Origin of the sequence: Fibrella forsythiae (assembly GCF_017353175.1) — a bacterium.
Classification (GTDB): domain Bacteria; phylum Bacteroidota; class Bacteroidia; order Cytophagales; family Spirosomataceae; genus Fibrella; species Fibrella forsythiae.
In genome coordinates this window covers 749,729-980,414 of sequence record NZ_JAFMYW010000002.1, presented here as the reverse complement: position 1 = coordinate 980,414, position 230,686 = coordinate 749,729, and the positions used below count along the sequence as shown (strand labels likewise).

190 protein-coding genes and 1 tRNA gene (2 of these 191 cut by a window edge) are annotated in these 230,686 nt (G+C 51.4%); 85 read left to right on the top strand and 106 right to left on the bottom strand.

What is annotated here, in order from left to right; all coding sequences use genetic code 11:
- Positions 1 to 2,140: the 5' portion of a S9 family peptidase gene (locus J2I46_RS10075; RefSeq protein WP_207328872.1), read on the bottom strand. The gene continues 41 nt to the left of window position 1, outside the view; the window shows 2,140 of its 2,181 coding nt (coding positions 1–2,140); its start codon is at positions 2,138 to 2,140; its stop codon lies beyond the left edge, outside the window.
- Positions 2,141 to 2,503: 363 nt separating this feature from the next.
- On the opposite strand from J2I46_RS10075, the gene J2I46_RS10070 reads away from it, so the two are divergent.
- The 3 genes from J2I46_RS10070 (at position 2,504) to trxA (ending at position 4,422) form a co-directional block, all read left to right on the top strand.
- Positions 2,504 to 3,223, top strand: a complete 720-nt coding sequence (locus J2I46_RS10070) for an OmpA family protein (RefSeq protein WP_207328871.1) — start codon at positions 2,504 to 2,506, stop codon at positions 3,221 to 3,223.
- A 59-nt stretch (positions 3,224 to 3,282) separates the two neighbouring features.
- Positions 3,283 to 4,014, top strand: coding sequence for an oxygenase MpaB family protein (locus J2I46_RS10065; RefSeq protein WP_310589007.1), 732 nt, complete (start codon positions 3,283 to 3,285; stop codon positions 4,012 to 4,014).
- Positions 4,015 to 4,107: 93 nt separating this feature from the next.
- Positions 4,108 to 4,422: a thioredoxin gene (gene trxA / locus J2I46_RS10060; RefSeq protein WP_207328869.1), complete on the top strand. Its 315-nt coding sequence runs from the start codon at positions 4,108 to 4,110 to the stop codon at positions 4,420 to 4,422.
- Positions 4,423 to 4,514: 92 nt separating this feature from the next.
- Here the strand turns inward: trxA and J2I46_RS10055 are convergent, their stop codons facing one another.
- The 4 genes from J2I46_RS10055 to rpsT form a co-directional block, all read right to left on the bottom strand.
- A complete protein-coding gene (locus tag J2I46_RS10055; RefSeq protein ID WP_207328868.1) occupies positions 4,515 to 5,711 on the bottom strand; it encodes a site-2 protease family protein in 1,197 nt (398 codons plus the stop codon).
- A gap of 9 nt (positions 5,712 to 5,720) precedes the next feature.
- Complete coding sequence (locus J2I46_RS10050; protein WP_207328867.1) at positions 5,721 to 6,353, bottom strand: HAD family hydrolase; 633 nt, start codon at positions 6,351 to 6,353, stop codon at positions 5,721 to 5,723.
- Between the two features lie 78 nt (positions 6,354 to 6,431).
- Positions 6,432 to 7,130 carry a RadC family protein gene (radC, locus tag J2I46_RS10045; protein WP_207328866.1) on the bottom strand — a complete coding sequence of 233 codons (699 nt, stop codon included), beginning with the start codon at positions 7,128 to 7,130 and terminating at the stop codon, positions 6,432 to 6,434.
- 145 nt (positions 7,131 to 7,275) lie between these two features.
- Positions 7,276 to 7,545, bottom strand: coding sequence for a 30S ribosomal protein S20 (gene rpsT, locus J2I46_RS10040; protein ID WP_207328865.1), 270 nt, complete (start codon positions 7,543 to 7,545; stop codon positions 7,276 to 7,278).
- Between the two features lie 240 nt (positions 7,546 to 7,785).
- Between rpsT and J2I46_RS10035 the strand changes: the two genes are divergently transcribed.
- Together J2I46_RS10035 and J2I46_RS10030 are read left to right on the top strand one after the other, a co-directional pair.
- Positions 7,786 to 8,181 (top strand): hypothetical protein, encoded by a 396-nt coding sequence (locus J2I46_RS10035; protein ID WP_207328864.1) that lies wholly within the window; start codon positions 7,786 to 7,788, stop codon positions 8,179 to 8,181.
- 153 nt (positions 8,182 to 8,334) lie between these two features.
- Positions 8,335 to 9,246 (top strand): LEA/WHy family protein, encoded by a 912-nt coding sequence (locus J2I46_RS10030; RefSeq protein WP_207328863.1) that lies wholly within the window; start codon positions 8,335 to 8,337, stop codon positions 9,244 to 9,246.
- Between the two features lie 91 nt (positions 9,247 to 9,337).
- Here the strand turns inward: J2I46_RS10030 and J2I46_RS10025 are convergent, their stop codons facing one another.
- Positions 9,338 to 10,129 carry a DUF3050 domain-containing protein gene (locus tag J2I46_RS10025; RefSeq protein ID WP_207328862.1) on the bottom strand — a complete coding sequence of 264 codons (792 nt, stop codon included), beginning with the start codon at positions 10,127 to 10,129 and terminating at the stop codon, positions 9,338 to 9,340.
- 230 nt (positions 10,130 to 10,359) lie between these two features.
- On the opposite strand from J2I46_RS10025, the gene J2I46_RS10020 reads away from it, so the two are divergent.
- Positions 10,360 to 12,669 (top strand): T9SS type A sorting domain-containing protein, encoded by a 2,310-nt coding sequence (locus tag J2I46_RS10020; protein ID WP_207328861.1) that lies wholly within the window; start codon positions 10,360 to 10,362, stop codon positions 12,667 to 12,669.
- A 40-nt stretch (positions 12,670 to 12,709) separates the two neighbouring features.
- Here the strand turns inward: J2I46_RS10020 and J2I46_RS10015 are convergent, their stop codons facing one another.
- A complete protein-coding gene (locus tag J2I46_RS10015; protein ID WP_207328860.1) occupies positions 12,710 to 13,474 on the bottom strand; it encodes a hypothetical protein in 765 nt (254 codons plus the stop codon).
- A gap of 187 nt (positions 13,475 to 13,661) precedes the next feature.
- Between J2I46_RS10015 and J2I46_RS10010 the strand changes: the two genes are divergently transcribed.
- The 5 genes from J2I46_RS10010 (at position 13,662) to J2I46_RS09990 (ending at position 18,204) form a co-directional block, all read left to right on the top strand.
- A complete protein-coding gene (locus tag J2I46_RS10010; protein WP_207328859.1) occupies positions 13,662 to 14,912 on the top strand; it encodes an AGE family epimerase/isomerase in 1,251 nt (416 codons plus the stop codon).
- 45 nt (positions 14,913 to 14,957) lie between these two features.
- A complete protein-coding gene (locus J2I46_RS10005) occupies positions 14,958 to 15,245 on the top strand; it encodes a YciI family protein (RefSeq protein ID WP_207328858.1) in 288 nt (95 codons plus the stop codon).
- A complete protein-coding gene (locus J2I46_RS10000) occupies positions 15,242 to 15,991 on the top strand; it encodes a hypothetical protein (RefSeq protein WP_207328857.1) in 750 nt (249 codons plus the stop codon). Before J2I46_RS10005 ends, J2I46_RS10000 begins: the two co-directional genes overlap by 4 nt.
- Entirely contained in the window at positions 15,988 to 16,815 is an 828-nt protein-coding gene (locus J2I46_RS09995) for a PhzF family protein (RefSeq protein WP_207328856.1), read from the top strand. Before J2I46_RS10000 ends, J2I46_RS09995 begins: the two co-directional genes overlap by 4 nt.
- 381 nt (positions 16,816 to 17,196) lie before the next feature.
- Complete coding sequence (locus tag J2I46_RS09990) at positions 17,197 to 18,204, top strand: zinc metalloprotease (protein ID WP_207328855.1); 1,008 nt, start codon at positions 17,197 to 17,199, stop codon at positions 18,202 to 18,204.
- Positions 18,205 to 18,287: 83 nt separating this feature from the next.
- Here the strand turns inward: J2I46_RS09990 and J2I46_RS09985 are convergent, their stop codons facing one another.
- The 9 genes from J2I46_RS09985 to J2I46_RS09945 all read right to left on the bottom strand — a co-directional run bounded on the left by J2I46_RS09985 (position 18,288) and on the right by J2I46_RS09945 (position 27,624).
- On the bottom strand, positions 18,288 to 19,112 hold the full coding sequence (locus J2I46_RS09985) for an SGNH/GDSL hydrolase family protein (protein WP_207328854.1): 825 nt from the start codon (positions 19,110 to 19,112) through the stop codon (positions 18,288 to 18,290).
- Positions 19,113 to 19,162: 50 nt separating this feature from the next.
- The gene (locus tag J2I46_RS09980; RefSeq protein ID WP_207328853.1) at positions 19,163 to 20,524 is read right to left on the bottom strand and encodes a DUF58 domain-containing protein; all 1,362 of its coding nucleotides are present in this window, start codon (positions 20,522 to 20,524) and stop codon (positions 19,163 to 19,165) included.
- A gap of 23 nt (positions 20,525 to 20,547) precedes the next feature.
- Positions 20,548 to 21,369: a tetratricopeptide repeat protein gene (locus tag J2I46_RS09975; RefSeq protein ID WP_207328852.1), complete on the bottom strand. Its 822-nt coding sequence runs from the start codon at positions 21,367 to 21,369 to the stop codon at positions 20,548 to 20,550.
- 34 nt (positions 21,370 to 21,403) lie between these two features.
- On the bottom strand, positions 21,404 to 22,552 hold the full coding sequence (locus J2I46_RS09970; RefSeq protein ID WP_207328851.1) for a hypothetical protein: 1,149 nt from the start codon (positions 22,550 to 22,552) through the stop codon (positions 21,404 to 21,406).
- A gap of 20 nt (positions 22,553 to 22,572) precedes the next feature.
- Positions 22,573 to 23,550, bottom strand: a complete 978-nt coding sequence (locus J2I46_RS09965; protein WP_207328850.1) for an AAA family ATPase — start codon at positions 23,548 to 23,550, stop codon at positions 22,573 to 22,575.
- A 51-nt stretch (positions 23,551 to 23,601) separates the two neighbouring features.
- Positions 23,602 to 24,798, bottom strand: a complete 1,197-nt coding sequence (locus J2I46_RS09960; protein WP_207328849.1) for a DUF4350 domain-containing protein — start codon at positions 24,796 to 24,798, stop codon at positions 23,602 to 23,604.
- Between the two features lie 84 nt (positions 24,799 to 24,882).
- On the bottom strand, positions 24,883 to 25,698 hold the full coding sequence (locus J2I46_RS09955; RefSeq protein WP_207328848.1) for a DUF4129 domain-containing protein: 816 nt from the start codon (positions 25,696 to 25,698) through the stop codon (positions 24,883 to 24,885).
- Between the two features lie 63 nt (positions 25,699 to 25,761).
- The gene (locus tag J2I46_RS09950; RefSeq protein WP_207328847.1) at positions 25,762 to 26,658 is read right to left on the bottom strand and encodes a YciC family protein; all 897 of its coding nucleotides are present in this window, start codon (positions 26,656 to 26,658) and stop codon (positions 25,762 to 25,764) included.
- Positions 26,659 to 26,676: 18 nt separating this feature from the next.
- On the bottom strand, positions 26,677 to 27,624 hold the full coding sequence (locus J2I46_RS09945; protein ID WP_207328846.1) for a stage II sporulation protein M: 948 nt from the start codon (positions 27,622 to 27,624) through the stop codon (positions 26,677 to 26,679).
- A 197-nt stretch (positions 27,625 to 27,821) separates the two neighbouring features.
- Between J2I46_RS09945 and J2I46_RS09940 the strand changes: the two genes are divergently transcribed.
- A complete protein-coding gene (locus tag J2I46_RS09940) occupies positions 27,822 to 28,529 on the top strand; it encodes an RDD family protein (protein ID WP_207328845.1) in 708 nt (235 codons plus the stop codon).
- A gap of 15 nt (positions 28,530 to 28,544) precedes the next feature.
- On the top strand, positions 28,545 to 29,738 hold the full coding sequence (locus J2I46_RS09935) for a M20 metallopeptidase family protein (RefSeq protein ID WP_207328844.1): 1,194 nt from the start codon (positions 28,545 to 28,547) through the stop codon (positions 29,736 to 29,738).
- Between the two features lie 5 nt (positions 29,739 to 29,743).
- Here the strand turns inward: J2I46_RS09935 and J2I46_RS09930 are convergent, their stop codons facing one another.
- Positions 29,744 to 30,553: a glycosyltransferase gene (locus J2I46_RS09930; protein WP_207328843.1), complete on the bottom strand. Its 810-nt coding sequence runs from the start codon at positions 30,551 to 30,553 to the stop codon at positions 29,744 to 29,746.
- Positions 30,554 to 30,962: 409 nt separating this feature from the next.
- The gene (locus J2I46_RS09925; protein ID WP_207328842.1) at positions 30,963 to 31,358 is read right to left on the bottom strand and encodes a response regulator; all 396 of its coding nucleotides are present in this window, start codon (positions 31,356 to 31,358) and stop codon (positions 30,963 to 30,965) included.
- Positions 31,359 to 31,671: 313 nt separating this feature from the next.
- Here J2I46_RS09925 and rhaT point away from each other — a divergent pair, with 313 nt between their 5' ends.
- The gene (gene rhaT, locus J2I46_RS09920; RefSeq protein ID WP_207328841.1) at positions 31,672 to 32,709 is read left to right on the top strand and encodes an L-rhamnose/proton symporter RhaT; all 1,038 of its coding nucleotides are present in this window, start codon (positions 31,672 to 31,674) and stop codon (positions 32,707 to 32,709) included.
- Positions 32,710 to 32,842: 133 nt separating this feature from the next.
- On the opposite strand, the gene infB is transcribed toward rhaT, so the two are convergent.
- From infB to rimP, 3 genes are all read right to left on the bottom strand, one after another.
- Positions 32,843 to 36,172, bottom strand: a complete 3,330-nt coding sequence (gene infB / locus J2I46_RS09915; protein WP_207328840.1) for a translation initiation factor IF-2 — start codon at positions 36,170 to 36,172, stop codon at positions 32,843 to 32,845.
- Between the two features lie 186 nt (positions 36,173 to 36,358).
- Positions 36,359 to 37,603 carry a transcription termination factor NusA gene (nusA, locus tag J2I46_RS09910; RefSeq protein ID WP_207328839.1) on the bottom strand — a complete coding sequence of 415 codons (1,245 nt, stop codon included), beginning with the start codon at positions 37,601 to 37,603 and terminating at the stop codon, positions 36,359 to 36,361.
- Positions 37,604 to 37,673: 70 nt separating this feature from the next.
- Complete coding sequence (gene rimP / locus J2I46_RS09905; protein ID WP_229379673.1) at positions 37,674 to 38,183, bottom strand: ribosome maturation factor RimP; 510 nt, start codon at positions 38,181 to 38,183, stop codon at positions 37,674 to 37,676.
- A 150-nt stretch (positions 38,184 to 38,333) separates the two neighbouring features.
- On the opposite strand from rimP, the gene J2I46_RS09900 reads away from it, so the two are divergent.
- Positions 38,334 to 39,443: an endonuclease/exonuclease/phosphatase family protein gene (locus J2I46_RS09900; protein ID WP_207328838.1), complete on the top strand. Its 1,110-nt coding sequence runs from the start codon at positions 38,334 to 38,336 to the stop codon at positions 39,441 to 39,443.
- Positions 39,444 to 39,546: 103 nt separating this feature from the next.
- Here the strand turns inward: J2I46_RS09900 and J2I46_RS09895 are convergent, their stop codons facing one another.
- The 8 genes from J2I46_RS09895 to J2I46_RS09860 form a co-directional block, all read right to left on the bottom strand.
- A complete protein-coding gene (locus J2I46_RS09895; RefSeq protein ID WP_207328837.1) occupies positions 39,547 to 39,957 on the bottom strand; it encodes a molybdenum cofactor biosynthesis protein MoaE in 411 nt (136 codons plus the stop codon).
- A gap of 131 nt (positions 39,958 to 40,088) precedes the next feature.
- Complete coding sequence (locus J2I46_RS09890) at positions 40,089 to 40,337, bottom strand: MoaD/ThiS family protein (RefSeq protein ID WP_207328836.1); 249 nt, start codon at positions 40,335 to 40,337, stop codon at positions 40,089 to 40,091.
- Positions 40,338 to 40,471: 134 nt separating this feature from the next.
- Positions 40,472 to 40,753: a hypothetical protein gene (locus J2I46_RS09885; protein WP_207328835.1), complete on the bottom strand. Its 282-nt coding sequence runs from the start codon at positions 40,751 to 40,753 to the stop codon at positions 40,472 to 40,474.
- Positions 40,754 to 40,970: 217 nt separating this feature from the next.
- Positions 40,971 to 41,357: a DUF2442 domain-containing protein gene (locus J2I46_RS09880; RefSeq protein ID WP_207328834.1), complete on the bottom strand. Its 387-nt coding sequence runs from the start codon at positions 41,355 to 41,357 to the stop codon at positions 40,971 to 40,973.
- Positions 41,314 to 41,550 (bottom strand): DUF4160 domain-containing protein, encoded by a 237-nt coding sequence (locus J2I46_RS09875; RefSeq protein ID WP_207328833.1) that lies wholly within the window; start codon positions 41,548 to 41,550, stop codon positions 41,314 to 41,316. The genes J2I46_RS09880 and J2I46_RS09875 overlap by 44 nt, the downstream gene beginning before the upstream one ends.
- A 22-nt stretch (positions 41,551 to 41,572) precedes the next feature.
- A complete protein-coding gene (locus tag J2I46_RS09870) occupies positions 41,573 to 44,107 on the bottom strand; it encodes a prolyl oligopeptidase family serine peptidase (protein ID WP_207328832.1) in 2,535 nt (844 codons plus the stop codon).
- Positions 44,108 to 44,208: 101 nt separating this feature from the next.
- Positions 44,209 to 45,657, bottom strand: a complete 1,449-nt coding sequence (locus J2I46_RS09865) for a DUF5106 domain-containing protein (RefSeq protein WP_207328831.1) — start codon at positions 45,655 to 45,657, stop codon at positions 44,209 to 44,211.
- 88 nt (positions 45,658 to 45,745) lie between these two features.
- Positions 45,746 to 47,212 carry a DUF4369 domain-containing protein gene (locus J2I46_RS09860; protein WP_207328830.1) on the bottom strand — a complete coding sequence of 489 codons (1,467 nt, stop codon included), beginning with the start codon at positions 47,210 to 47,212 and terminating at the stop codon, positions 45,746 to 45,748.
- Positions 47,213 to 47,284: 72 nt separating this feature from the next.
- Here J2I46_RS09860 and J2I46_RS09855 point away from each other — a divergent pair, with 72 nt between their 5' ends.
- Together J2I46_RS09855 and J2I46_RS09850 are read left to right on the top strand one after the other, a co-directional pair.
- On the top strand, positions 47,285 to 48,073 hold the full coding sequence (locus tag J2I46_RS09855; protein ID WP_207328829.1) for a YdcF family protein: 789 nt from the start codon (positions 47,285 to 47,287) through the stop codon (positions 48,071 to 48,073).
- A 137-nt stretch (positions 48,074 to 48,210) separates the two neighbouring features.
- Entirely contained in the window at positions 48,211 to 48,729 is a 519-nt protein-coding gene (locus J2I46_RS09850; RefSeq protein WP_207328828.1) for a lipocalin family protein, read from the top strand.
- 93 nt (positions 48,730 to 48,822) lie between these two features.
- Here the strand turns inward: J2I46_RS09850 and J2I46_RS09845 are convergent, their stop codons facing one another.
- The 8 genes from J2I46_RS09845 to J2I46_RS09810 form a co-directional block, all read right to left on the bottom strand.
- Positions 48,823 to 49,686, bottom strand: coding sequence for a glycerophosphodiester phosphodiesterase family protein (locus J2I46_RS09845; RefSeq protein ID WP_207328827.1), 864 nt, complete (start codon positions 49,684 to 49,686; stop codon positions 48,823 to 48,825).
- A 26-nt stretch (positions 49,687 to 49,712) separates the two neighbouring features.
- Positions 49,713 to 52,916, bottom strand: coding sequence for a TonB-dependent receptor (locus J2I46_RS09840; protein ID WP_207328826.1), 3,204 nt, complete (start codon positions 52,914 to 52,916; stop codon positions 49,713 to 49,715).
- Between the two features lie 159 nt (positions 52,917 to 53,075).
- Positions 53,076 to 56,978, bottom strand: coding sequence for a PAS domain-containing sensor histidine kinase (locus J2I46_RS09835; RefSeq protein ID WP_207328825.1), 3,903 nt, complete (start codon positions 56,976 to 56,978; stop codon positions 53,076 to 53,078).
- A 249-nt stretch (positions 56,979 to 57,227) separates the two neighbouring features.
- Positions 57,228 to 57,728: a hypothetical protein gene (locus J2I46_RS09830; RefSeq protein ID WP_207328824.1), complete on the bottom strand. Its 501-nt coding sequence runs from the start codon at positions 57,726 to 57,728 to the stop codon at positions 57,228 to 57,230.
- Between the two features lie 446 nt (positions 57,729 to 58,174).
- On the bottom strand, positions 58,175 to 59,485 hold the full coding sequence (locus J2I46_RS09825) for an MFS transporter (RefSeq protein WP_207328823.1): 1,311 nt from the start codon (positions 59,483 to 59,485) through the stop codon (positions 58,175 to 58,177).
- A 53-nt stretch (positions 59,486 to 59,538) separates the two neighbouring features.
- The gene (locus J2I46_RS09820) at positions 59,539 to 60,324 is read right to left on the bottom strand and encodes an SDR family NAD(P)-dependent oxidoreductase (RefSeq protein ID WP_207328822.1); all 786 of its coding nucleotides are present in this window, start codon (positions 60,322 to 60,324) and stop codon (positions 59,539 to 59,541) included.
- Between the two features lie 41 nt (positions 60,325 to 60,365).
- On the bottom strand, positions 60,366 to 61,457 hold the full coding sequence (locus J2I46_RS09815; protein ID WP_207328821.1) for a sugar phosphate isomerase/epimerase family protein: 1,092 nt from the start codon (positions 61,455 to 61,457) through the stop codon (positions 60,366 to 60,368).
- Between the two features lie 24 nt (positions 61,458 to 61,481).
- A complete protein-coding gene (locus J2I46_RS09810; protein ID WP_207328820.1) occupies positions 61,482 to 64,037 on the bottom strand; it encodes a DUF7133 domain-containing protein in 2,556 nt (851 codons plus the stop codon).
- Positions 64,038 to 64,180: 143 nt separating this feature from the next.
- Here J2I46_RS09810 and J2I46_RS09805 point away from each other — a divergent pair, with 143 nt between their 5' ends.
- Positions 64,181 to 64,936 (top strand): SDR family NAD(P)-dependent oxidoreductase, encoded by a 756-nt coding sequence (locus J2I46_RS09805; protein WP_207328819.1) that lies wholly within the window; start codon positions 64,181 to 64,183, stop codon positions 64,934 to 64,936.
- 110 nt (positions 64,937 to 65,046) lie between these two features.
- Here J2I46_RS09805 and J2I46_RS09800 read toward each other — a convergent pair whose 3' ends face one another.
- Positions 65,047 to 65,970: an SMP-30/gluconolactonase/LRE family protein gene (locus J2I46_RS09800; protein WP_207328818.1), complete on the bottom strand. Its 924-nt coding sequence runs from the start codon at positions 65,968 to 65,970 to the stop codon at positions 65,047 to 65,049.
- A gap of 12 nt (positions 65,971 to 65,982) precedes the next feature.
- Positions 65,983 to 67,362, bottom strand: a complete 1,380-nt coding sequence (locus J2I46_RS09795; protein ID WP_207328817.1) for a Gfo/Idh/MocA family protein — start codon at positions 67,360 to 67,362, stop codon at positions 65,983 to 65,985.
- Positions 67,363 to 67,542: 180 nt separating this feature from the next.
- Between J2I46_RS09795 and J2I46_RS09790 the strand changes: the two genes are divergently transcribed.
- Positions 67,543 to 68,670: an aldose epimerase family protein gene (locus tag J2I46_RS09790; protein WP_207328816.1), complete on the top strand. Its 1,128-nt coding sequence runs from the start codon at positions 67,543 to 67,545 to the stop codon at positions 68,668 to 68,670.
- A gap of 134 nt (positions 68,671 to 68,804) precedes the next feature.
- The gene (locus J2I46_RS09785) at positions 68,805 to 68,990 is read left to right on the top strand and encodes a hypothetical protein (protein ID WP_207328815.1); all 186 of its coding nucleotides are present in this window, start codon (positions 68,805 to 68,807) and stop codon (positions 68,988 to 68,990) included.
- Positions 68,991 to 69,069: 79 nt separating this feature from the next.
- On the opposite strand, the gene J2I46_RS09780 is transcribed toward J2I46_RS09785, so the two are convergent.
- The 4 genes from J2I46_RS09780 to ubiE all read right to left on the bottom strand — a co-directional run bounded on the left by J2I46_RS09780 (position 69,070) and on the right by ubiE (position 71,938).
- Positions 69,070 to 70,182: an acyltransferase family protein gene (locus J2I46_RS09780; protein WP_207328814.1), complete on the bottom strand. Its 1,113-nt coding sequence runs from the start codon at positions 70,180 to 70,182 to the stop codon at positions 69,070 to 69,072.
- Positions 70,183 to 70,294: 112 nt separating this feature from the next.
- A tRNA-Val gene (locus tag J2I46_RS09775) sits at positions 70,295 to 70,372 on the bottom strand.
- 139 nt (positions 70,373 to 70,511) lie between these two features.
- A complete protein-coding gene (porT, locus tag J2I46_RS09770) occupies positions 70,512 to 71,267 on the bottom strand; it encodes a type IX secretion/gliding motility protein PorT/SprT (protein ID WP_207328813.1) in 756 nt (251 codons plus the stop codon).
- A complete protein-coding gene (ubiE, locus tag J2I46_RS09765; RefSeq protein WP_207328812.1) occupies positions 71,195 to 71,938 on the bottom strand; it encodes a bifunctional demethylmenaquinone methyltransferase/2-methoxy-6-polyprenyl-1,4-benzoquinol methylase UbiE in 744 nt (247 codons plus the stop codon). The genes porT and ubiE overlap by 73 nt, the downstream gene beginning before the upstream one ends.
- A gap of 204 nt (positions 71,939 to 72,142) precedes the next feature.
- On the opposite strand from ubiE, the gene J2I46_RS09760 reads away from it, so the two are divergent.
- The 5 genes from J2I46_RS09760 to J2I46_RS09740 all read left to right on the top strand — a co-directional run bounded on the left by J2I46_RS09760 (position 72,143) and on the right by J2I46_RS09740 (position 81,779).
- Positions 72,143 to 73,333 carry a dipeptidase gene (locus J2I46_RS09760; protein WP_207328811.1) on the top strand — a complete coding sequence of 397 codons (1,191 nt, stop codon included), beginning with the start codon at positions 72,143 to 72,145 and terminating at the stop codon, positions 73,331 to 73,333.
- A 580-nt stretch (positions 73,334 to 73,913) separates the two neighbouring features.
- The gene (locus J2I46_RS09755) at positions 73,914 to 75,293 is read left to right on the top strand and encodes a lipopolysaccharide biosynthesis protein (RefSeq protein ID WP_207328810.1); all 1,380 of its coding nucleotides are present in this window, start codon (positions 73,914 to 73,916) and stop codon (positions 75,291 to 75,293) included.
- A 144-nt stretch (positions 75,294 to 75,437) separates the two neighbouring features.
- On the top strand, positions 75,438 to 75,827 hold the full coding sequence (locus J2I46_RS09750) for a hypothetical protein (RefSeq protein WP_207328809.1): 390 nt from the start codon (positions 75,438 to 75,440) through the stop codon (positions 75,825 to 75,827).
- A gap of 217 nt (positions 75,828 to 76,044) precedes the next feature.
- Positions 76,045 to 80,526, top strand: a complete 4,482-nt coding sequence (locus tag J2I46_RS09745; protein WP_207328808.1) for a CusA/CzcA family heavy metal efflux RND transporter — start codon at positions 76,045 to 76,047, stop codon at positions 80,524 to 80,526.
- 8 nt (positions 80,527 to 80,534) lie between these two features.
- Positions 80,535 to 81,779 (top strand): efflux RND transporter periplasmic adaptor subunit, encoded by a 1,245-nt coding sequence (locus J2I46_RS09740; RefSeq protein WP_229379672.1) that lies wholly within the window; start codon positions 80,535 to 80,537, stop codon positions 81,777 to 81,779.
- Between the two features lie 384 nt (positions 81,780 to 82,163).
- Here J2I46_RS09740 and J2I46_RS09735 read toward each other — a convergent pair whose 3' ends face one another.
- The 8 genes from J2I46_RS09735 to J2I46_RS09700 all read right to left on the bottom strand — a co-directional run bounded on the left by J2I46_RS09735 (position 82,164) and on the right by J2I46_RS09700 (position 90,183).
- Complete coding sequence (locus J2I46_RS09735; protein WP_207328807.1) at positions 82,164 to 83,162, bottom strand: S1C family serine protease; 999 nt, start codon at positions 83,160 to 83,162, stop codon at positions 82,164 to 82,166.
- Between the two features lies 1 nt (position 83,163).
- A complete protein-coding gene (locus J2I46_RS09730; protein ID WP_207328806.1) occupies positions 83,164 to 83,751 on the bottom strand; it encodes an RNA polymerase sigma factor in 588 nt (195 codons plus the stop codon).
- A gap of 552 nt (positions 83,752 to 84,303) precedes the next feature.
- Positions 84,304 to 86,400, bottom strand: a complete 2,097-nt coding sequence (locus J2I46_RS09725; protein WP_207328805.1) for a carboxy terminal-processing peptidase — start codon at positions 86,398 to 86,400, stop codon at positions 84,304 to 84,306.
- Between the two features lie 97 nt (positions 86,401 to 86,497).
- A complete protein-coding gene (gene bamJ, locus J2I46_RS09720) occupies positions 86,498 to 87,265 on the bottom strand; it encodes a BamJ family beta-barrel-assembly machinery protein (protein WP_207328804.1) in 768 nt (255 codons plus the stop codon).
- A gap of 216 nt (positions 87,266 to 87,481) precedes the next feature.
- Positions 87,482 to 87,715, bottom strand: a complete 234-nt coding sequence (locus tag J2I46_RS09715; protein ID WP_207328803.1) for a DUF4834 domain-containing protein — start codon at positions 87,713 to 87,715, stop codon at positions 87,482 to 87,484.
- Between the two features lie 60 nt (positions 87,716 to 87,775).
- The gene (locus tag J2I46_RS09710) at positions 87,776 to 89,329 is read right to left on the bottom strand and encodes a M28 family peptidase (RefSeq protein WP_207328802.1); all 1,554 of its coding nucleotides are present in this window, start codon (positions 89,327 to 89,329) and stop codon (positions 87,776 to 87,778) included.
- 25 nt (positions 89,330 to 89,354) lie between these two features.
- On the bottom strand, positions 89,355 to 89,609 hold the full coding sequence (locus tag J2I46_RS09705; RefSeq protein WP_207328801.1) for a hypothetical protein: 255 nt from the start codon (positions 89,607 to 89,609) through the stop codon (positions 89,355 to 89,357).
- Positions 89,584 to 90,183 (bottom strand): RNA polymerase sigma factor, encoded by a 600-nt coding sequence (locus J2I46_RS09700; RefSeq protein ID WP_085410225.1) that lies wholly within the window; start codon positions 90,181 to 90,183, stop codon positions 89,584 to 89,586. Before J2I46_RS09700 ends, J2I46_RS09705 begins: the two co-directional genes overlap by 26 nt.
- A gap of 336 nt (positions 90,184 to 90,519) precedes the next feature.
- Between J2I46_RS09700 and J2I46_RS09695 the strand changes: the two genes are divergently transcribed.
- The 4 genes from J2I46_RS09695 (at position 90,520) to J2I46_RS09680 (ending at position 94,569) form a co-directional block, all read left to right on the top strand.
- Positions 90,520 to 90,825 carry a (2Fe-2S) ferredoxin domain-containing protein gene (locus J2I46_RS09695; protein WP_207328800.1) on the top strand — a complete coding sequence of 102 codons (306 nt, stop codon included), beginning with the start codon at positions 90,520 to 90,522 and terminating at the stop codon, positions 90,823 to 90,825.
- 105 nt (positions 90,826 to 90,930) lie between these two features.
- A complete protein-coding gene (locus J2I46_RS09690; RefSeq protein ID WP_207328799.1) occupies positions 90,931 to 91,620 on the top strand; it encodes a YjjG family noncanonical pyrimidine nucleotidase in 690 nt (229 codons plus the stop codon).
- A gap of 31 nt (positions 91,621 to 91,651) precedes the next feature.
- On the top strand, positions 91,652 to 93,676 hold the full coding sequence (locus J2I46_RS09685; protein WP_207328798.1) for an FAD-dependent oxidoreductase: 2,025 nt from the start codon (positions 91,652 to 91,654) through the stop codon (positions 93,674 to 93,676).
- A gap of 113 nt (positions 93,677 to 93,789) precedes the next feature.
- Entirely contained in the window at positions 93,790 to 94,569 is a 780-nt protein-coding gene (locus J2I46_RS09680; RefSeq protein WP_207328797.1) for a 3-hydroxyacyl-CoA dehydrogenase, read from the top strand.
- Positions 94,570 to 94,687: 118 nt separating this feature from the next.
- Here the strand turns inward: J2I46_RS09680 and J2I46_RS09675 are convergent, their stop codons facing one another.
- The gene (locus J2I46_RS09675; RefSeq protein WP_207328796.1) at positions 94,688 to 95,590 is read right to left on the bottom strand and encodes an AraC family transcriptional regulator; all 903 of its coding nucleotides are present in this window, start codon (positions 95,588 to 95,590) and stop codon (positions 94,688 to 94,690) included.
- A 173-nt stretch (positions 95,591 to 95,763) separates the two neighbouring features.
- Here J2I46_RS09675 and J2I46_RS09670 point away from each other — a divergent pair, with 173 nt between their 5' ends.
- The 4 genes from J2I46_RS09670 (at position 95,764) to J2I46_RS09655 (ending at position 102,834) form a co-directional block, all read left to right on the top strand.
- Complete coding sequence (locus tag J2I46_RS09670) at positions 95,764 to 96,636, top strand: sugar phosphate isomerase/epimerase family protein (RefSeq protein ID WP_207328795.1); 873 nt, start codon at positions 95,764 to 95,766, stop codon at positions 96,634 to 96,636.
- 9 nt (positions 96,637 to 96,645) lie between these two features.
- Positions 96,646 to 97,755 carry a Gfo/Idh/MocA family protein gene (locus J2I46_RS09665; protein ID WP_207328794.1) on the top strand — a complete coding sequence of 370 codons (1,110 nt, stop codon included), beginning with the start codon at positions 96,646 to 96,648 and terminating at the stop codon, positions 97,753 to 97,755.
- 122 nt (positions 97,756 to 97,877) lie between these two features.
- Entirely contained in the window at positions 97,878 to 101,732 is a 3,855-nt protein-coding gene (locus J2I46_RS09660) for a PVC-type heme-binding CxxCH protein (protein WP_207328793.1), read from the top strand.
- Positions 101,733 to 101,904: 172 nt separating this feature from the next.
- A complete protein-coding gene (locus J2I46_RS09655) occupies positions 101,905 to 102,834 on the top strand; it encodes an alpha/beta fold hydrolase (RefSeq protein WP_207328792.1) in 930 nt (309 codons plus the stop codon).
- Between the two features lie 99 nt (positions 102,835 to 102,933).
- Here J2I46_RS09655 and J2I46_RS09650 read toward each other — a convergent pair whose 3' ends face one another.
- The 3 genes from J2I46_RS09650 to J2I46_RS09640 form a co-directional block, all read right to left on the bottom strand.
- A complete protein-coding gene (locus J2I46_RS09650) occupies positions 102,934 to 103,827 on the bottom strand; it encodes a sensor histidine kinase (protein ID WP_207328791.1) in 894 nt (297 codons plus the stop codon).
- A 173-nt stretch (positions 103,828 to 104,000) separates the two neighbouring features.
- A complete protein-coding gene (locus tag J2I46_RS09645) occupies positions 104,001 to 104,525 on the bottom strand; it encodes a hypothetical protein (RefSeq protein ID WP_207328790.1) in 525 nt (174 codons plus the stop codon).
- A 62-nt stretch (positions 104,526 to 104,587) separates the two neighbouring features.
- A complete protein-coding gene (locus J2I46_RS09640; RefSeq protein WP_207328789.1) occupies positions 104,588 to 105,130 on the bottom strand; it encodes a TrmH family RNA methyltransferase in 543 nt (180 codons plus the stop codon).
- A gap of 154 nt (positions 105,131 to 105,284) precedes the next feature.
- Here J2I46_RS09640 and mutS point away from each other — a divergent pair, with 154 nt between their 5' ends.
- The 3 genes from mutS (at position 105,285) to J2I46_RS09625 (ending at position 109,266) form a co-directional block, all read left to right on the top strand.
- Positions 105,285 to 107,933: a DNA mismatch repair protein MutS gene (gene mutS, locus J2I46_RS09635; protein WP_207328788.1), complete on the top strand. Its 2,649-nt coding sequence runs from the start codon at positions 105,285 to 105,287 to the stop codon at positions 107,931 to 107,933.
- A gap of 275 nt (positions 107,934 to 108,208) precedes the next feature.
- Positions 108,209 to 108,733, top strand: coding sequence for a YMGG-like glycine zipper-containing protein (locus J2I46_RS09630; RefSeq protein ID WP_207328787.1), 525 nt, complete (start codon positions 108,209 to 108,211; stop codon positions 108,731 to 108,733).
- Positions 108,734 to 108,813: 80 nt separating this feature from the next.
- Entirely contained in the window at positions 108,814 to 109,266 is a 453-nt protein-coding gene (locus J2I46_RS09625; protein ID WP_207328786.1) for a YybH family protein, read from the top strand.
- 108 nt (positions 109,267 to 109,374) lie between these two features.
- Here J2I46_RS09625 and J2I46_RS09620 read toward each other — a convergent pair whose 3' ends face one another.
- The 4 genes from J2I46_RS09620 to J2I46_RS09605 form a co-directional block, all read right to left on the bottom strand.
- Positions 109,375 to 110,196 (bottom strand): lytic transglycosylase domain-containing protein, encoded by an 822-nt coding sequence (locus J2I46_RS09620; protein ID WP_229379671.1) that lies wholly within the window; start codon positions 110,194 to 110,196, stop codon positions 109,375 to 109,377.
- A gap of 42 nt (positions 110,197 to 110,238) precedes the next feature.
- Positions 110,239 to 110,763, bottom strand: coding sequence for a hypothetical protein (locus tag J2I46_RS09615; protein WP_207328785.1), 525 nt, complete (start codon positions 110,761 to 110,763; stop codon positions 110,239 to 110,241).
- Between the two features lie 150 nt (positions 110,764 to 110,913).
- On the bottom strand, positions 110,914 to 111,993 hold the full coding sequence (locus J2I46_RS09610) for an aminotransferase class I/II-fold pyridoxal phosphate-dependent enzyme (RefSeq protein ID WP_207328784.1): 1,080 nt from the start codon (positions 111,991 to 111,993) through the stop codon (positions 110,914 to 110,916).
- Positions 111,994 to 112,049: 56 nt separating this feature from the next.
- Positions 112,050 to 113,066, bottom strand: a complete 1,017-nt coding sequence (locus J2I46_RS09605) for a dipeptide epimerase (RefSeq protein ID WP_207328783.1) — start codon at positions 113,064 to 113,066, stop codon at positions 112,050 to 112,052.
- 190 nt (positions 113,067 to 113,256) lie between these two features.
- On the opposite strand from J2I46_RS09605, the gene J2I46_RS09600 reads away from it, so the two are divergent.
- Positions 113,257 to 114,429 (top strand): cation:proton antiporter, encoded by a 1,173-nt coding sequence (locus J2I46_RS09600; protein WP_207328782.1) that lies wholly within the window; start codon positions 113,257 to 113,259, stop codon positions 114,427 to 114,429.
- A 30-nt stretch (positions 114,430 to 114,459) separates the two neighbouring features.
- Here J2I46_RS09600 and J2I46_RS09595 read toward each other — a convergent pair whose 3' ends face one another.
- Positions 114,460 to 115,650 (bottom strand): DUF748 domain-containing protein, encoded by a 1,191-nt coding sequence (locus J2I46_RS09595; RefSeq protein ID WP_207328781.1) that lies wholly within the window; start codon positions 115,648 to 115,650, stop codon positions 114,460 to 114,462.
- Positions 115,651 to 115,731: 81 nt separating this feature from the next.
- Positions 115,732 to 116,013 carry a hypothetical protein gene (locus tag J2I46_RS09590; RefSeq protein ID WP_207328780.1) on the bottom strand — a complete coding sequence of 94 codons (282 nt, stop codon included), beginning with the start codon at positions 116,011 to 116,013 and terminating at the stop codon, positions 115,732 to 115,734.
- A 164-nt stretch (positions 116,014 to 116,177) separates the two neighbouring features.
- Between J2I46_RS09590 and nhaD the strand changes: the two genes are divergently transcribed.
- The 7 genes from nhaD (at position 116,178) to J2I46_RS09555 (ending at position 126,789) form a co-directional block, all read left to right on the top strand.
- Entirely contained in the window at positions 116,178 to 117,476 is a 1,299-nt protein-coding gene (gene nhaD / locus J2I46_RS09585) for a sodium:proton antiporter NhaD (RefSeq protein ID WP_207328779.1), read from the top strand.
- An 86-nt stretch (positions 117,477 to 117,562) separates the two neighbouring features.
- On the top strand, positions 117,563 to 118,138 hold the full coding sequence (locus tag J2I46_RS09580; RefSeq protein ID WP_207328778.1) for a Crp/Fnr family transcriptional regulator: 576 nt from the start codon (positions 117,563 to 117,565) through the stop codon (positions 118,136 to 118,138).
- A 229-nt stretch (positions 118,139 to 118,367) separates the two neighbouring features.
- The gene (locus J2I46_RS09575) at positions 118,368 to 119,258 is read left to right on the top strand and encodes a hypothetical protein (protein ID WP_207328777.1); all 891 of its coding nucleotides are present in this window, start codon (positions 118,368 to 118,370) and stop codon (positions 119,256 to 119,258) included.
- Between the two features lie 457 nt (positions 119,259 to 119,715).
- Positions 119,716 to 122,040 (top strand): TonB-dependent receptor, encoded by a 2,325-nt coding sequence (locus J2I46_RS09570; protein ID WP_207328776.1) that lies wholly within the window; start codon positions 119,716 to 119,718, stop codon positions 122,038 to 122,040.
- Complete coding sequence (locus J2I46_RS09565; RefSeq protein ID WP_207328775.1) at positions 122,030 to 123,001, top strand: DUF4249 domain-containing protein; 972 nt, start codon at positions 122,030 to 122,032, stop codon at positions 122,999 to 123,001. The genes J2I46_RS09570 and J2I46_RS09565 overlap by 11 nt, the downstream gene beginning before the upstream one ends.
- A gap of 230 nt (positions 123,002 to 123,231) precedes the next feature.
- A complete protein-coding gene (locus tag J2I46_RS09560) occupies positions 123,232 to 124,671 on the top strand; it encodes a M16 family metallopeptidase (protein ID WP_207328774.1) in 1,440 nt (479 codons plus the stop codon).
- Positions 124,672 to 124,710: 39 nt separating this feature from the next.
- Positions 124,711 to 126,789 (top strand): insulinase family protein, encoded by a 2,079-nt coding sequence (locus J2I46_RS09555; protein WP_207328773.1) that lies wholly within the window; start codon positions 124,711 to 124,713, stop codon positions 126,787 to 126,789.
- An 86-nt stretch (positions 126,790 to 126,875) separates the two neighbouring features.
- Here J2I46_RS09555 and J2I46_RS09550 read toward each other — a convergent pair whose 3' ends face one another.
- Positions 126,876 to 127,601, bottom strand: coding sequence for an SDR family oxidoreductase (locus J2I46_RS09550; protein ID WP_207328772.1), 726 nt, complete (start codon positions 127,599 to 127,601; stop codon positions 126,876 to 126,878).
- Positions 127,602 to 127,840: 239 nt separating this feature from the next.
- On the opposite strand from J2I46_RS09550, the gene J2I46_RS09545 reads away from it, so the two are divergent.
- The 4 genes from J2I46_RS09545 (at position 127,841) to J2I46_RS09530 (ending at position 131,934) form a co-directional block, all read left to right on the top strand.
- Positions 127,841 to 129,094: an N-acetylmuramoyl-L-alanine amidase family protein gene (locus J2I46_RS09545; protein ID WP_207328771.1), complete on the top strand. Its 1,254-nt coding sequence runs from the start codon at positions 127,841 to 127,843 to the stop codon at positions 129,092 to 129,094.
- 349 nt (positions 129,095 to 129,443) lie between these two features.
- Positions 129,444 to 130,583, top strand: coding sequence for a molybdopterin-synthase adenylyltransferase MoeB (gene moeB, locus J2I46_RS09540; protein ID WP_207328770.1), 1,140 nt, complete (start codon positions 129,444 to 129,446; stop codon positions 130,581 to 130,583).
- A 118-nt stretch (positions 130,584 to 130,701) separates the two neighbouring features.
- Positions 130,702 to 131,334, top strand: coding sequence for a ribosome biogenesis GTP-binding protein YihA/YsxC (gene yihA / locus J2I46_RS09535; RefSeq protein WP_207328769.1), 633 nt, complete (start codon positions 130,702 to 130,704; stop codon positions 131,332 to 131,334).
- A 111-nt stretch (positions 131,335 to 131,445) separates the two neighbouring features.
- Positions 131,446 to 131,934: a DUF5606 family protein gene (locus J2I46_RS09530; RefSeq protein ID WP_207328768.1), complete on the top strand. Its 489-nt coding sequence runs from the start codon at positions 131,446 to 131,448 to the stop codon at positions 131,932 to 131,934.
- A gap of 124 nt (positions 131,935 to 132,058) precedes the next feature.
- Here the strand turns inward: J2I46_RS09530 and pfkA are convergent, their stop codons facing one another.
- From pfkA to J2I46_RS09490, 8 genes are all read right to left on the bottom strand, one after another.
- A complete protein-coding gene (gene pfkA, locus J2I46_RS09525; RefSeq protein ID WP_207328767.1) occupies positions 132,059 to 133,036 on the bottom strand; it encodes a 6-phosphofructokinase in 978 nt (325 codons plus the stop codon).
- 273 nt (positions 133,037 to 133,309) lie between these two features.
- Positions 133,310 to 134,821: a choice-of-anchor I family protein gene (locus J2I46_RS09520; protein ID WP_207328766.1), complete on the bottom strand. Its 1,512-nt coding sequence runs from the start codon at positions 134,819 to 134,821 to the stop codon at positions 133,310 to 133,312.
- A 185-nt stretch (positions 134,822 to 135,006) separates the two neighbouring features.
- Complete coding sequence (locus J2I46_RS09515; protein WP_207328765.1) at positions 135,007 to 137,751, bottom strand: S8 family serine peptidase; 2,745 nt, start codon at positions 137,749 to 137,751, stop codon at positions 135,007 to 135,009.
- 90 nt (positions 137,752 to 137,841) lie between these two features.
- Positions 137,842 to 141,930, bottom strand: a complete 4,089-nt coding sequence (locus J2I46_RS09510) for a S8 family serine peptidase (protein WP_229379670.1) — start codon at positions 141,928 to 141,930, stop codon at positions 137,842 to 137,844.
- A gap of 401 nt (positions 141,931 to 142,331) precedes the next feature.
- Positions 142,332 to 145,409 carry a lantibiotic dehydratase gene (locus J2I46_RS09505; RefSeq protein ID WP_207328764.1) on the bottom strand — a complete coding sequence of 1,026 codons (3,078 nt, stop codon included), beginning with the start codon at positions 145,407 to 145,409 and terminating at the stop codon, positions 142,332 to 142,334.
- A gap of 102 nt (positions 145,410 to 145,511) precedes the next feature.
- Entirely contained in the window at positions 145,512 to 145,874 is a 363-nt protein-coding gene (locus J2I46_RS09500; protein ID WP_207328763.1) for a hypothetical protein, read from the bottom strand.
- A gap of 339 nt (positions 145,875 to 146,213) precedes the next feature.
- Positions 146,214 to 147,347: a sensor histidine kinase gene (locus J2I46_RS09495; protein WP_207328762.1), complete on the bottom strand. Its 1,134-nt coding sequence runs from the start codon at positions 147,345 to 147,347 to the stop codon at positions 146,214 to 146,216.
- Positions 147,348 to 147,353: 6 nt separating this feature from the next.
- Positions 147,354 to 148,133: a LytR/AlgR family response regulator transcription factor gene (locus J2I46_RS09490; RefSeq protein ID WP_207328761.1), complete on the bottom strand. Its 780-nt coding sequence runs from the start codon at positions 148,131 to 148,133 to the stop codon at positions 147,354 to 147,356.
- Positions 148,134 to 148,690: 557 nt separating this feature from the next.
- Between J2I46_RS09490 and hemW the strand changes: the two genes are divergently transcribed.
- On the top strand, positions 148,691 to 149,806 hold the full coding sequence (gene hemW, locus J2I46_RS09485) for a radical SAM family heme chaperone HemW (RefSeq protein WP_207328760.1): 1,116 nt from the start codon (positions 148,691 to 148,693) through the stop codon (positions 149,804 to 149,806).
- 11 nt (positions 149,807 to 149,817) lie between these two features.
- Positions 149,818 to 150,738: a monofunctional biosynthetic peptidoglycan transglycosylase gene (mtgA, locus tag J2I46_RS09480; protein ID WP_229379669.1), complete on the top strand. Its 921-nt coding sequence runs from the start codon at positions 149,818 to 149,820 to the stop codon at positions 150,736 to 150,738.
- A 65-nt stretch (positions 150,739 to 150,803) separates the two neighbouring features.
- On the opposite strand, the gene J2I46_RS09475 is transcribed toward mtgA, so the two are convergent.
- The gene (locus J2I46_RS09475) at positions 150,804 to 156,086 is read right to left on the bottom strand and encodes a DUF11 domain-containing protein (protein ID WP_207328759.1); all 5,283 of its coding nucleotides are present in this window, start codon (positions 156,084 to 156,086) and stop codon (positions 150,804 to 150,806) included.
- Between the two features lie 189 nt (positions 156,087 to 156,275).
- On the opposite strand from J2I46_RS09475, the gene rsmA reads away from it, so the two are divergent.
- A complete protein-coding gene (rsmA, locus tag J2I46_RS09470) occupies positions 156,276 to 157,100 on the top strand; it encodes a 16S rRNA (adenine(1518)-N(6)/adenine(1519)-N(6))-dimethyltransferase RsmA (RefSeq protein ID WP_207328758.1) in 825 nt (274 codons plus the stop codon).
- Between the two features lie 76 nt (positions 157,101 to 157,176).
- On the opposite strand, the gene metG is transcribed toward rsmA, so the two are convergent.
- Complete coding sequence (gene metG, locus J2I46_RS09465; RefSeq protein ID WP_207328757.1) at positions 157,177 to 159,321, bottom strand: methionine--tRNA ligase; 2,145 nt, start codon at positions 159,319 to 159,321, stop codon at positions 157,177 to 157,179.
- Positions 159,322 to 159,518: 197 nt separating this feature from the next.
- Here metG and J2I46_RS09460 point away from each other — a divergent pair, with 197 nt between their 5' ends.
- The gene (locus tag J2I46_RS09460) at positions 159,519 to 160,541 is read left to right on the top strand and encodes an NAD-dependent epimerase/dehydratase family protein (RefSeq protein ID WP_207328756.1); all 1,023 of its coding nucleotides are present in this window, start codon (positions 159,519 to 159,521) and stop codon (positions 160,539 to 160,541) included.
- Positions 160,542 to 160,702: 161 nt separating this feature from the next.
- Positions 160,703 to 162,112, top strand: coding sequence for a tetratricopeptide repeat protein (locus J2I46_RS09455; RefSeq protein WP_207328755.1), 1,410 nt, complete (start codon positions 160,703 to 160,705; stop codon positions 162,110 to 162,112).
- A gap of 95 nt (positions 162,113 to 162,207) precedes the next feature.
- Here the strand turns inward: J2I46_RS09455 and J2I46_RS09450 are convergent, their stop codons facing one another.
- The gene (locus J2I46_RS09450; protein WP_374758084.1) at positions 162,208 to 162,603 is read right to left on the bottom strand and encodes a Dabb family protein; all 396 of its coding nucleotides are present in this window, start codon (positions 162,601 to 162,603) and stop codon (positions 162,208 to 162,210) included.
- On the opposite strand from J2I46_RS09450, the gene J2I46_RS32830 reads away from it, so the two are divergent.
- A complete protein-coding gene (locus tag J2I46_RS32830; RefSeq protein ID WP_229379667.1) occupies positions 162,518 to 162,709 on the top strand; it encodes a hypothetical protein in 192 nt (63 codons plus the stop codon). The two genes, J2I46_RS09450 and J2I46_RS32830, sit on opposite strands and share 86 nt — an antisense overlap.
- Positions 162,710 to 162,729: 20 nt before the next feature.
- On the opposite strand, the gene J2I46_RS09445 is transcribed toward J2I46_RS32830, so the two are convergent.
- Positions 162,730 to 163,947 (bottom strand): NADP-dependent isocitrate dehydrogenase, encoded by a 1,218-nt coding sequence (locus J2I46_RS09445; RefSeq protein ID WP_207328753.1) that lies wholly within the window; start codon positions 163,945 to 163,947, stop codon positions 162,730 to 162,732.
- Positions 163,948 to 164,176: 229 nt separating this feature from the next.
- On the opposite strand from J2I46_RS09445, the gene J2I46_RS09440 reads away from it, so the two are divergent.
- Together J2I46_RS09440 and J2I46_RS09435 are read left to right on the top strand one after the other, a co-directional pair.
- Positions 164,177 to 165,346, top strand: coding sequence for a porin family protein (locus tag J2I46_RS09440; RefSeq protein WP_207328752.1), 1,170 nt, complete (start codon positions 164,177 to 164,179; stop codon positions 165,344 to 165,346).
- Between the two features lie 106 nt (positions 165,347 to 165,452).
- A complete protein-coding gene (locus J2I46_RS09435; RefSeq protein WP_207328751.1) occupies positions 165,453 to 167,102 on the top strand; it encodes a peptidase dimerization domain-containing protein in 1,650 nt (549 codons plus the stop codon).
- Positions 167,103 to 167,152: 50 nt separating this feature from the next.
- Here the strand turns inward: J2I46_RS09435 and J2I46_RS09430 are convergent, their stop codons facing one another.
- Positions 167,153 to 168,076 carry a DUF58 domain-containing protein gene (locus tag J2I46_RS09430; protein ID WP_207328750.1) on the bottom strand — a complete coding sequence of 308 codons (924 nt, stop codon included), beginning with the start codon at positions 168,074 to 168,076 and terminating at the stop codon, positions 167,153 to 167,155.
- A 265-nt stretch (positions 168,077 to 168,341) separates the two neighbouring features.
- Positions 168,342 to 168,788 carry a septal ring lytic transglycosylase RlpA family protein gene (locus J2I46_RS09425; RefSeq protein ID WP_207328749.1) on the bottom strand — a complete coding sequence of 149 codons (447 nt, stop codon included), beginning with the start codon at positions 168,786 to 168,788 and terminating at the stop codon, positions 168,342 to 168,344.
- Between the two features lie 271 nt (positions 168,789 to 169,059).
- On the opposite strand from J2I46_RS09425, the gene J2I46_RS09420 reads away from it, so the two are divergent.
- The 3 genes from J2I46_RS09420 (at position 169,060) to J2I46_RS09410 (ending at position 171,367) form a co-directional block, all read left to right on the top strand.
- Positions 169,060 to 169,383: a DUF3276 family protein gene (locus J2I46_RS09420; protein ID WP_207328748.1), complete on the top strand. Its 324-nt coding sequence runs from the start codon at positions 169,060 to 169,062 to the stop codon at positions 169,381 to 169,383.
- Positions 169,384 to 169,573: 190 nt separating this feature from the next.
- Positions 169,574 to 170,674: a redox-regulated ATPase YchF gene (gene ychF, locus J2I46_RS09415; RefSeq protein ID WP_207328747.1), complete on the top strand. Its 1,101-nt coding sequence runs from the start codon at positions 169,574 to 169,576 to the stop codon at positions 170,672 to 170,674.
- Between the two features lie 111 nt (positions 170,675 to 170,785).
- A complete protein-coding gene (locus J2I46_RS09410; RefSeq protein WP_207328746.1) occupies positions 170,786 to 171,367 on the top strand; it encodes a TetR/AcrR family transcriptional regulator in 582 nt (193 codons plus the stop codon).
- 75 nt (positions 171,368 to 171,442) lie between these two features.
- Here J2I46_RS09410 and J2I46_RS09405 read toward each other — a convergent pair whose 3' ends face one another.
- Both J2I46_RS09405 and J2I46_RS09400 read right to left on the bottom strand, forming a co-directional pair.
- Complete coding sequence (locus J2I46_RS09405; RefSeq protein WP_207328745.1) at positions 171,443 to 172,162, bottom strand: porin family protein; 720 nt, start codon at positions 172,160 to 172,162, stop codon at positions 171,443 to 171,445.
- Positions 172,163 to 172,270: 108 nt separating this feature from the next.
- Positions 172,271 to 172,978, bottom strand: coding sequence for a porin family protein (locus tag J2I46_RS09400; RefSeq protein WP_207328744.1), 708 nt, complete (start codon positions 172,976 to 172,978; stop codon positions 172,271 to 172,273).
- 315 nt (positions 172,979 to 173,293) lie between these two features.
- Between J2I46_RS09400 and J2I46_RS09395 the strand changes: the two genes are divergently transcribed.
- Entirely contained in the window at positions 173,294 to 174,472 is a 1,179-nt protein-coding gene (locus J2I46_RS09395) for an acyl-CoA dehydrogenase family protein (protein WP_207328743.1), read from the top strand.
- Between the two features lie 17 nt (positions 174,473 to 174,489).
- Here J2I46_RS09395 and J2I46_RS09390 read toward each other — a convergent pair whose 3' ends face one another.
- Both J2I46_RS09390 and J2I46_RS09385 read right to left on the bottom strand, forming a co-directional pair.
- Positions 174,490 to 175,194, bottom strand: a complete 705-nt coding sequence (locus J2I46_RS09390; protein ID WP_207328742.1) for a hypothetical protein — start codon at positions 175,192 to 175,194, stop codon at positions 174,490 to 174,492.
- Positions 175,191 to 175,793 (bottom strand): RNA polymerase sigma factor, encoded by a 603-nt coding sequence (locus J2I46_RS09385; protein WP_207328741.1) that lies wholly within the window; start codon positions 175,791 to 175,793, stop codon positions 175,191 to 175,193. Before J2I46_RS09385 ends, J2I46_RS09390 begins: the two co-directional genes overlap by 4 nt.
- A 310-nt stretch (positions 175,794 to 176,103) precedes the next feature.
- Here J2I46_RS09385 and J2I46_RS09380 point away from each other — a divergent pair, with 310 nt between their 5' ends.
- The 3 genes from J2I46_RS09380 (at position 176,104) to J2I46_RS09370 (ending at position 180,046) form a co-directional block, all read left to right on the top strand.
- Positions 176,104 to 176,277: a hypothetical protein gene (locus J2I46_RS09380; protein ID WP_207328740.1), complete on the top strand. Its 174-nt coding sequence runs from the start codon at positions 176,104 to 176,106 to the stop codon at positions 176,275 to 176,277.
- 251 nt (positions 176,278 to 176,528) lie between these two features.
- Positions 176,529 to 177,347: a GLPGLI family protein gene (locus J2I46_RS09375; RefSeq protein ID WP_207328739.1), complete on the top strand. Its 819-nt coding sequence runs from the start codon at positions 176,529 to 176,531 to the stop codon at positions 177,345 to 177,347.
- Between the two features lie 50 nt (positions 177,348 to 177,397).
- Positions 177,398 to 180,046 (top strand): carboxypeptidase-like regulatory domain-containing protein, encoded by a 2,649-nt coding sequence (locus J2I46_RS09370; protein WP_207328738.1) that lies wholly within the window; start codon positions 177,398 to 177,400, stop codon positions 180,044 to 180,046.
- Between the two features lie 46 nt (positions 180,047 to 180,092).
- Here J2I46_RS09370 and J2I46_RS09365 read toward each other — a convergent pair whose 3' ends face one another.
- The gene (locus J2I46_RS09365; protein ID WP_207328737.1) at positions 180,093 to 183,113 is read right to left on the bottom strand and encodes a serine hydrolase domain-containing protein; all 3,021 of its coding nucleotides are present in this window, start codon (positions 183,111 to 183,113) and stop codon (positions 180,093 to 180,095) included.
- A gap of 545 nt (positions 183,114 to 183,658) precedes the next feature.
- Between J2I46_RS09365 and J2I46_RS09360 the strand changes: the two genes are divergently transcribed.
- Together J2I46_RS09360 and J2I46_RS09355 are read left to right on the top strand one after the other, a co-directional pair.
- On the top strand, positions 183,659 to 184,033 hold the full coding sequence (locus J2I46_RS09360; RefSeq protein ID WP_207328736.1) for an MGMT family protein: 375 nt from the start codon (positions 183,659 to 183,661) through the stop codon (positions 184,031 to 184,033).
- Positions 184,034 to 184,115: 82 nt separating this feature from the next.
- Positions 184,116 to 187,820 carry a PAS domain S-box protein gene (locus tag J2I46_RS09355; protein WP_207328735.1) on the top strand — a complete coding sequence of 1,235 codons (3,705 nt, stop codon included), beginning with the start codon at positions 184,116 to 184,118 and terminating at the stop codon, positions 187,818 to 187,820.
- 20 nt (positions 187,821 to 187,840) lie between these two features.
- On the opposite strand, the gene J2I46_RS09350 is transcribed toward J2I46_RS09355, so the two are convergent.
- Entirely contained in the window at positions 187,841 to 188,281 is a 441-nt protein-coding gene (locus J2I46_RS09350) for a WapI family immunity protein (RefSeq protein ID WP_207328734.1), read from the bottom strand.
- Positions 188,282 to 188,517: 236 nt separating this feature from the next.
- On the opposite strand from J2I46_RS09350, the gene J2I46_RS09345 reads away from it, so the two are divergent.
- The 5 genes from J2I46_RS09345 (at position 188,518) to guaB (ending at position 193,982) form a co-directional block, all read left to right on the top strand.
- Positions 188,518 to 188,898, top strand: a complete 381-nt coding sequence (locus J2I46_RS09345) for a response regulator (protein WP_207328733.1) — start codon at positions 188,518 to 188,520, stop codon at positions 188,896 to 188,898.
- 107 nt (positions 188,899 to 189,005) lie between these two features.
- Entirely contained in the window at positions 189,006 to 189,767 is a 762-nt protein-coding gene (locus tag J2I46_RS09340) for an MBL fold metallo-hydrolase (RefSeq protein WP_207328732.1), read from the top strand.
- A gap of 106 nt (positions 189,768 to 189,873) precedes the next feature.
- Positions 189,874 to 190,881, top strand: coding sequence for an oxygenase MpaB family protein (locus J2I46_RS09335; protein WP_207328731.1), 1,008 nt, complete (start codon positions 189,874 to 189,876; stop codon positions 190,879 to 190,881).
- Positions 190,882 to 190,973: 92 nt separating this feature from the next.
- Positions 190,974 to 192,395, top strand: a complete 1,422-nt coding sequence (gene mnmE, locus J2I46_RS09330; RefSeq protein ID WP_207328730.1) for a tRNA uridine-5-carboxymethylaminomethyl(34) synthesis GTPase MnmE — start codon at positions 190,974 to 190,976, stop codon at positions 192,393 to 192,395.
- Positions 192,396 to 192,509: 114 nt separating this feature from the next.
- Complete coding sequence (gene guaB / locus J2I46_RS09325; RefSeq protein ID WP_207328729.1) at positions 192,510 to 193,982, top strand: IMP dehydrogenase; 1,473 nt, start codon at positions 192,510 to 192,512, stop codon at positions 193,980 to 193,982.
- Positions 193,983 to 194,078: 96 nt separating this feature from the next.
- Here guaB and J2I46_RS09320 read toward each other — a convergent pair whose 3' ends face one another.
- The 6 genes from J2I46_RS09320 to J2I46_RS09295 form a co-directional block, all read right to left on the bottom strand.
- Positions 194,079 to 194,228 (bottom strand): hypothetical protein, encoded by a 150-nt coding sequence (locus J2I46_RS09320; RefSeq protein ID WP_207328728.1) that lies wholly within the window; start codon positions 194,226 to 194,228, stop codon positions 194,079 to 194,081.
- Positions 194,221 to 194,664, bottom strand: a complete 444-nt coding sequence (locus tag J2I46_RS09315) for a hypothetical protein (protein ID WP_207328727.1) — start codon at positions 194,662 to 194,664, stop codon at positions 194,221 to 194,223. The genes J2I46_RS09320 and J2I46_RS09315 overlap by 8 nt, the downstream gene beginning before the upstream one ends.
- Positions 194,665 to 194,899: 235 nt before the next feature.
- Positions 194,900 to 195,631, bottom strand: coding sequence for a metallophosphoesterase family protein (locus J2I46_RS09310; protein WP_207328726.1), 732 nt, complete (start codon positions 195,629 to 195,631; stop codon positions 194,900 to 194,902).
- 53 nt (positions 195,632 to 195,684) lie between these two features.
- Positions 195,685 to 196,386, bottom strand: a complete 702-nt coding sequence (locus tag J2I46_RS09305; protein WP_207328725.1) for a DUF2306 domain-containing protein — start codon at positions 196,384 to 196,386, stop codon at positions 195,685 to 195,687.
- Between the two features lie 177 nt (positions 196,387 to 196,563).
- Entirely contained in the window at positions 196,564 to 197,862 is a 1,299-nt protein-coding gene (murA, locus tag J2I46_RS09300; RefSeq protein WP_207328724.1) for a UDP-N-acetylglucosamine 1-carboxyvinyltransferase, read from the bottom strand.
- 80 nt (positions 197,863 to 197,942) lie between these two features.
- Positions 197,943 to 198,728 (bottom strand): DUF4290 domain-containing protein, encoded by a 786-nt coding sequence (locus tag J2I46_RS09295; RefSeq protein WP_229379666.1) that lies wholly within the window; start codon positions 198,726 to 198,728, stop codon positions 197,943 to 197,945.
- A 147-nt stretch (positions 198,729 to 198,875) separates the two neighbouring features.
- Between J2I46_RS09295 and J2I46_RS09290 the strand changes: the two genes are divergently transcribed.
- A complete protein-coding gene (locus J2I46_RS09290; RefSeq protein WP_207328723.1) occupies positions 198,876 to 200,210 on the top strand; it encodes an MATE family efflux transporter in 1,335 nt (444 codons plus the stop codon).
- Positions 200,211 to 200,713: 503 nt separating this feature from the next.
- Here the strand turns inward: J2I46_RS09290 and J2I46_RS09285 are convergent.
- From J2I46_RS09285 to galE, 8 genes are all read right to left on the bottom strand, one after another.
- Positions 200,714 to 200,953: a hypothetical protein gene (locus J2I46_RS09285; protein WP_207328722.1), complete on the bottom strand. Its 240-nt coding sequence runs from the start codon at positions 200,951 to 200,953 to the stop codon at positions 200,714 to 200,716.
- Positions 200,954 to 201,377: 424 nt separating this feature from the next.
- A complete protein-coding gene (locus tag J2I46_RS09280) occupies positions 201,378 to 201,953 on the bottom strand; it encodes an acyl-CoA thioesterase (protein WP_207328721.1) in 576 nt (191 codons plus the stop codon).
- Between the two features lie 89 nt (positions 201,954 to 202,042).
- Positions 202,043 to 202,732 (bottom strand): hypothetical protein, encoded by a 690-nt coding sequence (locus J2I46_RS09275; RefSeq protein ID WP_207328720.1) that lies wholly within the window; start codon positions 202,730 to 202,732, stop codon positions 202,043 to 202,045.
- Between the two features lie 81 nt (positions 202,733 to 202,813).
- On the bottom strand, positions 202,814 to 203,437 hold the full coding sequence (locus J2I46_RS09270; protein ID WP_207328719.1) for a hypothetical protein: 624 nt from the start codon (positions 203,435 to 203,437) through the stop codon (positions 202,814 to 202,816).
- A 67-nt stretch (positions 203,438 to 203,504) separates the two neighbouring features.
- Positions 203,505 to 203,915, bottom strand: coding sequence for a hypothetical protein (locus J2I46_RS09265; protein WP_207328718.1), 411 nt, complete (start codon positions 203,913 to 203,915; stop codon positions 203,505 to 203,507).
- A gap of 378 nt (positions 203,916 to 204,293) precedes the next feature.
- A complete protein-coding gene (gene rfbA, locus J2I46_RS09260) occupies positions 204,294 to 205,148 on the bottom strand; it encodes a glucose-1-phosphate thymidylyltransferase RfbA (protein WP_207328717.1) in 855 nt (284 codons plus the stop codon).
- A gap of 43 nt (positions 205,149 to 205,191) precedes the next feature.
- Positions 205,192 to 206,256: a dTDP-glucose 4,6-dehydratase gene (gene rfbB / locus J2I46_RS09255; protein ID WP_207328716.1), complete on the bottom strand. Its 1,065-nt coding sequence runs from the start codon at positions 206,254 to 206,256 to the stop codon at positions 205,192 to 205,194.
- Between the two features lie 101 nt (positions 206,257 to 206,357).
- A complete protein-coding gene (gene galE / locus J2I46_RS09250; RefSeq protein ID WP_374758083.1) occupies positions 206,358 to 207,377 on the bottom strand; it encodes a UDP-glucose 4-epimerase GalE in 1,020 nt (339 codons plus the stop codon).
- A gap of 159 nt (positions 207,378 to 207,536) precedes the next feature.
- Between galE and J2I46_RS09245 the strand changes: the two genes are divergently transcribed.
- On the top strand, positions 207,537 to 208,412 hold the full coding sequence (locus J2I46_RS09245) for a transglutaminase-like domain-containing protein (RefSeq protein ID WP_207328714.1): 876 nt from the start codon (positions 207,537 to 207,539) through the stop codon (positions 208,410 to 208,412).
- A gap of 69 nt (positions 208,413 to 208,481) precedes the next feature.
- Here the strand turns inward: J2I46_RS09245 and J2I46_RS09240 are convergent, their stop codons facing one another.
- Entirely contained in the window at positions 208,482 to 209,096 is a 615-nt protein-coding gene (locus tag J2I46_RS09240; protein WP_229379665.1) for an SGNH/GDSL hydrolase family protein, read from the bottom strand.
- A 207-nt stretch (positions 209,097 to 209,303) separates the two neighbouring features.
- On the opposite strand from J2I46_RS09240, the gene J2I46_RS09235 reads away from it, so the two are divergent.
- Positions 209,304 to 209,855: a hypothetical protein gene (locus tag J2I46_RS09235; RefSeq protein ID WP_207328713.1), complete on the top strand. Its 552-nt coding sequence runs from the start codon at positions 209,304 to 209,306 to the stop codon at positions 209,853 to 209,855.
- 122 nt (positions 209,856 to 209,977) lie between these two features.
- Here J2I46_RS09235 and J2I46_RS09230 read toward each other — a convergent pair whose 3' ends face one another.
- From J2I46_RS09230 to J2I46_RS33165, 3 genes are all read right to left on the bottom strand, one after another.
- Positions 209,978 to 210,334, bottom strand: a complete 357-nt coding sequence (locus tag J2I46_RS09230; protein WP_207328712.1) for a hypothetical protein — start codon at positions 210,332 to 210,334, stop codon at positions 209,978 to 209,980.
- A 324-nt stretch (positions 210,335 to 210,658) separates the two neighbouring features.
- Positions 210,659 to 211,363, bottom strand: coding sequence for a hypothetical protein (locus J2I46_RS09225; protein ID WP_207328711.1), 705 nt, complete (start codon positions 211,361 to 211,363; stop codon positions 210,659 to 210,661).
- 126 nt (positions 211,364 to 211,489) lie between these two features.
- Positions 211,490 to 211,612, bottom strand: a complete 123-nt coding sequence (locus J2I46_RS33165; protein ID WP_262898015.1) for a hypothetical protein — start codon at positions 211,610 to 211,612, stop codon at positions 211,490 to 211,492.
- Positions 211,613 to 211,635: 23 nt separating this feature from the next.
- Here J2I46_RS33165 and J2I46_RS09220 point away from each other — a divergent pair, with 23 nt between their 5' ends.
- The 6 genes from J2I46_RS09220 (at position 211,636) to J2I46_RS09195 (ending at position 219,284) form a co-directional block, all read left to right on the top strand.
- Positions 211,636 to 211,914 (top strand): co-chaperone GroES, encoded by a 279-nt coding sequence (locus J2I46_RS09220; RefSeq protein ID WP_198172210.1) that lies wholly within the window; start codon positions 211,636 to 211,638, stop codon positions 211,912 to 211,914.
- 127 nt (positions 211,915 to 212,041) lie between these two features.
- Positions 212,042 to 213,679: a chaperonin GroEL gene (gene groL / locus J2I46_RS09215; RefSeq protein ID WP_207328710.1), complete on the top strand. Its 1,638-nt coding sequence runs from the start codon at positions 212,042 to 212,044 to the stop codon at positions 213,677 to 213,679.
- A gap of 228 nt (positions 213,680 to 213,907) precedes the next feature.
- Positions 213,908 to 216,601, top strand: a complete 2,694-nt coding sequence (locus J2I46_RS09210; protein WP_207328709.1) for a M14 family zinc carboxypeptidase — start codon at positions 213,908 to 213,910, stop codon at positions 216,599 to 216,601.
- A gap of 138 nt (positions 216,602 to 216,739) precedes the next feature.
- Positions 216,740 to 217,177 (top strand): hypothetical protein, encoded by a 438-nt coding sequence (locus J2I46_RS09205; protein WP_207328708.1) that lies wholly within the window; start codon positions 216,740 to 216,742, stop codon positions 217,175 to 217,177.
- Between the two features lie 128 nt (positions 217,178 to 217,305).
- Positions 217,306 to 218,412 (top strand): Nif3-like dinuclear metal center hexameric protein, encoded by a 1,107-nt coding sequence (locus J2I46_RS09200; RefSeq protein ID WP_207328707.1) that lies wholly within the window; start codon positions 217,306 to 217,308, stop codon positions 218,410 to 218,412.
- A gap of 116 nt (positions 218,413 to 218,528) precedes the next feature.
- Complete coding sequence (locus J2I46_RS09195) at positions 218,529 to 219,284, top strand: zinc ribbon domain-containing protein (RefSeq protein WP_207328706.1); 756 nt, start codon at positions 218,529 to 218,531, stop codon at positions 219,282 to 219,284.
- Positions 219,285 to 219,363: 79 nt separating this feature from the next.
- Here the strand turns inward: J2I46_RS09195 and J2I46_RS09190 are convergent, their stop codons facing one another.
- Positions 219,364 to 220,023, bottom strand: coding sequence for a PepSY-like domain-containing protein (locus J2I46_RS09190; protein WP_207328705.1), 660 nt, complete (start codon positions 220,021 to 220,023; stop codon positions 219,364 to 219,366).
- A gap of 82 nt (positions 220,024 to 220,105) precedes the next feature.
- On the bottom strand, positions 220,106 to 220,714 hold the full coding sequence (locus tag J2I46_RS09185) for an SGNH/GDSL hydrolase family protein (protein ID WP_207328704.1): 609 nt from the start codon (positions 220,712 to 220,714) through the stop codon (positions 220,106 to 220,108).
- Between the two features lie 255 nt (positions 220,715 to 220,969).
- Between J2I46_RS09185 and J2I46_RS09180 the strand changes: the two genes are divergently transcribed.
- The 6 genes from J2I46_RS09180 to J2I46_RS09155 all read left to right on the top strand — a co-directional run bounded on the left by J2I46_RS09180 (position 220,970) and on the right by J2I46_RS09155 (position 226,804).
- Positions 220,970 to 221,578 (top strand): RNA polymerase sigma factor, encoded by a 609-nt coding sequence (locus J2I46_RS09180; protein WP_207328703.1) that lies wholly within the window; start codon positions 220,970 to 220,972, stop codon positions 221,576 to 221,578.
- The gene (locus J2I46_RS09175) at positions 221,568 to 223,334 is read left to right on the top strand and encodes a hypothetical protein (protein ID WP_207328702.1); all 1,767 of its coding nucleotides are present in this window, start codon (positions 221,568 to 221,570) and stop codon (positions 223,332 to 223,334) included. The genes J2I46_RS09180 and J2I46_RS09175 overlap by 11 nt, the downstream gene beginning before the upstream one ends.
- Before the next feature lie 72 nt (positions 223,335 to 223,406).
- Positions 223,407 to 223,577: a hypothetical protein gene (locus tag J2I46_RS09170; RefSeq protein ID WP_207328701.1), complete on the top strand. Its 171-nt coding sequence runs from the start codon at positions 223,407 to 223,409 to the stop codon at positions 223,575 to 223,577.
- Positions 223,578 to 223,738: 161 nt separating this feature from the next.
- Positions 223,739 to 224,368, top strand: a complete 630-nt coding sequence (gene aat, locus J2I46_RS09165) for a leucyl/phenylalanyl-tRNA--protein transferase (RefSeq protein ID WP_207328700.1) — start codon at positions 223,739 to 223,741, stop codon at positions 224,366 to 224,368.
- Positions 224,369 to 224,464: 96 nt separating this feature from the next.
- Positions 224,465 to 225,499 (top strand): glutamate 5-kinase, encoded by a 1,035-nt coding sequence (proB, locus tag J2I46_RS09160; RefSeq protein WP_207328699.1) that lies wholly within the window; start codon positions 224,465 to 224,467, stop codon positions 225,497 to 225,499.
- Between the two features lie 54 nt (positions 225,500 to 225,553).
- Complete coding sequence (locus J2I46_RS09155; protein ID WP_207328698.1) at positions 225,554 to 226,804, top strand: glutamate-5-semialdehyde dehydrogenase; 1,251 nt, start codon at positions 225,554 to 225,556, stop codon at positions 226,802 to 226,804.
- A 10-nt stretch (positions 226,805 to 226,814) separates the two neighbouring features.
- On the opposite strand, the gene J2I46_RS09150 is transcribed toward J2I46_RS09155, so the two are convergent.
- The 4 genes from J2I46_RS09150 to J2I46_RS09135 form a co-directional block, all read right to left on the bottom strand.
- A complete protein-coding gene (locus J2I46_RS09150) occupies positions 226,815 to 227,708 on the bottom strand; it encodes a LytR/AlgR family response regulator transcription factor (RefSeq protein ID WP_207328697.1) in 894 nt (297 codons plus the stop codon).
- A 15-nt stretch (positions 227,709 to 227,723) separates the two neighbouring features.
- Complete coding sequence (locus tag J2I46_RS09145; protein ID WP_207328696.1) at positions 227,724 to 228,347, bottom strand: rhomboid family intramembrane serine protease; 624 nt, start codon at positions 228,345 to 228,347, stop codon at positions 227,724 to 227,726.
- 64 nt (positions 228,348 to 228,411) lie between these two features.
- Positions 228,412 to 229,383: a polyprenyl synthetase family protein gene (locus tag J2I46_RS09140; RefSeq protein WP_207328695.1), complete on the bottom strand. Its 972-nt coding sequence runs from the start codon at positions 229,381 to 229,383 to the stop codon at positions 228,412 to 228,414.
- 364 nt (positions 229,384 to 229,747) lie between these two features.
- A protein-coding gene (locus J2I46_RS09135; RefSeq protein ID WP_207328694.1) for a xylulokinase crosses the window boundary here: on the bottom strand, positions 229,748 to 230,686 show its 3' portion. It continues 543 nt past the right edge of the window; 939 of the gene's 1,482 nt are visible here — the last part of the coding sequence; its start codon lies beyond the right edge, outside the window; its stop codon occupies positions 229,748 to 229,750.

The following is a 230,686-nucleotide window of genomic DNA, read 5'->3' as shown; positions in this document are numbered from 1 at the left end:
TTGTTCTGTATGTAGCCAGCCAGTTGCGGTGTAATAGTAAACTATGTGCATCGTCCGGGAAGATCAGCACCTCGGTAGGTACGTTCCTGCTGCGAAGCTTCTGTACCAGATCAACCGTTTCGGCAAAAGTCACATTCCGGTCATCGTCGGCGTGAATAAACAGACATGGCGACCGCCAGCCATCCAGATTGGCATTGGGTGATGAAGCAAACGCGTCTTTCATATCGGCCTCGCCAATGCCCCAGCCCCCTCCCGGCGAAAACATGTTGCCCCGCCACGACCAGTCATGTACGCCGTGAATATCTACACCACAGGCAAATACATCTGAATTCCGGGCCAGGCCCATAGCGGTTAAATAACCACCGTAGGAACCACCCCATAACCCTATGCTGGCCGGATCTACGGCTGAGTGTTGCTGCAGATACCGGGCAGCAGCCAGCACGTCCTGATACTCCGACGCGCCGCGTGGCCCCTGTTTATCAGCCCGGCGGAACGCACGCCCATAGCCAATACCCGCCCGATAATTGACCGACAATACTGCATATCCCTGCGATGCCAGGTACTGATTCATGGCGTAGGCATTGGCGTAGTAGGTGCCCCGGTAATGCCAGCCCAGCAGCATTTGCCGCATAGGCCCGCCATGCATGAACACCAGCGCAGGCGCTTTCGTCGACTTCTTTTTGGGTAAGAACAATTGCCCGTGCACCACCGTACCGTCGGCGGCAGCAAACGTAACGGCCTGAGGTTCTGTCAGCAACGTACCTGGAAATGAGGCGGGTAGTTCGGTCGGGAATAGCTTCGTTTCCGGCATGGTACCTATTGATAAGTACGCAATAGCTGTAGGCTGATTCCAGTTGGCAGATCGATACACCAGCATTTGACCAGCCGCCGATTCAACCACCACCGGGTCTGTTTCAATGCCTTTACTATCTGAATCTGCTCCCGAACTGACGGTCGTTATGGCTTCGCGCTGGCCCGTGACGATCTGCACCCGCCAAAGGTGCCGCCGGTTGATGTCGTTCAGGTTACTGCTGTAGTACAGGTACGTTCCGTCGGCCGAAACTGTCGTTTCTTCGGTTTCAGCATTGCCCGGCGTCAGGTCGATTGGGTCACCGGCCAGCGTAGGGTTGAGCGCATACAGGTGCATCCAGTTTTCGTGTTCCGAGAAAAACAAAATCCGGTTCGATCGGGTCCAGCGGATGGGTTCGGCGGGGTACGTTTGCGCGAAACCGCCATCGTCGGCCGGTGATTGCCAGAGCATTTGCCCCGGGTCAGGCATGCCGTCGGGCAGTGGATCGGCGTTGGTTACCCAGACCGCAAAAGGATGTCCACCCTGAATGTTTTCCAACTCGCCATGCCGTTGCCCCGGTACCCGAATAAACGCCACCCGTCGGCCATCCGGCGACCAGACCGGAAACTGGTCGCGGTCAACGCCGGGGGCCAGCCAACGTACCTGATGTAGTTTACTGTCATAAATTCCAATCAGGTTATGGTAACCGCGGTAACTCGTAAATAGAATTCGGCTACCGTCGGGGGAGAAACTGTAGTCGGCCTGCATACCGCGCGCCGTAAACAACAGCGAAGGTTCTTTCCGAACGCGCTGGTTGGTCAGATCGGCCAGCCGCGCCTGAAAGAGCTGACCACCCCGCCCAAAAACCAGCCGCTGGGTTACGCCGGTAGTGCCAGCCGGTTCGGGAGCCCACACGGGTCGGCTACCTTGTCCCACGCGCATAGGCATGGCGGGCGCACCGGTAGGTAATATATAAATAACCTGTTCTGTCCCGGTTGGCGAACTCGTCGGATTGGGATTTACGCCCTGCGCATTTTTGCTGCCCCCACGCACAAAAGCAACCCAACGGCCGTCGGGCGAGAGGGTTACATCGCCTAGTTCCTGCCCATCATCGGCCGAAAAGTTGGTCAGTTTTCGGGGAACGGGATTTGGAAAGGTGGCGGTGTACAGATTCCGCCTACCACGCTCGTTCACCACCCACACGATCCGGTTGCCAACTCCGCTCAGATTCTGGCAGTACGGCGCCGACAGGACATCATCGATCGAGTATGGTTGAGATGCACCAGACTGGGCCAGAGCCTGGCTGAAGCAGATAAAAAAAAAGTAGAGCGTGGTGTAGCGAAACGACATTGGCAGGGCTGTTTTGCACAAATAAACGCATAAGACGTGTATGAAGGCCGCAAAACACAACGCACCAGACCATTTAGGGCCTGGTGCGTTGGTATTCGTCGAGCCGATCGATTAGTCCTGACGGCGGCTGCGCTCTTGCTTTTTATCCTGTTTGGCCGCCTTTTTTTCTTTGGGCGATTTGGCCGGTTCCTTCTTTTTTTCGGAACGGGCATCTTGTGCTTTAGCCATTGTTTCGCTGTGTTTAGGTTGTCAAGGTACAAAACGATCTGCTATGGCTGTATGTTTAGCCCTGCTCCATGTTGCCCAACCGATCAGTTCGGCCCGAAATTTGAATGGAGTTGAATAACCCATATCTCACGAATCATGCCTCGCTTACTGTACCTCTTACTGCTGCTTCCCTGCCTTGCGCTGGGGCAGGCCCCTCAGGCACCCATTATCCTATCAAATAAGCCAACGAACACCGTTTTCTCGCTGGCTGCCGTTGATGGCAAAACAGGCACCCGCCTGCCTGCCCAGTTCAAAGTACATGCCTATCTGGCAAAAAAAGATTACACGGGTCCCTCGACAAGGGAGCGTGATTTTGAATTTATCATGACCCGTGCCGACTCATTGCTGGTGATTGCCTCGGCTACCGGCTACGACGAAGGCGAATTTGTGATGGTGGCTCCCTGCGATACCTGCGCCACATATGGCTATTCCGTGCCACTCGACAAAACCGACACCGTTTTCCGGCAGCTGACGAAGGGGACGGCCATTCAGCTCGACAAGGTTTATTTCGACCAGAGCAGCTACAGGATGCGCCCCGAATCATTTGAGCAGTTGGATAAACTGGTTCGTACGTTGCAGGGCGAACCATCGCTAAAGATCGAGATTGCTGGGCACACCGACAATGTTGGCGACCGGCGCTTGAATCAATACCTGTCGGAAAACCGGGCTAAGGTTATTACCAACTACCTGATTGCAAAGGGAATAAAAGAAGATCGGCTTCGCCATGCCGGTTATGGCGACACCCGCCCGGCGGCACCCAACGACGTAGAAGAAAATAAACGCCGGAACCGTCGCGTTGAGTTTGTGGTACTGTAGGTAGTACGCAGCACGATCACACCTCTATCGCCGTGGCATTTGTTCAGGAACCTTCTATTGTGCGTCGTATTTGGGGCGATGCCGACGTGATTTTACTGGTCTTTGCGGGCTCGGCCGCTGAGTTTGCCCTAAATAAGGCCGTCGACTGGCTATTCTTTACCGGAAAGCTCCCCGCAGACCCTATCGGCCGGTTGTTTTCGACCGTCCAGTATGCCCAGCAAATCGTTTTCGCCGATGAGCAGAGAGCCCGTCAGGCTGTGGGCCGAATGGCATCCATACACGCAGGTGTTGAAGCGAGCCGGGGCTACGCCATTCCCGACTGGGCATACAGAGATGTGCTCTATATGCTGATCGACTATTCGGAGCGGGCCTATACCCTGCTTCACCGCCCGCTCACGCAACCCGAACGGGCAGAACTCTTTGACGTATTCAGGCGCGTAGGCGATGGCATGGGAGTCCCGGATTTACCTGTAAACTACACTGACTGGCAACTGGATCGGCAAGCGCATCTGGCCAACGACCTCGAACGCAGTTCCTACACCGATACCCTTTTCCGACGTTACCACGAAGAAATTGGTGACTGGCGCTATAGTCTGCTGCGGCAGGCACAGAGCTTACTTGTGCCCGACCGCGTTGCCCGCCTGCTCGACCTGCCAGAACGCCCGTTACTGGCTAATCTGCTCTGGATATATCCCACTGCCCGCGCCCTGGGCCTGCGCGCCCTGGTACAGCGGGCGCTCCTGCCGGCAACGTACCTGGCCCGGATTCAGGCGCTGGAGCGAACGCCATAACGGTATTGCTGACCCGCTGGAACTCAGCACGTACCTGGCGCGGTTTGTCTTATACGGTCAATTTACAGGCTTAACGTACCTGGCCCCAAACTAATGAACAAATCCAATCAGCAACTCCCCTTCGCTGACCTCATCAAAAGCGGTGAACCCGTGCTGGTCGAATTTTTTGCCACTTGGTGTGCGCCCTGCAAAGCACTGGCTCCCACGTTAAAACACCTTGGCGACAGAACGGGCGATAAGCTCAAGATCGTGAAGGTTGATATTGACCGTAGCCGTGCTGCTGCCACCAAATTCCAGATTCAGAGCGTGCCTACCATGATTCTCTTCAAAGATGGCAAAGTGGTCTGGCGCATTACGGGTGTCCAATCTATTGGCAAACTCGAAGCGTCGGTAAAACCATATTTATAGGGCAACGCAGTTCTACTAATAGCCAAAACGGCTCCGCATCAGGTACATATGCGGAGCCGTTTTGGCGTTGAATCGAATTAGTAGGTAGTAGTCTAAAGAATGAACGGTTTCGGGCTGAAGCACAGCAGGAATATCAACAACGCCAGCCAGCCAAGCAGTTTTCGTCCCGAACTAAGCGGCTCGTTTTGCTCCGTCTCGGGATGATAGACACCCAGAAAACGCCCCAGCACTACAGCAAATACCATAAACCCAATATACCCCTCCGCTTCGGGAAAGACGAACGTCACGGCAAACTGCGCCACAACCACCGATAAGCTGATGAGCAAGGCTGTAATGGGCCGATCGTTGATACGCGAGAAAGCCAGAAACAGCGCACCAACGTATAGAACCAGATCGAATAATTCATCGCGGAAGGCCTCGTCGTCGCCGGTGGCAAAGTCAGAGACCTTGAAATAACCCAGACCGGCGTAGAATACAAACCCAATAAACAGCGCCGGAGCCAGGGCATTGAACCGCTTTCGCCCAATAAGTGCGTAGAGCACGTGCCCCCCATCGAGTTGGCCAATCGGAATGAGGTTCAGCGAGGTGAAGAAAAGCGACAGGTAACCCGCCAGCAGATACGGATAATGAACCATCTCGTACGGGTGCGGCAACAGCGACTGATCAGCCACATAGGTCTTGAAAAACCAGAACAGCATATTATCACCTAGCGCCACCGCCGTTATGTTGCTTCCTTTTGCCTTTGCCTCTGCTATATTTTTGGTAATAAATTCACCATAATTCAGGCCATACTTCTTGTACTCGGGGTGAATCGTGAAGATGTAATCGATTGGCGGTAAATGTGTGAAGCCATACCACAACAGCAGTAAGGCCACCGCAAAACCAGCCAGCGGGCCAGCCACGCCAATATCAAAGTACTTCCGGCGGCTGCTGATATAATCCTGGATTCGGATGAACGCGCCCATTGTACCGATGCTCTGCCCCAGCCCGGTCCAGAAAGGGATGTAGTAGGGCAACGTAACCCGGACGTTGTTGGCCCGCGCCACGAAGTAATGGCCAAACTCATGAACCGTCAGCACCAGCAGAAACGGGATCGAGAAATTCAGCCCGGTCCAGAACTGCGGCCACCCTAATGATTTAAGATGATACTGCTGAATTGTCTTTGCCTCGTAGACCCACTCGGGCGGAATAAAATCCAAGCCATACATCCACTCGGCACCAGCGGCCGTAGTAGTGATTAGCGTAATTAAAAATAAAACAATGTGGATGAGGTACTTACGTGGTTGCATATGAACTGATTAGGCCCCGATTTCGTCGAGGTAATCCAGAATTGTTTTGGGCGCTACGACCTGCACCGCCCGGATACCTAACGCCGCTGCGGCCTGGATGTTCAGCAGATTGTCGTCAAGGAAAAGTGTTTCAGAAGGCTCCAGATTAGCCTGCTCCAGAACGTACCCGTAAATGTCGGGATTCGGCTTCAGCATTCTGACAATATGCGAATAATAGACCTGATCAAACAGCGATTCCAGGGATGGTTGCCCCAGTTCAGCCAGCCGATTATCAACTTCCCGGATGTGGATCGCGTTGGTATTACTCAACAGAAAGAGACGGTACTTACCCTTCAGCGACTGGATACGCTCGATGCGTTCGACGGGAAGGTCGAGCAGAACACTGTTCCAGGCCGTATCAATGATCTCATCGGCCCAGCGGTCAGGTTCGTCAGACTCATCCCGAACCAGCGAACGCACGGCCGCTCTGAAGGCTTCATCATCAACCAGCCCGGTTTCATACTGTTTCCAGATGCCGTGTTGTTTCCAGAGGGCCTCCATCTCGGCTTCGGTTCTGTTGGCCAGTTGAGCAAAATTTCGCAGCGGTGCCCGCAGGTCGATCGGAATGATGACGTCGCCCAGGTCAAAAATGATGTTTTTCATTTGGTTGTTAATTGGTTGATTGGTTAACTGGTTGATCGGTTAGCTAATCAACCAATTAACTAATCAACCAGTTAACCATTAAAGAATTCCTTCATCGGCAAAGCTCAGGTACGTTCGGTCGGTCACGATCAGGTGGTCAAGAACGGGAATATCCAGGAAACGACCGGCTTCTTTGAGCTTACGGGTCAGGTCTCTATCGGCCTGCGAGGGCGTCAGATTACCCGATGGATGGTTATGGACCAAAATAATACCGCTGGCCAGATACTCCAGCCCTACCTTGAAAATCAGCCGTGGATCAGCTACGGTGCCAGATATACCGCCTGCACTTATCTGCACCGGGCGCATCACTTCATTGGCCCGGTTAAGCAGCAATATCCAAAACTCTTCGTGGGGCTTGTCCATCAGGTAAGGCCGTACTTCTTCATACGCATCCCGCGAGCAGGTGATACGATGTCGCTCTGCGGGCGCCTGTTCGCGGCGGCGCCGACCCAGTTCCAGCGCCGCCACAATGCTGATTGCCCGCGCCTCGCCAATGCCCCGAAATTTCGACAGGTCTTTTACGCTCCGTTTAGCCAGTTCGTGCAGATTGTTGCCCACACCGTCGAGTACATTACGCGCTACGTCAACTGCCGAAAGTTCGGCCGTACCGGAATTGATCAGAATGGCTACCAGTTCGGCGTCAGACAAAGCGGCAATGCCTTTGAGCATTAGCTTTTCGCGGGGGCGATCTTCTTCAGCCCAGCTTTTTATACTGCGCAATGGCTGGTACGTGTTCATTTTTTTACGGCCTTGGAATGGTCATTACGTGTTGCTGTCATGACCTGATCAGCTGTCTAAAAGTAACGTACCTACCAACAAAAAACCTTATCCGCTTGGGCAGATAAGGTCTATCTCTGGAAGAACGAGAACCGGTAAGCTACAATTAAGCAGCCGTAGCGGGAGCCAGCTTGTTAACGAAACGAGTCAGTTTCGATTTGTTGTTGGCGGCTTTGTTCTTGTGGATGATGTTCTTTTTGGCCAACCGGTCGAGTTTCGAGATCACCGTCTTCAGCAGGTCACTTGCTTCGCTGTGATCGGTAGTGCCGCGAAGTTTTTTCACGAGGTTACGGCTAGTTACGGCCTGGTACCGGTTCAACAGACGCTTTTTGGCGTTGGTCCGGATTGCTTTCTTGGTATTCTTATGATTTGCCATTGACAGGACTTGGTTCGGTTTCCGAAATGAGTCCGCAAAGGTAAGCGTTTGAGCGCATTATCACAAACAGAAGCCGGATAGTTTCCCTGTTAAACAGCACGATAGAGGGAAAATTGCACCACCCATACGTTCTATTTGGCTAATCAACGAATGGTCAAAATTTAATTTGCCAAATAACTAAACCAGCAGTTGGTGTATTCTGTCAAATGTATAGATTTGTTCTTGTAACATATACCTAGCATGAGAACCGTAACATTTGAATCACTTCAGGCCGACCAAGCCTGGATGGTTGTGTCTGATCAGTTGAATCAGCGCAACACACTGCTCTCGCGGAGTATCTCCAAATTAGAGCAGCAACAGCAAACCTTACCAATTGCCAGCCGGTTAATGACCCTTCGGTATCACCTGCGCCAGAGCCTCCGTCGGTTGACAACCGAAAGCCGGCAATTACCCGCCACCACCGATCAGGCGGCGGCCCTGAACCGGCAATGGTGCCACATTCACGAGCTGTATTTCCTGCTTCGCCAGGTCGATGCCGAGCTGCTGAATGCCCGTGACGCAAGCGAGTCGCTCAATCAATGGCTCGAATCGCTCGAATCACGCGTTTATAAATCAGCGCTGGTTCATCTGAACTAACTTACCTGCTTTCTACCTGTAAACTCGCACTGCCACGAGCTAACCTTTCCGGCAGTACGAGTTTACAGTTGCTTTTGCCCGGCCGCCGGGTACGTAATCCGTTCATTCTTAACTATTACCCGTGGTGGAAGTTCTATACAGAAACACGACGTTATGAAGAAGGGATGGTTGGTTGCAGTAGGAATACTGCTTGTGCTGGGTATTGGTGGGTACGTATATTACAACAGCCTGAAAACAAAGGACCTATCAGAAGGGGGGGCGTATGATGGTACGCTGAAACCACGCCTTGAACTGAGTCGCTTCGATCTTACCGACGTGACTGATGAGTCTATTCTGATGAATATGTACCTGCTCATCGATAACCCGCTGCCAATTGGTTTCAAAGCCCGGAAAGTTGACTACACGCTCTATATCGACAACGAAGAGGTAGCTAAAGATGCGTATGACAAGACCATCGAAGTGAAGTCGCAGGACAGCACCGTGGTGGCGCTACCCGCCAGATTATTTTCAAAAAAATTGCTTAGCGTACTCAAACGCCTGGAAGCAGCCGGTACCGACAGCACCGACTACCGTGTACTGACTACGTTCGACCTGGACGTACCCATTGCCGGGGAGCGCACTTTTACCGTAACGCAGTCGATGCGGGCGCCGGTAGTTTATATTCCTGAATTTAAGGTGGCTGATATTGATCTGGGCAAATTCGGCCTGAACAAGACCGATGTGGCAGCAACAATTATTTGCACCAATAAAAACAAGCTCCCGTTCAACATTACCGACACGCACTACAGCGTAACCGTTGATGGCAAACTGATTGCAGAGGGTGATCAGCCGCAGCCCATTCTGATCAAAGCTCAGGGAGCAACCCCGTTTGTGGTGCCTATGACGGTGAAACCGGGCCAATCCTTGGGATTATTGCCCAAAATGCTTTTCGACAAGAAAGATACCCCCGTTGAGGTTGCTTTCCGCTGCAAAATTCTGGACAAGAGCGACAACCCGATGTTCAAAGAAAGCAAGATCGTGACCACCATCAAAGGATCTTTAGCCGACTTTGCCAAGCTGAAATAAACAGCTTTCTATCTGCACAGGCCTATAAAAAGCGGCGTCCTGTAGAGCTAATTCAAGCCCACAGAACGCCGCTTTATTCTTTTATCACTTACTAGTTAGCAACGGCAACGCGCTCACAAACGGCGTCCCAAAGCCCAATGCGGGCTTCCATACTCTGAATGGCCCAGTCGGTAGCTTCCTGCCAGCGCGTGGCATCGTTGGCGCATAACGCCATCACCATCTGCATGGCCAGGTGACTATGATGGTCGCCATCTACTTCGATATGCCGTTCCAGGTAGTATCGGAACGTACGCAGTTGGTCGGGCGCGTCTGCATCCAGCGACCGCACCAGATTCAGGAACATGTCGGGAATCAGGTCTTCACGTCCGAAGGTGAAAACCGATGCCAGTATGTGCGGTTTTTCGGTGGCAATGACATCAAACGTAAATTGGACAAACTGACGGACTCCTTCAGGTACGTCGGTTTCACGCAGGGCCTGCTGAACAGAGAGACCAGCAGCAAGTTTAGCAAGAAACTGGTCGATCGGGTCGGTGTCTGCGCCAAGCTGTTGCATGGCGATCCGGTACAGTTCGTAGTGACTGATGTGTGAATCAGTAAGGCCCAGCCACTCGGGGGCTTCGTCGCTTTCTTCGCCCGTTACGATCTCATTGATGAGGTAGCGAGTGCTACCCGCGCCAACGGGCACCCAGGGAACAGCTACGCTGGTGAGGTTACGTTGCAGTGCCTTCAGCAGCGACATAAAATCCCATACAGCAAAGGCATGATAAGTTGTTAGGTCGCGTAGCCCATCAAGGTCACAGACGGTGGCGTAAACGGGGTGATTGAGCAATCGCTGGCGTGTGGGTTCCAGAGCGGTTGTTAATTGGGCAAGCATAGCTTCCATGATAAAGTCACAGGTTATGTGTACGTATTATGTACGCGCTGTACAGCCAAAAGGTTTGCTTCAGGCCTTCCTTTCTCCGGCGTGAAATCGTACGTCAGGCTGTTCTTTTTCCTTTTTTGTATGCCTATTTGACTTTTCATCAATTCTACGTCTCAATACAGACGAAGTTGTTAACTGTTTTTTACCCGTAGCCTTCCGCGTTATCTTAGTAACCAACCCACCACCTTAATATGCCATTACATGTACGTTATTTTGTTCTGCCGCCACTTCTTGTACTTTTCTACGCCCCACTGATTGCCCAGACGGTTATCTCGACTCAAGCGCTTGGCCAGACTTCGGTTTGCCCTACTTCCGAAATTGATATTCCTTTTTCGTTATCAGGTACGATTGGGGCAAGCAACAAGTTTTCGATACAGTTCAGCAGAGGTTCAGAACTAACCACGCTGCCCGCCAGCACAGTGGTAGGAAACCCAACAACGGGCCAGTACACGGCCTCGGTTGCCTTGCTTAATTTGCTGGCAACAGGTACATATAAGGTCAGAGTGGTCATCAGTAATCCCACCACGGTTGGGTCAGACAGTCCCACATCGCTGTTTATCAAAACACAGCCTGCATCTGCCCCCACCCTGTTGGCGCAATCGAGTGGTAACTACACCAGCCAGTATACGTTTTGCCAGAATGACTCGCCCCTGTCTTTGTCGTCGCTGGTGGGACCAATTCCTGATAATTACCGGATTCTTTACGACCAGGGAACTGCTCTGGCCAGCACCAGTCAGCGCACGTTTGTGGCCCCCGTGATCAACCCAGCTAATGTTGGCCGAGCGACGTATAATTTCAGGTACGTGGCGATAGACGAGAGTAAGGGTTGTAATCTGGTTGACCAGCCGGGTTCAGTATCTTACCTGACCACAGAGATAAAAATCAGGCCAGCGGCTCCCTCGCTCTCGGTTTCCTCGTTCACTTATTGCCAGAACCAGCCGGCCACCCAGATAGCAGCTACGGTCACCCATGCCGGCGCAGATCTCACCTGGTATAATTCGTTGGGCACACCATTGGCAGGATCAACATTAACGCCCGCTACCACGTCGGCAGGTACGTCTGTTTATCGGGTTACTCAGTCGGTCGACCGGTGCGAGAGTGCGCCTGCTTCGGTAAGTGTGATCGTTCGGGCACTATCAGAGGCTCCCACTGCCCCCAAAACGCTGATTGAGCTATGCCGGGGCGCAACCGCCGAGCCATTGATGGCTACTGGTACCAATCTGATCTGGACAGACCCCAGCGGCACCACATCCACAGTTGGGCCAATTCCGTCGACCTTGAACGCCAGTAAAACGGGCGATGGCGATATCTATTACGTGTCGCAACTAAGCACGAACGGATGCCCAAGCGCCCGACTCGCTATCCGGGTAATTGTTCAGGCGTCTCCTACCCTATCATTATCGGGCGGCCGGAACATCAATCTGGGCATTGAACTCCCGCTTCAACTTTCGTTTACCGGCACCGGGCCTTATAAGTACCAAATCACCACCACACCGGCAACGACAACACTGACGGGGGTAGCCACGAAAGACACAACGCTGTTACTACTGCCCACGCGGTCAACCGTTTACCAGGTTACGGAGGTCAATAACGGCTGTGGTGTTGGCTTGCCTGGCAATCCGGCTACAGCCACAGTGGTCGTGCTGGTCCCCACCATTCGTACCCTAACGCTGCAGTCTGCAACCGCCTGTGCAGGGAGCACTATCACGGCTGTTTTCCAAACCGCAGGTACGTTCAATCCGGGCAGTGTATTTCGCCTTCAGCTTGCCCAGACGAACCCAGACAGCTCGAAGCTTATTTATAACAATCTGGTAATCACCCAACAGGTGGGCAATAGCCAACTGACTGGTGTGTTGCCCGCCACGGCTACGTCGGGTACATATCTGGTACGGGTAAGCGCAACAAATCCGAAAATTCCGATTATCGGTACGCCCAGCGCCACTACACTCACGGTGCTTGGCCCCACATCGGCCAGTATGACCACCTCAACGCCCGCCATAAGCGATGGCGGTGTTGGAAAGCTAGCCATACATTTTACCGGCGACGGCCCCTGGACGTTTTCGTACCGCGATAGCACCACTACGCTTGGTGCCATCCAGACCGTAACGACAGCAACAAACCCCTACCTGATCGACGTGAACCCCACCCGCACAACATCGTATCAGCTAACCAGCCTGAGCAACGGCTGTAGTCTGAACACAAATATTCCGGGTCGGGTAGTTATTACGGTATCGCCATTGCTCGCAGTTGAACCTCTGGCCAGTTTAGTGACGGTCTTCCCTGTGCCGGCTACCACTCTGCTCAGCATACAATTAGACCCATCCCTGCTGAATGAACCGGCTACCCTGCTGCTGCTTGATGAGCAAGGGCATACAGTACTGACGAAATCCACCAAACAGCCAAGCACACCGCTATCGCTGGCAGAACAACCTGCTGGCGTTTACCTGCTGCAGGTGCTGATCAACGGGCAGAAAATTGTCCGCCGCGTGGTGAAGCAATAGGCTCGTTGACCAGCCGTTCCAACGGGGTCGTTTACTGCGGCTACCTGATGAGCGGTTTCGATTGAAAGGCCTGCACCAGCAACCAAACGGCCACAAACCCGTAAAATAGACCAAGCAGAAAAGTTGCTTTGGTGTTTTTCAGCAGATACCAGGAGAGTATAGGCAGTACCTGAAGAGCATGCATGCCCACAAAATGCGCAACACGAAGGTCGCCAAACAGCCTGCTCCAGTTCAATAACGGGAGACCCGGTCCGCCGTCTGGACCGCCAACGGTATGCGTTAACCGGCCCCCCATGGCAAAGCCTTCGAAGGCAAAAATAACGAACAGCAAAATGCCCAGCCGGATGCCCCAGACATAGTAATCTGGCAGATCCGGAAAGTTTGTCTGAAAAAATAATAGCCCAATATACCCCGTCCATAACACCACAATGGTGATCGCCACGGCCATTGCACTATAGAGGGCGGCGTACATTGGGCTACTGATATTGAAGTGAGAAAGCTGCCCCCGCCCGGCCTGCACCACAATATAGAGCAGTTCAAACCCCAGCAGGCTAATCACGACCCAGTTGTACCAGTAAACTGTCCGGGGCGCGTTCAGGTAAGCACAATACCAGGCCATGGTCCAGGTAAAGAGCCCAATAGAGAGGGCAAACTTGAGCGGTTTGTACCAGGCATTGACGCCCAGTACCTGAACGTTGGTGAATTGGATCAGACCGATACAGGCCACTGCGACCCCAAAACAAACAAGGCCGAAGATGTATAAAGGTTCGTTTCTGCCCTCAAGACTATCAAGTATATTTTTCATGCGAGTTAGCAGATTACCAATCATTGAGCCACAAAGTACGGAGTAATAGTGCAGAGATATACACTGGTTAGTGACTGACAACGTACCCAGACATAGTACGTTGCGCGGGTTTATTGCTGAACTTTGCTCCTCAGCTGCCAACTGTGGCAGGTTTTATGCTGCTCACCGCCTGATTACCCGTGTTCCATTGATTGATTTTCACAAAATAGCGACCCACTGCCAAACGGCACTTATCGACGAATGTCTGCCATTCTGGCTCAGACATGCCTGCGATGGACTTGGTGGTGGCTATTTCGACTATCTGACGACCGACGGAACATCAATTGATGCCAATAAAAACGTGGCCCGGCAGGCCGAGCAGGTCTGGGCTTTTGCCTATCTCTATAGCCACATAGACGCCCAGCCTGACTGGCTCGACCATGCACTTCATGGAGCCGATTTTCTGGCCGAACACGCCCATACGCCACAGATGGCCTGCTACACGTACCTGGACCGACTGGGTAACCCAACGGTAGACCCTGGTTCGCTACAGACACCGATAAACGATCCGTTGACAGGCGCACGGGTGGCGGCAGCGTATGCCCAGATTCACCAGGCAACCGGCGACGACCAGTGGGCCATGCTGGCGAAACAGACATTCCAGGTTAGCCTGCGGCACTACCAGGCAGACCGGGAAGCGCAGTTCACCGCACCAACAGATCGGCCTCAACCAGTACGCCACCTGAGCCAGCCGCTGGCCCTGCTCAGAGCACTGGTTGATGCGCGCCCACTGTTTGCCGCTACAGACTGGAAAGAAGTGACAGAACCATTACTTGATGAGATTCTGAACGAGTTTCTCGATAAACGGCACGACATTCTGCGTGAGTTTGTGGGGCCGGGCGGGGCATTTAGCAATACGCCCGAAGGTCGGCGTGTAGCAACAGGCCTCACGATGGAAGCAGCAACCCTGATGATCGATGTAGGTACGTTGCTGGGAAACAGAAAGCTTACCTTACAGGCAACTAACTGGTGCCTGCGTACCTGCGAATGGGCCTGGCCACTGCGCCCCGAGGGGCGAACCGAAGAGCGGCAGGGGCTGGCCCGGTGGCTCGACTGGAAAGATCAGCCGATAACCGCTGAAGGGGAGAGCTACCGCCTGGCGGGCGATCATCTTCTGGCATTGGCCGCCCTCACCAATGGCTATTGGCATACCCGCCACCCCGAAGCCCCGCGCTGGATAAAGCGGATCTACGAATACACCTTCCAGCATTTTCCCGACGCACGCCAGAACGACAGCTGGCATCTGGCCCTGACGGCTCAGTTGCAGCCTGTCAACTCGTTCAAAGCAACGGCCGGAACAGGGTGTTACGCGCTGATTCGCGGGCTGGCCAGCACCTGGCAGCACCTGGATCAGTGCGCGCGCTTACAACCGGTTGGCCTACGCGGGGTAGGTGTATAATCCCCGATTTTGGTATCTTGCAACACCCCTAAACCACGCTATACTGTGCTCTACGTTGTCCATGCCTATGATGGCACCGGCCCAAACGCCCTGGATCATCGAATGACCATCCGCCCCGCTCATTTCGAAGGAGCACGACGGTTAAAAGCCGCTGGTCAGTTTATTCTAGGCGGCGCCCTGCTCGACCCTGAAGGCCGCATGATCGGTTCGATGATGCTACTCGACTTTGCCGACGAGGCGCAACTTCAGGAGTGGCTTTCCTGGGAACCGTACGTACAAAATAAGGTGTGGGAACGAATCGACATCAAGCCTTTTCGCCAGGCAGACATATGAACCATCTCTATCCATCTGTCTTCCTGCTGATTGGGCTAGCATCGTGCCAGCAAAAGCAACCCGATACCGTCACCACCTCAACCGATTCGCTGGTGAGCAAGGCGTCAATCATTCAGTCGGCATCAGAAACACCCGGCCCTTCGCCCGAGAATTTCCTGGTCATTCCGGGCCTCCAGGTGGGCTCTGTCAACGCCAGTGCTACAGAAGCCAGCCTCATTGCCTTATTAGGCCAGGCAAACGTTACGCGCGACACGATCTACGTGGCCGAGGGTAACTACGAGATAGGCACAACGCTCTTCAAGAATACCGCCGATCAGGCCCAGATTTTGTGGGCCGACAAACGGCGCTTTGCCCGCCCCGAGACCGTCATGCTTCGGCCAGCCCATGACCAGGACGGCAACCTGTTGCCAGGCACAGCCGGGTCTGCTACCCAGTGGATCACCGATAAAGGAATAAAACTGGGAATGTCGCTCCAGGATGTGGAGAAACTTAACGGCCGCGCCTTTAGCGTATATGGCTTCGGCTGGGACTACGGCGGGCTGACCTCTGGCTGGAAAGGCGGCGCGCTGGAAGAAAAAGACGGAAAAAGCTTTATCGGCGTAGGGTTCGGCGTACCGGAATCGCTAACCGGCCAGCAGGAGAAACTCTATGAATCGCTACTGGGCGATCAGGAATTTCTCTCCAGTAACCCAGCCATGCATACCTTGAATCCTACTGTACAAAACCTGACTGTTTCCTTTAAATGACCCCATCCACCAGCTTTCGAATTTACCAGCTCGATGCTTTTACCGATCTGCTTTACACAGGTAACCCGGCGGCAGTTGTACCACTGACCGACCAGAACGAATGGTTGCCCGACGATCGAATGCAGGCAATTGCCGCCGAGAATAACCTGGCCGAAACCGCTTTCTACATCCGTACCGAAACGGGATATCATATCCGTTGGTTTACCCCAACTGTTGAGGTTGACCTTTGTGGACATGCTACGCTAGCAACCGGGTACGTTGTTTTCTTCCTCGAAGAAAAACCCGAGGAGGCTAAAATCACGTTCGATTCTAAGAGCGGGCCGCTTACCGTTTGCCGCGACAGTGACGGCTGGCTGGTGCTCGACTTCCCGGCCGATGTTCTCCATAAAGCCGCCGTTCAGCCTCCGGCCCTGTCGGCCGGCTTACGAGGACCCAAACCATTGGAGATTCACAAGGGTAAAACCGATTTCATGGTGGTATACGCCACCCAGGCCGATGTGGAAGCGCTCGCCCCCGATTTCCGTGAGTTGGTAACCGTACCGGCACGGGGCATTATCGTTACGGCTCCCGGCATCGACGTTGATTTTGTTTCGCGCTTTTTCGCCCCGCAGTCAGGCATCGACGAGGATCCCGTCACGGGGTCAGCTCACACAACACTGATACCTTACTGGGCTGACAAACTGGCAAAGACTGATTTAACAGCCCGGCAACTGTCGGCACGGGGTGGCTATCTGCGCTGTAAACTCCATTCCGACGGTACCCGCGTTGATATTGGCGGACAGGTGCAATTGTACCTCAAGGGCGAACTGGCAAATCACGTTTGACAGACCATTCATAGTTAAAAAAAGGTCGATAGCTAGGTTATCGACCTTTTTTATGCGCTACGCGAGGGCGTAAACGATTGCTTCTTCCTGCAACAGAGGATTATCCCCGGCTGACTGCTCTGCCGAGTAAATGGTAGATGCCCAACATGCCAGCGTAACACGACTAACTATCGTTAGTTCACGAAATGGATGACCGTTTGCTAAGTCGATTGTCGGAAAAAAGCTCGTCAGCAAATGCATACGTTACAGTTATACAGGTAGTTACATCCATTTCAGGGTACCAGACAATACCATATGTAATTCTTATTTCTCATATGTATATTTCTACGTTTTACAGTTACATTATTTATACTACATTGAGCCATAAACCAACTAATCAATATGCGAAAGATTATACTGCCGATAGTTTGTATGGCACTTATTGGTGCTGTCTCATCCTGTTTCGACCCAAATGTCGACCAATCTTCATCTGCCACAAATCAGAATGCGCGGCAAGGTGATGAGCCCCGTGCCTGCGCCAGTATGGACGTGCTGGCTGAGAACATTAAGGAAAACCCCAGTATTGCCAACAAACTGGAAGAGATTGACAAGCACGCCGAACGGTTTGCCCAGCGTAATGGCCGTGCTGCCGCAACGGCCTACTCTGGTGTTGTGACTATTCCTGTGCGCGTGCACGTGATTTACAATTCAGCGAAGGAAAACATCAGCGATGCGCAGATTCAATCGCAGATTACGGTGCTGAACCGCGATTACAGCAAGACAAACAGCGATATAAGTTTACTACCGGGTGTATTTTCAGGCCTGGCTTCGAACATGCAGATCCAGTTCACGCTGGCTGGTATTGACCGCAAATCATCAACCAAAACGTCGTGGGGTACGCGCGACGCCATGAAAAGCAGCAAGAAAGGCGGCGTTGATCCCATCGATCCGGCCCACAATCTGAATATCTGGATTTGTAATATCGGGGGTGGCATTCTCGGCTACGCGCAGTTTCCTGGTGGTTTAGCCGCAACAGACGGGGTTGTTATTGGTCCGCAGTATTTCGGCAGCAGCAGCATTGTTACCACGGGCGGCTACTTTGCAGCTCCCTATGATAAGGGTCGTACGGCAACTCACGAAGTTGGCCACTGGTTAAACCTACGTCATATCTGGGGCGATGCCAGTTGCGGTAACGATTTAGTAGCCGATACCCCTACGCAGCAGACCTCAAATTTCGGTTGCCCGTCGTTCCCTCACGTTACCTGTGGTAATGGCGCCAACGGTGATCTGTTCATGAACTACATGGACTACACTAATGATCTCTGCATGTATATGTTCACCAACGGACAGACGACGCGCAGCCGCGCACTGTTTGCTTCTGACGGTTCCCGCAACACATTCGTACAATGATCGAATAACCGGCCTACCAGAAAATAGCCCGCCAGGTACGTACCTGTCGGGCTATTTTCTGGTAGGCACACGAGCTACATCAATCAATATTTCTTCATCACCTTCACTAGCCGGCGTGTAATCAATTCGTAGCCCGAGTCGGACGGGTGCAGACCATCATACGTTTTATCGACCGCTTCAAGTGGATACGGATACTCGTCTGTTTCCGGGTTAAACGGCACATCGATGAATGTGGGATAGGGGTAATTGGTGTACGTACCTGTTTGAGGGTCTTTCAGGCGTTTGTATTTAACCAACTGCTTCACACCCAGCCCTTTCAGGTGATACAGATCTACTACCGTTATGCGATCGAACCGGCCAATCGAGTCAATGGCATTGGCGAAGGATTCGAGATATTGACCGTTTTTGGCTTTATATGATCCATACGCGTTGTTTTTATAATTGGTGAGGTAGACAAAGTCAGCCCGTTGCATGGGCGTAATCAGCACAATGTGCGCCGCCGGGTTGAGGCTTCGGAGCTTATCGATGATAATTCGGAACGAGCCACATACGGTTGTGCTACCGGTGTTGTTTTGGTAATCCACTAAACGCCCCAACGGCTTGCCTCCCCACCAGTCGTTCGTACCTAAGAAGACAGAATAAATATCCGACTTAGCCAAACCCAGTGTCTCGATCGACTGGGCAATGCGCACGGCCGTCCAGCCATTATGGCCTTGATTGGTGTAGTGGATATAGGGAAGTTTTTCAACAACCCGGGTCATGTATCCCTTCGTAATTCGATTGCCCGTCTGATCCAGATGCTCATTCAGGTACGTTATCGAATCGCCGAGGGCTGTCCAGGTTAGTTCTTTACGATCGAACGAGCTTAACAGGCAGATCAGCGACAGGTAGGTGAGCAGTTTTTTCATGATATGCGGTTAAGAATTACCGCTCATTAATTTACCCGCTTTGGTAGCGCCTATATCATGCCCCGCGCTTTCAGTTCCAGGTATTTATTGACTGTGTTAGCCGTTAGATCGCGGGGAGCAGTCAGGATACTCTGAATACCGTATTGCCCCAACTCCTTCACAATCAACTGTTTTTCGTACGAAAATTTTTCAGCAATTGTTTTCAGGTAGATCTCTTCAGTGTCGTGGGCAGGTGCATTCAGCAACGAGCGAAGTTCCGTATTATCGAAGAAAATGACCAGCAGCAGGTGATTTTTTGCCAACCGACGCAGGTATGGCAATTGCCGACGCATGCCGCTCACGGTTTCGAAATTGGTAAACAGCAGTAACAGTCCCCGCTGACGTACCTGCATGCGAACGGTAGCATAAAGCGCTTCGAAATCGGTTTCCAGGTAGCGAGTTTTCTGCCGGTACAATACTTCCAGAATCTTCAGCATATGTCCCGGCCGCCGTTCGGCCACTACAATCTGGCCAATCCGGTCAGAAAACGTGATAAGGCCCGCCCGGTCCTGCTTCAACAGCGCAATATTGCTCAACACCAGCGATGCATTGATGGCGTAGTCGAGTAGGGTTAAGCCCTCGAAAGGCGAGCGCATCACCCTTCCTTTGTCGATCAGGCAATACACTGCCTGAGAACGTTCGTCGGTATAAGCATTCACCACCAGATTCGACTGGTTCGTGTCTGACCGGCGGGCGGTCGCTTTCCAGTTGATCGTGCGCAGGTCATCACCCTGCGTGTAGGGACGTACCTGCTCAAATTCCATGCTGTGCCCAATGCGCCGAATGCGCTTGATACCAACCTCAGTAAGCCTATTACTGGCTGCCAACAGTTCATACTGCCGCATTTGCAGGTAGGATGGGTACACCGGCACCAATCGCCCCTGTTCGAATTGAAATCGCCGTTTCAACAATTTCATGGGCGTCATCACGAATACATTGATTGACCCGAAGCTGTATTCGCCCCGGCGTGTTGGCCGCAGTTCGTACCGGATCACCTTCGTTTCGTTGGGCCTGACATCGGCCGTAAACAGTACATCGCGACGCTGAAACTGAAACGGTATTTCATCCACAATCTCAACAGGTGTATTAAACGCATACCGGCTCTCCAGATAAAGCGTGATCGGGTTCTCGTCGCCGTTGGAAAGGCGGTCGGGCATGTCGCGGCGGGCAAAGAAGATCGGCTGTCCACCCGCAGCGCTGTCGCGGTAGAGCAACACCAGTTCGATCAACAGCAACAATACGAAAACGCCGAACGCTATCTGGAACACGGGAAATAACACCGGTACGGCATAGGCCACCACGAAAGCAACCACAAAGCCAGCCAGCACGAACCAGATGCGCAGGGAAATAAACAGGGAACGAATCAATTTCATAGATAGGTGGGTGTATGACAGCCTTACCGGGCCAGACTCGCTAGTGCCTGATTGACTTGTTGTTCATAAACAGCATCCTGAACTTCATAATACTGGTCTTGCTCAATATTTGAATTACTGAGCCAAAGTAACGCATCGCTATAGGCCATACGGGCTTCATCGGCACGGTTGAGTAGCTGTAACGCACGGCCCCGCCAGTAATTTACCAACGCGCTACTGGGGTTGTTAGGCAAGGCTTTATCGAAGTCGCTGAGTGCGTCGGCAACCCGACCAACGGCCAATCTTGAACAGCCGCGCGCTACATAATAGCGGTAGTTGACCCAGCCCGGCCCATGTTTGTCTTCAACCAGCGCAATGGCCTTGTCGTAGCCCGGCAAGGCCATTGCGTGGCGACCCATATATCGGTAGATCTGCGAGCGCAGGAAACTAACAGCATGGTCACCTTCGCGGTCATCAACGTCGGGAGTCAGGGCATCGTAGGCATCGTAATGGGCCAAAGCACGCGGGTAATCGCGCAGGGTGTTCAGATAAACCCAGCCAACGTAGCCATGATGCTTCGGTTTCAGGCGGCAGGCTTTTTCCAGCAGGGGCACCGCTTTATCGAGTGCTTTCTGGTCCAGAAAATACAACCCTTTCCAGAAGGTATGGTCAGCCACTTCGTAGCCCGCCCGAATGGCACTATCGAGCCTGGCCAGATAATACACATGCCCCCACGGTTGCCGATACGTACCTGAGGTCATCAGGCTTCGGGTCAATTGCTGCATCAGGGCGGCCTCATGCTGCGCCTGAGCCGAAGTCATCAGCAGCATATACACCAGCACACAGCGCAGAACGTTCTTCAGCATAACCGATTACTTACTACCGTTAATGAGTTGTTTGTCATAGAAAAACGTCGGTTATCTGTCCATCCACTAACCGAATAGTAATCGTAGCCTGGTAATCGAGCGGGCGTTCGATCGCCCGTATGCGTCCCGGTCGCCAGCCAGTGGCAAAATGAGTACGAAGAATGGTCAGTAACTGGTTGGTAATCTGAGGATCGAAGTGGTTACGCTGATAATCGGGTCCGTAGGTAGTAGCCGTAAACTGCCCGGCTTTTCCTTCGCAATTCACCAGGCAACGTACCTGAACGATTCCGGTTTGCCTAGGTACGTTATTCGCCTTGAAGTCGGCCATCAACTGCTGCCGAACAGCATAGAGCCGACCGGGTGGCCCCTTCTTTTCCAGCAATCCGGCTTGTTCGTAAGGTATGTAAAAACAACTACTGCAAAGCTGAAACCCAATTGCTTCACAATTTTTCCCGGCAGGTAACAGACCACCGGCCGTCAGGCTATAAGGCGAAGAATCAGCAGCAGTCAACTTACTCACAGTCAATTTTTTATCAGTAAAGGCAAGCACCTGAATGGGTACGTCATAACTCCGCGAACAGTCGCCCCGATTGCCTTTGACAACGACAAACACGCTGCCATTACACTCGGTAACAGTCCAGCAGCGAATGGCCCGATCGCCGGTGAGTTGGTCTTCAACACACAACTGACCACCCTCATGGAAGTGGTAGCGAACCTGGCTTTGCTGCCATATCCGGTTAGCCAATACAGACCGGACGGTTGTTTCACCACCCGAAAAGGCCGTTGGCTGAACCCGCCGAAACACCATCGGGGTGGCTCCCTGAACCTTCAGGTCGGTAGCCGTAATTTGTACCTGGCCCGGCAGAAATACAGCTGTATCAAGCCGAAGCCGATTATCCGTCATTCCCCAGGTCGACCGTGGGGCGGTGGCGGCTTTATCAATCAAACTCAGGGTATAGGTGCTATCGGAACGTACCTGAAGAAAGAGCGGCAACGGGCAAACAAATCCCGAATCAATCTGCTGCTCCACACCTATCCATGCCCCCACGAGCGATTGGCCGCTGACCGAATTGGCAAGCAGTAGTCCATTCAATAAGCTAATGATCAGAATAATACAGCCTTTCTGCTCCCTCCGCCAGGGCGCGAAAGGCCCGCTATTCGATCTGTAGGCTACATTGTTCATGCACAGCTACCAGAGGCTACTCAACGGGGCACCTCAATTTTCTGAATAAGCTGGGTAATGACATCGTCGGCGGTGGCACCCTCCATTTCGCGTTCGGGCGTGAGCAGAATCCGGTGCCGTAGTACGGGGATAGCCAGTTCCTGCACGTCTTCAGGCGTGATAAAATCACGGCCGCGCAAGGTAGCCAGGGCTTTCGCACTGTTCAATAGCGCCACTGCTGCCCGGGGCGAAGCACCCAGATACAGCGATTTGTTAGCCCGCGTGCTCCTGACGATCTGCGCGATGTAGTCGAACAGGTTATCCTCTACATACACCTGATTGACCTTGTCCCGCATCATATTCAGCTGATCGGCGGTTAGTACGGCGCCAATAGCGGCCATGGCATCGGTCAGGTTTCGACGCTGGTGATGGCCGCGCAGGATGTCTACCTCTTCGGCCTGCTCGGGGTAACCAACCACAATTTTGAACAGGAACCGGTCTAATTGAGCTTCGGGCAGGCGGTACGTACCTTCCTGCTCAATGGGGTTCTGCGTAGCCAGCACCATAAACGGCGGCGGCAGTAGGTACGTGGTACCGTCGTTGGTAATCTGCCGTTCTTCCATAGCCTCAAACAGGGCCGCCTGCGTTTTAGCCGGTGCCCGGTTGATCTCGTCGATCAGCACGATGTTGGCAAAAATAGGGCCCTGTTTAAATGAGAATTCAGCCGTTTTGGGGCTAAAGACCGACGTACCCAGCACGTCGGCGGGCATCAGATCGGGCGTGAACTGGATTCGGCTAAATTGAACTGAAATGGTTTTCGCCAGCAATTTCGCCGTGAGTGTCTTAGCCACGCCCGGCACACCCTCGATCAGTACGTGACCATCGGCCAGGAGCGCAGCCAGGAGCAGATCGATCGTCTGGTGCTGACCAACAATTACTTTACCAACTTCGGTGCGGATAGCGTCGATGGCCAGGCTAAGCCCCTGAAGATCAACGCGGGTATTAAATGGTTGTTCCATGTATGGATTGTTACTCGGTTAAGGTCATTAGTTGTATGGCTGCTGGTAGGATCAAACCTTACTGGCGGCGGCAGCGTTGAAGTTTTCGATGGTGGCGTTGATCGTTAGTAAATCAAATTCAGAGAGCGAAACGGCCCGGTTTGCCTGCGCCAGCATACGCACCAGATTCTGCGTTTCTTCGAGTGGCACACCACTTTTACGGGCCAGCGTTTCGGTAAATTCCGAATTGAGCACCTGCGTATTCAGGAAATAACGCTCGCGCAGATCGGCCAGGAAGTACTGGATTTTTTTGCGGGCAACGTTATCGTGGTCGTTCTGTTGAAAATACATGCGTCCCACCGTCTTCACGAACTCCAGCGACGTATTCTGGGGCAGCTGCATTACCGGAATAATGCGCTGGGTACGTTTCCCGGCAAAGAGCGCGTAAATGATCAGGCCAAACAAGCCGATATAATACGCCCAACTGAGGGCTGGTTGCTTGTAAATGTAACGCAGGAGCGATTGCTCATCTTCATCGAACCGGCCCTGCTTCTGAAACTCGTCCCAGTAAGTTGGCTGGGCAGGCAGATATGAGAGTGCTTTGGTCATGTAATCAGACGAAGCGGGAGCAAGCAAGTAATAATTGGTCAGGGCAAGGGGTAGATTATGGATGTAGAAAACGCCTTTGCCGTGCGGGATTCGCAGAAATACGGCCTCCTTCCGGGCGTTTCGGGCCAGCACGGTAATGGCGGTATTGGGCTTCTTCACCACCAGGAAATTACGGCCATCATCGTGCCGGAAATTATAACCGCCTTTCCGGGCCAGTGCAGGCCCGACAAAATTGGAACGCAGTGTCGTATCTGCCTTGAGCGGGTTCTTTACTTCGGCTTTGAAACCAAGTGCCCGACTCAATGTATCGGAAAAACTATAGGCCGACAAAAAGGCCGTGTTACCCCGAGCAACGTACCTGAGCAACTCACGTGTATCATACTCCCCGGCAGCGAATGTCTCACAAACGGCAATGTAGTTGCTACGCGGCGGCAGTTTCGTTTCCGTCAACAGGTTGTAGGCAGGCAGGCGCGTGGTCTCTACAGCAGGCTGACGCATCAGGCTGGGCAGCAATTCAAACATGGCCTGGGTACCAAACGGAATTTTGTCGTTGTTCTGGTACGTAGGCCGCCAGTCGATCGGCTTGGGTTTGTAGTACTCAAACGCCACAAACGCAACCAGCGTAGCCAGCAGAAATAGTATGTACTTGTTTGGACGCATGCAGGAAAAGTGAAAGAAATCGTAAGTCAGAAGGTCGTAAGCCGCTCTGCCTGGCGTATCAGGTAAGTTTTGCGATTTCCTGATTTACGACTTCTCCAACTCATTAAACTGTTTAAACTGTTGATAGATAAGACCAAATCGGACTTCGTCGACCGGAAAATCGCCGTACCAGGCGTATTCAAACTGGGTCGTTAATTGCTCAAACCCGAGCCGTTTTGGGTTGCCCGTCAGTTCGTAAGCATATTGCCGGTTGGTTTTGTCGGGTTGCCAGCGGATAAGGCCGCTATCAGTCAGCCCTTTCAGCGTTTGCAGGTACAGCAGGCGCACCGCCAGCCGGTAGTTCCGGGCGTCAACGGCTTCATTGATTCGATCACTGAAATTGATCTGGTGGATGTTTTCGTCCAGCGTTTCGTAGCCCAATCCTGTATTTTTTGCCCGTTTGGGAAAGAGGTTCGCGAGCACTTCGGCCTTATAGAGTAGCCAGACAACCAGTGCCGCCACAGCCACAATCAGCACATATTGTCCAACGTTCCGGTATGCTTTTGTTCGTAATAGCTCACCAACTTTATACCAGAACCAGGCCCAGAACTGATCCCACAGGCTGGCCGTTGGGGGAACATCAGTGCCATACCGGTAGGCTCTGTCGCCCTGTATATCGCGTAGCTTTTCCGCGTCGACAGCCCGAACGGTTATGGGCGTTCTGTCGTTGATCGCCGCATAAACGACCGTATCGCGGCTAGCAGCCACCGAATCTGCCGTTGCTTCATGAGCATCGTCTTCGGGGCTTTTCACCACGTCGTTACCGCTCCCCGGGGCAACGCCCGTCGAATCCTGAGCCCATACCGGCGCTACCAGACAAGCGGTCAGCAGGAAACATAAAAACAGCCGTTTCAACAGCATAGGTACGTGATCAACTAAAGCCGCCGTTTTCTACAATCCGTCTGACTTTACGCTATTTGAGATTCAATACTCGCCTTCTTCTTCACGCGTTTGCCGGAACGTACCTGATGCAGACATGCCTGCCCCCTCGCCAATCGAATCAATCTGACCAAGTAGCCCGGTGCTTTCTTTCATCTCAATTAAATTGAAGTACTGAAACGCTATAGCCACCGCCAATAACGACAGTAGTATAGAATACCCCACCGTTGATATAGCCGAAAGTACGGTCATCAGAAAACTGATATTCTTCATGAAACCCGCCCCAAACAGGAAGCCAATCACAGATGCCGGTAAGGCGAACACCATACCGATGATCCAGATGATGATGAACATGATGACAGAAAGGCCAAACGTTGACCACCACTTGTCAGTAATGAGTTTAAAACTCCGACTGATGGAGCTCCCCACGTCGCGGCGCTCAAACACCAGAATTGCAGGTGCCAGCGATAAAACGATCCAGAGGTAAATGCCTGGAATAAACAGGATGACGAAGCCAAAGCCCATCATGATTGTTGTCACGATGGATAACAGTACACTGGAGCCTATATACTGCTGCGTTTCGGCCCACACGGCACTAACGCCAACAGATTTATTATTGGCCTGTTCACGATAGAGACGAATGTAGGAATAGGTGACTACGCTTGTCAGCAAGTAGGCTAAAAACTGAAGCACCATCCCCAACAAACGTGGCCCCGAGAAGAGGCTGCCATAAAATGACAGGAGCTTATCGGGCGTAGTTACCGAGGTGGCGCTACCTAATAATTCGACTTGTCCGTAACCGGAAATAATACCACCAATTAGGGCTACCGGCCCCACAATGTAGAGGAGCGATAACCCTAAACCGCGAATTTGCTCAGTCACAAACGTGAACGTAGCGTTGATTTTTTCGCCGAAATCACGGCGCTGTTCGAACTGGATCATGGAGAGGAGAAGTAACGGTTATGCAATATGCTGAGAACGATGCAAATGAATTGGGTAAAGGATAAAATACCAGATGATAAAAGCCGCCGACGTGCCGATAATAAGCAGGCTAACCACGGGTGGCAGGGTCATTCGGGTGACGAAGCTTTCCAGAAAGCCGGCCATAACAAAAATGGGAACCAGCCCCACCGCAATCTTGAGCCCCTGCTTTGCTCCCCGTTTGAATGATTCCATCCGCGGCAACGTACCTGGAAAGAGCAGGCTATTTCCCATAGTAAGCCCGGCCGCACCCGCAATGACAATTGCCGATATCTCGAGTGTACCGTGAATCCATATTTTCAGTAACGACTGGGTCAGCAGGCCGCGTTCGTAGAAAAAGGCCTGAAAGGCGCCCAGCATCACCCCGTTATAGAACAGCATCACCAACGTACCTACCGATGCAAACACCCCCGCCACAAAAGCCCGTAGCGATACACCAATGTTGTTGAGCGTAATCTGGAAAAACATCGACGCCTGATCGCTCCCGCCATACACACCCAGCGGATTCCCTTTTTTGATGTTCTCCAGTGTCATGTTCACGTACCCATCGCCCAGAATCAGCCGCACGAAGGTGGGGTCATTCACCGCCGAGAGCCAGCCAATGAAGCAGGCGATAAAGAAAAACCCAGCCGATACGGCCAGCGTCTTCTGCGAATGATAAAATAACGAGGGGAGTTCATACATCCAGAAAGCAACAAAACGGCCACGCTCTTCCCGTTTGTTCTGCATGAGCCCCCGATGCATCTGCGCCGCCAGCCCATTCAGATACCGGGTTACATTCGATTCCGGGTAGAACGTACGCGCGTAGGAAAGGTCGTCGGTCAGTTCAACATAACGGGCCGTAAGCTCGTCGGGGTCTCTTGTTGGGTTTCGCTCCATATCGGTCCACTTCTCCGTGTTCCGTTTTACAAAAGCTGCTTCACGCATACAAAACTGGGGGCAGATGAAAGTGTCGACTTAGCCTGATCGGCCTGGGAAAGTTACTTAACTATCGGCAATGTTCGTGATAACACCAGTTGAATAATCGCAAAAAAGGACGAGTCAAAAACAGCCTCAACCGGTATCTTTGATGCCGGTTAGACAGATGTCTATGCCCTGTAAAGCCTAACGTACACCGTCTATCAATGGCTGTCTCAATTCAGACTACCCAGAACGTTCTGCTCGAATATGAACCAGCCAGCATTGGCGACCGCATTCTGGCTACCCTGCTCGATTACGTCGTTTTTGCCGCCTGGGGATTGCTTACAATTGCCCTCCCGGCTAGCGCGGGCTGGTTCAGAGGCGAGCGGTCAGTTGTTTACGTGATGGTACTGGTCATCCTGCCTATATTCCTGTACGATTTCTTCTGTGAGTGGCTACTGAACGGTCAGAGTATCGGTAAGATTGCCTTAAAAATAAGGGTAGTCATGCTAGACGGCTCCCAGCCCAGTGTTGGCGCCTACCTGATGCGGTGGCTGCTACGGCTGGTTGACACCCGAATCTTCAGTGGCATTGTTGCTATTGTGTGTGTGGCAGCAACAGGTAAAGGGCAGCGGCTGGGCGATCTGGCCGCCGGTACTACCGTCATCCGGCTACAGCCTAAAGTTCAGCTCGACGATGTCGTCTACAGTTCATTACCCCCAACCTATCAGGTTCAATTTGATGCCGTTCGGCAACTATCAGATCAGGATATTCAGATCATCCGTGAAGTACTCCGCCGGGGGTCAGCGGATGCGCTCGAACGCACGTCTGCCAAGATTAAGGCCGTTCTCAATGTGACAACCACACTGGGCTCGTACGAATTTTTACATACGATCATTAACGACTATCAATTCCTGTCGATGCAGGAATAAACGAGTCATTTCTATATGCTCTCATCCATAAAATCGTTGTCCGAGCGTTTTGCTCCCGATGCAGTCAAGGTTCGTCGCCATCTGCATGCGCACCCAGAACTTTCTTTTCACGAACAGGAAACGGCCCGTTTTGTCGCCAGCGAACTAACGGCCCTGGGCCTTACGCCGCAGGAAGGCGTAGCAGGAACGGGTGTTGTAGCGCTAATCGAGGGCACTAAGCCAGGCAATGATAACCACGTTGTGGGATTGCGGGCCGACATGGACGCGCTCCCCATTCGGGAAGCAAACGATGTTCCGTACAAATCAACCGTCGATGGCGTTATGCATGCCTGCGGGCACGATGTGCATACAAGCAGCCTGCTCGCCACTGCCCGTATTCTGACCGAATTGCGGGATCAGTTTTCGGGCACCGTGAAACTGGTGTTTCAACCAGCCGAAGAGAAAGCACCGGGCGGGGCATCACTCATGATCCGGGAAGGGGTTCTGGATAACCCCCGACCCAACGGTATGATCGGCCAGCACGTTGCGCCCAACGTACCTGTGGGTAAAATCGGTTTCCGCGAAGGCATGTATATGGCCAGCACCGACGAAATCTATATGACCATCCGGGGGAAGGGAGGACACGCCGCCATGCCCGATAACCTGATCGACCCGGTGTTGATCGCCTCACATATCATTGTGGCCCTGCAACAGATCATCAGCCGCAACCGCCCACCTGCCAGCCCATCTGTCCTTTCCTTCGGTCGCTTCATTGCCGACGGCGTCACCAACGTCATTCCAAACCACGTCGACATCGAGGGAACATTCCGTTGCATGAATGAAGAATGGCGCGAGAAAGGCATTGCCCTGATGCAGAAAATGGCTGAAACAATGGCCGAAGCCATGGGCGGCACCTGTGAGTTTACCCGCGTGAAAGGTTACCCTTACCTGAAAAACCACCCGGAGCTAACCCGTCGGCTACGTACCCAGACCGAAGCCTATATGGGTCGCGAAAACGTAGTGGACCTGGATCTATGGATGGCCGGCGAAGATTTTGCGTTCTATTCACAGGTTGTCGACTCGTGCTTTTACCGCCTTGGCACCCGCAACGAAGCGCGCGGGATCATCAGTGGTGTGCACACGCCAACGTTCGACATTGACGAAGCGGCCCTGGCCATTGGCCCGGGCTTAATGGCCTGGTTAGCGGTCCAGGAACTACAGCAGAGTTGAGCGTATTAGGGCAGTCTGTTCATTAGTTCCTGCCAATGTTTTACCTGCACCGCCGTGTCGAAATGGTGGCTGCGAGCAACGGATACGTCCTGTTTATAGTCGCCAGGATTATCCATAACAGTCATCATTGCCCTGGCAAAATGAGCAGGCGAAGTATAGTCGACAAGCTCTCCCATTCCCGGAAGCATGAATTCGCTTGCCCCATATTCACCCGACGCAACGATTGGCTTACCTAAGCTAGCTGCATCAATCAGCACATTACCAAATGGTTCCTCGCGTGAGGTTAATACAAATCCATTGGCCAGCTGAAGGTAGGCATGGTAATCATCAGTCTGTACGCCCAGAAAAGTGACGTTCTGCAGCCCCATCGTTTCTATCTGTTTCTGTATCAGAAAGTTCAACCCGGTATCAACGGTACCGCTGCCTAACCAGATTATATGACACGGCCGTTCTTGTAAGGCCTGGGCAATAGCAGGTATAAAATCAATGCCTTTACGGTAAATTGGCGTTCCTACCATTATCCAGACAAATACACTTTCAGGAAGCCTCAAAGATTGCCGGAGCTGAGCTATTCTGGTAGTCGAAACTGGATGCTTAACCGTGTTTGTGAAACAGTATTGAAGCGCCGTATCTCTGGCACCCATCTGAATGGCCAGTTTACAAATATGCTGAGTGATTCCTACCGTCAGTTCAGCAAACGACATGGCGTGTGCCATTTCCTGATAGGAAACAGACTCAAACATCGAGTTTAGTTCATTGATCTGTACAATAACGGGTATTCCGAGCCTTTCAGCCAAAGGCGTGAGGTGAAACATCAACACCGTATTGAGGTACCAGTAATCTGGCTTGAACTGCTGGTTTATACGGATAATATTCTGTTCGTATACATTATACCCTATCGCATTCAGCGATTTCAAGGCTACCCTACCGAATCGTCCTTTGTCAAACGGAGATCCGTGTACCACAACGTCAGTGGGGGTTTGCTCCTGTAAAGGGCCGCGTTGATCACAATAAACGGCTGCTTGAAAAAGATTACGATCAAAATGCTGCAGAATATTCCAAAGCAGTACACCTGACCCGTTGAGTAAGCTATACGGGGTGAAAAATAAAATACGCTTCATGGTATAACGCTTATAGAAAAACCTTTCCTATAAAGACAAAGTATACCATATGATACTACATTCCTTCTTTAACTAAACGGCACTGAGCAAAGCGTACAACAGGCTATTTCACGGTTACATCAAGTACTTCAGCCAGCATAGTACTCAGTGAAGTCAGTGAGGTTGGCTTAGTCAGAAACCGATCGGCTCCATTGGCGATACAAAAATCGTTGTCTTCCTGCGCCGACGACGTTGACAGAATAACAACGGGAATATCCTGACCAATAGGCGACTGTTTAAGCTGGGTCAGCACATCACGGCCTGGCAATTTAGGCAGGTTCAGATCCAGCACCAGCAGATCAGGGTGTTCGGCGGTATCACTCAGGTAAGGCATCACCTGATCACCATCCGTTAACGTGGTCAATTGAGTGGCAATCGATTGTTTCTTCAGCGCCAATTCGAAAAACGTGATGTCATCTTCGTCATCTTCGACCAGCAAAATCCGGACCGGTTGGGGCATAACTATCTTCTAGCAAATGGGTAGCAAATTTACGAAACAACTTGGTACATTTTCCTTATTAGTGTAAACTACAGGCGATATAACGGTTGAAATTGATCTGGCATGATTAGGTTCGTCACGCGTAGGCCAGCGTGCCTTTCATCTGTTAGTTTCTTCATGGTTAGTTTTGGCCTGTATGCCTCCTAACCTGGTTATGTAGAGCCAGCAGAGCAGGGCACCAGTCGTTGTCTGGTTCGTTTTTCTAGCTGAGCAGGTAGGAGCAGGAAAGCGGTAGAAACCATTCTGGCTAGCTTTGGTATAAAAAGTAGATAAAATGGCTGTATTCTGGGGTGTCGTGTTGCATGCTGTTGGCGGATTCGCGTCGGGCAGTTTTTATTTACCGTACAGAAATGTGAAAGGCTGGGCCTGGGAAAGTTACTGGCTCGTTGGCGGACTTTTCTCGTGGTTGTTAGCCCCATTTCTGCTCGGCTCATTGACTGTACCTGATCTCTTTGAGGTTCTTAAGCAGGCTCCCACCGAAACATTAATCTGGACATACGTCTGGGGGGTGTTGTGGGGGTTCGGAGGCCTGACCTTCGGCTTGGCAATGCGTTACCTGGGCCTGTCGCTCGGTATGGCCGTTACGCTGGGCCTTTGCGCTGTCTTTGGCACGCTGGTGCCGCCTATCTACTTAGGAACGATCGGCCAGCTATTCAGCACTACATCAGGCAGATTTGTTATGCTGGGGGTTGGTGTCTGCGTGTTGGGCATCGGTATTTGTGGCCTGGCAGGCATGATGAAGGAGAAACACCTCACCGAAGAGGAAAAAAAGGCAGTAATCACCGAGTTCGATATTCGCAAAGGACTGCTCGTTGCCGTGTTCTCAGGAGTTTTAAGCGCCTGCTTCTCGTTTGGTCTCACTGCCGGTCAGCCTATTTCAGACCTGGCTGTTAAACACGGTGCCGACACGCTTTACATGAACAATGCAACGCTGGTTGTCATTCTGCTCGGGGGTCTCACAACCAACGCGATCTGGACAATCTACTTGAATATTCGTAACCGCACCTACACAGATTATACAAACCACTCAACGCCAATCTGGAGAAACGTCTTCTTCTGTGCGCTGGCTGGCTTTACGTGGTATTTTCAGTTCTTCTTCTACGGCATGGGCGATAGCCAGATGGGGGCGTATCGCTTCTCAGGCTGGACACTCCACATGGCGTTTATCATTGCTTTCAGCAGTTTCTGGGGTCTTTACTTGCACGAATGGAAGGGAGCCAACCGCCCTACCCTACGCACTATTTCACTGGGTATTGCCACGGTGGTGTTATCGACAGTTATCGTTGGTATTGGTAACTACCTGGCTGAATAGTCCTTTTCAGGCTTCGATCATGATCAATGCCTGCTTTATGAATGACAAACAGTAAACAAAAAATGCCCGACCTCTTACGAAGCCGGGCATTTTTTATGGGTAACGATTTACTGCTAGAATGAATCGGAGATGACTAAGCCAACGTCCGCTTCACTTCTTTCATTTCGAAGCCTTCGATGACATCGCCAACTTCAATATCGTTAAATCCTTTGATACTCAGGCCACATTCGTAGCCAGTACGTACCTCGTTAACATCATCTTTATACCGTTTCAACGCACTGATTTCGCCTGTGTGAATCACGATAAAGTCACGGATGATCCGGATTTTGTGGTTCCGCTTCACAACGCCATCAGTTACGTAGCAACCAGCTACTGTACCAATCTTGCTGATCTTGAACACCTCGCGTACCTCAATATTACCCGTGATGACCTCTTCCTGCGTTGGGGCCAGGAGACCTTCCATCGCATCTTTGATCTCATTGATAGCATCGTAGATAATCGAGTACATCCGGATTTCGATCTGCTCCTGCTCGGCGAGCTTACGGGCATTCGACGAAGGACGTACCTGGAAACCAATGATGATGGCGTCGGCAGTTGACGCCAGCAGCACGTCTGATTCAGAGATCTGACCCACTGCCTTGTGAATGATGTTCACCTGAACCTCACCAGTCGACAACTGAAGCAACGAATCGGATAGGGCTTCCACCGAACCGTCTACGTCACCTTTCACAATCACGTTCAGTTCTTTAAATGAACCGATCGCTTTCCGGCGGCCAATCTCTTCAAGCGTAATATGCTTGCGGGTGCGAAGGGTCTGTTCACGCAGCAATTGCTCCCGTTTGTTGGCAATCTCGCGGGCCTCACGGTCCGTTTCCATCACGTTAAACTTATCACCAGCCTGTGGCGCACCTGGCAGACCAAGAATCTGTACCGGTTGCGAAGGACCCGCTTCTTTGATCCGTTCGCCACGGTCATTGGTCATTGCCCGGATGCGACCGTAATGCGCACCAACAAGCATGATATCACCCTGACGGAGCGTACCATTTTGTACCAGAACGGTAGTAACGTACCCACGACCTTTATCAAGGGTTGCTTCTACTACGGTACCGGTAGAACGGCGCGACGGGTTGGCTTTCAGTTCAAGGACCTCAGCTTCGAGCAACACTTTCTCCAGCAGTTCGTCGATACCTAAACCTGATTTTGATGAAATTTCCTGAGACTGGTATTTACCGCCCCAATCTTCAACGAGCAGGTTCATCTGAGCCAGTTCGTTCCGGATTTTTTCGGCGTCGGCACCAGGTTTATCTACTTTCGAGAAAGCGAATACGATGGGTACGTTGGCTACTTGTGCGTGGTTGATAGCTTCACGTGTTTGAGGCATGATGCTATCATCGGCCGCAATCACGATGATGACGACGTCGGTAACTTTAGCACCCCGCGCCCGCATAGCCGTAAAGGCTTCGTGACCAGGTGTATCCAGGAAGGTTACCATCCGGCCATCTTCCGTTTTCACGCTATAGGCACCAATGTGCTGGGTAATACCACCAGCTTCACCAGCCGCCACTTTCGCACGACGGATGTAGTCAAGCAGCGATGTTTTACCATGGTCAACGTGGCCCATGATCGTAACGATCGGCGCACGAAGATGTAAATCTTCCTCGGCGTCTGGTGTTTCATCCAGACTTGCTTCGGTTTCTTCTTCAGCCGATACGAATTGTATGTCGAAGCCAAACTCATCGGCAATGAACGTGATCGCTTCAGCATCGAGACGCTGGTTGATCGATACGAACATACCGGCGCTTAAACACACGGAAATAACTTCATTGATCGACACGTCCATCAGCGATGACAGATCGTTGGCGGACACGAACTCGGTAACTTTCAGCGTTTTTGCTTCCAGTTCTTCCTGTTCGGTCATCAGGCGGCGATCTTCTTCACGCTGACTACGACGGTCGCGGCGGCGATCTGCACCCCGGTTGGTACGCGTGTTACCGCCCGTCATCCGGGCATTGGTTGCGCGAATATTGGCCGATACTTCCTGCTTGGTAGGTACGTCGCGGCGATCACCTCCCCGTTTCTTGTCATTACCTCCACCAGGACGTGGACCATTGCTGTTACGGCCCTGGTTTGTACCGCCACCCGCACCTGCAGCCGGACGGTTCTGGTTATTACCAGCCGGAGCGCCTGCTGCCGGACGGTTGGTATTCGTAGTTGCATTACCAGCACCCTGGCCCTGTGCAGGGCGGTTCTGGTTTGTACGGTCACCCTGATTTTGGTTGCGGTCGCCGCCCTGATAACCCGGACGATCACCACGTGGCTGACCATCACGGTCGTTACGAGGCGCATTTACCTGCCCCTGACCACCAGCCTGAGGCTGTCCACCGCCCTGTCCCTGACCTGGGTTTGGCTGACCGGGCCGACGATCGTTTGCATTCGGAATACGCTTCCGTTTTCCTTTTTTATCACGACTGGCCGCACCACCACCTTGAGGGCGGTTAAACTGCGTCAGGTCAATCGTTCCTTTTACAGTTAATCCTTTCAACTGCACGCTTCCTTCAGCCCGGATCGTTTCTACCGGGGCGGCAGGCTCGTCTGCAGGCTCGCTTTTGGGTACGTCAACAGGTTTCGGCGCGGCCACAGGAGGCGTCACAGCCGCAACCGGCTGGGGTGTCTCTACTGTTTTAGGTACTTCAACCGTTGGTTTTGGCTGCTCTGGCTGGCGATTTTCAACGGGCTTAGGCGTTTGAACAACCGCTGGCGCAGGCGCTGGCTTCACAACTGCCACAGGAGCAGGCGTTGGCGCAGGAGCTTCTACAGGCTTGGGAGCTGGCGTTGCAACTGGCTGTGGCGGAGCAACAGGGGCAACAGCTGGAGCCGGTACGCTAACCGGTGCAGGTGCTTTTGCTTCCGGAGCAGGTGCCACAACAGGTTTTGGAGCCTCGGGCGCTTTCGCGGTAACCGGAGCTGGAGCCGGGCTGCGTTCTGCCTGAACAGGTGGCACAGGCCTCGGCGCATTGAGATCGATTTTTCCTACCACTGTCAGGCCAGGCAGGCCAGACGCCGGGGCAGCCTCACGCTGTGCCGGTTGGGCAGTAGGTTTAGCAGGTTCGGGTGTGCGGGCAACAGGGGCACCAGCTGGCGCCGTAGTGTTGCTCTCAGCCACGTTCGATCGTCCCTGCTCGTCACGCGAGTAGCGTGGCAGGTAATCATCATCCTTACGGGCCGGTGCCTCACGGTGCGCCTCTGCCGAAGCAGGTACGTCGGCCGATTTGCGGGTCCCGTTCAGGAGATCGCTTGCTTTAAATTCCTTCGCTAATACCTCCAACTGTTCGGTGTTGATTTTGGTATTAGGGTTTATTTCCACCTTGAACCCTTTGGCAGATAGCGTACTCGCAACAGAGGATAACCCTTTGTTGAGAATTTTTGCCACTTGGCTCAGGCGCATTGATTTATCTTCTGCCATACGTTCGGTTTAGACCCGACAAAATTAATGGTTGTTTATACAGTGATAACAACGGTTAACGGATTATAAATCCCAAAAAAGGGAGTTTACCCCTTGCTGTTTAGTGTTTTCAGTTGCCTTGCGTCAGAACAAACCAAGTCGTTATCAACTAATGCAACTGAAAATACTAAACAGCAAACGGTAAACTTATTCGAATTCCTGCCGCAGGATGTTCAGGATTTCCTCAACGGTATCTTCTTCCAGATCGGTGCGGCGAACCAGTTCTTCCCGGCTAAGGGCCAGTACACTTTTGGCGGTATCGAGACCAACACGACGGAATTCTTCAACTATCCATTCGTCGATTTCGTCTTTGAATTCCATCAGGTCAACGTCTTCGTCGTCTTCCTGTCCGTCGGTTTCGCGGTACACGTCCAGTTCCAGATTCACTAACCGGCCAGCCAGTTTAATGTTCTGACCACCTTTACCAATCGCCAGCGACACCTGATCGGGTTTCAGGTAAACGGCCACCCGACCTGCGTCTTTATCGATATTCATCGAACTGACTTTGGCAGGGCTTAGGGCACGGCTGATAAACAGTTCGAGGTTCTCAGTGTAGTTGATTACATCGATGTTCTCGTTGCCCAGTTCGCGTACGATGCTGTGAATACGTACCCCTTTCATACCAACACAGGCCCCAACAGGATCAATGCGGTCATCATATGATTCAACGGCCACTTTAGCCCGTTCGCCCGGCTCGCGCACAATTCGGCGAATCGAGATAACGCCATCATAAATCTCCGGAATCTCGGTTTCAAACAGCCGCTCCAGGAAGACAGGCGATGTGCGGGAAAGTATGATCTTGGGCGTACCGTTGTTCATATCTACCCGGTGAATAACTGCCTTCACGGCGTCGCCTTTACGGTAGCGATCTCTTGGAATCTGCTCGCTGCGGGGCAGACTCAACTCGTTGCTTTCTCCATCTACCAGAATAATTTCGCCTTTCAGAAGTTGGTACACCTCAGCCGAAATCAGGTCGCCAACCTGGTCTTTGTATTTCTGGTACAGCAGTTCTTTTTCTAAATCTTTAACACGCTGAATGAGCGTCTGACGGGCTGTTTGCACAACCCGACGCCCAAAATCTTCTAATTTGACCTCTTCGGCCACTTGCTCCCCTACTTCAAAGTCGTTCTGGATAAGGCGAGCTTCGGCGAGGGGGATTTTATCGTAATCCCAGATATCTTCTGAGTTATCGTCAACAATTTCGCGAGTCCGCCACATTTCAAGGTCACCACTTTCGGCGTTGATAATTACGTCGAAGTTGGCATCGGTCTCATATTTCTTGCGAATCATTGTCCGGAAGACTTCTTCCAGAATGGTGATCATGGTGGGTCGGTCAATGTTTTTTGACCGGGCAAAATCAGCAAAGGATTCGATTAACTGTCCGCTATTCATTTGGCGTATCGGGTTGGCTGAGGGGCGATTATGCGCGGCAGAACTCACCCCTCATGTATTTAGTCATTTCTTAAAATTGAATCTCAACAGTAGCTTTCTGAATTGATTCGTAGGGTATTGTCTGTATACCTTCCGGCGGCAATTCAGTCAACGTTTTGCGTTTCGTTTTACTGATTTTGGCAGGCGGTACGTCAATAACGATTCCCTGCTCATCAGCCGATTCGAGCTTACCAAGCAGAATAGGTCCGTTTGTCACCTGTACTTTTAACAATCGGCCCACATTCTTGGTAAACTGCCGCAGTTGTGTGAGCGGGAAATCAACGCCGGGCGACGAAACTTCCAGGTTGAACGGGGAATCCCCGAAAAAGTCGAGTTCATCCATCTGGTTGCCCAATGCCCGGCTAATGCGGGCACAAGCCTCGATTGTCATTCCCTCGTCAGAATCAATCAGGACGGTTACTTTCAAGAGGCCTCCCGTCTTGCCAGCTATCTGAATATCAACAATATAGTACTCGCCATCGTTCAGATACGGCTGCAAGAGTGCTTCGATGCGTGCGGTGTCGGTCACGGGGTTTTCCAAAGAAAAAAGGGAGTCGAACTCCCTTTGCTGATCCTGTATGATGTCGCTAAGTGGCGCAAAGATAAGGCGTTATTCAGCGAAAAGCAACCCGGAGCGACTGGCATGGCGAGGCCGATGTCGTACTTTTGTCATGTCATCATGCCCTACTCCATGTCATTACGAACGCGTATCGGCCAGTTTTTAGCCTTTATTGGCAGGTCACTGATCTGGTCGCTGCACCTAGGCGTATTTTTCTACACGCTGTTGATCTACTATCTGATTGGCCGGCTGCCAGCCGAGCACTGGCTGGCCAGTATGATCATGATCACTCTGCCGGTTGCCTGGCTGATGTTAGTACTCCTGGGTCTATTCTGGCTTTTTACCAGACCCTGGCGCAGCACCCTGTCAGTGATTGGTCTGCTGCTGGGATACTGGCTGTACCCACGAACATTCGCCGTTCACGCTTCGCAGGCTGATGCACATCGTACGGGTGCTTTCTCGCTGCTCAGTTATAATGTCTCTGTATTCGGACTGGAGAAGTACTACGACGATACGCTCCATCGCGAACCACGCGGCACCCGGCTGATGAGCAACTGGATTCTGGCTCATCAGGCACCCGTTAAATGCTTTCAGGAATTTTTTGTTGGCAAAGAAATGCCGGCGTTTCAGATGTCAGATCGGTTAGAACGGGCAGGTTACCGCTATAAAGCCCTTCTCCACCCGAAAGAAGCTGAGTATATAGGCGTTGCTACCTTTTCCCGTTTTCCGATCATAAATCATGGTGAACACGTATTCAGTTCCTTCAACGGGATGGTATGGACCGATATCCAAATTGGGCAGGATACTATTCGGGTCATCAACGTCCATCTCCAGTCGATGGGCATCCGGGTTCGAAAGGTGTTCCAGGAGGATAAGATGTCGGGGGTAAAAGCCGAAACCCGGTCGGTACTTGAAGCGTTAAAATTTGGGTTCAAATCGCGGCAGGGCGAGGTTCGCGTTGTAGAGGCGTGCATTGCCGAAAGCCCCTACCCGGTCATCGTGACGGGCGATTTCAACGAGACGCCCTACAGTGTTGTTTATGAACGGCTCCGCCGCATTCTACCCAATGCATTTGAAGATGCCGGCCACGGATTTGGCTTTACCCTGAACCGGGCGCCCCGCACCATTCGGATTGATAACCAGTTCTACGACCCACGCTTTGAGGTACTTGATTTCCAGGTCCATCGCGATCAACCTTATTCCGATCACTTTCCGGTTGAAGGCAGGTACGTTTTAAAATAGGTTTACCGTTTACTGTCTTGCGTTTTCTGTTACTACGCTCAGGTACGTATACTTAACCAGGCAGAGCAACAGAAAACGCAAGACAGTAAACGGTAAACTCATGTTAAGGCGTTGCATTTACCCACACTTCACCGTCGGCAAACAGTTCTTTTTTCCAGATAGGCACCGTTTGCTTGATGGTGTCGATGATGTAACGGGTAGCCTCAAAAGCGGCATCCCGGTGTGGGGTAGCCACGCCGATCAACACCGCCATTTCGCCGATACGCAGCACGCCGGTCCGGTGAATGACGACATACTTCAGGATGGGCCATCGCTCGCAGGCCTGATCGGCAATCTTTTGCATCTCGCGGATAGCCATGGGGCCATAGGCCTCGTAATCGAGCTGGTTTACAGACCGTTGCTGTGTATTGTTACGAACAACACCAAAGAAGAAGTCGATCGCGCCGGCTTCGTCAGTTTGCAGGTAATGGTAGGCGGAACTAAAATCTATTGGGTCTGCGGTAAGGGCAATCATTGCAATGATCAGTTATCAATAAACAGGTATCAATGAGAAAGTACGACTAAACAGGTGTCAACGAATTATGGCTCTACTGAAGCAACAGCGTACCTGAGCGAAGCCATGACGCCTTGATAACTGATCTTGTCTTACCCTCCGCTAACAGGCGGAATTAGCGCAATTTCATCAGATGGATCTAATAGGGTATTGGGTTCCGCATATTCGCTGTTAACGGCTACCAATATGGATTTTACGCCTGTAAGTGCCGGATATTGGGCATTCAGATGAGCTACCAGGTCGGATACCCGGCTCCCTTTTGTCAGTGGGACGGACAGGCGGCTCTGGCCGACCAGATCCCGGGTTATGCCGAAAAGCAGCACAGTGTGTGGTTGAGTCATACTGGTAAAGTAAGCAGGTGTTATACTGTCGTCAACACCTGAAACAACCCATTGAGTGCCCAAACGGCTCTATGTTCTAAAAAAGGCCATCACATTTATTGCGATGGCCTTTCAACAGCGAAGAACATAGGCCACTATCGGCTGCCGTCCATTTTCTTCTCAGCCTTCTTCAGGCTTTTATCCGTTTTGTTCAGCGCCTTGTTCGTGGCCCGCTTCGTTTTAACCCTGGCGGTATGCGCTTCGTCTTTTATATCCTGTCTGGCCTCGGTGGCTTCGCGGTCAATTTTGTCGCCAGCCGCATTCATCGTGCGTTTAGCCTGGCGGCCTGTAGCTTTTGCGTTTTCTTTTACGTCCTGCGCCTGAGCGAAGGTCAGCGAGGTGGCAATCAGGGCCATCATGATCAGGGTCTTTCTCATCGTCGTTGTGTACTTGGTGAACGTTGGTAGCCAACTCGCTACAGAACCCTTTCTCGCCCCTATAGTTTCGACATGCTGGTTAGAAAGCCGTTAAAATACCTGTTGCTTGCCCCCGCTCACAATCGCTCCTCAAACAGTTTCAGGACGCGCTTGTATTCGTCCATCCAGCTGGTGGGCTCAACAAAGCCGTGATCTTTGGCAACTGTTTTTTAACTAACTAAACAACTGTTATTGATCGAACTACTTCATCCATCAACAAACCACGTAGACTCAAGTCAATGTCAATATTGGGCCAATGAATCCCAGACGTAGAGATAGTGTACGCAGCCAAGTCATCATCGGAGGCGGCGTGTAACGAACTGTATGCCGATAACGACTGACTTATAATTCGACGATTATTGAGCACAACCAAGGCTAAATCCAATTCACGTATCCATACGAATCGAACAATACGTAAATTTTCACGTTGAATTAGTCTGTCAAAATCATCCTCTATCCGTTGGAAGGGCAATTCTGCATTGATTGAGGTCTCGCTTCCCTCCAGAAAATTCAGAAGGCGACTACTCACCGAAGGTTTGCCGCCAAGCGCTGATGAATGTATCATAGTGGTTAACAAGTAAGGTTACAATCTCGCGTAGTTCATTTTTCTTAAATCCGTGACAGTAAGTCAAGTCTATCTCGGGCACAAGATCAAATCGAGCTTCCTTCCCCGCCTTACTCACATGAACATGGATGGGTTCATGATCATTCATGTAAAAGAAAAACCTATATCCATCGATTAGCAGTACGGTAGGCATGATGTGGAAAAATAATGACTAGCTACAATCGTTCCTCGAACAGTTTCAGGATACGTTTGTATTCGTCCATCCAGCTGGTGGGCTCAACAAAACCGTGATCTTCAACGGGATACGGGGCCAATTCCCAGTTCTCTTTTTTCAACTCAATCAGGCGTTGGGTGAGGCGCACGGCATCCTGAAAATGCACGTTCACGTCGACCATACCGTGGCAGATGAGCAGATGCCCTTTCAGGCCAGCGGCGTGGTAGATCGGCGATGACCGGCGGTAAGCCAGCGTATCGGAATAGGGTTCATTCAGAATATTGCTGGTGTAACCATGGTTGTAAGCTGCCCAGTCGGTAACGGGGCGCAGGGCCGCACCGGCCTTGAACACGTCGGGTGTGGTGAACATACCCATGAGCGTGATGAAGCCGCCATATGAACCACCGTAAATGCCGATCCGTTTGGCATCGACGCCGTGGTTTTTCACCAGCCAGTCGGCGGCATCTACGTGATCGGTGAGGTCTTTGCCCCCCATGAAGCGATAGATACCCGTCCGCCAGTTGCGGCCGTAACCGGCTGAACCCCGGTAGTCGATATCGAGCACGGTATACCCTTTGTCTACCAGCAAATTGTGGAACATATACTCGCGGAAATACTGGCTCCACCACTTGTGCGCATTTTGCAGGTAACCCGCTCCATGCACGAATATGACCGCCTTCCCATTGGCTTTTACAGACGCGTCAGTCGCGGGTTTATAGATTCGGGCGTAGATCGGCTGGCCGTCGCGGGCTGGAATGGTTACTACCTCGGCATCGCGCCAGGGGTACGTGCGGAATGCATCTGTTGTGCTCGTAGTGAGTTGAACGGAGTTCCCAGGTACGTTGCTTACCACTGTTTTTCTGGCTGATGTAGTTTTTTTAGGGCTACCACCAACTGTTGGGTTACTCATCAGGAAAAGCTCCCAGGGCTTATTACCAGTTGAATAACGAACCACCATCTGCGATTCATCGGGCGACAGAGTGGCATCGCTGGCACCGGTCATGGTTGTAAGTTGGGTACGTTGCCCACCGGTTACGGCCATGCGGTAGAAATGCTGTTCGCCGGGATGCACTTCGTTGGTGGTCAGGTAAAACATCTTTTTATCGGCCGACAACACAACCTGCTGTACTTCAAACCGGCCTTTCGTCAGTTGGGTACGTTGCCCCGTCAGCACGTTCATTGAGTAGAGATGTGAATACCCGTCTGTTTCCGACTGGAAATAGATTGTCTGATCATCGAGCCAGCCCAACGTACCTGACGAGAACCCGCCGCCAATACCCGGCCCGCCAACCCAGGCTTCGTCGCGTTGCCGGTCAAGGAGTTTGAGCGTGGTTGGTTTCTCCGTATCGAGCAGCATTAGCCAGCGGTCTTTATTGTCGATGGCCCGTACCGCAATAATGGCGTACCGACCATTAGGAGCGTCTGTCCATACGGGAGCGCCCACGAATACAGGACGGTTCGCCGCTTTTTTCAAGTCAGCCGCCAGCTTCTTTGTGGTATCAGTAGGTGTTTTTTCGGCAGCACTTACGGTTGACCTGCCAGCCACCGTTGCCGATCCGCTGGTTACGGCGGTGGGCATCAGGTAATCGGGTTTGTCGGTAATACCGGGCAGATTGGCCAAACTTACCGCTAGTGCCGTATCGCGGGCCACATCGTAAACCATGAACTCTACCGCAGACAGCGGCGCCCCAACTTTAGTGCGGCCGGGCAAATCTTCCGTGAATCCGGATTCGGTAACAAAGCTGGGCACAATCGTCGACTTGGCACCCGTGGCCGCTTTCATCAAGGCAAACGTCACCACGCGCCCGTCGGGGCTCAGGCTTGGGTTCATCACGGATTTACCCTCCGTATAGATCGTTTTGGGGCGGCGGGGCTGTTCAGCTTTCGTATCGCGTTCGGCTTCGTCGCGTTTTGCCTTGCGCTGGCGGAGTACGTCGAAAAGAGCTAACTGATCGCGCTTCAGCCACGATTCCTGGCTGTTGCTATTAGGCGTAGGGCGTTTGGCGCCGGGGTCGAAATTGGTGAGTTGTTCGGTTAAGCCCGAGGCCAGATCGAGGCGATACAGGTTGCTGGAACGGGTGAAGAGAATGGCCTTTTCATCGCTTGAAAACACCGGATTACTTTCCCGATCAACGGTGCTGGTTAGGGTACGCACCTTACCCGTCTGGCGATCGAGCAGGAAGAGGTCACCGTACTTGTCATAGACGCGCATGGTTCGTGCGCGGTTATACACGGCGTCGTTTGGCGTCAGCGTACGCCGCTCGGCTACAGATACTTTTACAGGCTTTGCTGACGAAACATAGTTGCCGTTGACCAGCGTGATTTTATACAGTGAATCGCCCAGTGCCTTATCCGGATTCCAGCTGAAGTAGATGGTCTTTGAGTCATCACTCCAGAATACACCCGACGGCGACGTACCTACCCATTGTCGGGGATCCTGCATGATGGTCTCGACGGTGAGCGCAGGTTTTGATGGTTGAGCCAGTGCGGGCAACGCACCAACCAAAAGAAGCAAGCTGACGAAGATGTGTTTCATGCCGCAAAATACATTGCCCGGCCCCATCATACGATAGAACCGGGCAACATACTTATTTCGAGCTGTTTTTGTGCACGCCAGGTACGTTACCGTTGCACCGCTTACTTCCGCGTTGCCAGTTGCTGGGTCAGACGGCGTTGAAACTGAATAAAATCGCCTACCTGCTCGGCAGGAAGTGCGCGCGCCAGAATAATCTTGTCTTTGTCGAGTACGTAAAGCGTCGGCGTTTTCAGCACGTCGAACTGTTTACGGTAATCGGTTCGGAAGGTGAAGTCATAACCGTTCACCCAATTCTGAATACCGTACTCGCGGATAAACTTCTGCCAGGCATCGGGGCTGTTGTCAACCGCAATGGCGCAGAACCGTACTCCTTTACTCTTGATCGAATCGGTAGCGAATTGTTTCAGGGCGGGCATCGATTCGCGGCAGTGCACGCAGGTGGGATCATAAAAAAACAGCACGGTGTAATCAGCCGTCACCGTTTTCAACTCAACCGGCCGACGCAGCGTATCGCTCATGGCAATAACGGGAAACGGCTTTCCAACCAGCAACGGTTTGATGGTTTCAACCCGCTTGCGAATATTCTCGACGGTGGCCGGGTCAGACGCAGGCATGGCTCCAGACAGGTAATAGGCTTCGGCCATGTGCACAAAAAGGCCGTCGGTTCCCATAACGCGGGGGCGCTCATACTGGCTGGTAATGTACCAGATAGCGTATGACAGCATATCCTTATTGGCCCGCGCCTTTGCTACGATAAAATCTGCGCTTTTGATCAGCGAATCGACCGACGGAGAGGTTAGTTCCTGCAGATAACGGTCAATTTTTCGCTGAAAAATTGGCGTACGAACGAGTCGTTCATCCGAGAAATCGAAGTTATCCCAGAAGTGGGTTTTATAGTAGATGTACTGAAACGTGGAGTCGATCTTACCGTTTTTAAGCCGGGGCGCTGCCGGTACGTCCGGGTCTTTCATAGCCCGCAGCAGTTTGGGAACAAACAGCGAGTCGGGCATACCGATATACTGTTTCTGTACCTGCCGCACCCGCTGCTTCAGCTCTACCGACTGGCGTTGCAGGTTCAATTGAGCAACTTTATCGGGCCGGAACTGGGCCTGTAATTCGATTGCCTTGTTCTCTTCGGCCAGCGCGCCCATCTGTTTCTGATAGGCATAAAACGCTTCATTATCAGGCGAACCCGTAACGCGCATGTTTCCAACAAAATTGACGGTGTCCGTCTCGAACGAGAAACGGGACGTACCCACGGCCAGCACCAGTTCAATATACCGTTGCTTTTTCATGGGCGGAATCACGATATACAGACCACCGGGCAACGGTTTATTCCCTTCGAACACAAACCGACCGTCGCTATCGATCCGGGCCGTGTCTTTGGGAATAGACTGGTTATAACCGAAATAATGGGCGAGCGTAATGGTGGTGTCGCGCATTCCCTGAATCCGTCCTTCGATGCGGAAGCCGGATGAAGCAGGAGACTGGGCAGAGGCGCCCAGACTACTCACGAGTGCGCAAAGCGCAATCAGTAAAAAACGATTCATGGCTGTATGGGTGATGATTTTACAGGTACGTTGCTTTGGTAACGTACCTGTAAAATCATCACCGACAAAAAACGGGCCATAGTCTCGGCTAGCGGCTGTTTGCCCTGGGTTTCGCAGCGGCGGCCTTGGCAGGGGCCGCTTTGGCAGGCGTTGTCAGGGCAGCCTGCTTGCGCGTGAAGTTCAGAAAGTCTTCTACCTGCTCGGCGGGCAAACCACGGGCAATAATTTTCTTATTCTTATCCAACACGTAGAGCGTTGGTGTTGTGGCTACGTCATATTGCCGCCGGAAGTCGATCTGCTGCTTATGGTCGTAGCCGTGCGTCCAGTCGGTGAGTTTAAATTCCCGAATGAATTTCTTCCAGTCTTCTTTTGAATCTTCAATGGCGATCGCCACCACTTTTATGCCTTTTCCGGCGGGCGAATCGGTGAATTTCTTCACCTTCGGTGCTGCCTCCCGGCAATGGCCGCAGTGTGGGGCGTAGAAGAACATAATGGTATAATCGGCAGCGCTGAGGTTATTGAAGCTCAACGGACGGGCCAACGTATCGCCCACGGCAGGCATGGCAAACGTTTTTCCGACCTGCAGGGGTTTCAGCACGGCCACCCGCTCAGACACGGTTTTCATAGTGGCCGAGTCGATGTTGGGCATTTGGCGGGTCAACCAGTATTTCTCCACCATGTGAATGAACAGGCCATCGGTTCCCAGCACTTTAGGGCGCTCATACTGACTGGTGAGGTACCAGATCATGTAGGTCTTCATGTCTTTATTGGCGCTGGCTTTGCCCACCAGGTAATCGGCCTCCTTGCTCAGCGAGTCAACCTGCTGAACGGTAAGGTCTTTGATATACCGATCAATTTTAGGTTGCAGCAACGGCGTCCGCAGCATGCGTTCGTCGCTCAGATCGAAGTTATCCCAGAAGTGATTCTTGTAATATGAGAATTGCCAGAGCGAATCGGGGCGACCATTGGCGGCTTTTGGCGGCGCAGGTACGTCGGGGTCTGCCGAAGCGAGCAGAACTTTTGCCGTAAGTAATGATTTGTTCTTAGTCAGAAAATCAGTGCGATAGGTGCGTGCCTGCGTCTGTAAATCTTTCACACGCTGAGCCGATGCATCCGTTTTAGGTTGCTTATCCAGTTGCCGCATCTCCTCGAACACTTCATTCAATTTCTGTTGATAACCGTAGAAAGCCTGGTTTTCAACAGAGCCTGTAATCTTCATGTTCTTGATGAAGTTGGCGGTGTCGGTCTCAAACGAAAACTGTTGTTCAGCCAGCATCATGTCGAAGTAGCGCCCCTTCGGCAACACGATCAGGTACAGACCACCGGGCAGCGATTTTTTGCCCTGAAAGACAAAATTCCCGTTGGCATCAACCCGGGCCGTATCTTTCGGGACGTAATGCGTGGGATCGTACTGGTAATGGGCCAGCACAACGGTGGTATCTTTCACCCCCCGGATTCGCCCCGCAATTCGGTGCCCCTCCGGCGTAGTCTGGGCAAAAGTCAGCATGGGCAGCAGACCCAGCATCAACAAGAAGAAGAAGTTACGACGTTTCATACGACAAAAATAAGCGTTCATCGTCCATACAAACAGGGCTGAACTTTCTATTAACGAATCATTAACGAATCTATGTTCTACTTTCTGTCGAAAACGGCAGGCTATTTCCTCACACCGGCCGGATGGCTACTGGCTGCCCTGGCGGGGGCACTGCTTTTTCCGCGTTTCAGGAAGCGGCTTCTGGTCGTATCGCTTGGTGTCTTCTGGCTGTTGGGCAACAGTTTTCTGGTCAATGAACTGGCCCGGGTCTGGGAACTGAATGGGTGCGTACCACCAATGCCGCGCGCCCTCAACGACACCTCGGCTACGGTTGCCGTGGTCTTAACGGGCGGCTTAACCAACTCACAATTACCGGTTACGCCCGCCCGCCCCATGCTCTCCACGCAGGCTGACCGGCTGGGGCAGGCGCTCTATCTGTATAAGACGGGGCGGGTACAGAAGATCCTGATCAGTGGCGGCAGCACGGATCTGTTTTTCATGAACACCGAGGCGCTACACGAAGGACTGGAAGGCATGCGGTTCCTGCACCTGGCTGGCATACCGGCCCGAGACCTGATCTGGGAAACCCACTCACGCAACACCTACGAAAATGCTCAGTTCTCAGCGAAGGTACTCCGGTCTAGGTTTCACACCGATCGGTGCGTCCTGGTCACGTCGGCGTTTCACCTGCGGCGGGCAATGGGCTGTTTCACCAGAGCGGGAATTCAGGCAACTCCGTTTCCGGCGGCCTACATTCACAAGCGCAGAACGTTTGCCCTGGTTAACCTGCTTGTTCCCCATGAAGATGATTTTTCCGATGCCATGCATCTCATCAGAGAGGTGTTTGGGTACGTTACCTATAGGGTAGCCGGATACATTTAAGTCATTTCATGTGTAATGCGATTTCTTTTTCCATACCGCCACTCAATACATATTATGCCAAAAAATGGGCGAAATCATGCAGAAAACCCATTTCCGCACGTTTTTTGGCTAACATTCAGATTATACAATCGAACCTTATGAAACCTACATCACGCATTACCACAGCAGCTACCCTACTTCTGGTTATCCTGACGATAACGTTTGGCTGCAAAAGCAGCAACTCAGACCCCGGACCTACTACGCTGACATCCCTGCAGGGCAGTTGGAAAATTACTGGTCTTACCGTTGATCCAGCTTTTGTGTATATGGGTGCGAGCTTTACGAATATACGTGCCGGCCTTCAGTTACTAGGCGAGACTTGCCTGAATGATGCCGTGATCACCTTCAATACAAATGGGACAGTTACCAACAACATAGCAACACAAGCCACTTGCACCAACGCCACCTTCACGAAACAGATTGTTGGTGCATTTTTTGGCCAAACAACGACCTACACTGAGTCTGGTAATCAGGTTACATTAACGTCGAATGCTCAAACCGTTTCAGGAACTCGTGTTTTCACCACCACCACGGCCACACTAACGGCAAAATTAGCGACAGACCCTATCGGCAATCCAGTACCTACTACCTATGTCGTAGAGCTGACAAAGCAGTAAGCGGCGTTACTGGCCTCAGGTAGTTAAAAAGGCAAAGTCCTAGGAGAATCATCTCCGAGGACTTTGCCTTTTTAACTACCTGTACGCTTGTTCTCAGAACAGGTTCGGATAGTCAGTGATAATGCCGTTGACGCCCAGTTGCATCAACTGATCGATTTCGGCTTTCGTGTTTACCGTCCAGGGAATAATCTGCATGTTCTGCTGGTGACAGGCCTTTACCGTTTCGGCCGTAACCGTCTTGTAATATGGACTGTATATCTGCGGTGTGAAGCCCAGCGTGGCCAGATTCTCCGCTACCGATTTTGGGTTTGCCGTCAGGTACGCCAGCCTCACGGCCGGGTATTTCTGATGGATCAATTGCAGAGGCCGAGCGTCGAACGATTGGATATTCAGCCGCTGACCAAGCTTCTTCGACTGACAAATAGCCATGACCAGATCAACGAATTCAGCGGGCGCAGGATGGTATACCCCATCGGTTTCCGGCGCAGATTTGATCTCAACGTTGTACTTCGGCAGCGGTAATTTTTTCGACCCGGCATACGCTTCTACCGAGTCGATCAGTTCGGCCAGCAGCGGTTTGTAGGCCGCGAACTTTTGCTGCTCTTTGAACTGTGGATGCGGCTTCATACCTACGTCAAACTTCCTGATCTCCGTATACGGCAACTGATACAGGTTGATCGATTTTTCTTCGGCCGATGTAACGGGTGTACCGTCTGGTTTTTGCGAAATCGTTGCTGCCATGTAATTGTCGTGCGAGACAACGACCTGTTTGTCTTTCGAAATCACCACATCCAGTTCAAGCGTCTGCACGCCCAGATCCATTGCCTTTTTCATGGCTGCCACGGTGTTTTCGGGTAAGAGTCCCCGGCACCCCCGATGCCCCTGCCGGTCAAATGGGGTTTGCGCCCAAAGCATGGATGACGTTAGCAACAGGCCGGCTAAAAGTATCTTTTTCATGATTGTCTTTACTGATTGGGTTTTACTTAAAAGCCGTAACGTACCCCAAGTTGCAGTTGGTATGGATCGCCCGATGGCGTTACCACACCCGCCGTGTTTACCCGGTACACAAACCGTTTGTTGGCGGCGTCGAAACCCGCAACGGCTGGCGTAGTAGATGTAGCCGGAATACCCAGCGCGTATAGTGCCTGCGTTCCCAGTGCCTGGTTTGTACCCCAGCTTCTGTCGAGCAAGTTAGCCAGATTGAATACATCGACCGATACGTCGATCGTTTGCTTTTTACCAACCCTGAACCGCTTGCTGGCCCGCAGATCGAAGATGCCGTAGAAGCCGTTAATGCCCCCGTTCCGCTCGGCAATACGGCCCGAATAGGCGTTGATGTACTCTTTAATACTCTGGCTAGCGTTGGGGTTATCAAGCACAGCCTGCAAGCCTGTTTTTACATTCGCAGGTACGTTCTCACCGTTGCGATCGAAGATAAAGGCCAGGTCATTCGTGCCCGACACAAAGTCGGCGTTGCTGTTAGCTCCCGACAATAATGAGTAACGCGTACCGCCAATGCCCGAATACCGGAAGCCGACGGTAACGCCGTAGAATGATGGCAGCGTACCATACACCACAACTTTGCTGCGGAACTGGTTGTCGGAGTAGCTCATCCGGTTCAGGTCACGCGGATCGTCTTTCACCGGCAGCGACAGCGTGGCTGTGTTGGCCACGTTGCCATTGTACGACGTATTATCCCGCGTATCATTCCAGGTGTAGCTGGCGGTGATTTCGCCATCCCGGAAATACTGGTAGGTGGCATCGAGCACAACGGCAAACTGGTTTACTTTCCCCTGGCTGTTCAACTCCAGCACGCGACCCAGTTTCGGGCTTATCCGGCCCTGCAACCAGTCGCCGGCACCGTTGGCGGGCATGCTACTGAGCGGCACATACACACCCCGGTTATCTTCATTGGCCAGTCGGAAATAAGGTTCGGCGGCCATGTTCCGGTCAACGTACATGTAGTTGTTCCGGCCCAGGGTCATAAAACCGGCAATGCCCACTTTGAGCTTGTCTGTCAGGTAGCGGTTGTATGACAGGTTTGCCTTGTAGATCACCGGCACCTGCGCATCGGGGCCTGTCATGTTGATCGTGGGCAGTTGAAAAGCGGCCAGGCTCGGGATGCTGGCGTAGTTGGCGCGGTAGGCGGTAAAGTCGGGCGTTGGAATATTCGGAGCCCGCACATCGACCGTTGCCAGGTGCTTGCCATCGAACGTCAGGTTGTTGATGATGGCGTAGTTGTTAATATCGGAGGCGAAAATGCCTGCGCCGAAGCGGATGAAATCCGTGTGGTGCTCACCAATGTCCCAGGTCAGTTGTACCCGTGGCTGTACCACAAACGATTTGAGCTTATTGTCGGTACGCAATTTAAGTTCATCAAACACCAACTGGTTCAGCGGCGACGTTGGGTAATGCGCGTAATCGAACCGTAAACCGGCCGTCATTTCCATACCGGGGGCAATTCGGGTGCTTAACTGACCATACAAGCCTGCGTTCAGCGTAGTGCCCACCACACTCGGATCGGCTACCAGCGGCACCTCGCGGTAATAGCGGTACGGCTGGAGCTTTTCAAATTTATCCAGCGCGGTAAGCCCGGCGGCGGCATCAACCGTGTAGTGGAACCGTCCGTTTACTTCGCTACCGTACAGCGAGTGCGCCCGCGTATACATCAGGTCAAGGCCGAAGGTATACTGCACTTTATTGGTGTTGTAATAGAGGTTATTAACCAGCTGCAACACATTGTTATCGAAACCCTCCTGCGCAAAGCGGTGGCCACCCATCTGGATGTTGGTTGAGCGAGTGGTGCCGTCGATAGTCGAGGTTACGTTTTCAACAATGGCCCGGGGAATGTTGGCTTCGGGCAGTTGGTCGCCGGGACTGCTTTTCTGGTAGGTGTACAGATGCTGAAGTTTCAGTTCGTTGGTCAGCCGGGGATTAATCGCCGTACGCAGCGTGGCCAGAAAGCTATTGTCCAGGTTGTAATCGTTGCCGTACGACTCGTACATATTGATTGACGTATTATCCTGCAAACCCAGCCGGTTCCGGTCGTTCGTGTAATTGTCGCGGATCGTCAGCAGGTTCCTGGGGTTAATCTGCCAGTCGATTCGGGCAAAAGCAGCGTCTGAACCACGCCGTTTATCGAACGAGCCATACTGAGGTGTGTTGGCAACGCCGTAGTTGGCCCGGGCAATGCTCACGAACCGGTCGAGCGTGGCGCGGGTCACGTTGAAGCGGGTTTCGTCGGCGGGCGACTGTACATCGGCGATGAGCAGCGGGCGCGAATCTTCCTGGTGGTCCCAGACAACGAAGAAGTGTACCTTATCTTTAATGATCGGCCCACCGAGCGAAAAGCCGAACTGATTGGTCGAGAAGGGTGCCACCCGTTTGTTTCCCCGAATATCATACGGACTTGATAACCAGTTGGCCCGCGTGTAGTTGAACGCGCTACCGCTCAGGGTATTTGTGCCCGCTTTGGTCACTGCGCTAACAATACCACCGCCACTACGGCCATATACTACGTCATACTGGTTGGTTATCACCTTAAATTCCCGAACTGCTTCAATCGAGATCGAGTAAGGTGCCCCGCTCCTGCTGGTTGTTGACCCGGCCGAGGTTGGGTTCTTGGCCGTCATGCCGTCAATGGTGTAGTTCGTCGATGACCCAAGCTGGCCGGAGATACTCCCGCCCCGACTCAGCGGCGAGAGGTCAGTTAACGTAGTGAAGTTCCGGCCATTGACGGGCAGGCTGGCGATCGACTTGGCCGATACCGCCGTAGCGGCACCCAGGTTATCGATCTTGTTTTTCAGGCCCGAAGCCACCACCTGCACCACTTCCAGCGTCTGGCTGTTTTCCTGCATCGGCAGGTTCAGCCGGACGGCGTCGCCCTGATTGAGCACGTACCCCGTTCTGGTTTGATCTCCGTAGCCAACAAATGTTACGCGGATCGTGTACGGACCACCCAGTGGCAATTCTTTAAACAGATACTCGCCCTGAACGTTCGTTACGGTACCCGTTGTAAAGCCTGTTGACTCATTACGTACCTGAACAGTAGCGCCGGGCAGCGGACTTTTTTGTAGGTCGGTGATAATGCCTGCAATAGAAGCCTGTGTTGTTTGGGCGGCTGTTTCGTTACTCAGCAAGCAGGCAGCCAGTAATAGTAATAGAAGCGGTAGTACGTGTTTTTTCATGCAGCTGAAGCGCGTTATTTCAGGCTGCAAAGAGACTATTCTACTATTACCTGGGCGTTACCCGCCTTTTACCAAATCAGAACATTAATCCATCCTATGTCAAGTATACGTTATGTTTAGCTACTGGCACCTCCTGCTGGCCATATCTTGTTACTGGCCTTAGTCTGGAATCGGGAAATAAACGCTGAAGGCTGCCCCCTCGCCTGGCTTACCCATCGCCGTTATGGCCCCGCCATGGTTGGCAGCCACTTTTTCGCAGATGGCCAGCCCTATTCCGGTACCGGCAAATTCACCTTTACCATGCAGCCGCTGAAAAACCTGGAAGATGCGGTTGGCGTATTTTTCATCAAACCCAATTCCATTGTCGGCTACGTCGATCTGATAATAGGCTCTTGTTTTCCGGGCGGGTTTCACAGAGGCGGGCAAATCGTCTATCCGTATATGCCGGGCAGACACCCGAATAACGGGAGAGATCCACTGACCATCCGCATCCTGTCGACGAAACTTCAGGGCATTGCTCAACAGATTCTGCATGAGTTGGTTCAGTTGTGTTTCATCGCCCTGGATGATTGGCAGTTGTGCTACCTCAATAGTAGCACTGCTCTCTTCAATGACCAGTTCCAAATCGAGAAGCGCATGCTGCACAACCCGTTCCAGTGCTACCGGGGCCGATTCCTCCTGCCTGGTCGAGATACGCGAATAGGTCAGCAGATCTCTGATAAGCGTTGACATCCGACTGGCCGCCGCCTGCATTCGTGTCAGGTAATCAGTGCCTTCTCCGAGCTGGTCCGCATAGCCTGTGCTTAGCAACGTGCTGAACGCCTGAATTTTGCGCAGGGGCTCCTGCAAATCGTGGCTGGCGATATAGGCAAATTGTTGCAGGTTATCATTTGAGCGTTGCAGGTCCTGAATAGATGCATTCAGTTGCTGGGTACGTGCCGCCACCTGCCTTTCCAGTTCTGCTTCCTGTTGTTTCTGTTCGTGAATATCCGTGGCCGTACCCACCCACTTGGTGATCTGGCCCAGTTCGTCGCGTAACGGCAACGCCCGATTAAGGTGCCAGCGATACATGCCATCGGCCCGGCGGTAGCGATTCTCGGCCACATAATCCTGCCCAGATGTCAGCGCTTGCCTATATAGAGCCATCGAATGAGCCAGATCGTCGGGGTGAATAACCATTTGCCAATCAATAGTCAGCAACTGGTGGGAATCCAGGCCCATGTAGTCAAACAAACGCTGGTTACAGAACGTAATTTCGCCCGTTGGAGAATTTGTCCAGGCGATGGCCGGAATCGCTTCCAGCAGCGCACGAAATTGCTTTTCGCTCTCTTCTATCTTATGTCGGGCTACGACCTGATCGGTTACTTCGGTAGCCGTGGCCAGTACGCCATACCGCTCTCCGTTTGTGTGGCTAAGCGCTTTGTACACGTAATTGAAGTAACCCGTATACGGCTTCCCAAACCGAACGAGGTCAATTTTTTCTTCTGGCTGGTAGAATGTCTCGCCCGTTGTCAATACGTGCAGGAGCCGTTCCATCATGGGCGTTTGCTGCAGTTCGGGCATGGCTACCGTAAACGGCTGCCCGATGATACTGGCATCGCGCCCCATCATATCGAGCATGCGTTCGTTAACGGTTTTAATAATCATGAATTCGCCCACAAACACAGCCTTGGCCACAGGCGAATTCTCGATGATGCTACGCGCGAATAGTTCGCTTTCTTCAAGCCGTTTTTGAGCTTTTATCTGCTCGGTCACGTCTATGGCGATATCCAGAATGGCGTAGACCTCACCATTGACATCGAGCAATGGGCTGTAGGTAATGTTGTAGAAATTGTGGGTCATTACGCCCCGCTGCACAATATTGACCTGCGCTCCAAACGACTGGTACATCTTGCCCGATGTATATACCTCATCCAGAATTTGCAGGAAAGGCTGGCTATCCAGTTCCGGCATAACCTCGCGAAGGGGTTTTCCAACAATATCCGGCCCTTTTCCTACAATGTCGATAAACACCTGATTGGGCATTTCGACAACCAGATCGCGGCCAACGAAGAGGCCCATACCGGCTGGAGCACTGGCAATGAGCGACCGGAGCTTCGCCTCGCTGGCTTCCAGTTCCTGCGCTATTTTTCGCCGCTCGGTAATATCAGGGCTAACGGTTCCTGTCGATATCAGCTCACCGGTGGTTGCGTTTTTAATCGCAACGCCATTCCATTGCAGCCAGAACGGTTCACCGGTCCGCTCGTTCAGAAAACGGATCTCGTGCGAGATATGCCCTTTGTCAACCAATTCGGCCAGCAGTTCTCTGGCCTGATCCCGATCATCCGGATACACACAGTCCAAAATCGTTTTGCCCTCCATGGACGTCCACCCCAGCAGCTGGCGCGCAACAGGGTTTCCATACTGAATGAACCCATCTTTGTCGGCTAGCCCAACAAACTCGTGGCTGGCCTCCATCAGGGTAACGAGTTTCTGCCGTTCTTCTTCCGCCAGTTTCTGCTCGTGCACATCCACCACCGTACCAACCATGCCCTGATAAACGCCATTTGAATCAAAGCGCGGGTGGCCCTGATCAATCACCCAACGATAATTACCCTCTTTTTTCCGCAGTCGATACAACGCACTGAAGGGTACCTGCCTCGTATTGGCGTCGATGAAAAGCTGGCCAGCCTGCACGGCATCTTCGGGGTGGGTGCCATCGAGCCAGCCATACCCTTCGGCTTCGCTTTTGGTTTGGCCCGTAAAGTCGTACCACTGTTTGTTCAGGTAATCACAATACCCATCTGGCTTTGTCGTCCAGATCATGGCGGGTACGTTGTCTGAAAGCTGGCGGAAATAGGCTTCGCTTTCTACCAGCCTGTTCCTGGAAAGCACCTGCTCGGTCACGTCGACCGCCATGTTCATAATGGCATAGACCTCACCGGTTTTGGTACGAATTGGCTTGTACGTAAAATCGAAATAGTACGTGCTCAACACCCCATCAACAACCAGATCGGCGGGCGCAGCGGTAGAATGGTAGGCTTCACCCGTAGTAAATATATCGTCCAGTATTTTCAGGAAAGGCTGATCAATAAGTTCAGGGAGCGCCTGGGCCAGTGGTTTCCCCAAAGCGGAACTGCCTTTACCCCAGAAATCGAGCATTGGCTTGTTGGCCAGCTCGATAAGGAGTTCGCGCCCTACAAAAAGGCAAGTGGCTACGGGTGCCTCTTCGATAAGTACCCGGAGCTTAGCTTCGTTTTCTTCAACAATATGGCGGGCATTTACTTGCTCGGTCACTTCAATGCAGGCGGCCGTAACGCCTGAAATGGTGCCATCGGCCTCATAAAACGCCTCGTAGACAAAATCAATGTAGGTACGTTCAACCTGACCATTCCGCTCAAGTAATACGGCCCGTTCTTTAGCAACGAATCGTTCTCCGGTACGGTAAACGCCATTCAGCAGTTCGCTGAACCCTTGCCCAACCACTTCCGGCAGTGCCTCGAATACGGGTTTGCTGAGTACCTGTTCCCGCTTTCGCCCCCAGAATTCAAGCATGCGCTCATTGGCCAGGGTAACAACAAACTGTGGGCCGCTGAAGAGGCACATAGCCACCGGCGCCTGCTCAACCATGGTACGGAAACGCGCTTCACTGTCGGCAACCTGCTGCTGGGTTATCGTGGTGGTTATGTCCTGCGCTATGCCTACCAATCGGGCATGTTTTCCCTGTTCATCAACCTGAGCCTGCCCGATAAAGCGAACCAGACGCGCCAGCTGGATGCCAGTGCCAAGGGGGCGAAAGGTGTAATCATACTGCCCCCGCATCTGCCCGTTCATGGCTCCATCAATCGCCAAACGGGCTTCTCGCGCTTCAGCAGGATTTATCCGGTTGAGGAATTCGTCAAGAGGCATTGCCCTGTCGACCGGCAGCCCCAGCAATTCCCGACATCGATCATCGTAATAGATGGTTGCCTCTTCCGTATTTACTTCCCATATGCCCAGGTTAGCTGCCCTGAGAGCAGAATAAGCATCGAGTCGTTGGTTAAGTGCTTTGTTGTCTGGTATTAATTTATCCCCATTATGCATTCGTCACCCAGCTTAAACTATACTCCCCGGCCTTTTTTATCTTGTTTTAATAACAAAGTGGCTGGCTACTTGTTAGCAGCCTTATACTGGAATACAACTTTTGCTATAAAAAGAGATACGTCGCAATGCCTTGCGTGGCGGGCAATTACTATTGTTTTGTGTTGACAGACAAGTAATTACAGATCAAACATTGGTTAGCTAACCATAGTCTTACCTGTAAATGTCAACGCGTAGCGCGGTCAATTTGTCTTACTTGTCGGCACGATCGATCAAACGGACAATGAACTCCAGCGCGTCCAGGCTATGGGTTTCCTGGGGATACTGATCGAAATAAAAGGCCTTGGTTAAAGGTGAATGCCAACCTGCCACGCCCTTATAGTGCCATCTGTCCCGGCGAAACAGGTCTTCGACAAACCCATATTCAACGAGTTTATCGCTGGTGATTTCACCACGCATGCTTATGCTACCAGAGTCGCTGTAGAGGGGTTGATTACCCGGGAAATTTGAGTATTTATCGGGTATTGGTTTAAGTACGGGCGAACTGCCAAAAAGTGCTTTGTAGAGACGGGTTAAATCAGTCGTATAGGGTTTTTTAAGGAGTAAGTAGAATTCCAGTGTCTGGCCATCGTCGCTTACAAAAATTCGATAACGCTCTGACACATAATTAATTGAATTATAAAACTCGTCGGGTTGCTTCAACGGATCGGCAGAATGAATCAGCACAACCCTGTGTTTATCAATAATTTCCATTTGTATGGGCTGCTATACTCAGATGTAGCTGAAGCAGCAAAAAATAAAAACCCTATTTATCTATAGACTAGAAAACTTTCAGGAAATACGGCATTTTTTTTCTCTAAAATATTAATCTGATCACACTTTCAATTAAACGTATATTAATTCTATCAATAGTCTAAATGAATGGCTTCTAGCGAGCCGCTTAGCAATATGTTAGGCCAAAGTGGCTACGTAACCAGGCCAACTACATACATAAGTATAAACTGTTATACTAACTATTACACTATATTAACTATCGCCTTAGTAGTCTTAGCTATAGAAGCGGCATCGTTTGGTGCACCGTCAGTACCAGATACACGTATACCAGCCTTATGCGCATATTAATCGCCAACATTGCACGGGCTACCAAGCCCGAATCATATGGAAGGGAGATGTAGTTGGCGGCGCGCTGCCTGCCACATTCAGAGGGTGACTGTTCTGGTTACAACCCGCTCAATTTTGCCGACCAGGAAGATATATGAACAGGCTCCTACCAGACCGAGTGCGCCGATAAACACCAGCGCGGGTTTGAAGTCACCTTCACGGGCCAGAAAACCAATAACAATAGGCACTACAATAGAGGCCAGGTTACCCATGAAGTTGAATACGCCCCCGGTTAATCCGATCAGATGTTTCGGCGACAGCACAGATACGAATACCCACGAGATGAGCGCCATACCTGAGCCAAAGAAAGCCATCGCCATAAAGAAGATAATCAGGTACGTTTCATTCGTATAATTGGCGCCAATAATGCTGACAGACAAAAACAGACCAATGATGATGGGGGCTTTACGTGCTACACTGACCGACGTACCATTGCAAACCAGCCGATCAGACACAAAGCCAGACAGCAACAGACCAGCACAGGCCGCCAGAAACGGAACGGACGCCAGATAACCAGACTTGATGAAATCGAGTCCCCGGTACTTTACCAGGTACGTTGGAAACCAGGTCAGGAAGAACCAGAGCATCGCATTAACCGAGAACTGACCGATGTAAACGCCCCAGAGCGTCTTGCTCGAGAACACCTGCCGCAGGTTGTTCCATTGCCAGACCGATGCCCCGGATGCAACGGGCTTGTTTCTATTGATTACGCCCCCACCCGCTTCGATATAGTCCAGTTCGGCCTGATTCACCTCTGCATGGTCGAGTGGGTCGCGGTAGAGCAGGTACCAGACAACGCCCCACACCAGGCCAATTACGCCAGTGGTGATAAACAGCCCCTTCCAGCCAATGTGCACCTGAAGCATTACCAGCACCGGCGTCAGAAACGCAAGCCCGATGAATTGGCCGGATACATACATGGCAATGGCCGATGCCCGCTCGTGGTCGGGAAACCAGCTGGTAACTACCCGGTTGTTGATCGGATAGGAAGGCGCTTCAAAGGCCCCCGTTGCCAGCCGGAGCGAAAACAGGGAAACAAATCCTCTGACAAAGCCCTGAAACACAGTGGCCAGCGACCAGGTGATGAGGCAGAACGCATACAGTATACGCGGCCCAAAGCGGTCGGCGAGTAACCCGCCGGGAATCTGCAGAGAGGCGTATGACCAGCCGAAGGCCGAGAAGATCAATCCCAGCTGAACCGGCGAGAGGTCTAACTCCTTACTCAGTGACGAAGCAGCCACAGCCAGGTTGCTGCGGTCCAGGTAATTGATAACCACATTGACAAATACGAGCGCAAGCATGCCGTAGCGCGTTCCGGTTCGTTTAGTATGATCAACTGCCTGTTCCATGCGGAGTGATGTAGGTACGTGTTGACTAGGTCGGAAATAGAGTAGGGCAAAAGTTACCGGGCTGTCCAGCCGCCATCGACGGTGAGAATGGAGCCCACCATGTAGCTGGCGGCATTGCTGGCCAGGAAGATGGCGGCACCCTGGATTTCCGGCAATAGTGCCCATCGCCCCAGGGCAGTAGCGCCAACGACAAACTTTTTGGCTTCTTCTGAATCGGCAATTGGTATGTTCATCTCTGTCAGAAACGGGCCGGGACAGATCGCGTTGACGTTCACGTTGAACGGAGCCAGTTCGAGCGCCAGCGCGCGGGTCATCTGCACCACGGCACCTTTGCTGGCGGTATAGGGGGTCCGGTTTGCCAATCCAACCAGACCAAGGGTGCTGGCCAGGTTAATGATTTTGCCACTGCCCGCCTGTTTCATGAAAGGTGTTACTGCCCGACAGCACAACCAGGTACCATTGACATTCACCTCCATCACCTTATTGAACTCGGCGGGAGTCAGTTCATCGATTGCTCCCCGAATGTTGATACCGGCGCTGTTGATCAGAATATCGATTCGGCCGAAGGCATCGATGGCGGCCTGCGCCATGGCTTCGGTTTGCTGCTGGTCAGTGATATCGGCGGGAAACGACAGGATGGTTGTACTGTACTGTTGCCGTAGGTCATCGGCGGCTTTCGCCCCTTCTTCGGCGTTTCGGTTCACCAGCATAACATTGGCCCCGGCCGAGGCCAGTCCGGCGGCCATGGCTAAACCAAGCCCTTTCGACCCGCCGGTGATGATCGCGGATTTGCCGGTTAAGTTAAATAAAGCAATGCCCGGTAAGGGAGGATGTGGCATAATAGTCAGGGTTGGTGGCAGAGGTGACACGAGAGTTGCCGTTACCGAATGGCTAACTGGCGTTTACTATAGGCTAAGCAATCAACGATGTTCTTCTCCTCAAGGGCAAGGCGCTCTTCGTCGGTCAGTTTTGCCACCCTTGGCAGCGACGAAGCCGGTTTGTGGTGCTTCACCATCGCCAGCGTACGAGCCAGTTCACTACCCGGCACATCGCCAAAGGTTTGCCAGTAATCGGGCTTCAGGCACGGAATCTCCAGCGGGTCGCGGGTGATCATCTCGAGGCTGAACGTGACGGCGGGGTTGTGCTGCCTGCAACGTGAAATCATGGTTGGCAGGTCGAGTATCCCCTGGCCGAGCGGTACTTCCGACAGCAGAAAACCGTCTGGATACTCCTCAACGGCCATATCTTTGATGTGGGTACTGATCACGTAGGGGGCCAGCGTTTGCACCACGGTAATGGGGTCTTCGAGCAGGGCAATGCTATTGCCGAAATCGACCGTTGCACCGATCCACTCACTACCCGTTTGCTTGAGCATATTAGCCAGTTCGTCGGCCCGCCAGTCTTTGTGATTCTCTACGCCGAGCTTCACCTTGTGTTTTCGCAATACAGGTTCAGCCAACAGAAGCGATGTCATGGCCTGTTTCTTCAGCGTCTGGAATGCGTCGGCCGAGTGGTAGGTTTCGTACCGCCGACCAGCCGAACAGACCGTTCGCAGTATGTTGGCACCAGCTTCTTTGGCGTTGGCTACATCCTGCTCAAAGCGGGGTACGTCGTCGGGTGTTTTAGGTACACTGATTGACCCTTCCAGATACAGGCCCAGTTTCTCCCGCCGGTCGCGAACCTTTTTAGCGAAATCGCCCGTCCAGTTGCTCATCACTACCTGCACGCCCCCCGCGCCCAGTTCGTGACAGTGGTTCAGCAGGTCGATGGCGTCGGCAAAGCCAGGATATTGCTGGCTCCCTGCTTTTGAATTCCAGCGATTGCCGTACGAATGCACCACCACGCCCATTGGCACGGATTTGGCCAGGTCAGGCAGTTCCGGCAATGACAACGCCAGGGCACCAAGCGTGGCCCGATGCAGAAAATCACGGCGATCAAGCGGCAAATTGGCGGGTTGTTGGCGGTGGTTCATGGGTTCAGGTAGAAAGGGAGTTCGTTACTTTTCACTGGTCGTATTGGCGTTCGCTTCCACTGCGTATTTAATCAGTTCAGCCGCTTTCCAGGGCATTACCCGCCCCTGCGAGGTAACCCTGGTCATGCCAACGGTGCGCTTGCCAATTGGCCCGGCGTCATTTCCCCACTCGTTGCGGATGTACATCAGAATTGCCGTGATGGTGGCATCGTCCATGGTTGAATGGGCGGGCATAACGGGCAGGATATTGGGGGCGTCGTAGCGTTTTCCGGCCACACTAATGGGCCCTTCTATGCCGTGCAACACAATCAGCGCCAGCCGTTTTTCGTCGCCCGTTACCCAGTCTGAGCCCGCTAACGGCGGCGCAAACCGATTCAGACCAGCCCCGTCTGTCCCGTGACAACCGGCGCAGGTGGTTAAGTAGTGTTGCCGCCCAGCGGCAAAGAGTTTCTGTTCATCGCCGGTCAACGGATTTTTCTTTTGCGCAATGCTGGTTTGTCCGGCATGGCCGGGCCAGTCGAAGAGTGTGCCAATGGCCGCTGCTTCGGCAGCATTTACATATGACCGGAACAACAACGCTGGTGCGGCACTCAGCTTAACAGGCATCTGGTTAGCCGATTTCCCCTGAACCGACAGGGCGGTTAGCACGGCTTTATGTTGCCAGCCAACGGCTTTTTTATCAACATCGAGTAGCGCTAACAACGCTGTCAGTTCAGCCCGATCGTGCTTGCGGATGAGGGCGGTGGTCAGCATTTCCAGAAAGATCTGCTTCGACGCATCACCCGTTTTCCAGGCAGGCAATACCCATAGTCGCTGCAGAAAGGCACATTCCATGTTTCCCAGGCTGCTCAGAACGGCGTCGCGCATGAGAGGCATATTACCGTATTTCGTTACGATGTTCGCCAGTAACTGCTGCGCCGCTGGCTGATCCAGTGCCTGGGCCGACAAAGCCATTTGCATTACTTGCTTGTCTGTCGACTTGGCCCAATTCTTTAGTAGCAGGATGGCTAGCGAGGAACGTACCTGAGCATTGTTTGCAGCAAATGGCTCAAGTAGTCGAATGGCTGTGCTGCTCACCAAGGCATTATGGTCCGATACAAGTGGCAGCAAGTAGGCTGACTGAAGCGCTCCCATTCCCTCCAGCGTCCAAAGTGCGTGGAACCGGCCAAGTTGGTTATTACCGGTATGAATCAGGTTGAGTAAGGTAGGAACAACGCGGTGGTCATTTCGCTCAACGAGTAGCCGCTGCGCCATATCGCGGTACCAACCGTCTGCATGCGAAAGGTAGCCTGCCAGTTGAGCGGAAGACGCCACGGATAGATTGGCAGGTTTGGTGGGTTTCCAACTGGTCGGCACAATGCGCCAGATTCGCCCCCGATTGATGGGTGCGTCCAGGTGCCGGGCTAGTGTCTGTTCGCGCAGGTAGGGCGTCATGTATGCTTTATGCTGCACAATGCCCTTATACATATCGGCCACGTATAGCGCCCCATCGGGACCTGTTGCCAGGTTCACTGGCCGAAACCGTTCATCGGTAGAGGCCAGAAATTCGGTGCCGGGGTGAGGGTCGTGCGCGTTCAGCAGTACGCCTTGCTCGCCAACGACATTACGTTTGATGAGGTTACCCGATGGTTCACACACGAAAACATTGCCCATATAAGGCGCAGGCAGCGTTTTCCCCCTATACACCAGTGGCGAACAGGCCGCCGTAAACTCCAGTAGCCGCGCCTCTTTATCCAACGTACCTGGAATATAACCGCGATTGACGGCGGGCGTTGAGCGAATGGGGTACACGCGCCGATCAATCGTCAGGCCGTGATCAATGCCTGTGGTGGGCGCGTGGTTTTTATTGCGCGACAAATAATTTGGCGGCACCAGATCGGCGTGCAACTGTGACCAGTTGTAGTTGTAATAAAGCCGTCCCTGATCGTCGTGACTAATGCCCCACTGCCCGCGTAGCTCGGTTGAATCGCGTTGCCAGTTGGTGCCCATCTGCCGGTAGCGAAAGCGCGATTTGGCGTTGTAGTACCAATTATCTATACCTCGCCAGAGGCCATTACCGGCATGTTCCGGCAGGGCACTACCGGCATAAGCTGCATCGACCAGCGTTTTCGTGTCTGCTTTCAAATCGCCGTTCACATCCCGCGTCAGCCATAGTTTCTCGTTTTCGGCTACCAATGCGCCACCCGGAACCAGGGCCAACGCGCGGGGCATCACCAGGCTATCTAGGTAAATGGTGCTGGCATCCATGCGCCCGTCGGCGTTGGTGTCTTCGAGAACCGATACACGACCGATCGGTTCTTTCTCGCCGTCGCCATCGATCGTGCGCATATACCCCCGCATTTCCACAACCCACAACCGACCGTCGGCATCGAACGTCATCACAACGGGGTCCTGCACCAGGGGTTCGGCCGCCACCAGTTGAATGCTCAGGCCGGGTTCGAGCCGGAACGTACCCAGCTCTTCGGCGGGCGAGTGTACGGGTGTTGGGCCGGAATCTGATAAACCGATATGGTCGGTAAAGCCCAACATGCCCAGCAGGCCAGCGCTGAGTAAACAAACGATGTTAATGGGCTTGACCATGGCAGCAAACGGAATGATACCGATGACAGGCCTCTTACAGCCTGATTTCCTACACTTTATCAAGGAAAAGTAAAAACAGATCAGTAACTAATGCAATTTATCCGATTATGTTTCCTGGATAATCCAGATGCCTTTTTTCCCGTATGTCAACTCAATTTTCAAACCAGGTAGCCCTTATTACAGGCGGCGCTGATGGCATCGGCAAAGCCATTGCCGGCCGTTTAGCCGCTGAAGGTGCTACACTTGCGCTGTTCGATATCAATGAAGATTCGCTGCAACGTACCTGCTCTGAATTCAGTGAGCGGGGTTTCCCGGTTCGTGGGTACGTTGTCGACATTTCGCAGGAAACGGTCGTGGCCAGGTCCGTTCAGGCGGTAGTCGATGAGTTGGGCCGACTGGATATTATGGTCAACTCGGCCGGTATTGTCGGGCCAACCAGCACCCGTATCACCGACTATTCCGTTGATGAATATGACCGGGTTTATTCGGTCAATCTGCGGGGAGCTTTCCTGATGACAAAATGGGCCATTAATGCCATGAAATCGGCCAACTACGGCCGTATCCTTCATCTAGCCTCTATTGCCGGAAAAGAAGGCAACCCATTTATGGCAGGCTATTCCTCAACGAAAGCGGGGGTGATTGGCCTTGTAAAAGGGGTTGGTAAAGAATACGCCGAAACGGGTATTACTGTCAACGGCATTGCTCCGGCGGTGATCAGAACGGCCATGAACGAAAACACAGCACCCGACCAGTTGGCTTATATGACAGCCAAAATTCCCATGAAGCGTTTGGGCACTGTCGACGAAGTGGCGTCGCTTGCCGCCTGGATCGTCTCGCCCGAAGCCAGCTTTACCACCGGTTTCATCTTTGATCTGTCGGGCGGCCGAGCAACGTACTAGGCGCGCAGGTACGTTGCAGACGCGTTGACAGGTTGCTGACGCATAGCCCTTCGACCAGGCGTCAGCAACCTGTCAACGCGTCTGCAACACAATGCATCCAGTAAGGTACGTTACTCTACGCCTTTCACCGCCATATCCAGCGTGTAGACAGATTCGGTGGCGGTGATAAACAGCAGGTTACGATCTTTACCGCCGAAACACACATTACCTACCCACCGCGATGGGACCGGAATATTGCCAAGCTTTTTCCCGGCAGAATTGTAGACAGTAACGCCTCTGCCCGTCAGGTACAGATTTCCCTGCTTATCCAGCGTCATACCGTCAGATCCCTGCGAAATAAACAGCTGACGGTTGGTCAGGCTACCATCTTTGGCAATCTCGTATTTGTACGTTTTACTATCCCGAATGTCGGCCACGTACAGGTACTTCCCGTCGGGCGTACCAACAATACCGTTGGGCTGCTTCAGGTCACTATCAACCAGTTGGGCTTCCGTTTTGCCTTTGGGAAGGTAATACACGTTCTGCTTTGCCATATCCGGCTCTTTGTGCTCCCAATAGGAGCGTTCGTAAAACGGATCAGTAAAGTAAATTCCCCCTTTCGGATCAAGCCACACATCATTGGGTCCGTTGAACCGATGGCCCTGGTAGGTAGCCAGTAGCACCTTCACTTCTTTGGTGGGACTAATCGACCACAGTTCATTCTTCAGATCGGCGCAGGCGATCAGATTGCCTGCTTTATCGATGTAAAGTCCGTTCGATCGCCCCGTTTTGTCCATAAAAACGGCCAGTTTCCCATCCGTATCATACGTCCAGATTTTATCATTTGGCTGATCGGTGAAATAGATTGTTCCTTTTTTATCGACGGTTGGGCCTTCAGTAAACGTGAACTGAGACGATACCTGCCGGAGGGCGGCCCCCCGCGCCACAACCTTAATTGAATCGAGACCAGCATTGCCCGACTGTTGCCCGAAAGCCGCTGTAAAACTTGTCAGCAGGGCCACGACTAGTGTCTGCTTTTTATACCATGCGTTCATTAACAAACTGCTTTATACACGCTTAGGATCAGGATGAATAAACGGCTGACGATACGACCGGGCCAGTAGACCGTTCGCCTCGCGGTCGCCGATGATTTCCCGTTTCTTCGGATCATATACGATCGGACGACCCGTTTTCATCGACATATTGGCCAGAATGCAGCTCGCCGTAGAGATATGCCCTTCTTCAATATCGGCAACGGGCTTGCCACCCGTCTCAATCGCATTCAGGAAATTAAGCATGTGCAGGCGCGTGGCGGGCGCGGCGTTAAGCTCAATTTTGGGGTTGGTAGGCTCCGTCAGGTCTTCCGGGTATTTCTCTTTTTCGTACACCACATCCAGGTGGATCTTCTTCCCCTTATCATCTTTCGGGATGAAATCACACTGCATGGTGCTCCCCCACAGCGTGCCTTTTTCGCCATACAAGGTAAACGACCACGGATACTCGGGATTGGCCGGTCCGCCCCAGGTATGGTGTTGCCACACGCAGTTCAGATCATCGTATTCGAAAATGGCCGACTGCGTATCTGATATGTTCGACTTGCCTTCTTTCTGCACATAAATACCACCGGTTGAGCTGATGCGTTTGGGCCAGCCCAGGTTCAGCATCCAGCGAACCGTATCGAGCATGTGAACGCACATATCGCCCGTGACGCCATTGCCGTATTCGGTAAACGTACGCCACCAGCGCACATGCGGCAAGCCATCATAGGGCCGCAACGGGGCGGGTCCGGTCCACATGTCATAGTCCAGAAAATCGGGAACAGCCTGCACCGGTGGGTTACCGTTGGCCCGCATCGCGTAGTAACAGCACATCTCCACGTGCGACACCTTGCCGAGCAGGCCGGCATCAACGATATTTTTCTTGGCGTCGATCAGATGGGGTGTGCTTTTACGCTGAGTGCCTACCTGCACCACCTTGTTGTATTTCCGGGCAGCCGCTACCATCGCCTCGCCTTCCATGACATCGACACTGATCGGCTTCTGCACGTAAACGTGTGCACCCGCTTTTACCGAATCGATCATCTGAAGTGCGTGCCAGTGATCGGGCGTACCGATCAGGATGATATCAAACTGGTTGTCGGCCAGCATTTTCCGGTAGTCGCCATACATTTTTGGTGTCTTACCCGATTTCTGCCGTTGGCTAACCAACTTGGCCGCATCGGCCAGCATATTCTTGTCTACATCGCAGAGGGCTACAACCTCCACGGGAGCCACCTGAATCAGGCGGAACAAATCACTTTTTCCGTACCAGCCGGTGCCGATCAGCCCGACCCGATAGGGATTGGCGCGGTGAATGATATCCATGCCGTTGGCCCCTAAGGCAGCCAGCGCGAGTGATGCCGTGGTTCCCTGCAGGAAGTGGCGACGGTTGATGTTGAATTGATGCATTGATGCGACAACGTTTCTGGCGGCCGACGCCGGGTCTTAGGTGAGGTTTGCTATTGCTCAGAAAAGACGCCCCCGTTTTACACTTACCCTTACATAGTTAATAAATGTTGCCCGACGCCTTTCACAACAGCGGGCCTCACGTTTCGTATAAATTACCCGCAGCCCTGTCTGTTTTCGATCATGAAAAGACGTACCTCATTTCTCCTGCTCATCAGCACTGTGCTGCTTTATGCATTCGTTCATCAGAAAACAGGCATTGAACAGTCTGTCTTCGGCAAGATGCCAGACGGCCGTGAAGTTGGTCTTTTTACCCTCCGGAATGCCAAGGGCATGGAAGTGAAGATCACGAACTACGGCGGCTATATTGTTTCGTGTACAGTACCCGATAGAGCGGGCAAACCAGAAAACGTGGTGCTGGGCCTAGGTACGTTGGCCGATTATCTGAAAGGCACGCCGAGCTTAGGTCCTATCATTGGCCGATACGGCAACCGCATTGCTCACGGTAAATTCACGCTCGATGGCACCGACTACACCCTGTTCACCAACCCATCGGGCATTCATATTCATGGCGGAAAAGTTGGTTTCGACAAGAAACTGTGGGACGCCACTCCCGTCGATGGCGCTGAACCAGCGCTTAAATTGCAGTACACCTCGCCCGACGGTGAAGAGAACTACCCCGGAACGCTGAACGTCAACGTAACATATACCTTACAGAAAGACAACGCCTTACGCATTGATTATAAGGCAACAACGGATAAGGCGACGGTAGTTAACCTGACCAACCACGCCTATTTCAACCTGAGCGGGATGAAAGCCGACGTGATGAACAACGTGGTGATGATCAAAGCAGATAAGGTGCTGGCGACAGATAAAACGCAGGTGCCAACCGGCGAGATCAGGCCAGTGGCCGGTACTCCGTTCGACTTCACCAAACCAACACCCATTGGCGCGCATATCAACGATACTACCGATACGCAGATCCGCTACGGCAAAGGCTATGACCATTGCTGGGTGTTTACTGACCAGTCGGCGAAATTGAAACTGGGTGCTACCGTCTTCGAGCCAACCAGCGGCCGACTGATGGAGGTCTACACGACCGAACCCGGCGTGCAGCTATACACGGCCAACAACCTGAATGGCAGCGTCCGCAGCCCCGAAGGTATAGCTTATACCCGCCGATTTGCGCTGTGCCTCGAAACCCAGCACTTCCCCGACTCACCCAATCACCCTAACTTCCCGACCACAACCCTGCGGCCGGGAGCAACGTACCTGAGCACAACCGTGTACAAATTCAAAGTACAAAAATGACTATTTGTTCATTTAGACGTCTAATGCATACACTCGGGGTACATTAGCTAACAAATACACCATTCATACTTGATTTATGCAATCTAAACTGGATAGGATACCGTTAATAGCCTACAAGTTCGGTTCATGAGGCTATGAGAAATCCATTTCCCGCCCTGATTACCTACATGCTGATCCAGACGGTCAGCCTGTATCCCCTATCCACTCTCCTCGCGTTCGGGCTGCTTGTATTCATCGGCTGGGGCATCGCCCTGAACGAACTGTTCAATCTGGAACAGTCTGATGACCTGTCAGAGGCAATGGCGTTGCAGCAAAGTTAAGAGGCTTTAAGCCTGCATGTAATTGAGCGCCAACTGCCCGACACGACTCGTAACGGATTGGTAAACGGTATCTCTTTCGCTACGCCGACTTGTTTCGCAACCAGGCTCGTACCGGTTCATCATACAGCTTCAGACTGGTATAGGCCAGCACGATGGCACCCGAAAAAGTAAGCAGCGCGTAGGGCCAGGCCTGCTTTAATGTGATGCCTTTATTATTGCTGACCCACGCCACGTAGAAGTAAACCAGCACGTAGTGGGTCATGTATAGAGGATAAGAAAGGTTGCCCAGAAACCGGCAAATTTTATCCTCCGTTTCACTACGCACCACACCACTGGCTCCGATATAGACAATGAGCGGAAAAAGCACGATGATGCAGAACGCTTCGTACAACCCGTTCAGCCAAAGATGATCTTTGCCGCCAATTCTCGGCATCAGCAACACAGCCGCCACCAGCAGGCTGCACCATAAGAACGCATGCCTGATCCGGGCAGGCCGCGCTATCCGCGACAACAGCAAACCGGCAAAAAAAGGAAATAAAGTGCGCGTCATCCCGATGCGCATGTGCTCAAAATTGAGTGTCCAGCCACCGGCAATGTCTCCGTTGGGATTCGTAACACTAAAATGCAGCAGCACAGCTCCCGCCAGTACCACAAAAACGGCCAGGGCTTTAGTCGACAATTTCCGCAACCCCAGCGCGTACAGAATATTAGCGATGTACTCGAAAAAAAGCGACCAGCCAACACTGTTAAGCGGATGCATTTCCTGCCAGCCGCGTATATCCATAGAAAGCGGTATGGGGATAAGTGTATAGCCAATCAGCATGACGACGAACATCTTCCATATTGGAACGGTATGAATCAGCGGCCAGATTGTTGAGTCGGTAAAATAAAACCCGATGGCGCCGAGGGTCATACCCAGAACAACGAGTGGTTGCAACCGCTCGAACCGGCGCCGAAGAAAACCACCAATGGTTAGCTTGTCCCATCGGTCGTCGTAGGCATACCCAATAACGAAGCCAGACAGGAGGAAGAAAAAATCAACGGCCAGGTAGCCATGATTGATCATGTTATCGAGGTGGCTGCTGGCAAGCGGCTCAGTAAGATGAAACACAACCACGATCAGAGCGGCCACCCCCCGAAGCCCATCCAGTATCTGATAATGCGGCTTCGTGCCAAATTCGTTATTGGTCATCAACAGCAGGGAATTTGGCACTACACTAGATTATGTTTTGAGCGTGGAGTTGTTCAAACTATAGCTAAAACAAAAAAGCACTTAACATATCTGCTAAGTGCTTGATTTTCAGTGGTGGGAGTTGAGGGATTCGAACCCCCGACCCTCTGCTTGTAAGGCAGATGCTCTGAACCAACTGAGCTAAACTCCCTTCTTCCGCGCCGGTGTTTTCCGTTTTGGTGATGCAAAGATAGGGGTCTGAATGCCCCTTTTGCAAGCTCTGAGCCGAAAAAAGTCTAACTTTTTTACAATTCACTGGCTTTCAGGTACGTTACAACCGAAGATTTTTTCTATTCGAAATTCAGGTAGAGCGTTACCGTATGCGTGGTCAATCGTTGAATACCCGCGCTCGACGTACCCGTGGCTCCACCGTTGAATGCATTTGGTATACCGTGCGAGAAACGTAGCTCGGGGGCAAATTTGAAGAACTCAAAGAACTGCTCGAACCCAACGCCATACTCCACACTCAGGTCGGTGGTATTGGTATTGAGCCGCCCCTGACTGAGCGCTTCGCGCCGCCGTACGTTCGTTTCAATGCCCACCGATGCCCCCGCAATCAGGTACATACGGGAGTTTACCCGCCGGGCCGATTTGTACTTGATCAGAAATGGCAGTTCAACCCAGGTCGACTCCCGAAGGTCCGACTTATCGTCGCCACTGGCCACGGCATAGTTCACTGATCGGGAATAGATCGATACGCCGGGGTTAGACCGGAAATCGAAATTATCGTTCATGAACGCGTTGAACGTAAACCCAACCCGGAAACCCGCGTTATTGGGCGACGTAATGCGCAACGTCGGATCAGCCGTATTCAGAAAGGCCGGGCTGTAGGTGACGTTGTAGCGCGTAAAGGGCAAGGCATAGTAAAAGCCGAAGTGCACAAGCTTGTCGTCATAGTCTTCCTTGTGCTTACGGATGTACTTGTAGGTCGACTGGGCCGCCGCTACCTGCGACAGAAACAGCAACCCAATAATCAGGGCTGCGTTGAATCGGGCAGCTTTTGACCAATGTATATCGACGCGATGCCGAACGAGAGTGGAATCCATTTAGTATTGCGAAAACCGGCTTCTTCAAAAACCCGGATAAAATCGGGGCCATCCGGAAAAGCCCGCATCGATTCGTTAAGGTATTCGTAGGCTGACGTGTCTTTGCTGACCATCTTGCCAAAGAAAGGCACTACGTGGGCCGTGTATACGTCGTAGAACTGCCGGAACGGAAAGGTACGGGGCTTCGAGAACTCCAGCACCATACAGACTCCCCCCGGACGAACCACCCGCTGCATGTCGGTCAGGCCGGCCAGCAGGTTTTCGAAGTTACGTACCCCAAACGAAACGATGGCGGCATCGAATTCATTGTCTGTGAAAGGCAAACCCTGCGAATCGCCCGACCGCATTTCGATGATCTGATCAACGCCGCGCTCTTTCATCTTCTGCCGACCAACGGCCAGCATACCTTCCGAAATATCAACGCCAATGATCTTGGTGGGTTTCAGCGACAGTGCCTCCAGGGCCAGATCGCCCGTTCCGGTGGCAATATCGAGGATGTACCTGGGCGCAAAGGGTTTCAGCAACCGGATGGCTTTCTTCCGCCATAGTATGTCGATACCGGCGCTCAGGAAGTGGTTCAGGAAATCGTACTTCGGCGCAATGGTATCGAACATCTCGCCCACCTGCTCACGCTTGCTGGTGGATTTGTCTTTGTAGGGGAGAACAGCCATCTTTCAGTTAACAGTTTTCGGTTAACAGGTATCCGTTACCGGTTGTCAGCGCTGCGGGGAACGTACCCGGGTAACGCTGACAACCGGTAACGGATACCTGTTAACTGAAAAGCTAACCGGCTGTTCTGGCGGAAAGTTTCGGGAGCGGGGACACATGCTTGCAGGGGTTTGCCTATACTTGCTTTTTATTAACTCGTCGTCCTCATGTCTCGCTCTCCGATCGTACTTTCTGTGCTGGTTTCGTCGCTTTGTCTGGCTTTTGTTCCAGACCCGCCCACCAAAAAGATAGCCCGGTTCCACCAACGCATTCTCACGCTCGATACCCATGCCGATGCGCCCATCATGCTGCAAAAAGCCGGGTTCGATATTGGTGTGGCCCATGATACGAAGCGGGATAATTCGCAGATCGATTTTCCCCGGATGAAAGCAGGCGCGATGGATGCCATGTTCTTCGCCGTTTACCTGTCGCAGGGGCCGCGTACACCCGCAGGCCACGCCGAAGCCAAGCGTAACGCACTGAATCAGTTCAAGTTGATCAACGATGCCCTGAAGAAATACCCCGACATGGCTGAACTGGCTACTACGCCGGCCGATGCCTATCGGATTCAGAAAGCGGGGAAACGGGCCGTTTTCATTGGCATGGAAAACGGCTACCCCATCGGCGAAGACTTGTCGCTGGTGAAAACCTACTACGATCTGGGCTGTAGGTACGTTACCCTCTCCCACTTCGCCAATAACGCCATCTGCGATTCATCGACCGATCCGGACGGGCCAATTCATAATGGACTCAGCGCTTTTGGTCGGCAGGTGGTGGCGGAAATGAACCGGCTCGGAATCATGATCGATATATCACATACATCCGATAAAACGTTTTACGATGTGTTGAGCCTAACCAAAACACCCGTGATTGCCTCGCATTCCAATTGCCGTGCCCTTTGCGATTTCCCGCGCAATATGACCGACGATATGATTCGGGCCATCGCTAAAAATGGCGGGGTTGTGCAGGTGAATTTCGTCAGCGATTACCTGCGGAAACCATCGGAGGCACACCGCCAGGCACTGACCAAAATCAGGATGGCCAGTGTAGGCCGTGTGGCTACACCCGAGCAGGAAGCACGGCAACAGGCCAGAACCGATTCGGTAAAGCAGGTATACAAGAATGAACGCGCCAGTCTGGCCGACATCGTCAATCACATTGATCACATTGTGCAGGTTGCCGGTATCGACCACGTAGGCATTGGCTCTGATTTTGATGGTGGCGGCGGCGTAAATGGTCTTGAAGACGTAAGCCAGATCGAAAATTTAACAGCCGAGCTTCGTAATCGTGGCTATTCAAAAAAAGCCATCACTAAAATCTGGGGGGGCAACTTGCTTCGGGTTCTAAGCAAACAATAAGTAGACGTGTAACAGCATACGTGCTGTCTTTCAGGTATGAGTAATTAAGGCTGGTAAAAAAACAAACTACCCACTTTCGGACATTCTCTACGCCGGTTTGCTCATTCTCCTTATTGTGACTACAACCAACTAGCTGACAACCACTATTTACCATGAATCAGTCGCCATTTACGGGCACCCACACCAAAAAGCCGCCCGAATCTATCTGTTGGCAGTTCCTGCGCCAAACGCCAATTTCGATCAGTTAGTCATTCCCTGACTGATCGAAATTAGTCAGCGATGCATGTCGCTAAACGGCAATCTTTATATCCGTATTTTTACTCATATAATTTTTTGAGCACATCCCCTAAAATTGGCAGGTTGTTTGTGACATCAACCAGCGTTACCTGTCTACAAGTGTAGCTAAGCAGGCCAGCTTTCAATTTTAGAGAAGCGCATGCACTACCCCGAACAGGGGAGCAAACACTGGTTGCCGCAGGGTCCTTTTAGGCGGCGCCTGCAACGACGAATGGCAATATCCGGTATCGGTTCCTTACTTTTGCTGTGTTAAATTGAATTTATCTCACTTCTGTACTATCATATGAATCCACGCCGTAGTCTGACCGTATGGCTGACCGATAGGGTCACTTCCGTCCGAACGGCGCATCCTCGCAGCAGACAGGCTTTCAAGAATTCGGTTGCAAGCGTACTGGTGAAAGGAGGAAATATCGTTTTATCGTTCATCCTGGTACGCATTACGCTAGGGCTCCTGCACGACGAAAAGTATGGCATCTGGACGGCCATCAGCTCGCTGGTTACGTTTGCATCCTTCTTCGATATCGGCCTGGGTAACGGCCTTCGCAACCGCCTTACCGAAGCTGTAGCTCAGGAAGACCACGACATTGGACGTACCTACATTAGTACAGCGTACGTACTCTTTGCTGTCATACAACTGGGCTTGCTTGCCGTGGCCTGTGTAGCTATTTACCTGGTTGACTGGAAGTATATTCTTAATGTTCGCCTCACAAATTCGTACGTCAGTTTACTCGTACTGATAACGCTTGTAGGATTCTGCCTGAAAATACTGCTCGATACGGTGTCATACGTGTTGCTGGCGCTCCAAAAAACTGCTTTATCGAATACGATCTACCTCTTTATTAACCTGGGGTTGGTTGGCGGAATTTGGGGGTTAGGCCTTGGTCATTACAACAACCTGCTGTCAGTATCTATCATGTCGGCCATTGTGCCGGTGGTTGTGTTAATTGGTTTCAGCATCTACTATTACCGGGCCCAGCTTCGCGATTACGCGCCCTCGTTAAAGGCGGTCAATTTCAGTGTGCGGTCTAAGCTCATGAGCCTTGGACTCAAGTTTTTTATAATCCAGTTGGCAGGCGTTATTATTTTTTACACCGACAACGTGCTGATATCCAAACTCTTTGGCCCAAAGTCGGTCACTGAGTACAGTGTAGTTTTCCGCTACTATAACGCAATCAATTCGTTCTTTTTTGTCATTATTTCACCATTCTGGTCTGCTTTTACGGAGGCCTATGCGAAGAATGAACTAGCCTGGGTCAAAGCGTCATACTCCCGGTTAAAACGAAGCTGGCTGGTTATACTGGTGGTTATTGGCATCATGCTGCTGGCCTCCACAAAGGTGTATCAGATCTGGCTTGGCCCAACCTTCAAAACGTCCTGGTCGCTGAATATGCTGATGGCCATTTTCGTGCTGGTGTCATGCTGGAACAACATTACAGTGACGGTGATCAACGGCTTTGGCAAGGTAAAAATGCAACTTTTTACGGCGCTGGCAGGTGCATTGATCAACATTCCCCTTTGCGTTTATCTGGGCCGAACGCTTAACTTTGGGAATAAAGGCGTAGTGATCGCGTCTATTATCTCGCTCTTGCTCGGAACCGTTCTTGGCACGATTCAGGCTGATAAATTGGTATCACGAAAAGCCACCGGCCTCTGGTCTGAATAAACAAAGTCGTTCTTGGTCAGCGGATTAATAAGTTTGGCGCGCGTCACTGCTTCTATATCGAACCAGTATAAATTGCCCGTTCTACCCTGCCCGAACGAAACTTTCAACCAGACTTTGCGTTAGGCAGACAAAGAAGAATACCCCATGAAATCAATTCTGGCCATTTTACTGGTACATCTAATGCTGGGCAGCAGTTTACTGCCCGGCTTTGGAATCGACCAGTCGGTCAAATGGGTTGAATTGGCCAACCATTACCAGCAGCATCGGCAAACAGATACTGCACTGGGTTTTTTCTCCTTCCTGATGATGCATTACGATGCCAGTTCCGATCATCAGAAGCACCCCAGCCATAACCATCATAATCTTCCGGTAGCCGGGCAACCGCTCTCGATTTCCACGCCGAATCCCCTCCGCCTCGACCTTACGTCGGTATCGCTGTCAGTGATTCATGTGGCCAAAGCTACTTTCTTCCGTAAGGCTGACCTCTATGCCTTCACCGCGATCCGTTCGCTGATTAATCCACCCCGACGGTAAGTCTGCGTGTCGATCAGGGCGCATTATGCCCTCTCTTTCCTCCCGGTACCGACCACTGATGATGTACTGCTTTCGGTAGTATCGTTCAGTAGCGCACTTGCGAAAGGCGTTGTAGTGACCACATAGACTCTACTTTATTTGCTCAACGGTGCGGCACAATTGCGCCGTTAAGCCGTGGCGCCTGTTGCTATGCGCCACATTCTCAACCGCATTTTCCATGCTGAATGCTATTATTAAGTTCTCTATTCAGAACAAACTCATCATCGGGCTCTTTACCCTGGCCCTGATAGGATGGGGCGGCTGGTCGGCTACTCAGTTACCCATCGATGCCGTGCCCGACATAACCAATAACCAGGTACAGGTCATCACCAGTAGCCCATCGCTCGCTGCCGAAGACATTGAGCGGCTGGTTACGTTTCCGATTGAAGTCAGCCTGTCAAATATTCCCAATCTGACGGAGTTACGCTCCTTCTCCCGATTTGGTCTTTCAATCGTCACGGTTGTATTCACCGATGCTACCGACGTGTACTGGGCCAGACAACAGATTGCCGAGCGGCTTCAGAACGTTGCCAGCGAAATTCCACCCGGCGTTGGCACCCCCGTGATGGCCCCCGTAACAACCGGCCTGGGCGAGATATTCCAGTATACGGTTGTGCCCAAAAAAGGGTATGAAACCAACTATAGCCTCACTGACCTGCGCACCATCCAGGACTGGACCATCCGACGCGGGCTGCTGGGTACGCCCGGTGTGGCCGATGTAAGTGGCTTCGGCGGTTTACTCAAACAGTACGAAATCGCCGTTGACCCTGATCGGCTTAAGAGCGTCGGCATTACAATTGCCGACCTGTTTCGGGCACTTCAGCAAAATAACCAGAACACTGGCGGAGCCTATATCGACAAAAAACCGAATGCCTACTTCATTCGCTCCGATGGCCTCATTAATTCACCCGACGATATTGCCAACATCGTTGTCAGACTAAACAATCAGGGCTCAAGGATGACGGGCGTGCCAATCCGGGTACGTGATATTGCTACCGTTCGCATCGGTTCAGCGGTTCGCTATGGAGCCGTAACGCGCAATGGGCAAGGCGAAACCGTTGGTGCCGTGGTGATGATGATCAAGGGCGAGAATTCATCGGCGGTGATTAAACGGGTCAAAGAAAAGATTGCAGAGATTCAGAAAACGCTGCCCGAGGGTGTTGAGATCAGCCCATTCTTGGATCGGACCAAGATGGTTAACAGTGCTATCGGTACGGTAGAGCGTAACCTGATGGAAGGGGCGCTCATCGTGATTTTTGTACTGGTGCTGCTACTGGGTAATTTCCGGGCGGGGTTTGTTGTCGCCTCGGTTATTCCGCTGGCGCTGCTGTTCGCCATTTCGATGATGAACCTTTTTGGCGTGTCGGGTAACCTGATGAGCCTCGGTGCCATTGATTTCGGCCTGATCGTTGACGGGGCCGTCATTATCGTTGAAGCCACGCTCCACCACCTCCGGTTACGCAAAAGCGAGCGGGTGAATGAACGTCACGAATCCGACACGGGCGATACGGAGGTACTCACCCAACACGAAATGGACGAGGAAGTCTTCGGCGCTGCCAGTCGAATTCGGTCGTCGGCTGCCTTTGGGGAAATCATCATTCTGATTGTGTATCTGCCCATTCTGGCCCTGTCGGGCATTGAAGGTAAAATGTTTCGGCCTATGGCGCTAACGGTTGCCTTCGCCATTCTGGGTGCGTTCATTCTGTCGCTGACCTACGTGCCCATGGTATCGGCGCTATTCCTGAGCAAGAAAGTTGCCCATAAAGAATCGTTCTCCGATAAGCTGATGCGGCGCCTCTTCCGGGTGTATGAGCCGGTGTTGCTTCGTTCATTGAAGCATCGGGCGCTGATTTTGGGAGCCGCCGTATTGCTACTGATCGCGGCCTTGTTCACGTTTTCCAGAATGGGAGGCGAGTTTATCCCCCAACTCGACGAAGGTGATTTTGCTGTCGACACGCGCACGCTTACCGGCAGTTCACTGAGCGAAACCGTCGATGCTACGCTGAAAGGCGAACGTATTCTGTTACAGCAGTTTCCGGAAGTAGAGCAGGTAGTAGCCAAGATCGGCTCTGGCGAAATTCCAACCGACCCAATGCCCATTGAAGCTGCCGATATGATGGTGATCCTGAAACCAAAAGATCAATGGACATCAGCAACCACCCGCGATGAACTGGCTGAAAAGATGGCCGACGCGCTTTCGGTTGTTCCGGGCGTGACGTTCGGTTTCCAGCAGCCCGTACAGATGCGGTTCAATGAATTAATGACCGGTGCCCGGCAGGATGTGGCCCTGAAAATCTACGGCGAAGACCTCACCGAACTGGAACGCCTGGCGAATCAGGTTGGCGGGCTGATTCGTAAGACGGAAGGTGCCGCTGACCTGTACGTTGAACAGGTAGCCGGACTGGCGCAAATTCTGATCAAACTTGACCGCAACGCCATTGCCAAATATGGCCTCAACGTGGCCGATGTGAACCAGACGATCAATACAGCCTTTGCGGGGCAATCGGCCGGGTTGGTGTTTGAAGGCGAAAAACGGTTCGATCTGGTCCTGCGGTTGGCCGAAGAGAAGCGGCAAACGGTTGATGACATCCGCAACGTGTTTATATCAACACCGGCAGGCGAACAGATACCGCTCGGGCAGATTGCCCAGGTAACCATCGATCAGGCCCCCAACCAGATTCAGCGCGACCAGACCCGGCGGCGGATTACGGTTGGTTTCAACGTACGCGGTCGTGATGTAGAAAGCATTGTGGCCGAACTGCAACAAAAAGTAAATCAGCAAATTAAGCTCCCGGCAGGCTATTCAGTCACTTACGGCGGGGCATTCCAGAATCTGGTCGACGCTAAGCAACGGCTCAGCATTGCCGTACCGATTGCGCTGGGCCTGATTTTCGCGCTACTCTTTTTTACCTTCAATTCTGCTCGACAAAGTATTATGATCTTTATGGCCATTCCATTAGCCGCCATCGGAGGTGTATTTGCCCTGGTCTTACGCGGCATGCCGTTTAGCATTTCAGCGGGTGTGGGCTTCATTGCCCTGTTTGGCGTCGCCGTGCTGAATGGCATTGTGCTTATCGCCGAATTCAACCGGCTCCGACACGAAGAGGGCCTCACCGACATGGCCGAGATTATCCGGCAGGGCGCCGAAATTCGTTTGCGGCCAGTTGTCATGACGGCGTTGGTCGCCTCCTTTGGCTTTATTCCAATGGCCTTATCGAATTCGGCGGGGGCCGAAGTACAAAAACCGCTGGCAACGGTGGTGATCGGTGGTTTGCTCACAGCCACACTCCTTACCCTGATCATTTTGCCAATTCTGTACTCTCTCTTTGAACGTAAATCACTGGAACGGGACATTGAGGAAGCTGGCAAGCAGTTGAAGAAAAGCAACGTACCCACCATTGCCACCATCACGCTTTTATTTTTGCTGGGTACGTTGTCATCTGCTTTGGCGCAGGTGGCGCCCGCCCAGATCCTAACGCTCGATCAGGCGCTACAACAGGCGGGAAACCGGAATGCACAACTGCAGATTGCCAATTTGGGCGTAACTCAGCAACAGGCACTCCGCCGCACAGCCTACGACGCTGGCCGGCTTTCGGCCACTGCCATGCTGGGCCAATACAACAGCCGCCGATTCGATAACAACCTGACTATCTCGCACACGATTCCGAACCCGGTTCTGATGCGGCGACTGGCCGATCTGAACGATCAGACGGTATCCAGCAGGCAGGCTGCGGTAGCTGTTACGCAAAATGACATTCGATATCAGGTGAAAGCCGCTTATTACGAGCTGAACTACCTGCACCAGCGCCGTCGCCTGTATCTGCAACAGGACACGCTGCTGGCTGAGTTTGTTCAGGCGGCCAATCTTCGGTTCAAAACCGGCGAAACGGGAAGTTTGGAAAAAGCGACCGCCGAAAGCCAGCTAGCCGATCAGCGAGTTCGTCTGGCGCAACTGGATGCCGAGTTAATTGCCTCAAGAACGCGGCTGAAAACGTTGCTCTATAGCCCAGATCCACTCGATGCTGCTGAACAGGCACTGCCCAGGCTAACCCTCCCCTATCTCTCAGACAGTTTACAACGTACCCGGCCGGGAGCCCAGTCTGATCAGCATCCGCAGGTACGTCTGCTACAGCAGCAGATCCGAGTTGCCGAACAAACGCGACTGGTTGAGCAAGCCCGCCTTCGGCCCGACTTTCTGGTTGGCTTATTTTCCCAAACCCTGATCGGCAACCAGTTGATCGACGGCCAGGAAATCTATTTCGGACCCGGCTCACGCTTCACGGGTGGGCAGTTGGGGGTGACGTTTCCGCTATTGGGCAAGGCGCAAAAAGCGCGCGTCGAAGCAGCGAAAATAGGCGAACAATTGGCACAGGCCGAGCTGCAAACAGGTCAGTTTGCCCTGAATCAGCAACTTCAACAGGCTGTCAGCCAGTATGATCAGTATAGAAGCGCACTAACCTACTATGAGCAGAATGGGCTGGCACAGGCGCAGTTGATCCAGACTAACGCCCGGCGGTCGTTTCGGGGCGGCGATATTGGGTACGTTGAATTCTCGCTGGCTCTGCAACAGGCGCTGACCATCCGCTCGTCGTACCTCGACCTGCTCAATCAATACAATCAGTCGATCCTATACATCACCTACCTACTTGGTAATCCATAAACGCCCTTATGTTCTTTCTAACAAAGCAACGCGCAGCCATTATCACTAACCAGGCGGCATATCATGCGTTGGCGCTGGCTTTTTGTCTGGTTCTAGCCTCCTGCCAGTCGGGCACCGACAAAGCTGACAAGACAGAAATGGCTTCGGCCAGCGATTCAACAGCGACGAAGTCAGGGCTTGATTCGGCCTCTGGCGAAGTGCGCGTTGAACTGACGCAAGCGCAGTATACGGTGGCTGGTATCCAGTTGGGCCAACCGACTAACCGAACTCTCAGCACAATTTTGAAAGCCAACGGAGCCATCGACGTACCCGCCTCCAATCTGGTATCGGTATCCGTACCTTTTGGCGGATACATTCGCCAGATTGACCTTGAGCCGGGGATGCTTATCCGAAAAGGTCAGACGCTGGTGGTGCTCGAAAACCCGGATTACATTCAACTCCAGCAGGATTATCTGGAAACGAAAGCCAAACTGGAATACGCCGATCTGGATTATGCACGGCAGGAGGAACTGAGCCGTGAAAACGTAAGCGCGCTCAAAACTTTCCAGCAAACCCGCTCTAACCGGCAGAGTTTGCAGGCGCAACTGGCCGCTGCCGCGCAACGGCTGGCTATGCTCCGCATTAATCCCGCCACCCTGAGCCCGGCCCGGCTAACGCGTACGATTACGGTACCAGCCCCCACAACAGGCTACATCACCAACGTACCTGTCAACACGGGCCGCTTCGTAAACCCATCCGACGTGCTGGTCGAGATCACCAATGTTGATCACCTGCATGTTCGACTGAATATTTTCGAGAAAGACATCAATCAGATCAGGTTGGGGCAAACTGTCCGGTTCGGTATGGGAAGCGATGCTTCGCCCATTCATAGAGCAGACATTTTTCTGATTGGCAAATCCATATCAGCCGACCGCACCATTGAGGTACTGGCCCACCCCAACGACATAAAACCCACTCTTATTCCCGGCGGGTACGTATCAGCGCAGGTCGATGTGAAAGCACAGTCGGTACCTACCCTGCCCGAAACGGCCGTGATTGGGTTTGGTGGCAAAAACTACGTGTATGTGTTAGTATCGAAGGCTGGCCAGCCGGCAGTGTATCAGTTTCGGCAGGTTGAAGTACGCACCGGTACCCGTGAAAATGGCTTCGTAGCCGTGAGCCTTCCCTCCGGTATTGACCCTGGTAAAACGCCAGTTGTTGTAAATGGTGGGTATAGTCTGCTCAGTAAACTGAACAACAGCGAAGAAGAGTAGCAACAATTTGCTACGTCGTATGTTGGTTTCACTCTGAGCTACTGACGCTTAGCCCTTCGACTGGCACCAGCAGCCCAGAGTGAGGAAATTGCCAGTATCACTCTTAATTAATGTGAATTATGGATAGAGCAACCCCGTAGGGGTGGTATGTCAATAGTAAAAATCGGTCCACAAAACGGCCTGAGCCCCATCAGGGCGATATGGTGTTTGACTTAGCTTTCACATATCGTCCCGATGGGGCTATGTATCGGCTAGACATTCGTTTCTAGTAACACATCACCCCTTTGGAGTTGTAGGGCAGCTACTGATACGGTAACGCACGTTAACTAAAAATGGCCATTCCTATGCGGGAATGGCCATTTTTAGTTAACGTGCGTTACCGTATCAGTGTTTGAACACTTTCACCTGATACACGTAGTTCTGCATTTGCTTAATCTGTTGTTTGCGCGAGAAACGAACCATGCGGTTTTTCCGGTTCAGTGTCAACGGGTCACCTTTCAGGGAGTCGGGCGAAATAGATTGGAGCGCATTGAGCAGAATACTTGTCTTCACGGCAAACGTTGCGCCTTCCGACGTAATCTGCTTTGCAGTAATAATCCCGATCACGTTTCCTTTTTCGTCGAGCAATGGCCCGCCCGAGTTACCGGGGTTCACGCTGATGGCTACCTGATAGGCGGCGGAGTCGCCCCGGAAACCGGTGCCGGAACTTAGATACCCTTCGCCATACACGATCTCTTCACGCGGATAACCCAACGTAAATACGCGTTCACCCAATTCAGATGGACGCGCTTCGAAGCTGTACGGAACAGGTGGCAATGCATGGAACGCCGTATCCTGCCCAATAGCCAGAATAGCCAGGTCATGTTGCGGGTCTGAATGCACAATACGCGCCTTATATACTACCCCCTGCTGACTCTGCACATAGACTGAGTCGGAGCCCTGGACGATGTGGTTATTTGTCACCATAAAGCCAGAGGCCGTCAGCAGAAAACCCGAACCGGCCACCTGACCGGGGTTTTGCTGGAACACCCGCCCCCGGCCACTCAGGTTATTGAGCAGTTTGTTCTGCGTTTGCTGGATAACGCCCATCGTGCGCATCATCATCCCGTATTGCTGCTCCTGTTTATGGCTATTCTGATACGACCGGTACAGAATAATCGTGGCAAACGTAGTCATAATGGCTACAGCGGCGGCAATCGCCAGCGTTGACCGGTGTGCCTGCCACCAGGCACGTACCTGAGCGCGCGGCTCAACGACCGGTGCCGCCAATAGTGAGTCGGCTTCAAGCTGCTGATGGACCCGCTTTAGCTTATCACGAAATTCAAGCCGCCGCCCGTAGGCCTGCAACATGTTTTCGATGGGTTCCTTCTCTCCTGCGTCCATACTATTCGGTGTCTTTATAACTTGAAAAGAATAATCGCTTCAACCGCGTCAGGCATTTATACTTCTGCGTCTTGGCGTTATCAGTATTCGTATAGCCAAACTTCTCGGTGATGGCCTGCATCGAAAGGTGGCGGATGTAAAAATCTTCAAGCAATGTTCGGCAGGGCTCGCCCAGTTTCGCCAGCGATTCGGCCATTTGGTCAAATTGCTGATCACGTCGCTGATGATCGGCCAGATCATCGGCAATTGATTCGGCGGGTTCCTCATCAAATTGATTGGCCCGAATCAGTGGCGAACGACCCCGTTGTGCCAACTGCTTCAGCCACAAACGACGGGCCACCGCGTATATAAATGTTTTTAGTTGGCAGTTCAACTCAAAATCCCCCGCCGACACTTTCTCAAAAAGCACAATAAGCGTTTCCTGATAAATGTCCTGGGCATCATCCGCAGACCCGCTGTTGTTGATCACCAACTGCGAAACCATTGGGTAATGCTGCCGATATAACTGACTAAGCGCCCGGTCAGAGCCTTCAGCCAATCCAATCAACAGGGCTTCATCTGTCGACAGCAACCGTGTCGTTTCCCTCATACACTGCTTACTAGTTAATACGGAATGGGTTAGTTGGTAACCCAAAAAAAAGATAAAATATTTTTCAAAAACGTGGGTTACCTTCTTTACTCTATCGTATTAAGGTATGGAAAGTTAACCAATAACACTTAAACATATAAAATCATGAAAGGCTTCGCAAAATCAGCTCTGTTCGTACTGTCTATCGTTTCTCTTGCTACTGCTTGTGAATCAAAAAAGACTGAGTCTACGACTACTACTACCGACTCTACAATGACTATGTCTAGCGACAGCAGCTCTATGGCTACTGATACAACGATGATGGCTCCTGAGTCGTCAACGATGACGTCTACGACTATGGCATCAGACTCAGCGAAATAATTTTCGCTAACCGCTTACAAAAAGCCCCTCGCAACCGAGGGGCTTTTTGCGTTTTAACCACACCCTAAACGTCTGACAATCAGCCTTTTTTATAGATTCTGCATGAGTTGCAGATCACTTACGCCTTACGCTAAGCGCTCATAAAAAAGCCGAAGCGTTTCGGCTCCGGCTTTTCGTTCTATGTCAATGTACCTAGTTATTGCTCGTTAACTTGGTCTTATTCTGACCGCCTTGTGCAATCATATCAGCCAGTACACGACCAGCTTCTGTCAGGTACGTATCTTTCTTTTTCTTAGCCTTAGGCGCATCGGCTGCTTCAGCTCCTTCCTGAGGCGCAGCTTTCTCCATGTTAGCCACTTTCTTCTCGGCGTCTTCTTTCTCTTTCTTACGCTTCGACTCCTGCAGTGATACTGTCGTGTTCTCTTTTGCTTTCTTGAACTCAGTAACAGCCTGCGCTTCACGTTTTAGATCAGCGTCTGTTTTCAACCGTTGCTCATACTTATCACGAAGCTTAACAGTCAGCTTATCAGTGATGAAGTTGGTAGCATCGAACCGAGCTGACGCAATTTGATCCCAGGGGAGCGCGCTTGGCTGCGAGCTTTCGCCAAAATCTTCGGCCGAGTAACGCGAAGGAAATTGGATATCAGGCGTGACACCTTTATGCTGCGTGCTGCTACCGTTAATCCGGTAGAACTTCTGTGTGGTCATTTTCACCTGACCAACCTTATCCTGCTCTTTGGGCAGCATGTTGTTCAGATCGATCAGTTGCTGCACGGTGCCTTTACCGAAGGTTTGGCCACCCACAATGATACCACGGTGATAATCCTGAATAGCAGCGGCAAAAATCTCAGATGCTGATGCGCTGAATCGATCAACAAGCACTGCTAGTGGACCATCGTAAGTAACCGATGGATCATTGTCAGCCATCACTTCCGTTTCGCCACCCGAATCACGTACCTGAACAACCGGGCCTTTCGGAATGAACAATCCAGTCAGGTTGATAGCCTCAATCAACGAGCCACCGCCATTCCCGCGCAAGTCAATAACAATACCGTCAACTTTCTGCATTTTCAGTGAGTCGATCAGATTTTTCACGTCAGTCGTCGTACTGGCCACATCTGATTCCCGACGACGGGCTCCTTCAAAATCACGGTAGAACACCGGTAGTATAACAACGCCAAACTTATAGGTGTGGCCTTCTTCTGTAATATCAATTACCTCTTTATGAGCACGACCTTCTTCCAGTTTGATCTTCTCGCGAACAATCCGTATCTCCTTGGGTACGTCGGTAGCCAACGCCGATGGCGATTTAATCTGAAGACGAACCACCGTTCCTTTCGGGCCTTTGATCAGCTTCACGGCATCATCAACCTGCATACCAATCACGCTGACAACAGGTCCTGTTTCGCCCTGAGCAACACCGATAATCTTGTCTCCTGCCGTAAACTGTTTACTGCGGAACGCCGGACCACCAGGCACCAGATCTGTGATCTTGATATACTCACCGTCTTCCTGCAACCGAGCACCAATGCCTTCCAGCGATGCGCTCATCTCCTCATTGAACCGGTCGGCCGTACGGGGAGCCAGATAGTTTGTATGCGGATCGAGAGTTTCGCCAAAAGCATTCATGTACCACTGAAACACATCTTCGCTCTTGATCCGGCCCAGGTTTTTGCTCAGGTTTTTGTAGCGGCTGTTCATCAGGCTAGCCACAGACGTATCAGCCTTACCAGCCAATTTAAGCTCCAGCGCCTGATTCTTCAGCATTTTACGCCATAGATCGTTTTGCTCATCAAGGGATTTAGGCCACTGGGCTTTTTCCCGATCCACGTTATAGCTTTCGTCGGCGGTAAACGAGAACGGTTTACTCAGTGTCTGCTTCACAAATTCATTCCGCTCATTGAACCGCTTCCGAAATACGTTGTACATATCGAATGCTGCAGTCAGGTCACCGTTGACCAGCGCATCATCGATCTGATTCTTGTATTTCTCGAATGACGTTACATCTGACGCCAGAAAGTACACCTTGCTGGGGTCCATTTCCTTCAGATAGTTTGTCCATACCACAGCCGATAACGAATCGCTCAACCGCACTTTGCGATAGTGATAACGCGTTAACAACTGGGTAACAGCCTGTTCCACGCGCTCCTGTGTAACAGTAGGCTTCAAATCGTCGCCCGAGGGAGTCCAGACGGTTGAGTGCTGACCAATAGAAGCCGAAGCCGTAGGCGATTCTTGCTGAAGACTCAGCATCAGCACAGGAACCAGTGTAATCAGGTATTTTCTCATTGGCAGAATAAGCAAATCAGTGGATTAGTGAACGAGTCAACGTCTGGTTGTTTACTGGCAATCCATGCAGTCACTCGTTCACTAATCCACCAATTCACTAATTAGTTTTTACAATGTCTAACAACTCAATGTCAAAAATAAGCGTCGAGCCAGGCCCGATATCGGTACCTGCACCCCGGTCACCGTAGGCGATGTCTGATGGAATAAACACTTTCCATTTCGAGCCAACGGGCATCAATTGTAACACTTCAGTCCAGCCTTTAATCACTTCTGTTACGCCAAATTCGGCTGGTCCACGCTCTACTGAACTATCAAATACCTTACCGTCAATCAACTTGCCGGTGTAATGCACTTTTACCCGGTCGGAGGCAACAGGCTTGGCCCCTGTACCAGTCTTCTCTATTAGATACTGTAAACCGCTGGCCGTGGTTTGAACACCGGGCTTTGATTTATTTTCTGCCAGAAAGGTTGCGCCAATTTTTTTGTTGCCTTCTGCTGCTTTACTCGATTCAGCATTCTTGGCGGCATATTGCTTCTGCATATAGGCCATCATGATTTGCTGCATCTGTGGCTCGGCTAGTTGCAATGGCTGACCTTTCAGTGCATCCTCAATCCCCTTGGCCATGATCGACGTGTTGACATCGGTCATACCCTGCTGTTTCATGCTTTGGGCAACACTGTAGCCTACACTATAGCTTAACGAATCCTGGCTATTCGAAAATAACGATTTCCGGGCGGCGGCGGGGGCAGATTTAGCTTTTACCGATTTAACGGGCGCACCTGTTTTTTTAACCTGGGCAATAGCATGATTGGCAACAAACAGGGTCGACACAACGCCGACGGCAACAAAACGGGAAACAAACATGAGGAAGAGAGTATGTGGTTAATGTACCAACGGTTTGGTACACAGAAAACGTGGTTATAACCCTAAAAAGTTTTGCATTTCAGCTTATATCCTGCTTAAAATAACAACCGGACAGCTAATTGTCCAAACAGGATGTGGCTGATAGACTGATTACTAGCAAACAGCAAAAAAGCCCGCACTTAGTAGCGCGGGCTTCGTTAATTTATCTTAAAATGGTTATTTCACTTCTTCGTAGTCAACATACTCACCGCCTTTCATAGGCGATCCTCCCTTTCGAGTTGGGTTTGAGGCCACCCGCGTCTCGCCCTCACGAAACGGCTGGGTACGTTCGGTAGCCCGCCGCTGCTCTTTTACCAACTGCCGGCCAACCAGCAGATAGAACACAAATCGACGTACCGGAGGCACGAAAATAATGAGGAGGGTAAAAACGAGCAGGACTTTCAATAACATAACCGACGTTGGTTTGACTCTGTAGTATACCGACTATAACGCCGCCCTATGGGCTTTAGTTTACTGACCATATAAGGCTTTCCCGGCAGCTTCATACTTGTCACCGGCTATCCAGAAAGGGCGGGTGTTCCGGTCAGCAATGAGCCGGGCGGCACGAGCGTAGGACTGGCAGAACTTCAGCAGGTAGTCGTAATCAATGGTATCGGGGTTATCAGACACTTGATGGTAATTCTTCATCAACTCTTCATCAAACGCTTTGAAGCCTTCCGATAAGGTAGGAGCCGGAACGCCTTTCGCCGCGAAACTGACATTGTCTGACCGATCGAATAATCCCTGTTCGGGCGCTGGCTCGGCGAAAACGGAGAGCCCAAATTGAGCCGCGGCCTGCTCGATCTCGGCTTTTGCGCCCGTTCGCTCAAGCCCGATCACCGAAATCAGTTTAGTGTCGTTGTAGCCAGCGCCATCAATGTTGAAGTTAAAAATTGTCTGCTTGAGCGGCACCAGCGGGTGTTCAGCGTAGTAGCGGCTGCCCAGGAGCCCAACCTCTTCGCCGGTCAGGGCAACAATAATCACTGACCGCTTAGGCCGTTGCGCCATGAGCGTTTTAGCGGCGGCAATCAGGCCGACGGTTCCCATTCCGTTATCGCGGGCACCATTATAGATCGTATCAGCAGCCGTTACCGAGCCAACGCCCGCCTTAGCTGTGCCAATGTGATCGTAGTGGGCCGTTAACAATACGTATTCCGATTTCAGGGTTGGGTCCGTTCCTTCCACAACACCGGCCACGTTTACAGCATTGAGCGGTTGTGCGCTCCGTCCTGATGTACGAACGGTCACCGACCTGTTATCTTTTATGCCAGCCAGTTGTCCTTTACCATTATCAGCCCAGATGTGTAGAATCGGCGTTTGCCCGGGCGCTTCGGCAGTTGGAATACTGATCTGCTCGCTATTAAAGAAGCGGTTGGCAAAAGTCCAGGGGGTGGCGGGCGAAGCAAACAGTTCGATGATACCTATAGCACCGCGTTCAGATGCCAGCTTACGTTTAGCTGTCATGGCACTGATCAGATCGCGTGGGCTTTTGGCCTCAGCAGATCCTACTTGCGTAATCACGAATTTACCTTTCACATCTTTGCCGGCGTAATCATCGGCCGTTAAGCCGTAGCCAACATAAACACTCTCGGCCATCTGATTGGCTGCACCACCTGCTACAACAACGAACTGCTTTCCAACCGATAGCGAGTCAGTTCCAAACCGAATTGTGCCTGATGCAGTAGGCTGGGTACGTTGCAGCGCTACAGTCTGGTAATAGCTGTTGTTATCGGCAACAGGTTTCAGGCCGATCTGCCGAAACTGCTCGGCAATGTACCGGGCAGCCACCATGTTTCCCGGCGAGCCAGTTCGGCGCCCCTGCAACTCATCAGACGCAATAAAGCGCAGATGGGCTTCCAGTTCGGCGCGGGTTAACTGGGCTTCGGGTAATACGGTGGCGGTTATTGGGGTGGCAACGGCACGTTTGCCCGACTTTGTTTGCTGGGCAATACCGGGCGTACCGGCAGCCACAAATGCGAAAGCGGTGGCCCCAAGAAGGAACCACCGGTCAATTGAATAGCTCATTGACGAGAAAACAAAAATTCCCATGTTAGGCAACACCACTCGGGTTACTAACAGGGGAATTTGGGTGAAAAGAGGAATAGTCTAAAATGGCTTCGATTGTCGACGGACGAGGTGCCCGCTCAATCTTATCCATCATGGCCCGAAGTTCGAGCGTATCGAGGAAAAAGCCCATTAATTCGGGCTCGCTCATGAGCGCCTCTTCGATTAGAAGATTTTCTTCCTCAGAAGTTTCTTCGTAGACGTACCGGATGACGTCATCTTGGGTAAATGTTTTTGTCATAGCTTACTGGACGTTTGCTTAACTGCTTGCGCAGGTTTATAAGTGCATAACGCATACGTCCCAAAGCGGTGTTAATGCTGACTCCGGTTGCATCGGCAATCTCCTGGAAACTCATTTCCTCGTAGTGCCGCATAATAAGTACCTGACGCTGTTGCTCCGGCAATCGCTGAATCAACTCGCGCAGATGCTCATGAGTTTCACGCCGAATTTGCACGGCCTCCACTGAGTCCTCGGCAAATTCGAGTGTGTTGAACACATTGCTTCCGTCTTCAAACACTACGTTGGGGTAGCGTTTATCTCGCCGGAAATAGTCGATGGCCAGATTGTGAGCAATACGGATAATCCAGGGAAGGAATTTGCCTTCTTCGTTATAACGCCCCGATTTGATGGTATCGACCGCCTTTATAAAGGTGTCCTGCATCAGATCTTCAGCTATATACTGATCTTTGACAATAAGATAGATGGTTGTATAAACCTTGTTCTTATGCCGCAAAACCAGCTTTTCGAAGGCTTTCTCACTACCACGGATGTACGACGAAATAAGCTCGCTGTCGTTAACCTGGGCTTTTTCCATTTCAGAAAGACAATTAGGTAACGTAGAGCGTTTAGTCGATAGTGTGTGTCCGTGTTAAGAATTGTGAGATATGCAGAGAATTAGTATCAAAGTAACAAACTACACCGAAAACTTACAAGTCAGGTCTGTAACTTTTTGTAACAATTCCAGAATGCAGCATCAATTTAGTAAGTATCCCCCAACAATCCTACTAAAACTATACCAAACTATACGGGAGTCGTGAGTAAAAGGATGCGTAACCATTCAATTTATTTGACAAAAAATCGTTGCGAGCGTTTAATTGAGAGGTGTAAACTACCTTCGTGGTGTTAAAAACAACGATTAAGCCGCAGTATCATGAAATTTGAAAAACACATCTTCGTCTGTACGAACCAGAAAGAATCGCCTAAAAAGTCATGCGGTGCCGAACATGGTGCCGCACTGCTCGACGCTTTCAAGCAGGAAATTACTCAACGTGGCCTGCAAAAGCAGGTTAGGGCTCAGCGGGCAGGCTGTTTGGATGCCTGTGCGTTTGGCCCGGCTTTAGTCATTTATCCCGAGGGAACGTATTACGGCAATGTACAAGTAGCCGATATTGCAGAAATTGTAGAAAAACACGTTGTCAATAAGGAAGTGGTCGAGCGCCTTGAGCTTAAATTCTAGGTCGATATCTTAGTTTAGCGTCCAACACCTCAGGCTTTCAACTTCCTTCGATCCATCAGCGAATCTCACTGAAAAGCTTGAGTTGTAGACGCTGAACTTACGTTTATGTACAAACACCTCTTTTTCGATCTTGACCATACGCTTTGGGATTTCGACCGTAACTCGTCGGAATCCATTGCCGAGATTTACGATACCTACCGGCTTGCAGAAGTAGGACTTTCCTCAGTAGATGCCTTTGCCGAGACGTTCATTACCGTGAACCGTCAGCTCTGGCGCGATTACGATCTGGACTTGATCGGGCATGAGTATATCCGCGCGAATCGCTTTCCAATGGTTTTTCGGGCCTTAGGCGTAGGCGATACCAGTTGCTGTGCTGATTTAAATACCGAATATTTACGACTACTTCCCCAGAAAGCGCACCTGACCGATTCGGCACGCGACGTGCTGGAGCACCTGCATGGCCGCTACCGGATGCATATTATTACGAATGGCTTTGCTGAAATTCAGGCCGTAAAGATGGCCGCCTCTGAGATTGCTCATTTTTTTGAAGAAGTTGTCACCACGCAGTCGGCGGACGCAAAGAAGCCTAATCCGCGCATTTTCGAGTACGCTCTGCAAGCTACGGGTGCTACGGTTGCCGAAAGCCTGATGTTGGGCGACAACTACGAAGCGGATATTCTGGGAGCCAAAGCCGTTGGACTAGATACGGTATTTTATAATCCGAAAGGGCAGCAGGTCGACGAGCCAGCCACGTACGACATCCGCCACTGGAACGAACTGATGGGTATTCTGTAAAATCCTTCGGTACATATTCTCCAATCACCCCATGCGGAAGGTCTGCCTCCAACTGCTGTTCCTCATTGTACCCGTTTCACTAGCCGCTCAACCAGTTGATGTTTGTGTGTATGGTGGTACGTCGGCGGGCGTGATGGCGGCTGTTTCGGCCAAGCGGCTGGGTAAATCGGTGCTGCTCATCGAGCCGGGCCGTCACCTTGGCGGGCTTTCATCAGGTGGGCTTGGGGCAACCGACATTGGCAACAAATTCGCTGTTACCGGGTTAGCACGCGATTTCTACCGGCGAATTGGTGCGCATTACGGGCATCTGGAGCAATGGACATTCGAGCCGCATGTAGCAGAAACGATTTTCAACACGTACCTGCGCGAAGCCAACCTGAACCCAGTGATGGAGCACCGGTTAGTCTCGGTCATGAAAGCCGGTAACCGCCTCACAGGGATTGTGGTGGAGCCATCTAATTCGCCAGGCAACAGGCAGACGACGACCAAGACGATCTATGCCAAACAGTTCATCGATTGTAGTTACGAAGGCGACCTTATGGCAAAGGCGGGCGTCACCTACACCGTTGGGCGTGAAGCGAACAGCCAGTATGGCGAAACCTGGAACGGTGTACAATTCCTGGACAAGCATCAGTTTCCCGATGGCGTTGACCCCTACAACGTACCTGGCAAACCGGAAAGCGGCCTGCTATGGGGCGTAACAACAGAAACACTGGCCGCCAGAGGAGCAGGCGATCATAAAATTCAGGCCTACAATTACCGAATGTGCCTGACAGATGATCCGGCAAATCGTGTTCCGATTTCGCGACCGGCCCGCTACGATTCAAGCAAGTATGAATTACTGGTACGGCAAATTCAGCAGAAAACACCCGGCGAATTGACCTGGAATCTGATGCATTTTGTGGCGATGCCCAACCGCAAAACAGACATTAACAATTGCGGTGGTCTATCCACCGACATGATTGGCGCCAACTGGACGTACCCAGACGCCGATTATAACCAGCGAGCGCAGATCGTTCGTGATCATGAAGACTATACGAAAGGACTTTTCTATTTCATCGGGCATGATCCGCGCGTGCCGAAACACCTGCGCGATGAGATGCTGCGCTGGGGCTACCCGAAAGATGAGTATCCTGACAATGATCATTTTTCGCATCAATTATACATTCGGGAAGCGCGACGGATGGTTGGCGACTATGTGATGACGCAAGCCAACTGCGAAGGAAAAGCAATCGTGTCGGACGGCATTGGTATGGCCGCTTACACCATGGACTCGCATAACTGCCAGCGCCTTGTTGTCATACAGGCAAGTGGTAAAGCGATGGTGCGCAACGAGGGCGATGTACAGGTAGGCGGTTTTCCACCGTATCCCATCAGCTACAGAGCACTGGTGCCCAAGTCAGGGCAGGTACGCAATTTGCTGGTGCCGGTTTGCCTCTCTGCCAGCCACATCGCCTACGGTTCTATCCGGATGGAACCCGTGTTTATGGTACTGGGGCAAACAGCCGGAGCGGCTGCGGCTCAGGCGATTGATCAACAGGTGTCGGTTCAATCGATCAATGTAGCTCAGTTACAGCGCACATTACGCGAGAATCCGTTGCTCGACGGGAGTCGGCCGGAGCTATTGATTGATGATGACGATTCGCTGCGGGTCAGCCGTCGGGGAAGCTGGCAACAGCTTACCAAAGGGAGTCAGTATGGGAAAGCGGCCCTTTTCAGTCAAGATAAACAGGCAACCGTGACATTCCGGGCCACCGGGCTGAAACCCGGTCGTTACCAGATTCTCTGCTACAACCCTACCCGCCGGGGCGGGGGCGGTAACCCCGATCAGGTAGCGCATCAGGCTGATAAGGCCAGTGCTGTAACAGTGCGGGTACTCGACGGGACGGTTAACAAGACGGTGCTGATCAATCAGCAAAAGCAGAATAACGACTGGATCAGCCTGGGTACGTTCCTGTTTACGGCTGGCACTGCGCCATCAGTTTCGTTGGAAGTAACTGGTTCTACGGAGCCCGTGGTGGCCGATGCCGTCTTATTTTTACCCATTCACGACTAAACACGCCAGGCGATTGAACCGGGTTTCAGTATGGTCGGAATCAAAACACAACTATCTATTCATCAACAGTTTAACGAACACTTCTGCAACCCTAAATCCAAACTTATCCAATCATGACTCTTCAACAATCAACGGCTCTGGTTACGGGCGGTGCATCGGGCCTTGGTGAGGCCACCGTACGGGCTTTTCATGCGGCGGGGGCCAACGTTATCATTGCCGATTTGAATCAGGATCGAGGCAGCGCACTTGCTACAGAATTAGGCGAACGTGTTCGGTTTGCCCTGACCAATGTGGCTAGTGAGGCAGACGTACGGCAGGCTATTTTGCTGTCAACCGACACCTTCGGTGCGCTGCACATTACGGTCAACTGCGCCGGTATTGCTGAAGCCCGGAAAACGATTGGTAAAGTAAACGGCGACTATGGCCCGCATTCGCTCGACGCCTTCCGTAAGACTATCGAGGTTAATCTTATCGGTACGTTCAACGTAATCCGGCTGGCGGCTTTTGCCATGGAGAAGAACGTACCCAACGCCGAAGGTGAGCGTGGCGTGATCATCAATACTGCTTCCGTTGCCGCTTACGATGGGCAAATCGGGCAGGCCGCCTATTCGGCATCAAAAGGGGGAATTGTTGGTATGACCCTGCCCATTGCCCGCGACCTGTCGAAGTCGGGCATCCGGGTGATGACCATCGCACCGGGCCTGTTTGAAACGCCGCTGTTAGCCGCTTTACCCGAAGAAGCCCGCATATCGCTCGGTCAGCAGGTGCCATTCCCATCGCGCCTTGGCCGGCCAGCCGAATATGGCATGCTGGCCAAAAGCATCGTCGAAAACCCGATGCTCAACGGTGAAGTGATCCGCCTGGATGGAGCCATACGGATGGGGCCGAAATAATTAAAAAGCAGGAAAGGAGGAATGAAAGAAAGGAGGAAAGTTGCTTTCGGACAACCATTTTGTTTGCGAAAGCTCCCTTACCACCTTTCTTCCATTCCTGCTTTTCTCCCTAATCCCCTTACACTCCTCCCATCGTTTTCACGTACTGTGATGGCGTTTGGCCCGTTACGTCGCGAAACTGTCGGTTAAAGTTCGACATGGTTCGAAAACCACTTTCGTAACCGATCTGCGAAATCGACAAGTCACTATTGATCAGCAGTTTACAGGCATGACCAATCCTGACCTCCGTGACAAAATCAACGAAGGTTTTGTTAGTACGAACCTTAAAATAACGGCAAAAAGCAGACGGTGTCAGACCGGCAATATCCGCAACGGTATCTAGTTTAATAGCTTCGTGGAAGTGAGTCAGCACATACGTATGTACAGCCTGCATACGACGATACGCCTGCGACGATGCACTGCCCTCATCGGCATCAGCGGGCTTCATCGGATTACTGTAATTGGCGCTCGTGATCAACTGCACATCTGTGGCATGGGCCAGGTCATCCAGTAAGGCCAGGAAATCGAGCACGCGCCGGAAGGTAGGGGCCTGCACCACCAGTTTCCGCAAGGCCGCCACCGTTTGCTCGTGGGTTTCGCCTATCCAGGTCAACCCCTGACGAGAGCTTTCCAGAAGTTGCCGAATCCGGTGCATTTCGGGTTTATTGAAGAACTCGGAGCCCAGACAATCGTCGGTGAAATAAACAACGAGCCCATGTGTCTGTAAGCCCGATTCGGGCAGAAAATACGCCTGATCGCTACGCCACAAATGGGGCAGATCAGGGCCAATCATCACCAGATCACCGGGCGAAAAAGGCCGGATGGAATCGCCGATGAAACGCGTTCCTGTGCCTTCTTCAACAAGAAACAATTGATAGTGCGGATGGAAATGCCAGTTTGGATCGAAGTGGGGTTCAATCAGATCTCTGACAACGAATGAACCGATACCCGACTCAATATCCTTGCGCAGGGCAGATTTCATAAGCTAACCTTAACAATAAGCATGAATTAACACGAACAGGGGGGATACTTCTGTGTAGTTGCAAAAATAAAGTCAATATTAGACAAAAGTAGGCCAACAACATAAACAGAACAAAGATAGCTTTGTAGAAATATTTCCTGAATCAGTAGTACGAACCTTATAACCACCTACGCATGAATCGGCTTGGCATGAACCTGTTTACCTGGACGATGACCATGGATGAGGACCTCTCAGACACGCTAACGTACCTACAGCGAACTGGTTTTGATTTTGTAGAGATGCCAGTTGGCACTACGCCCGGTGCTCCAGCCGATCTGGCCAAATGGCAACGCCTTGGCCAACAGGCATCAGCTATTGGCCTGGCCGTTCAGACCTGCTCATTGCTTCCGCCCGAGCTTACCTTACTCAGCCCTGATGCGTCTGTTCGGAAAGCTGGTGTAACGTACCTGAAGCAGATTGTTGACTGCTCCGCCGCGGCCGGGTCGCCTATCCTGATGGGGCCTTTCTTCGCAGGTTTCAAAACATTCACGGGTAAGCCCGCGACCGCCGACGAATGGGCCTGGTCGGTCGATAGTATGAACGAAATTGCCGAGCACGCCCAGCAACAGAACGTGATGCTGGCGATCGAGTCGTTAAACCGATTCGAAACCTACCTGCTCACCTGCGCCGACGATACCAGACGGTATATTGAGGCCGTTGATCATCCGTACTGCCGGGCGGCTTTCGATTCATTCCACGCCAATATTGAAGAGAAAAACGTGGCCGACGCCATCCGCACGCTCGCCCCGTATCTGGTGCATGTGCAGCTTTCGGAAAACGACCGGTCAACGCCCGGAAAAGGGCAGGTCGACTTCGATAAGATCTTGCAGGCCCTGGGTGATATCGATTACACGGGCCCTATTGCCATTGAAGCTTTTGGTGTTAACCCGCCCGAGCTGGCCGCAGCCACCCATATTTTCCGGCCCATGTTCAACTCGCCGGAACAGTTGGCGCGCGAAGGACTTAGCCACATTAAACTGTTAATGAGCCAATTAGTGAACGACTAACTTTTTACAATGATTAACATCGCCATCGTTGGCCTCGGGTTTGGGGCTGAATTTATTCCAATTTACCAGCGCCATCCGCTGGCCAATATGTACGCTATCTGCCAGCGCAACGTCGAAAGCCTTAATAAAATAGGTGACGATTACGGCATCCAGGTACGTTACAGCAATTACGATGAACTCCTGGCCGACCCCAACGTTGATGCCGTTCACATTAATTCGCCCATCCCAAATCACGCCGAGCAAAGCCTGAAAGCCCTGCGCGCTGGCAAGCACGTAGCCTGCACCGTACCGATGGCCACCACCGTTGAGGAGTGTAAGGAGATTGTTCGGGTGACCCGCGAAACGGGTAAGAAATACATGATGATGGAGACCGTGGTCTATGCCCGCGAGTTTCTGTTCGTAAAAGAGATGTATGAAAAAGGTGAGCTGGGTAAGGTACAATTCCTGAAAGCAAGCCACCAGCAGGATATGGACGGCTGGCCCGACTACTGGCCTGGTTTGCCACCGATGCATTACGCTACGCACTGCGTTGGCCCCGTGGCCGGTTTGCTTCGTCTGGAAGCCGACTACGTATCCTGCTTCGGCTCGGGTACGATCCGCCCCGAACTGGCGGCGATTCACAACTCGCCATTTGCCGTCGAATCGGCCCATATCAAGTTCAAAGATAGCGACTTATCAGCCTACGTATACCGGTCTCTGTTCGATGTGGCGCGGCAATATCGGGAGAGTTTTGAAGTCTACGGCGACAAGAAATCGTTTGAGTGGCAGTTGATCGAAGACGAGCAACCGGTCATTCACACGGCTAAGAAACCGGAGCCTGAGATTCCTGAAAAAGTGACCGTACCCGACTTCGCGCACCTGCTACCCGCCGAAATTCAACGCTTTACGACCAAAGGCGTGTATGATGCCGACGAAACGCAGCACCTTTCCTTTACGCAGGGCGGCGGTCATGGTGGGTCGCACCCACACATGGTACACGAATTCCTGACTGCCCTCACCGAAGACCGCGATCCATTCCCGAATGCCGCCCAATCGGCCAACTGGACGAGCGTTGGCATCCTGGCCCACGAGTCGGCTATGAAGGGCGGAGAGATCATGAAATTACCCGATTTCAACTAGCCAATTTTAATTATTAGACGCTGATTACAAGCCTATTGGCTCCTGAGTATTCGCAGCGATAAGCCAATAGTCAGCGTCTGATATTCGCTGATTTCTTCAACTTGACAAACGATGTATAACCCATGACTTTCTCATTAAACCGATCGTTGCTGGTAACCGCGCTCACGACGCTGGTCCTCGCCAACTGCACCCGTACTCCGACGAAAGTCATCAAGGATATGGACGGGAGTACGACGAAAACGTCGTCGGCCCGCAAGAGTGGTCCCCGTCGCACAGAAATCCTGTTTCTGGGCGATAACGGCCACCACAAGCCCATTGAACGGGTACCACAACTGATGGCCGCCCTGGGAAGCCGGGGTATCAACATTACGTATACTGACAAGTTGGAGGACCTGACGACCGACAACCTGTCGAAATACGATGGGCTTCTGATCTATGCCAACTGGGATTCAATTCCAAAACCACAAGAACGCGCTTTACTCGACTACGTAGCGGCCGGGCATGGCGTTATTCCGGTTCACTGCGCGTCGTACTGCTTCCGTAACTCACCCGAATATGTCGATAAAGTAGTGGGTGGTCAATTCTGGCGGCACCGGATGGATACGATTCAAACCCGATTCACGCAGCCTGACAACGCCATCACGGCCGGCTTACCCTCGTTCAAGGCATTCGACGAAACGTACCTGCACACCCACTTGCAGGCCGACAACAACGTACTGGCGGTTCGCCCCATTAAAGCCGATCAGGCGAAGGATAAGCCTGGTGTCGCCGAAGAGCCCTACACCTGGACACGTACCTACGGAAAAGGCCGCGTTTTCTACACGGCCTATGGGCATGACGAACGTACCTGGAGTCAGCCAGCTTTCCAGCAATTATTGGAGCGCGGTATTCTCTGGGCCGTTGGCGACGGCGTGAAGAAACAGCACGACGACCTAAAGCCACAGGCATTTGCGTATAAGTCGGCCAACCTGCCGAACTACGAAAAACGCCCTGGCGAACAGATGGAGCAGTTACCGCTCTCACCCGAAGAGTCGATGAAGCACCTGCAGGTACCCGTCGACTTTACGATGAACCTCTTCGCGCATGAGCCAAACGTGATGCACCCGATTGCCATGACCTGGGATGACCGCGGTCGGCTTTACGTGCTGATTACTAAGGATTATCCGAACGAGCGAAAGCCTGAAGGTGGTTCTGATTCCATCGTTATCTGCGAAGATACCGACGGCGACGGCAAGGCCGATAAGTTCACCAACTTCGCCGATGGCCTGAGCATTCCCACGGGTATGGCCTTCGCTAATGGCGGATTGGTGGTATCGCAGGCACCGCATATGCTGTACCTGCGCGATACCAACGGCGACGATAAAGCCGATGAAAAGAAGATTCTGTTTACGGGTTTCGGTACGTTTGATACCCACGCCGGTCCAAGCAACCTGCACTATGGTTTCGACAACTGGGTTTGGGGTAGTGTTGGTTACTCAGGCTTTAAAGGTGTGGTGGGCAACAACCCCGATACGCTTCGGTTCAGCCAGGGTTTCTTCCGGTTCAAACCCGATGGCTCGCAACTGGAATACATGACCAACACGTCAAACAATACCTGGGGCCTTGGTTTCGACGAAACGGGTAACGTGTTCGGATCGACCGCCAACAATAGCCACGGCTGGTACATGGCCATTCCAAACAAATCCTTCAACGCTCGTCCGGGCAGTATGGCCGGTAGCCGCAGCACCGATACACATAAAGACATGAAGCCCATTACCGAACGGGTACGTCAGGTCGACGTGTTTGGCGGGTTCACGGCGGCGGCGGGTCATAACCTGTATACTGCCCGCGCTTTCCCGAAAGAATACTGGAATCAGGTTGCGTTCGTCAGCGAGCCAACCGGACATATCGTTCACCAGAACCGGATGGTAAAACAGGGATCTGACTTCTCAGATGCCGAAACCGGTGCCGGAAGTTTCAACCTGATAGCTGGTGCCGACGAATGGTTTGCGCCCGTTTTCGCCGAAGTAGGCCCTGACGGAGCCGTGTGGGTAGCCGACTGGTATAGCTATATCATCCAGCACAACCCGGTACCGCAGGGATTCAAAAACGGATCGGGCAATGCCTACGAGACACCCCTCCGCGACTTTACCCACGGCCGGATCTACCGCGTGGGCTACTCGAAAGCACCAACATACACCGCGCCTAAACTGAATCGGAACGACCCGGCCAGTTTGGTAGCCGCCCTGAAAAACGATAATCTGTTTTGGCGTATGCACGCTCAGCGTCTGCTGGTTGAACGCGGAAACAAAGACGTAGCTCCCCAACTGTGGGCTATTGCCAACGATCCGAAAGTTGATGAGATCGGCCTGAACGCACCTGCTGTCAATGCTTTATGGACATTACACGGTTTGGGTGCCATTACGCCCAGCGAGTTGGAAAAAGCCCTGAAACATCCTTCTGCTGGCGTTCGTAAAACAGCCGTGCAAGTGATGCCTCGTACGGGTGCAGGTGTGACCATGCTATTGGCCCAAAAGTCACTCTACGATGCAGAACCGCTCGTTGTGCTGAATAGCCTACTGGCCCTTAGCGAAGCACCAGCCAGCCCAGCCACAGATGAAGCCGTTTTGGCCCGTCTGCGCCAGACGTCAGGCAACGACGACCGCTGGTTACCCGATGCGTTTGCCTGTGCCATGAACAGCAACAACGCCCGTTTATTCCGTCAGTGGCTGGGTTCGATTACAAAGCCGGCCGCCACGGGAGCCGGTTCTGGCCTAACAGCCAGCACGCATGCCGGCATGGATCATAGCCAGCACGGCCCGATGGCCAGCATGGCTGAACAGCCCGCCAGCCAAACACCAGCACCTGCCACGACGCAACGTTCTGTAAACGGCGTTGATCTGGTTGTCAGCAAAGTGACTACCGAGCCAACGCGGCCTGTTGTTCGTGAATCGGCCCGCACAACGATTTACGTAACTAATCAGGGTACCGAAGCCATTCCGAAAGGCACCGTGGTTCCGCTGACCATGCGGTTTGAAGGCAGCACCAGCGCAACGGCCGGCCCAAAAATCGACTTCGTTAGCCGCACCTTCGACGCGGGTATTGCTCCTGGTGAAACCGTGGCGATTACCCGAACAAACAACGGTCCCTGGGTAGGCGATCTATCGGTTATGGGCGAAAAAGCAGGTGATTACACGCTGTCAGTGAGCATCGACAAAGACGCAACACTGCCCGATGCGGATCGTAGAAACAATAACTACACCGCCAAAATCACCTTCCGGGCACCGGCTCAGTTACGCACCGTAGCGCTGGAGAGAGCCGCCCGCGCCTACGCGTCAACTGCGACGCCCGACTCGGTGGTGATGATGTTGCAAAAAGCAACGAAGCTCGAAAGTGATGAGGCGCTGGCACTGGTGAAAGGCTTGTCTGATGGCTACAACTACACCCGTGGAAACAACCGGCCAAAACCATCAGACAGTCAGCAACCAATCCTGGCCAGCTTGAGCAACAACCTGCCGGAAGATGCCCGTCCACGCCTGAATCGTTTGCTCGAATCATGGGGCCTGCGCGATGCCAATGCCGATATAGATCCAAACGCGGTCGTGATTCAGATGAAGACGGTACGCGAAGAGATGCGTTTCGACAAGAAAGCGTTCAGCGTGCCGGCTGGCAAAACGGTGATCATCGTGCTTGAGAATCCAGACGCCATGCAGCACAACCTTGTTGTTGGTAAACCTAAATCGACGGACCGGATTGGCAAATTAGCCGATGCGATGATCACGGCGAAGGATGGTGCCGAGAAAAACTACGTACCTGAGTCATCGGATATTCTGGCCTCTACAGCGCTGGTTAATCCAAATCAAACAGTACGGTTACGTTTCAAAGCGCCCGACCAGCCCGGCGAATACCCCTATCTGTGCACATTCCCCGGTCACTGGCGTATCATGAACGGCGTTATGACCGTGACAGAAGCCGCCAAACCAAGCACAGCGAAATAATTACGGATAGCGTAACGACAAACAGGCGTTGCAGGATGGTCTTTTGCCAATCTGCAACGCCTGTTTGTCGTTGAAAGCCATCCTCCTCAGCTGGCCATTCGCTCAGATAAGCTAACTGTATGTATATACACTTGTTCTATAGACGAGTAGCAAACCCCTACTCATCAACGTTATGCCCTACATACAAACCAAGGATTCTCGTTTCGGCGAGCCTGTTAACCTGTTCGTTCAGGACGTTACCGGCTCTTCATACAGTAGCTCTTCAGCAACCGGTCTGTCATCGTCTGCTGATACCACCCAGCCAACCATTGTATTCATTCATGGCTGGCCGCTGAGCCACGAAATGTGGGAAAACCAGGTAGCTTACTTTGCCGACCGGGGCTACCGTTGCGTAGCTTATGATCGCCGTGGTTTTGGTAAATCATCTAAACCTTGGGGTGGCTATGATTACGACACCTTCGCCGACGACCTGAAAGCCGTTATCGATGAGTTAAACCTAAACAACGTAGTGTTGGTCGGCTTCTCGATGGGTGGTGGTGAAGTGGCCCGCTATTTCAGTCGTCATGGTGGTGCCAATGTCAGTAAGGCTGTACTTGTGAGCGCCGTAACGCCATTCATGCTTCAAACTGACGATAACCCGGACGGCGTTCCACAGGATACCTTCGACTCAATGGCTGAAGACATGCAGAAAGACCGGTATGCATTTCTGGAAACATTTGCCAAGCAGTTTTACGGCGTTAACCTGGTAAGCCACCCGGTGAGTCAGGCCCATCTGAATCATGACTTCATGCTGGCTTCACTGGCATCGCCTAAGGCTACGCTGGAATGCGCCAAGGCCTTCTCGTCAACCGATTTCCGCGACGATATGAGTTCGATTACTGTACCGACGCTCATTATCCATGGTGACGCCGACAAAACGGTACCCATCGAATCATCGGGTGAAAAATCGCATGAGCTACTGCCAAATGCCGACTACCGGATTTACGACGGCGAGCCTCATGGCCTGTTTGTAACCGCCAAAGATCAGTTGAATGAAGACCTGCTCAACTTTGTACAGGAAGCAGCCTATCAAAACCAGTCGTCGGCGGCGGTAACATATTAAGCGCTAACCATCAGCAGAATAAAGTCAGGGCTTCTTCCAGCAGCTATTTCAGCCAGAAGAAGCCCTGACAACGTAACTAGGTACGTTCATTCAAAACAATTAAATCCTGCTTTCAGACAGATGAATTGTGTGGGCCAACGAGCTTTTGGGACAGGAAATTTTAAACTCACTGCCTTTTCCAACTTCGCTGATAACGTCCAGTTGCCAAGCGTGTGCTTCAACAATGCGCTGCACGTAACTCAGGCCAAGGCCAAATCCTTTTACGCTCCCCTGATTATTTTCGCTAACCCGGTAAAAGGGTTTGAAAATCTTCTTATGCAAATGCTTGGGAATACCCAGGCCCCGGTCAATAACAGCAACCATAAGACTAGATCGATCTCCCTCCGTTTGAATAACCAGCTCGGGTTCGCCGGGGCTGTATTTAACGGCATTGTCGAGCAGATTGTGAAGCACGTTGGTCAGGTGCAGCCGGTCGGCCAGCAGAATTGGCTGGCTAGCCTGCAAACGTAATTTCAGGTAAGATCCGTGCCGTTCAGCAATTGACTGAATCAGTTCGTGGACATTAACCGCGTCGATATTGATCGCCAGACGGTCGCGGTCAGCGCGGGCAAGGCTCAGCATAACGTCTACCTGCTGCTGCAACCGCTGTGTTTCTTCCTGAATAATATGAATGTATTTATCTGTCCGCTCCTGCGACGACCGACCGAATGGAGTTGCCAGAATATCGGCGGCCATTTTGATAGCTGAAATCGGCGTCTGGAACTCGTGGACAATCGTGTCGAGTACTTCCTTATGCACATAAGGCATCTGGTGCTCTCGGTCGTTACGCCAAACAAAGTAACCGATCACGAACAAGCTTATGCTTGGTAGTACCCAGAAGAACCACCCTAACCGACGTATGTCTGGCCCGTAGATCGCTGACAGCATACACACAGCGATGATCAGCAAGCCATAATACCGGTTACGTGCAACATACGTAGCTATATTATTCATAGGCGACGGAGTTTAATCCGGTTGGATAAATGTAGCTCGGAGAGTATCAGAGCGGGGCTATAGACGTAAAGTTATACGATTCCGTCACATACCAATTATGATAATATATTATTAATAAAAAAAGCCCGACAAATCGGGCTAATATTAATATACTTAAAAAGTAGATTACTGCACTAATTCGCCGTTTCTTCAGCCGGTGAAGCGGGTGTTTCAGTTGAAACGGATTGGCTGGCCGTGCCAGGTGTACGCGTTGGCGGAGTGGCCACTTTAGGCTTAGGCGCACTCTTTGGCTTGGCAGCAGCTGGCGGGCCAGCCTTGGGAGCCGGTGGTGTAGACGTAACCGGCATTGGAACTGCTTTCAGGGCCGGAGCGGCGGCTTTCTGTTCTTTCTCCTTTTTCGACTTGGTGCGCGATGCGTTCTTCTCTGCCTTAACGGCATTCTTTATAGCTTTCTTTGCATCCTTGTGTGCTTTCTTCTCTTCCTTTTTGGCTGCTTTTTCGGTGATCTTGGCCAGTTGCTTCGTTTCTTTTTCAACCAGTTTGCTTAGGCGTTTTGCCAGTTTTTCGGCCGCCTTCTCAATGGTTTTCTTTACTTTTTTGGTAGCCTCTCCCGCTTCCGATACTTTTGTTTCAACTGCAGTAGCGATGCTTGCCGCCAGTGACTTTGTGTGGTTTTGTTTTTTGTTGCTTTTAGCCATGATTGTCTAAGGAAAAATCTACAAAGAAATACGCATAAAATCTGACAAACAAAAGGTTAATGTTAAGTTTTTGTTATCTTATTGACGAAATCGTAGCAGACAACTCCAGCTGTAACAGCGATATTTAATGAATGTTTAGTACCAAATTGCGGTATTTCAACTACATAATCAGCTCCGACCACCACGCTCTCGCGTACGCCCATCACCTCGTTCCCAAAAACAAATGCGTATCGTTTAGCAGAATCTGGTATAAAATGAGGCAGCAGGGTGCTTCCTTCTGCCTGCTCAACGGCAACAATCAGGTAATCCTTTGACCGCAGCTCAGCGATAAGCGCCTCTATGTCAGAAGCATATTGCCAATTGACCGACTCTGTGGCCCCGATCGCCGTTTTGGTAATATCGCGGTGGGGGGGCGTTCCCGTAATACCACACAGATAAAGCGTATCCACTCGAAACGCATCAGCCGTTCTGAAGACAGACCCTACGTTATTCAAACTGCGAATATCGTCGAGTAACAGGCAATAGGGGAATTTCTCCGCCTCTTTGAACTCATCGACAGACAGGCGGTTCAATTCCTCAAGGCTTACTTTGCGTGGACTATTCATGGGGCAAAGAAACAACAGAGAATAGGTGTAGCCAGTGATTAGTATCACGGCGGCGCATAATCTTCGTTATCCGCTGCTGCCTCATGTTGGTGTCAAGGCTTCCTTTCCCGCTCTAAATTGGCTAAATTTGTTTAAACTACTGTAGCCAATTTTAGTGAAGACGATCACCCCCAACAAGCCTCAAAAACCCGCCAAAGAAACGCCGCTTAACAAGCAGTTCAACCAGGTAAAAGCCAAATACCCCGGTGCGCTGCTTCTCTTTCGGGTTGGAGACTTTTACGAAACATTTGGAGAAGATGCCGTAAAAGCCAGCCGTATTCTGGGCATCACCCTCACCAAACGCAACAACGGTGGATCGAACGAAGAACTTGCCGGGTTCCCGCACCACTCCCTTGACACTCACCTGCCTAAGCTCGTTCGGGCGGGCGAGCGTGTAGCCATCTGCGACCAGCTCGAAGACCCGGCCATGGCCAAAGGCATTGTAAAACGGGGTGTTACCGAACTGGTTACGCCGGGAGTGTCATTCAATGACAACGTACTGGACACACGCCGAAATAACTACCTGGCCGCCGTCCATTTTGGTAAAGGAGTCGACGAATTTGGCATTTCGTTTCTCGATATCTCGACGGGTGAATTTCTGGCGTCGCAGGGAAACGCGGCTTACATTGATAAGTTACTTCAGAGCTTCAACCCCTCAGAGGTGCTGTATTGCAAACGGAACCGGGCGGAGTTTGGCACCCTGTTCGGCGATAAATTTCACACGTTCACGCTCGAAGACTGGGCGTTCACGTATGATTTTGGCTATAACTACCTCCGGCAACATTTTCAGACAACCTCGCTGAAGGGCTTCGGCATTGATGGCCTGCCCGACGGCATTATTGCGGCCGGGGTCATTCTGCACTACCTTAATGAAACAGAGCATAAAGACCTGCAACACATTCAGCGCGTTACACGGCTGGAAGAAGACAGGTACGTTTGGCTCGACCGGTTCACGATCCGCAACCTTGAACTCGTGGCCGCACAACAGGAGGGCGGTATTCCCCTGATTCAGATTCTTGATCAGACGGTGACGCCGATGGGCGCCAGGCTGTTGCGCAAATGGCTGATGTTGCCGCTGAAAGACCGCGCCCTGATCGACGAGCGGCTGAATCTGGTGACGCTACTTCATGAAGATGATGAACTGCTGGAGACTATGCTGGCGCATCTGAAACAGATTGGTGATCTGGAGCGACTCGTTTCGAAAGTGGCTGTACGCCGCATTAATCCACGCGAGATGGTGCAGTTGAAACGTTCGTTGCAGCATGTGTTGCCCATCAAGGAAATGCTGATTACGGCACTGAGCCAGAAACCGGAGGCGCCAAGCCTGAAAAAATATGCTGATCAACTTAATCCCCTGACCTTTCTGCTCGATCGCATCGAAGCTGAACTTCGCGACGACCCACCGGTCTTGTCAACACAGGGTAACATGATCCGTACGGGTATCAACGAAGAGCTTGATGAGTTACACAAGCTGGCCTATTCGGGCAAAGAATACCTCTTGCAGTTGCAGGATCGCGAAGTGCAGCGCACGGGCATCAGCTCGCTTAAGATCGCCTACAACAAGGTGTTTGGCTACTACCTGGAAGTGACCAACGCCCACAAAAACCGCGTGCCCGACGACTGGATTCGGAAACAGACGCTGGTGAACGCCGAGCGGTACATTACGCCTGAACTGAAAGAGTACGAAGAGAAGATCCTGAATGCCGAAGACCAGATTTTCAGCATTGAAACCCGGATGTTCAGTGAACTCGTGGCGGCTACCGGCGAATATGTCGCGGCCATTCAGCAAAATGCCCGTGTGATCTCGGTCCTCGATGTTTTGTCGTCATTTGCCAAAGTGGCGGTCAGGAACAAATATGTTCGCCCCGAACTGAACGACAGCAAAGCACTGACAATCAAGGACGGCCGTCACCCGGTCATTGAACAGCAACTGCCCCCCGGCGAACCCTACGTACCCAACGACGTTCATCTGGACGATGAGACGCAGCAGATTATTGTCATCACCGGCCCCAATATGGCGGGCAAGTCGGCACTGCTGCGGCAGGTAGCGCTAATTGTGCTGATGGCGCAGGCTGGTAGTTTCGTACCTGCCTCGTCTGCCGAGATCGGGATTGTCGACAAAATTTTCACGCGGGTAGGTGCCAGCGATAACCTGTCGCGGGGAGAGAGTACGTTCATGGTTGAGATGACCGAAACGGCCAGCATCCTAAACAACCTCAGCGAGCGCAGTTTGGTCTTGATGGACGAAATCGGACGAGGCACCAGCACCTATGACGGCGTCTCGATTGCCTGGGCCATTACCGAGTATATGCACAACACCGATTGCCGGCCAAAAACGCTTTTTGCTACACATTACCACGAGCTTAACGATCTGGCCGCCGATCTGCCCCGCATCCGGAACTACAATGTAGCAGTAAAGGAAGTGGGCAACAAGGTCATTTTCCTGCGTAAACTAAAAGAAGGAGGTTCTGAGCACTCGTTTGGTATTCACGTAGCCCAAATGGCCGGCATGCCAGGTAGCGTGGTGAAGCGGGCGGGGCAAATTCTGACTCAACTGGAGGCCTCACACCAACGTGAAGGCAATAAAGAGGCAATACGGGAAGCGGGTTCAGGTACCGAGCGTGAACTGGCCCTGCGCATCATCGAAGCGGGTGACCCCAAATCAGAAGCCATTAAAGATAAGCTCCGCACCATTGATGTTAATCGCCTCACGCCTATCGAGGCCTTATTGAAACTAAATGAGCTACTAAAAATGCTCGAATAACTGATATCCAGTACATTATATATAGGTATTACATAATCCCCCGGTCAATTACCACGATATAGCATGGGTAATTGAACGGGGGTTTGTGATATATATGACCGCTGCCGAACAAAGAGTGATGCTGATAAACATCCAGGTACGTTGCCTCGGATTACAAACAATCAGCACTTATCCTACGTTGAATATGGGCATGAACAAGTAATTGTTTAAACCTTGAGAACAGCTTTCTGTCCAAGATCAAACGAGTAGTTATTCACGCTTAAACAACTGTAGAGATGAAAACGAATCAACGTATTATAGCTCTGGCCCTTTTAGTAGGTCTTTTCGTTAGTCCATTTGCCCAGGCCCAACGGAAGTGGAATCCAGAAGCCAAAGGTACAGCCATCGGTGCTGGTGTAGGTGGTGTAGCGGGGGCCATCATCAATAAACGCGACCGCAAAGTAGGAGCCGGTGTAGGATTAGCCGTCGGGGCTGCCGCTGGTTATGGTATTGGTAAGGTGATCGACAACCGGCATAAAAAAGCCGCCGCTGCGGCACGTGCCGCTGAAGATCGCGAGTTTGCCGCACGTACCGCAACCGAGAATCGCGAACTCCGCTCAGGTACGTCGAATCGGAACGCAAGTGTACGCAAAGTTGAACCTATCAGTAAGGTGTCAACGGCTACGGCACAGAACTCGGTGTTAACTGCGCCGGAACCGGTTACAGTGCCACTGGTACGCAACGGCTTTCTACTGAACACCTCATATGGTGATCCAAATACGGCCTATCCAACATCGGAATATCGTCGTAAAAGCTGGTAACCCGTCTATTGCCTACCCCTGCGCGCTCTTTCTGCGCGCGCAGGGGCGAAAAGTATTCTCAACGTAAAACACCATTTCCTATGAAGACGATCATCCCATTCCTAGCATTTGTTCTGTTATTTGCCTCGTGCAAGAAGAACGAACCTACCGATGTAGGTGCCTTAAATCAGCAATTCATTCAAGCCTGGAACAATAAAGAAACTGACAAGGTTGTCGCCATGCTCGACGATAACGTTCAGTTTCTGCAGGGCGACACCCGCTTTACCGGCAAGTCGGAAGTAGCAGAAAAATGGGTCCGCGCCACGCTGCCAACCATCAGCAACCTGAAAACCAGCACCGTCAGTACGGTAGCAGACACTCAGATTGGTTACGAAGCAGGTACGTTCTCGGTCGATGTTGCTCCGGAAGCTCCGGGCGAACCAAGTGGTTTCGGTAAAGGCAACTTTGTACTCCTCTGGAAAAAAGGCGCCGACGAAAACTGGAAGCTTAGCTACGCCCAACTGGAAGACCTACCCGTTCAGGCAAAGCAATAAACAGATTTGGGATGTCGCGATTGGTAATTTGCTTGGCTTAGTTTCATAACTGTAGTAAGCGAAGCAACGAAGCAAATCCAAAATCTCCAATCCGACATCCCAAATCGTCTATACTCCCGTCAGAAAAGCCGTGTAATCGGTAGGGCGGGAAAGAACCTCTTTGTAGAGCAATACCCGGAACAGATAGTACCGTGTCTCGCGGGGGAGCTTCATCTGGTAATAGCTGCAGTCGGCCTGTTTTTTCAATTGTGCTTTAACGTAACCGGGCCCCACATTATACGCCGCAGCAACCAGCGACCAGGAGCCGAACTGATCGTATAATTTACGAAGGTACTTGCAGGCGGCGGCAGTCGCTTTCTGGGCGTTGAAGCGTTCGTCGTGTTTCCCTCCCACTTTCAGACCGAGTTCACGGGCCGTAGCCGGCATCAGTTGCCAATAGCCACCTGCTCCTTTCGGCGATACTGCCTTTGCTTTCAAACCGCTCTCAGCCAGAGGAATATAGCGAAAATCAGCCGGAATATCATACGCTGCCAGGGTTGAATCAACCATGGGAAAGAAAGCATCTGCCTGTTTCTGGAGCGCGTCTATCTTCGGCGATTGCGGCCTGAAGAGTGTAAAAACGTGCTTCCAGCGCGACACCACATCGGCCTGATCGAGTGGCATGGCTTCTCCGCAAAAGTTCACGTCGAGCAATGGAAACTCACTTTCGGCCGGTATCAGACTGTAACCGTCGGGCCAGGCAGGTCCGGTCAGTGTTGCGGCCAGGTTATTAACAGCCAAAATTACAGGCTGTTCTCTGGAGTTTTCTTTAGGCGCAAGCGGCGCGGTGGTGATTTTGGTGGCAGCAGCAGCAACAGGCCGGGCAAGCGCCATCAGCAAGGAGAAACCAATTTTTTTAAGCAAGACATACTCTACTTGGTGAATAGACATAACGTCTCCTCAAGTAGAAATAGTGTCCAGCGTTAAGGAGTATTAACGATTTTCGGTCATAACCAGCGTAATGCGCTCTACGTAGAACCGGAAAGCAGAGAACGCAACCAGGAAAATGCCGGCGATCCAGGCGCCTCCCCCCCAACTGGCATATACCCATTTTCCCTGCTGGTATGCTTCCATAGCAGCCAGAATCATCAGTACTAACCCAAGCGTCATCAGCAGCGCATTCACCACGGCACGGTTATACGCCTTGCGTAAATCGTAGGCTCCGTAAGCACGGTTACGATTAGCAAACACGATCTCGTCAAGATCAAGCTCGTTCAGCTGCTCTTCGGGCATAACCAGTGCATTGGCGTGTTTTTCGCGCAGGTAACGGACAGGGTTATGTTCTGCTTCCAGCTCTACTTTATCAAGGGCTACCTCGAACGGTAAGCCAATCCACATAAAATGCTCTACTTCCTGGCTGAATAGAGGTAGTAGCGACGATGCCTGCGAGGGCGTTGCACCAGACTTATACAGATGGGTGCGGAGTTGATCTACTTGAGCAGGTGTAAGTGTCTTCATGGCGCTTGACAGGGGGATTAAACCGGCTATTTTTCCATTGATAACGAACCGGCGCATATTCCATACATGAAGTACAAAAATTTATACGCACGATTCTATTCTGTGGGAAGCGTTTAACGAAACTATTTTGTGGCCCAGGAACCTGGTCAGCTACAGCGACCGGGCAAATTCCTTTGCATAAAAGGCTATCTCAGCCAAGTCATCGGGTGTATGGTAGGCACTGATAACCACGCGGGTATTTGCTTTGTCGGCGGCGGTTGGATAGGCGAATGAATACACGAATATACCTTTCCCGAGTAAATAAGGGGCTATTTCGTCGTGGTCGGTATAAAAAACCGGGTAGCCTTCAGCCTGCTGGAACAAGCGCGTTGGTATCAGCAGTTGGCGGGCAAGTGCCAGATTCCGGGCCAGCCGTTTATAGGCGTCTGCATACAGATTACCCGATTGAACGTAAGCGTGCGCATAGGCCGGTGGCATGGGCGAGCAGGCCCCGAAATAAGCTGTTTGCCGCAGCGATGCCAACGTGCCCGGATCACTGAAAATAACCCCGCCCGGCAAACCCATAGCTTTAGCCAGCGACGCCGTCACGATCAGCTTCACGTTTGGGTGGTTCGTTAACTGTTCGGTCAGTTGCGACCAGATCCCCCGTCCATTATTCAGAATGCCCAATCCATGCGAGTCATCGACGACCAGATAGATGAGTTGGTCTGTCGGCAGTGCCGCGAGCCAGTTGAACGAATATGTTTTTGACCGGATCGCATCCACCGAATTAGCCAGTACATAGGCCGGACAACTCGTTCCGGCTGGCTGTGTAAACGGATTGACATGCGCTTTCAGCAACGGATGCCACAGGGCGGGATGTGTACCCGGTGCCTGATACCCTACCGCATCTGGGCCAACAACACTGGCCAGCCAATCAACTACGACCTGCCCGGCCAGCATGCCTGACGAGACAGTCAGGGCCGCCGGTGCCTCAACCAACGCGGCGAGTTTGGCTTCTGCTTCGGCAAACACCTGGAGTTGCAGATTGCCATTCCTCGACGAACCAAAATGCAGGCCGTATCGTGATAACCCTTCTGCCAATAGCGCGTGCATAGCCGGGTGCTGCACCATACCGAGGTAAGACGTACCTGAGAAAAACAGATACGACTGCCCCTGATGGTCAATCGTTCGATCGGGCATGTGATCGATCTGAAAAGCGGCCAACGTACCTGGCGCGGATGAAGACATAATTAGTTGACTCAAAACGAATTTCGATACGTGTATACGTTACTTCTCACCCAATTTTACCCGAGCAACGCAGCGCCGGTGCCATTCTCTGCAGCGTAACGTACCTGACCAAAATCAAAGGTGACGCCGATAGCCGGGTCGTTGTTGATAAGCAACGATCCGTCCATATCTACATAATCGAGTAAGGGGAGCAGCTGCGCAATGGCCGAAATCCCTACGCTCGACTCAGTCATGCAACCAACCATCACACTCAGCCCATGCTGGCGGGCTTCGGCCACCATACGGCGGGCGGGCGTAAGGCCACCACACTTGGTGAGTTTAATGTTTATACCGTGGAAATAATCGGCGCAGCGGGCAACATCCGTTTCAACAATGCAACTTTCGTCGGCAATAATTGGCAATGGACTGTTAACGCGCAATAGTTTCATACCCGCCCAATCGGCAGCAGGCAACGGTTGCTCGATGAATTCAACGCCAAGTTCGATCAATTCCGGTGCGTAAGCCAACGTCTGCCCGGCGGTCCAGCCGCAGTTGGCATCGACCCGAAACGTAGCGTCAGTATGTTGGCGCAGTAGCCGAAGCAACGCCAGATCATCGTCGCCACGCCCCAGCTTGATCTTGTATAGCGGCCAGGGCATCTCCTGCATCTTGCTCAACATCACCTCGGGCGTATCAAGGCCAATGGTGAAGTTGGTCAGCGGAATTCGGGAGGGGTCAAGTCCCCATTGGGCGTAGAGTGGTTGACCCGCCCGTTTGGCAACCAGATCGTGCGCTGCCTCATCGAGGGCGCACTGAGCGAACGGATTTGTTTTCAGGGCATCGTGTACCTGGTCCCAGAGCGCCTCAGCAGTAGTCCAATTGGCCGATTCGATTAACGGCCGAAGCTGGCCAAGATCAGCAATCATGCGATCGATCGTGATGCCGTAGTAGTTGTTGGCGGTAGCTTCTCCGAAGCCACTCAGCCTCCCGTCGCGCAGTTCAACAATCAGCGTTTCCTGCACGTCGCGGCTGTCGTGAGCAATGGTGAACGTGTGGCGAAGGCGCAGGTCGAAGCGGTGTAGCAGCAATTCCATGCCGTCAATTTACGCAATCTGGCCTAAACCCACTTAACTTGCCGCTATGTAGAAGTTTACTGCGGTCCGCCGCGCGGTTTACAGTCTTCTGTCTTCTGTTGCGCTGCCAAATCATGGTTTCGGACGGTAGCGAAGCAACTGAAAACAGTAGACTGAAAACCGCGCGGCGGACCGCAGTAAATTGTTGTAGATGAATACCTCTTACCTGATCATAGCGCTAAGCACTGCTGTACTGGTTTCGTACGGATTCGACCTGTTGAGCAGCCGATTCAGAACGCCCCCGCTGCTGCTGCTGCTGCTCATGGGTGCTTTACTCCGCATTCTGACCAACTCACTCAACATTCAGGTTCCGTACGTCTTTCCAACTCTATCGGCGCTGGGTACGTTATCGCTCATTCTGGTTGTGCTGGAAGGAGGCCTCGACCTCGATATTCAGTCGGATAGGCTCAGCCTCGTTCGTCGAACCGGCCTGATGGCACTATCATCTATCCTGCTCACGACGCTGGTATTAGCCACGATGCTTTACCTGCTGCTGGATGAATCGTACTACAAATGCCTGATCAACGCGCTGCCGTTCAGTATTGTCAGTAGTTCCATTGCCGGGCAGGCCGTACGCCCACTCCCGAACGACAAGCGGGAATTCATCACCTACGAAACCTCGTTTGCGGCGATCATCAGCATCATGCTGTATAACTTTCTGATTGAAAGCGACATATCGTTACTTGGCGCCACCTTCGGGTTTATCCGCGATACGCTGACGATGGGGCTGGTTTCGGTCATCTGCTGTTTCGCGCTGCTCTATCTGATTGGCCGAATAAATCATCCGGTGAAGTTTCTGCCTATCATCTCGGTGCTGTTGCTGGTCTACGCCATTGCCAATATCTACGAACTGTCGTCGCTGCTGCTGGTGCTCATCTTCGGTCTGTTTCTGAACAACACCGAGCTGTTTATCCGTGGCAGACTGGCCCGAACTTTCAAAAGCGATCTGTTTGAGCAGGAACTCGATCAGTTCAAAAACCTGACCGCCGAAGGGGCGTTCATCGTCAGAACGTTCTTCTTCCTGCTTTTCGGCTACGCAACCAACTTATCCTCCCTGATTGATACGGATGCCCTGATTGTCAGTGCTTTATTCCTGGTTGTCATCTTTGCCGTACGCTGGCCGTTGCTCCGCCTGATTTACCCCGGCGATTGGCGTCCCCTCAACTGGATCGCCCCGCGCGGCCTAATCACTATTCTACTGTATACCAATATTCCACAAGCCCTGAAACTCACCGGTTTCCGTGAGGGAATCCTGACCCTGGTCGTCATACTGACTGCCGTTTTCATGGCCGTTGGTACTATTCGCTACAGACCGAGCGAATGAGCGGTTGCGTTGGCGTAGCTCCGCAACCGCTCACTTCTTCTCTTTTGCTTCTTTTTTAGCCTCCCGTTTAGCTTTTCTGGCGGCCTTTCGTTCAGCGCGCTTCTCTTTGCGTTCGGCCTTTCGATCGGCCCGTTTTTCCTTGAAATCTTCCTTAAAACTCTGAAGCGCATCGGTAAAGGTGATGTCGTTGTCGAATTTCTGCTCGAACGCCTGTACGTACGCATTGCGCAGCACGCCGAAAATCGTTGGCCAGACAGGCGTTTTGATATCGTCGACAGTGCCGGTCAAGGGGACGCGGGTGGCTACCTGATCGCGCTTCCGGTTCTCCAGCACTTCGGTGGCTCCCTGCGCCAGTAACTCGGTGAAGAACCGGCCAATGGTGCGGTGCTCACCGGGTTCCTTCAGCTTAAAGATCGTCATATCTTTAGTGAGGGGTTTCAGATAGCCGTTCAGCTTGCCATCATCCATAGCCATCTCCGAAAACACACTCATCGTGCCTTTGTCAAAATCGACATTGGCGTACGGACGGGCAATTGGATTAAGCTTCACCAGTTGTAAGTCGGTGAATTTCAGATTATAATTAAAATCAGGAATATCTTTCAGCAGATACATGTTGGCGTCGAACCGCATGGAACCGCCGTAGCCAGGTACGTCGCCGGTTAGCCAGACGGGCGATGGCAAGCTACCCGATTTCTCTTCTACATTTCGGATGTTGCGGAGTTCACCGTCTACCTTCTGTAGCGACAGATCGGCTTTAGACGCAGCGAACAGTTTAAGCAGGTTTACGCGGCCATTGACAACGGCAAAGCGGTTGATTTGAATGGGGAGCAGGTCTTTCACTACCTGGGTCCAGTCGGCACCTTCACCGGTTTGGCGGGTACTTTCATTGGTACTGAAGGAGAAGTTCAGTTCCGGCTCATAGCATTCCACTTCGCCAACCAGTTTTCCCTTCAGTATCGATTTCCATTCAACAGACAGATCAGAGCGTGGAATTGACACGAACGGCTCTTTCACCTTTCCGTTTATCTTTCTGATTGTAAGGGTTTTAATCTGATAAGCTCCCCGGAGTAACGAGATATCAATGTCGTCGACATGACCGGTGTACTCACCCATGTCGGCCAGCGTTTTGTTCACGTACCTGAGCACAAAGTAGGGAAGCAGCAGACGGGCTACAACTAACAAAGCCACGATGGCGATGAGAATTTTGACGGATCGTTTCAAGGCGTTGAGTGTTGTTAAGCGCTTCAATAGAGGTAGCAAGCGACGATCAACTACCTGATATAGAGGCAACCTACCGTCTCGCTATACCTGATAACGCTTCTTTAGAAACGCCCAGAACGGCCTTTTGTTGAGATAAGCCAGATTTTCCTCGTTGTCAAAGGCTTCCCGCTCAAAACGTATGGCCCGATACGCCCTGTAATGGTCCATCCCCCTAAGCCGCCAGTAGCCATACTCGCCGAAATACCAGAGATAGAACGGTACGATGCCCAGTTCAAGCTGCTGCCGCAGATGAATGCGCTCATGATTGAGCAGTTGCGCCGACGGATTGGGTTTCCGGAGCAGCACAAATGGCCAAATGGTCATCCCATTGACCCACAGCCAGGGAACAACTACAGGTATCAGCGGACAGGTTTCAGTTAGTAGTGAACAATAAAAGTGCTTGCTGACTTTACTAACGTAGCAACCAGTGCACAAAATTCACCCGCCCGACAACATATACCAGACGGGTTGGTCAATTGACTTCCTCCATGCTCACCACTTTACTGATCGTTTTTCTGGGTGGCTACCTGCTCATCACACTGGAAGACCTGATCCATGTGAACAAGACAGCCACGGCACTTATCACTGGCGTGCTCTGCTGGACAATTTACGCCCTGACCGGTGCCGATCACGCGGCGATCAGTGAGCAACTGGGCCACCACCTCGTTGATATTGCCGGTATCCTGTTTTTCCTGCTGGGAGCCATGACTATCGTTGAGCTCATCGACGCCCACGATGGCTTCACCCTCATCACCGACCGGATTGCCAGCCGCAACACCCGCACCCTGCTCTGGATCACCTGCGCGCTGTCGTTTTTTCTGTCGGCCCTGCTTGATAACCTTACCACTGCGATCGTGATGGTATCGGTGCTCCGAAAGCTTGTTCGCGACCCCGACCAACGGCGATTGATGGCGGGCATGACCATCGTTGCCTGCAATGCGGGCGGGGCCTGGTCGCCCATCGGTGACGTAACCACGACCATGCTCTGGATAGGCGGGCAGATCACCACCCTCAACATCATCAAAACAGTGCTGGTGCCGAGTCTGGTAGCGCTGCTTGTCCCCTTACTCATTCTGACGTTTCGCTACCCGGCAGTCAGCACGGCCTTTGTGGCTTCGGCAGATGAGGAAGGTGTCAGCCGCCCCTACGTAAACCAGATTGCCCGTCGCGACCGTCGACTTATGCTGTCTATCGGGCTCGGTGGCATGCTGTTCGTTCCCATGTTTAAAACCGTGACCGGCCTGCCGCCCTACATGGGCATGATGCTGGTACTGGGCGTTATCTGGCTGGCTTCCGAAATCATTCATAAAGACAAAGACGAGGCCGCCCGCGAACCGTTGACCCCGGCCTATGCGCTGCAAAACATCGATACGCCAAGCGTATTGTTCTTCCTGGGTATTCTGCTGGCCGTTGGTTCGCTGGAAGCCACTGGCGGTTTACGCGCCATGGCAACGTACCTGAACCAGACCGTGGGCAATCTGGATGTGATCGTCATGCTGATCGGCCTCGTTTCGGCCGTAGTCGACAACGTACCTATCGTGGCCGCTGCCATGGGCATGTACGATCTGGCAACGTACCCAGCCGACCATAAACTGTGGGAATTTCTGGCCTATTGTTCCGGCACCGGCGGCAGCGTTTTGCTCATTGGTTCGGCAGCGGGCGTGGCCGTCATGGGCATGGAAAAGCTCGAATTCGGCTGGTACCTCCGCCATATCAGCTGGCTGGCTTTACTCGGCTACCTGGCCGGTGCAGGTACGTACCTGGGGCTGATGGCACTGCTTGGGTAAATGAAGCTATCCTATGCCCAGTAAATACTTACTTACCTGTACAACAGTAACTCTTTTGCGTATATTTGTGTGCACTATTTTTCTCTATGTTTCGCACACTACAATCAATTGTTCCAGAACTCTTTAGCGCTTCTACCAGTATCGATATGCTGATGCAGCTAACCCGTAAACAGCAATTGCCAAGGGGAACATTGTTAGTTAGAGAAGGCCAAAAGACTGACCAATTGTTTTTTCTGGAAAGCGGTATGGCGAGAGCATATTTCTACGAAAATGAAAACGAAATTACTTCATGGATCATTGTTAAAAACGGTTTTGCCATAGCGCCGCACAGTTTTTTCAATCAGGAACCATCTAGTGAAAACATTGAACTACTAGCTCCCTCTACCGTATTCAGCATCCAGTACGACGATTTGCAAAGACTATATGCTGACTTTCCATTATTCAATCAAGTAGGCCGTAAAATTATGGAGCATTACGTACTGCAGTACGAATGGCGCATTCGTATTCTCAGAACACGGTCGGCAGAAAAACGTTACGACATGTTCGAGCAACAGTTTGGGCCTATCCTTGTAACAGCGCAAGGGCGGCACGTTGCTTCTTTTTTGGGCATGACAGCGAGCACATTGAGCAGATTACGATCTAAAAGGATGAGGAAGAAATAACTTCTGAATCAATATATTAACAAGTAAAAAGCTGATATCTGCCTTCACCAATATCAGCTTTTTACTTGTTAATATATTGATTGCTATAAATCAATTTATTTATTGCTTTTGATCAATTGCAATGCAACATAAGAGCAAATACTTTTGACATAAGTAAGCCCTTCCCCCAAGTTGGCACCAGTAAGGAAGGGCTTGTGAGTCTAGTCTTCACTTAACTCATGTTAAAGGTATGCATTTCGCTACTGTTTCCCAAAACCGCAGAGTGGTTGTCGCCGCTCTATACGTCATGTTTTTTTTGCTCGCAGGGTGCAAAGACCCCCTCGAAACGACGTTGCCCAACGCAGGCAACAACACGACTCAACAAAAGTCGTATCTAACGTTCAAAAACTTCGATGAGTTTTATCAGACCATTGATAAGTTGAACAAGCAGTCAGATGTTCAGCAGAAAGCCTGGGATGAATCGCAGGGCTTTATTTCACTTCGGCAACTTTTTAACCGGGTGGTAGAGGAAGAGGCCTCCGCTTATGAACAGGAAGACAAACTGTCTTTGATCAACCCGAAAAATCACCCTTCGCATCTGCAGTCGAAGACAGCAGTGACATTAGGTGAAATGATCATATATGATCAAGAGAACGGCGGTGTTGTGCTCAATTTGGCGAATCCTATGATGGCTGCCGTGTTGAATAAGCAGGGTGTTGTCTGTGTTGATAATACCTTTTATCAGTTCAGCTACGATGCGGTGAAGTCAACCCCTAAAAAATCAGATGCGAATAGTGAGCAATGCATACGTGCTATGGCCAATACGCAAGTCTCAGATAAGGCAGAGCAAATAGCTGTTAATGCTATTCGGCACAAATTGAAGGCGATTGACACACCGCAAGCTCGTACCGGATATGCTCATCCATTCAGTTGTGAAAGTGCAAGTGGCAATCCATATGAATGGAAAATGATTGCTTATATTGATGAGTCAGTTTCAGAGTGGACCGAATGGAGAGCAGATTACAACTACAACACGTACAATTCTTATGGTTACACTCCTTACACAGCAGTGCCGCATGTTGATGCAGTAGCACAGATTTGTGTAAGAACACTAAAGAGAGGTTTTTGGGGCGATTGGTAGGATAGGGACACACAGCAGCAAACGCTGAGTGGTTCTATCAAAATTGACCCAACTGCACCAGGAGTAAATGGAGCTGTATCTGCTGTTCAGACAGACTTCCCTGGAAATTCTTTTACAAACGGTGTAGGAATGAGTGGCTACGGATTCACTACTTCCGTCAATTTTGTAATGAACGGCCCAGATTCTCAAAGATCTTCTTGGAATATTAATGTGTATAGGTACTCATCCTTAGGATATAATTACACAAACAATCAACGCATAATTAACAACGGGTCAGTGTTCAGGTTTGGCTGGAGTGGCTACAATTGTAACTGTGACGTCTTCTTTTAAAGTGTAGTAGGCGCATTTTGAGTATCAACAAATTGTAGTGCAATCTTGGCATAATTTGATGTGAGCTAACACAGGTTGTATCGCGACTTACGTTTGAAAATCAAAATGCGCCTTATTCCGAAAAGCCATGAACTATTTCTTTCTTTATCTGGCCCTGATTATACCAATATCTTCGTTTGCGCAGCGCAATGTTATCATTCATGGCTATGTACAAGACGCACATACGGGCGAGAAATTAATTGGTGCTACTATAAAAGCGGTAGGAGCAACCAACGGCATCACCACAAATAAATTTGGTTTCTTCAGTTTGCCCGTTTCAACCACCGATTCAGTACAGGTGTCTTACGTTGGTTATCAGTCCCAGCGGCTTACTATAGCTTACGCTCTCAACAAACCACAAATCATCAACCTACAACCCGCTGTTAATCTGCTTGGCACGTTGGTCATTCGGCAGTCGACGGGGAAAGACACCTATCAGGAAGCCACGATGGGGCGGTTTATCATTCCACTCGACATGGTTAGGAAAGCTCCTGCCCTGCTAGGCGAAAACGATATTCTGAAAACCATTCAGCTCTTGCCCGGTGTGCAGGCCGGCACCGAAGGTACTGTGGGTCTGAACGTGCGCGGCGGTAGCCCCGACCAGAATTTGGTTCTCCTTGATGGCATTACACTTTACAACGTTAATCACCTGTTTGGATTTTTCTCCGTCATCAATACCGACGCTGTAGCTCAGGCAGATTTTCTGAAAGGCAGCATTCCGGCCCGGTATGGCGGGCGGTTATCATCAGTTCTCGATATTACAATGCGTGAGGGCAATCTACAACGTTGGAAAGGCAGCTTCGACCTTAGCCCCATTGCTGGACGGCTCACCATTGAGGGTCCTATAAAAAAAGACGTAACGTCGATACTGCTTTCGGCTCGACGTACCTGGCTTGATGCACTTGTTTGGGCAGGTAGCCGTATAGGGGGTAATAATAATACAAGTGGCTATGGCTTCTACGATCTTAATGCCAAGATAAATCATAAGTTTTCGGAAAAAGACCGGTTATATCTCAGTTTTTACACCGGTCAAGATGCATTTAGTGCCAAAAATACGGTGAACGATGCTCAGTATAGTAATAGCTTCGATTGGGGTAACCGTACACTGGGCCTGCGTTGGAACCACGTATATACCAACCGATTATTTGGCAACCTCACGGCCAATCTCACCAACTTCAGCTATGCCATAAACGAGGAATATAAAGCCAAACGATATTACGTCAACCGGGTGTCTTCTGGGATTCGGGATGTATCACTACGCACGGATTTCGACTATTTCGCCATTACCACACATAGTGTCAAGTTTGGCGGCAGCTATACCCACCACACGTTTAGCCCCGAGATAAAACAGTTCGCTGCCACCACCGCCGACACCACCTATCAGCCCACGCCGCCCATTCAGACCGACGAGCTGACGGCCTACGCCGAGGATGACTGGACGATTTCATCAAAATTACGGGCCAATATTGGGGGTCATTATGCCAATCAGTTCGTGAACGGGCAGGTGTGGCATTCACTACAACCCCGTATTAGTGCCCGTTATTTACTTGATGATGAGTCGTCTATTAAAGTGTCATACAACCAGATGACTCAGTTTTTACATCTGCTTACCAACTCATCCGTGGGCTTGCCCACCGATCTGTGGGTGCCCGTAACAGACCAAATTCCGCCCGAAAAGGCCCATTGGTGGTCAGTAGGCTATTCGCGGACGTTGAAAAACAACTGGAATATTTCGGTGGAAGGTTACTACAAACGGCTACAGAACGTGCTCGACTACAAAGAGGGTACGTCTTTCCAGAACAACTTCAGCATCCCCTGGTACGACCGGGTGAGTGTGGGTAAAGGCACCTCCTACGGGGCCGAATTTTATCTGGAAAAAACGGCCGGACGCACCAAAGGCTGGCTGAGTTATACCCTCTCGAAGACGGACCGGCAGTTCGACGACATCAACGGCGGACGGCCATTCCCCTTCAAATTCGACCGGCGGCATAATCTCGCCATTGTGGTAAGCCATGACATTCGCCGTAACAAAACGCTGTCTGCTAACTTCGTTTTCAACACGGGCACAGCGTTGACCGTGGCCGGTACGCGCTACACCGGCGACGTGCCAGGCTCGGATTTGATAACGAAAGAGACAAGTAATGAGTATACCTGGCGCGACTGGCAATCGACGTATATAAACCTCCCCGATTTACACGAACGCAACAACTTCCGGACGCTCGATTACCACCGCCTGGATATCAGTTATCGCATTACCAAACAGAAAAAACATGGAGAGCGCAGTTGGGTATTCTCATGCTATAACCTTTATAATCATCTGAATCCCTTCTATTTATATTACGACAAAACCCAACTCAAGCAGTTCTCTTTATTCCCTGCTATCCCATCTATCACCTACCAGTATGCATTTTAAACTAATCTGCTGGCTACTATTGGTTGTTTCGCTCGTTAGCTGCGAAAAAACGCTCGATATACCAGGTCCGGCTTATGAAAAACAAGTTGTTCTGACTGGCTTACTTCAGCCTGACAGCCTGATCACGATTAGTCTAACCTACACAGCACCCATTAATACAACAACGGCCTTTGAATCCATTGACAATGCCCAAGTAACCCTCTTTGACGATGGTAAACCTATCGGAACGATGGCCTACCGTGGGGCTGGACGCTACCGCTCCGATTTTAGGCCAAGCCCTGGACACACCTATAAAACTGTAGCAAATGTGCCTGGTTATGGTCAAATTGATGCTGAAGACAAGATGCCTTTTGGCCTTAACAGCCGTTTAATAATTGATGACAAAGCAACGGGCAATCCAAATGGCAACCCAGATTTTACGGTCTCCTTTCAGCCAAAGGAAGCCGCCACCGCCCATTGGATAGCATTCTATGTTGGTAGAATCGATTGGGCACTCTCGTCAGGTTGTCCACCAAATGTGAACGGTGTTTTACCACCAGGCTGCACCTTTATTGATCAACTTCACAGAAGGCAAAATTTTATTCTGACCAATTCAGGATATGTAGACCGCTTTAACGGTACTTACGACTCATCGACAGGGCGTTATATTTATTCTGGGTTTGTCCGTCTTGATCCGACAGCGGTGGTAGGTCGGTCAATCGAGATGATTTTTTCAACGTATGACCAACTGGCTCAAGTTAAAGACAAGCCCAAGGGAGCATCGAATATTGTTGATCTTTTTGCCTCCGGACCCAACTTTGACCGGTATCTCAAATCGGTGATCAAATCGGCCATGAACCGCATTACCAGCGGAGATGATGCCTTAAATAATCCATTCGCAGAAGTCACACCTGTATACAGCAATGTCAACGGTGGGCTTGGTATCTTTGGCGCGGTTAATCGGCAACGCTATACATATTGATGGCCGTGATAAATATTGAAAAGCTCGGCTACCTGGCCGGTGCAGGTACGTACCTGGGGCTGATGGCACTAATCGATTAGGCCAGGTTACTCTTACCCAAACCGTTCATCTCCTTTGCTTTCCTTTCGTGTATTCACCCAATCCCAACGTTGCCAGATGTAACGTTGGGATTGTATTTTTATACCCTGCCGAATGGCTACCCACAACTAGTTAACTAAAAACCAACACGTATGAAACGAACCTTATGGCTGCTCGCCGTTGGTGCGTGCCTGTATAATCAGGCGCCAGCACAGTCGAAAAAAGCGGCGAAACCGTCGCCCGCACAGGCCGCTGTTGCTGCCGGCGCAACCAATGCCGCCAAAGCTGCCGTGGCCCCTCCGGCTGCAACTGCACGCATCAAATTCACCGAATTCGACCTACCAAATGGCCTGCATGTTATTCTGCATCAAGACAATAGCACGCCGCTGGTGGCCGTAACGATGATGTATCACGTTGGCTCGAAAAACGAACAAACGACCCGCACCGGCTTCGCTCACTTCTTTGAACACCTGCTGTTTGAAGGCTCAGACAATATTGCCCGGGGCGACTACATGAAGATCGTGAAAGGGAACGGCGGTCAATTAAACGCCAACACCTCGCAGGACCGGACGTTCTATTACGAAGTGATGCCATCCAACAAACTGGAACTGGGCCTGTATCTGGAATCGGAGCGGCTGCTCCACGCAAAAATTGATCAGAAAGGCGTAGAAACGCAGCGCGAAGTAGTAAAAGAAGAGAAGCGCCAGCGGATCGACAACCAGCCATACGGATCTATTTTTACGGAAGTGCTGAAACACGCCTACACGGTTAGTCCCTACCAGTGGGCACCCATCGGCTCGCTCGAGCACCTGAACGCCGCCACGATCGACGAGTTCCGGCAGTTCTATAAAGACTTCTACGTACCCAACAACGCCATCCTGTCTATCGCGGGCGATATCGAGCCAACGCAGGCAAAAGCCCTTGTCTCTAAATACTTCGCCGAAATTCCGAAAGGCACGAAGGCCATCTACCGGCCAACGGTAAAAGAACCAGCCCAGACAAAAGAAGTACGCGATACGATCTACGACAACATCACCCTGCCAGCTGTGGTACAGGCGTATCATATTCCCGCCCAAGGCACCCCCGACTCGTATGCCGTTGAAGTGTTGCAAACGATTCTGGCCGGTGGCGAAAGCTCGCGCATGAACAAGGAGATTGTTGACAAGCAGCAGAAAGCCGTTCAGTCGGCGGCGTTTCCGGTAGCCAATGAAGACGCGGGCCTGTTCCTGACCTATTCAATTGCCAACCAAGGTGTTAACCCGGCAGATCTGGAAGCGTCGGTGAATACGGAAATCGACCGGGTGAAGAAAGAGCTGGTTACCGATGCGGAGCTGACGAAGGTGAAAAACCAGATCGAAACCAATTTCGTGAGCCAGAACGCCCGCATTTTCGGCATTGCCGAGAACCTCGCCAACTACAAAATGTATTACGGCGACGCAAACCTGATCAACACGGAAATTGACCGCTATAACAAGGTAACGAAAGAGGACCTTCGCCGCGTAGCCAATCAGTACCTCCGCCCCGAAAACCGCGTTGTACTGTACTACCTGCCGAAAGCTGCCGAAGGGAAAGACACTGGCAAAGGGAAATAAATAGGAACTGGGTTTAACCCCGTCACAGATCACATAAAAATGACATTCAAACATACTCTTCTGGGCCTTTCACTGCTTGGCCTTTCGGCCAGCGGCTTCGCCCAGACGCTCGACCGGAGCAAATTACCCGCGGATGCACCTGCGCCGCAGATCAAAATCGGTAAGCCCGAAACCTTTACGCTGCCCAATGGCCTGAAGGTGTTCGTGGTTGAAAACCATAAACTGCCCCGCGTGGCGGTAAACCTGGTGCTCGACCGTGATCCGCTGTTCGAAGGCGACATAGCGGGGGTTAGCAGCTTTGCCGGTCAGCTCATCCGCAATGGCACGAAGACACGCACGAAAGAGCAACTCGATGAAGAGATCGATTTCATCGGCGCGGATATCAGCACCTCGCCTACCAACGTATCGGGCCGTTCGCTGAGCAAGAACGTGGGTAAACTGTTCGAGCTGATGTCGGACGTGGTGCTGAATCCGGCATTTCCGCAGGCAGAACTCGATAAGCTGAAGAAGCAGACCAAATCAGGACTGGCTTCGCAGAAAGACAACCCAAATGCCATTGCCACAAAAGTTGCCAACGTGGTTATGTTCGGCAAAAATCACCCGTATGGCGAACAAATGACCGAAGAAACGGTCGACAAGGTGACGATGGCTGATGTCAAGTCATACTACAACACCTACTTCCGGCCAAACATCGGTTACCTGGCCGTGGTGGGCGACATCACTGCCGCTCAGGCTAAAACACTGGTTGAGAAGGCATTTGGTGGCTGGCAGCGTGCCGACGTACCCAAGCCAACGTACCCGGCTCCGGCGTCGATCGGTAAAACCAGGATCGCGCTGGTCGACCGGCCTTCATCGGTTCAGTCGGTCATCAGCGTGGTGTATCCGGTGGCGTTAAAGCCGTATTCGCAGGAAACTATTCTGGCCAGCGTCATGAACGATATTCTAGGTGGTTCGGAGGCTCGCCTGTTCAATAACCTGCGCGAAAAACACGGTTATACCTACGGTGCCTACTCGAACCTCTCGGGCGACCGGCTCATTGGTCGTTTCCGGGCAAGCGCCAGCGTGCGGAATGCAGTAACAGATAGTTCAGTGGCCGAGATCATGAACGAACTGAAATCGATCAGCACCATGCCGGTAACGGCGGCTGAATTGAAGCAAACGAAAAACGCGTTTGGCGGCAACTTCATTTTCACGCTCGAAGACCCACAAACGGTGGCCAACTTTGCCATCAACACGGCCCGCTACAACCTGCCAACCGATTTCTTTCCGAATTACCTGAAATACGTTGACGCCATTACCGAAGCCGACGTTGCTTCGGCCGGTAAGCAGTTCATCCGTCCCGAGAATGCGATCATCGTTGTGGTGGGTAAAGCCAGCGAAATTGCCGACAAATTGAAGCGGTTTGGTGATATTGAGTATTTCGACACAAAAGGAAACCCCGTTGCCGCTCCGCAGGCAGCTAAGGCAATCCCGGTTGGTCTGAATGCCCAGCAGGTGATCGACAAGTATATCACGGCCATTGGCGGCAAAGAGGCCCTGATGAAGATTCAGGACATGAGCATGCAGATGAGCACCGAAGTACAGGGCACTCCCGTTAAGATGAGCCGCCTCGACAAAGCGCCGAATAAATCAGTGATGGCCGTGACGGTGATGGGCAACGAAATGATGAAGATGGTCAGCGATGGCCAGCAGGCAGCCCGTATTGTTCGGGGCAACAAAACCGCCCTGTCGGGTAAAGATGCCGATCAGCAACTGGTGCAGGACGGCCTGTTCCCGGAGTTATACTACGCAGCCAACAAGGTGACGAGTACGCTGGATGGTACCGAGAAAGTAGACGGCAAGGATACGTTCAAGGTGAAGAACACAACCGCCAATGGCCACACCTGGACTGATTTCTTCGATGCCACTACAGGTCTGAAAACCCAGACCATGTCGATGCAGAAAGGGCCGCAGGGTGAGGTGGCGCAGATCATCAGCTACGGCGACTACAAAGCCGTCAATGGCGTACTGATTCCCTACCAGATCAAGCAGCCGATGGGGCCAATGACGCTAACACTTTCGGTTGATAAAGTGGAAGTGAATAAAGGCCTGAAAGACACTGATTTCAGCGTCAACTAGACCAAAATCCAAGTAACGGAGAAAGGCCCGGTATGTCTGATTTTCAGACGTATCGGGCCTTTCTCCGTGTTAACTTACGTACTGCCTTACAGGCCATTCATTCCTTTGAACGCAGCCCTCAGTTCGTCTGCCGAAGCATTGGCTCTGGTTTCGCTGGAGGCGAAGGTCAGTTCCGTTCTGCCCGCCTTCAGCTGTTCGAAAATAGCCTCGATAAACTCATTCACAGGCGGGGCATAGTTATGCAGGCCTTTTCCGCCCAGATCGGTATTAAGCGCAGGCGGAATTACCTCGATTACCTCAATACCCTTGCTGGCCAGCAACGCCCGCGATGAGAGCGTAAACGAGCGGAAAAACGCTTTCGTAGCCGAATAAACGGGTACTTTGATGTAGGGGGCAAAAGCCAGGCCTGAAGTAACGTTGAGGATGGTCTTCATGGCCGGTAACTTCGCAAACAGCGCCGTCAGGTGTAGCGGCGCCTCAATGTTGGTCACGATCTCCTGTTTGGCCCGCTCGAAAAAATCGTCGTCGGTGATGCTTACCCAGTTTTGAATACCTGCGTTATTGACCAGCACGTTCAGATCAGCATGTTCACGGGCAATCCACTCATACAGCGCCTGCCGTTCGTCGGCGTTCGAGAGGTCGCACACTTTCGCAATGACCGATGGATAGGTAGCAACTACGTCGTCCAGCACTTCCGGGCGGCGGCCACAAATGATAACCGTATTGTTTTCCTCCACAAACCGCTGCGTGAGGCCCAATCCGATACCCGATGCACCACCTGTGATTAGAATTTTGTTGTTTGAAATAGTCATGTCCTTATACTTAGCTAAGAGAAACAAAGGTAGCCGGGCCAGTCAGGGAACGGGTTACGCAGATCAAACCAATTGTTGCAAAAATCAACGTCTGACCTGGCTCCTGCGCACATGCTGCCCAATTCCCTGCAAAAAGGAGGTTTGCCAGTAACGGCTCATCGGGCCATAACATAGATAGCGCTCACAAACAAATGGGCTTCCTGTGCAGCAGGTTCGTTTCCATCCCATACTTTGCAGGTATGATGCGTACTACGACTAAACAGATCGGGCTAACTGGTCTTTTTATTTACTGGCTCACCCTGTTAACGCCCTTAACAACACAGGCACAACTCTCACCCGTTCGCGATACGGTTCTGACCGCCCGCAGCCGTACGGCGCTGACCAACTTATATTACGGAACCGGTACCGATCGCCTTGGCGGGGCCAAACGGGAAACCCTGGATTCGGGCATAGTACTGCACATTACGGGCATCACCGATAAATTATATCGAGTGCAGCTAGCCCCCAACCAGACCGCCTACGTACCCAGTGAGCAGGTACGTGTCGACTCCGTCCCCAGGCTCTCCGACACGACAAACGTACCTGCTGCGTCACGCCAACTGGTCGAACCTCCTACCCTACTCACAGGCAACTGGACGGTTTCGGGCGACAGCCTGTACGATTACATAGCCATTCGCCTGCCTGAACGGTTACCTTACCAAAGCCGCCAGGAAATAGCACCAGACCGCATCATACTGGATATTTTCGGAGCAGCCATTAACACAAACTGGATCACGCAGTTGCGTACGGTACAGACAGTTGAGCGCGTCTGGTTTGAGCAGGTAGCCGATGCGCACATTCGCATTTTCGTGGCACTGCGTACCCCTAAACGTGGTCCAGCCCATTGGGGATATTCGCTTTATTACCAGAAAACAACACTGATGCTCCGGCTTCGTCGCCCGCCTGCCGGCCGGCGGTTACGGGGAATGACCATTGCCGTTGACGCAGGGCATGGCGGAAGCAACACCGGTGCCAAAGGTGAGAAATCCGGGCAATTGGAAAAGAACCTGACGCTCGACGTGGCCCGGCGCCTGGCAACGTACCTGGAACGGGCCGGGGCACGGGTTATTATGCTGCGTACTACCGATACCACGCTTGGTACCGTTGAGCGGGTAATGGCCATGCGGAAACTGATGCCAAACCTGCTCGTTAGCGTTCACTTCAACTCATCGGGCAGTGCGAAGGTGCGGGGCGTGAGTACCTACTATAAACACGTCGGCTTCCGGCCCTGGAGTCAGGCGGTGCTGGCTGAACTGTTGCAGCGGTTGCCGGTATCGGAATTCGGTAACGTGGGACATTTCAACTTCTTCTTCAATAGCCCTACTGATTACCCGAATCTGCTGGTAGAAGGCCCATTCCTGAGCAACCCGGACGATGAGGCCCTGATCATTGATCCAGCTTTTCGTGACAAAATGGCCAAAACCATCGCCAAAGGGCTACGGCGATTACGGTGAGGGTAGCTCCTGATGCAGTCGGTTACCAACGTACCCAGGCAGCCTGCGCATCAGGTCGTTGGCGAGTCGAACTACCAGCTTGACCAATTGCTTTTTTCCGGTTCATGTCATCGCTTTTCTACAGGTCGTTACCTGGAGAAAATTAACTCGGGCAGACAGGCAACGAGAATCCATTGTTTTACGTAAATCCATATATGACCAATAGATCAACTTTATTTTCTAGTCAGTTGACTCTCCCTGTCAATCGATCTACCGCCCAAAAAAAATCCGCATATTTTATCCTCAAAACTGACAAAAAAAGGGTCGGTTTTGCGTTCATTGAACAGCCTGTATTACCCATGCCGACCCTATGTTAACGCCCTCCGAACAAACCCGCTATCAAAAGCACCTGAACCTTCCCGAATGGGGCTTGAATGGCCAGCTCACCATCAAAAATTCCCGTGTCCTGGTAGTTGGCGCCGGAGGACTTGGATGCCCTGTCCTGCTATACCTTGCGGCCGCTGGTGTAGGCCGAATTGGCGTGGTTGATCCCGACGTGGTTGACCTGTCTAACCTGCAACGTCAAGTGCTGTATACGACCAGCGATATTGGTCAGCCGAAAGCCAAGGCGGCGGTGGCTCACCTTCAGCGGTTAAACCCCGACCTGCGCTTCGATACGCACGCCCAAGCGCTCGATTCGACCAATGCACGCACCCTGATCGACGCCTATGACGTGGTTGTTGACTGTACGGATAATTTTGGGGTACGTTACCTGGTCAACGACTGGTGTGTGGCACTTAACAAACCATTCGTTTACGGTGCCATTCACCGCTTTGAAGGGCAGGTGGCCATTTTCAATGCCGAACTGGCCGATGGGCAACGCGGGCCGACCTATCGCTGCGTTTTCCCGGAAAGCCCCGGTCAGATGGAGATTCCGAACTGTGCCGAAACAGGCGTTCTGGGTGTGTTACCCGGCGTAATCGGTACGTATCAGGCTACCGAAGTACTTAAGCTGTTGACAGGCATTGGCGAACCGTTGACCGATAAGCTCCTGATGACCGATCTGCTCTCGCACACCAGCCGAACCATTCGGATTCGTCGCCGGGCCGATGCCACCTCGCTGGCGCAGCAGGGTATTGCCAATCGGCAGAAACCGACGCATGCCGGCAACGATGCCCCGAAAAAAATAACCGCCCGCTCCCTGGCCGATCGCCTTGAGCAGGGCGAACGGATTTTTCTGCTCGACGTCCGTGAGCGTGAGGAATATGATCTGTGTCATCTCGACGGCGCCGTGCTCATTCCGGTTGGTATGATTGCCGCCACCGCCGCTGCCGACCGGAAGCGCATTCCAACCGACGTACCTGTGGTGATTTATTGCCACCACGGCATTCGGTCGGCCAACGTGGCCAACTACCTCTACACACAGAGCGGCTACACTAATCTATACAATCTGGAAGGTGGTATCAATGCCTGGGCTCAGCAGATAGAACCCGAAATGGCAACCTATTAGACAGTGGATGCTGGATAGTGGCTACCGGACAAACAGGGGGTAATCAGTCTGATAGCCAATATCCAGCATCGAACGGCCAATAGATCGTACCTTTGCGCTCCAGTAAGTTGGTATCTCTATGAAAATTCATCAGGCCGAGTTTGTTATTAGTAACACTGATCCTGCCAAGTGCCCCAAACCAGATCGGCCGGAGTATGCCTTTATTGGTCGGTCAAACGTCGGAAAATCATCACTCATTAACCGGCTTGTACAACGTCCCGACCTGGCTAAAACGTCGGGTAAACCGGGCAAAACCCAGTTGATCAATCACTTCAGGATCAACGATTTAAAGGGAGAAACACCTTGGTATCTTGTCGATTTACCCGGCTTTGGTTTTGCCAAGGTACCAAAAACCATTCGCGATCAGTTTGCCACAATCATCACGGGATACCTCACCAGCCGCCCCAACCTTCAGTGCATTTTTGTACTGATCGACATGCGGATTCCGCCCCAAAAAATCGACCTTGATTTTATGACTCGCCTTGGTGAAGCCGAACTGCCTTTTGCCATGGTCTTCACTAAAACCGAAAAACTAAAATCGGGCGGGCGGCAATTGGCGCTCGAAGCGTATCGGGAAGCGATGGCCGAGATCTTCGACACCTTCCCAACTTACTTCGTCACCTCTGCCGTAACGGGTGAAGGACGCGACGAGGTGCTTACTTATATCGAGGAACTCAACAGCGAGTGGACCTTAAACCCAACAAAGTCTTAACCAGATCTGCCGCCTGGCCTGCAGCTACAGCGCCACCGTTGCTAATCCTCCGTCTGATATCCAGATTCCACATCCGCCTAAACGGATAAAGCCTTACCTTTGCCCCTACGTATGGAAGCACTAAAAACCATTGCCAATATCTCGGGTTATCCCGGCCTGTACCGGATCCTGAAACCGGGGCGCTCGGGCGTGATCGTCGAAACGATCGACGCCAAGAAAGCCAAAACAATGATGGGGCCACAAGCCCGCGTATCTGTTCTCAACGACATTTCAATGTATGTTGACCGGCCCGACTCGCCTCAAAATGAGCAGTCGGTACCGCTGGGCGACATTCTGATGATGGTAGCTGATACCTTCGGAGACGACCTTCCCGTAACGCCGAAAGCTGACGGATCTGAACTCGCCGATTTCATGGCCCAGGTTCTGCCTGATTATGACCGTGAACGCGTTCGTGATGCCGATATCCGGAAGCTGATAAGCTGGTATACCATTCTCCATCAGTATGCGCCCGAGGCGTTCGAGAAATCGGCCGACGAGCCGGTAGCCGAAACAGTCACAAACGAATCAACGGCTGCTGAAGAAGACAAAACAGCGGAATAGCTGTAACGGCTGGTAAGTCCTTAAAACGGGAAGAGTCCGGCGTCTGAAAAATCTGATAGGTGATGCTTACGCTACCTGCAAGAAATTTTTCAGACGCCGGACTCTTCCCGTTTTAAGGACTTCCTTATACAGACAGAATTTTCACCATCCGCAGTAAATCTTCGTTGATTGGCTTAGGCAAACGGATTGTATCGCGGAAGGGTGTGTAGACAAGTTCATTATTGATAACGCCCGCCATCACGTTCTTTTCGCCGTTCATGAGGCCTTCGAGCGCTCCCAGGCCAAGGCGGCTGGCCAGAATCCGGTCGTAGGCGGTTGGAATCCCGCCCCGCTGAATGTGGCCAAGCGTTGTTACGCGCATATCAAGATCCTGGCCGACCATCATCTTACTGATTTTTTCGGCTACTTCTTTAGCGCTGCCCTCCTCTTCACCTTCAGCAACCACCAGAATCGACGATGATTTGCTCCGGGTAAAGCCTTGTTGCAGGATGTTTACAACCTCGGAAATAGGCGTGAGCACTTCAGGAACCATTACCAGTTCGGCCCCACCGGCAATACCCGACTGAATGGCGATATAGCCGGAGTCACGGCCCATCACCTCGATCAGGAATATCCGGTCGTGCGAATCAGCAGTATCACGGATTTTGTCGATTGCTTCGAGCGCCGTATTCACAGCCGTGTCGAAACCGATCGTATAATCAGTACCGTACAGGTCATTATCGATCGTGCCAGGCGCACCTACGGTTGGAATACCAAACTCATCGAAGAAGAGTGTGGCCCCCGTAAACGTACCATTGCCGCCAATAGCAACCAATCCCTCAATACCGAATTTCTGCAACTGGCCGTAGGCTTTCTGCCGCCCTTCCGGGGTCATGAACTCCTTGCTGCGGGCCGATTTCAGAATGGTACCGCCCCGCTGAACAATATTGCTCACCGAATGAGAGGTCATCTGGAATATGTCGCCATTGATCATTCCATTATACCCCCGGCGAATGCCAAACACTTCAAGACCGTGGTAAACAGCCCCGCGCACAACCGCCCGAATACAGGCGTTCATACCCGGCGCATCACCCCCGGAGGTAAACACAGCAATACGTTTCATTCGCAAATCAATTTTTTCGTCAACAACAACTGGTAGGGATCAGGCTCGCAAAGAACCACGCAAAATTACCCTCATTTTGATATTTAAAGCCATAGACTTGGGAATTATAGCCTCCCAAACTGTTTTTTCTGCGAAAGTCCCGATTTACGAACCTTAATTCCCATCAGCATCCTGTTTTCGCCAAATTCATCTGCAAAAAGCAACTTCAGATCAGATGCTACGAAAAAACCGCACCCATCAGGTACGGTTTATGGTCATAAGCACCCATCTATATTACAGGAAATCAGGCTGATAAACCTTTACAGTCCCATCTCCCTCACTGCTCACGATCAGCAGGCTGCGGCCGGTGGGACTTTTGCCCGCCGCCACAAAATGAACACCTTCCGGTGCGTCGCCAGTGGGTAGGAGCTGCCTGAACTGCGGATTGGCCGGATCGCTCAGATCGTAAATCGCAATGGCATCGGCCCGTTCCAACGCGATGAACGCAATGGGCCGACCGTTTATCGTACCAACCGTTACACCTTCCGGTTCCACTCCTTTATCATCTGAGCGCGTGTCGTCGTAGAGACCGGCAGCAATTACTTTTTCTTCCAGCGTTTTACCCGAGAAATAGCTTCGCTGGCCTGTGGCTGCGTTAATGATACTAAACCCACGACCACCAAAGCCGTAGAGTACGTCATAGTCGCCATCACCGTCGGTATCGCCCAGGCTCTTCGTCACCACCATCCGACCCAGATTGGCCGGGTCTTTCAGCATAGTTCCATTCGGGAAAGCCACAGGGTCGAGCGTCAGCGTGCTAATGCGTGCTTCTTCGTTGTAGCCACCATATGCCCGGGTATCTCCCTCATCGGCAGTGATGAGGTAATTCCCTCCATTAGCCTCAAAATGAGCGATGGCATCGGGCAAATAGAAGGTCTTGATGGGCCAGGTGGCCAGCGCAATTTTGTTGTCGCGATCACTGGGGTCAATCGCGTTGATAGTCAGGCTGACGTCTTTGGTGCCCAGTGGCCATAACCGCAGAATTGCCCCCGAAACCAGGTCTACTTCGGCAATAGCGTTGCTCTCCTGCAACGTCACCCAAGCCTTCCGTGAATCGGGAGAGATAGTTACATACTCGGGTTCAACATCCTGCGCCAGGCTAGCTTTGGGGCCAAAGAGGCGAAAGCCGTTGGCCATCAATGTCGCCTTCTGCGAATCGAAGGCCTCAAACGTCAGGGTTTTAACGCTGTAATTGTTGGTTATGTCGATGATGGAGACAGACCCAACCGGATCAACCGTATAGGCATCATTTGGCTCCCCTTCATCTGCCGTGACGATATAGCGGCCATCGGGGCTGTAGGTTACCATATCAGGCAAGGCCCCCACAGGAATTGTTTTCTGAATCGCCAGTGTGCGGGTGTCGACCACCACAACGCTGCCATTCGCCTGTTTGTTGGTTGCCTCCAGCGCGATAGCCAGTTTACCATTACTCACCGCCACACTATTGGCCACGCCCCCCAATGCTGACACATCGATAGGCGCCCGTTTGACCAGTCCATTTGCCGTTGAGTATTCGAGAACCTCCACCTTCGGAACTGTTTCATTATTGACGGTAAATATCCGTTGGCTCAGCGGGTCGTAGGCCGAAATTTCGGAGGCGGCGGTGCCACCTAAATCCAGTGTGGCTATTTCCCGAAATACACTGGTGTTTTCGGTACGCGGATCGAGTCCGGCATCGCGGTGGTCGCAGGAAACCAGGCATAAAATGGCGAAACTTCCGGCCAACAAGTAACGGGATGTATGCATGCGAACGTTGATTGGTTATGTGTTGGCACAAAGATTAAAACCAACTTAAAACCGAAATTCACGTTCACAATATGATAACACAGCACAACATTAAAACAACTATATACCAATAAGTTACACTATACTCTACTCCAAAAAAGCGTTATGTATTAAGTTGATATTATGCCCGAAAACTGATCTGTTAATCAGCGTCGTAAGAACCGGAGACTGCGCTGTCGGGGGCCATCGGTAAGGTGCAGCATGTATAGGCCGATGGGTAAATCGCCGACGTGGAGATCAAGCGTAAACAGGCCGTTCGAGAGATGATTCAGCATAAACCCGGCTTTTTCCAGATGCCCGGCTGCGCTGTATACATCTACATGGACCTGCGATGCACCAGGTTGTAAATAGCGAATCAACAGTGTGGTAAGTACGGGGTTAGGATACGCCACAAACGTGCTGTCATCTGAACCGAAGGTCAGAAGCGAATCGGCTACGCTGTCTCCGGTCCAGGCAGAATGGCGCACCACTTTTTCGGCCGACCAGCCCACGCATTGCTGCTGGTTAACCCGCACCTGATACGTACCTGGCTGTTTGACCACCAGGGTCGACTGAGTGGCGTTATCGATCACCTGTTTATCTCTAAACCATTGATATTGAAATTCTTTACCCACCGCTGCCTGTAAACTCAGGCTCGCGCCCACGGGTAACTGTAGCAGTTCATCGGCGGGCAGCACAGTTATTGTATTGACACCACTCACCTGAACCTCAACCGCTGCCGAGCGGCCTGTGCAGCCATTTCGAATAATCTGCGCCTGATAGGTTCCTTCCTGCGATACAACGAGTGTAGAACTGGCCATGCCGCTCGTTATCTGCACCCCGTTACGTAGCCAGCTAAGCGCGGTTCCGTTGCCAGCATTGGCTATCAACCGTACCGTAGATTGCTCGGCGCATAAGTATTGACGTACCGCTGAAGGCGATACCTGCACGGTCGGACTGAACACGTTAACCCGTACTGGTGTAGACAAGCCTGTGCAGCCATTACGGTCTGTGTATCGGAGTGTGTAAGCACCAGCCTCCTGTATCGGACATTCGGGTGTATTGGCTTCAAGAATCTGGATACCGTCGCGGAGCCATTCATAACGCACCCCCGGCACATCGTCGGAACGCAGGTTAAGCACGCTGCCTTCACAAATAGTGGTATCTGCTTTAGCCAGCAGGGTCATACCGGGCAGCGTACATTTTACATGCCGCCGACCACTGGCCAGTACTGAAAACGGCTGGATACCGGCTAGCAATGTACCTTTGTGGTTGACCCGAATGGTATAGGTTTGCCCCGCTACCGGATTGGCAATGTAAATCTGTTCTACATTATCGCGGCTGTTACCGGCGGTGGTGGCGGCATTGACGGGAAGTGCCGGGTTCAGTACAAATGGTAACGATGTGGTGCTGCCAGCCAACACCCGCAGATCGAGATCATTGACAAGCTTAGGAGTTCGGTTATTAAGCGACGAAGGGGTCAGGGGGCTTACTGAGCCTTCAGGGTCTGTCCAGCAAAGCGTAACCACGAGCGGTTCACCACCCTGTGCAATAACGGAGGTTGTCCAGGTCTGACCTTGCGCCAGCGTCGATTCATTGATCAGATGCGCCTGATTGGCATTTTGCACCACAGCCGCGGCAGCTTCGGTATTCAATAGGCCCCATCCCTGCCGGTAGTCGGGCCCTTTCTCGGGAATCAGGCGGTCGGCGGTATGAATAGCCAGCCCTTTCACCGTGGCCGACCGCAGGAACTTGCCATTGGTCTGCCGGGCATACAATTCCTGAATCAATAATAGCGAACCCGCCACATTGGCGGCGGCCATCGACGTACCTGTGTTGGTGCCATACGCCGCTGTTCCGTCGGCCAGGGTTGAATAAACGCCTGTACCCACTCCCAGCAGATCGGGTTTGATTCGTCCGTCGTCGGTAGGTCCCCACCCACTGTAGGGCGAAACCAGCAGGCGGGTGGGGTCATTATCACTATCCAGCGACACCTCGGCCGCGCCCACCGTCAGCACGTTTTTCGCGTTGGCTTCGCCCGGGATCACGTCATAAGCATCGTTCCGGCTGCGAACCACTGTGCTTTGCTGATCGGTACTGTTCAGAAAATAAGGTGTATTGGCCGTTGGTCCGGTTTCGGCCCGTTTGTTATCGGCCGACCGCACCATCAGCAGTGATGGATTCGTGTAGAGCAGCCGGTCAATATCGCGGGCTTTGGTGCTGTAAAAGCCAAACAGATAATCTTCGGTACTGCTGATGGTCGTATTCCCCCACCATTCCCATTTTTTATTCGGATCATTCCCGGGCCGCTCCAGGTTCTGCACCCAGCCCGACAATGGTCCGTACGCATGTACGGAAACCAGCAGATCGGCGGCCGAAACCGTTAATTCGGCTATGTCATTGGCATAATCCCAAACGGCCAGCGAAGCTCCGTAAGCCATGCCTCTTGCCTCTGGCGTGATGCCCGCCGCAACCAACGTACCTGCCATGTGTGTGGCGTGATTACTCAACGACGTACCGGCATTCCGCATGCTTACACGGCCGCCAAACTCGCGGTGCGTAGTCAGCACCTGGCCACCATCCCACAGGCCCAGTTTACCGGAAACAAACCGGGTGCCCCCGTTCAGAAAAAGACCTGTGGCGTTCAGTCCGTAAAGTGCCTGGGTACGTGTCCCCTGCGCAGCTTCGGTGTTCGTCAGTCCATAAACGACTGGGTGACCGGTAGCATCAAGGCCGAGATCCAGCGTAGCACGATGACTGGCATACGTTTTGTTGCGCCCAAACGCCAGCGGCCTGCTCCGCCCAACCGGTTTGGTCGACGAGGCAGGCCGCTGTACATGCGTAGGCCGTACTGTAGTATATGAAGCCAGTTGCGCCCGGATAGGCGAAACTACTATAAAGCTAATAATCAAACTACTAACCAGTTTCCAGATCAGGACATGGGCACGATTAGACTGTTTAAACCATGTACTGCCAACAGGAACCAAGTGATATAAGGTCGTTTAGTACTTAAGCACTGCTTTTACCGCCGCGTTCTGGGTGGTGTCTGTCAGTACCTGTACAAAAAACGTACCGGATGGCAAGTTGCTCAGGTCAAGTATGGCCATGCAGCGAGTTAGCGTACGGCTCATGGGTACCTGCTGCTGCAATACGCCCCGGGCGTCGAAGAGGCGAACTGTTGGATCCGGGCCCGAATCAGGCGCAGCAACGTCTACCGTTATGCGGCTCTGCGTTGGGTTCGGATAGATGCGCAGGCTAGCCTGGAATTGAGGTTCCACCGCCAGAATAGCCACGTACAACTCTTCGGAAATACCATCGCCACAGCCGTTCACATTGGCCCGAACTGAATATCGACCAGTTTGGGGAGCGGTATACGTTTGCCCCGTTGCTCCCGTTACCGGCACTCCGTTGAGCAACCACTGGTTGCCCGTTGTTGCGTTGGATGTCAGCACCAGACCCGACTGGACAATCACGGGCAGTTGCGGCTGCACAATGGAAACGCTCACTGCCGACGACGTAACCGGCGCACAGCTGCTACCAACCTGAAGCGCATATTGCCCACTGCTTCCGGCCGCGTATGACTGACTGGTAGCCCCCGCAATGGCCTGCCCGTTCAGGAGCCATTGGTACGTAAGTACCTCGCCAGCCGTAGCTGTTGTTGAGGTCGATCGCAACGAGATCACCCCACCCTGACAAGCTGTTGCGTTGCTAACGGCGGCAATTGTGGCGGTTGGCGATGGGCGCGTTGTAACGGTCACGGCAGTGCGCTGTGCGGCCGGGCAATCGAGCGGGCGCAACTGCATATCGTAGAAATAGTACCAGGCTGCTTTCAGCGTATCGATGCTGGTGCCGCTGTCGAACAGTGCCCCCTTGCTACTGGCCAGTACATCACCATTCTGAGCGCGGAATGTATACGGGAACGCAAAACTTGACCCCGAGCCGGCCGTGACCGAGTTACTCCGGAAGATGGTTACGCCTTCTTCATATTCGATAGAGATCTTGTAATCGCCCGGCGTAGGAATCGACAGGTTCAGTGGGTACACTGCCCCCACATCGTTCGGGTCATCAGCCTGCTGCCCGTTGGCATTTGTTTGCGAAGCAGGCAGCGTTCGTGTGGCAATAACGTCAATCGTTGTGCTGGAAATAACCGTTTCGTCGAACTTACGTACCTGGAACGTTAACCGACCTGCCGCACCCGTGTAGATCCTGGCCCGGTCGATGCGCATCGGCACTTTTGTGCTGATCAGGGGCTGCGGGCCAAAATTACCGGCGTAGCTTCCCCCCTGGAAATCCGTTTTCGCCTGCGGGCCAAGCCGTCCGGCAAAGTCATTGGTTGTTACATAATATACTGATCTGGCTGCGGCCGACGTCTGATTTCCAACCGCCAGCAACGTACCTGACGTAGGTGAGTCATACCAGAGGGCGGGACTTGGGCTGGTGCTGCGCAGCGTCACCGTTGGGTCGCTACCGCAAGCGGCAGCCGAGAACGTACCTGTTACTGATCCGGCGCCAATTGTCCGGCTGGCCACCAGCCGGTTATTGGTGGTATCCTGGTCACCGGCCAGCGAAATGGTAGCCAGCAGCTGATAGGTTTGCCCCACTGCCAGCGATACCGATGCCGGCAGATCAAACGAAACCAGCGCGTTGTGGTAAGCCCGCAGCAAACTAACCGTGCTGGTCAGTGAAGCAACCGGCTGGCTGGCGGCGTTGGTCACCTGCAAGGTCACGGGTAGATTGCGCTGGTCGGTACCGCCGTTGTTACGTACCCGAACCGACACGGTCTGGGTATTGGCACACAGCGTCGGGGTTCCTTCTACAAAATCCGACACGGTTACGTCGGTCTGGGCGGGTACAACTCGAAGCAGGTACTCCTGTGTTTCCCCATTACCATAGCTGCCACAAGGTTGCACCGCGTTGGGATCTGACGTTTCAACCGCCACAATCCGTAGACGAACCAGTGTACCGGCTGTAACGCTCGAGGGAGCCGCGATGGTGGAGATGAACGTACCCGGACCGTTGAGCACAGCCGACGTACCCATCAGCTCGCCCGGATCGGTGAACGTCCCGTTGGCATTCCAGTCGGCGTAGGTTTTAACGACAACCGGTTTGGCCGCGCCACACGTACCTGTGATTACCGTCAGCGGAATTGGCTGACTGGGCTGAACGTCGGTAACGGCGGTGGTGCTCATGAAATCACTATAAGTTGTGCAGCCGTCGGCCCCAGCCTGGTTTACACCGGCAAACTGGACTCTGGCAATTTTACTATCGGCCGACGAGGTTGCTGCCGAGGCGCAATAGGCCGTTCCGCCCGCCCCGCTGACCAGCAGCGCGTATGCCTGGCCAGCCGTACCAGTCAGGGTTCCCTTGTGCGAAATCGTCAGTGTGTAGGTACGTCCCGGTACAGGATTCGCTATGTACACCTGCTCTACGTTATCCCGAATATTATCACCCGTCTTGGCGGCCTGATCAGGCGCGGCCGGGTCGAGGGTCCAAGGGAACGTGGTGGCTTGGCCTTCAGTCAGGCGGGTATCCAGGTCGTTTACCAGTTTCGGGGTGCGGTCGTTATAGCGGGCAGATCCGGTGGTTACGGTTCCTTCCGGGTCGCTCCAGCAAATGGTTGCCACCAGCGGCCCACGCCCCGACGCTACTATCGCCACAGAATAGGACTGTCCCTGCGTCAGGGTACGTTCTTCCAGCATGTTACTCTTATCGGTATTGGCAATCACGCGGGCGGCGCGTTCAACGTTCAATAGCCCCCAACCTGTCTGGTAATCAGGGCCGGTAGTGGGGCCGGCTTCGTTGGCAGTATGAATAACAAGGCCTTTCAGGGTGGCCGCTTTCATCAACTTGCCCGGATTGAGCTGCCCGTAGTATTCCTGTAGCAACAGCACCGACCCCGCTACATTTGGCGACGACATCGATGTACCGCTTAACGCCCCGTAGGCAAACGACGTAGACGACGCCGTTGAGATTACGTTGACGCCTACCCCCAGAATATCGGGCTTGATACGCCCGTCATCGGTTGGCCCCCAACTGCTGAACGAGGCCAGACTTACGTCGGATGGGCGCTGATAGCCGTTCGTAATGTTTGAGACGGCCCCAACTGAAAGAATGTTCTTCGCTGTTCCGTAGGTCGTGATCTGGTCGTACCCAAATTGCTGGTCGCGCGGTACGGTACTGAGTCTGTTGTTGTGCTGAACCAGGTAATAGCCCTGACCAGCCGTTGGGCCACCCGCTGCGTGGTCGTTCCCCGCCGATTTCACGATCAGGTAGTAGGGCGACGCGTTGGCAATACGGTCCCAGGAACGGGCATTGTCGTCATACAGGCCGAATTTATAATCCTGAGTAACGTTGAGCGTCGTGTCGCCCCACCATTCCCATTTATTGGTGGTAGTACGGCTACTGTTAAAGCGCCAGCCGGCAATAGATCCGTATGAGTGATTGGAAACCAGCAGATCGGCCGAGGCCGTCGTCATTTCGCTAACGTCATTGCCAAAATCCCACGCCCGAAGGCTCGCGCCATAGGCCATGCCTCGTGCCAGTGGGTTAACACCCGAAGCGATCATCGTGCCCGACGTGTGGGTGGCGTGGTACACGTCTTCGTTTTCCCGGTTCGTATTGGTTGGGTTATCCTGCTGAATAACGCGGCCGCCAAACTCGGGATGGGCAGCATACACAAGCCCACCATCCCAGATTCCGAGGCGATTGCGAACAGGGGTGCTGCTGCCATTCAGATTGACCCCAAGCGAGCCCCCGGCATACAAACTGTTTGTCCGGGTTGTGTTGGCCGCTCTGGCATTGAAATACACCATGTCGTAGAGCAGGTTGCCGGTCTGTTCGTCAATACCACGCAGCCGCCGGATACGCCCCTCACCCGCTGGTTCTTCTACCGCCCGCCCCTGCTGCTGAGCTACCGTAACGGCCTTCTGATAATTGGCCGCTTGTTCCTGCGTTAGGGATTGCTGAAGGATCTGGAGCTGATTTTTCTGGGCCAGACTGTACTGTGGAAGCGGTTGAGCCAGCACCGAACCAGTCAGCAGCAGACAAAATCCCGTAAGGCGGTAAAAAATGGGCATACGTTGTTTAATCAAGACGTTTGTTGGGTAAACAAATCTACGTTCTAAATACCGTTTATAAGTAACGTACGTTGCACCCACGAAAACCTTTTCATCATATTCTAACACAACTGAACACAAGGCTTCTTTGGAAAGAGTCTAAACAAATAGTACCTTCGTTTGGCCTAATTAACAACGCATGAACATGCTTCAAGAAAACGAATCAGATCAGTCTGTACCATCCGCGTTTTTTCCGCTTCCTCTCTTCAGCAATACGCTGCGTAACACGCCAGACTGTGTGCTCAAAACCTGCTGCAAAAAGTACAAAAAGGGTAAGCGTTGTAAGAGTTGCCCCAAAAAATAACGTTACTTACCGCCTAGTTTGCTGCTGTCAGGTACGTTGTTCAGAACCGGATGGTTGCTGATGCGCCATCCCCTTACATGGCTTTTCTTCTGGCCAGCACTGAATCATACTGTTTGGCCAGACAGTGATACAACACCAGCTCATATACCCGTTGCTTCGACGGGAACAACCGGTTTATGGTCATGTGAATCAGGCTACCTGCCAGCTGTAGTAGCTGAACTGGCTCTGTAATGGCCTGAGCTAGTTGCCGGAGAACAGTGACTTGTAGATCATCCCACTGCCACATGGCGCTCCCGGGCATAAATTCACGGGTCAGCGCCTGCTCAATTACGGGCAGATAAGACCGGTACTTCTCGTTGAGTTGTTGCCTCAGGGGAAGCTTTCCGCCAAATTCGACGAAGAACTGCTCTTTCAGCCCGGTCATCAACTGCCGTTGTTGCGGCAGCGACAGGCCAAGTCCGGTTAAGAGTCGATCAATTTTAGCCACACCAACGGCAAACCGGGTATCTTCGTCGAACAAGCCGTCACACTGGGTCAGAAACGTCAGGGTCGACAGGCTGTCGTAGTAAAAAAGCGTTTCGCACTGGTCAATGTAGTCTATTCCGTAGCGTTCCAGTTCACGCTGGTATGTATCGACCTGCACCCGATGTACCACGCCCGACATAACGGCCTGCTGCAATGCCTGCTGCATGGCCCGCACCACATACTGGTAAAACTCAACATGAGGGTTACCCCGGAAACGCAGGCGCAAATGCGGGTCAGTATCCTGATAACGCACGAAGAAAAATGCCTGTACAATCTGCATATGAATCAGTTGTTGCACAGCCGGATAAACGGCCTGCACCAGTAACGTGTCTGACGCTTTCTCGCCCAGGTATATTTTCAGGTAGAACCATTCGCTACCGACCGAAAAACGGCGTTGTGGCAACTGAATGGGCGGCTGGCTCAGGTCGGCCAACGGGGGGGTGCTGGTATTGTAGAAAGGGATGATCAATTCGTGAACGTATGATTCCCGACCAGCTGTAAGGGGGCATTTTTCCGGTTCGTACAGGAACTCGACCAGGCGAACCTGCGCGTTTTTCCGAATTTCCTGAATGAGCAAATCCAGTGATTCAGGTACGTGCATCGAAATAAGCAGCTCATTGTCGGCCTGAGCTATCATGAACTGCTCGGGCAGGCCCGCCGCCGTTAATTGCGCAACCAGTTTCAGCGGGTTATCGGGAGTAAGCGTATGACACTGAAGTTGCCAGGTGGCCCGGCTCACAATGACCCGGCGGTATCGTACACGCGGCAGGTACGTCTGGTCGCGCAGAACACCCCAGTTCCAGGCCACGGTCAACTGGGCGTCCTGAGCCTGCAAGTCGCACAGAAAACGATAAATTGGTAATCCCTGCGAGAAATTATGCGCGGTAGTCAGCCGTGGAATTATGCGTTTGTTTAATCGTTTCGACCGCAGCACCACCTGGTTATTACGCACCGACACCATCAGATCGGCCAGCATAATCTGGTTCTCTATCGCTACCGATGACTGACCCAGATAAGGAATTTCAAATTGGTGAATGCGCGGGCGGGCCAGAACATTGCCTACCCGGCTCTCGGGCAGGTGAACGATCTCGGCAATAATCACATTGGGTTGCAGCGCTTCTTCAGCCGCAGCCGACGCCCGAATCCGGCTGGCCAGTTCGGCATCACCCTCACCAAACCGGCTCAGTAGATTCATCGCCGATGAACCATTGCAGGCGAGTAAGTTAAACTGAAAATCGCCCTCATCGATCGCCTTGTCTGACCGCGCCAGTAACGACCCGAACGCATAAAAGCTGGCTGGCAGCGGAGCGGTTCGGGTTTGCTGACGGCCGATGTAGGTCAGGTCATCGTCGGTGAGAACGATCTCCGTCTGTTGGGTTCTGAGCGCATCGGCGTATTTATCAATAACCAGACTCTGCCACCAGTCCCAGGTTGTAGAGGTGGGGGCGGTTGGGGCCGTTTTTGCCTGAAAGGTCAGGTCATCGATCAACGGCGCGTAGCCCACTCCCTGCGTAGAGGCCTGACCATACCCAATGCCGAATTCGCTGTCGAGTGCCAGCGACAGGGCAATTTCTTCTTCTTCGTAGCGGGTATAAAACCGGCGTTTAAACGAGTCGAGATCCGGGCTTTGTGCGGGTTGGTTTAGTACAAGCAGCTTTTCCAGATCGCGTTGCAGATACTGCATAGCCTTGGTACTGATCGCCAGCTTCGTTGCGTCGAAATAGGAATCCACCTGTACCACATCGGCTGTTGGTGGTTCTATGCCCTGCTCTCTAAACCATTGCCGGGTCTGGGTGTAAGCCAACAGCCGGTTACTTTGATTCAACCGGCTCAACAGATCACGTAGAGCCTCGGTTTCGGTGGTAGCCGTTGGCAATTCTGCCAGTCGCCCAATCAGTTGATTCAGGTAGTTCGGACCTGTAATGGCAGGGTCAATATCGAATTTAAGCAACTGACTATCAATCAGCTGTTCCACAAAATCTGTAGCTTCGTCGATGGGTACGTCTGTCAGCAGGTTGGTCAGCTCTGCAATGGTGGCGCCGTGTTGTGCTGCCTCGAGTAGTTGGGTCAGGTAGGTATCTACCTCAACGGCACTGATGAAATAATGCCGTTTGCCCGAAGCGCTCTGTTGCTCGACATAGCGCAACGATGCCCCAACCGGGTAAAGTGAAGAATTCGGATAGAGCCGTAGTTGCGAACGAATGGCAGGCAGAGCGGTCAGCCAGTTACAGATGGCCTGCAGGCAATCAATGTCGACGCGTGTGTAGGTACGTAATGTGGCCAACGAAGCCGCCCTCAGGTTCGATTGGGCGGCATATTCGCCGGTACTGCAGCCCGCAAACAAGCCATAGGGCGTTGGGCGGCTGCACATGCGAATCGCATACTTGTGCAGGGTGGTCAGCAGTTTCTTCTGCTCGGGCAGTATCTGCCCGAGCAGCCAATGGCTGAACCGTTCGTAGAGAACGGGCGAAGCGGCCAGAAGCGCTTCCTGCGCCAGCGTATCCTGATAGAAATGCCGAAGTGACGTATCTAATGACTGAGTAGACAGCTGTTCATAAAACTGAACTAGCCTGCTGACTGAGTATGCCGGGCGGCGCAGTACAAAAAAATCATATAGCTGGATCATGCAGACGGTATCCTGGAGAAGGGCACTGTCTAAGATAAGGCACACGATCAGGCTATGCCACGAAAATTACACCGATGGTCAGGTCAGGCAAAAAACAGCGTTCTACCCGTGAATGGCAACGTACTTTTCCAGACTGGTCTCGAACCGGTCGAAGGTAAGCGGTTCGGTCAGAAAATCGAACGGAACGAAGGGTAACTTCCTGAATAGCTGAACAGGATAGGGAGACGTAACGATGATAGACGCGTGCCGGGAAAGCAACTCCCTGAAGTTTACGGGAATTAGCGGCTCAGGGTCAGACAGATGAACAAATATTAAGTCTTGATCTGCATGTTCCAGTTGAGCAGGCAGCTCGTCTGAAAACGTACGTGACTGGCCTTCAGTTAACCAACTAGCCCGACGGAGACAGTGCGTGAGTTGCTTTCGACTCGCACTATTATAGTTTAGGAGATGACAAGTCTGTAACATGACAGTATAGACGGTTTACGCGTTACAACTTATTGGAGGACCGTAAAAACGGTTGTAGCAGTTCGCCCGCTGCTTTTGGTTGTGTTATAAAGCGTAGTCAGACAGACGAGACGCTCTTTTTTTAGAGTAAGACGTGGAGTGGTGTTGGCAGCTTGAGCTTTCATGACGCTGATAAGTAGATATGTGGTTGATTACCTGAATGACTCTAGTTAGTATATAAGCCGTATGTGCTACATCGACTTATACAAACGTACGAGAGTCAGAGGGGCTGTTTCAACAACTTTCGACTTATAGACAGCTGTTTTTCGACCAATAGACGCAATTGGTCGATGAACACGCTCAGCAGAGCTTAATAGCCACACTGACGGCATAAACGCCTTCTCCTGGGCTGATACGCAGTTCATGTTGGTCGGGATACAACGTACCCAACCTTCTGCGCACATTCACGAGCCCCACCCCGCCCGATTTTCGAATCGGGTCGTTAACTACCTGACGTTTCGGAGGTACGCTGTTTTCAACGGTAAACAGTAGTGTTTGTGCGGCAACCTCGGCTTTTACCCGTACGTAGGCGTTTTTTCGCCCACCTTTCACACCGTGCTTGAAAGCATTCTCAACAAAGGCAATCAATAGTAACGGCACAATCTGATAGGGTGTTACCTCGCCGGTTTGTTCATACTCGATACGTACCTGCTGCCCTTCCAGTCGGTTCCGTTCCAGTTCAAGGTAGTTCTGAATGTAGCCCAGTTCCTTGGCAAGGTCAACGCGGGGCTGGTTGGTTTCGTACAAATTATACCGCATCAGCTCCGACAGTTGCAGGATCAGGTCTCCTGCCTGTTCGTCGATATCAAATACCCGGGCATACACGCTGTTGAGCGTGTTGAACAGAAAATGGGGATTTACCTGCGATTTCAGAAAATCAAGCTCCAGAACAAGTTTGTCTTTTTCGAGCTGAATTGTTCGGGTACGTAGCCCGATCACGTCCTGCACAACCCGCCACGTCAGCGGGAATACAACGAATGGGAAGCTCCACAAAATAGTCCAGAAAAAGGCAGACCCGCTGGTGATGAATCCCAAGATTCCCCAATCTGCCAATAGCTTCGATTCCCGATCTACCCGGCCTGTTTCGCCAATGGCATGTAGCCAGTAAAAAAGCCAATAGTTAGTCTGGTAAATAACGATATACACCCCGGAAAGCCACAGAAAAAATTGTCCGATCCTGCGTTTGTAGATGGCTCGGGGAAATACCTTGTAAGCAAACACGTAGTACATCACCAGGGTCTGCACGAAAAGCAGCAGGGCGGTTGTTGTCTGGGCAAAGGAACTGGCCTTATAGAAAGTACTGAAGTAGACGTACCTGATAGCCCACCAGATAACACTCCAAAGCAACACTCGCCTGATCCAGTTGCGGGTAGCTGGCCGTTTCAACGACTTAATTACAGATTGGAAACGAGACGAAAGCCATGAAGCTTGCATATACAATCAGATCATGTTTTTCTTTAATTCATTCATCACAGCTTCGCGGTAGGTGACCCCGATAGGAATTTTTTTACCATCGACGGTCGTGATCTGGTTGCCGTCGATTTCGTCGATAGCCTGCCGCCTTACGATATATGACCGGTTGATACGCAAAAACTGTGAGGCGGGCAGCATCTCTTCCAATTTACTCATTGTCATGTGCGTCACCAAGAGTCGACTCGTCAGGTGCAGTTTCAGATAGTCTTTCATTCCCTCTACAAAGACAATGTCTTCGGGAGCTACCCGAATCAATTTTTTATCTTCTTTCACCAGAAAATATGGCACATTCTCCCGGGGGTCAACAACGGGAGCAGGTGGGGCCACTGGCTGGGCAGGTGCGCCCAGATCGGGTGCCGCACTCCCGTCTGGCGTATAGCCAAGTCGTTTTGTTACGCGGTTAATTGCCTCCAGGAACTTATCGAACCCCACCGGCTTCAGCAGGTAGTGCGTCACCGACTCAAAATTATAGGTATCGGCAGCGTATTGTGGCGAAGCCGTTACCATTACCACCACCGGATGGGGGTGGGGTAACGATTTCAGAAAAGCCATACCGCTCAGATCAGGCATCTCTACATCCAGAAACAAGACGTCGGGTTTGAGGGTCTGTACTTCCTCAAGGCCTTCGAATGGGTCTACGTTTTGGCCCAGCAATTCCAGATAGGGAACCCGGCTGATGAATTTTGACAAAACGACATGGGCGGGCAGTTCGTCATCCAGCAGATAACAACTTATGGGCTTACTCATTTGACGGTCATAAAAACGATTGGTCCGTGAAGAGACTTCATTGGTCGAAAAAATGCGGGCATTGGTCGAAATAAGTTTAATACGCACCGATTACAAGCTTGCTTTGACATAATTAACTGGCAAAGGCAGGGTAGCAGCTAAAGCATATGGACGCATTGACCAATTGTATTCAACTATATAGAATTGGTAAATTCAATGAAACCAGAACTGACAATTCTACCACTATTTTTTCCAAATCAAGAAACCAAACGTCCTATTTACCTTTTCAATTTCCGCCTTCTGACTTATAGACAACATGATTCGTCAGAGAATCAGCACCAAACGGCATCTGCCGGTAGCTGACCGGTAAAAACGCAAAGGTGTGTAATAGATTCTATCTAGCATATACTACAGTCTCACTGTCATTCAAGATCTCCTGGTAGTCACTCATCAGGTATTATCAAATTCCCGTTGCCAGCTTTGGTGACGGGAATTTTCATATGCAGGTGGTACCACTACCGATCCGTGTCTTTACCTGCCCGGAACTTCATCCGCTAAACCTGCGTCATTCAGGTAGTATGCATCTGTATCTTCACGTCCCGTTCTGCAAACAGGCCTGCCACTACTGTGATTTTCATTTCAGTACGAATCTCCGTGGAAAACGGCAACTAGTAGAAGCAATGGCGCATGAAATAGACCTGCGGCATACCTACTTACCCAAAGCCCCACTGGAGACAATTTACTTTGGCGGCGGCACTCCCTCATTGCTAACGGAGGCCGAACTGGCTCATCTTTTCGAAGCCATTCACCGACACTTCACCGTTGCCGCCGCAGCAGAAATCACGCTTGAAGCTAACCCCGATGACCTGGCCGACCCTACTCACCTGGCCATGCTCCGCAGGTACGTTAACCGGCTGAGTATCGGTATTCAGACCTTCGATGAGGAAACGCTTCGCTGGATGAACCGCGCCCACAATGCCACCGAAGCCGAAATCTGCGTTCAGCGCGCTCGCGACGCGGGCTTCGATAACCTCAGTATCGATCTGATCTACGGTATATCCGAACGTACCTGGGCCACCGATCTGGCCAAGGCACTAGCCCTGAACGTACCCCACCTATCAGCCTATAACCTGACAATTGAACCTGACACGGCCTTTGGCCGCTGGGCCGCCAACGGGAAGCTGACACCTGTTGACGAAAACCTGTCGGCCATTCAGTTTACCGAATTAGACGCAGCCCTGAACAACGCCGGGTACGTTCATTACGAAATTTCAAATTTTGCCAGGCCGGGTCATCTGGCCCGCCATAACACAGCCTACTGGCAACGAAAACCGTATCTGGGCGTCGGCCCCTCGGCGCATTCGTATAACGGTCATAGCCGACAATATAACGTGCCCAACAATGCATTATATAGTAAGGCGTTGAAAGACAACCAGATTCCTGCCGACTACGAAGAGCTGACCCGGGCCGACCAGGTTAATGAATACCTGCTCACCGGCTTGCGAACAAGTTGGGGCTGTCAGATCAGCGAACTGGATGCGTTACTTGGCAAGTCGTTCCTGATCGAGCAACAACGGGAGCTGGCTAAACTAGTAGAAACGGGCTGGCTTCAGACAACAGATAATGTGTTGCTGTTGACCGAAACGGGCAAACTCTTCGCCGACCGAGTGGCCAGCGATTTGTTTGTAGAGTAATTTGCAACACTATGCAGCCCGAAAAGCGCGTTAATCGCCTACGAACGCCTACTATTCCGCCGGACAACCGGCAGCCTACGCCGATGCCTTCACCAAACAGGCCCACATCAGGACGCCCTGCATCCGGTACGCCTCTGCGCCCTGCCCAGAAAACACAGTCGCCGCCGGATCGGTCAGGTGTGGGCTATGCCGTTCGGAAAAACCTGCGACAGGCACGTGGCTACATGCGGCAGCATCCGTGGCTGAGCATTGCCTACACGTTGATTACCAGAGGTTTTATCATTCTTTTTCTGGCATCGATAGCCTGGGTTGTTATCCTGAAATACGTGCCAGTCTGGTTTACGCCGCTGACCATCAGCCGCAAGCTGGATACAATTGGCACCGAAAAATCGAGTAAGATTTTTAAGACCTGGCGACCTTACGAAGAAATTAATCGGGAGGCTGCGCTGGCTGTGGTGGCTTCCGAAGATCAGCAATTTCCCTACCACTGGGGCTTCGACTTCGATGAGATTCAGGATGCGATCAAAGAAAATCAGTACCGTAAACGGGCGCGGGGTGCCAGCACGATCTCGCAACAGGTAGCCAAAAACGTATTTCTATGGAACGGCCGCAGCTACATCCGTAAGGGGCTGGAAGTGTACTTTACGGTCATGATCGAGCTGATCTGGGGCAAAAAGCGTATTCTGGAAGTATACCTGAACGTTGCCGAAACCGGCCCAATGACCTTTGGTGTTGAAGCCGCCGCCGAACGCTTCTACGGCCATTCGGCCAACAGCCTGAGCCGCGACGAATCGGCCCGGATTGCCGCCGTGTTGCCCAACCCCATCCAGTTTTCGATCAGAAAACCATCCGGCTACATCCAACGCCGCACCCGGCAGATTGCCCGCCAGATGCGTGCGCTGGGTGGCCAGAAATACATCCGGAATTTATAGCATTGCTGGGCGCAGCGGTACACAACGGCTTCATACCCTCTGTGTATCGCTGCGCTCAGGACCCTTTACTGAACCCGCAGCAGCAGGCTAGCTTCGTCGCGTTCGCCATTTTGATAGCCGTTTCCGGGCCGGGCGTTACTGACAGACTCGTTTACATCGAGGATCTGCGCCTGAATCTGCCCGGCACCGGCGCTTACCTGCACAGGTAGCACAATCACCGCCTGACTACCTGCTAAAAGCTGTGGTACATAAGCCTTTATGGTTTGGCCCGTCACTACCAGTCCGGCAATATTGGTCAGTTGCCAGCCAGTGGGGAGCACCGTTTGTACGACCATATTCGTAGCTGTAGCCCCGCCCCGGTTGCTCACCGTGAGGCTCAGGCTAATCACATCGTATGGTTTAGGCGCTAAGGCGCTGCTAGCTAACGACAAAGCCAGCTCAACGGTATTGGGGGCCACTAGCGGCTGATTGCTCTGGGTACGTGGTAAAGGCACCTGATTCGGGTTGGCCGAGGTCATCAACCCCCCTCCGGCATCAACCGTGCGCAGATCAACTGACGTAGCATCGTCTTCTCCGTCGCCGGTGCCGGAATTCGGTTGGCTGTCGGGGTCGGGGGTATTGGTGGCGGCAATCTGAGCGGCGGTAAAGAACGTACCTGGCTGGGTAATACGCACCCGATAACTTACGATTGCGTTTGAACTGATTCTCACCGTACCGACATTGACGCTAACGAACCCGTTGGCAACACTAACGCCGTCTGTCTGTGCATCAACGAAATCGACCCCGGCGGGCAGTCGACTCGTCACCTGCACGCCCGTTGCTTCCTGTTCACTTTCATTGGTAATGATCAATGAATAACTCACAATATCATTCACTCTTGGCGCTCGGCTGCTCACCTGCGCCGACAGCGTCAAGTCGGCACTTCCCGAGCCAACCGTTACCGTGGATTGCCCAAAGACAGTACCTGAGCCACAGGCATTCTGCACGGCTGCAATGGAATACGTTGTTGTCGCCGAAGGCGCTACCCTAAGCGGGTAGGGGTTCAGGTACGTGTTCTGCACCGATTGCCCGGTATTCAGCGTAAACGACCAGGGAGCAGGGCCACTTAGTTGAACCGGTAACACTGCCATCTGCCCACTGCTAACCAAGGCGGCTCCGGTGATCGTAGCTGCGGTTGGTTCCCCAATTTTGATTTCGACGGGGTCTGATTCAAACGTACCACAACTGCCGCTTGTGTAAACGCTATATGAGCCTGACTGGACAGGGTAGTAAACTGACGATACCTGATCTGACAGAATAAGACCATCCCGCTTCCACTGTACAATATACTGAAGCTGAGTGGCACCCAGTTGTACTAAATTGTTGGTACACACATTAGCAGGTGTAGCACTGATTACAGGCTTGGTACCAGAATAAGGACTAGTCTGCACTGGTTTCGATAAGCCACTACAGGTTCCGCTGGTAACACTGACGGAATAGATGCCTGCCTGTGTCGTATTGAAGTCTGCGCTAGTGGCCCCAGGAACCGCTACCCCATCTTTAAACCACTGAATTTTCGTACCAGTGAGCTTATTATAATCGCGAACGTCAAGCCGAAGGCTAACACACGTCTCAGTACGGTTTTGCCTGTTTATTTCAGGAACGATTGCATCGGCAAATGTCAAAGAAACTGGTAACGACGTACCTACGCATGCCCCTTTCGTGCACCGAACAGTATAAGTACCCGATGATTGCGCGGTGTAATACGAACTGGTGGCACCCGGGATGTCTACGCCGTCTTTTTGCCACTGCCTTGTTGTAAACGTCCCATAATTATTCAGCGTTCGACTATCATTTGGACAAGCCGTTTTTGGCAACTGGTAACTATCGATTACAGGCTGAATGATTGTACTCTGCTCAACCAAAGTTGCGTTGCTGCGAGTGCGGCAAGTTGCCTGTTGTACTTCGTAAGAATAGGCTCCTGGCTGGGTTACAAAGAGGTTATTCTGGTTTTGAGCCTCATTAATAGGTATATTATTTCGATACCAGGTCACTGACATTCTCCCCGGTCTTAAAAAATTCGTACTAATACTGGGGTTCATATACAAATACAGGTAGCCAGAAGAAGAACCAGCGCAGAGTGTTGTATCTAATTTGTAAATATTAGCCAGTAATGACCGTCCCAGGGTTATAAGTACCGGATTAGCATTTACCGAACAGCCTGTACTTGTAACGGTTACTTTATAATTTCCAGATTGTGTCGCTGGATACGTAAATGATGTAGCCCCAGCAATGGCTATATCGTTTCGGTACCATTGTATGGCAGCCAACTCACCACGATAAGTTATGTTTAATATGGCAGGGCTATCATTACATTGTGGTACTGTGCCATAGTCAGAATCGATATAGGTAGGTTGGTTTGCTGACTTGCCAAGGGTAAAATCTGGACTTTGAACCAGACAATTGGCTTGTCTGACCTGTACCTTATAGATCCCAGCCTGTCCTGTTAGATACGTTTGAGAAGTAGCCCCTTCAATAGGATTGTTGTTGAGTAGCCATTGATAGGAATCAATTGGTGCTTTAAAACCAGTGGTGTTTAGTGCATTTGCCGATAACAATATCTGGTCAGAAGGGCAGATACTTGCGCTGCCATTTATATATGTGATGGCAACTCTACCAGCAATGTTGGATAGTCTGTCAATTATGTCAACATGATCCAGATTACCAATTATAATCATCATGTCACTCGGCGGCGAGCTCACATCAGCGTCGGGTGCCACAACCTTGAACTGATATGAGGTCCCGTATTTTAGCGCATTATAACCACCTGTTGGTAATGTGAGTGAGATTGGGCTGCTACTGCCTGTACCAACTCGCCGCTGATTCGTAAAACTACCCGTCGAATCAGAGACCCATACCTCGTAATTGGTTGCTGAATTGACGGGTAGACCGGTAGTAGTAAAAGACACGGCTACAGTGCTACCTGCACAAAGTGTTTTGTTTGATATGCCCGTGATTGAGATGGACGGTGGCGTGTAGGGAAGGGCCAGCGTATTACTCTCGAAAATACCACGCCCCGCAGTTGCTGCTATCAACCGGCCATCAGACGCTCGATAGCGCAGTTGATTAACCCGTAGTAGCGGTAACCCGGTGTTGCTTGACGTCCAGCCTGGATTGGTAGCCGAGATATCGTTAGTTGTCCACACGCCCAGATCTGTGCCCAAAATAACCTGTTTCCGATTTTGAGGATTGAACATCCCTGTTCGTACGGGTACATCAGGCAAGCCCGATCCCGAAAGGTCCTTGTTCTCCCAGGTCATTCCCCCATTGCTAGTATACCAGACCGACGAAATACCATAGTTTGATAAGGTGACCAGCAACTCATTATCAGTAGCTCCCACATCAATACCGGAAATTGCACTGTTCAGAGGCAGACTGCTTCCATTAGCAATTGTCACAGTGGTAGGTGCGGTATTGGAAAGTGCTGTGAGTTTATAAATTCTGGAATAATAGTCACCAACGAACAAGCTTTCTTTGCTGCTGCCCAGCTTCAAGCAAGTTGCCGAATAGGTTTCCCCAGCCAAAGGAATAAATGTAGACGAACTGTTACCACCTACTCCAGTTACGCGGCTTATTCCATACCCGTTCGTTGGCGAATAATCATTGACATATAACACATTACGCTGGCTATCGTAATCAGCTGGATTAGCTCCGAATGAATAGTAAGTAGAGAAAAATCGGTTGTACGATCCGCCGTTGATCAAATAGTAGCTGTTCCAGTAGTTGGCCACCTCGATGGTAGGTTGATCCTCATCAATAAATGCCATCCCATTTGATGAGGTAGCATCCAAAATAGTAGAACCAGTGGCTAGTCCGGCTCCCGCAACCCTGATTATCCCAGTAGTATTCGCTGTTCCTAATAAATAAGGACTACCCGGTGCTGGTTTCATGGCGGCTGAATATGTCTCGCTTACCCTATAGCCTGGATTTCGGTCAATGGACGTAGGGGTAACCAACGCTGTGTTTCCTAAATCAGGTGACCAGCGTATACCTCGCTCTGCAGCCAAAACGGCCCCTGTATTGGCTGGTTGCCCCCAAACTCCTTGCAGATAAGCGTTCTGACTAATTGGTTGAGTAATCCAGCTACTACCACCGTCCGTAGAACGGAAAAGGCCATATCCGCTTGCATAGACCGTGTTTACTTCTGTTGGGTGTACAGTTAAGTTAAGGTAACTAGAGCCGTTGCCATTCGTAAAATGTGCGCCCCAACTGGTTGTTGGAATCGTCACATCAGTCCAACTGCTCCCCCCATTCGTACTTTTCTTGACCCATTTCACATCGTTGCTATAAACCTGACTGTTAGGCCCGATCGAAACGGCATACATAATTTGGCTCCCCCCATTGGTCGATTGTGCCAACGCCAGTTCAGTTCGTCCGCTGCCAGCAGGCAAGCCTGCCGGGGTAATTTCTGTCCAGGTAAGGCCAGTGAAATTATTTGCCCTAAACACGCGACTGGGGTTGAACGCCGCGTACAGGATATTGTCAGTACCAATTTCCAGATCGGAGACAAAATCGTAATAATAGTTGTTCGTAACCGGCCCAACCCCACCGATACCCTGCGTCGGAGCCAGTGCAAATTGCCAGCTGACACCGCCGTCGGCCGACCGAACGACGCCGTAGCGCGTGGCGGCGAAAATGTGCCCGCTGCTATTCACCACTAACCGCTGAATATAGCCAAAACTGGCCGCCAGCGTTCCATATGACGTACCTGGAATGGTACTACTGAGCCGGATCCAGGCTGTGCCACCATTTGTCGTTTTCCAGATACCACCACCTGTATTACCTCTATCTGAATCGCCCGTACCTGCATACATAATTTGCGGATTGGAAGGGTCAGCGGCCAGGCATGTAACAATCATGCTTTCCCAACTGTCGCTGACTACCGTCCAGGTAGCGTTAACGTCGGTGATATCATTGGTGTACCAAAGCCCACCAACCGGGCTACCAGCCCAGACCTTTTTATGTGTCGGATCACCGAGGTCGAACAACACTGCCCGGGTACGTCCGCCGGCATTGCTGGGTCCACGCTCCTGCCACGTTACGCCTGAACTAGTTGACTGAGTAACGGAAGCATCATTTTTTAACTGGCTCATAACTCGCTCCCGCTCCTCGGCAAGCCGTTCGCTGGGTACCCGGCCTAGTGCTGGGTCAATCGTAAGGTGCTGCTCAAACTCCAGTTGTCGGCCCAGCGTGTCGCGGGGGTCAGTCGTATACGAGAACGGAGGGGTTGACTGGGCGCAAGAATGAATGGCAGGGAATAACAGGCAGAGCGAGAGGGCGCTCCAGAATAAAACAGTAAAAAGACGCATGTATATTTATACAGATAGATATAGGCGGAAATTTTGGTTACAATATATTGTGCTATTATCTTTTCAACAAACAATGTTCATATATATACCCATACATAAGTACCGGAACGCAATTTGTGAAGGCTCTACCTGTTTAGTAAGACGTACCTTTGTAATTCAACTTGAGACGAGCCGTCTTACGACTTCCCTATGAAAGCACACCGCGCTGGCGACCCTAATTACGTAAAGCCAAAGAAACACCTCGGCCAGCATTTCCTTACTGACATGAGCGTTTCCATGCGGATCGCCGAGCTACTCAGCGGGCATGCCGGGCTGGATGGGGTACCGTATAAAAAAGTGCTCGAAATTGGCCCCGGAACAGGTGTACTAACCCAGTTTCTGTTGAAAGATGACCGCTTTGAGCTCGATGTAGTGGAGATCGATACGGAATCGGTAACGTACCTGAAGCGGAACGTACCTGAGTTGAAAGGGCACATTATCGAGGGGGATTTCCTGCAAATGAAGCCCTCCGATTTTTACGATGATACGAAAGAGTCGTTTGCCGTAATCGGCAACTTCCCCTACAACATCTCGAGTCAGATTTTCTTTAAGGTACTCGAAATGCGCGACCGTGTGCCCGAAGTCATCGGCATGCTACAGCACGAAGTAGCCATGCGGCTCGCTTCCGGCCCGGGTAACAAGGATTACGGAATATTGAGCGTATTCCTGCAAGCCTGGTACGACGTCACCTACGAATTCAAGGTTGGCCCTGAAGTGTTCAACCCACCGCCGAAAGTGCATTCGGGCGTGATTCGCTGCCGCCGCAACGGGAAGAGCGATCTGGGTTGCGAAGAGCGTAAATTTACGCAGGTAGTGAAACACGGTTTCAATCAACGCCGCAAAACCCTGCGCAACGCCCTGAAACCCCTCGGCATCACCGAAGCCGCCGCCACCAGCCGCTTCATGGACAAACGCGCCGAACAACTCAGCGTCGCTGAATTTGTGGAGTTAACGCTGCTGATGATGCCGGAATAAAAGTCAATAGTCGATAGTGGCGCTGCTGTATCACCGTATTCGGATACAGCAGCGCCACTATCGACTATTGACTTTCTTACGATACCGTTCCGCCGTTCCAGACTTCTTTGTGGGGTGGCAGCATCGCCAGTGCACCGTCGGCGTCTTCGGCCATCAGGATCATTCCCTGCGATATCTGCCCCATCATCTTGCGCGGAGCCAGATTGGCCAGAAAGGTTACCTGTTTGCCGATCAGTTCTTCGGGCGTAAAATGCCTGGCAATACCGCTCAGAATCTGCCGACCGCCCATTCCGTCATTGACTTGTAGTTTCAGTAGCTTATCGCTTTTCGGCACGCGTTCGGCTTCGGTGATTGTACCGATGCGGATATCGAGTTTAGCAAAATCATCATATGTGATCTCTTCCTTCAGTGTGGGCACAGTTTTCAGGGCCAACTCTTCAAGGGCTTCAGGCGTCCCATCGGTAGGTACGTTCGCTTCCGGCGTAGCTGCGGCAGGAACTCCTGCATTTTCGGCTGAATTCATTTCTTTAGTCTTGTTCAGTTTGTCGATTTGTACTTGAATAAAGTCGTCTTCCAGCTTGGCAAACAGCAGTTCGGCCGGAGCCAGTGGCGCGCCTTCAACGAGCAGGTCAGTACGGCCGGCGTTGGTCCAATCGAGTTTTTCGGTCAGGCCAAGTTGTGCGTGTAGCTTCTGAGCCGTAAATGGCAGGAACGGCTCGCACAAGATAGCCAGGTTGGCCGCTACCTGTAGGGCCAGATTAAGAATTGTGTTGGCCCGTTGTGGATCAGTTTTTACGACCTTCCAGGGTTCCGTTTCGGCAAAATATTTATTACCCAAACGCGCTACATCCATCAGCAAACTCAATGCTTCGCGGAACCGGTACTGCTCAATGGCCTGCCCTATCCGATCGGGATACTGCGCCAGCTCGTCCATCAACACCTGATCAACAGCCAGTTGTGTCTCATCGAGCGGCACAGAGAACGCAGGTACGTGCCCTTCGTTGAATTTATGCGTCAGTACCACGGCGCGGTTCACGAAATTGCCGAAGATGCCAACCAGCTCGGAGTTGTTCCGCGTCTGAAAATCTTTCCACGTAAACTCCGAATCCTTTGTTTCGGGCGCATTGGCCGCCAGCACGTACCTGAGCACATCCTGCTTGCCGGGCAGTTCGTCGAGGTATTCATGCAGCCACACCGCCCAGTTACGCGACGTACTGATCTTGTCGCCCTCGAGGTTCATGAACTCGTTGGCAGGTACGTTATCGGCCAGAATCAGGCTTCCTTCGGCCATCAGCATGGCCGGGAAAATGATGCAGTGGAACACGATGTTATCTTTCCCGATGAAATGCACCAGTTTGGTCTTCTCGTCTTTCCAGTACAGTTCCCAGTCACGGCCTTGCTGGTCGGCCCATTCCTTGGTCATCGAGATATAGCCAATCGGCGCATCGAACCAAACGTAGAGCACTTTCCCCTCGGCGTCGGCCAGTGGCACTTTGATGCCCCATTCCAGGTCGCGGGTCATGGCGCGGGGGCGCAGACCTTCCTTCAGCCACGACTGGCATTGACCAAACACGTTGGTTTTCCATTCGGTGTGGCTATTCACATACTGCTCAATCTGAGGTTGCATCCGATCGAGCGGCAGGTTCCAGTTTTTGGTCTGCCGTTTCACCGGTTTCGAGCCCGACAGCGTCGAATGTGGCTCAATCAACTCGTTGGGGCTGAGAGCCGTACCGCAGCGTTCGCACTGGTCGCCATAGGCATTCGGGTTCGCGCAGACCGGACACGTACCCACGATGTAACGGTCGGCCAGGAACTGGTTCGCCACTTCGTCGAAGTATTGCTCGGTCACTTCCTCATCAAAATAACCTTTATCGAACAGGGTCGTAAAAAACTGCTGCGACGTGTCGTGGTGAACCGGATTAGAGGTACGCGAGTAGATATCGAATGAGATACCGAACTGCTCAAACGAATCTTTTATCTGCGTATAGTACTTATCGACAACCTGTTGCGGTGTGATGCCTTCTTTCTTGGCCTTGATCGTGATGGGCACGCCATGTTCGTCGGTACCGGAGATAAAGGCCACATCGCGGCCCGTTCCGCGCAGGTAGCGAACGTAGATATCAGCGGGCAGGTAGCAGCCAGCCAGGTGCCCTATATGAATAGGTCCGTTGGCGTAAATGAGCGCCGCCGTGACAGTATAGCGTTGTGGATTTTCGAGCATATAGCAAGTACCTCAACCCGTACAGAGAGCCGTTTCGGGTTGCGGATGTATCGGTTATTGGGCTGCAAAATTAGCCATTCAAGGGCAAGAGTTGTTATGTTTACGCAATTACCAGCCACAGCCGACGTACCTGTAGCTACTCCCCGACCGTCATGGAAGAAACGGGCTCCGGTTTTTTACGCTACATCAACCACCGAATGACATCATCGCTACCTAACTCAACGCTCGTTACCGGGGCCACCGGCCTGATCGGCTCACATGTGGTACGTTATCTGCTATCGCTGGGGCGGCCCGTGTCGGCGCTGTATCGCGCTGGAAACGGATATGGGTTGCTGACCGACATAGCCAGCCAGATCACCTGGCTCGATGGTGATGTACTCGACATCCCGTCGCTCGAAACAGCCATTACACCCGGTGGCGATGTTATTCACTGCGCCGCCATCGTCTCATTTGTCCCAAAAGACCGCGCCCGGATGGAGCAGGTCAATGTAGAAGGCACCGCCAATATCGTCAATGTATGTTTGATGAGGGGCGTACGGAAATTGGCGTACCTAAGTTCTGTAGCGGCCTTAGGAAGACCTGAATCGAAAAGCAACGTACCCGGACAGCCCGTTGTGCTGACAGAAGATCAGAAATGGGAAGAATCGCCTCTGAACTCGGCCTACGCCAAAACCAAATACCGGGCAGAACTGGAAGTGTGGCGGGGCAGCGCCGAAGGATTGCCGGTGGTGATGGTAAACCCATCCGTTGTACTGGGGGAAGGCGACTGGACGCGTAGTAGCACCCAGTTAATCAAGTACGTGCACGACGAAAACCGGTTTTACACGGAAGGCGATATCAATTACGTCGACGTACTCGATGTGGCCGAAGCTATCGTAAAATTACTTCACAGCGAAGTGGTTGACGAACGCTTTATCTTGAACGCAGGCGCCATGTCCTATCAGGATTTTCTTTCCAAACTGGCGCAGGCAATGGGTAAACGTCCACCGAGTATTCGGGTACCGCCCGCCCTGGCAAAAGTCATGGCATCTGCAGAAGCCGTTCGTTCGTTTATTACAGGTACGTCGCCATTGATCACCCAGGAAACGGCCCGCGGAGCGAGTCACCGATACTACTATCCTGGTGAGCGAATTACACAGTCAATTGATTTCCAGTACCGCCCGTTAAACGTGACCCTGACTCGAATTGCCAGTCAAGTAAAGCATAGAGAAAGTATTTGAACCGGGCTATTGAAGTTTGTGTTTTTCTCTATATATTTCATAACAACATCGGATAAATCGCGCCTGTGGTGCGTCCCCTATCCCGTGCGGTACGACCTTCGACTTACGCATTCCGCTTTTCGGCAAATCGTACGTGGTGGTTCGTGAATCGACACAGCTACATGGAGCAAGAGTTTGACGAACGGGCTGGCGACATCAAAGAGAGCATTCAGCGCTTTGAGCAGATGCTCGCCAGCGAAGAAAATTTTTATTTCGACCTCGACGTCTACGAACGTCTGGTTGAACACTACCTCAACGAGGCTGATCTTGAACGTGCTTTTAAAGCAGCCGAATCAGGATTGGCCAATTTTCCTTACGCGCTGGAACTGATGCTCGACCGGGCCCAGATTCTGGCTAATTTTCAACGTTTTGACGAAAGCATTGACCAACTAGATAGCGCAGGTCTCTTTAACCCCGGCGACCTCGACGTGCAGTATATGCGCGGCACGGTGCTCAACATGGCCGGCCGCTTCGAAGAATCCATCGAGGTGCTGACCGACATGCTCGATCGCACCGACGATCAGGACGACGTCTTTTTTCAGATGGCCCAAAGCTATCAGAACTGGGGTAAGTTCGAAGAGGCCGTGGCGCATTACAAAAAGGCGATTGACCTCAATCCGAACAACGAGAGCGCACTGTACGAGCTATCGTTTTGCCTTGACATTAACGGTGAGCTTGAGGCACATCTGCCCTATTACGAGGGGCTGATCGATAAAGATCCGTACTCGTATAATGCGTGGTATAATCTGGGAATTGCCTACAGCAAGCTGAGTCGGTTTACCGAAGCCGCCGAAGCCTACGATTACGCCATCGTCATTAAGGAAGATTTTGCGTCGGCGTACTTCAACCTGGGCAATACGTTCATGAACCTTGGGCAGTTCGATCGGGCCGAAACGGCTTATCGGCAGACGCTCAAGTACGAAGAACCCACAGCCGATACCTACACACATCTGGGTGCCTGTCTGGAACGGCAGGACCGGCTTCCGGAGGCTATCAAGGAGTACCGTGAAGCTACCAAGCTCGATGCTCTCTGGGACGAAGCCTGGTATGGTATTGGTGCATGTATGAGCGAACTGGGCAAGTGGTACGAAGCCATTCCGTTCCTGCAAAAAGCCATTAAACTCAACGACAACAACGCCGATTATTACGTTATTCTGGCCGAAACGGAATACAAGATCGGCAACGTCGTTTCCAGCATCGAGGCCTTTGAAAAGGCATCAGAAGTAGACCCGGCCAATGCAGATGTGTACCTGATGTGGTCGCTGATTCCATTTGATCAGGGGGATTATGATAAGGCATACGGCATTATCCAGATTGGCCTGACCGAGCTACCGCAGGAAGCCGACCTGTATTACCGGGCGGTCGTGTACCAGATCTACGCGGGTAATTACCGCGACGCACTGCTGAATCTGGAAACTGCCCTGACGCTCGATTACGATACCCATGTACAGCTATTCGAGTTTTTCCCTGAACTGGAAAAGCAGAAGGCCCTGTACAAGATCATTCAGCAGTATCACAGAAAGGAAGAATAGAGGTGAAAAGGAGGAAGGGGAGAAGGGAGGAAAGGGATTGCTGACGCAGAGTCAACAATCCCTTTCCTCCCTTCTCCCCTTCCTCCTTTTCACCCTTATTTTCCCTTATTCGTAAAGTCAACCACCGTTACGTCGGCCAGCCAGGGGCCAACAATACCGCCGAATGCTTTATGCGCTGGGTGTGGCAGGTACGTATCCCGGTCTTTCTCATTGTCGAAAGTCAGAATGAACGCGTGCGTCAGGCCTTTGTCAAGCTTCTCGGGGCTGTTGTTAGTGCCCCACTGAAAGCCTTTGATCTCTTTGATCTTCGATGGCAGCGCTTCAAATGCCGCTACGATCTCGGCCACTTTTTCCGGGGTTGCTTCCGGTTTGAACTTGAACAGGACGATGTGTTGAACCATAGATTTGGCAGCAACTGACGTTGCCGTTTGTTTTTTGGGTGGCCGTGGTGTTTCTGATGTCGAGCTAGCAAAAGAGCTTGCTGATAGCAGTGTTGCAGCGAAAAGAAAAGCGAATGATTTAATCATTGTGGGTTGGTTTTGGGGTAAAGAAAAGACCTATAAGGTTCTTAAGAACCTTATAGGTCTGGAAAAGTAAACTGAAACTACGATTTACCGTTACGATAACTTTGCCTGCAACGCCTGATCCAGCGCGTCGAGGAAGTCTTCAGTGTTCAGGTAATGTTCGTTGGCCGTCAGCTTGGTTCCCTGTGGGTATACCGACAAGGCCAGGTCTTTGGTCATTTTACCGCTTTCAACCACTTCTACGCATACAGCTTCCAGTGCGTTGGCGAAGTCGATCAAAGGTTGGTTGCCGTCTAATTTACCCCGGAAGGCCAGACCACGTGTCCAGGCGTAGATCGACGCGATTGGGTTGGTGCTCGTCTTGTTCCCTTTCTGGTATTCGCGGTAGTGCCGCGTTACGGTACCATGCGCCGCTTCAGCTTCCATGGTTTCGCCATCGGGCGTTAATAGTACTGAGGTCATCAGACCCAGTGAACCAAAGCCCTGCGCAACGGTGTCAGATTGAACGTCACCGTCGTAGTTCTTACAAGCCCACACGAAATTACCATTCCATTTCAGGGCCGACGCTACCATGTCATCGATCAGGCGGTGTTCGTACTCGATTTTCCCGGCGAACTCAGCGTCGTATACTTCCTGAAAAATATCTTTGAAGCGACCGTCGTATTTTTTCAGGATCGTGTTCTTCGTTGACAGGTACAACGGCCAGCCTTTTTGCAGGGCTACGTTCATACAGGCACGGGCAAACCCACGAATCGACTCGTCGAGGTTATACATACCCATAGCCACGCCAGCGGCTTTGAAATTGAATACGTCGTACTCCTGTACAGTTCCGTCTTCACCTTCAAACTTCATAGTCAGTTTACCAGGGCCAGGCACCACGAAATCGGTAGCGCGGTACTGATCACCGAATGCATGACGACCAATGATGATCGGCGCTGTCCAGTTGGTTACCAGTCGGGGTACGTTCTCCATCACGATAGGCTCGCGGAACACGGTACCATCCAGAATGTTGCGGATCGTGCCGTTTGGCGACTTCCACATCTGCTTCAGGTTAAATTCTTTCACACGCTGCTCATCGGGTGTGATGGTGGCGCATTTGATACCTACACCGTATTGTTTAATGGCGTTGGCGGCATCGATCGTTACCTGATCGTTGGTTTCATCACGGTACTCGATCCCGAGGTCAAAGTATTTGATATCGACATCAACGTAAGGAAGAATCAGCTTGTCTTTAATAAACTTCCAGATAATGCGGGTCATTTCGTCGCCGTCCAGTTCAACTACCGGATTAGCCACTTTAATTTTTTCCATTGTACTGCGGTTAGATGCGAGAATAATCGATACAAATCGGGCGCAAAAGTACTACATCTTCACGGGTTTGGCTCTAAATCCCACGCCCCAAAACGAACCTAATAAACTAAATCTGTACCAATGCCAGGGAATCAATACATAGCCTGTTCAATTCATATCCGTAACGATTTACCGTATCCCATTTACTTATACATTTATACTCTTGCATTCATTTTATAAAACATCTTTCATGTACCGCTTTCCATTCCTCATCCTTTTGGTATTCGTTTTTACCGGTTCAGCTACCGCTCAACTGTTTTTCGTCCCTGGGTACGTCGTCAGGTTAAAGGGAGACACCATCCGGGGAGAATTAAAAGCGAAAGACAATAAAGCTGTCTGGTTCAGAAGCAGGCTCGGTGGCCCCGACCGACAGTATACGCCCGGCGAGATTGTGGCTTACTCAGCAGAAAACCAACTTGTCAAAACGGCAGAGTGGGTTGAGAACGGCGTAACTGAACAGGTATTCCTTAAGGAGGTCAGCCGGGGACAAGTGGGGTTATTCGAGCTTATCAGGCCCGACGAACGGCTAACTCATGTCATCCAGTTGCCGAATAAGACATTTGTCCCTCTTCGTAAGAGTGTTGCCTTACTGTTGCTGAACCAGCACTTAACCGGCTGTACGGATCCCTCGGTTAAGCAATTACTAGCCAGTAGTTCATACTATTTTAGTCGAAGTTACTTTGAGCGGGTGATCAACGCATATAATCAGTGTATTAACCCCCGGCAGGTACAGCCGCTCGTGAAGAAGAAGTTTCGCTACGAAGCAGGGCTCCTGGCTGGCGGGGCTGCCAACTCCTGGTATTACGGTGCAAATCAGGACAAATACAATCTGGCCTGGAATTCAAATGGATCATATAGTACCGATTACAAAGGCATAGGGGGCCTGTTTTTTACACTTGCTCCTGAAAAGCGACTTTCACTCGGTGTTGAACTTGTTTACACGAGTGTAAGCACCGACCAGACCATTACCGTTAATAATCCGTTAGACTTGACCGACAAGCGCACGCGGTTATATTCCTTTCAGGAGCGCTATTTTACGCTCCCGATTTCGGGCCGTTTCGTTGTTGCCAATGTCGGATCGGTTCGTCTCTATGCAAAAGCAGGTGCCAGTTTAGCCTACAAATTCGATGTAGGCGGAAAGTATAGTGGCGATAATATAGTTAATGCGCCCATTGCCATCAGACAGGGAGTTGGAATCGGGTATCTACTAGGCATAGGGGCTCAGTTACCGATCAGTGATAGCCGTCATCTGCTGGTCGAACTACGGACGCTACCACATGTTGTAATGGATGGTGTCACTCGTCTGGCTACGTCACGCTCTTATCAGTTCACGGTAGCCGTGCCGCTGATCAGCCGGTAATTGAGTCTATTGGCAGGGAAACTCGCTGGAAAAGTATTGAGAGTCAGCTTTTCCGTGCGCTGATATGTAGTACCTTGTCTGTAGAAACTACCTGCAATAGACCTCCATGAAACACACGTACCTGCTTCTCCTCCTCTGTCTGCTGCCAACTTGCCTGATAGCGCAAAAAGCCAGGAAACAGCCAGCCCCCACGCCGCTTGATAAACTAAAGACCGAGGTCGTATCGGCCGTTGATGCCCGCAAGGATCAGGCCCAGCAGATCAACGACATGCTCTTCAGCTTTTCGGAACTTGGCTTTCAGGAAACCGAAACCTTCACGTACCTGACTACCCTTCTCGAAAAAGAGGGGTTCACCATCCAGAAGAACATTTCGGGAATGCCCACCGCCTGGATCGCCACGTGGGGTAGCGGTAAACCGGTCATCGCTATCGGGTCTGACATCGACTGTATTCCGAAAGCCAGCCAGAAGCCCGGCGTAGCCTACCGCGACCCGATCGTTGATGGGGCTCCCGGCCACGGTGAAGGGCATAATTCGGGGCAGGCACTGAATATCGTAGCTGCACTGTCTGTGAAGAAAATCATGGAGCGCGACAAAATTCCAGGTACGTTGATGCTATGGCCGGGCGTAGCTGAAGAACTCGTCGGCGCCAAAGCATTCTACATTCGGGATGGATACTTTAAAGACGTTGACGCCTGCATTTTCACCCACGTTGGCGATAACCTGGTTACGTCGTATGGCGATGCAGGCAACAACGGCCTGATTTCGGTACGGTTCAACTTTGAAGGCTCGGCCGCTCACGCGGCAGGGGCACCCTGGCGGGGTCGGTCGGCGCTCGATGCTGTTGAACTGATGAACATCGGCTGGAACTTCCGCCGCGAGCATCTTGAGTTGACCCAACGCTCGCATTATGTCATCTCCGACGGTGGCGATCAACCCAACGTGGTGCCGTCTAAAGCGGCGGTCTGGTATTATTTCCGCGAACGGAGCTACCCGAAAATCCGCAAGCTGTTTGAAACGGGGCTAGCCATGGCTGAAGGTGCCGCCAAAATGACCGATACCAAGTTTACCTACGATATTCTGGGATCGGCATGGCCGGGTCATTTTAACAAGCCCATCGCCGAAGCCATGACAGCTAATATCAAGAAGGTAGGGTTGCCAACCTGGTCGCCCGACGATCAGATGCTGGCGAAAGCGACGCAGAAAGAGATGATGGCCCGCAAAACGGAAGGGCTCGCTGTTAAACTCGATAGCCTCAGCCTACCTGCCAACACAGCCCCAACCATGATGATGGGTGGTCAAACGTTCGTGCCGCTTACGGGTGGCTCCGATGATATTGCTGACATTGCCTGGTCTGTTCCCACAATCGTACTGCGATACCCAAGTAACATTCCTGACCTCCCCGGTCACCACTGGAGCAACGCTATTTCGATGGCTACCCCCATTGCCCACAAGGGCATTGTTGCCGGGGCCAAAGCAGAGGCCATGACCCTGCTCGACCTGCTACTGACGCCGGAATTAATTCAGCAGGCAAAGGAGTACTACGTGAATGAGCAAACAAAAGAGCTGAAATACACGCCGCTTATTACTGCCAAAGAAAACCCCGCCGTTTACTTGAATCAGAAGATCATGACTGATTTCAAACCGAAACTACAGGCGTTTTATTACAACCCAGCCAAGTACAAGACGTACCTGGAACAGTTGGGCATCAAATACCCAACCCTGCGCGACGATCAGAAAGCAGAGGCTGGGAAGTAGAAATGAATCAGCGTAACCCCCTACACGGCAGGGGGTTACGCTCATAGAACCTACCGCATCTTCGTACGCTTCACTAAATAAGCGCTGAGTATAGGCTCGAATCCCTCGGCAATATCAGCCTCAATGAAGTCGATGCGGTACTGAGCGCAGCGCATCTTTAAGCCTTGTAGATAATCACCCACTGCCTGTTTATAGGCATCACGAACCTGATTGGGCTGTAGCTTCACCCGGGCATCCGTTTCCAGGTCGATAAATTCGTAGGGGCGGTCCTCAAAGGCAAACGCCTGCTCGGTCTTGCGGTCTGTTACGTGGAAAATGAGTACCTCGTGCAAATTGTGCCGAAGGTGTTGAAGCGCCGAAAACAGCGCGTCCTGACGGGCGGGGTCTGCACCGGCGGTATCGAACATATCGCTAAACAGGACTACCAGCGACCGTTTATTGATCTTCTCGGCGATCTGATGAATCACTTCGGCGGTACTGGTGCGTCGATTCGGTTTCGGTGATTGCAATACCTGATCGAGTAGCGTAAAAATTTTGTGCACGTGGCCGGGCGTTGATTTTACAGGGGTCTGTATCTCAATTTCTCCCGAAAACGTACAGAGACTCACGGCATCGCGCTGTTTCTGAAGCATATAGGCCAGACTGGCTGCTCCCATCGCGCTGAACGTCACTTTACCGAAATCTTTCTCCGGATAATACATCGACGACGACGTATCAATCAGCAGATGGCAGCGGAGGTTTGTTTCTTCTTCGTATCGCTTTACGAATAGCTTATCTGTTTTACCATACACTTTCCAGTCAATATAGCGGGTGCTTTCGCCGGGGTTGTACAGGCGGTGTTCGGCAAATTCAACCGAAAAGCCATGAAACGGCGATTTATGCAATCCGGTAATAAACCCTTCAACAAGTTGACGAGCCAGGAATTCCACGTTCCCGAATGAACGTACCTGCGATAAGTTGAGTGTGTTTGCCACGGCGAAGGGTGATGTAGCACCGAAGCTCCAGCTCCGGTAAGATAAGAACGCACAAACTACCGAAGCTGGAGCTTCGGTGCTACTACTTTCTAACGTCTAATATCCACAATCCGACACCGATTACAAACAAAAAACCTGATTCGTGAGTCTGGCGCCCTGCATAGGGAATTGCAAAAAGGGGGCCAGCCCGTGAATCAGGTTTTTAAAAATCGGACTGTACTCGTCCGCACAGGTTAGGCTACGTCGCTTCGTAGCTATACCGTTTTTACAGTACCGGCATTAAATCCGGTAACAGTGGTGAACGCCTATCAAGCGTTAGCGAATGATCAAGTAGGGCCACTATCTTAGTGGGATCCACTACCCGAAGGGTAACATTGGCGACACCTCGTCCGAGCATGCCAATGGCTTTGGCGGCGGCATACGTCATATCGACTACGCGGCCTTTGGTAAACGGTCCCCGGTCATTGATCCGGATGATGACCGACTGCTGGTTTGCCTTATTGGTTACTTCAACCAGCGTATTGAATGGTAGAAATCGGTGAGCTCCCGTAAAAATATGTTGCTTTACACGCTCACCACTACTCGTTCTGCGTCCGTCAAACTTGTTGGCGTAATAAGACGCTTTACCTTCCTGCTGTATGAGGCTCTTCTCAGGAGCCTCTGTCGGATGGATACTGCCCGAAAACAGCAGTAGGGACATTAGTAAACTCATACAGTTTTTGGTTAGTGAAACAATTTGAAGAAGACCTATTCTAACTAGGATTCATAACGCCCTCTTTCACCAAAAAATGCAATTCCCTTAAGACAAAGATAATCATAACCCCTTAAAAAGCAAAGCCTTGCCCGTTAGGCCACCGCCAGTGACAACCAGATTGCCGTATATGACCAGATCAAAAGCCTCAAAATTATTTTCCTGCCTGCTCACTAACCTTTATACCATTCAGCGTACTTTGGCGTTGTACAGAGTTTAACTTTTTCGAAAAGTGGAGGACAGAGATAAGGAGAAAATTTACTCAAAACGAGTACGGGCGGGCAAAAGAACCTATTTTTTCGACGTTAAGGCCACACGTGGCAATGACTACTATCTGATTCTGACTGAGAGCCGCCGCAATCTGCAAGGCGAGGGATATACCTACGAGAAGCAGAAGATGTTCCTTTATAAGGAAGATTTCGCCAAGTTCGTTGAGGCACTTCAGGAAACGATCGACCATGTAAAAACGGTGTTGATGCCCGACGTTGACTTTACTCAGTTTGAGCAACGCGAAGAAGCCAGCGATGAACTGAACGCTGGCCTTAAATGGGAATAATCCAATTTTAGCTACCTGCGTATTCCAAAGCCCCGGCACCCTGTCCGAGGCTTTTTTGTTGTAGTTTTGCGAATCAAGTCGAAACAGCCATAAGTGGCTCTGCAAAGTATAGGTGCAACCTTACACCGCAATACCATTTACGACCGCAGCGGCGGACCGTTTTCGACTCTGTACTCTTACGACTATTTACATGGGACTTCAATGTGGCATTGTGGGCTTACCGAACGTTGGTAAATCCACCTTATTCAACGCGATTTCGAGCGGTAAAGCCGAGGCCGCCAATTACCCTTTCTGCACCATCGAGCCGAATGTCGGCGTGGTAACCGTACCTGACTCACGCCTCGATTCACTCGAAGTGCTTGTGAAGCCACAGCGTATTGTGCCAACGATCATCGAGTTTGTCGATATTGCCGGTCTGGTGAAAGGAGCCAGTCAGGGGGCAGGCCTGGGCAATAAATTCCTGGCTAATATCCGTGAAGTCGATGCGATCGTGCACGTAGTACGCTGCTTCGAAGACGATAATATCGTACACGTAGAAGGCCGGGTTGATCCCGTTTTCGACAAAGAGATCATCGACGCTGAACTTCAACTGAAAGATTTAGAGTCAGTTGACAAAAAAATCCAGAAAGTTGAACGCAACGCCAAATCAGGTGATGCCAAAGCGAAAGCCTCGCTCGAAGTTCTGAAACAATACAAGTCGGCACTGGAGCAAGGAAAAAGCGCCCGTACGGTGCAGGTAACCCCTGAAGAACAGGAAGAAGCCATCGGTGATATCGACTTATTGACGGTAAAACCCGTACTGTATGTAGCCAACGTCGACGAAGGATCGCTTCCCGACGGTAACGTGTATTCTGATAAACTTCGCGAAGCAGCAAAGGCCGAAGGGGCCGAAGTTGTCATCATTTCTGCGGGCATCGAATCGCAGATTGCCGAGATGGAAGACCCGGAAGAACGTGAGCTGTTCCTGAGCGAATACGGCCTGACCGAGTCTGGTCTGAGCAAGCTTATCCGGGCCTCCTATTCGCTGTTGGGCCTGATCACCTACTTCACCGCCGGTGTGAAGGAAGTTCGGGCTTGGACTATCCGCCGCGGTTGGAAAGCACCGGCCGCTGCGGGCGTTATCCATACCGATTTCGAGAAGAAGTTCATCCGGGCACAGGTAATCAAACTCGCTGATTTTGAGCAGTTTAAATCAGAATCTGCCGTTCGTGATGCCGGTAAACTTTCGGTTGAAGGCAAAGAATACGTCGTTCAGGACGGCGATATCATGGAGTTCCTGCACGGAGCATAAAAATTAGTTTACTGGTTTCTGTTTACTGTCTTTAGTTGCGTTGCCACACCAAAGTCAGGTGCATCAATGTAGCAACAGTAAACAGAAAACGATAAACAGAAAACTGTTGATATGGCTCGACCAAAAGCATTTGCGGAGCAGGATGCGCTGCACGCGGCTATGGAGACGTTCTGGAAGAAGGGGTATCACCACACCTCTATGCAGGATCTGGTTGATTCAATGGGTATCAACCGCGCCAGCCTCTACGATACCTTTATCGACAAGCATACACTCTACCTGAATGCGCTTGAACGGTACCGTGATCTGAACTGTGCCGACATGGCCGAGGCCGTGGCAGGTGCCGACACGGCGCGTGCCAAGATTCACGCCATCTTCGACCGGGCTATTGCCGAAACCCTGGAAGATAAAGAGCACAAAGGGTGTTTCATGACCAACGCCACGCTGGAAATGCTCCCCCATTACGCTGATGTTCAGGCTATTGTGGCCAACAACTTCGTTTATCTGGACAATACATTCCGGCAACTGCTCAACGATGGCATTACGGCTGGTGAATTCAGCGCCACCCTGAACGTTGATCGGCTGGTACCTTTTCTGATGAGTCAGTTATCTGGTATCCGGGTACTTGGCAAAGCAATTCCCGACGGATTCATGCTGAACCAGGTAGTTGATACGGCGCTATCCTGTTTACGGTAATTTCAGTTTACAGCAAAAGAGCTCAGCCAGTTTACTGGCTGAGCTCTTTTGCTGTAAATAATTCGTGTTTGCTTCCTACCGTTGACGGATCGGCAACTTAGGATCGCCGGGACGATACTCACGGCCGATACCGAAGTTGTAGCCTAAACCAACAGTAATCATTTGGTTGCGCAGATCAGTCTTGTTCACGCCAACATTGGTAATACCATGGGTATATCGGGCATCAGCAGTAAATCGTTGCCGGTCGCCCACCCGGAAATTGGCCTGAAAACCAGCCGTTAAACCTAAGTCGGCCGGCCGGTATAGCTGGGTAACATCAGTCTTAACGTCTTTATTATCGGCTTTTTCACGCGAAGAAGCATTAAGCCGCAAGGCAGGCACAACTCCAAAGAATACGTTGGGGCGGAAATTGCCTGATCGGTTCAAGAAATAACGAGCCGTAATAGGCAACTCCAAATAGTTGACGCGATTGATGTAGGTAGTAGGCACTGACCCCAGATTGGTACGAGACTGAACTCCTCGCTGTGAGTACAGCAGATCAACGGCGGCTCCAAACCGGCTGACATCACTGTAGATAAAACCAACACCCGCCGACAGCCCTGGCAGCAGTTGGTTGTCTCTAGAGTCCGGATCGATCACATTGAGTAGCGGATTTTTCGCATCGTTACCTACATAATTGGTCAGGTTAAGGCCAATACGCGGACCAAAACTCCACCGCTGCCGCGATTGACTGTAGCTTACAGACTGAACAAAGAGAAGTGAAACGATAAGTAGAGCGAAACGTGCATTTTGCATAACGTAGTGAGTAATTGATGGTTGTAGTTTGACAAACTGATCATTCAATCAATTGACAATCAGTATCACACGATGCCAATTGATTGAATATCATGCATAAAGCAGAATCTACCGGGGGCGGATAGGTAGCTTACGATCACCAGGCTGATACTGACGACCAATACCAAAATTGTAGCCTAAACCAATAGTGATCATCTGATTGCGAAGGTCTGACGTTCTGGCCGAAATGTTTGATACACCATGCGTGTACCGGGCATCAATTGTGAAGTGCTGACGATCGCCAGTTCCCCAGTTTAACTGAACACCACCTGTAAGACCCAGATCAGCTGCACGATATGACTGCGTATCATCCGCGTAATTGGTATTTGTACCATTGTCTACGTCAACTTTGGCATTCAGCCGCAACGCGGGCACGGCACCCAGATAAAGGTTGGGCCGAAACTTACCACCACTAGTCAGGTAATAACGGCCGATCAACGGTAATTCCAGGTAGTTGACACGATACACCTTTTCAGTGCCGGGGCCAAAACCATCTTTAATCATGGTTCCGCGTTGTGAGTAGAGCAGGTCTACGCCAAAGCCGAAACGACTGATATCGCTGTAAACAAAGCCCAATCCTGCAGACAGGCCGGGCAATAGGACCTGCTTTGTATTTTGAACGTCACTACCTGCAAAGTTGGTGGCACCACCTACAAAGTTGGTCAGATTTAGCCCAACCCGTGGACCAAAACTCCACCGCTGCCGCGACTGACTGTAACCAATAGACTGAACCAAAAGAAGCGTAACGAAGAGTAGAGCGAAACGTACGTTTTGCATAATAAAGTGATTGATGGTTTTAATCTAACAACTTGTAATTCCTAATCATTTGTCAATCAGTTATTTACACGATCAAAAAATCACGTTGCCAGACTAATAGTATGAAATTTCTACGTTGATTGACTGTTCCGATAACGGTAATGCGGGGGGTTTGTTTCAAAAGAAGGAATAGTTTTTGTGAATGGCCCTGATTCTGTAGCTTTGAGAAAGGTCATCTCCGGTACATATACGCCACATCGTTCCAATAGGATTTACGACCAAATCAACGACCCAACCCAGTCGATTCAGTTCGACAATCTTCATCAGACAAACTCAATGAAACGACCTTCACTATACTTCACCGATGACCACGACCTGTTCCGGCAGAGCGTTCGGCAGTTCATCGAAAAAGAGGTAGTTCCCAATACCGAAGCGTGGGAAACGGCCCGCCGTATTCCGGTTTCGGCCTTTCAGCGGATGGGTGAGCTTGGCTTTCTGGGACTCCCCTTCCCCGAAGCCTACGGGGGCTCTGATGCCGATTTCTGGTTTTCGGTTGTGTTTCTGGAAGAATTGGCCCGTTGCGGCATGGGCGGCTTTACCACGGCTGTGAGCGTACATGAATACATGGCGATCAACCACATTGCCAAAGCAGGTAGTGACTATCTGAAGCAAACGTACCTGGCCCCTGCTATTGCCGGGCATAAAGTGGCCGCGCTGGCCATCACAGAGCCAGACACGGGTTCAGACGTAGCGGCCATACGTACCCAGGCCCGCCGTGAGGGTGATCAATATATTGTCAGTGGTGCCAAAACGTTTATCAGCAACGGCACCTATGGCGATTTTGTAACGCTGGCCGTGAAAACTAGCCCGGATCGTGGTGCCAGCGGCATTAGCCTGATCGTGGTTGAGCTGAATAGCCCCGGTATCACCCGCACGAAGCTGAACAAAATGGGCTGGCATTCGTCTGACACCGCCGAGATCCGGTTCGACGACGTGCGTGTGCCTGCCAAAAACCTAATTGGTACTGAAAATTCGGGCTTTTACTACCTCATGGAAAGCCTCCAGCTGGAACGGCTGGTAGCCGCGATTATGGCCGTTTCAGGGACTGAAATGGCATTAGAATGGACGCTAACGTACCTGCAGGAGCGCGAAGCATTCGGTAAGCCCATCGGCAAGTTTCAGGCTATCCGGCACAAAATTGCCGATATTGCTACGGAAGCAGAAATGGCAAAGCAGTTTGTGTACCATACCTGCTGGCTGTTTGCGCAGGGTGAAAGCGTGGTGAAAGAATGCTCGATGGCCAAGCTGTACACCTCGGAAATGCAGAAACGCGTGATCGATACCTGCCTGCAGTTTTTCGGTGGTTACGGCTACATCGAAGATTACCCTATCTGCCGTGCCTACCGCGACGCCCGTGTAGGCACCATTGCCGGTGGCACCTCAGAGATCATGCGCGAGATCATCGCCAAAATCGTGATTGATGCAGTGGCCTATAAACCAGCATATAACCAGTAAGCCGGGTACGTTACCGATCAGTTCAAAAATGCGCGTTCTGTATTTACGGTACGGCGAGCAGGTACGTTCATATTGAACTGAGGCATTGACGGTATATCATCAGCCATCACGCAGAACGTACAGTCAGATGAGATCGTTGATGCTGCGTCCTCAACAAGTACAACCGGGCGCTTGGCACGACCACGATGGCTTTTCCGCGCCATCTTCACCGGTTGTCCCTGCGGTTTCTCCTGGCTCCTTTTTGCAACCAGCGATTGGGCTTTGGGCATTGTTGTGCCAACTTCCGACGTACCCAGATCGGCAGGGTCTATTAATACCGTACCGGGCTCAATGTGTTGAGGCAGCACCCGAACAGCCTGCGTTGCTTTCTTCTGCGAATTAGCCGAATTGAAAATTAAGTAGATAGACACAGCCAATACCAGCAGTACTGAAGCCGCCAGACTAGTTACCCAGAGCGGCATCAGTCGGCGGGTCGTGGCCGATTCGTGCACCCGCTCCTGAAGGGCAAGGTGCAACTCACGGGTTTGGGCTTTCAGGCTTCCGCCCACCTGTTGCTGAAACGCATCCAGCCCCTCAAGCGCATCGGCATAAAACGGATTTTCGAGCATCAGACGCTCAACCCGGTGCCGGGCGGGGCCGCTCAACTGATCGGCCTGGTAGGCTCGCAGGTCATCGAGTGTAAGTTGATCGGCAGGGTGGTATGTTGACGAATGGCGATTCATTTCTGTAAGATCAATTTCAGGTTACGGCGACCATTTTGCAGGTAACTCTTCACCTGTTTTAAGTCGTATCCGGTCAGATCGGCTACTTCGGCGTAGCTCTTCTGTTGCAAATAAAATAAGTCGATACACACGCGCTGCGGGTCGGGCAGGCGGTGCATCGCATCGGGAAGTCGGCTTAAATGGCGTTCAACGTCTAATGCCGTGTCGTCCTCGTCAGGCCAGACAGCCAACATTTCGCTGATTGGCCGGTCTTCATCGAGCGAATCAGCATCGCCACCGGCACCAACCCGCACCCGCTGACTACGCAAGTGCATCAGGCAGTGGTTACGGGCCACTGAATGCAGCCAGCTTTTGAAATTGATGACATCGTGCCGCTTCAGATCAACGATCAGTTGTTCGAATAACTGCATCACAGCGTCTTTGCTCTCGGCCTCATCGCGCAGGTATTTGAAGCAGACGGCGTACACCAGTTCCATGTGCCGTTCGTATAGTTCGCCCAGCAGGTCCAGGTTGCCCGTAGCCTTGTAGGCCGCAACGAACTCGGCATCGGTAGTGGGGCGCGACCGATTCGGCGAGCTCCTGAATCGTTTAAAAAACATACAAGCGGAGCTGTTTTCCGGTTGAACAACAAAGACAACTCATTGATGCCGCGACCGGAATAATTCCATATTTAAAAATAACAATTACCTATTTTCCCAAATCAATCTACTGACTAACAAGTACTTATAAATCAAATAAACACATTATCATTAACCGTATAATAATTGACATTTGTGACTATTTATTATTTTTTTCGACTTTACAAGCACTTAATAATTAGTAACCAATATCCTAGTAAGTAAGTGGAAAAAGGTGAAACAGCCACTAAAAAATACTGAAAGTAGCCACTAACCAATAAGTCCAGTTAACATGAAAAAGATTCTGTTCACTTGTGCGTTGCTACTAGCCTTCGGCTCAACTAAAGCTAGCAATGATAATCCTACCACTAAGAATGCGAACGCAGTGGTTGTAGTAAAAGAGAAAGGTACGGCTGATCTCAATGAACAATCCAAAACATTACTACTAGCTTCCTGCTGGCAGTAATGTTGCGGTGCGGTCTGTGACTTTCGACATAATGCCACAGAAATATGGGGTCAATTTGATATTGAGATTCAGTTTGCCTTCCTAGAAGCTGCTATATGCTATTGAGCCCTCATAAATCATCATAGTGTTTCAACTTGACGCACAGTTTAACTAAATCATATGTAACAGATTATACTGTCAGTGTACAAATTCAGGATGACCTGTTACATATGATTTAATTCTCTATTTATATCTCTAAAACGCCTTTGCCCATGACCTTTTTATACTTGCTTGCGTTTGTGCAAGTTGTCCTTAACGAGCCAAATTATAAAGCTACTTACAAACTTACTCACTGCGCTGACTCTACAAATCTTGAACAAAAATCTAGCGAATATTTTTCACTGATTTTAACAGATGGCAGATCAGTTTACGCATCAGAGTCTTTCCTTAAGAGAAATTCAGTCAGCATACTTGTAAAGAATGGTTTACTTTCAGAAGGGGAACTTATGGCAAATAGCAGAAACAGATTCACAACTAAATTTCCGCAATTCATAAGTAAAGCTTACTCAGACAATACTGTAAGAGTATTTGAAACAATTGGCTTAATACCATACAAGTATTATGTGAAAGAGAAAATGGACTGGACAATAACTCAAGACAAGTCTATAATTTCTGGTTATACATGTACCAAAGCTATTACAAATTATGCGGGTAGACAATACGAAGCCTGGTTTACATCTGAAGTTCCGATACCTGATGGTCCATACCTATTTAGAGGCTTACCTGGACTAATTATAAAAATTAATGATACACGCAACCACTACACCTTTACTATGGTATCGTTAAAAAAAACAGGCGATCAAGTAATTGAAGTCCCCACTTACAGAAAACAACAGCCTATAGAGATAGAACAGACAAAAGCATTTATACTAAGGGAAGAGTGTAGAAAAGACCCAATCGGTTGTATAACTAGGGCTACTGGATCATCGCCTACAGATTTATTATTTACACCAAATGGCTCATCTCAATCTGTACCAGCTGCATCGTATGCCAATCGTAAAAGAGATAATAACCCACTAGAGCTGAGATAAGTTAGGATGAGATAATTAACTTATATTTCCTCCCTTATCCTCAATAAATAATGAAAAAAAAACTTATCTATTTGTTTTTTTTAGTCCTATTAGTTTCCACTGCAACTGCGCAATCAGTTATTTCCGGCAAAGTTGTCGACCATCAGCGTAAATCGCTGGCAGGTATAATTGTTACTCTACAACCACTCGACGGACCGACAATTACGGCTTATGCAATAACCGATTATGATGGCAGGTTTTCAATACGATATACGTCTAACCAAGATTCTATTTTAATTAAGGCAACTGGTTTAGCATGGAAACCCGTAGAAAAACGTATTCTCAATAATTCCCAGAACATAGTTATTAGTCTGGATTCACAACCGATCTTATTGAAAGATGTAAACGTTAAACCTCCACCAATATTAAAAATTGGCGATACACTCGCTTATTCAGTACAAGAGTTTAAAAGCCAAAGTGATCGAGTAATTGCTGACATAATTAGAAAGTTACCTGGCGTAGAAATAGAAGTAGATGGGCGTATTTTATATCAGGGTAAGCCAATCAATAAGTATTATATTGAAGGGCTGGATTTACTGGAGAGTAAATATCGATTAGCCAATGACAACCTTCCTATTAATGCTGTCTCTCAAGTGCAAATTATTGAGAATCACCAGCCTATTCGCATGCTAGACAGCTTAGTATTCTCAGATAGAGCTGCGTTAAATATTAAATTAAAGAGTAACATAGTTGTGACAGGTACCGCTCATCTGGGAGCAGGAATATCTCCTTTTCTTTGGGATACAAATGTGACACCAATGGTATTTACTCGTAACAATCAATTTATAGCCTCATGGCAAGCCAACAATACGGGTATCAATGTATCACGTCAGCTTAAGACTATTTCGCCGGGTACAGTATTCAACCCATTACAAAATGATGACGAGAAAAAGGATTGGGTCACATTACAACCAATAGCAACACCTCCCTTTTATGACACTCGTTGGTTAATCAACAATGTACATATAGGAACAGTAAACTATCTTAAGAAACTTGCTAATGAGCTTGAATTGAGAATAAATTTGTCATATATAAATGATTATCAGCAACAACGGGGCAATACATCTACAACTTTTTACACCCAGTCTGATACAATAAATTTGAACGAGAAAAAATACAATCAGTTTTACTTTAACTCTATAGAAGCCTCACTGACTCTTCAGAAAAACAATAGCAATAAGTATATAAAAAATAAGTTTTCATTAAAAGGAAATTGGGATAGTCAGCAAGGATTAATCCTGATGAATCAAACTCTAGTTACGCAAAATCTGAGCGATCCATTTTATTGGTTAAAAAATGAATTTGGCACTATATATAAAATAAAGCGAAGTTTAATCAATGTGCAATCTAATTCTTCTTTAAGTAGGGTACCTCAATCATTATTAGTGAATCCAGGTCAGTTTACCGATCTTATCAATCAGGGTGAATCGTATGATTTAATAAATCAGAGTGTACTAGCTAATTCTTTTGTTTCTGACAACTCAGCAAGTTTAATGAAAAACTTAAGTAATTTTACTATTTCCTCTGTTATTGGTTTTAACATAGAATCGTTAAAAGTAAATAGTAGCCTTTCTTCTTTGATTAATGGAGAAACAAGTTTTTTAGATAAACGTTTTTCCAACCAACTCAATTGGTTCAAGCTAAATACATACGTTAAATTGAAAACTCAATACAGCAAAGGAGCTTGGCGTTTGGAAATCGATTCTCCGCTCAACTATTACAAATTCTCAATTAGCGATACAGTAGCAGGTAAAAGTCAACAGCTCAATCGTTTAGTTTTAGAACCTAAATTCAATTTAAATTTTGATATAAATTCACTTTTGGCTGTAAACAGTACTATTTCCTACAGAAATAGATTTGGTGAGATAGAAGACATTTATTACGGCTACCTGTTACGAACTTATCGTACTATTCAAAGAAGAGATGTTCCCCTTCAAGACAATAAATTAATTTCCAGTGCAATTGGTCTAAACTATCGAGATCCTGCAAAAGCCACTTTTGGAAGCTTATTTTACAGTCATAGCGTCACTACGAATAATTTGTTATATAGTTCAAACGTAACGGCAACAGGAGCTTTAGAATATTCAGCTATCGCACAAGCCAACCAGTCATTTTCGAATTTAATAATAGGCCAGATAAGCAAATACTTCCCTTATATCAAAACTAGTATTAGATTAAAAACAAATTGGACAAAACTCGTTCAGGAACAACTTGTGAATAGCCAACTAATTACTATTTCCAATCAAAGTATCAATCCTGAATGTGATTTTTTTACGACAATTAATACGCTTGTCGAATTTCAATATAATTATAGATTATCCATATATAGCACCTACTTCGACAAAGCTACTCCACGAAATACTTCTCAACAAAAACATTTTTTCAAAATCAATTTTCACCCATCTAAGTTCAGTACACTAATTATAGAAAATGATTTTTATGTTAATGATTTAACAACAGGACCTACAAAGAATTTATTTACTACACTTTTATTTCGACAAACATTATCAAAGAAAAAAATTGATTTCGAAACTGTTTGGTCTAACATCTGGAATACTAAATCAATAATAACAGGTACGCTCACTTCTTTTTCATACATTGAGTCTTCATACGAGTTAAGACCAATGCAAATTACCCAGAAAGTCCGGTTTTCTTTTTAGCTACTAACAGGCAGATTTACCCTCTATAAATCTGCCTGTTATCACATCACATCACATTATTACCTCGACGTATCGCGCGGTAGAACGCATCGGCCACACCCGTGCGGATTCCTAGCTCGGTGATCTTGTTGTTATTCCGCGTAGGATACACCCGATTGCAGAGGAATACGTAGTTCAGGCCAACGGCGGGGTCAATCCAGGTGAACGTACCTGTGTAGCCCGAGTGACCGTAGCTCGACGGGCTGGCGAGTTTCGGCGCGTTGCCATTGTATTTGTAGGCCGCCTTCTCGAAGCCCAGTCCACGGCGGTTGCCTAGTTCAGGGAACTGGTAACGGGTAAATTCGGTGATGGTCCCCGAGTTGATCAACTGTTGCCCACCGAACGAGCCGTGCTGCAGATACAGTTGCGTCAGCTTCATCAGGTCATTGGCCGTTCCGAACAGACCGGCATGGCCCGACAGACCGTCGAGCATGGCCGCACCTTCGTCGTGCACCCGGCCCCAGATCAACGTTTTGCGGAAGAGCGAGTCATACTCGGTCGGTACAATGCGGCTCAGCGGGTAAAACCGGCGCGGATTATAGGTCAACGTAGTGGCACCAATTGGCCGGTACAGGCTGTCTTTCAGGTACGTTTCGAACGGGGTTCCTGTCAGCCGTTGCACAATCTGCGGGTAGAGGTAGAACGACAGATCACTATAAATGTACTCTTTCTTGGCGTTCAGCGGCGAGTCTTTGATCTGGTTAAAAATCGTCTTCGCATATTTCTTGTGCAGGAACAGACTATCCGTCACCTCGACCGGGAATTTGCTCGACCGCACCGGGCTGAACGTGTTCTTCTTGAAGGTGCCATCGGGGTTCTTCGTATCCTGCCAGAACGGAATCCAGGCTTTCAACTTGGCCTGATGCGTGAGCACATCGCGAAAACGAACCGTATCCTTGTTCGACTTACGATAGCCGGGCAGGTACTCGCCCATCGTACCATCGATATTGAACTTACCGGCATCGACCAACCGCATCAGGGCGGGCGTCGACGTACTTATTTTCGTCACCGACGCAAAATCGAACAGGTCGTCGAGTTTCGTTGGCTGCGCGTCGCCACCCAGGCTCGTATCGTAGGTGTGTTTGCCGTATGCCTTGCGGAAAATGACTTTGCCATCCTTCGCCAACTGCACCACGCAACCTGGGAACGCCTTGGCCTGTAAGCCAATGTTCACGACCGAGTCAACCTGCTGCGCCAGGTACGTGCTGCTGATGCCGACTTCTTCCGGAATCGTGTATTTCAAACGGCCGATGGGCTGCACCGTTATGCCATCACCAAGCCGGTAGGTCTGGTTGACCGTTACGGGCAACCGACCCGCCGCGCCGATAGCGCCGAAAATCAGTTGGGCCGACAGGTCTTCCGTGTGGTTGGTCAGTTGGTAGGGCATCACAATCGCCTGTGCTTTGTCCAGGTCGGGCAGGCGATCGAGCACATACGGATTACCAAAAACGGAGATTACGGCCTTGCCCGTGTTGGCCAGTTTCTGAACCAACTCGGCCGTGCGGGTCTGAACACCATAATTTGCACCGGGGCGAATGTTGTTCAGATGCACGCCAACCAGCACCACGTTGAACCGATTGAGCGAGTCGAGCAGAGCGTTGATCTGCGCGTCGGTCGATTTCGACGAAATTTGGTAAGGTGTCACGGATGTGTAATCGCCCAGGCGGTTCTGGAATGTGGTGGGGGCAATGGCCTCAACCGATACCGACGCGAGGCGAAGCGTATCGAGGCGTTGCAGTGGCAGAATGTTCTGCTTATTGGTTACCACCGTCATGCTGGCTTCCGTTAACCGACGATTAAGCACCTCCGACTCGGGTCGGTTCAGATCGGCCACCAGCCCGTCGAGGGCTACGGGGCGATACTGGTTCAGACCAACCCAATATTTGGCCACCAGCATTTTGCGGCAACGCTCCACAATCGTTTTCGCCGACAGTGTGCGTTCGTCATATGCCTGGCAAATCTGCGCCACCGCACGCGGAATATTTTCGGTAAACTCAAGAATGTCCATGCCTGCTTCCAGACCGCGCCGATCGGCCAGCCCCGACGGGAAGTATTTGGTCATCCCTTTCATGTTCATGGCGTCGGAGAAGATCAGGCCACCGAAACCCAATTCATTCTTCAGTAAACCCGTTACGATATTCGGCGAAAGCGTCGACGGGCGATTCCGTGTGGTATCGAGCGCCGGAATGCTCAAATGGGCCACCATAACGCCCGACGCGCCCGCCCTGATCAATTCCTTGAACGGATACAGTTCAAGGCTATCCAGTTGGGCACGGCTTTTGGTAATCAGTGGCAGATCATAGTGCGAATCGGTACCCGTATCACCGTGACCGGGAAAATGCTTGATACTGGTTAGCAGTTGGTTATCCTGCATACCCTTCATATAGGCGAGAGCCTTACGCGCCACGGCATATTTGTCTTCGCCAAACGACCGGAAGTTGATGACTGGGTTGTTGGGGTTATTGTTCACATCGGCATCGGGCGCAAAATTGACGTGCATGCCCAACCGCCGCGCCTGACGGGCCACATCAGCACCCATCTGGTAAATCAGCCCTTCGCTCGCCTGCGGCATACCGCCGAGGGTCATCTGGTAGGGGTATCGAACGGTGCTGTCCAGCCGCATAGCCAGGCCCCATTCGGCATCCATTGCCACCAGCAGCGGCACTTGCGAGGCGGCTTGCAGGCGGTTATTCAGCTTAGCCTGCCGCATGGGTCCACCCTGAAAGAAAACAACGCCACCCAGTTTCCAGGTACGTACCAGATCGGTCAGCGAGTCTTCATAGGTACGTGTCCGGTTCGAGTAGCCCGCCACCATGATGAGTTGAGCAACCTGCTGTTCGAGGGGCATATCGGCCATAATCGAGTCGGCCCAGCGGCCTGAGCGCTCTGTATCGCGCAGGAAGGTTGGCGCTGTGGGCGGTAAAGCAAGTGGTTTACGAACGGGCGCAACGGCTGTCTGGGCAAGCAATTGGGCAGAAACAGACAGCACGAAAAGGACACTCAGCAGTGTCTGGCGAAAAGCAGTCATTCAGAAGAAGATCAAATTAGCTTCTTCAAAAGTAATCACAAAAGGCCGTATGACAGGGAACGCCGCCAGGTGGGTAACCAGGATTAATCTCGGAAGTAGCAGGCTGTATTTTTAGCTGCGGCCGATTTTTATCCTTTAATGGCGCTTACTAATACCAATGGCTTCGCTTTGAAACTGACCGGCCGGTAGCCAAACGCCGATCAGGCATCTATTGGCAGCCATTTAGAAAGCAGCGTATCTACCATGCGTGCTGAAACCAGATGCCGAACGTTGACTTATCGATTCTTTTTCTGCACAATTACACTCTGCCGGATAACTCAATGATAAACCAGACATTGTTACATATGCCAGACTTTATTTTGGAAATCCGCAGCGTACGACTTACGTTGGTTGTCAGACAAAAGGCACCCTGTTTGTCTGCTGATCTTCTTGAATTCTCGCCAGGCAACCAGCCTGATCAAGAAAGTATCAGTCGTTTCTCTACCACCCGTTTGGCGTTGGCTTTGCAGACTACGCCGAACGGGTGTTCCGTTGTATATTTACGTATGGCCACAAAACGAACCATCACCACCGCCGACGGCTCGGTCGCCGACCCACCCCGCGATTATTTCGAGGATGTATACGCCGTGGTTCGGCAGATTCCCGTAGGGCGCGTTACCACCTACGGTGCCATTGCGCAGTATCTGGGCCTCAGGGCCGGCGCCAGAATGGTGGGATGGGCTATGAACGGCTGCCACACCCGCCCCGACGTACCTGCGCACCGGGTCGTAAATCGGCTGGGTATACTTTCCGGAAAGCATTTTTTCGGTTCGCCAACCCGCATGCAGGAACTGCTCGAAGCCGAAGGTGTACCCGTTACTGATGATACCGTTGTGGATTTTAAGGCCCGCCTTTGGGACCCCTCACTGGAGCTTGCCTGAATAGGTAGTTGGTTGATTGGAGCGCCAGGTCCTGATTACCCAATCAACCAATTAACTACTCAACCAATTACCTTTATTACCTATGACTACTACCCAACCGTTTGACGTACGCAAAACTGTTGACCAACTAAACCTGATCGGGCTGACCGTTGAACACGACGGGTCGGTTTCGTACATAAATCCGTATGCGCTTCGGGTTACGGCCTGGAGCATTGATGAGGTTGTAGGTCGAAATTTCTTTGATATCCTCGTGCCGCCGGCCGATCGGGTTGTGCTTGAACAACTGTTCCGGGAGGCACTCGAGCGCGGCAATTTTCCTGAACAACGGGAAATCCAACTGCTGACCAGGAGCGGATCGACCCGAAACGTACACCTCAACTCGTTTATTCCCAGTGGCACCGGTGGTCGAACAGATGCCTTCACGATCATTGGCGAAGACCTCACCAGCAAACGGCGGGTGGCATCGGCTCTGAGCAACACCAATGCTCAGTTGCAGGACCTGGTTGATAACACCAGCGATCTGATTCAGCTGATCACGCTCGACGGCAAATTCATTTTCGTGAATAAAGCCTGGCGCGAACTACTGGGTTACGGCGCAGACCAGATTGCCTCGCTGACCCTGCGTGACGTGCTGCATCCGGACTATGTTAAGAGCACGCTCGACCGGTTGCAGCGGGTGCAGGAAGGCGAGCCAAACCCCTCGTTCGAGACCGTTTTCCGGAGCCGCGACGGTCGCACGCTGTTTCTGTCGGGAAGTGTAAACTGCCGGTATGATCAGGGAAAACCAACCGCTTTCCGGTGTATTCTGCGCGACATCACGCAGAAGATCAGGGCCGAAAAAGCGCAGCGCCTCTACTATAGCATTGCCAGCTGGACCCTGAACATGCCCAACCTCGATGATTTCTACCAGCGCGTACATCGCGAACTGGGCAACATCATCGACGCCAGCAACTTCTTCATCGCCCTCTACGACCAGAGTAAAAAATACCTGACATTCCCGTATTACGTCGACGAATCGTTTCAGGGAAACATGCGCTTCACGAAAAAGCGCCTTGGCAGCGGCCTCACCGAATATACGATTGAGGCCGACAAACCGCTGTTCCTGCGCGATACGGATATTCTGCGCCTTGCCGATGAACATCATATCGACCTATATGGCCAGCAACAGCCCAAACTGATGCTGACGGCCCCGTTGCGGATTGGCGACGAGATTACGGGGATTATTGGCGTAAAATCATACAACGATCCCAACCTGTATGGCCCGCGCGACCTTGAACTGCTTGAGTTCATTTCGGGTCAGGTAGCCCTGGCCATTGCCCGAAAACAGGCCGAGGCCGCGCTGAATAAGCAAACCGCCCGGCTGAACGCCATCTTCAACAGCAGCACGTACCTGATCTGGTCGGTTAACAAGGCGTTGCAACTGACGTCATTTAACCAGAACTACGCCGAGTTGATTGTTCAACTCACCAACGAACAGCCACGACTATTCATCACGGCCGAAAAGCAGGGATGGCGGGGCGTTGGCGACGATAATCAACGCTTGCTCGATGAACGCTACAAACTGGCGTTTAAAGGACAGCCGCAAAACTTTGAGATGCGGTTCGACCTGGCCGGAAAAGAATCGTGGCTGGAATTGCATCTGAACCCGATTCTGCTGACGGGCGGCGTCATTGAAGAGGTGTCGGGTATTGCGCGTGACATCACCAACCGGAAAGGAGCGCAACTGAACCTGGAACGGAGCGAAGAGAAATTCCGTGGCATCTTCGAAAACCTGCAGGACATCTACATCCGCGTTGACCGGCACGGGCAAATTACCATGATTAGCCCATCGGTGTTCAAACGCAGCGGCTACACACCCGACGAAGTAATGGGCCAGAATGCGCTGAATTACTTCGTTGATCCCGGCGTAATTCGGCGGGCGTTGTTCAAACTGGTGCGCACCCGGTCGGTACGGAATTTCGAGGCTACGCTTCGCCGCAAAGACGGCTCTGAACGGCAGTTTATGTTCAACATGTTGCTGCTGAAAGACGAAGACGGTCGTTATTCCGTAGTAGCAGCTCTGGCGCGCGACATTACGGAGCTTAAGAAGCAATCGGCTGAACTGGTCAAAGCCAAAGACGAAGCCGAACGGTCGCTGAAAGTAAAGGAGCGTTTCCTGGCCAATATGAGCCACGAGATACGTACCCCCATGAACGGCGTTATTGGCATGGTCGATCTGCTGAACGATACCGTACTCAACGACGAACAGCGCGATTACGTCCGCACGATCCGTCGCTCGTCGGAAACGTTGCTCAATATCCTGAACGATATTCTCGATCTGTCGAAGATCGAGGCGGGCAAGATGGAACTGCATGAAGGGCCTATTGCGCTCGGCGAAATATTCGAGAAGCTCATTGCCCTCTTCGGGCAGCAGGCCAGTTCAAAACGCAATAAACTGTTCTACACGCTTAGCCCTGAACTACCTGAATTTGTTATTGCCGACCAGACACGGCTACTCCAGATACTATCGAATTTAACATCCAACGCCCTTAAATTCACCGAAGACGGCACCGTTGAGGTGGCGGCTTCGCTGGTCAGTAAACGTGGCAAATTCAACCGGATTAAGGTTGAGGTGCGCGATTCGGGCATTGGCATTTCGGCCGAAAACATTGGCTTGCTGTTCAACTCGTTCAGCCAGGTCGATACGTCATCGCGCAAATCATTCGGCGGCACCGGATTGGGCCTGTCTATCTCGAAAGAACTGGCCGCCCTGATGAAAGGCAAGGTCGGCGTTGAATCGACGGTGGGCATGGGTAGCACATTCTGGTTTACCGTTGAGCTGAAAGAAACGGCAATCAGCCCAACACAGAGCCCCAGCGAAGCGGCGGCCGACATGAAGGTGACCGACTTTTTCACCGATTATCATCCCGTGATTTTGCTGGTCGACGACAACGCCGTGAACCGGAAGGTAGCCAGCGAAATTCTGCGAAAGTCGGGCTGTATTGTCACCACAGCATCGAGTGGCCCCGAAGCCATCGAACGGGTGGCAGCCGGCAGCGGACAGGGCGATAACCGGTTCGACGTCATCTTCATGGATATTCAGATGCCCGACATGGATGGTGTGGAAACAACCCGCTTTCTACGCGACAACCATACAACCCTGTTGCCGCCCATTGTGGCCATGACGGCCTATTCGATGCGTGAAGACCGTGAGCGTTTTCTGAGCCAGGGCCTCGACGATTACATTGCCAAACCCATACGCGCACAGGGTCTGATTGCCAAAGTGAGCGAAATAATCAAGAAGACTAGCCGTAATCAACCCGCAATCACGCCTCCAGCCCCTTCCCTCCCGGCGGCCGCAAACAGTTCAAACAGCGTACCCGCCACTGAGCAACGTACCCAGCCGGCACAAACCGAACCCGAGATTCAGCCAACAGCACTAAGCTACGACCCGACTTTGCTATTGCCTTATGCCGACGTACCTGTGATCGACAATGACATTCTGGAACAACTCCGCGACATTGGCGGTGCCGAACTGGTAGAAAGCGTATTCGAGGATTTTGTAACTGAAGCTACCGTCCTGGTCAACGAATCGGTAACGGCTTTTGCTGCTGGTGATATTGCCACGGTAAAAAGCCATCTGCATACGCTCAAAGGCAGCGCGGGTACGGTGGGCGTGGCCCGGTTGGCCCGTATTGCCCGTGAAGCTGAAGGCAAACTGAAAGTTCAGGACACCAGCCAGCTAGCCCAGGAACTGGAAGCGCTGGAAGCGGCTTTCGCCGAGTTTATGGCCACGCCACAACCCTGATCCGTATACAATCACAAACCTTACGCCCGTACAGGAAACTTATTTAATTGCCTGGCCAAATCGTGGATTGCCTGTTTCAGCTCGTCTTTATCGGGCGTTACCGGCAGCCAGTAAGGTTTGGTTTCATCGTCATGCCATTTCGGCGTGGCCTCTTTGGTCATGCTGATCCGAAAAACATAGTGCTCTTTGCCATCTGAGAGATTACAAAAACTCAATGATGGCTCAATGAACGTCAGCTTGGGGGCTAATTCTGCGTTGTCAATAACCGACTGCATCCAGTCGTGCAGTAGTTCAAGCTCCCAGGTCGACAGAAAGGTCAGCGTCCGGGTCGACTGTTGTTCCCCTTCTTTAGTAACCATGCTCACAATAAGCCAGTTACGATCTAAAAAGTCAGCTGAATCGCTGTACTCATAATCAAGTACATTCAACTCAAAATCCCCCTGTGGTCCTGTTAGTTTCATCGCTTCAGATTAAAGATCTAGAGAATGCCTCGAACCAGATTGCCGCTTAGTACCTGTCTCAGAATCATCCATCAAGACCTGTAGGCAACATAGTTTTATTAGTTAAAGCTACAAAAAAGCAGGTACGTTAACTAGCATGTTTCTCAAAATTTCTAGCATCGATTTTAGGCTTCGGTGAAGTAGGCTGGTCTTTTTGCGCTAATTTCACCCCACAGAAAACAGACCCTACGAACCGCATGGCTTCCTCAAAACGTGTCCTGATTGCCGAAGACAGTTCCGTCATTCAAAACCTTGCCCGTAAAATTCTCGAGTTCCAGAACTACGATATCACGGCGGTGAAAAACGGCGAGCAGGTACTGCAGATTCTTGATAAAGAAGACTTTTCGATTCTGCTGCTCGATATCAATATGCCCGTCATGGACGGTATGGAATGCGTAAAGCAGGTTCGTGCCCTCGGTGATAAAACCAAAGCCAACGTACCCATTGTGGCTATCACGGGTAACGCCCGCAACTACACCGAAGAAGAGTTCAAAGCAGCTGGCTTCAACGATGTTCTGGTTAAGCCCCTCAATTTCGACCGCCTGGTTGAAGTGGTCAATCAGCTAACGGATAAATAAAAAGTTTGCTGTTTACTGTCTTCTGTTTTCTGTTGCTCTGCTGATTCAAGAATCGAGAACTAGCAACGCAACAGAAGACAGTAAACAGCAAACAGTAAACTAGTTGTATGGTCGTCACCCTCCTCGGCACGGGTACGTCATCGGGCGTTCCGCTGATCGGTTGCCAGTGTGCCGTTTGCCGGTCTGTCGATTTCCGAGACAAGCGACTGCGAACGTCTGCCCATGTGCAGGTGGCAGGAAAAAGTTTCATTATCGATACCGGCCCGGATTTCCGGCAACAGGTACTCCGTCTGAATCTGCTGAACCTCGATGCTGTGCTGTTCACCCACGAACACAAAGACCACACGGCGGGTCTGGATGAGGTACGTGCCTACAATTTCAGATCAGGGCTGGATATGCCCGTTTACGGCCGCGCCAGCGTGATCCGGCAATTGGAACGCGAGTTTGAGTACATCTTCGCTGAGTTCAAATACCCCGGCATTCCACGGATCGACACCAATGAGATCGCCAACGAGCCATTCGAGGTGCAGGGCGTACCCATTGTTCCAATCGAAGTAATGCATCACCAGTTGCCGGTTTTTGGCTTCCGAATCGGAGATTTCACCTACCTGACCGATCTTAATTACATTAGTGATGCGGAGCTGGAAAAAGTGTACGGTACACGGGTTCTGGTACTCGACGCCCTTCGCCGGGAACCCCATCTCTCTCACTTCGCCCTCAGCGAATCGCTCGCGCTGATCGACCGCATTCGCCCCGAACGAACGTACCTCACCCATATCAGCCATCAAATGGGCCTCCACCGCGAAGTGAACGAACTGCTGCCATCCGGTGTGCAGTTAGGTTATGACGGCCTGCAGATCAGGCTGTAAGCACCCGGAACGTAGACGTGCCTTTTCCAGGACCGCAGAGGTTTTCAGAACATCTGGCAATCAAACGTCTATACAATTTGTTGTGCGTCAACACAGCTTTTCTGTTATGGCCTTCGCAATTACACCCACCCGCACCTTCACCAGCGCGCAACTTGACTCATACCGACAAATTGGCGACCCACCGGCCGATGATGTCATCTCCAGCGTAGTTCTCGGAGGTGGCCGCGAAGGGGTTGGTAAGCTGATGAAATGGCTGGCTGATACTACCGATTTCGATACAAGTTGCCAACCGCAGGTTGTACAGCAGTTCTTCGTCGACTTTGCGCACCTCCCGGCTTGGGCCGACCAGGTAAAGATGCGTCGGGGAATGGCTTTTTATCAGCAGCACATCGGTGTAATTGGGCTGGTGCTGGGTACGTTCTCGCTGCCCTACACGTACCTGGGTGCCAATGGCGTACAACTCCTCTGGCTTACCGACCGGATTCGCACCGACACGGCCCGCCGCCTTCAGGAAACCGGTGAATGGGTATTCGCAGTCAATGATCCGAAAAACTGGGGGGCGTCGCAGAAAGCAACGTTATATACGCTGAAGATTCGACTCATTCACGCGGCATCACGGTGGTTTGGCCTCCAAAGTGATCGTTGGAACATGGAGTGGGGGTTGCCCGTTTGTCAGGAAGATATGGTCGGTACAATCGGCTCATTTGGCTACATCGTATTGCGCGGATTGCGAAAAATGGGCGTTGCGATGACCAGTGAGGAAGAAGACGATTACCTCCACCACATCAATGTAGTGGGCTACCTGAACGGCGTGGCAGAAGAACTCCTTCCGCAGAATCTGCGCGAAGCATACCACCTTGATAAGCTGATTTCTCAACGACAGTTCAGGTCGTCTGACGCCGGTACCGGCCTTACTAAAGCCTTGCTAGACACGATCGGGAAGCAGGCTGGTAGCGACAACGCCCGGAACCTCGCAGCTGCCCAGATGCGTTTCTTCCTCGGCAGTGAACACGCCGATGCGCTAAATGTTCCCGACGTACCTGTCGAAACCCGGCTGATGAGCGTCGTCAGTCGCCTTCCCATTTTTCCGAAATTAATACCCAGTCAGATTTAATGTTTACAATTTGCCGTTTACAGCTGCTATGTCACGTTCGTTAAACCAGCAGCGCAACTGAAAACTGTAAACGGCAAACTGTAAACTGTGTTATGATCCACCAACTTGAACCCATCACGGCTTTGGCCACAGCGCCGGGCATTGGTGCCATTGCGGTTATCCGCGTGTCGGGCGAAGGCGCTATCTCGTTGACGAATAAATTATTTCGAGGTAAAGACCTTACGCAACAACCCAGCCATACGGCTCATTTCGGCACCTTCCGGTCGAGCGCTGATGCCATTATTGACGAAGTATTGGTAACGGTTTTTCAGAGCCCAAAATCGTTTACGAAGGAAGACGTCGTAGAGATTTCGTGCCACGGGTCAGAGTTTATCATTCGCCAGATTCTGACGGAATTGACCAGCGCCGGAGCCCGTTTGGCCAAGCCTGGCGAATTTACGCAGCGGGCGTTTCTGAACGGGCAGTTTGATCTGGTGCAGGCTGAGGCCGTGGCCGATGTGATTGCCGCCGATTCGGCCGCCAGTCATCGCGCCGCGTTGAGTCAGTTACGGGGTGGTTTTTCGAAACAGCTGACAGAACTTCGCCAGCAACTAATTGATTTTGTAGCGCTTGTGGAGCTGGAACTCGATTTTGGCGAGGAAGATGTTGAATTCGCCAAACGCGATCAGTTGCGCGGCCTGATGCAGACAATTCGCGGTGTCATTCAACCGCTTATCGATTCATTTACGGCGGGTAACGTGATCAAGAACGGGGTGCCAACGGTGATCGTAGGCAAGCCTAACGCAGGTAAATCGACGCTATTGAATGCCCTTTTGAATGAAGAGAAAGCGATTGTCTCCGACATTCCCGGCACCACCCGCGATGTCATCGAAGACGAACTATTCATCGACGGCGTTCGCTTCCGCCTCATCGACACGGCCGGCCTGCGCGACACCACCGATACCATTGAAGCCATCGGCGTGGCCCGTACCCGGCAACAGATCGACAAGGCCGCGCTGGTCGTTTACCTCTTCGACGGAACCACCACCACACCCGACGACCTACTACAGGCCATCGCAGAGCTGGATGAATCGGGCAAACCGTACGTGCTGGTTGGCAACAAGGCAGATGCCGTTTCAGATGCCACCCGCCAAACCCTCGATGGTAGTCCCTACGCCCTTTCGGCCGTAGCAAACGTACCTGGCAACGTACCCACAGCCCCACGCATCATCTGGATTTCGGCTAAAGATGCACAGATCGACGCGCTGAAAACGGTACTCTCGGCCCGCGCCCGCACCGATTCGGCCATGCAGGCGGGCAGTTCCGTGGTGACCAACGCCCGCCACCTTCAGCACCTCACCGCCACCGACGACGCTCTGGCCCACGCTATAGCCGCCATCGACGCAGGTACGTCGGCCGACTGGATCGCGATGGACCTCCGCATCGCCCTCCGCGAACTGGGCGAGCTCACCGGCGAAGTCACGACAGACGACCTTCTCGCCTCGATTTTTGGCCGGTTTTGTATTGGAAAGTAAGTTTTAGAAAACCCGTTTTTAGCATCATTCCAAACGACTTAACAATTCCATTACCTAAGTTCCGCAGAATAGTAGTACTTTTGTCCGGCAAATAACACCCCCTGCTTATTTGCCATGAGCTTAGACGCCAGCAAGTTTCTGTACGAGGCACTCACCTACGACGACGTTCTCCTCCTCCCCGCTTATTCGGAGGTTCTGCCGAGAGACACCAATACCACTTCACAACTGACACGAACCATTCGCCTGAACGTACCACTCGTTTCAGCCGCTATGGACACCGTAACCGAATCAGATCTGGCCATCGCAATGGCGCAGGAAGGCGGCATCGGTATGATCCATAAAAACATGAGCATCGAACGGCAGGCCGAACAGGTCCGCAAGGTGAAACGCTCGGAAAGTGGCATGATCATCGACCCGATTACGCTCACCGAAGGATCTAAACTCTCAGATGCTCACCGCATCATGCGCGAATCGAAGATTGGGGGTATTCCTATCGTTGACGCCGATGGGAAGCTGATCGGTATTCTGACCAACCGGGACCTCCGGTTCCAGCGCGATCTTACGCTGCCCGTCACCGATATCATGACGCGCGATAACCTGATCACCGCTACAGTAGGCCTCTCATTTGAAGACGCCGAAAATATGCTTCAGGAATACAAGATCGAGAAACTGCCTATCGTCGACGAAGACTACAAGCTGGTTGGCCTGATTACCTACAAAGATATTCTGAAGCGGAAGAGCCACCCCAACGCCTGTAAAGACGAACTGGGCCGGCTACGCGTAGGTGCCGCAGTTGGTGTTACGCCAGACCTGACGCAACGCATTGAAGCCCTGGTTAAAGCGGGTGTCGATGTGGTCAGCCTGGATACGGCACATGGCCATTCACAGGGTGTATTAGACGCCGTAAAGCGCATAAAAGCGCAGTTCCCGAATCTACAGGTCATTGCCGGTAACGTGGCTACGGGTGAGGGCGCCAAAGCCCTGGCCGATGCCGGTGCCGACGCGGTGAAAGTGGGCGTTGGGCCGGGTAGTATCTGTACTACCCGCATCATTGCCGGTATCGGTATGCCCCAGTTAACGGCCGTTTACGAATCAGCAAAAGCCCTGATTGGTACAGGCGTACCGGTTATTGCCGACGGTGGCATCCGCTTCTCGGGCGACATTACGAAAGCCATTGCAGGCGGAGCCAGTACCGTTATGATCGGCTCATTACTGGCAGGTACCGAGGAGGCTCCCGGCGAAGTTGTTCTTTTTGAAGGACGCCGCTTTAAAAGTTATCGGGGTATGGGCTCCGTGGAAGCGATGGAAGAAGGCTCGAAAGACCGTTATTTCCAGGATGCCGAAGATGACATCAAGAAACTTGTTCCTGAGGGTATCGTTGGTCGGGTGCCCGTAAAAGGCAAAGTATCGGAGATTATCTACCAGATGGTAGGCGGACTGAAAGCAGGTATGGGTTACTGCGGTGCGGCCGACGTACCTGCGCTCCAGCAGGCCCGATTTGTGAAAATCACCACGGCCGGTTCAAAAGAAAGCCACCCGCACGATATTCAGATTTCGAAAGAAGCGCCAAACTACTCATCGAAGTAATCTGGCCTGATAAAAAGAACAGTCCTCAGCCCGGGAACCGACGTCTCGTCGACTCGCCAAACTGAGGACTGTTCTTTTTGCCGCGCTAATGCCTTCTTATTGACTCAGTAGTACCCGCCCGGTACCCTGTGCACTTAGTTTTCCCGTACCAACGAACCGGATTCCCTTTGCCTGCCCGGTGAATGTAGTTGGCGCCGTCACGGTATGTCCGTTCATGATCCGAACAGGCAGTGAGCCGTCAGGCACACAGTTGCAGTTCCAGGTTGAGGGAGCATTCCAGTTGCCCGACCAGCTTGGCCACGCTTAGTTCCTGAAGACGAGCGGGTGCAACAACTGGTAAGGACAGATGAGCGGCGGCGCGCTGCAACGCTTCGGCGGGCGTTAACAGTGTCTTCGATAAGGCTGTCGATTTAGTAGCAATCAGGTCGGGAATGAAGTTATGAGTCATATATGCTACCTGACCGTCTTTGATCACAACGTTCATCAGGCGATTGTAAACGTCGATCGACTGATAGCCCTGGTTAAAGTAAACGTGATACCAACCTGTAGTTGGCGACAGGTAGGCGCTCGACGTGATCAACTCACCGATGTCGCTCTGGCTGAGTTTCTGCTTCTGGGCGTTGGTTGTGAGATACTGTTTAGCCGTCTCTACAGCATCCTGGGCGTATGTCTGAGCTGACAAAAGAAGGGAAATTGCACAGAGAATGACCTTACGTCTCGTCGACCCGAGAAAAAAGGCATGAGTTAAGCCCATAATGTGGTGGCGCGTGTAGAGTACAGGATTTACCTGTGGCCACAAAATAGCCATTAATACTCAACAAAAACAACCAGAGTAGTATCAGCCAAAATGCACTACGTGCCAGTAATCACAACCGCTCAGTTCAGTACAACTACTGACTAGTCAATTCGTTGACAATCTACAGACTAATAATCCGGCTGCTTACGCCATTGGTTGTTACGTCAATTTCGCGCATGTACGGGCCCGTATTGACAAGTTGAATGTCAGGCGTGTGCGGGTCGAGTTGAATATATGTCGACGGCGTTACCAGCACGGTCGTATTCCCGCGCATGACGGTCGCTTCGGTATGGTAATGGCCGCTGATGACCTGCATTCGGCAGGGTAGCTCTTCTGTTGTTTCAACCCACTGATTTTGCTGACGAAACGGATACCGGGCATCCATAAATCGGGCATTGGCAGGTAATACGGGGTGGTGGCAGAAAATCAGTACATTGTAGCTGATAACGGCCAGTTCTTCAGCAAGCCAGGCCCACTGAGCAGCCGAGAATACGCCTTTCGATGAATCAAGGAAAAGTGCAGGATACCCCTCCAGCGGTGCAGCACTGTATAATTCGGTGCCGGTCAGGTGGTGGGTCAGGTGCAGTTCTTCGGCCATCATCACCGAGTCGTCGTGATTACCGGGAATGGCGTACCATTGACAAGGCAGATCGGTCTGCAACTGCTTGTAGATCCACTGGTAAATTTCCCGTACACCCACATCGAAGCAGAGATCACCGCCAATGACCAGGCAATCGGGCTTCATAGCCCGAACCGCGTCAAGTGCTTTCAGGAAATTGGCCCGTACATCAATGCCAGCCGGTGTTTCGCCTTCTCCAGCAATGTGAATATCGGTGATAAATGCAATTTTCATGATCGGTGTCGCTACCCTTCGAGTGAATTGTAAAGGTAACGGACAGTCGGAACCTACGAAACAGCCATACCCGCCGATTTAGATGCAAATTTCTGTTTGTAGTAACGGACTGTACGGCCAATCAGCATACCGCCCACTATCGACGGGGCAATCCAGACAAGTGTATGCGTCCATTCGGGAGCGTTGGCGGGTAACAGCCTGGGTACGTTGGTCACCGCAGCGGCCGTGAACGTAGCGATATACGAACCGCCCATTCTGATAAAATGCTGGAAATACCAGTCCATTTTCAGGGTTGGCTGCTTCCGCTTCTGGTAATCTTTCCAGGCAAACTGACCCGTTAGAACACCGAAAAAGGTAAAGACGATGGGCATAAACGATAAACCATTTAACACCAACAGGTACGTTCCAAACAAAACCATAGCCGCGCCGATCACCAGGGTACCGTAGGTGAGGGCAATATCGAGCGGGGCTGCCTGACCTTTCTTTTGTTTGGTGGCCCGCCAGCCGGTGAAGCACAGGTAGAAACTGAACACGGCAATGCCCGTCAGGAACAACCGCATCATCTTGAATGGCTGAAGTCCGCAAAGCAGCAGGGCAGTGATGGCTACGGTAATCATACAGTAGACATAAACGAGCCCGGCCCGATTATGAAGGCGACTCCCTTTTTGTGAAAACATCGGAATGAGGCCTACCATCAGGGCCGTAAAGCCGGTGGCGATATGGGTAATCAGAAGCAGGGTCAGCAGCGTTTTCATGGCGCATTGTTGGTTTCGAATGATGAAACAAACGTAGCGGCAACCAGCCTGACAAACACTCTTTTTGGGGTGTTGAACACGTTTTGGGGTGAATGGCAAACCCGTTTACCCATCCTAACCATGTAAAAAGGCCACTCCCCTCCGGAAATGGCCTTTTTGCGCTTGACAGCAACGTACCTACAGCCGGGTAATATCGGCGCCGATGGCGTTGAGGCGGGTGTCAATGTTCTGATACCCCCGGTCGATCTGTTCAATGTTATCGATGATACTGGTACCGTTTGCCGACATGGCCGCAATCAGCAGCGACACGCCCGCCCGAATATCCGGCGATGACATGCGGATGCCACGCAGTTGCTGATGCCGCCCTAAGCCAACGACCGTAGCCCGGTGCGGATCGCAGAGGATAATCTGAGCGCCCATCTCAATCAGTTTGTCGACGAAGAACAAGCGGCTTTCAAACATTTTCTGGTGAATAAGCACCGTTCCGCTGGCCTGAATGGCCGTTACAAGTACAATGCTCAGCAGGTCGGGGGTGAAACCGGGCCAGGGCGCATCGGAGACAGTCATCATACCACCGTCGAGGAAGGTCTCTACCTGATAGATGTCTTGGGCAGGTACGTGAATATCGTCGCCCCGGAATTCGAGTTGAATACCCAGGCGCTTGAATACGTCGGGAATGATACCCAGTTCAGGAATCTGACAGTTTTTGATTGTCACCTCCGACTGTGTCATGGCGGCCATACCAATGAACGAGCCAATCTCGATCATATCAGGCAGCATGGTATGCTCCGTACCATGCAATTCCTCCACGCCTTCGATAATGAGCATGTTGGAACCTACGCCCGAGATTTTGGCCCCCATACGGTTCAGCATTTTGCTGAGTTGCTGCAGATACGGCTCACAGGCGGCATTGTAGATGGTTGTGGTTCCTTCGGCCATCACGGCGGCCATGAGTACGTTGGCCGTTCCGGTTACAGAGGCTTCGTCGAGCAGCATGTAGGCTCCCTTAAGCTGGTCGCCTTCAACCCGGTAGAAATCGCCATCGAAATGAAACTTGGCACCGAGCTTTTCAAAACCCAGAAAGTGCGTATCCAGTCGGCGGCGGCCAATTTTATCGCCTCCCGGCCGGGGAATACGCCCCTGCTTATAACGGGCAAGCATTGGCCCGAGCAGCATGACGGATCCACGCAGGGCAGCGGCTTTACGCTTATAAGCTTCGGTATTCTGGAAGTCGAGGTTGACATCGCTGGCCACAAACCGGTATGAACTTTCTCCGATTTTAGTTACCCAAACGCCCATATCGCCCAGGAGTTCGATAAGCTGGTTTACATCGCGGATATTAGGAATGTTGTGAATCGTGACGGGTTCTTTCGTCAGCAGTACCGCACAGAGAATTTGCAGGGCTTCGTTTTTAGCCCCCTGCGGCACTAGTTCGCCCGAAAGCCGACGGCCACCAATAATCTTAAAAGATGCCATTTGTATGAATTAAGAATGCAGAAGTAAGAAGTAAGAATTTTTCAGCGCATGGCCATTCCTACTCCTTAATTCTTGATTATCTACCTCCCGCGCCGCCGGTTATTGCCGCCACCGCTGTTGTTGTTGGGATTATTGCCGCCCCGGAAGTTACGCGATCCGCCGTCGCGGTTCGGATTGTTGCCGCCACCGTTGTTACCACCCCGGAAGTTACGCGGTCCACCGTCGCGGTTCTGGTTATTGTTGGGACGATCCTGCCGGTTGCGTTGCTGCTGGTAATTACCGGCATAGGGTTTCAACTGAGGCTGACGGCCCAGTTTCTGCGGCTGATCTTCAGTACGTTCGCGGGGTGAGCCTTCTACAAGTCCTTCATCGCGAATGAGTTGTATGTCGGCGGCCAGTTTACCTTTCGATATGTCGAGCAGGCTTTGGTAGATGGTTTCATCCTCAACCGTTTCCTTGTTCCAGGCCATGTAGAACGTCTTCATCAACCGGGTCAGGTACGACACGAACGCCCGTTTTTCTTCAGGATCTTCGGTATTGACGGCCCGCTCAACCAGCAGGTTTATATTTTGCCCAAAGTGTTTGTACTTCAGGTTCTGGTACTGGTAATCAATCTTCTTGGGCTTTTTGCCGAGTACTTCCGGCGATGGTGGAGGAAACGGGCTATCAACGTCTAGCTTAAACTCCGAAATGATATACAGATCATCCCACAGCTTGTTATAGTAATCCTGCCCGTCTTTCATGCCGGGGTGAATCTGCCGCATTAATTCCACCAAGATATGCGCCTGCCGGGTGCGCTTCTCGCGATCTTCGATGGTCAACAGGTACTTGACCATCTTCTCGATACTACTTCCGTATTCTTTCAAGCGAACGTCTGATTCTTGTGTATAAACAAAGATACGGGAAAAAGGCGTAGCGGGCGTTGGGCCTAGGGCTTAGGGCATGGGGAAATAATGACGATTTGGCTAAAGGGCGAGCTTATCTTTGTGCCCCACGCCCCAGGCTACACTCCAATGCAACTCCGCGCCGACTTATCCGACACCCTTCGCCTTAGTATTCCCATCGTTATTGCCCAACTGAGCACGGTGCTGATGGGTGTAACCGACAACCTGTTTGTTGGTCGGTTGTTGGGTGCCATTCCACTCGGGGCAGCCGGTCTGGCCAACTCCATGTCATTCCTCTTATCAAGCATTGGTATTGGTGGGTTAACGGTGGTGGCAGCGCTTGTTTCGCAGGCCAATGGACGAGGCAGTGCGGCCGATGTACACCGCAGTTACCGGGCCGGAATCCGGGTGGCAGTACTGCTCAGTCTGGCGTTGGGCGCAGTAGTAGCCGGAGTGGCCATGAATTTTCAGTGGCTAGGGCAAACGGCCGACGTGAACGCACTGGCACGTCCTTTTATGCTGATCCTGAGCGCCTCGAACGTACCGCTGTTTATTTTCATTGCTGCCCGTCAACTTTGCGATGGGCTTCGTTTTCCCCGTGTTGCCATGACCATCACTATTGGGGCATTGCTGCTTAATGCGCTCTTTAATTACCTGTTCATACTGGGCATTGGGCCTTTTCCTAAACTAGGCACGCAGGGATCGGCAGTGGCCACGCTACTTTCGCGGGTGTTCATGGCGCTGGCCATGTTGTGGTACATCCGTCGGTCGCCGAATTTTCGGGCGTATTTCAGCACTGAATTCGCCCGATTACCCATTGCCAGCGATGTGCGTACCATCCTGAAACTAGGTCTACCCAGTGGGTTAACGTTCTTCTTCGAAATTGCCCTGTTTACCGCTGCCATGGTCATCATCGGCTGGCTCGGTGCGGATCGACTGGCCGCGCACCAGATCGCCATCAATATGGCCTCATCTACGTACATGATGGCTACAGGCATTTCGTCGGCGGCGGCTATTCGAGTCGGAGCGGCATTTGGTCGGGGCGATCAACCCGGCATCCGCCGGGCGGGTTTGGCGGCTTTTACATTATCGGCCCTGATGATGGGGCTGGCGGGCGTGATCTTTCTGCTGTTCAACAATGTCCTCGTCGACCTCTACATTACCGATGCCCCACAGGTAGCCCAAATCGCAGCCACATTGGTATTTATGGCTGGTTTTTTCCAGCTTTCCGACGGCATCCAGGTCGTTGGTATTGGCGTATTGCGCGGTCTTTCCGACGTGAACGTACCCACGCTGATCACCCTCTTTTCGTATTGGCTGATCGCGTTGCCAACCAGCTATTTACTAGGGTTCACCTTCGGCTACGATGCCGCTGGCGTCTGGATTGGCCTGCTTGTTGGTCTGAGCGTGGCGGCACTGCTACTAACAATCCGCTTTTTCCGGTTAGCCAGGCTGGCTCTATAACCAATTCACCAACTTTGCCTTGATTCAATACACACACGATGCGTTCAGCTGCTTCATCTATTTTCTCACTACTCGTTTTACTGAGACTGTAAGACTGCTCGCCAAAATGTAGTTGTCCAGTTCCCGTTCCCTATGCCTCTGCCCATGTGGTGCAGACTGGCAATGGACTGCTTCGTTCACGGCTTTAGGAATACAAACCCCTGCCTCTACTGGTGAAACACGGTCAATACGCTTTTTTAACGACAATAACGGCGAGGTTATCTCGCAGCAAGTGAACGGTATAGTTGTTAATTCGGCCCGCTGAACCTCACTACCGGCGACAAGTGAAGCGGCGGGAATCATTGTTTTTCGCTCCTTGATGGCACCTTCCTTAAAGTCCACCAACTTCCATACGCTGATGGCTTGCGTAGGATCGAATGCACTGATTATCTGACTGCTTTACCAAAGTCGACTGATACGTACAACCATCAGTATCAGGCCAAAAACTAACCCTGGGTACGTATCTACGCTGCCCGTAACTGCGCCAGTAGCTGGTCGCGGCTGGGGCGCTGACTTTTCACCTCGTAACGCAGACCTTCGAGGTCGAGCGCATCAACGAACGAGGCGTAGTCCTCAACGGTGAACAGACACAAGTTATCAAATGGCTCGTTGAAGGGCTCCACTTCCGTTTGTACCGCTTTCTGCTGCAAAGCCCGGTATGGGTCGGGCTTCAGATTGTCCTGTTTGAGAATGAAATACCACATGCGGTTGTAACCTGCCACTGGCCTGTTTGGTTGCTTTGCACCGACCGGTTCCAACCACTTCCTCAGCAAAATACCCTATTACCTGCCCCACAAACGACCAGAAAACGGAATCGATCTTCAAGCGAAAAATAATTCAGCTACACCTACAGACCCAATACGGCCAGTAGCGCTGATAGCTACGTAACGCTCTACATTGAACCGGTCGGCTTTCTACACCCAACTCTTTACGACAGCCCGGCTATCTGCCGCGACATTACCCAGGGCGACAACATCACAGTGACGGGCAACAAAGGCTATAAAGCCCAAAAAGGCTGGGCCGCCTACACCCGATTTGGCGTTGTTGACGGCAAAAACTAGCTACTGCCCTGAAAACCGCTGTCTATCCTTTATCCGGTCAGGTAGGTTGCCAGTTCCGACAACGTACCTACAAAATCCCGGTTCCCAGCACACAGCGCTCATTGGTTAGTTGGGCCAGATTTTCGGTGAGCATCATCCGGGTACGTTCATTATCGAAATGCTCGCTATAGGCAGCGCGTAACTCTTTGCGTTTAATGGCTTCCAGAAAACGACGGGCATCATCAGCCGTTTCAAGCAGCAATGGTGGCACTTCTGTTGGCACGCCCGCGTCATTTTTCGCCACCATCGTGATATACGACGTGTTGGTATGCTTCACAATGCCCGTCTTCACGTTTTCGGCAACAACCTTAATACCAATTACCAGCGAGGTACGGCCCACATAATTGACCGACGCCATCAACGACACCAGTTCGCCAACTTCAACCGGCTGGCGGAAATTCACCCCATCGACAGATACCGTGACGCAGTATTCTCCAGCATGTTTGGCTGCACAGGCGTAGGCTACTTTATCCATCAGTGATAGCAACGTCCCCCCGTGAATTTTACCACCAAAATTGGCGTAGGCAGGAATCATCAACTCAGTAAGTGTAGTACGCGAGTAGGCAACTGATTTGGCCGGTACGCTGGTAAAGGGCTCAGGCATTGGTAGAGTTTCAGATGGTATCGTTGCAAAAGTAAGCCAACCAATTGCTTCAAGCACTGCTTTTCAACGAAGACGTGGTTTACCTGCCCTTATACAATACCTGTATAGTAGTTGTCCTGATCGAACTTACTCATCCACAGACCAACGGCAGCCAGACAGGAAAACAATATACTAATCATCTGGTCCATGTTTGCGTAAACATCGTATACATCCTGCGGTGCCTTTTGCAAATAATCAGCAGAAACAGCGATCATCAACGTACCTGCACCGTAAAAAAGAAAACCGGCGCTCACCCAGAAAGCAGCATGAAGCACCACTTTTTTTATCTGGTTCTCCGCTAATATTTTATTGAAATAGGTTAAAGCCAGCACTACCATCAGCAATCGCAATCCTGACCGGCCTACACTCAACGGGCCATCTGATAAATAATTAACTAAAGCAGCACAGAAAACAATCGTGGTGGCGACAACTGTCAATCGGCCGGAAAACGAATTACCGGTAAGGCTAACAAAATAAAACCGCCCTATAAAAAGTACGTCTACCAATATGATTACCTTGCTCAGGTTCAAGTTATTCTGAGGTATCAGTGAATAATATAACATCACCGTGTCGCTGATAAACCGGCCGCATAAATAATAAGAAATAAGTAACAGAGCAGGCGTTAGAAACCCTCGCCGATATACAGCTACAGACAAAGGTACCAACAAGAAAAAATAGGCATAAAAATCCAGAGGATATGTAGTAAAAAGATAGTTTAAATTTCGCAATATATGGTCCATAATACCTTCAATAACTGGCTACTGATAGACTATTGACGGTACCAATCTATAAAAGCCACGCAAAATTAAAGTAAGAAGCTATTAGATAGATTGTATGTAATTGTCTTTATCAGAATCACTTACCCACATACCGATAGCTACCAGAGCTGACAGGATCATACTCAGTATCTGGTTCATATCTGAAAATAAATTATACGTTTCTTTCGTCGTCAGTGCAGGGTCCAGCAGGTAATCTTTGAACAGTGAAGTCATAAACGTACCCATACCGAAAAATAAGAACCCCGCATTTACCCAGAATAATGAGTGTGACACAATTTTTCTTACTCGATTTTCAGATAGAATTTTATTAAAATAAACCAAACTTAGTATGATTATCATTAGCCGTATACAGGAGTGGCTAACACTTCCTAACCCGTCCAAACTATAACTACTCGTAGTTGCTACAAATACCAGCGTAGTAACGGCAATGGTCAGTTTGCCGGCAAACGAATTTCTGGCAAAGCTTAACCAGTAAAACCAGCCAATGAGCAGGCTGTCCAGAATAAGTGCAAGATTACTTATACGCTGTGTACTTTTCGGAATCAACACATAATATAGAAACACGCATTCTTCAAGAAATCGCACTAAAAAATAAGCAGTAACAACCAACAAAACTGGCGTTAAAAACTCCCGCCTGTACACAGCTACAGCTACAGGCAGGAGCATAAAAAAATACGAATAAAAGTCAAGCGGGTAAAAATCAAATAAATCTCTCAGACTTTTTATCATACAACTAAAGTGAACTCGGTGGATTACCACAATGCCGCGGACATTCAAACCCGTCACCCAGTGCATCACCATCACCAGGATCCTTTCTGCCGGTTGGGTCGTCGAAGATATCAGTACCGTCAGCCCGAACACCAACAAGCACCAGGCGCGATTTAAGTTCACCCTGCCCGTCGTCGACAACATTTCCATCAACGTCTTCATGGGTCTTACCATAGTAGATACGGATACCCACACAGTCTTTGCGCCCCAGCAGTTTATTGATCCGGTTAATGCCGAAGAACTCGGCCCGGGCAAATGTGTCGGGCTTATAGCCTTTTTCTTGTTTGTACCTTTTATAACGGGCAGTGCGCGATCGGGCGTCTTGCCCGGTTAAGAAGCGGCCCACGTCGCCGTGGAATTTATTCTTGTCGGTCATCGATTAAGTGATCTGTCAATTAGATCGGAAAGCTACCAAAAGTCCAATTACATGCCATCGTGTTTGCCTTTTGGATTGATTTATCGGCAATTTTATTGCCCTTTACTCTAACGAATACGTAGAACTACGCACTCAGATACGGGTTTATGCGCATTATCTACACCTGTCGTAAAAAGGGTGATTCTGCGCTTACCCTACCTTCGCCAATCTGCTACCTTTGAGCTTGTCAATACGGGGTAGTTTTCCGGTCTTATCCACACACAAGCAAAGTTTCCAAATCGTATTAAGTTTTCTCATCTCATAGGTTAGGTAAGAAAAAGCCAGAGCATTGCTCTGGCTTTTTTTAGTGCGTTCAACAAGATGTGTTTAGCCTGCGATCTATATACCCAACAAGTACTGGCCATAGCCACTTTTCACCAGCGGCCTGGCAATCTCGATCAGCTGATCTTTCGAGATGAATTTCATCCGATAGGCAATTTCTTCAATACAACCGATCTTCAGGCCCTGCCGCTCTTCTATCACCTGTACAAACTGGCCGGCCTGCATCAGCGATGCGAACGTACCTGTATCTAACCAGGCGGTACCCCGATCCAATACGCCCACTTTCAGCTTTCCGCGCTCCAGATAAACCCGGTTCACGTCAGTAATTTCCAGTTCACCACGAGGCGAAGGCGGAATGTTTTTAGCAATTTCAACTACGTCATTATCATAGAAATAAAGGCCAGGCACCGCGTAATTCGACTTCGGTTTATCCGGCTTTTCTTCAATCGACAGCACGTTGAACTCATCATCGAACTCAACTACGCCATACCGTTCAGGATCCTGCACCTGATAGGCATACACAACCCCCCCGTCGGGGTCGTTGTTGGCTTGCAACAATTTAGACAGGCCGGATCCGTAAAAGATATTGTCGCCAAGCACCAGCGCCACTTTATCGGTGCCAATAAACTCTTCACCGATAATAAATGCCTGCGCCAGTCCGTCGGGGCTGGGTTGCACGGCGTAAGAGAACCGGCAGCCAATGCGCGATCCGTCACCGAGCAATTTCTCGAAATGCGGCAGATCATGAGGCGTTGAAATAATCAGGATATCCTGAATACCCGCCAGCATCAGAATCGACAGCGGGTAATAAATCATCGGCTTATCGTAGACCGGCATCAGTTGCTTGGAAACGGCCAGCGTCAGCGGGTGCAATCGGGTGCCGGACCCACCGGCGAGTATAATTCCTTTCATATGGCAGTTATAAGTCGTACCTCAACAGTCGTACGGTGCTGTTTTATCTATTCGCGTACATGTCCTGATAATAGCCCTGATAGGCGCCGGAGGTGACGTTGTTGAGCCACTCCTGATTAGCCAGGAACCAATCGACTGTTTTATTCAGGCCTTCTTCAAACTGAAGGGACGGCTCCCAACCCAGTTCGTTCATGATCTTATTGGCATCAATAGCATAGCGAAGATCGTGCCCGGCACGATCTGTCACGTAGGTTATCAGTTGTGACGACGTACCTGCGGGGCGGCCTAGCTTCTCGTCCATCACCCGGCAGAGCAGATGCACAATATCAATATTTTTCCACTCGTTGAAGCCGCCGATATTATACGTTTCGCCCTGCTTACCCTTATGAAAAACCGTATCGATGGCCCGGGCATGATCAACCACAAACAGCCAGTCGCGTACGTTTTCGCCTTTACCATAAACGGGCAGCGGTTTGTTCTGCTGAATGTTGTGAATCATCAGCGGAATCAGCTTCTCGGGGAAATGATTCGGGCCATAATTGTTCGAACAGTTACTCAGAACAACAGGCATTTTATACGTATTTCCATAGGCCCGCACAAAGTGATCAGACGCCGCTTTAGAAGCTGAATAGGGCGACTGCGGGTCGTAGGCTGTCTCTTCCGTAAAGAATTCATCAGGGTTGTGTAACGAACCGTACACTTCATCGGTCGAAACATGATAGAAGCGTTTTCCATCGAAACCGGATTCTGAGTCGAGCCAGCTTTTTTTAGCGGCGTTCAGCAGATTCACCGTTCCTACCACATTGGTCATCACAAACGACATTGGGTCAGTAATTGACCGATCCACGTGTGACTCGGCGGCCAGGTGGATGACACCTTCTGGCTGGTATTTGCCAAACAGTTCCGCCAAGAACGCAGCGTCAGTGATGTCGCCCCGGACAAACGTGTAGTTTGGCTCGTTCTCAATATCGGTCAGGTTAGCGAGGTTACCCGCGTAGGTGAGCGCGTCGAGATTGATGATGTGGTAATCGGGGTATTTTGTGACAAACAACCGCACTACGTGCGATCCGATGAAACCGGCCCCTCCGGTAATGATGATGGTTTTCATGAAGCAAGTTTACTGTTTTCTGTTCACTGTCTTCTGTTGCGCTGCTCAACCCAAATCAGGTATGGTAGCAACGCAACAAAAGACAGTAAACTGAAAACACTTTAACTGATTTTCTGCTGCCAGCGCCAGGCGTCCTGGAGCGCATCGGCCAGGGTACGTTTTGTTGTGAAGCCTAAGCCCCGGGTCGATTTGGTTACGTCGGCATATATCTGCTCAATATCGCCGGGGCGACGATCTCCCAGGTGATAGGGAAGTTTAATGCCATTCACTTCCTCAAATGTGTTGATTAATTCCAGAACTGACGCCCCACGACCCGTGCCAATATTAAATACATCGTAGAAAGCCGTCTCTTTCTTTTCAACCAGTAATCGTACGGCGCTAACGTGGGCGTCGGCCAGATCCATGACATGGATGTAATCCCGAATGGCCGTACCATCCGGCGTATTGTAATCATTGCCATGAACGGTCAGGCTGGCACGCTGGCCAGAAGCCACCTGCAATAGATAGGGCACCAGATTAGCCGGCACTCCACGGGGCAGTTCACCAATCAGGGCGGATGGGTGAGCACCGATGGGGTTGAAATAACGGAGCGAGATAGCCCGTACCGGCATGTTGGCCGCTACACAGTCACGGATAATGTCTTCACAGATCGCCTTTGTGTTGCCATATGGCGACATAGCTGGCAGCCGAGGTGTTTCCTCTGTTACGGGCAGGTGCTCGGGTTGCCCGTAAACCGTGCACGATGACGAGAACACCAGATTCTGTACCCCAAATTGCGGCATCAGTTCCAGCAGCAACATCAGGGTATCGAGGTTATTGCGGTAATACTTCAGAGGCTTTTCAACTGATTCACCAACGGCTTTAGAAGCGGCGAAGTGAATAATGCCGGCTACCTGTTCCTGGCTGAACACATCGGTCATGGCGGCTCGATCGTTACAATCGATGTGGTAGGAACGTACCTCCCGGTTTAAAATAGCTTTCAAACCGTCGAGTATACTTGGTTCCGAATTGGAAAAATCGTCGACAATGACGGGCTCGTATCCGGCCTCTGCCAACGCGACAACTGTATGCGATCCAATGAAACCGGCTCCTCCAGTAACCAGTATTTTTTGGGGTGTTATTGGGTTAGCGTCCAAATCGTTTTTTGTAATTTTTTGTTGTTACTTGCAAAGAGGGCAAGTCTGGCCTGGCTCGTAAAAACCGGGCAAAACTAACCAAATCAGTACGGTTTCTCAATCAATTATTTAGCATAACCCCTTCCCTATTACGTAGCAACGCTTATGAACGACAACGAAATCAAAGCCCTGATCTCTTTGCTCGACGATGACGACACCGAAATTACTTCCCATGTGGAAGGGCGCATCCGGCAAATGGGCAGTGCAATCATTCCATTTCTCGAAACTGAGTGGGAAGGCAGTTTTGACCCATTTTTGCAGAAAAGGATCGAAGAAATCATCCATGATCTGCAATATACATCGGTACTCGACCGGCTGTATGCCTGGAAAGAGAGTGGTGCTATGGACCTGCTCGAAGGTCTTTGGATTGTGGCCACCTATCAGTACCCTGATCTGTCGATAGACAAACTTCGACAAGACCTGGAACAGCTTTATTACGACGCCTGGCTGAAAGTACAAACAGATGTTCATCCGGCCGACCAGGTCAAGGGATTGAATGGCGTATTTTATAACGAAATGAAGTTTGCGCCCAATACTAAAAACTTTCATTCGCCGGCCAATTCGATGATCAATCAGGTGCTTGAAACGCGCCGGGGTAATACTATATCGCTTTGCCTGATTTACATGATGATCGCCCAAAAGCTGGGGCTTCCCATCTATGGTGTCAACCTGCCTAATCTGTTCGTCTTAACCTACAAAGCGCCCAACGGTGTACAGTTCTACATCAATGTATTTAATCGGGGGCTGATCTTTTCAACCAAAGACATAGACCACTACATTGGGCAACTGAACCTGAAACCAGCCCCGATCTTTTACCAGCCCTGCTCTAACGTCGACATTATCCGTCGAATGCTTAGAAATCTGATGCTTTCATTTGACCGCAATGGCGACAAAATACGAATGGAAGAGGTGGAGAAAATGCTGAACTCACTCAACGACGAAGCTGATAACTTACCACTTTCTGACTTCACACAGCGGTGACAAGTACCGTCTGGTTCAGGGTTAAGCCGGTTCGGCATAGGGTGCCACGCTGAACCAGGCGGCTCACACCTAGTTCAGTATTTTTTCTACAATGGGCAGCGCTTTCTCGGCCCATTTCTTCATTTGCTTTCCCGAATAATGTAGGCCATCGGCGGCAAACTGAGAAGCATCGCCCGCGGCCTGACGCGTCAATGGTGTAATGTCGATAAAAGTCACTCCCGCCTCAGCACATACCTGACTCGCTACAGCATTAAACTCATCGATCTGTTTGGCAATAGTAGCTCGATCACGCGAAGCAGCGAATGGCGACGCACCCCAATCAGGAATAGATAACACCACCACATGCGACGGTTGGTTTCGGGCGTAGTGAACGGCCACCTGCACTAGCTGTCGGAATTCAGTCCTGTAGCGATCAATAGGTTGCCCCCGGTACTGATTGTTGACCCCAATCATCAATGATACCAGATCGTACTGCTGTTTGTTGCCTGAAGCAATAATAGCCTCGTTCAATTCGGCGGTAGTCCAACCGGTTCGGGCAATGATGGTAGGGTTGTTAACGTCAGTGCTCCTACTCCTCAATAATCTTGCCAATTGCACACTCCAACGGTCGTTTTCCTGTACACTTTCACCTATAGTATATGAATCGCCAAGTGACAATACATTAATGTTACTTAAATCTTTCATATGACAATTAAGAAACAGCAAGGAGGAACCGAATAGAAGAAAAAGAGAAAAAAGAAGGCTTATGCGCATAAAGTGGCCGGGTGTTTGCTCTATTCCAAGGTTGGATACCATAGTGATTTAGTGAGTGACCAATTTAGGCAGCAGTTGCCTTCTGATGATCGTTTAACGTCAACTTATGTATGTCGTCCGTACAGCCTCAACTACTACATGCCGAATCAGTCTATTATTATCAGTCGAGAGATCAGTTCGCAACTTATTGCCTACCTGACCGGCCGATTAACAATAAATGATTTTGCACAGTGGGTACATGAAACTCCCGAATTAAGCGTTGTACTTTCTCCTATTGATTACGCAGAACTTATGTCGATCGATTTCCAACAAGCCCATACCCCTTCTTTGCTCGACAAACTATTGCGTGGCTACATTGACTGGGCCCAGCATGAGAAAGAGCAAATGGCTGAACTTTTAATGGCAATTATTTGGAAAGATGATGTGCCTACTGCGCTGATCGGCGCTTACGATAAATTCAAGCAGGGGCTTCGCTTTCTGAATGTACTGGGCAATGAATATGGGCTGGCTCTACTTACCAACTATGGGTCGGCACCCAAACAGGGGGATGGGCACGAACGTATGATCGCGGCTATTTATCCGAAAGCCCGCGAAGAAGCTAAGCGAATTCTCACCTGCCTCGTTTCCGGTAAAATAAAGTTTACGGGTACGTACACAAAAGAAGGCTATCCCGAATATATAGAGTTGTAGCGTGTTCAGCGCTGCCAATAGACACAGATAGCATTATAAATAAAGAGACTCGGGGTCCTGCAAGTGATAGCGTTTAAAGCGTCACGTTTGCAGAACCCCGAGTCCCTTTGTTTATAATGCTATTATTCGGCAGCCTTGAAACGTAGCCGTGCTGTGTGTACCTGCTCGCTGTCTCCTGCCTCGGGCAATGACAATTTGGCACTTAGCAACTGCCTGGTCAGCTCGTCGTTCAATTGTTTGTCGGTAGAAAATACTGTGGGGTTGATTAACTTGTTATCATCTGCCAGACGAAACTGAATGACAACGACTCCATTACCGGTTGCCTTCTGCATGGCAGTTGGGTACGTTAGCTGACTGGCCAGTTGTTGTTCTACACTGACCTGTGGCTTTGCCTTGCTGATCTTTTTAGTTCCAGGGTTGGCAAAAGCCCCAACGGTTGTAACACCGAGGATAATCCATGAGCAAACAAGCGTTTTCATGATATAAGGCTTTTAAAATGAGAGAATAGACCAAACCCAGTCTGTCGTTGCACTCGCTCGTATAAGCACTGGGTGCGCTATCGTATTGACTACTGCTGGCTGACTGATATGTAATATTACGCAGTTGTTACCTTAATGTTATCTCAATGTTAAGCCTGTCTGCTACCGTAATTTGATTTGCAACGTGAAAATGCAATTAATTTAATTTACATCTACCTGACAATCAACACTATATATATAAATATAAATAGCGGGTCAATGTTAAGAAACTTAACAATTTCTTAACATTGACCCGCTACCGATCAGATCATCACTGGATGTAGTTCAGCACACTACGCTGTTAAGTAACTGCTGGGCAATGGGAAGCAGGGTTTCCTGTTCAGGCACCCGGCGCTGGCATTCAAGCCGGAAAGTGGCCGGATTCGGCAGATTATAGCGACGGATCAAATCCAGTTTGAGCCGCTCAAATGTTGTACCTATCGTGCGCTGGGTACGTTCTCGCAGTTGCCAGTGTACCATCCGGCCTCCCGGTGCCTGGTCATCATACAACGTGAGTCTGTATTGATAAATAGACAAATCGGTAGAAGTGGCATAATGAAGAAAGAGGTATCCTTCATCGGGACGCAGTGGCATAAGCCCAATAGGTTCGAGGGTCAGTGTAGCGGCAAGATCATCCCACCGTTGTTTGCCCTCTGTCAAGGTTGCGCTGAAGCGAGGCAGGGCAAAATCAACAATCTCATCCACTTCATCCAGTAGGGCATCGGCCGGTAACTCAGATTCATAGTCTATTCGGGGCGGGGGGCCACTGATTCCGGCTACACGCTTGGGAAAGGCCGCCATAAGTGTACCTTTGCCCCTCCGAAAATGAAGGGTAGCTTCGTAATGGCGCTTTACTTCGGGCAAGTCTGGATGTAGTTGACTGTCAGCAAACCGCCGTCCAACACTTTGCAAATACGCCAAAACGACATACTGCTTGTATTCGGTGTCGATCCGATTTTGTGTCAGCCAGTCGTACGGTAACGTAGTCATATGCGGATATTACGGATAGAGTGAAGAATGTTCTTTTCTACAAGATATGGCAATAACGAATTTTTGCCATACAAAAGGTATCTAAATTATTCGTTTACCAAATAATACTCTTCAGATAGCCCCGATTCACTGCTTGCTGGCCATATCCTGAAATTTTGTCAGGTTTACGGGTTTGGCATAGAGGTTGACCATCTGCCGATTGTCTGATTGATTATAATCAAACCAGTTTTTATTAACAACCTTAATCATCTCTTATCGCTATGACCACAGCAATGGAAGACGTGAAAGTAAAGCCCCTCGCCGACCGCGTGGTGGTTGAACCGGCCCCGGCTGAAGAAAAGACCGCTTTCGGAATCATTATTCCCGACACGGCCAAAGAAAAACCCCAGCGTGGCACTATCGTCGCTATCGGTACAGGCAAAAAAGACGAGCCCCTCACCGTACAGGTAGGTGACACGGTACTGTATGGTAAATATGCTGGCACCGAAATCACCATCGAAGGCAAAGAGTATCTCATCATGCGTGAGTCTGACATCTTCGCTATCGTTTAAAAATCAGTTTACTGTTTACCGTTTGCTGTTTTCTGTAGTTCGCCGACGCGATGCTCTGCCTACAAAGCAATAGTAGCTAAAAAGCAACAGAAGACAGTAAACAGCAAACTCATTTCAACTTAAGATTATGTCTAAGAAAATTCTTTTTGATACCGAAGCCCGCGATAAGATTAAGAAGGGCGTTGATACGTTGGCCGATGCCGTTAAGGTAACGCTGGGACCTAAAGGCCGTAACGTTATTCTTGACAAAAAATTTGGCTCACCAGCCATCACCAAAGATGGTGTTACGGTAGCTAAGGAAATTGAACTGAAAGACGCCATGGAAAACATGGGGGCTCAGTTGGTGAAAGAAGTAGCGTCGAAAACAGCTGACTCAGCTGGTGACGGTACTACTACGGCTACTGTACTGGCTCAGGCTATCTACTCGATCGGTGTGAAAAACGTAGCGGCAGGTGCCAACCCAATGGACCTGAAGCGCGGTATCGACAAGGCTGTTCTGGCAGTAACAGCCAACCTGTCAGAGCAAGCTCAGACAGTGGGTGATGATTTCAGCAAAATCGCGCAGGTAGCTACTATTTCGGCTAACCACGACGAAGAAATCGGTACCATGATCGCCGAGGCGATGAAAAAAGTAGGTAAAGAAGGTGTTATCACGGTTGAAGAAGCTCGCGGTACTGAAACGGAAGTTAAGACCGTAGAAGGTATGCAGTTCGACCGCGGCTACCTGTCGCCATATTTCGTAACCAACACCGAGAAAATGGAAGTTGAACTGGAGCGCCCGTTCATCCTGATCTCGGAGAAGAAAGTATCGTCGATGAAAGAACTGTTGCCAGTTCTGGAGCAGGTGGCCCAAACGGGTCGTCCGCTGCTGATCATCGCCGAAGACGTTGACGGTGAGGCTCTGGCTACACTGGTTGTGAACAAAATCCGCGGTGCCCTGAAAGTGGCTGCCGTTAAAGCACCTGGCTTCGGCGACCGTCGGAAAGCCATGCTGGAAGATATCGCCATCCTGACCGGTGGTACTGTAATCGCTGAAGAGCGTGGCTACAAACTGGAAAGCGCAACGGCCGACTACCTGGGCCAGGCTGAGAAGATCATCATCGATAAAGACAACACCACCATCGTGAACGGTGTTGGCGTGAAAGATGATATCGCTGGCCGCGTTAACCAGATCAAAGCACAAATCGAAAACACAACGTCTGACTACGACCGCGAGAAGCTCCAAGAGCGTCTGGCCAAATTGTCGGGTGGTGTTGCCATTCTGTACATCGGTGCTGCTACCGAAGTAGAGATGAAAGAGAAAAAAGACCGCGTTGATGATGCCCTGCACGCTACCCGCGCTGCCGTTGAAGAAGGTATCGTAACAGGTGGTGGTATCGCTCTCATCCGCGCTATCTCTGCTCTTGACGCAGTAAACACAATCAACGAAGACGAGAAAACGGGTGTGAACATCATCCGGGTGGCTCTTGAGTCGCCACTTCGTACGATCGTTGCCAACGCCGGTGGCGAAGGTTCAGTAGTTGTGAACAAAGTGAAAGAAGGTACAGGTGGATATGGCTACAATGCTAAAAACGATACCTTCGAAGACCTGTTCGCTGCTGGTGTAATCGATCCGAAGAAAGTAACGCGTCTTGCTCTTGAGAACGCAGCCTCTATTGCCGGCCTGTTGCTGACAACGGAGTGCCTGATCTCTGACGAGCCAGAAGAAGCACCAGCTGGTGGCGGTCACGCCCACGGCGGTGGCGGCATGGGTGGCATGATGTAATTGCCCTTTCGCTTTTTATGTAAAACGCCCCTGGCCTCACGGTCAGGGGCGTTTTGTATTTCAGGGCATAACACAAGCTAAAATTATGCCAGTAAAGCCTATGTGCGGCAAAAACAACCAACAAAAATGTTTCATTTTCAACTAGTTGAAAAGTATAAGTAACGAATATCATGTGATTAATACATTTTCATATATTAGCCGTCAGTACTACCTATATCCTATCTAAGCATGAAAAAAATATACCTATTCAGTTTTCTGCTGACCTTTCTGTGCACAACGCAAGCCGTACGGGCGCAGCGAACGATCTACCATCGAATTCAGCTTAGTATAAGTCCTGAAAAGCTGGAGTACTTATTCAATCACGGCCTGGAAGTAGATCACTTCGGCTATGAGAATAAGCAGGATTTTACGGCGGAGGTCTCCGAACAGGATGTGGCCCTGATCAAACGGAACGGGCACAGGGTAACGTACCTGATCAAAGACCTTGAAAAGAACTATACAGCCATAAACCGGGAAATTGACCGGCAGGCGGCGCTTGATCGAAAAACGGCCCGGCTAGCAACGGCCTCAACGCCCACTAACTTTAGTTTAGGTACCTATGCCGGGTATTATTCGTATGCGGAGTTGCCCGCCATTCTCGATAAGATGCGAACACTCTACCCGAACCTGATTACGGTTAAAACGAGCATTGGCAATTCTGTGGGTGGTCGCCCGCTGTACATGGTCAAGATCAGCGATAACCCGGACGTCGATGAGAACGAACCCGAAATGCTGCTCAATGCCCTGCACCATGCCCGCGAGCCAGTTAGCCTCAGCCAGTTGATTTTCTTCATGTGGCACATGCTGGAGAATTACGCCAGCGACAAAGAAATCCGGACGCTACTCAACAGCTCGGAGATCTATATCGTGCCCTGCGTGAACCCGGACGGGTATGTGTATAATCAGACGACTAATCCGACGGGCGGGGGATTGTGGCGCAAGAACCGCCAGGCCAACGCCAATGGAACGTTTGGAGTAGACCTGAACCGTAATTATTCGTACAACTACGCCCGCGACAATACCGGCTCCTCGCCTACGCCATCGTCAGATACGTATCGGGGTACGGCTGCGTTTTCGGAGCCGGAAACAGCCGCCCTCCAGACGTTCGCCGCACAACGTCAGTTCGTTACGGCGCTGAATTTTCACTCGTATAGCAATGCGTGCATTTATCCATTTGAAAGTCTGAATCCGAATAGCAACGTAGAATTGGCTACGTTTCGAAATGCGGCTACCTATATGACGGTAGAGAACGGCTTCAAAATCGGAAACGCCTTCGAGACTGTAGGCTATACCGCCAACGGCACAGCGCCAGACTGGGAGTTTGGCGAGCAGGTGGCCAAGAGCAAAATGTACGGATTTACGCCCGAAATAGGAACGTCGGCGGATGGGTTCTGGCCAGCGTCTTCGCGCATTATTCCGCTGAGTCAGTCAATGATTGATATGAACCGGAAGTTCCTTCGCATCTCGACCTACTACGGCCGGGCCACGGTTAGCCAGCCGCTTGCCGTAACCCAGGCATCAGGTACGTTGGCTTACCAGTTTCAGAATTTCAGTATCAAGCCCACCAGTTATACCGTATCGGCCACCAGTTTGAGCGCCTCGGTTACGGCGGTTGGGGCGGCAAACACACATAGTGGCCTGGCACTGCTGCAAACCACTCCAGGTACAATTGCCTTTACGGTAGCGGCCGCTACACCAGCAGGTACGTCGCTGCCTTTCGAGGTGGCCGTACATAACGGATTATCGGTGATAAAGGACACAGTCACACTACTGTACTCGCCATCGTGCGGTGCTCCGGTTGGTCTGGCGGCGGCAAGCGTAACAGAAACCAGTGCTACCCTGTCGTGGAGCGCTGTCTCGGGCGCAACGTCGTACGCCGTGTCGGTGAAGCCGAGAAGTACCACCGCCTGGCCGGCCGATGTTAACGTGAGTGGCACTACCTACGCGGCCTTTGCCCTGACGAGCAATACCGATTATGACTGGCGTGTGAAACCAACCTGTGGTACGTATGCCACAGGTACGTTCAAAACGCTGCTACAGACCTGCTTTACCGAAAACAGTGGTCAGGTTGTGTTTGAAGCCGAGAATTTCAAAACGGCCGTTGTTGGAACCGGCACTGCCGCTGGCCGAACCTGGTCGTCAGTGGCGGTTGGTACGGCATCGGGCGGGCAGGCAATGGCGGCATCGGGTACAGGAATCAACCTGCAGAATTCACTTGTCGGCCCCCGGCTCGATTACTCGGTGAACTTCACCACAACGGGTACATACTACGTCTGGGTACGTATGGCGGCGGGTACAAGTGGTACTACTGATGATTCATTCCACCTGGGTCTGGATGGAACAGCCGTTACGCTGAACCCAAATACGTCGAACTACAACAACGGTAATACGGCCTGGACCTGGATTAAGGCTGCAGGAACCACTGCATTCAAAGTGGTGGTATCAACACCCGGTTCGCATACGCTCAACCTCTGGATGCGCGAAGACGGAACCCGTGTCGACAAGTTTATATTAACGACCCGTTCAACTTACACGCCCACTGGCACAGGGCCAACCAGCAGTGCCGCCTGCGGTGGTTCTGTTACATCCAGCTCGGTTGTCGGCCAACCACGCCTGGGGGTTGATAACGAATCGACACCAACAATGGAGGTACTGGCCTACCCGAATCCGTTTGTTGAGACCATTACGGTAAAAACTGTTCCTAATGGCCAGAGCAGCAGCCTGCGCCTCCTCCAGACGAACGGAACGTCGGTTAGTCAGAGCACCATTCCTGGCACAGCATCTGAAACGGTACTGTCTACGAAATCGCTTCCGGGCGGCCTGTATTTCATCGAACTTATTCGTGATAACCAGCGCCGTGTTATACCGGTACTGAAGCAGTAGTTTCAACATCATTCTCGCGCACAACGCCCCAGCTAAACCAGTTGGGGCGTTGTGCGTTTACACAGAAACTTCGGCCCGACGCAACTTCAAGACAGCGTTTCCGTACTGGTTGTAATTTCTCGTTAACCGCTTACACTCATGAAAACGCTAGCCTCTCTTCTGCTGTTTGGGGTTCTACTAACAGGCTGCAAGTCAAGCAACGATGCCGTAACGCCTGCTACTACTACAAATTTTCCAGACATCGTTGCTCCGGGAACCTGGACCATTTCGTCATTCATGCAGGGTACTGAAGACAAGCTTAAAACCCTGGGCAGTATCAAAATAACCTTCTCCAGCGACGGTAAGGCCATAGCAACGCTGGATAACAGCCAGAGCACGTCGGGCAATTGGTCGTGGGGTGGCAACAGCTACTATGGCACGCCGGCTGATTCAAAAACGGTCACGTTGAATTTTGGCACCAGCAAACCCTACGACAAGCTGAGCAAAACCTGGACAATTATCAACGTTTCGTCGTCAGTAATCAGCCTCGACAATGCCAATCCAGCCGAGAATGAGCATCTGAAATTGAGCAAATAATTAACTACAGCCAGCTTACCAGAACAGTCAGTACACAATTATCTACAAACTAAAAGGCCAAAAGACCTGTGCACACGCACGGGTCTTTTTTGGTCAAAAGGTCCGTGCACACCCGTACCTTTGCGGATATGACAACGCCATTGATCCGTGATCTGACACGCTACCTGGATGCCTGGGCACCGCCAGCCTACCAGGAATCATACGATAATGCCGGGTTGATTGTGGGCGATCCGAACGTACCTGTAACGGGCGTACTGGTTTCGCTCGATACCACCGAAGCCATCGTTGACGAAGCGATCGAGAAGGGCTGTAATCTTATCGTAGCGCATCATCCCATCGTTTTTAAAGGCCTGAAGAAGATCAACGGCAAAAACTATGTGGAACGCACCGTTATCAAGGCCATCAAGAATGATATCGCCGTTTTTGCCGCTCATACTAATCTTGATAGTGTAGCGGGCGGCGTCAATTACCACATTGCCAGCCGACTTGGCCTGCAAAACGTACAGATTCTGGCCCCTAAATCGCAAACACTTAGTAAGCTGGTTGTCTACGTACCTGAAACCGATTTACCGAATGTACTGGCATCTGTATACGAGGCGGGTGCGGGGCAGATTGCCAACTACGACCACTGCTCATTCCGGGTTGGTGGCACAGGTACGTTCCGGCCGCTCGATGGAGCCAGACCCGTAGTTGGTGAGGTCGCCAAAGATGAAATCGTTTCTGAACAGCGCCTTGAGGTATTGCTGCCAACGTACCTGGAAGGAACGGTGGTGCGGGCTATGCAGCAGGCGCATTCGTATGAGGTTCCCGCTTATGATCTGTACGCCCTGAATAACACCAACCAGACCGTTGGCTCGGGCGCAGTGGGTGAGCTGCCCGAAGCACTCGATGAAGCAACCTGGTTACAGCACCTGAAGAGCAGCATGAACGTAACCGTTGTGCGGCATACGGCGCTGCGCAACAAACCGGTGCAACGCGTGGCAATCTGTGGCGGGGCGGGTAGCTTCCTGCTGTCTGACGCCGTTCGGGCCGGGGCCGACGCATTTGTTACGGCCGACTACAAGTATCACGAGTTCTTCGATGCTGACGGACGAACCATCATTTGCGATATTGGCCACTACGAAAGCGAGGTATTTACCAAAGACCTGATTGCCCAGCATTTGAGGGAGAAATTCACTACCTTTGCGGTAATTTTAGCAGGTACTGACACCAATCCGGTCCGGTACTTCTTTTAGATAGAACAACGAAGCAAGAAATATGAGACAGGCTCCTGACAACGAATGGTCATCTTGTTTCTCACGTCTTATTTCTCACTTCTCTCAGTATACATTTTAAAACATCACTCCTCCGAATGGAACTAACGGTAGCGCAAAAGTTAGACGCACTTCTTAAACTGCAGGCCATTGATTCTCAGTTAAATGATATTCGCAAAATGCGGGGCGACCTACCCGAAGAAGTTCGCGATCTTGAAGACGAAATTGCCGGTTTCGAAACACGTGTCGGTAAATTCAATAGTGAAGTAAGCTCCCTTCAGGAAGAAGTTGACCGTCATAAGGGTATCAAGAAAGACGCCGACAAGCTGATTGCCCGCTACAAAGAGCAACAGATGAACGTGCGGAACAACCGGGAATTCGACGCCATCACGAAAGAAATCGAACTGCAATCGCTGGAGATGGAACTGTCGGACAAAAAAATTGCCGAATCACAATTCCGGATTCAGGGTAAGCAGGAAGAGATCAACACTACGCAGGAATCGCTCAATCTTCGTAAAGAAGATCTGAAGATGAAAAAGCAGGAGCTTGATCAGTTGGTAGCCGAAAGCGAAGCCGACGAACGGTCTCTGTCGATCGAGCGCGACGAGCAGGCTAAAAATGTGGAAGCCCGTTTGCTGCTTTCGTACGACAAAATCCGGAACAACGCCATCAACGGGCTCGCCGTTGTAACAGTGCGTCGTGGTGCCTGCGGCGGTTGTTTCAACGTGGTTCCTCCACAACGGCAGGCCGACATCAAAGACAAAAAGAAGATCATCGTTTGCGAACACTGCGGCCGTATCCTGGCCGACGTTGACGCTATTGTTGAACCCGTAGCGGTTGGCCGCAGCCGGTAGAACTCGTTTAGTTGTTAACGAAAAATGGCCCGCAGCGATCGCTGCGGGCCATTTTTCGTTAACAACTAAACGGAATAAATCAGCCAGGGCCCTGATGACCTTTAGGTGGTGCCTGCAGGTTACCGTTCACATCGAAATGCAGTTCGCTGGTTTTACCGTTCAGGGTGTACCGAACATCGTAGAACATGACAGTACCCGTAGTAGCATCGGTCACAACTTCAGCCCGAACAAGTGAATAGCCAGCATAATTGGCCATCATGTACGTAGTTACCGGGGCTGGCAACTTATCGGCGGTGATCACCGTCCGAATTGGCGGCGTACGATTACCTTTGGGTCCGCCGGGACCGCCACCGCCCTTCGGGCCATTCCCTGGTCCCTGCAGCAACGTACCTGCCTTGTCGAAATGAAGTTGGCGGGTTTTGCCATCCAGCGTAAACTGAATTTCGTAGTAGGTAGCCCCACTGCGATCAACGCCCTGCTCGGCCTGCACAAACACGTAAGTTGGGTAGGTTGCCAGCAAATACGTGAATACAGCAGCAGGTACAGTTTCTTTGGCAACGATGGTTTCGTTACACGGTTTTCCGGTCACGGCTGTAGCGTTGTTTGGGTTACCTAACCGAGCTAATGACGCAACAATCGAAGCCTCGTCCGTTTGCGGATCAACGGTAGAGTTGCTTTGGGAAGTGCAGGCGGTAACAGCGGCCAGCAGCGCCAAGCCAAACATCAATTTTTGTAGCATAGAAATGGATTTTGGAAAAGTGAGAAAAGTGTAGGTACGCGTAAAAACCAGTTGATCGATGAGCCGACCAGGCGAGTAAAGGTTAGGACCATAGCGTGTAGGTTGGTTCGGTAATGAAGGTGTGTAGTTCACTGCCCACCACCTCATGAGCAACAGCGCTCAGCTTGTCTGAAGAGCCTGCCTGAAAGAGTTCATCGCCCCCCTGCAGATGCTGGCTCAGATCGAAGAGCGGGACTTGCCACTCACGACTTTCCTGCGCATAGATGGCCTGCGTTATCCTGATGAACTGTTGTTCAAGCTCATTACGATGTGGCAGAGGAGACATCAGCACAACCTGACGATTGTACACACGTACTTGCAGCAGCACCTGTACCAACTGTTCACGGTGTTTTTTTGCCTGTTCGAGCCGGTCTCTTTTTAGCCAGAACCGGGCGTGCATGAGCAGCCTGCCAACGGGTTTCGACGGAAGCCAGCCAAGCGGCGAGTCGAACTGAAGTAGAATGAGGTCGTAATCAGACAGGCGTAACTGGGGCAATAGCCGAACGGCCTCAACCATATTAACGAGATGATTGTCTACCTGAACCTGATGCCTCGACGAACGGAGGCGGCGGACAAACTGCGCCATGTAGCTTTTGCCAGGGGGTAAACCTGGCCCGCAAGCCTGAGTGCCCCCCAAAATAAGTACCTTCATTGTGGTAGTGATTGTTGTCTAGCGTACATGTTCAGTGAGCAATCTGTGCGTCAGTAAGCGATCTGTGCGGGTGACCTTCCCGTGCCAATTATCCTTACGTACGAGCCTCACCGGGCGTTGCAGGCAATTGCCAAATTTTCAGGGTTTATCGGTCTGTGTAAAAAGTTGTTAGATTAAGGTTTGTCTTGCAACAAGGAGGGTAGTTTATGCGTAGCGTATTGTACGTAGTGTGTTTCATTTAAACTGCCAACGCTCGTGTTTTTCCGACGCCGTTCCTCCTTCACCGATAACGATCTGCTAAGCGTTATCGAAGCCTGCCGAACAAATGACGTTCGGGCACAGCGGACGCTCTTTCGGCAGTATTACAGTTACGCCAAAAGCGTCTGCCTCCGCTACATGGCTAATGTTGATGAGGCCGATGACGTACTGAATGAGAGTTTTCTGAAGGTATTTCAGCATTTGGGGTCGTATGATACCTCGTTGCCGTTTAAGGCCTGGCTGCGGACCATCGTGGTGAATACCACAATTAGTTACCATCGCAAACATCATAAGCTCGATACGGTTTCATTAACACCACCGGCCGGCAATAATCCACCACCCGACATTCCCGTACACGAAACAGCCGTTGACCAGCTTGCCGCCGAAGAAATTCTGGCCCTGGTACAACAGCTCCCCCCTATTCACCGAACGGTATTCTTAATGCACGTAGTCGATGGCTACAGCCTGCGCGAAGTTGCCGACAATCTCAACGCTAATGAGGCAACCATACGGTCTCACTTCCTGCGGGCGCGGGTTCGCCTTCAGGAATTAGTTACAACCGCCTCTTCATCATCAAAACGTCCGTCACCATTCTATGAAAACTGATCCGTTTGACGACGCCATCCGCCGAAAACTAGAAGGAGTTGACCCTCCGTTTCAGGAAAAAAACTGGACTCAGTTTCAGCGGTTCATGGGTGTTCAGGGCTTTCCGCCGTCGTTGTGGCAAACCCCTACCCGGTGGCTCCAACCCGCTTTAATGGCCGCCGCCGTTGCGGGTGTGATGATCACTACCGTTTGGCAATACCGAACTACGCAGTCGCTGAACGAACACGTACAGACGTTGACCAAAACGGTTGAACGGCTGGAACAGTCACAGATGCGCCTGCAGAAGTCGGTTTCGGCTATGAATACAGCATCGGCCCGGGTAGATACGGTCTATCTGACCCGATCAACCCAATCTGATGCATTCGCCGCCCGCCCGTCAGAGACCTCGTCGGCTCCGTATGAAGTATACCGATCCTATAACAGCCGCCAACGGGTAGCCGATGCACCACTTGCTGCCACCAACGAAACAGGGGGGCCGGCCTCAATGAGTGTGTCTGATAAATTCAGTGGGCCAGCCCGTGCCGACAGTCGGGTACGATCGCAACGGACGCCTGTTACGGATCAGCTTGCCGCCAGTCAGCCAACCAGAAATACCCAGCGAACGCTTACGGGCCAGCCTCAGTCGGCAAGTGACCAACTGGAAACCGGACCGGCCACGACGGTTAGCAATCCCCTGATGACCGGTCGGTCTGCCTATAAAACCAATCCGGTAGCAACGGATCAATCCCGCTACAGGTCTGCTCCTATCGGATCCATTCCGATTCCTCCCGAATCGGGTCGGACAGTTACGCGCCGCACCGGCCGGGCAGGTTTGCTGGAAACGAACGGCCAACCTGTTGATTACCAATCGAACCAATCAGTCGACCGTTTAACCAAAACGAATGAACCCACTCTTTACTCTCCCTCAGTAACGAATCAGGCAGGGACTGCCGAAACAGCTCAGGCTAACCCGTCAATCATGGCCTCGGGTCCGTTGGCTACCGTGCACCCCTTGGTGCCGATGGCCCCAGCCGGCCCCTCAGAGGCGTTGGCAGAGAGTTGGCAGCGTCATTTGCGCCGGGTACGTTACCGATCACCGTATATGACTTCGCTGAGTTCTTCCGTGGCTGCTGCTGAACCGGCTTCACCCCAGAAACACACTACGCCATTACCCGTTGAGTTCCGGGTTGGCGTTGGTGGCGAGTTAGGCACGGCTCAAACTGGCCTGGGTGTTTACGCAGAGGCTATCGTAGCAAATCACTGGACGGTTGGAACTGGGTTAAGTCAGATTAACTGGGCAGGTGATGCGTATCAGAACGAGCAGCTGTTCATGAACAAAACAAAGCGTGATTTCCGGAAAGATTATCCCGGCACGGCCAAAATACCAATTGGCCCCGGTCGTCCACCCGAAGTCACAGATATTAGCCGGGCCGGGCAGTCACTGGCGATTCCGCTGCAGCTTGGGTATCGGATTGGCCTGCGAAGCAGCTTTGTACTGACGCCATTTGTTGGGCTTAACCTGAGTTTGAACCCCCGCGAAACAGTTACGTATGCCTATGAACACTATGGCCCACGCGATGAGATACGGGAGAATCTGACGGTGAAACGCCCGCAACTCTGGTACAGCAGTTGGACAACCGGCGTTGGTGTTGAACGGCAATGGAATCGACTGACCGCACAGGTAAGTCCGGTGATTCTTATGCCGCTTACCGATGTGGACGCTTGCCTGAATTCGGCCTCTTTTGGGGTTCGCGGACGTTTGTTCTACCGGTTCTAAGCTGATTCAGTTTGGCATTCCAGACAAAACCCTGTAGTTTAGTAGACTTTCTCTTTTTTTACTAACCTACATATGAATCGTAACGACTTATTGAAGTTGCTCAGCTTTGTATTGGTAGTGCAACTCTTTTTTACGGCCCTCCGCTATTTTGGCGGCTACGAGGCCCCTCCGGTTCTTGCCAGCGGAGTAACGGCCGGCGTCTTGTCCGTTTATTTTGCCCGGCAGCGTCGAAAGACCAAATAGTCAGTAATCAAGCTACGCTACTTCAGTTGGCGTAGCTTTTTTTTTGAGTTAGCCAAGCCGGTAGCACTGCCTTCACCGTGCCAAACTTAACCGTTTGTGAGCTTGTTGGTTAGACGAAGTTTTCTATAACTTTGTTAAAACAGCTATCCCTTTCGGATTTCATGAATAAGCTGACCGCCGACGATCTCATCTACGGTTATATCAACGGCATCTTCCCGATGGCCGATGCCGACGGTACGCTTTACTGGTACTCGCCAGACCCCCGTGCCATTATCCCGCTCGATACCTACAAGCCTGCCAAATCGTTACGCCCCACCCTGAATAAGCGGTTATTCGACATTCGAATCAACACTGATTTTGAGCAGGTTATGCGCTATTGCGCCGTTCCCCGTTCTGAGGACGACAGCACCTGGATCTCGGAAGAGATTATTAACGCCTACACCGAATTGCACCGGATGGGTCTGGCCCATAGCGTTGAAACCTATATAGACAACCAACTGGTAGGCGGCCTGTATGGAGTTGCTATTGGCTCGGTTTTTTTTGGTGAATCCATGTTTCACCACGTACCCAACGCCTCGAAAGTAGCCTTTCATCACCTGATTCTCATCTTACGGGAACAGCAGTTTCAGTTGCTGGATACCCAGTTTATCAACGATAATGTGAAGCGGTATGGCGCCATTGACATCAGCAAACGCGACTATACCAATCTGCTCAAAAAAGCACTTCGTCGTAAAGCACGCTTCACGGAAGCGGCCATCGAGCACCTCTTCAAAAGTCACGCTGGCGACTGACAACAAGGCCATTATTGATCGGTCAATTTGTGGCATTGTGCTTCGATAGCAGGCCTCTACACCTTATACTTCGGCGTTTGGGCTTATTTTTGCCCCATGTCCCTTCCGATTCTTGTTCTAAAATTTGGTACCGCTTCCATTACATTACCCACCGGCGAGTTGAACAAACCCGCCATGATGGACATTGCCCGTCAGGTATCAACCCTGCGCGATCAATATCATATTGTGCTCGTTTCGTCGGGTGCCGTGGGTGCTGGCCGGGCGAGTATTGCTAATTACCGGGGTGAGATCAGTCAGCGAAAAGCAGCAGCGGCGGTTGGCAATCACCTGTTGCTGAACCTGTATAGTCGTTTTTTCGACGTATACGGCATTACCGTAGCGCAGAGCCTCTGCGAACGGCATCACTTCGCCAACCGCGATCAGTTCCTGCAGCTAAAAGATACGTATGAAGAGCTTTGGGGAAACGGCATTATCCCCATCGTGAATGAGAATGATGTGGTCAGCAACCGCGAACTGAAATTCTCAGACAACGATGAACTGGCTACGCTACTGGCCGTAGGTTTTGGCGCCGAAGTGCTTATGCTCTGCACGTCGGTGGGCGGCCTGCTCGACCCCGACGGCAATCTGATCAGGCACGTACCCAGGCTAACCGAAGCCGTTTTTGGCGTAGTTCGTACCGATAAATCGTCGATGGGGCTGGGCGGAATGGCCTCCAAACTGACCTTTGCCAAGCTGGCCACGCGCATGGGTATTCGAGTCGTTATCTTTGGGTTGACCGAAGCTGAAAGTATTCGTAAAGCGTTGGATGGCACTATTGGCACACAGATTGAACCGCAACCCATGACCTTATCGGCACGCAGCCGGTGGCTGGGCAGCGGCAGTTTGGTGGTCGGGCGCGTGAAAGTTGATACCGGCGCCGCAGTAGCCCTGCAACGCCGGAGTAGTCTGCTGGCCGTTGGTATAGCCGAAATTCTCGGCGAATTTTCGGCAGGTGAAGTCATCGAAATCGTTGATGAATCGGGCACAGCTGTAGCCGTTGCTCAGGCCCGCCTCTCCTCGTTCGATCTGGCGAATCTGGCTTCCCGGCAAAATGTAGAAGTGGCGAATGCCAATGACATTGTACTTTTGTAATACGCTGTTAAAAAGCCCGTTCGCCCCAGCAACGTACCTGATATTCTTACCAGTATGACTCCAATTACCCCACTCCTTCAGGCAACTCAGCAGGCCGCCTCAGCCGTTCGGCGCATGAGCAGCGATCAGAAAACAGCCTTGCTCAATCGGCTGGCCGATGTGTTGCTGGCTAATTCAGCCACCATTCTGACCGAAAACCAGCGCGATCTGGATCGGATGCCTGACACAGACAGCAAGAAAGACCGCCTCCGACTGACCGAAGCACGGGTAGCCGATCTGGCCGACAGCCTCCATCAGGTGGCGATGCTGCCCGATCCGGCGGGGGTAGTGCAACTGGAGCGTGAGATAGAACCGGGCCTGACACTCAAAAAACTGTATGTTCCGCTCGGGGTGGTTGGCGTTATTTATGAATCACGTCCGAACGTAACGGTCGATGTAGCGGCATTGTGTCTACGTTCTGGCAACGCGTGCGTACTGAAAGGCGGTAAAGAGGCCGATTGTTCAAACCGGATTCTGGTTAGCCTTATACAACGTGTGCTGATTGAATTTAACGTACCTAAAGAAGCCGTATTGCTGTTACCCCCCGACCGGGCTGTAGTAAACGAGCTGCTTACTGCCACCAGGTACGTCGACATTATTATTCCGCGGGGCTCAGAATCACTGATCAGGTACGTTCGTACCCATTCCCAGATCCCTACTATCGAAACCGGAGCGGGCGTTTGTCATACCTACGTTGAGCAGTCGGCCGATCTGGCCATGGCGGCCCGCATTGTGGTAAACGCGAAAGTATCGCGCCCATCGGTTTGTAATTCCCTTGATGGCGTACTGGTCGACGAAGCTGTTGCGGGTACATTCTTGCCTTTGTTGATCGACGATTTTCTGGCTTATCAGGTCGAAGTGTTTGCCGATGAAACAGCTTATGCTATTCTGGAACAGGCGGGCTATCCGTACCTGCAACCAGCGCAACCCGCCGATTTCGGTCGTGAGTTTCTGGATTTCAAATGCGCGGTAAAAGTCGTTTCGGATATTGACGAAGCCCTCTCGCACATTCAGGCGTATTCGTCGAAACATTCGGAAGCCATTGTTTCAGGCAATCAGACCCTGATTGATCAGTTTTTGACGGAGGTGGATGCGGCGGCCGTATACGCAAACGCATCCACCCGCTTTACCGACGGTGGCTGTTTTGGCCTTGGCGCGGAAATTGGCATCTCGACGCAGAAACTTCACGCCCGCGGCCCGTTTGCGCTCGAAAAACTGGTGACAGAGAAATGGGTTGTTACCGGAACCGGTCAAACTCGGGGGTAAATCTGGCAATTTACTTCAGCCCGGCCACCAGCGTATCGTTATACTTGCGGGCTACCGGCACCGTTAACTGACCATTCAGCAGGTGCAGTTTGTAGCCCTGTGCGTTGCCCGATACCCGGTTTACCCGATCCAGATTGACCACATACGACCGGTGGCACCGCACAAACGGTGTTTCTGTGCCAAGCTGGTTTTCGAGGCGGCTCAGGCTGCTTCGTATCAACTCTTTGGCTATGGTACCATTTTTCTGGTAAAAGACAGTGCAGTAGTTATCGCTCGACTCGATCGCCAGCAGATCATCCCGGTATAGCTGGATCATATCTTTCTCGTTTTCAGCCGTTAGTACAATCTGCTTGTTTACAGGCTTTTGCGGGGCCTCTAAAGTAATCTGATTCACTACATTATCCAGCTGTACAGGTTGCTCTGTCGGCTGCTTGTGCAGCGCCAGGTGGGAAGCCTGCTGCTCGTACTTTCTGAGCTGAATAATGTAATTGGTCAGCACAACACCCACCGTCGGGAAGATACCGAGCAGGAACGTTATGCCAATCGCCCAAAGCCAGCCACCCTGCATCGACAGGCCAACCAGCCAGCTCATATACAATCTATTGGCTATAGCAATAAATAGAATCAGCGTCAGGATCTTGGCGATCTCTTTACCAACCGTCCATCGTTCTTCGGCAAAATAGTGAGGCAGGAGTTTGGTGCCCTGATCGAAGAGAATCATCACCACAGTGGTAACGGCACCAAACCCGAGGACTTTCAGGATTTTATCAGATGTCTGCCAGTCTGAAATACCAAACGGTTGGAACAACAGCAAAAACCCGCCAACGAACGCTCCGATAACCCATTCATTTCCTGCAGATTCAGGAACAGGGTAAGGTTGACGAAGGATTTTAGACAGATTCATCGAGGTAGTCAATAACTAGAAGGGTCTCCAATGTATAACCTGTTCCACAAAGCCGGGAATGGCAGGCGGGTAAGCAATGGCCATAAACACAATGCCAAACAAACCGCCATAGAGGTGAGCATCGTGGTTCACGCCGGTGTTGCCCCGACGGGCAGCATAGTAAGAATAAGCCAGGTAGAGTAACGCAAAAATAAAGCCCGGAATAGGCACCGGAATAAAGAAAAAGTAAATGGGCGTCAGCGGGAAAATCAGGATCGTAGCGAAGATAATGGCCGACACCCCACCCGATGCGCCCAGCGAGTTATAGCCAGGGCTATCCTTATACTTGATCAGCGTTGGAATATCAGAGATGACGATAGCGATCAGGTAAAAACCAACCAAAACAGCGCCGCCAAGTTCACCGAAGAGTTCGCCGAAAATGCGCTCGATCCCCTGCCCGAAAAAGTAGAAACTGAGCATGTTTAAGAATAAGTGGCTCATATCGGCATGCAAAAATCCCGATGTGATCAGCCGGTGATATTCACCTCGCCTTGCCACCGCATACGGATTCATGATCCAGCGATCCATCAGGGCGGGGTTATTCCAGGCCCACAGGCTGATGCCAACGGTAACGGCAATAAGAAGCAGGGTTATCGACATAGTTAGTGTTGTTGGCAGTAGCAGTTGGCAGTTGAGCGTTCTGCCAACTGCTACTGCTTACTGATTAAGATTCCCGCTCAACCAATTGATGAGCGAACGTCAATAGTACGTCTTTACGAGCAGGGTCGGCGGTAATATGCTCTAAATTGGCAAAGCCCTTGGCAAAGTAGTCGGCAATACGGGCTTCCGCCAGTTCGCGAATGCCCAGTTGATCATAAATACTGGTAATCGCATCGACCTTTTCGGCCTTATCAAATTCACTTTGGGTCAACCAGTTGAGCAGTTCGAGACGTACCTGACCGTTGGCGCGTTCCAGTGCTTCGATCAGCAGAAACGTTTTCTTATTGGCAATAATATCGCCACCCACCTGCTTACCAAACTTGGCGGGGTCGCCGTATACATCGAGCAGATCATCCTTCAACTGGAACCCGATACCAATGTTCACGCCGGCATCGTACAGGCATTGCGTACTGACGGGGTCGGCCCCGGCCACAATACCGCCCACTTCCATAGCAAAACCCAGCAGTACCGACGTTTTCAGGCGGATCATATCAATATATTCTGCTTCTGATACCGTATCGAGGCTCTCGAAATTCATATCCATTTGCTGCCCTTCACACACTTCGGCGGCGGTTTTGCTAAACCGGGTCAGCACCTGCCTCAGGTACGTTGGTTCAATGTCGAGCAGTTGTTCGTAGGCTTTCACCAGCATCACATCGCCGGAGAGAATGGCAATATTTGCATTCCACTTTTCATGAACCGTGGGCTGTCCCCGGCGCAGCGGGGCCTGATCCATGATATCGTCGTGCAACAGCGTGAAATTGTGAAATACCTCAACGGCAACGGCCGGTTTCAGGGCTTTCTGCCAATCGTCGGTAAAGAGAGAGGCGGCCAGCAGCGTCATCAGCGGGCGCATGCGCTTGCCGCCAAGGCTCATGATGTACCGGATGGGGTCGTAAAGCTCGGCCGGAGACTGGCCATACGGAGTTTGCTCGAATTGGCGATGTAGCGCGTCAGCTAACTGATTGGGGGTCATTGAATAAAAAGGCCGTTTTGTTTTACGGTCTTGTGTTGGCCACTTAGCAGTCCAAATCGACTGACACAAAACCGTAAATACGAAACCAGACTAAGGGCTTGTTTGCTCAAAAGTAAGCAACAACAGCCAGTTATAATTGGCATAAACAATTGCCAATCTATACTCTCGATCGGCAATTGATTAATGGTGGACGCTGGTTCGAGGTATATACTACCTGGTACTTGCCCAATTTACGTGTTTGACTATGGTGAACTAGGCAACGTTTTTGTCATCCCGACGCCAAGAGGGATCGTGGCGTCGGGATGACAAAAACGTTGCAACCCAAGGTCTACAAATTAACTTGAGAAATCACCCGTCAGCCTCCTTACTGTTTTTCCAGAACGGCCAGCCAGTTGGCGTAAGCTTCCTGATAGGCCTGATGCACGCGTGGGTCCGGATCGAGGGTACGCACTATGCTGAGGCCGCTGAATGCCTCGTCGCGGTTGGCGTAATGCCCCAGGCCGAGACCGGCACCACGGGCTGCGCCCTGTGCGCCGTCGGTATTGTAGAGTTCAACGGCCGCGCCAGACAGGTTGGCAAAGGTGCTGCCAAACAGCGGGCTCAGGAACATGTTGGCCTCGCCCGCCCGAACGGTTTTCAGACCCACGCCTACCTGTTCCATGACTTTAATGCCATAATAGAGGGCAAACACAATGCCTTCCTGCGCTGCCCGCAACATCTGTGGCAACCCATGACGGGTTAGGTTAAGCCCCTGGAAGGTGGCACCCAGATCGCGATTTTCCAATACCCGTTCGGCCCCGTTGCCAAATGGCAAACAAACCAGCCCGTCTGCGCCAACGGGTGCTTTCTGCGCCAACTCGTTCATACTGGCGTAGCTGAGGCTTTTCTGAAACAGCGTATTACGCAGCCAGCTGTTCAGGCTACCCGTGCCATTTACGCACAGCAGAACGCCATAGCGGGGTGCCTCGGGCGTATGATTCACGTGCAGGAACGTGTTCACCCGCGACTGCGGATCAAACTGCGCTTTATCACTCACCCCATACACCACACCCGACGTACCTGCGGTGGCCGCTATTTCGCCCGGCTCCAGTACGTTGAGCGACATAGCATTGTTTGGCTGATCGCCGGCCCGGTACGTTACGGGTATACCAGCCGCCAGGCCGGCCTCGGCTGCAGCGGCAACCGTGAGTCGTCCCTGCTCGCCAAACGTAGGACGAAGCGGCGGCATCAACGCAGTATCGAAGCCATAATACTGCATCAGGAATTCGGCGGGGCGGTTTTCCAGAAAATCCCACATGATACC

Excerpts from the sequence above, each read along its gene's own strand:
- J2I46_RS10070 (WP_207328871.1), top strand. The coding sequence starts at position 2,504 with ATGCCTCGCTTACTGTACCTCTTACTGCTGCTTCCCTGCCTTGCGCTG.
- trxA (WP_207328869.1), top strand. The coding sequence starts at position 4,108 with ATGAACAAATCCAATCAGCAACTCCCCTTCGCTGACCTCATCAAAAGC.
- J2I46_RS10055 (WP_207328868.1), bottom strand. The coding sequence starts at position 5,711 with ATGCAACCACGTAAGTACCTCATCCACATTGTTTTATTTTTAATTACG.
- J2I46_RS10050 (WP_207328867.1), bottom strand. The coding sequence starts at position 6,353 with ATGAAAAACATCATTTTTGACCTGGGCGACGTCATCATTCCGATCGAC.
- radC (WP_207328866.1), bottom strand. The coding sequence starts at position 7,130 with ATGAACACGTACCAGCCATTGCGCAGTATAAAAAGCTGGGCTGAAGAA.
- rpsT (WP_207328865.1), bottom strand. The coding sequence starts at position 7,545 with ATGGCAAATCATAAGAATACCAAGAAAGCAATCCGGACCAACGCCAAA.
- J2I46_RS10035 (WP_207328864.1), top strand. The coding sequence starts at position 7,786 with ATGAGAACCGTAACATTTGAATCACTTCAGGCCGACCAAGCCTGGATG.
- J2I46_RS10030 (WP_207328863.1), top strand. The coding sequence starts at position 8,335 with ATGAAGAAGGGATGGTTGGTTGCAGTAGGAATACTGCTTGTGCTGGGT.
- J2I46_RS10025 (WP_207328862.1), bottom strand. The coding sequence starts at position 10,129 with ATGGAAGCTATGCTTGCCCAATTAACAACCGCTCTGGAACCCACACGC.
- J2I46_RS10020 (WP_207328861.1), top strand. The coding sequence starts at position 10,360 with ATGCCATTACATGTACGTTATTTTGTTCTGCCGCCACTTCTTGTACTT.
- J2I46_RS10015 (WP_207328860.1), bottom strand. The coding sequence starts at position 13,474 with ATGAAAAATATACTTGATAGTCTTGAGGGCAGAAACGAACCTTTATAC.
- J2I46_RS10000 (WP_207328857.1), top strand. The coding sequence starts at position 15,242 with ATGAACCATCTCTATCCATCTGTCTTCCTGCTGATTGGGCTAGCATCG.
- J2I46_RS09995 (WP_207328856.1), top strand. The coding sequence starts at position 15,988 with ATGACCCCATCCACCAGCTTTCGAATTTACCAGCTCGATGCTTTTACC.
- J2I46_RS09990 (WP_207328855.1), top strand. The coding sequence starts at position 17,197 with ATGCGAAAGATTATACTGCCGATAGTTTGTATGGCACTTATTGGTGCT.
- J2I46_RS09985 (WP_207328854.1), bottom strand. The coding sequence starts at position 19,112 with ATGAAAAAACTGCTCACCTACCTGTCGCTGATCTGCCTGTTAAGCTCG.
- J2I46_RS09980 (WP_207328853.1), bottom strand. The coding sequence starts at position 20,524 with ATGAAATTGATTCGTTCCCTGTTTATTTCCCTGCGCATCTGGTTCGTG.
- J2I46_RS09975 (WP_207328852.1), bottom strand. The coding sequence starts at position 21,369 with ATGCTGAAGAACGTTCTGCGCTGTGTGCTGGTGTATATGCTGCTGATG.
- J2I46_RS09970 (WP_207328851.1), bottom strand. The coding sequence starts at position 22,552 with ATGAACAATGTAGCCTACAGATCGAATAGCGGGCCTTTCGCGCCCTGG.
- J2I46_RS09965 (WP_207328850.1), bottom strand. The coding sequence starts at position 23,550 with ATGGAACAACCATTTAATACCCGCGTTGATCTTCAGGGGCTTAGCCTG.
- J2I46_RS09960 (WP_207328849.1), bottom strand. The coding sequence starts at position 24,798 with ATGCGTCCAAACAAGTACATACTATTTCTGCTGGCTACGCTGGTTGCG.
- J2I46_RS09955 (WP_207328848.1), bottom strand. The coding sequence starts at position 25,698 with ATGCTGTTGAAACGGCTGTTTTTATGTTTCCTGCTGACCGCTTGTCTG.
- J2I46_RS09950 (WP_207328847.1), bottom strand. The coding sequence starts at position 26,658 with ATGATCCAGTTCGAACAGCGCCGTGATTTCGGCGAAAAAATCAACGCT.
- J2I46_RS09945 (WP_207328846.1), bottom strand. The coding sequence starts at position 27,624 with ATGCGTGAAGCAGCTTTTGTAAAACGGAACACGGAGAAGTGGACCGAT.
- J2I46_RS09940 (WP_207328845.1), top strand. The coding sequence starts at position 27,822 with ATGGCTGTCTCAATTCAGACTACCCAGAACGTTCTGCTCGAATATGAA.
- J2I46_RS09935 (WP_207328844.1), top strand. The coding sequence starts at position 28,545 with ATGCTCTCATCCATAAAATCGTTGTCCGAGCGTTTTGCTCCCGATGCA.
- J2I46_RS09930 (WP_207328843.1), bottom strand. The coding sequence starts at position 30,553 with ATGTTTCACCTCACGCCTTTGGCTGAAAGGCTCGGAATACCCGTTATT.
- J2I46_RS09925 (WP_207328842.1), bottom strand. The coding sequence starts at position 31,358 with ATGCCCCAACCGGTCCGGATTTTGCTGGTCGAAGATGACGAAGATGAC.
- rhaT (WP_207328841.1), top strand. The coding sequence starts at position 31,672 with ATGGCTGTATTCTGGGGTGTCGTGTTGCATGCTGTTGGCGGATTCGCG.
- infB (WP_207328840.1), bottom strand. The coding sequence starts at position 36,172 with ATGGCAGAAGATAAATCAATGCGCCTGAGCCAAGTGGCAAAAATTCTC.
- nusA (WP_207328839.1), bottom strand. The coding sequence starts at position 37,603 with ATGAATAGCGGACAGTTAATCGAATCCTTTGCTGATTTTGCCCGGTCA.
- J2I46_RS09900 (WP_207328838.1), top strand. The coding sequence starts at position 38,334 with ATGTCATTACGAACGCGTATCGGCCAGTTTTTAGCCTTTATTGGCAGG.
- J2I46_RS09895 (WP_207328837.1), bottom strand. The coding sequence starts at position 39,957 with ATGATTGCCCTTACCGCAGACCCAATAGATTTTAGTTCCGCCTACCAT.
- J2I46_RS09890 (WP_207328836.1), bottom strand. The coding sequence starts at position 40,337 with ATGACTCAACCACACACTGTGCTGCTTTTCGGCATAACCCGGGATCTG.
- J2I46_RS09885 (WP_207328835.1), bottom strand. The coding sequence starts at position 40,753 with ATGAGAAAGACCCTGATCATGATGGCCCTGATTGCCACCTCGCTGACC.
- J2I46_RS09880 (WP_207328834.1), bottom strand. The coding sequence starts at position 41,357 with ATGATACATTCATCAGCGCTTGGCGGCAAACCTTCGGTGAGTAGTCGC.
- J2I46_RS09875 (WP_207328833.1), bottom strand. The coding sequence starts at position 41,550 with ATGCCTACCGTACTGCTAATCGATGGATATAGGTTTTTCTTTTACATG.
- J2I46_RS09870 (WP_207328832.1), bottom strand. The coding sequence starts at position 44,107 with ATGAAACACATCTTCGTCAGCTTGCTTCTTTTGGTTGGTGCGTTGCCC.
- J2I46_RS09865 (WP_207328831.1), bottom strand. The coding sequence starts at position 45,657 with ATGAATCGTTTTTTACTGATTGCGCTTTGCGCACTCGTGAGTAGTCTG.
- J2I46_RS09860 (WP_207328830.1), bottom strand. The coding sequence starts at position 47,212 with ATGAAACGTCGTAACTTCTTCTTCTTGTTGATGCTGGGTCTGCTGCCC.
- J2I46_RS09855 (WP_207328829.1), top strand. The coding sequence starts at position 47,285 with ATGTTCTACTTTCTGTCGAAAACGGCAGGCTATTTCCTCACACCGGCC.
- J2I46_RS09850 (WP_207328828.1), top strand. The coding sequence starts at position 48,211 with ATGAAACCTACATCACGCATTACCACAGCAGCTACCCTACTTCTGGTT.
- J2I46_RS09845 (WP_207328827.1), bottom strand. The coding sequence starts at position 49,686 with ATGAAAAAGATACTTTTAGCCGGCCTGTTGCTAACGTCATCCATGCTT.
- J2I46_RS09840 (WP_207328826.1), bottom strand. The coding sequence starts at position 52,916 with ATGAAAAAACACGTACTACCGCTTCTATTACTATTACTGGCTGCCTGC.
- J2I46_RS09835 (WP_207328825.1), bottom strand. The coding sequence starts at position 56,978 with ATGCATAATGGGGATAAATTAATACCAGACAACAAAGCACTTAACCAA.
- J2I46_RS09830 (WP_207328824.1), bottom strand. The coding sequence starts at position 57,728 with ATGGAAATTATTGATAAACACAGGGTTGTGCTGATTCATTCTGCCGAT.
- J2I46_RS09825 (WP_207328823.1), bottom strand. The coding sequence starts at position 59,485 with ATGGAACAGGCAGTTGATCATACTAAACGAACCGGAACGCGCTACGGC.
- J2I46_RS09820 (WP_207328822.1), bottom strand. The coding sequence starts at position 60,324 with ATGCCACATCCTCCCTTACCGGGCATTGCTTTATTTAACTTAACCGGC.
- J2I46_RS09815 (WP_207328821.1), bottom strand. The coding sequence starts at position 61,457 with ATGAACCACCGCCAACAACCCGCCAATTTGCCGCTTGATCGCCGTGAT.
- J2I46_RS09810 (WP_207328820.1), bottom strand. The coding sequence starts at position 64,037 with ATGGTCAAGCCCATTAACATCGTTTGTTTACTCAGCGCTGGCCTGCTG.
- J2I46_RS09805 (WP_207328819.1), top strand. The coding sequence starts at position 64,181 with ATGTCAACTCAATTTTCAAACCAGGTAGCCCTTATTACAGGCGGCGCT.
- J2I46_RS09800 (WP_207328818.1), bottom strand. The coding sequence starts at position 65,970 with ATGAACGCATGGTATAAAAAGCAGACACTAGTCGTGGCCCTGCTGACA.
- J2I46_RS09795 (WP_207328817.1), bottom strand. The coding sequence starts at position 67,362 with ATGCATCAATTCAACATCAACCGTCGCCACTTCCTGCAGGGAACCACG.
- J2I46_RS09790 (WP_207328816.1), top strand. The coding sequence starts at position 67,543 with ATGAAAAGACGTACCTCATTTCTCCTGCTCATCAGCACTGTGCTGCTT.
- J2I46_RS09785 (WP_207328815.1), top strand. The coding sequence starts at position 68,805 with ATGAGAAATCCATTTCCCGCCCTGATTACCTACATGCTGATCCAGACG.
- J2I46_RS09780 (WP_207328814.1), bottom strand. The coding sequence starts at position 70,182 with ATGACCAATAACGAATTTGGCACGAAGCCGCATTATCAGATACTGGAT.
- porT (WP_207328813.1), bottom strand. The coding sequence starts at position 71,267 with ATGGATTCCACTCTCGTTCGGCATCGCGTCGATATACATTGGTCAAAA.
- ubiE (WP_207328812.1), bottom strand. The coding sequence starts at position 71,938 with ATGGCTGTTCTCCCCTACAAAGACAAATCCACCAGCAAGCGTGAGCAG.
- J2I46_RS09760 (WP_207328811.1), top strand. The coding sequence starts at position 72,143 with ATGTCTCGCTCTCCGATCGTACTTTCTGTGCTGGTTTCGTCGCTTTGT.
- J2I46_RS09755 (WP_207328810.1), top strand. The coding sequence starts at position 73,914 with ATGAATCCACGCCGTAGTCTGACCGTATGGCTGACCGATAGGGTCACT.
- J2I46_RS09750 (WP_207328809.1), top strand. The coding sequence starts at position 75,438 with ATGAAATCAATTCTGGCCATTTTACTGGTACATCTAATGCTGGGCAGC.
- J2I46_RS09745 (WP_207328808.1), top strand. The coding sequence starts at position 76,045 with ATGCTGAATGCTATTATTAAGTTCTCTATTCAGAACAAACTCATCATC.
- J2I46_RS09740 (WP_229379672.1), top strand. The coding sequence starts at position 80,535 with ATGTTCTTTCTAACAAAGCAACGCGCAGCCATTATCACTAACCAGGCG.
- J2I46_RS09735 (WP_207328807.1), bottom strand. The coding sequence starts at position 83,162 with ATGGACGCAGGAGAGAAGGAACCCATCGAAAACATGTTGCAGGCCTAC.
- J2I46_RS09730 (WP_207328806.1), bottom strand. The coding sequence starts at position 83,751 with ATGAGGGAAACGACACGGTTGCTGTCGACAGATGAAGCCCTGTTGATT.
- J2I46_RS09725 (WP_207328805.1), bottom strand. The coding sequence starts at position 86,400 with ATGAGAAAATACCTGATTACACTGGTTCCTGTGCTGATGCTGAGTCTT.
- bamJ (WP_207328804.1), bottom strand. The coding sequence starts at position 87,265 with ATGTTTGTTTCCCGTTTTGTTGCCGTCGGCGTTGTGTCGACCCTGTTT.
- J2I46_RS09715 (WP_207328803.1), bottom strand. The coding sequence starts at position 87,715 with ATGTTATTGAAAGTCCTGCTCGTTTTTACCCTCCTCATTATTTTCGTG.
- J2I46_RS09710 (WP_207328802.1), bottom strand. The coding sequence starts at position 89,329 with ATGAGCTATTCAATTGACCGGTGGTTCCTTCTTGGGGCCACCGCTTTC.
- J2I46_RS09705 (WP_207328801.1), bottom strand. The coding sequence starts at position 89,609 with ATGACAAAAACATTTACCCAAGATGACGTCATCCGGTACGTCTACGAA.
- J2I46_RS09700 (WP_085410225.1), bottom strand. The coding sequence starts at position 90,183 with ATGGAAAAAGCCCAGGTTAACGACAGCGAGCTTATTTCGTCGTACATC.
- J2I46_RS09695 (WP_207328800.1), top strand. The coding sequence starts at position 90,520 with ATGAAATTTGAAAAACACATCTTCGTCTGTACGAACCAGAAAGAATCG.
- J2I46_RS09690 (WP_207328799.1), top strand. The coding sequence starts at position 90,931 with ATGTACAAACACCTCTTTTTCGATCTTGACCATACGCTTTGGGATTTC.
- J2I46_RS09685 (WP_207328798.1), top strand. The coding sequence starts at position 91,652 with ATGCGGAAGGTCTGCCTCCAACTGCTGTTCCTCATTGTACCCGTTTCA.
- J2I46_RS09680 (WP_207328797.1), top strand. The coding sequence starts at position 93,790 with ATGACTCTTCAACAATCAACGGCTCTGGTTACGGGCGGTGCATCGGGC.
- J2I46_RS09675 (WP_207328796.1), bottom strand. The coding sequence starts at position 95,590 with ATGAAATCTGCCCTGCGCAAGGATATTGAGTCGGGTATCGGTTCATTC.
- J2I46_RS09670 (WP_207328795.1), top strand. The coding sequence starts at position 95,764 with ATGAATCGGCTTGGCATGAACCTGTTTACCTGGACGATGACCATGGAT.
- J2I46_RS09665 (WP_207328794.1), top strand. The coding sequence starts at position 96,646 with ATGATTAACATCGCCATCGTTGGCCTCGGGTTTGGGGCTGAATTTATT.
- J2I46_RS09660 (WP_207328793.1), top strand. The coding sequence starts at position 97,878 with ATGACTTTCTCATTAAACCGATCGTTGCTGGTAACCGCGCTCACGACG.
- J2I46_RS09655 (WP_207328792.1), top strand. The coding sequence starts at position 101,905 with ATGCCCTACATACAAACCAAGGATTCTCGTTTCGGCGAGCCTGTTAAC.
- J2I46_RS09650 (WP_207328791.1), bottom strand. The coding sequence starts at position 103,827 with ATGAATAATATAGCTACGTATGTTGCACGTAACCGGTATTATGGCTTG.
- J2I46_RS09645 (WP_207328790.1), bottom strand. The coding sequence starts at position 104,525 with ATGGCTAAAAGCAACAAAAAACAAAACCACACAAAGTCACTGGCGGCA.
- J2I46_RS09640 (WP_207328789.1), bottom strand. The coding sequence starts at position 105,130 with ATGAATAGTCCACGCAAAGTAAGCCTTGAGGAATTGAACCGCCTGTCT.
- J2I46_RS09630 (WP_207328787.1), top strand. The coding sequence starts at position 108,209 with ATGAAAACGAATCAACGTATTATAGCTCTGGCCCTTTTAGTAGGTCTT.
- J2I46_RS09625 (WP_207328786.1), top strand. The coding sequence starts at position 108,814 with ATGAAGACGATCATCCCATTCCTAGCATTTGTTCTGTTATTTGCCTCG.
- J2I46_RS09620 (WP_229379671.1), bottom strand. The coding sequence starts at position 110,196 with ATGTCTATTCACCAAGTAGAGTATGTCTTGCTTAAAAAAATTGGTTTC.
- J2I46_RS09615 (WP_207328785.1), bottom strand. The coding sequence starts at position 110,763 with ATGAAGACACTTACACCTGCTCAAGTAGATCAACTCCGCACCCATCTG.
- J2I46_RS09610 (WP_207328784.1), bottom strand. The coding sequence starts at position 111,993 with ATGTCTTCATCCGCGCCAGGTACGTTGGCCGCTTTTCAGATCGATCAC.
- J2I46_RS09605 (WP_207328783.1), bottom strand. The coding sequence starts at position 113,066 with ATGGAATTGCTGCTACACCGCTTCGACCTGCGCCTTCGCCACACGTTC.
- J2I46_RS09600 (WP_207328782.1), top strand. The coding sequence starts at position 113,257 with ATGAATACCTCTTACCTGATCATAGCGCTAAGCACTGCTGTACTGGTT.
- J2I46_RS09590 (WP_207328780.1), bottom strand. The coding sequence starts at position 116,013 with ATGACCATTTGGCCATTTGTGCTGCTCCGGAAACCCAATCCGTCGGCG.
- nhaD (WP_207328779.1), top strand. The coding sequence starts at position 116,178 with ATGCTCACCACTTTACTGATCGTTTTTCTGGGTGGCTACCTGCTCATC.
- J2I46_RS09580 (WP_207328778.1), top strand. The coding sequence starts at position 117,563 with ATGTTTCGCACACTACAATCAATTGTTCCAGAACTCTTTAGCGCTTCT.
- J2I46_RS09575 (WP_207328777.1), top strand. The coding sequence starts at position 118,368 with ATGCATTTCGCTACTGTTTCCCAAAACCGCAGAGTGGTTGTCGCCGCT.
- J2I46_RS09570 (WP_207328776.1), top strand. The coding sequence starts at position 119,716 with ATGAACTATTTCTTTCTTTATCTGGCCCTGATTATACCAATATCTTCG.
- J2I46_RS09565 (WP_207328775.1), top strand. The coding sequence starts at position 122,030 with ATGCATTTTAAACTAATCTGCTGGCTACTATTGGTTGTTTCGCTCGTT.
- J2I46_RS09560 (WP_207328774.1), top strand. The coding sequence starts at position 123,232 with ATGAAACGAACCTTATGGCTGCTCGCCGTTGGTGCGTGCCTGTATAAT.
- J2I46_RS09555 (WP_207328773.1), top strand. The coding sequence starts at position 124,711 with ATGACATTCAAACATACTCTTCTGGGCCTTTCACTGCTTGGCCTTTCG.
- J2I46_RS09550 (WP_207328772.1), bottom strand. The coding sequence starts at position 127,601 with ATGACTATTTCAAACAACAAAATTCTAATCACAGGTGGTGCATCGGGT.
- J2I46_RS09545 (WP_207328771.1), top strand. The coding sequence starts at position 127,841 with ATGATGCGTACTACGACTAAACAGATCGGGCTAACTGGTCTTTTTATT.
- moeB (WP_207328770.1), top strand. The coding sequence starts at position 129,444 with ATGTTAACGCCCTCCGAACAAACCCGCTATCAAAAGCACCTGAACCTT.
- yihA (WP_207328769.1), top strand. The coding sequence starts at position 130,702 with ATGAAAATTCATCAGGCCGAGTTTGTTATTAGTAACACTGATCCTGCC.
- J2I46_RS09530 (WP_207328768.1), top strand. The coding sequence starts at position 131,446 with ATGGAAGCACTAAAAACCATTGCCAATATCTCGGGTTATCCCGGCCTG.
- pfkA (WP_207328767.1), bottom strand. The coding sequence starts at position 133,036 with ATGAAACGTATTGCTGTGTTTACCTCCGGGGGTGATGCGCCGGGTATG.
- J2I46_RS09520 (WP_207328766.1), bottom strand. The coding sequence starts at position 134,821 with ATGCATACATCCCGTTACTTGTTGGCCGGAAGTTTCGCCATTTTATGC.
- J2I46_RS09505 (WP_207328764.1), bottom strand. The coding sequence starts at position 145,409 with ATGATCCAGCTATATGATTTTTTTGTACTGCGCCGCCCGGCATACTCA.
- J2I46_RS09500 (WP_207328763.1), bottom strand. The coding sequence starts at position 145,874 with ATGTTACAGACTTGTCATCTCCTAAACTATAATAGTGCGAGTCGAAAG.
- J2I46_RS09495 (WP_207328762.1), bottom strand. The coding sequence starts at position 147,347 with ATGCAAGCTTCATGGCTTTCGTCTCGTTTCCAATCTGTAATTAAGTCG.
- J2I46_RS09490 (WP_207328761.1), bottom strand. The coding sequence starts at position 148,133 with ATGAGTAAGCCCATAAGTTGTTATCTGCTGGATGACGAACTGCCCGCC.
- hemW (WP_207328760.1), top strand. The coding sequence starts at position 148,691 with ATGCATCTGTATCTTCACGTCCCGTTCTGCAAACAGGCCTGCCACTAC.
- mtgA (WP_229379669.1), top strand. The coding sequence starts at position 149,818 with ATGCAGCCCGAAAAGCGCGTTAATCGCCTACGAACGCCTACTATTCCG.
- J2I46_RS09475 (WP_207328759.1), bottom strand. The coding sequence starts at position 156,086 with ATGCGTCTTTTTACTGTTTTATTCTGGAGCGCCCTCTCGCTCTGCCTG.
- rsmA (WP_207328758.1), top strand. The coding sequence starts at position 156,276 with ATGAAAGCACACCGCGCTGGCGACCCTAATTACGTAAAGCCAAAGAAA.
- metG (WP_207328757.1), bottom strand. The coding sequence starts at position 159,321 with ATGCTCGAAAATCCACAACGCTATACTGTCACGGCGGCGCTCATTTAC.
- J2I46_RS09460 (WP_207328756.1), top strand. The coding sequence starts at position 159,519 with ATGACATCATCGCTACCTAACTCAACGCTCGTTACCGGGGCCACCGGC.
- J2I46_RS09455 (WP_207328755.1), top strand. The coding sequence starts at position 160,703 with ATGGAGCAAGAGTTTGACGAACGGGCTGGCGACATCAAAGAGAGCATT.
- J2I46_RS09445 (WP_207328753.1), bottom strand. The coding sequence starts at position 163,947 with ATGGAAAAAATTAAAGTGGCTAATCCGGTAGTTGAACTGGACGGCGAC.
- J2I46_RS09440 (WP_207328752.1), top strand. The coding sequence starts at position 164,177 with ATGTACCGCTTTCCATTCCTCATCCTTTTGGTATTCGTTTTTACCGGT.
- J2I46_RS09435 (WP_207328751.1), top strand. The coding sequence starts at position 165,453 with ATGAAACACACGTACCTGCTTCTCCTCCTCTGTCTGCTGCCAACTTGC.
- J2I46_RS09425 (WP_207328749.1), bottom strand. The coding sequence starts at position 168,788 with ATGAGTTTACTAATGTCCCTACTGCTGTTTTCGGGCAGTATCCATCCG.
- ychF (WP_207328747.1), top strand. The coding sequence starts at position 169,574 with ATGGGACTTCAATGTGGCATTGTGGGCTTACCGAACGTTGGTAAATCC.
- J2I46_RS09410 (WP_207328746.1), top strand. The coding sequence starts at position 170,786 with ATGGCTCGACCAAAAGCATTTGCGGAGCAGGATGCGCTGCACGCGGCT.
- J2I46_RS09405 (WP_207328745.1), bottom strand. The coding sequence starts at position 172,162 with ATGCAAAATGCACGTTTCGCTCTACTTATCGTTTCACTTCTCTTTGTT.
- J2I46_RS09400 (WP_207328744.1), bottom strand. The coding sequence starts at position 172,978 with ATGCAAAACGTACGTTTCGCTCTACTCTTCGTTACGCTTCTTTTGGTT.
- J2I46_RS09395 (WP_207328743.1), top strand. The coding sequence starts at position 173,294 with ATGAAACGACCTTCACTATACTTCACCGATGACCACGACCTGTTCCGG.
- J2I46_RS09390 (WP_207328742.1), bottom strand. The coding sequence starts at position 175,194 with ATGAATCGCCATTCGTCAACATACCACCCTGCCGATCAACTTACACTC.
- J2I46_RS09385 (WP_207328741.1), bottom strand. The coding sequence starts at position 175,793 with ATGTTTTTTAAACGATTCAGGAGCTCGCCGAATCGGTCGCGCCCCACT.
- J2I46_RS09380 (WP_207328740.1), top strand. The coding sequence starts at position 176,104 with ATGAAAAAGATTCTGTTCACTTGTGCGTTGCTACTAGCCTTCGGCTCA.
- J2I46_RS09375 (WP_207328739.1), top strand. The coding sequence starts at position 176,529 with ATGACCTTTTTATACTTGCTTGCGTTTGTGCAAGTTGTCCTTAACGAG.
- J2I46_RS09370 (WP_207328738.1), top strand. The coding sequence starts at position 177,398 with ATGAAAAAAAAACTTATCTATTTGTTTTTTTTAGTCCTATTAGTTTCC.
- J2I46_RS09365 (WP_207328737.1), bottom strand. The coding sequence starts at position 183,113 with ATGACTGCTTTTCGCCAGACACTGCTGAGTGTCCTTTTCGTGCTGTCT.
- J2I46_RS09360 (WP_207328736.1), top strand. The coding sequence starts at position 183,659 with ATGGCCACAAAACGAACCATCACCACCGCCGACGGCTCGGTCGCCGAC.
- J2I46_RS09355 (WP_207328735.1), top strand. The coding sequence starts at position 184,116 with ATGACTACTACCCAACCGTTTGACGTACGCAAAACTGTTGACCAACTA.
- J2I46_RS09350 (WP_207328734.1), bottom strand. The coding sequence starts at position 188,281 with ATGAAACTAACAGGACCACAGGGGGATTTTGAGTTGAATGTACTTGAT.
- J2I46_RS09345 (WP_207328733.1), top strand. The coding sequence starts at position 188,518 with ATGGCTTCCTCAAAACGTGTCCTGATTGCCGAAGACAGTTCCGTCATT.
- J2I46_RS09340 (WP_207328732.1), top strand. The coding sequence starts at position 189,006 with ATGGTCGTCACCCTCCTCGGCACGGGTACGTCATCGGGCGTTCCGCTG.
- J2I46_RS09335 (WP_207328731.1), top strand. The coding sequence starts at position 189,874 with ATGGCCTTCGCAATTACACCCACCCGCACCTTCACCAGCGCGCAACTT.
- mnmE (WP_207328730.1), top strand. The coding sequence starts at position 190,974 with ATGATCCACCAACTTGAACCCATCACGGCTTTGGCCACAGCGCCGGGC.
- guaB (WP_207328729.1), top strand. The coding sequence starts at position 192,510 with ATGAGCTTAGACGCCAGCAAGTTTCTGTACGAGGCACTCACCTACGAC.
- J2I46_RS09310 (WP_207328726.1), bottom strand. The coding sequence starts at position 195,631 with ATGAAAATTGCATTTATCACCGATATTCACATTGCTGGAGAAGGCGAA.
- J2I46_RS09305 (WP_207328725.1), bottom strand. The coding sequence starts at position 196,386 with ATGAAAACGCTGCTGACCCTGCTTCTGATTACCCATATCGCCACCGGC.
- murA (WP_207328724.1), bottom strand. The coding sequence starts at position 197,862 with ATGGCATCTTTTAAGATTATTGGTGGCCGTCGGCTTTCGGGCGAACTA.
- J2I46_RS09290 (WP_207328723.1), top strand. The coding sequence starts at position 198,876 with ATGCAACTCCGCGCCGACTTATCCGACACCCTTCGCCTTAGTATTCCC.
- J2I46_RS09285 (WP_207328722.1), bottom strand. The coding sequence starts at position 200,953 with ATGTGGTATTTCATTCTCAAACAGGACAATCTGAAGCCCGACCCATAC.
- J2I46_RS09280 (WP_207328721.1), bottom strand. The coding sequence starts at position 201,953 with ATGCCTGAGCCCTTTACCAGCGTACCGGCCAAATCAGTTGCCTACTCG.
- J2I46_RS09275 (WP_207328720.1), bottom strand. The coding sequence starts at position 202,732 with ATGGACCATATATTGCGAAATTTAAACTATCTTTTTACTACATATCCT.
- J2I46_RS09270 (WP_207328719.1), bottom strand. The coding sequence starts at position 203,437 with ATGCTCCTGCCTGTAGCTGTAGCTGTGTACAGGCGGGAGTTTTTAACG.
- J2I46_RS09265 (WP_207328718.1), bottom strand. The coding sequence starts at position 203,915 with ATGACCGACAAGAATAAATTCCACGGCGACGTGGGCCGCTTCTTAACC.
- rfbA (WP_207328717.1), bottom strand. The coding sequence starts at position 205,148 with ATGAAAGGAATTATACTCGCCGGTGGGTCCGGCACCCGATTGCACCCG.
- rfbB (WP_207328716.1), bottom strand. The coding sequence starts at position 206,256 with ATGAAAACCATCATCATTACCGGAGGGGCCGGTTTCATCGGATCGCAC.
- J2I46_RS09245 (WP_207328714.1), top strand. The coding sequence starts at position 207,537 with ATGAACGACAACGAAATCAAAGCCCTGATCTCTTTGCTCGACGATGAC.
- J2I46_RS09240 (WP_229379665.1), bottom strand. The coding sequence starts at position 209,096 with ATGAAAGATTTAAGTAACATTAATGTATTGTCACTTGGCGATTCATAT.
- J2I46_RS09235 (WP_207328713.1), top strand. The coding sequence starts at position 209,304 with ATGCCGAATCAGTCTATTATTATCAGTCGAGAGATCAGTTCGCAACTT.
- J2I46_RS09230 (WP_207328712.1), bottom strand. The coding sequence starts at position 210,334 with ATGAAAACGCTTGTTTGCTCATGGATTATCCTCGGTGTTACAACCGTT.
- J2I46_RS09225 (WP_207328711.1), bottom strand. The coding sequence starts at position 211,363 with ATGACTACGTTACCGTACGACTGGCTGACACAAAATCGGATCGACACC.
- J2I46_RS33165 (WP_262898015.1), bottom strand. The coding sequence starts at position 211,612 with ATGATTAAGGTTGTTAATAAAAACTGGTTTGATTATAATCAATCAGAC.
- J2I46_RS09220 (WP_198172210.1), top strand. The coding sequence starts at position 211,636 with ATGGAAGACGTGAAAGTAAAGCCCCTCGCCGACCGCGTGGTGGTTGAA.
- groL (WP_207328710.1), top strand. The coding sequence starts at position 212,042 with ATGTCTAAGAAAATTCTTTTTGATACCGAAGCCCGCGATAAGATTAAG.
- J2I46_RS09210 (WP_207328709.1), top strand. The coding sequence starts at position 213,908 with ATGAAAAAAATATACCTATTCAGTTTTCTGCTGACCTTTCTGTGCACA.
- J2I46_RS09205 (WP_207328708.1), top strand. The coding sequence starts at position 216,740 with ATGAAAACGCTAGCCTCTCTTCTGCTGTTTGGGGTTCTACTAACAGGC.
- J2I46_RS09200 (WP_207328707.1), top strand. The coding sequence starts at position 217,306 with ATGACAACGCCATTGATCCGTGATCTGACACGCTACCTGGATGCCTGG.
- J2I46_RS09195 (WP_207328706.1), top strand. The coding sequence starts at position 218,529 with ATGGAACTAACGGTAGCGCAAAAGTTAGACGCACTTCTTAAACTGCAG.
- J2I46_RS09190 (WP_207328705.1), bottom strand. The coding sequence starts at position 220,023 with ATGCTACAAAAATTGATGTTTGGCTTGGCGCTGCTGGCCGCTGTTACC.
- J2I46_RS09185 (WP_207328704.1), bottom strand. The coding sequence starts at position 220,714 with ATGAAGGTACTTATTTTGGGGGGCACTCAGGCTTGCGGGCCAGGTTTA.
- J2I46_RS09175 (WP_207328702.1), top strand. The coding sequence starts at position 221,568 with ATGAAAACTGATCCGTTTGACGACGCCATCCGCCGAAAACTAGAAGGA.
- J2I46_RS09170 (WP_207328701.1), top strand. The coding sequence starts at position 223,407 with ATGAATCGTAACGACTTATTGAAGTTGCTCAGCTTTGTATTGGTAGTG.
- aat (WP_207328700.1), top strand. The coding sequence starts at position 223,739 with ATGAATAAGCTGACCGCCGACGATCTCATCTACGGTTATATCAACGGC.
- proB (WP_207328699.1), top strand. The coding sequence starts at position 224,465 with ATGTCCCTTCCGATTCTTGTTCTAAAATTTGGTACCGCTTCCATTACA.
- J2I46_RS09155 (WP_207328698.1), top strand. The coding sequence starts at position 225,554 with ATGACTCCAATTACCCCACTCCTTCAGGCAACTCAGCAGGCCGCCTCA.
- J2I46_RS09150 (WP_207328697.1), bottom strand. The coding sequence starts at position 227,708 with ATGAATCTGTCTAAAATCCTTCGTCAACCTTACCCTGTTCCTGAATCT.
- J2I46_RS09145 (WP_207328696.1), bottom strand. The coding sequence starts at position 228,347 with ATGTCGATAACCCTGCTTCTTATTGCCGTTACCGTTGGCATCAGCCTG.
- J2I46_RS09140 (WP_207328695.1), bottom strand. The coding sequence starts at position 229,383 with ATGACCCCCAATCAGTTAGCTGACGCGCTACATCGCCAATTCGAGCAA.